At 34.7% G+C, this 230,686-nt stretch carries 210 protein-coding genes, 1 tRNA gene and 13 pseudogenes (2 of these 224 cut by a window edge); 125 read left to right on the forward strand and 99 right to left on the reverse strand.

Features of this window, described 5'->3' with window-relative positions; all coding sequences use genetic code 11:
• On the forward strand, nucleotides 1-287 hold the 3' portion of the coding sequence (locus GKR88_19480; protein QMU66246.1) for a hypothetical protein. The gene continues 31 nt to the left of window position 1, outside the view; only the last 287 of its 318 coding nucleotides appear in the window; the start codon falls outside the window, past its left edge; it ends in the stop codon at nucleotides 285-287.
• Nucleotides 288-397: 110 nt separating this feature from the next.
• Here the strand turns inward: GKR88_19480 and GKR88_19485 are convergent, their stop codons facing one another.
• Genes GKR88_19485 through GKR88_19495 form a run of 3 tightly spaced genes read right to left on the reverse strand, consistent with a single transcriptional unit; the run spans nucleotide 398 to nucleotide 1,249 of the window.
• Entirely contained in the window at nucleotides 398-727 is a 330-nt protein-coding gene (locus GKR88_19485) for a hypothetical protein (GenBank protein ID QMU66247.1), read from the reverse strand.
• On the reverse strand, nucleotides 717-926 hold the full coding sequence (locus tag GKR88_19490; protein ID QMU66248.1) for a hypothetical protein: 210 nt from the start codon (nucleotides 924-926) through the stop codon (nucleotides 717-719). Before GKR88_19490 ends, GKR88_19485 begins: the two co-directional genes overlap by 11 nt.
• Nucleotides 923-1,249 (reverse strand): helix-turn-helix domain-containing protein, encoded by a 327-nt coding sequence (locus GKR88_19495; GenBank protein ID QMU66249.1) that lies wholly within the window; start codon nucleotides 1,247-1,249, stop codon nucleotides 923-925. Before GKR88_19495 ends, GKR88_19490 begins: the two co-directional genes overlap by 4 nt.
• Nucleotides 1,250-1,403: 154 nt before the next feature.
• On the opposite strand from GKR88_19495, the gene GKR88_19500 reads away from it, so the two are divergent.
• The 5 genes from GKR88_19500 to GKR88_19520 all read left to right on the forward strand — a co-directional run bounded on the left by GKR88_19500 (nucleotide 1,404) and on the right by GKR88_19520 (nucleotide 7,445).
• Nucleotides 1,404-3,686, forward strand: coding sequence for a toprim domain-containing protein (locus tag GKR88_19500; protein ID QMU66250.1), 2,283 nt, complete (start codon nucleotides 1,404-1,406; stop codon nucleotides 3,684-3,686).
• A 175-nt stretch (nucleotides 3,687-3,861) separates the two neighbouring features.
• The gene (locus GKR88_19505; protein ID QMU66251.1) at nucleotides 3,862-4,791 is read left to right on the forward strand and encodes a tyrosine-type recombinase/integrase; all 930 of its coding nucleotides are present in this window, start codon (nucleotides 3,862-3,864) and stop codon (nucleotides 4,789-4,791) included.
• Nucleotides 4,775-5,653, forward strand: coding sequence for a tyrosine-type recombinase/integrase (locus GKR88_19510; GenBank protein ID QMU66252.1), 879 nt, complete (start codon nucleotides 4,775-4,777; stop codon nucleotides 5,651-5,653). The genes GKR88_19505 and GKR88_19510 overlap by 17 nt, the downstream gene beginning before the upstream one ends.
• Before the next feature lie 720 nt (nucleotides 5,654-6,373).
• The gene (locus GKR88_19515) at nucleotides 6,374-7,126 is read left to right on the forward strand and encodes a DUF4329 domain-containing protein (GenBank protein QMU66253.1); all 753 of its coding nucleotides are present in this window, start codon (nucleotides 6,374-6,376) and stop codon (nucleotides 7,124-7,126) included.
• 1 nt (nucleotide 7,127) lies between these two features.
• Entirely contained in the window at nucleotides 7,128-7,445 is a 318-nt protein-coding gene (locus GKR88_19520) for a hypothetical protein (protein QMU66254.1), read from the forward strand.
• 110 nt (nucleotides 7,446-7,555) lie between these two features.
• Here the strand turns inward: GKR88_19520 and GKR88_19525 are convergent, their stop codons facing one another.
• From GKR88_19525 to GKR88_19535, 3 genes are read right to left on the reverse strand one after another with little or no spacing between them, the layout of a single operon-like run.
• Nucleotides 7,556-7,885: a hypothetical protein gene (locus tag GKR88_19525; GenBank protein ID QMU66255.1), complete on the reverse strand. Its 330-nt coding sequence runs from the start codon at nucleotides 7,883-7,885 to the stop codon at nucleotides 7,556-7,558.
• Nucleotides 7,875-8,084 (reverse strand): hypothetical protein, encoded by a 210-nt coding sequence (locus GKR88_19530; protein QMU66256.1) that lies wholly within the window; start codon nucleotides 8,082-8,084, stop codon nucleotides 7,875-7,877. Before GKR88_19530 ends, GKR88_19525 begins: the two co-directional genes overlap by 11 nt.
• Nucleotides 8,081-8,407, reverse strand: coding sequence for a helix-turn-helix domain-containing protein (locus GKR88_19535; GenBank protein ID QMU66257.1), 327 nt, complete (start codon nucleotides 8,405-8,407; stop codon nucleotides 8,081-8,083). Before GKR88_19535 ends, GKR88_19530 begins: the two co-directional genes overlap by 4 nt.
• 154 nt (nucleotides 8,408-8,561) lie before the next feature.
• Here GKR88_19535 and GKR88_19540 point away from each other — a divergent pair, with 154 nt between their 5' ends.
• From GKR88_19540 to GKR88_19575, 8 genes are all read left to right on the forward strand, one after another.
• Nucleotides 8,562-10,844, forward strand: coding sequence for a toprim domain-containing protein (locus GKR88_19540; protein ID QMU66258.1), 2,283 nt, complete (start codon nucleotides 8,562-8,564; stop codon nucleotides 10,842-10,844).
• Nucleotides 10,845-11,019: 175 nt separating this feature from the next.
• Entirely contained in the window at nucleotides 11,020-11,949 is a 930-nt protein-coding gene (locus GKR88_19545) for a tyrosine-type recombinase/integrase (protein QMU66259.1), read from the forward strand.
• Nucleotides 11,933-12,811, forward strand: a complete 879-nt coding sequence (locus tag GKR88_19550) for a tyrosine-type recombinase/integrase (protein ID QMU66260.1) — start codon at nucleotides 11,933-11,935, stop codon at nucleotides 12,809-12,811. The genes GKR88_19545 and GKR88_19550 overlap by 17 nt, the downstream gene beginning before the upstream one ends.
• A gap of 720 nt (nucleotides 12,812-13,531) precedes the next feature.
• The gene (locus tag GKR88_19555) at nucleotides 13,532-14,503 is read left to right on the forward strand and encodes a peptidoglycan DD-metalloendopeptidase family protein (protein ID QMU66261.1); all 972 of its coding nucleotides are present in this window, start codon (nucleotides 13,532-13,534) and stop codon (nucleotides 14,501-14,503) included.
• 13 nt (nucleotides 14,504-14,516) lie between these two features.
• Entirely contained in the window at nucleotides 14,517-15,041 is a 525-nt protein-coding gene (locus GKR88_19560; GenBank protein QMU66262.1) for a DUF4348 domain-containing protein, read from the forward strand.
• 244 nt (nucleotides 15,042-15,285) lie between these two features.
• Entirely contained in the window at nucleotides 15,286-15,633 is a 348-nt protein-coding gene (locus tag GKR88_19565) for a transposase (GenBank protein QMU66263.1), read from the forward strand.
• A complete protein-coding gene (locus GKR88_19570; protein QMU66264.1) occupies nucleotides 15,623-15,856 on the forward strand; it encodes a hypothetical protein in 234 nt (77 codons plus the stop codon). Before GKR88_19565 ends, GKR88_19570 begins: the two co-directional genes overlap by 11 nt.
• Nucleotides 15,834-16,286 carry a hypothetical protein gene (locus GKR88_19575; GenBank protein ID QMU66265.1) on the forward strand — a complete coding sequence of 151 codons (453 nt, stop codon included), beginning with the start codon at nucleotides 15,834-15,836 and terminating at the stop codon, nucleotides 16,284-16,286. Before GKR88_19570 ends, GKR88_19575 begins: the two co-directional genes overlap by 23 nt.
• Nucleotides 16,287-16,572: 286 nt before the next feature.
• Here GKR88_19575 and GKR88_19580 read toward each other — a convergent pair.
• Nucleotides 16,573-17,737, reverse strand: a pseudogene (locus GKR88_19580) (IS3 family transposase).
• Nucleotides 17,738-18,137: 400 nt separating this feature from the next.
• Between GKR88_19580 and GKR88_19585 the strand changes: the two are divergent.
• The 4 genes from GKR88_19585 (at nucleotide 18,138) to GKR88_19600 (ending at nucleotide 21,831) form a co-directional block, all read left to right on the forward strand.
• Nucleotides 18,138-18,752 carry an outer membrane beta-barrel protein gene (locus GKR88_19585; GenBank protein ID QMU66266.1) on the forward strand — a complete coding sequence of 205 codons (615 nt, stop codon included), beginning with the start codon at nucleotides 18,138-18,140 and terminating at the stop codon, nucleotides 18,750-18,752.
• A 125-nt stretch (nucleotides 18,753-18,877) separates the two neighbouring features.
• Complete coding sequence (locus tag GKR88_19590) at nucleotides 18,878-19,249, forward strand: transposase (protein ID QMU66267.1); 372 nt, start codon at nucleotides 18,878-18,880, stop codon at nucleotides 19,247-19,249.
• Nucleotides 19,249-20,106, forward strand: coding sequence for an IS3 family transposase (locus GKR88_19595; protein ID QMU66268.1), 858 nt, complete (start codon nucleotides 19,249-19,251; stop codon nucleotides 20,104-20,106). Before GKR88_19590 ends, GKR88_19595 begins: the two co-directional genes overlap by 1 nt.
• A 366-nt stretch (nucleotides 20,107-20,472) precedes the next feature.
• Nucleotides 20,473-21,831 carry a pyridoxal-phosphate dependent enzyme gene (locus GKR88_19600; GenBank protein QMU66269.1) on the forward strand — a complete coding sequence of 453 codons (1,359 nt, stop codon included), beginning with the start codon at nucleotides 20,473-20,475 and terminating at the stop codon, nucleotides 21,829-21,831.
• A gap of 398 nt (nucleotides 21,832-22,229) precedes the next feature.
• Here GKR88_19600 and rsmG read toward each other — a convergent pair whose 3' ends face one another.
• On the reverse strand, nucleotides 22,230-22,844 hold the full coding sequence (rsmG, locus tag GKR88_19605; GenBank protein ID QMU66270.1) for a 16S rRNA (guanine(527)-N(7))-methyltransferase RsmG: 615 nt from the start codon (nucleotides 22,842-22,844) through the stop codon (nucleotides 22,230-22,232).
• Between the two features lie 221 nt (nucleotides 22,845-23,065).
• Here rsmG and GKR88_19610 point away from each other — a divergent pair, with 221 nt between their 5' ends.
• A complete protein-coding gene (locus GKR88_19610) occupies nucleotides 23,066-24,211 on the forward strand; it encodes an aminotransferase class I/II-fold pyridoxal phosphate-dependent enzyme (GenBank protein QMU66791.1) in 1,146 nt (381 codons plus the stop codon).
• Nucleotides 24,212-24,291: 80 nt separating this feature from the next.
• On the opposite strand, the gene ftsZ is transcribed toward GKR88_19610, so the two are convergent.
• The 13 genes from ftsZ to GKR88_19675 all read right to left on the reverse strand — a co-directional run bounded on the left by ftsZ (nucleotide 24,292) and on the right by GKR88_19675 (nucleotide 39,921).
• Nucleotides 24,292-26,175, reverse strand: coding sequence for a cell division protein FtsZ (ftsZ, locus tag GKR88_19615; protein QMU66271.1), 1,884 nt, complete (start codon nucleotides 26,173-26,175; stop codon nucleotides 24,292-24,294).
• Between the two features lie 34 nt (nucleotides 26,176-26,209).
• Entirely contained in the window at nucleotides 26,210-27,517 is a 1,308-nt protein-coding gene (gene ftsA / locus GKR88_19620; GenBank protein QMU66272.1) for a cell division protein FtsA, read from the reverse strand.
• A gap of 7 nt (nucleotides 27,518-27,524) precedes the next feature.
• Nucleotides 27,525-28,250 carry a cell division protein FtsQ gene (locus tag GKR88_19625; protein ID QMU66273.1) on the reverse strand — a complete coding sequence of 242 codons (726 nt, stop codon included), beginning with the start codon at nucleotides 28,248-28,250 and terminating at the stop codon, nucleotides 27,525-27,527.
• On the reverse strand, nucleotides 28,247-29,596 hold the full coding sequence (locus GKR88_19630) for a UDP-N-acetylmuramate--L-alanine ligase (GenBank protein ID QMU66274.1): 1,350 nt from the start codon (nucleotides 29,594-29,596) through the stop codon (nucleotides 28,247-28,249). The genes GKR88_19625 and GKR88_19630 overlap by 4 nt, the downstream gene beginning before the upstream one ends.
• A gap of 31 nt (nucleotides 29,597-29,627) precedes the next feature.
• Nucleotides 29,628-30,731, reverse strand: a complete 1,104-nt coding sequence (gene murG, locus GKR88_19635) for an undecaprenyldiphospho-muramoylpentapeptide beta-N-acetylglucosaminyltransferase (GenBank protein ID QMU66275.1) — start codon at nucleotides 30,729-30,731, stop codon at nucleotides 29,628-29,630.
• A 28-nt stretch (nucleotides 30,732-30,759) separates the two neighbouring features.
• Nucleotides 30,760-31,947, reverse strand: a complete 1,188-nt coding sequence (locus GKR88_19640; protein QMU66276.1) for a cell division protein FtsW — start codon at nucleotides 31,945-31,947, stop codon at nucleotides 30,760-30,762.
• A gap of 165 nt (nucleotides 31,948-32,112) precedes the next feature.
• Nucleotides 32,113-33,447, reverse strand: coding sequence for a UDP-N-acetylmuramoyl-L-alanine--D-glutamate ligase (gene murD, locus GKR88_19645; protein QMU66277.1), 1,335 nt, complete (start codon nucleotides 33,445-33,447; stop codon nucleotides 32,113-32,115).
• A gap of 73 nt (nucleotides 33,448-33,520) precedes the next feature.
• Nucleotides 33,521-34,747, reverse strand: coding sequence for a phospho-N-acetylmuramoyl-pentapeptide-transferase (locus GKR88_19650; GenBank protein QMU66278.1), 1,227 nt, complete (start codon nucleotides 34,745-34,747; stop codon nucleotides 33,521-33,523).
• A 14-nt stretch (nucleotides 34,748-34,761) separates the two neighbouring features.
• On the reverse strand, nucleotides 34,762-36,213 hold the full coding sequence (locus tag GKR88_19655) for a UDP-N-acetylmuramoyl-L-alanyl-D-glutamate--2,6-diaminopimelate ligase (GenBank protein ID QMU66279.1): 1,452 nt from the start codon (nucleotides 36,211-36,213) through the stop codon (nucleotides 34,762-34,764).
• Nucleotides 36,214-38,178 (reverse strand): PASTA domain-containing protein, encoded by a 1,965-nt coding sequence (locus GKR88_19660; protein ID QMU66792.1) that lies wholly within the window; start codon nucleotides 38,176-38,178, stop codon nucleotides 36,214-36,216.
• Nucleotides 38,179-38,236: 58 nt separating this feature from the next.
• Entirely contained in the window at nucleotides 38,237-38,566 is a 330-nt protein-coding gene (locus tag GKR88_19665) for an S-adenosyl-methyltransferase (protein QMU66280.1), read from the reverse strand.
• 1 nt (nucleotide 38,567) lies between these two features.
• The gene (gene rsmH / locus GKR88_19670) at nucleotides 38,568-39,467 is read right to left on the reverse strand and encodes a 16S rRNA (cytosine(1402)-N(4))-methyltransferase RsmH (protein ID QMU66281.1); all 900 of its coding nucleotides are present in this window, start codon (nucleotides 39,465-39,467) and stop codon (nucleotides 38,568-38,570) included.
• A complete protein-coding gene (locus GKR88_19675) occupies nucleotides 39,454-39,921 on the reverse strand; it encodes a division/cell wall cluster transcriptional repressor MraZ (protein ID QMU66282.1) in 468 nt (155 codons plus the stop codon). Before GKR88_19675 ends, rsmH begins: the two co-directional genes overlap by 14 nt.
• A 182-nt stretch (nucleotides 39,922-40,103) precedes the next feature.
• Between GKR88_19675 and GKR88_19680 the strand changes: the two genes are divergently transcribed.
• From GKR88_19680 to rlmB, 8 genes are all read left to right on the forward strand, one after another.
• Nucleotides 40,104-40,868, forward strand: a complete 765-nt coding sequence (locus GKR88_19680; protein ID QMU66283.1) for an alpha/beta fold hydrolase — start codon at nucleotides 40,104-40,106, stop codon at nucleotides 40,866-40,868.
• A 3-nt stretch (nucleotides 40,869-40,871) separates the two neighbouring features.
• The gene (locus GKR88_19685) at nucleotides 40,872-41,483 is read left to right on the forward strand and encodes a YihA family ribosome biogenesis GTP-binding protein (GenBank protein ID QMU66284.1); all 612 of its coding nucleotides are present in this window, start codon (nucleotides 40,872-40,874) and stop codon (nucleotides 41,481-41,483) included.
• A gap of 5 nt (nucleotides 41,484-41,488) precedes the next feature.
• Entirely contained in the window at nucleotides 41,489-42,175 is a 687-nt protein-coding gene (locus GKR88_19690) for an RNA pseudouridine synthase (protein ID QMU66285.1), read from the forward strand.
• Between the two features lie 433 nt (nucleotides 42,176-42,608).
• Nucleotides 42,609-43,774, forward strand: a protein-coding gene (locus GKR88_19695; GenBank protein QMU66286.1) for an IS3 family transposase whose coding sequence is annotated in 2 segments (ribosomal slippage) — nucleotides 42,609-42,858 and nucleotides 42,858-43,774 — 1,167 coding nt in all. Because the reading frame shifts where the segments join, the coding sequence is not laid out codon by codon here.
• A 249-nt stretch (nucleotides 43,775-44,023) separates the two neighbouring features.
• Nucleotides 44,024-47,350 carry a SusC/RagA family TonB-linked outer membrane protein gene (locus GKR88_19700; GenBank protein QMU66287.1) on the forward strand — a complete coding sequence of 1,109 codons (3,327 nt, stop codon included), beginning with the start codon at nucleotides 44,024-44,026 and terminating at the stop codon, nucleotides 47,348-47,350.
• A gap of 18 nt (nucleotides 47,351-47,368) precedes the next feature.
• Nucleotides 47,369-48,895, forward strand: coding sequence for a RagB/SusD family nutrient uptake outer membrane protein (locus tag GKR88_19705; protein QMU66288.1), 1,527 nt, complete (start codon nucleotides 47,369-47,371; stop codon nucleotides 48,893-48,895).
• 69 nt (nucleotides 48,896-48,964) lie between these two features.
• A complete protein-coding gene (locus tag GKR88_19710; GenBank protein ID QMU66289.1) occupies nucleotides 48,965-49,684 on the forward strand; it encodes a hypothetical protein in 720 nt (239 codons plus the stop codon).
• Nucleotides 49,685-49,850: 166 nt separating this feature from the next.
• Complete coding sequence (rlmB, locus tag GKR88_19715) at nucleotides 49,851-50,597, forward strand: 23S rRNA (guanosine(2251)-2'-O)-methyltransferase RlmB (GenBank protein ID QMU66290.1); 747 nt, start codon at nucleotides 49,851-49,853, stop codon at nucleotides 50,595-50,597.
• Nucleotides 50,598-50,606: 9 nt separating this feature from the next.
• On the opposite strand, the gene GKR88_19720 is transcribed toward rlmB, so the two are convergent.
• Nucleotides 50,607-51,239, reverse strand: coding sequence for a rhomboid family intramembrane serine protease (locus GKR88_19720; GenBank protein ID QMU66291.1), 633 nt, complete (start codon nucleotides 51,237-51,239; stop codon nucleotides 50,607-50,609).
• A gap of 93 nt (nucleotides 51,240-51,332) precedes the next feature.
• Between GKR88_19720 and GKR88_19725 the strand changes: the two genes are divergently transcribed.
• Nucleotides 51,333-52,607 (forward strand): AAA family ATPase, encoded by a 1,275-nt coding sequence (locus GKR88_19725; protein ID QMU66292.1) that lies wholly within the window; start codon nucleotides 51,333-51,335, stop codon nucleotides 52,605-52,607.
• A gap of 55 nt (nucleotides 52,608-52,662) precedes the next feature.
• On the opposite strand, the gene GKR88_19730 is transcribed toward GKR88_19725, so the two are convergent.
• From GKR88_19730 to GKR88_19750, 5 genes are all read right to left on the reverse strand, one after another.
• Nucleotides 52,663-53,277, reverse strand: coding sequence for a hypothetical protein (locus GKR88_19730; GenBank protein ID QMU66293.1), 615 nt, complete (start codon nucleotides 53,275-53,277; stop codon nucleotides 52,663-52,665).
• A gap of 280 nt (nucleotides 53,278-53,557) precedes the next feature.
• Entirely contained in the window at nucleotides 53,558-53,854 is a 297-nt protein-coding gene (locus GKR88_19735; protein QMU66294.1) for a hypothetical protein, read from the reverse strand.
• A gap of 181 nt (nucleotides 53,855-54,035) precedes the next feature.
• Nucleotides 54,036-54,584 carry a hypothetical protein gene (locus GKR88_19740; protein ID QMU66295.1) on the reverse strand — a complete coding sequence of 183 codons (549 nt, stop codon included), beginning with the start codon at nucleotides 54,582-54,584 and terminating at the stop codon, nucleotides 54,036-54,038.
• Nucleotides 54,585-54,608: 24 nt separating this feature from the next.
• A complete protein-coding gene (locus GKR88_19745) occupies nucleotides 54,609-55,127 on the reverse strand; it encodes a hypothetical protein (GenBank protein QMU66296.1) in 519 nt (172 codons plus the stop codon).
• A gap of 179 nt (nucleotides 55,128-55,306) precedes the next feature.
• On the reverse strand, nucleotides 55,307-55,993 hold the full coding sequence (locus tag GKR88_19750; protein QMU66297.1) for a noncanonical pyrimidine nucleotidase, YjjG family: 687 nt from the start codon (nucleotides 55,991-55,993) through the stop codon (nucleotides 55,307-55,309).
• A gap of 375 nt (nucleotides 55,994-56,368) precedes the next feature.
• Between GKR88_19750 and GKR88_19755 the strand changes: the two genes are divergently transcribed.
• Together GKR88_19755 and GKR88_19760 are read left to right on the forward strand one after the other, a co-directional pair.
• On the forward strand, nucleotides 56,369-57,568 hold the full coding sequence (locus GKR88_19755) for an oligosaccharide flippase family protein (protein ID QMU66298.1): 1,200 nt from the start codon (nucleotides 56,369-56,371) through the stop codon (nucleotides 57,566-57,568).
• Nucleotides 57,561-58,181: an acyltransferase gene (locus GKR88_19760; protein QMU66299.1), complete on the forward strand. Its 621-nt coding sequence runs from the start codon at nucleotides 57,561-57,563 to the stop codon at nucleotides 58,179-58,181. The genes GKR88_19755 and GKR88_19760 overlap by 8 nt, the downstream gene beginning before the upstream one ends.
• Here GKR88_19760 and GKR88_19765 read toward each other — a convergent pair.
• From GKR88_19765 to radC, 3 genes are read right to left on the reverse strand one after another with little or no spacing between them, the layout of a single operon-like run.
• Nucleotides 58,170-59,066, reverse strand: coding sequence for a hypothetical protein (locus GKR88_19765; GenBank protein QMU66300.1), 897 nt, complete (start codon nucleotides 59,064-59,066; stop codon nucleotides 58,170-58,172). The two genes, GKR88_19760 and GKR88_19765, sit on opposite strands and share 12 nt — an antisense overlap.
• 1 nt (nucleotide 59,067) lies before the next feature.
• Nucleotides 59,068-60,372 (reverse strand): hypothetical protein, encoded by a 1,305-nt coding sequence (locus GKR88_19770; protein QMU66301.1) that lies wholly within the window; start codon nucleotides 60,370-60,372, stop codon nucleotides 59,068-59,070.
• 11 nt (nucleotides 60,373-60,383) lie between these two features.
• Nucleotides 60,384-61,070, reverse strand: coding sequence for a DNA repair protein RadC (gene radC, locus GKR88_19775; protein QMU66302.1), 687 nt, complete (start codon nucleotides 61,068-61,070; stop codon nucleotides 60,384-60,386).
• Between the two features lie 108 nt (nucleotides 61,071-61,178).
• Between radC and trkA the strand changes: the two genes are divergently transcribed.
• The 3 genes from trkA to GKR88_19790 all read left to right on the forward strand — a co-directional run bounded on the left by trkA (nucleotide 61,179) and on the right by GKR88_19790 (nucleotide 65,766).
• Nucleotides 61,179-62,525, forward strand: coding sequence for a Trk system potassium transporter TrkA (trkA, locus tag GKR88_19780; GenBank protein ID QMU66303.1), 1,347 nt, complete (start codon nucleotides 61,179-61,181; stop codon nucleotides 62,523-62,525).
• Nucleotide 62,526: 1 nt separating this feature from the next.
• Entirely contained in the window at nucleotides 62,527-64,026 is a 1,500-nt protein-coding gene (locus GKR88_19785; GenBank protein QMU66304.1) for a TrkH family potassium uptake protein, read from the forward strand.
• A gap of 246 nt (nucleotides 64,027-64,272) precedes the next feature.
• Nucleotides 64,273-65,766, forward strand: a complete 1,494-nt coding sequence (locus GKR88_19790) for an IS1634 family transposase (GenBank protein ID QMU66305.1) — start codon at nucleotides 64,273-64,275, stop codon at nucleotides 65,764-65,766.
• Nucleotides 65,767-65,934: 168 nt separating this feature from the next.
• Here GKR88_19790 and GKR88_19795 read toward each other — a convergent pair whose 3' ends face one another.
• Together GKR88_19795 and GKR88_19800 are read right to left on the reverse strand one after the other, a co-directional pair.
• Nucleotides 65,935-67,320 (reverse strand): hemin receptor, encoded by a 1,386-nt coding sequence (locus tag GKR88_19795; GenBank protein ID QMU66306.1) that lies wholly within the window; start codon nucleotides 67,318-67,320, stop codon nucleotides 65,935-65,937.
• A 78-nt stretch (nucleotides 67,321-67,398) separates the two neighbouring features.
• Nucleotides 67,399-68,385, reverse strand: coding sequence for a hypothetical protein (locus GKR88_19800; protein QMU66307.1), 987 nt, complete (start codon nucleotides 68,383-68,385; stop codon nucleotides 67,399-67,401).
• Between the two features lie 409 nt (nucleotides 68,386-68,794).
• Between GKR88_19800 and GKR88_19805 the strand changes: the two genes are divergently transcribed.
• From GKR88_19805 to GKR88_19815, 3 genes are all read left to right on the forward strand, one after another.
• Nucleotides 68,795-70,273, forward strand: a complete 1,479-nt coding sequence (locus GKR88_19805; protein QMU66308.1) for a proline--tRNA ligase — start codon at nucleotides 68,795-68,797, stop codon at nucleotides 70,271-70,273.
• An 83-nt stretch (nucleotides 70,274-70,356) separates the two neighbouring features.
• Nucleotides 70,357-70,428, forward strand: a tRNA-Glu gene (locus GKR88_19810).
• Between the two features lie 25 nt (nucleotides 70,429-70,453).
• Nucleotides 70,454-70,705: a 30S ribosomal protein S20 gene (locus GKR88_19815; protein ID QMU66309.1), complete on the forward strand. Its 252-nt coding sequence runs from the start codon at nucleotides 70,454-70,456 to the stop codon at nucleotides 70,703-70,705.
• Nucleotides 70,706-70,855: 150 nt separating this feature from the next.
• On the opposite strand, the gene GKR88_19820 is transcribed toward GKR88_19815, so the two are convergent.
• From GKR88_19820 to GKR88_19840, 5 genes are all read right to left on the reverse strand, one after another.
• Nucleotides 70,856-71,710, reverse strand: a complete 855-nt coding sequence (locus GKR88_19820; GenBank protein QMU66310.1) for a DUF3078 domain-containing protein — start codon at nucleotides 71,708-71,710, stop codon at nucleotides 70,856-70,858.
• Between the two features lie 57 nt (nucleotides 71,711-71,767).
• A complete protein-coding gene (locus GKR88_19825) occupies nucleotides 71,768-71,911 on the reverse strand; it encodes a hypothetical protein (protein QMU66311.1) in 144 nt (47 codons plus the stop codon).
• A 61-nt stretch (nucleotides 71,912-71,972) separates the two neighbouring features.
• A complete protein-coding gene (locus GKR88_19830; GenBank protein QMU66312.1) occupies nucleotides 71,973-72,482 on the reverse strand; it encodes a DUF2480 family protein in 510 nt (169 codons plus the stop codon).
• Nucleotides 72,483-72,516: 34 nt separating this feature from the next.
• Nucleotides 72,517-72,837 carry a DUF59 domain-containing protein gene (locus GKR88_19835; protein ID QMU66313.1) on the reverse strand — a complete coding sequence of 107 codons (321 nt, stop codon included), beginning with the start codon at nucleotides 72,835-72,837 and terminating at the stop codon, nucleotides 72,517-72,519.
• A 30-nt stretch (nucleotides 72,838-72,867) separates the two neighbouring features.
• Nucleotides 72,868-73,293: a SufE family protein gene (locus tag GKR88_19840; protein ID QMU66314.1), complete on the reverse strand. Its 426-nt coding sequence runs from the start codon at nucleotides 73,291-73,293 to the stop codon at nucleotides 72,868-72,870.
• A gap of 74 nt (nucleotides 73,294-73,367) precedes the next feature.
• On the opposite strand from GKR88_19840, the gene GKR88_19845 reads away from it, so the two are divergent.
• From GKR88_19845 to GKR88_19860, 4 genes and pseudogenes are all read left to right on the forward strand, one after another.
• On the forward strand, nucleotides 73,368-74,294 hold the full coding sequence (locus tag GKR88_19845; protein ID QMU66315.1) for a sugar kinase: 927 nt from the start codon (nucleotides 73,368-73,370) through the stop codon (nucleotides 74,292-74,294).
• Nucleotides 74,295-74,302: 8 nt separating this feature from the next.
• The gene (locus tag GKR88_19850) at nucleotides 74,303-75,280 is read left to right on the forward strand and encodes an acyltransferase family protein (protein QMU66316.1); all 978 of its coding nucleotides are present in this window, start codon (nucleotides 74,303-74,305) and stop codon (nucleotides 75,278-75,280) included.
• A 208-nt stretch (nucleotides 75,281-75,488) separates the two neighbouring features.
• Nucleotides 75,489-77,387 (forward strand): amidophosphoribosyltransferase, encoded by a 1,899-nt coding sequence (locus tag GKR88_19855; protein QMU66317.1) that lies wholly within the window; start codon nucleotides 75,489-75,491, stop codon nucleotides 77,385-77,387.
• A 628-nt stretch (nucleotides 77,388-78,015) separates the two neighbouring features.
• Nucleotides 78,016-78,360: pseudogene (locus GKR88_19860) on the forward strand (transposase).
• Between the two features lie 198 nt (nucleotides 78,361-78,558).
• Here the strand turns inward: GKR88_19860 and GKR88_19865 are convergent.
• Together GKR88_19865 and GKR88_19870 are read right to left on the reverse strand one after the other, a co-directional pair.
• Entirely contained in the window at nucleotides 78,559-79,098 is a 540-nt protein-coding gene (locus GKR88_19865; GenBank protein ID QMU66318.1) for a hypothetical protein, read from the reverse strand.
• Between the two features lie 87 nt (nucleotides 79,099-79,185).
• Entirely contained in the window at nucleotides 79,186-79,623 is a 438-nt protein-coding gene (locus GKR88_19870) for a hypothetical protein (GenBank protein ID QMU66319.1), read from the reverse strand.
• 667 nt (nucleotides 79,624-80,290) lie between these two features.
• On the opposite strand from GKR88_19870, the gene GKR88_19875 reads away from it, so the two are divergent.
• A complete protein-coding gene (locus GKR88_19875) occupies nucleotides 80,291-81,010 on the forward strand; it encodes a hypothetical protein (GenBank protein ID QMU66320.1) in 720 nt (239 codons plus the stop codon).
• Between the two features lie 225 nt (nucleotides 81,011-81,235).
• On the opposite strand, the pseudogene GKR88_19880 reads toward GKR88_19875, so the two are convergent.
• Nucleotides 81,236-81,513 (reverse strand): annotated as a pseudogene (locus GKR88_19880) (hypothetical protein).
• A 212-nt stretch (nucleotides 81,514-81,725) separates the two neighbouring features.
• Between GKR88_19880 and GKR88_19885 the strand changes: the two are divergent.
• Genes GKR88_19885 through GKR88_19895 form a run of 3 tightly spaced genes read left to right on the forward strand, consistent with a single transcriptional unit; the run spans nucleotide 81,726 to nucleotide 85,128 of the window.
• Nucleotides 81,726-82,937, forward strand: coding sequence for an FAD-dependent oxidoreductase (locus GKR88_19885; GenBank protein ID QMU66321.1), 1,212 nt, complete (start codon nucleotides 81,726-81,728; stop codon nucleotides 82,935-82,937).
• A gap of 9 nt (nucleotides 82,938-82,946) precedes the next feature.
• Nucleotides 82,947-84,080 (forward strand): hypothetical protein, encoded by a 1,134-nt coding sequence (locus tag GKR88_19890; protein ID QMU66322.1) that lies wholly within the window; start codon nucleotides 82,947-82,949, stop codon nucleotides 84,078-84,080.
• Nucleotides 84,070-85,128, forward strand: a complete 1,059-nt coding sequence (locus tag GKR88_19895) for a hypothetical protein (GenBank protein ID QMU66323.1) — start codon at nucleotides 84,070-84,072, stop codon at nucleotides 85,126-85,128. Before GKR88_19890 ends, GKR88_19895 begins: the two co-directional genes overlap by 11 nt.
• Here the strand turns inward: GKR88_19895 and GKR88_19900 are convergent.
• Entirely contained in the window at nucleotides 85,125-86,477 is a 1,353-nt protein-coding gene (locus GKR88_19900; GenBank protein QMU66324.1) for a peptidoglycan synthetase, read from the reverse strand. The genes GKR88_19895 and GKR88_19900 overlap by 4 nt on opposite strands.
• Nucleotides 86,478-87,326: 849 nt before the next feature.
• On the opposite strand from GKR88_19900, the gene GKR88_19905 reads away from it, so the two are divergent.
• The 8 genes from GKR88_19905 to GKR88_19940 all read left to right on the forward strand — a co-directional run bounded on the left by GKR88_19905 (nucleotide 87,327) and on the right by GKR88_19940 (nucleotide 95,232).
• The gene (locus tag GKR88_19905; GenBank protein ID QMU66325.1) at nucleotides 87,327-87,467 is read left to right on the forward strand and encodes a hypothetical protein; all 141 of its coding nucleotides are present in this window, start codon (nucleotides 87,327-87,329) and stop codon (nucleotides 87,465-87,467) included.
• Between the two features lie 41 nt (nucleotides 87,468-87,508).
• A complete protein-coding gene (locus tag GKR88_19910; protein ID QMU66326.1) occupies nucleotides 87,509-87,658 on the forward strand; it encodes a hypothetical protein in 150 nt (49 codons plus the stop codon).
• A 100-nt stretch (nucleotides 87,659-87,758) separates the two neighbouring features.
• Nucleotides 87,759-88,433, forward strand: coding sequence for a hypothetical protein (locus GKR88_19915; protein ID QMU66327.1), 675 nt, complete (start codon nucleotides 87,759-87,761; stop codon nucleotides 88,431-88,433).
• Nucleotides 88,434-89,006: 573 nt separating this feature from the next.
• Entirely contained in the window at nucleotides 89,007-89,894 is an 888-nt protein-coding gene (locus tag GKR88_19920) for a M48 family metalloprotease (GenBank protein QMU66328.1), read from the forward strand.
• Between the two features lie 335 nt (nucleotides 89,895-90,229).
• Entirely contained in the window at nucleotides 90,230-90,538 is a 309-nt protein-coding gene (locus GKR88_19925) for a hypothetical protein (GenBank protein ID QMU66329.1), read from the forward strand.
• Between the two features lie 284 nt (nucleotides 90,539-90,822).
• Nucleotides 90,823-91,590 (forward strand): GLPGLI family protein, encoded by a 768-nt coding sequence (locus GKR88_19930; protein ID QMU66330.1) that lies wholly within the window; start codon nucleotides 90,823-90,825, stop codon nucleotides 91,588-91,590.
• 71 nt (nucleotides 91,591-91,661) lie between these two features.
• The gene (locus tag GKR88_19935) at nucleotides 91,662-92,585 is read left to right on the forward strand and encodes an IS1595 family transposase (protein QMU66331.1); all 924 of its coding nucleotides are present in this window, start codon (nucleotides 91,662-91,664) and stop codon (nucleotides 92,583-92,585) included.
• On the forward strand, nucleotides 92,572-95,232 hold the full coding sequence (locus GKR88_19940) for a TonB-dependent receptor (protein QMU66332.1): 2,661 nt from the start codon (nucleotides 92,572-92,574) through the stop codon (nucleotides 95,230-95,232). Before GKR88_19935 ends, GKR88_19940 begins: the two co-directional genes overlap by 14 nt.
• Before the next feature lie 158 nt (nucleotides 95,233-95,390).
• Here GKR88_19940 and GKR88_19945 read toward each other — a convergent pair whose 3' ends face one another.
• The 6 genes and pseudogenes from GKR88_19945 to GKR88_19970 all read right to left on the reverse strand — a co-directional run bounded on the left by GKR88_19945 (nucleotide 95,391) and on the right by GKR88_19970 (nucleotide 99,359).
• Nucleotides 95,391-96,257, reverse strand: coding sequence for an IS3 family transposase (locus GKR88_19945; GenBank protein ID QMU66333.1), 867 nt, complete (start codon nucleotides 96,255-96,257; stop codon nucleotides 95,391-95,393).
• Between the two features lie 74 nt (nucleotides 96,258-96,331).
• The gene (locus GKR88_19950; protein ID QMU66334.1) at nucleotides 96,332-96,529 is read right to left on the reverse strand and encodes a transposase; all 198 of its coding nucleotides are present in this window, start codon (nucleotides 96,527-96,529) and stop codon (nucleotides 96,332-96,334) included.
• A gap of 653 nt (nucleotides 96,530-97,182) precedes the next feature.
• Nucleotides 97,183-97,389, reverse strand: a pseudogene (locus tag GKR88_19955) (IS110 family transposase).
• 149 nt (nucleotides 97,390-97,538) lie between these two features.
• The gene (locus GKR88_19960) at nucleotides 97,539-97,889 is read right to left on the reverse strand and encodes an RNA methyltransferase (protein QMU66335.1); all 351 of its coding nucleotides are present in this window, start codon (nucleotides 97,887-97,889) and stop codon (nucleotides 97,539-97,541) included.
• Nucleotides 97,890-97,891: 2 nt separating this feature from the next.
• A complete protein-coding gene (locus tag GKR88_19965) occupies nucleotides 97,892-98,410 on the reverse strand; it encodes a DUF4136 domain-containing protein (GenBank protein ID QMU66336.1) in 519 nt (172 codons plus the stop codon).
• A 1-nt stretch (nucleotide 98,411) separates the two neighbouring features.
• A complete protein-coding gene (locus tag GKR88_19970) occupies nucleotides 98,412-99,359 on the reverse strand; it encodes a M20/M25/M40 family metallo-hydrolase (protein ID QMU66337.1) in 948 nt (315 codons plus the stop codon).
• 236 nt (nucleotides 99,360-99,595) lie between these two features.
• On the opposite strand from GKR88_19970, the gene kdsA reads away from it, so the two are divergent.
• Together kdsA and GKR88_19980 are read left to right on the forward strand one after the other, a co-directional pair.
• Nucleotides 99,596-100,414, forward strand: coding sequence for a 3-deoxy-8-phosphooctulonate synthase (kdsA, locus tag GKR88_19975; protein QMU66338.1), 819 nt, complete (start codon nucleotides 99,596-99,598; stop codon nucleotides 100,412-100,414).
• Between the two features lie 39 nt (nucleotides 100,415-100,453).
• The gene (locus tag GKR88_19980) at nucleotides 100,454-101,404 is read left to right on the forward strand and encodes a transglutaminase (protein QMU66339.1); all 951 of its coding nucleotides are present in this window, start codon (nucleotides 100,454-100,456) and stop codon (nucleotides 101,402-101,404) included.
• Between the two features lie 55 nt (nucleotides 101,405-101,459).
• Here GKR88_19980 and GKR88_19985 read toward each other — a convergent pair whose 3' ends face one another.
• Complete coding sequence (locus GKR88_19985) at nucleotides 101,460-101,663, reverse strand: hypothetical protein (GenBank protein QMU66340.1); 204 nt, start codon at nucleotides 101,661-101,663, stop codon at nucleotides 101,460-101,462.
• Nucleotides 101,664-101,900: 237 nt separating this feature from the next.
• Between GKR88_19985 and GKR88_19990 the strand changes: the two genes are divergently transcribed.
• From GKR88_19990 to GKR88_20005, 4 genes are all read left to right on the forward strand, one after another.
• Nucleotides 101,901-102,368, forward strand: coding sequence for a helix-turn-helix domain-containing protein (locus tag GKR88_19990; GenBank protein QMU66341.1), 468 nt, complete (start codon nucleotides 101,901-101,903; stop codon nucleotides 102,366-102,368).
• Nucleotides 102,322-102,723 carry a hypothetical protein gene (locus tag GKR88_19995; protein ID QMU66342.1) on the forward strand — a complete coding sequence of 134 codons (402 nt, stop codon included), beginning with the start codon at nucleotides 102,322-102,324 and terminating at the stop codon, nucleotides 102,721-102,723. Before GKR88_19990 ends, GKR88_19995 begins: the two co-directional genes overlap by 47 nt.
• 103 nt (nucleotides 102,724-102,826) lie before the next feature.
• The gene (locus tag GKR88_20000; protein QMU66343.1) at nucleotides 102,827-103,924 is read left to right on the forward strand and encodes an IS4 family transposase; all 1,098 of its coding nucleotides are present in this window, start codon (nucleotides 102,827-102,829) and stop codon (nucleotides 103,922-103,924) included.
• 9 nt (nucleotides 103,925-103,933) lie between these two features.
• A complete protein-coding gene (locus GKR88_20005) occupies nucleotides 103,934-104,155 on the forward strand; it encodes a hypothetical protein (protein ID QMU66344.1) in 222 nt (73 codons plus the stop codon).
• 542 nt (nucleotides 104,156-104,697) lie between these two features.
• Here the strand turns inward: GKR88_20005 and GKR88_20010 are convergent.
• The 4 genes from GKR88_20010 to GKR88_20025 all read right to left on the reverse strand — a co-directional run bounded on the left by GKR88_20010 (nucleotide 104,698) and on the right by GKR88_20025 (nucleotide 111,194).
• Nucleotides 104,698-106,572, reverse strand: coding sequence for a T9SS type A sorting domain-containing protein (locus GKR88_20010; protein ID QMU66345.1), 1,875 nt, complete (start codon nucleotides 106,570-106,572; stop codon nucleotides 104,698-104,700).
• A gap of 75 nt (nucleotides 106,573-106,647) precedes the next feature.
• A complete protein-coding gene (locus GKR88_20015) occupies nucleotides 106,648-107,448 on the reverse strand; it encodes a hypothetical protein (GenBank protein ID QMU66346.1) in 801 nt (266 codons plus the stop codon).
• Nucleotides 107,449-107,459: 11 nt separating this feature from the next.
• Nucleotides 107,460-108,293 carry a hypothetical protein gene (locus GKR88_20020; protein ID QMU66347.1) on the reverse strand — a complete coding sequence of 278 codons (834 nt, stop codon included), beginning with the start codon at nucleotides 108,291-108,293 and terminating at the stop codon, nucleotides 107,460-107,462.
• A 15-nt stretch (nucleotides 108,294-108,308) separates the two neighbouring features.
• Nucleotides 108,309-111,194, reverse strand: coding sequence for a TonB-dependent receptor plug domain-containing protein (locus GKR88_20025; protein ID QMU66348.1), 2,886 nt, complete (start codon nucleotides 111,192-111,194; stop codon nucleotides 108,309-108,311).
• Nucleotides 111,195-111,444: 250 nt separating this feature from the next.
• Here GKR88_20025 and GKR88_20030 point away from each other — a divergent pair, with 250 nt between their 5' ends.
• The 13 genes from GKR88_20030 to GKR88_20090 all read left to right on the forward strand — a co-directional run bounded on the left by GKR88_20030 (nucleotide 111,445) and on the right by GKR88_20090 (nucleotide 123,797).
• Nucleotides 111,445-112,434 (forward strand): AAA domain-containing protein, encoded by a 990-nt coding sequence (locus GKR88_20030; GenBank protein QMU66349.1) that lies wholly within the window; start codon nucleotides 111,445-111,447, stop codon nucleotides 112,432-112,434.
• Nucleotides 112,435-112,479: 45 nt separating this feature from the next.
• On the forward strand, nucleotides 112,480-113,349 hold the full coding sequence (locus GKR88_20035) for a DUF58 domain-containing protein (GenBank protein QMU66350.1): 870 nt from the start codon (nucleotides 112,480-112,482) through the stop codon (nucleotides 113,347-113,349).
• Entirely contained in the window at nucleotides 113,349-114,284 is a 936-nt protein-coding gene (locus GKR88_20040; GenBank protein ID QMU66351.1) for a hypothetical protein, read from the forward strand. The genes GKR88_20035 and GKR88_20040 overlap by 1 nt, the downstream gene beginning before the upstream one ends.
• Nucleotides 114,271-115,275: a VWA domain-containing protein gene (locus GKR88_20045; GenBank protein QMU66793.1), complete on the forward strand. Its 1,005-nt coding sequence runs from the start codon at nucleotides 114,271-114,273 to the stop codon at nucleotides 115,273-115,275. The genes GKR88_20040 and GKR88_20045 overlap by 14 nt, the downstream gene beginning before the upstream one ends.
• An 84-nt stretch (nucleotides 115,276-115,359) precedes the next feature.
• Complete coding sequence (locus GKR88_20050; protein QMU66352.1) at nucleotides 115,360-115,722, forward strand: four helix bundle protein; 363 nt, start codon at nucleotides 115,360-115,362, stop codon at nucleotides 115,720-115,722.
• Nucleotides 115,723-115,754: 32 nt separating this feature from the next.
• Nucleotides 115,755-116,801 (forward strand): VWA domain-containing protein, encoded by a 1,047-nt coding sequence (locus GKR88_20055; protein QMU66353.1) that lies wholly within the window; start codon nucleotides 115,755-115,757, stop codon nucleotides 116,799-116,801.
• On the forward strand, nucleotides 116,798-117,580 hold the full coding sequence (locus GKR88_20060) for a tetratricopeptide repeat protein (GenBank protein QMU66354.1): 783 nt from the start codon (nucleotides 116,798-116,800) through the stop codon (nucleotides 117,578-117,580). The genes GKR88_20055 and GKR88_20060 overlap by 4 nt, the downstream gene beginning before the upstream one ends.
• A gap of 31 nt (nucleotides 117,581-117,611) precedes the next feature.
• On the forward strand, nucleotides 117,612-119,378 hold the full coding sequence (locus GKR88_20065) for a protein BatD (GenBank protein QMU66355.1): 1,767 nt from the start codon (nucleotides 117,612-117,614) through the stop codon (nucleotides 119,376-119,378).
• Nucleotides 119,379-119,380: 2 nt separating this feature from the next.
• Nucleotides 119,381-120,142 (forward strand): tetratricopeptide repeat protein, encoded by a 762-nt coding sequence (locus tag GKR88_20070; GenBank protein ID QMU66356.1) that lies wholly within the window; start codon nucleotides 119,381-119,383, stop codon nucleotides 120,140-120,142.
• Between the two features lie 45 nt (nucleotides 120,143-120,187).
• The gene (locus GKR88_20075; protein ID QMU66357.1) at nucleotides 120,188-120,487 is read left to right on the forward strand and encodes a hypothetical protein; all 300 of its coding nucleotides are present in this window, start codon (nucleotides 120,188-120,190) and stop codon (nucleotides 120,485-120,487) included.
• Between the two features lie 130 nt (nucleotides 120,488-120,617).
• The gene (locus GKR88_20080; GenBank protein QMU66358.1) at nucleotides 120,618-121,244 is read left to right on the forward strand and encodes a carbonic anhydrase; all 627 of its coding nucleotides are present in this window, start codon (nucleotides 120,618-120,620) and stop codon (nucleotides 121,242-121,244) included.
• A gap of 11 nt (nucleotides 121,245-121,255) precedes the next feature.
• Nucleotides 121,256-121,897, forward strand: a complete 642-nt coding sequence (locus tag GKR88_20085; GenBank protein QMU66359.1) for a DUF2490 domain-containing protein — start codon at nucleotides 121,256-121,258, stop codon at nucleotides 121,895-121,897.
• Between the two features lie 10 nt (nucleotides 121,898-121,907).
• A complete protein-coding gene (locus tag GKR88_20090) occupies nucleotides 121,908-123,797 on the forward strand; it encodes an STAS domain-containing protein (GenBank protein ID QMU66360.1) in 1,890 nt (629 codons plus the stop codon).
• 9 nt (nucleotides 123,798-123,806) lie between these two features.
• Here GKR88_20090 and GKR88_20095 read toward each other — a convergent pair whose 3' ends face one another.
• Nucleotides 123,807-124,316, reverse strand: a complete 510-nt coding sequence (locus GKR88_20095; protein ID QMU66361.1) for a CvpA family protein — start codon at nucleotides 124,314-124,316, stop codon at nucleotides 123,807-123,809.
• A gap of 4 nt (nucleotides 124,317-124,320) precedes the next feature.
• Nucleotides 124,321-124,596, reverse strand: a complete 276-nt coding sequence (locus tag GKR88_20100; GenBank protein ID QMU66794.1) for a DUF3817 domain-containing protein — start codon at nucleotides 124,594-124,596, stop codon at nucleotides 124,321-124,323.
• Between the two features lie 299 nt (nucleotides 124,597-124,895).
• Between GKR88_20100 and GKR88_20105 the strand changes: the two genes are divergently transcribed.
• A complete protein-coding gene (locus GKR88_20105; protein ID QMU66362.1) occupies nucleotides 124,896-125,318 on the forward strand; it encodes a molybdenum cofactor biosynthesis protein MoaE in 423 nt (140 codons plus the stop codon).
• 282 nt (nucleotides 125,319-125,600) lie between these two features.
• On the opposite strand, the gene GKR88_20110 is transcribed toward GKR88_20105, so the two are convergent.
• Both GKR88_20110 and GKR88_20115 read right to left on the reverse strand, forming a co-directional pair.
• Nucleotides 125,601-125,924, reverse strand: a complete 324-nt coding sequence (locus GKR88_20110) for a hypothetical protein (GenBank protein QMU66363.1) — start codon at nucleotides 125,922-125,924, stop codon at nucleotides 125,601-125,603.
• On the reverse strand, nucleotides 125,914-126,909 hold the full coding sequence (locus tag GKR88_20115) for a transposase (GenBank protein ID QMU66364.1): 996 nt from the start codon (nucleotides 126,907-126,909) through the stop codon (nucleotides 125,914-125,916). The genes GKR88_20110 and GKR88_20115 overlap by 11 nt, the downstream gene beginning before the upstream one ends.
• A 922-nt stretch (nucleotides 126,910-127,831) precedes the next feature.
• Between GKR88_20115 and GKR88_20120 the strand changes: the two genes are divergently transcribed.
• Together GKR88_20120 and GKR88_20125 are read left to right on the forward strand one after the other, a co-directional pair.
• Nucleotides 127,832-129,223 carry a restriction endonuclease subunit M gene (locus GKR88_20120; GenBank protein QMU66365.1) on the forward strand — a complete coding sequence of 464 codons (1,392 nt, stop codon included), beginning with the start codon at nucleotides 127,832-127,834 and terminating at the stop codon, nucleotides 129,221-129,223.
• The gene (locus GKR88_20125) at nucleotides 129,210-130,121 is read left to right on the forward strand and encodes a CfrBI family restriction endonuclease (GenBank protein QMU66366.1); all 912 of its coding nucleotides are present in this window, start codon (nucleotides 129,210-129,212) and stop codon (nucleotides 130,119-130,121) included. Before GKR88_20120 ends, GKR88_20125 begins: the two co-directional genes overlap by 14 nt.
• Nucleotides 130,122-130,153: 32 nt before the next feature.
• On the opposite strand, the gene GKR88_20130 is transcribed toward GKR88_20125, so the two are convergent.
• The 7 genes and pseudogenes from GKR88_20130 to GKR88_20160 form a co-directional block, all read right to left on the reverse strand.
• The gene (locus GKR88_20130; GenBank protein QMU66367.1) at nucleotides 130,154-131,248 is read right to left on the reverse strand and encodes a molybdopterin biosynthesis protein MoeB; all 1,095 of its coding nucleotides are present in this window, start codon (nucleotides 131,246-131,248) and stop codon (nucleotides 130,154-130,156) included.
• Between the two features lie 54 nt (nucleotides 131,249-131,302).
• A complete protein-coding gene (locus GKR88_20135; GenBank protein ID QMU66368.1) occupies nucleotides 131,303-132,418 on the reverse strand; it encodes an NTP transferase domain-containing protein in 1,116 nt (371 codons plus the stop codon).
• Nucleotides 132,419-132,501: 83 nt separating this feature from the next.
• Complete coding sequence (moaC, locus tag GKR88_20140) at nucleotides 132,502-132,975, reverse strand: cyclic pyranopterin monophosphate synthase MoaC (GenBank protein ID QMU66369.1); 474 nt, start codon at nucleotides 132,973-132,975, stop codon at nucleotides 132,502-132,504.
• A 9-nt stretch (nucleotides 132,976-132,984) separates the two neighbouring features.
• Entirely contained in the window at nucleotides 132,985-134,217 is a 1,233-nt protein-coding gene (locus tag GKR88_20145; GenBank protein QMU66370.1) for a molybdopterin molybdenumtransferase MoeA, read from the reverse strand.
• 108 nt (nucleotides 134,218-134,325) lie between these two features.
• Nucleotides 134,326-135,360: an aldo/keto reductase gene (locus GKR88_20150; protein ID QMU66371.1), complete on the reverse strand. Its 1,035-nt coding sequence runs from the start codon at nucleotides 135,358-135,360 to the stop codon at nucleotides 134,326-134,328.
• A 136-nt stretch (nucleotides 135,361-135,496) separates the two neighbouring features.
• Nucleotides 135,497-136,684, reverse strand: coding sequence for a phosphoglycerate kinase (pgk, locus tag GKR88_20155; protein ID QMU66372.1), 1,188 nt, complete (start codon nucleotides 136,682-136,684; stop codon nucleotides 135,497-135,499).
• A gap of 62 nt (nucleotides 136,685-136,746) precedes the next feature.
• Nucleotides 136,747-137,671, reverse strand: a pseudogene (locus GKR88_20160) (IS1595 family transposase).
• Nucleotides 137,672-137,801: 130 nt separating this feature from the next.
• On the opposite strand from GKR88_20160, the gene GKR88_20165 reads away from it, so the two are divergent.
• Nucleotides 137,802-138,056, forward strand: a complete 255-nt coding sequence (locus GKR88_20165) for a hypothetical protein (protein ID QMU66373.1) — start codon at nucleotides 137,802-137,804, stop codon at nucleotides 138,054-138,056.
• A gap of 25 nt (nucleotides 138,057-138,081) precedes the next feature.
• Here the strand turns inward: GKR88_20165 and GKR88_20170 are convergent, their stop codons facing one another.
• Entirely contained in the window at nucleotides 138,082-139,077 is a 996-nt protein-coding gene (locus tag GKR88_20170) for a transposase (GenBank protein QMU66374.1), read from the reverse strand.
• A 320-nt stretch (nucleotides 139,078-139,397) separates the two neighbouring features.
• Here GKR88_20170 and GKR88_20175 point away from each other — a divergent pair, with 320 nt between their 5' ends.
• Nucleotides 139,398-140,345 (forward strand): cytochrome-c peroxidase, encoded by a 948-nt coding sequence (locus tag GKR88_20175; GenBank protein ID QMU66375.1) that lies wholly within the window; start codon nucleotides 139,398-139,400, stop codon nucleotides 140,343-140,345.
• 232 nt (nucleotides 140,346-140,577) lie between these two features.
• Here GKR88_20175 and GKR88_20180 read toward each other — a convergent pair whose 3' ends face one another.
• The gene (locus GKR88_20180) at nucleotides 140,578-141,255 is read right to left on the reverse strand and encodes a hypothetical protein (GenBank protein ID QMU66376.1); all 678 of its coding nucleotides are present in this window, start codon (nucleotides 141,253-141,255) and stop codon (nucleotides 140,578-140,580) included.
• Nucleotides 141,256-141,422: 167 nt separating this feature from the next.
• On the opposite strand from GKR88_20180, the gene GKR88_20185 reads away from it, so the two are divergent.
• Nucleotides 141,423-142,457, forward strand: coding sequence for an IS1595 family transposase (locus tag GKR88_20185; GenBank protein QMU66377.1), 1,035 nt, complete (start codon nucleotides 141,423-141,425; stop codon nucleotides 142,455-142,457).
• Between the two features lie 61 nt (nucleotides 142,458-142,518).
• Here GKR88_20185 and rseP read toward each other — a convergent pair whose 3' ends face one another.
• On the reverse strand, nucleotides 142,519-143,868 hold the full coding sequence (rseP, locus tag GKR88_20190) for an RIP metalloprotease RseP (GenBank protein QMU66378.1): 1,350 nt from the start codon (nucleotides 143,866-143,868) through the stop codon (nucleotides 142,519-142,521).
• A 180-nt stretch (nucleotides 143,869-144,048) separates the two neighbouring features.
• On the opposite strand from rseP, the gene GKR88_20195 reads away from it, so the two are divergent.
• Together GKR88_20195 and GKR88_20200 are read left to right on the forward strand one after the other, a co-directional pair.
• On the forward strand, nucleotides 144,049-144,729 hold the full coding sequence (locus tag GKR88_20195) for an SCO family protein (GenBank protein QMU66379.1): 681 nt from the start codon (nucleotides 144,049-144,051) through the stop codon (nucleotides 144,727-144,729).
• 677 nt (nucleotides 144,730-145,406) lie between these two features.
• Nucleotides 145,407-146,438 (forward strand): patatin, encoded by a 1,032-nt coding sequence (locus GKR88_20200; protein QMU66380.1) that lies wholly within the window; start codon nucleotides 145,407-145,409, stop codon nucleotides 146,436-146,438.
• Between the two features lie 343 nt (nucleotides 146,439-146,781).
• Here the strand turns inward: GKR88_20200 and folK are convergent, their stop codons facing one another.
• The 3 genes from folK to rpsO all read right to left on the reverse strand — a co-directional run bounded on the left by folK (nucleotide 146,782) and on the right by rpsO (nucleotide 151,048).
• On the reverse strand, nucleotides 146,782-147,921 hold the full coding sequence (gene folK / locus GKR88_20205; protein ID QMU66381.1) for a 2-amino-4-hydroxy-6-hydroxymethyldihydropteridine diphosphokinase: 1,140 nt from the start codon (nucleotides 147,919-147,921) through the stop codon (nucleotides 146,782-146,784).
• 505 nt (nucleotides 147,922-148,426) lie between these two features.
• Nucleotides 148,427-150,643, reverse strand: a complete 2,217-nt coding sequence (locus GKR88_20210) for a polyribonucleotide nucleotidyltransferase (GenBank protein ID QMU66382.1) — start codon at nucleotides 150,641-150,643, stop codon at nucleotides 148,427-148,429.
• 135 nt (nucleotides 150,644-150,778) lie between these two features.
• Nucleotides 150,779-151,048 carry a 30S ribosomal protein S15 gene (gene rpsO / locus GKR88_20215; GenBank protein ID QMU66383.1) on the reverse strand — a complete coding sequence of 90 codons (270 nt, stop codon included), beginning with the start codon at nucleotides 151,046-151,048 and terminating at the stop codon, nucleotides 150,779-150,781.
• 466 nt (nucleotides 151,049-151,514) lie between these two features.
• On the opposite strand from rpsO, the gene GKR88_20220 reads away from it, so the two are divergent.
• The gene (locus GKR88_20220) at nucleotides 151,515-151,715 is read left to right on the forward strand and encodes a hypothetical protein (GenBank protein QMU66384.1); all 201 of its coding nucleotides are present in this window, start codon (nucleotides 151,515-151,517) and stop codon (nucleotides 151,713-151,715) included.
• 367 nt (nucleotides 151,716-152,082) lie between these two features.
• On the opposite strand, the gene GKR88_20225 is transcribed toward GKR88_20220, so the two are convergent.
• Together GKR88_20225 and GKR88_20230 are read right to left on the reverse strand one after the other, a co-directional pair.
• On the reverse strand, nucleotides 152,083-153,024 hold the full coding sequence (locus tag GKR88_20225; GenBank protein QMU66385.1) for a hypothetical protein: 942 nt from the start codon (nucleotides 153,022-153,024) through the stop codon (nucleotides 152,083-152,085).
• Nucleotides 153,025-153,076: 52 nt separating this feature from the next.
• Nucleotides 153,077-153,289: a hypothetical protein gene (locus GKR88_20230; GenBank protein ID QMU66386.1), complete on the reverse strand. Its 213-nt coding sequence runs from the start codon at nucleotides 153,287-153,289 to the stop codon at nucleotides 153,077-153,079.
• Between the two features lie 23 nt (nucleotides 153,290-153,312).
• Between GKR88_20230 and GKR88_20235 the strand changes: the two genes are divergently transcribed.
• Nucleotides 153,313-153,792, forward strand: coding sequence for a hypothetical protein (locus GKR88_20235; protein ID QMU66387.1), 480 nt, complete (start codon nucleotides 153,313-153,315; stop codon nucleotides 153,790-153,792).
• 21 nt (nucleotides 153,793-153,813) lie between these two features.
• Nucleotides 153,814-154,188 carry a hypothetical protein gene (locus GKR88_20240; GenBank protein QMU66388.1) on the forward strand — a complete coding sequence of 125 codons (375 nt, stop codon included), beginning with the start codon at nucleotides 153,814-153,816 and terminating at the stop codon, nucleotides 154,186-154,188.
• Here the strand turns inward: GKR88_20240 and GKR88_20245 are convergent.
• Nucleotides 154,163-154,848 (reverse strand): annotated as a pseudogene (locus GKR88_20245) (DDE transposase). The gene GKR88_20240 and the pseudogene GKR88_20245 overlap by 26 nt on opposite strands.
• Nucleotides 154,849-155,363: 515 nt before the next feature.
• Here GKR88_20245 and GKR88_20250 point away from each other — a divergent pair.
• Both GKR88_20250 and GKR88_20255 read left to right on the forward strand, forming a co-directional pair.
• Nucleotides 155,364-155,717, forward strand: coding sequence for a transposase (locus GKR88_20250; protein ID QMU66389.1), 354 nt, complete (start codon nucleotides 155,364-155,366; stop codon nucleotides 155,715-155,717).
• Nucleotides 155,718-155,736: 19 nt separating this feature from the next.
• Nucleotides 155,737-156,690, forward strand: coding sequence for a DDE transposase (locus GKR88_20255; GenBank protein QMU66390.1), 954 nt, complete (start codon nucleotides 155,737-155,739; stop codon nucleotides 156,688-156,690).
• Here GKR88_20255 and GKR88_20260 read toward each other — a convergent pair.
• From GKR88_20260 to GKR88_20290, 7 genes are all read right to left on the reverse strand, one after another.
• Entirely contained in the window at nucleotides 156,674-156,880 is a 207-nt protein-coding gene (locus GKR88_20260) for a hypothetical protein (protein QMU66391.1), read from the reverse strand. The genes GKR88_20255 and GKR88_20260 overlap by 17 nt on opposite strands.
• Before the next feature lie 234 nt (nucleotides 156,881-157,114).
• A complete protein-coding gene (locus tag GKR88_20265; protein ID QMU66392.1) occupies nucleotides 157,115-161,800 on the reverse strand; it encodes a T9SS type B sorting domain-containing protein in 4,686 nt (1,561 codons plus the stop codon).
• Nucleotides 161,801-162,057: 257 nt separating this feature from the next.
• Nucleotides 162,058-163,389 carry an aminodeoxychorismate synthase component I gene (locus tag GKR88_20270; GenBank protein ID QMU66393.1) on the reverse strand — a complete coding sequence of 444 codons (1,332 nt, stop codon included), beginning with the start codon at nucleotides 163,387-163,389 and terminating at the stop codon, nucleotides 162,058-162,060.
• Between the two features lie 22 nt (nucleotides 163,390-163,411).
• Entirely contained in the window at nucleotides 163,412-163,843 is a 432-nt protein-coding gene (locus GKR88_20275; protein ID QMU66394.1) for a hypothetical protein, read from the reverse strand.
• 59 nt (nucleotides 163,844-163,902) lie between these two features.
• A complete protein-coding gene (locus tag GKR88_20280; GenBank protein QMU66395.1) occupies nucleotides 163,903-164,760 on the reverse strand; it encodes an IS3 family transposase in 858 nt (285 codons plus the stop codon).
• Nucleotides 164,760-165,131, reverse strand: coding sequence for a transposase (locus GKR88_20285; protein QMU66396.1), 372 nt, complete (start codon nucleotides 165,129-165,131; stop codon nucleotides 164,760-164,762). Before GKR88_20285 ends, GKR88_20280 begins: the two co-directional genes overlap by 1 nt.
• 27 nt (nucleotides 165,132-165,158) lie before the next feature.
• Nucleotides 165,159-165,836, reverse strand: a complete 678-nt coding sequence (locus GKR88_20290; GenBank protein QMU66397.1) for a hypothetical protein — start codon at nucleotides 165,834-165,836, stop codon at nucleotides 165,159-165,161.
• A 163-nt stretch (nucleotides 165,837-165,999) separates the two neighbouring features.
• Between GKR88_20290 and GKR88_20295 the strand changes: the two genes are divergently transcribed.
• Complete coding sequence (locus GKR88_20295; GenBank protein QMU66398.1) at nucleotides 166,000-166,212, forward strand: hypothetical protein; 213 nt, start codon at nucleotides 166,000-166,002, stop codon at nucleotides 166,210-166,212.
• Nucleotides 166,213-166,264: 52 nt separating this feature from the next.
• Nucleotides 166,265-167,206, forward strand: a complete 942-nt coding sequence (locus tag GKR88_20300) for a hypothetical protein (protein QMU66399.1) — start codon at nucleotides 166,265-166,267, stop codon at nucleotides 167,204-167,206.
• 148 nt (nucleotides 167,207-167,354) lie between these two features.
• On the opposite strand, the gene lpdA is transcribed toward GKR88_20300, so the two are convergent.
• Nucleotides 167,355-168,755 (reverse strand): dihydrolipoyl dehydrogenase, encoded by a 1,401-nt coding sequence (lpdA, locus tag GKR88_20305; protein ID QMU66400.1) that lies wholly within the window; start codon nucleotides 168,753-168,755, stop codon nucleotides 167,355-167,357.
• 126 nt (nucleotides 168,756-168,881) lie between these two features.
• Between lpdA and GKR88_20310 the strand changes: the two are divergent.
• A pseudogene (locus tag GKR88_20310) lies at nucleotides 168,882-169,354 on the forward strand (cytochrome C).
• 3 nt (nucleotides 169,355-169,357) lie between these two features.
• Nucleotides 169,358-170,603 (forward strand): annotated as a pseudogene (locus tag GKR88_20315) (glycosyltransferase).
• Nucleotides 170,604-170,623: 20 nt separating this feature from the next.
• Here GKR88_20315 and GKR88_20320 read toward each other — a convergent pair.
• Nucleotides 170,624-171,547, reverse strand: coding sequence for an IS1595 family transposase (locus GKR88_20320; GenBank protein ID QMU66401.1), 924 nt, complete (start codon nucleotides 171,545-171,547; stop codon nucleotides 170,624-170,626).
• 171 nt (nucleotides 171,548-171,718) lie between these two features.
• On the opposite strand from GKR88_20320, the gene GKR88_20325 reads away from it, so the two are divergent.
• The 4 genes and pseudogenes from GKR88_20325 to GKR88_20340 all read left to right on the forward strand — a co-directional run bounded on the left by GKR88_20325 (nucleotide 171,719) and on the right by GKR88_20340 (nucleotide 175,750).
• The gene (locus GKR88_20325; GenBank protein QMU66402.1) at nucleotides 171,719-172,861 is read left to right on the forward strand and encodes a DNA polymerase III subunit delta'; all 1,143 of its coding nucleotides are present in this window, start codon (nucleotides 171,719-171,721) and stop codon (nucleotides 172,859-172,861) included.
• Between the two features lie 190 nt (nucleotides 172,862-173,051).
• The gene (locus GKR88_20330) at nucleotides 173,052-173,516 is read left to right on the forward strand and encodes a hypothetical protein (protein QMU66403.1); all 465 of its coding nucleotides are present in this window, start codon (nucleotides 173,052-173,054) and stop codon (nucleotides 173,514-173,516) included.
• A gap of 222 nt (nucleotides 173,517-173,738) precedes the next feature.
• A pseudogene (locus tag GKR88_20335) lies at nucleotides 173,739-174,670 on the forward strand (hypothetical protein).
• A gap of 213 nt (nucleotides 174,671-174,883) precedes the next feature.
• Nucleotides 174,884-175,750, forward strand: a complete 867-nt coding sequence (locus GKR88_20340) for an aldo/keto reductase (GenBank protein QMU66404.1) — start codon at nucleotides 174,884-174,886, stop codon at nucleotides 175,748-175,750.
• Between the two features lie 13 nt (nucleotides 175,751-175,763).
• Here the strand turns inward: GKR88_20340 and GKR88_20345 are convergent, their stop codons facing one another.
• The 7 genes and pseudogenes from GKR88_20345 to GKR88_20375 form a co-directional block, all read right to left on the reverse strand.
• Nucleotides 175,764-177,074, reverse strand: coding sequence for a peptidoglycan-binding protein (locus GKR88_20345; GenBank protein ID QMU66405.1), 1,311 nt, complete (start codon nucleotides 177,072-177,074; stop codon nucleotides 175,764-175,766).
• A gap of 21 nt (nucleotides 177,075-177,095) precedes the next feature.
• Nucleotides 177,096-178,130 carry an IS1595 family transposase gene (locus GKR88_20350; GenBank protein QMU66406.1) on the reverse strand — a complete coding sequence of 345 codons (1,035 nt, stop codon included), beginning with the start codon at nucleotides 178,128-178,130 and terminating at the stop codon, nucleotides 177,096-177,098.
• 94 nt (nucleotides 178,131-178,224) lie between these two features.
• A complete protein-coding gene (locus GKR88_20355) occupies nucleotides 178,225-179,310 on the reverse strand; it encodes a hypothetical protein (GenBank protein ID QMU66795.1) in 1,086 nt (361 codons plus the stop codon).
• 23 nt (nucleotides 179,311-179,333) lie between these two features.
• On the reverse strand, nucleotides 179,334-180,419 hold the full coding sequence (locus tag GKR88_20360) for a DUF4339 domain-containing protein (protein QMU66407.1): 1,086 nt from the start codon (nucleotides 180,417-180,419) through the stop codon (nucleotides 179,334-179,336).
• Nucleotides 180,420-180,588: 169 nt separating this feature from the next.
• A complete protein-coding gene (locus GKR88_20365; GenBank protein QMU66408.1) occupies nucleotides 180,589-182,130 on the reverse strand; it encodes an aldehyde dehydrogenase family protein in 1,542 nt (513 codons plus the stop codon).
• Between the two features lie 237 nt (nucleotides 182,131-182,367).
• Nucleotides 182,368-183,224, reverse strand: a pseudogene (locus GKR88_20370) (transposase).
• Between the two features lie 599 nt (nucleotides 183,225-183,823).
• Nucleotides 183,824-186,082, reverse strand: coding sequence for a TonB-dependent receptor (locus GKR88_20375; protein ID QMU66409.1), 2,259 nt, complete (start codon nucleotides 186,080-186,082; stop codon nucleotides 183,824-183,826).
• Nucleotides 186,083-186,712: 630 nt separating this feature from the next.
• Between GKR88_20375 and GKR88_20380 the strand changes: the two genes are divergently transcribed.
• The 4 genes from GKR88_20380 to GKR88_20395 are packed head-to-tail and all read left to right on the forward strand — an operon-like array spanning nucleotide 186,713 to nucleotide 193,949.
• Nucleotides 186,713-187,981, forward strand: a complete 1,269-nt coding sequence (locus GKR88_20380) for a hypothetical protein (GenBank protein ID QMU66410.1) — start codon at nucleotides 186,713-186,715, stop codon at nucleotides 187,979-187,981.
• A gap of 48 nt (nucleotides 187,982-188,029) precedes the next feature.
• Nucleotides 188,030-190,984, forward strand: a complete 2,955-nt coding sequence (locus tag GKR88_20385) for an amino acid adenylation domain-containing protein (protein QMU66411.1) — start codon at nucleotides 188,030-188,032, stop codon at nucleotides 190,982-190,984.
• Nucleotides 190,981-191,769, forward strand: coding sequence for a class I SAM-dependent methyltransferase (locus GKR88_20390; GenBank protein QMU66412.1), 789 nt, complete (start codon nucleotides 190,981-190,983; stop codon nucleotides 191,767-191,769). The genes GKR88_20385 and GKR88_20390 overlap by 4 nt, the downstream gene beginning before the upstream one ends.
• Nucleotides 191,766-193,949, forward strand: coding sequence for a hypothetical protein (locus GKR88_20395; protein ID QMU66413.1), 2,184 nt, complete (start codon nucleotides 191,766-191,768; stop codon nucleotides 193,947-193,949). Before GKR88_20390 ends, GKR88_20395 begins: the two co-directional genes overlap by 4 nt.
• Nucleotides 193,950-194,049: 100 nt before the next feature.
• On the opposite strand, the gene GKR88_20400 is transcribed toward GKR88_20395, so the two are convergent.
• A complete protein-coding gene (locus GKR88_20400) occupies nucleotides 194,050-194,193 on the reverse strand; it encodes a hypothetical protein (GenBank protein ID QMU66414.1) in 144 nt (47 codons plus the stop codon).
• A gap of 53 nt (nucleotides 194,194-194,246) precedes the next feature.
• On the opposite strand from GKR88_20400, the gene GKR88_20405 reads away from it, so the two are divergent.
• The 18 genes from GKR88_20405 (at nucleotide 194,247) to GKR88_20490 (ending at nucleotide 209,663) form a co-directional block, all read left to right on the forward strand.
• Nucleotides 194,247-195,317, forward strand: coding sequence for a hypothetical protein (locus GKR88_20405; protein QMU66415.1), 1,071 nt, complete (start codon nucleotides 194,247-194,249; stop codon nucleotides 195,315-195,317).
• Between the two features lie 8 nt (nucleotides 195,318-195,325).
• Complete coding sequence (locus GKR88_20410; protein ID QMU66416.1) at nucleotides 195,326-195,814, forward strand: hypothetical protein; 489 nt, start codon at nucleotides 195,326-195,328, stop codon at nucleotides 195,812-195,814.
• Nucleotides 195,815-196,123: 309 nt separating this feature from the next.
• The gene (locus tag GKR88_20415) at nucleotides 196,124-197,755 is read left to right on the forward strand and encodes a hypothetical protein (protein ID QMU66417.1); all 1,632 of its coding nucleotides are present in this window, start codon (nucleotides 196,124-196,126) and stop codon (nucleotides 197,753-197,755) included.
• Entirely contained in the window at nucleotides 197,752-198,474 is a 723-nt protein-coding gene (locus tag GKR88_20420) for a 4'-phosphopantetheinyl transferase superfamily protein (GenBank protein ID QMU66418.1), read from the forward strand. The genes GKR88_20415 and GKR88_20420 overlap by 4 nt, the downstream gene beginning before the upstream one ends.
• Before the next feature lie 45 nt (nucleotides 198,475-198,519).
• Complete coding sequence (locus tag GKR88_20425; GenBank protein ID QMU66419.1) at nucleotides 198,520-199,665, forward strand: acyl-CoA dehydrogenase; 1,146 nt, start codon at nucleotides 198,520-198,522, stop codon at nucleotides 199,663-199,665.
• Nucleotides 199,666-199,793: 128 nt separating this feature from the next.
• A complete protein-coding gene (locus GKR88_20430; protein QMU66420.1) occupies nucleotides 199,794-201,002 on the forward strand; it encodes an AMP-binding protein in 1,209 nt (402 codons plus the stop codon).
• Between the two features lie 20 nt (nucleotides 201,003-201,022).
• Entirely contained in the window at nucleotides 201,023-201,352 is a 330-nt protein-coding gene (locus GKR88_20435) for a hypothetical protein (protein ID QMU66796.1), read from the forward strand.
• 13 nt (nucleotides 201,353-201,365) lie between these two features.
• Nucleotides 201,366-201,602: a phosphopantetheine-binding protein gene (locus GKR88_20440; protein QMU66421.1), complete on the forward strand. Its 237-nt coding sequence runs from the start codon at nucleotides 201,366-201,368 to the stop codon at nucleotides 201,600-201,602.
• Nucleotides 201,603-201,706: 104 nt separating this feature from the next.
• Nucleotides 201,707-202,276, forward strand: coding sequence for a transposase (locus GKR88_20445; GenBank protein QMU66422.1), 570 nt, complete (start codon nucleotides 201,707-201,709; stop codon nucleotides 202,274-202,276).
• Nucleotides 202,277-202,332: 56 nt separating this feature from the next.
• Nucleotides 202,333-202,740, forward strand: a complete 408-nt coding sequence (locus GKR88_20450) for a RidA family protein (protein QMU66423.1) — start codon at nucleotides 202,333-202,335, stop codon at nucleotides 202,738-202,740.
• Between the two features lie 85 nt (nucleotides 202,741-202,825).
• On the forward strand, nucleotides 202,826-204,280 hold the full coding sequence (locus tag GKR88_20455; GenBank protein ID QMU66797.1) for an aldehyde dehydrogenase family protein: 1,455 nt from the start codon (nucleotides 202,826-202,828) through the stop codon (nucleotides 204,278-204,280).
• Nucleotides 204,281-204,345: 65 nt separating this feature from the next.
• A complete protein-coding gene (locus GKR88_20460) occupies nucleotides 204,346-206,010 on the forward strand; it encodes a hypothetical protein (GenBank protein ID QMU66424.1) in 1,665 nt (554 codons plus the stop codon).
• 22 nt (nucleotides 206,011-206,032) lie between these two features.
• Nucleotides 206,033-206,206, forward strand: coding sequence for a hypothetical protein (locus tag GKR88_20465; protein ID QMU66425.1), 174 nt, complete (start codon nucleotides 206,033-206,035; stop codon nucleotides 206,204-206,206).
• A gap of 18 nt (nucleotides 206,207-206,224) precedes the next feature.
• Nucleotides 206,225-206,473 carry a GNAT family N-acetyltransferase gene (locus GKR88_20470; GenBank protein QMU66426.1) on the forward strand — a complete coding sequence of 83 codons (249 nt, stop codon included), beginning with the start codon at nucleotides 206,225-206,227 and terminating at the stop codon, nucleotides 206,471-206,473.
• 9 nt (nucleotides 206,474-206,482) lie between these two features.
• Entirely contained in the window at nucleotides 206,483-207,259 is a 777-nt protein-coding gene (locus GKR88_20475) for an SDR family oxidoreductase (protein QMU66427.1), read from the forward strand.
• 317 nt (nucleotides 207,260-207,576) lie between these two features.
• A complete protein-coding gene (locus tag GKR88_20480; protein ID QMU66428.1) occupies nucleotides 207,577-208,101 on the forward strand; it encodes a 3-hydroxyanthranilate 3,4-dioxygenase in 525 nt (174 codons plus the stop codon).
• Between the two features lie 38 nt (nucleotides 208,102-208,139).
• Nucleotides 208,140-208,556 carry a hotdog fold thioesterase gene (locus tag GKR88_20485; protein ID QMU66798.1) on the forward strand — a complete coding sequence of 139 codons (417 nt, stop codon included), beginning with the start codon at nucleotides 208,140-208,142 and terminating at the stop codon, nucleotides 208,554-208,556.
• A 21-nt stretch (nucleotides 208,557-208,577) separates the two neighbouring features.
• Entirely contained in the window at nucleotides 208,578-209,663 is a 1,086-nt protein-coding gene (locus GKR88_20490) for an amidohydrolase family protein (protein QMU66429.1), read from the forward strand.
• A 272-nt stretch (nucleotides 209,664-209,935) separates the two neighbouring features.
• Here the strand turns inward: GKR88_20490 and GKR88_20495 are convergent, their stop codons facing one another.
• From GKR88_20495 to dnaK, 5 genes and pseudogenes are all read right to left on the reverse strand, one after another.
• Nucleotides 209,936-210,073, reverse strand: coding sequence for a hypothetical protein (locus GKR88_20495; protein QMU66430.1), 138 nt, complete (start codon nucleotides 210,071-210,073; stop codon nucleotides 209,936-209,938).
• 185 nt (nucleotides 210,074-210,258) lie between these two features.
• A complete protein-coding gene (locus GKR88_20500) occupies nucleotides 210,259-210,888 on the reverse strand; it encodes a hypothetical protein (GenBank protein QMU66431.1) in 630 nt (209 codons plus the stop codon).
• Nucleotides 210,889-211,035: 147 nt separating this feature from the next.
• On the reverse strand, nucleotides 211,036-211,455 hold the full coding sequence (locus GKR88_20505) for a DUF2141 domain-containing protein (GenBank protein QMU66432.1): 420 nt from the start codon (nucleotides 211,453-211,455) through the stop codon (nucleotides 211,036-211,038).
• Nucleotides 211,456-211,575: 120 nt separating this feature from the next.
• Nucleotides 211,576-213,733, reverse strand: a pseudogene (locus tag GKR88_20510) (TonB-dependent receptor plug domain-containing protein).
• 382 nt (nucleotides 213,734-214,115) lie between these two features.
• Entirely contained in the window at nucleotides 214,116-216,023 is a 1,908-nt protein-coding gene (dnaK, locus tag GKR88_20515) for a molecular chaperone DnaK (GenBank protein QMU66433.1), read from the reverse strand.
• Between the two features lie 199 nt (nucleotides 216,024-216,222).
• Between dnaK and GKR88_20520 the strand changes: the two genes are divergently transcribed.
• Both GKR88_20520 and GKR88_20525 read left to right on the forward strand, forming a co-directional pair.
• On the forward strand, nucleotides 216,223-216,576 hold the full coding sequence (locus GKR88_20520) for a DUF2853 family protein (protein ID QMU66434.1): 354 nt from the start codon (nucleotides 216,223-216,225) through the stop codon (nucleotides 216,574-216,576).
• An 85-nt stretch (nucleotides 216,577-216,661) separates the two neighbouring features.
• Nucleotides 216,662-218,086 (forward strand): L-serine ammonia-lyase, encoded by a 1,425-nt coding sequence (locus GKR88_20525; GenBank protein ID QMU66435.1) that lies wholly within the window; start codon nucleotides 216,662-216,664, stop codon nucleotides 218,084-218,086.
• Between the two features lie 530 nt (nucleotides 218,087-218,616).
• Here GKR88_20525 and yaaA read toward each other — a convergent pair.
• On the reverse strand, nucleotides 218,617-219,375 hold the full coding sequence (gene yaaA / locus GKR88_20530; GenBank protein ID QMU66799.1) for a peroxide stress protein YaaA: 759 nt from the start codon (nucleotides 219,373-219,375) through the stop codon (nucleotides 218,617-218,619).
• A gap of 150 nt (nucleotides 219,376-219,525) precedes the next feature.
• On the opposite strand from yaaA, the gene GKR88_20535 reads away from it, so the two are divergent.
• The 8 genes and pseudogenes from GKR88_20535 (at nucleotide 219,526) to GKR88_20570 (ending at nucleotide 224,728) form a co-directional block, all read left to right on the forward strand.
• Nucleotides 219,526-219,903, forward strand: a complete 378-nt coding sequence (locus GKR88_20535) for a VOC family protein (protein ID QMU66436.1) — start codon at nucleotides 219,526-219,528, stop codon at nucleotides 219,901-219,903.
• 63 nt (nucleotides 219,904-219,966) lie between these two features.
• Nucleotides 219,967-220,668: a WYL domain-containing protein gene (locus GKR88_20540; GenBank protein ID QMU66437.1), complete on the forward strand. Its 702-nt coding sequence runs from the start codon at nucleotides 219,967-219,969 to the stop codon at nucleotides 220,666-220,668.
• Nucleotides 220,669-220,752: 84 nt separating this feature from the next.
• A complete protein-coding gene (locus GKR88_20545) occupies nucleotides 220,753-221,301 on the forward strand; it encodes a sigma-70 family RNA polymerase sigma factor (protein QMU66438.1) in 549 nt (182 codons plus the stop codon).
• A 30-nt stretch (nucleotides 221,302-221,331) separates the two neighbouring features.
• On the forward strand, nucleotides 221,332-221,802 hold the full coding sequence (locus GKR88_20550; GenBank protein QMU66439.1) for a hypothetical protein: 471 nt from the start codon (nucleotides 221,332-221,334) through the stop codon (nucleotides 221,800-221,802).
• 74 nt (nucleotides 221,803-221,876) lie between these two features.
• A complete protein-coding gene (locus tag GKR88_20555) occupies nucleotides 221,877-222,734 on the forward strand; it encodes a hypothetical protein (GenBank protein ID QMU66440.1) in 858 nt (285 codons plus the stop codon).
• Between the two features lie 72 nt (nucleotides 222,735-222,806).
• Nucleotides 222,807-223,359: pseudogene (locus GKR88_20560) on the forward strand (cell filamentation protein Fic).
• Nucleotides 223,360-223,384: 25 nt separating this feature from the next.
• On the forward strand, nucleotides 223,385-223,807 hold the full coding sequence (locus tag GKR88_20565) for a hypothetical protein (GenBank protein ID QMU66441.1): 423 nt from the start codon (nucleotides 223,385-223,387) through the stop codon (nucleotides 223,805-223,807).
• 24 nt (nucleotides 223,808-223,831) lie between these two features.
• Entirely contained in the window at nucleotides 223,832-224,728 is an 897-nt protein-coding gene (locus GKR88_20570; protein ID QMU66442.1) for a hypothetical protein, read from the forward strand.
• 684 nt (nucleotides 224,729-225,412) lie between these two features.
• Here the strand turns inward: GKR88_20570 and GKR88_20575 are convergent.
• From GKR88_20575 to GKR88_20590, 4 genes and pseudogenes are all read right to left on the reverse strand, one after another.
• Nucleotides 225,413-226,432, reverse strand: a complete 1,020-nt coding sequence (locus GKR88_20575; GenBank protein ID QMU66443.1) for an RluA family pseudouridine synthase — start codon at nucleotides 226,430-226,432, stop codon at nucleotides 225,413-225,415.
• A 12-nt stretch (nucleotides 226,433-226,444) separates the two neighbouring features.
• Nucleotides 226,445-226,996 carry a PASTA domain-containing protein gene (locus tag GKR88_20580; GenBank protein QMU66800.1) on the reverse strand — a complete coding sequence of 184 codons (552 nt, stop codon included), beginning with the start codon at nucleotides 226,994-226,996 and terminating at the stop codon, nucleotides 226,445-226,447.
• Nucleotides 226,997-227,158: 162 nt separating this feature from the next.
• A pseudogene (locus GKR88_20585) lies at nucleotides 227,159-227,995 on the reverse strand (IS5 family transposase).
• 329 nt (nucleotides 227,996-228,324) lie between these two features.
• Entirely contained in the window at nucleotides 228,325-228,546 is a 222-nt protein-coding gene (locus GKR88_20590) for a hypothetical protein (protein QMU66444.1), read from the reverse strand.
• 72 nt (nucleotides 228,547-228,618) lie between these two features.
• Here GKR88_20590 and GKR88_20595 point away from each other — a divergent pair, with 72 nt between their 5' ends.
• Nucleotides 228,619-230,686 carry the 5' portion of a T9SS type A sorting domain-containing protein gene (locus GKR88_20595; GenBank protein QMU66445.1) on the forward strand. It continues 653 nt past the right edge of the window, so 2,068 of the gene's 2,721 nt are visible here — the first part of the coding sequence; the start codon lies at nucleotides 228,619-228,621; its stop codon lies off the right edge, out of view.

Consider the following 230,686-nt stretch of genomic DNA (forward strand, 5'->3'; position numbering starts at 1 on the left):
TTTCATCATTAATTGTTATTACATTATTGATAACTTCATTTCAAGAAAATATGGACAATAAAACTGATTACGTTCCGAACGAGATTACTGCAATTAAAATAGCAGAGGCTATATGGTTGCCAATTTACGGGAATAAAATACTTGATAAAAAGCCTTTTGTTGCAAAGCTTGAAAATGATGACATTTGGGTAGTACAAGGAACTTCAAATACTCAAAAAGGAGACGTCCCTTATATTGAAATAAGAAAAAGTGATTGTAAAGTATTAAAAGTAATTCACGGTAAATAGCAAATATAATTTGCAAACAAAGCCTTGCAGAAATGCAAAGCTTTTTTGTTGTAAGATACTCTGTATTTTCATTTTAGCTATAAAACACCAAATAAATTGATTATTGTTTTTTATTCTGGCACAAGTTCCAACAGTTCTTTAAGTTCTTTGTCTGTTAAATTTTCCTTGTCAGATTTATCGTAAATAGTAAGTAGATAAACGGTAGTATCGGCAATTACAATGTTAGTGATTACTCTGGCGCCACCACTTTTTCCTTTTCCTTTAGATTTAATGGCAAGGCGTATTTTATAGCAGTTGTTACCAAGAGTTGTACCTTGTTCAGGATTTTCTTTTAAGGCTTTAATTAATTGTACGTATTCCATTTTAAGAGATGGAAATTTTTTAGCTAATTTCTTTAAGTTTTTTTCAAACTTAGGTATGGTTTTAACGCTATAATTCATGGATTAAATCTTCAGCGTTACGAGCTTCTAATTTACCTTCTCTCACCAATTTCAATTCTTCAACAGCATCTTTAATATCTTGCATTACATTGGCTTTAGCGTTAGAAATTTGAGTTGCTTTTTTTACAAAAGAAAAGTTTTTTAACACTTCCATAAAGAAAGATGCTTTACTGTCTTGTATCTCTAATAATATTTTCATAACACACTTTGAAGTTTTGTTTTAGTAATAAACGCATCTAAAAAAGTAAACACCATTTTTTTGTCGTCTGCATTTAGCTTGTTTATTTCTTGAATTTTATTTCTTGTGTTTTTGTCCATTTTTTCTTCAGCGTCACCAACAAGATAATCTAAGGATACATCTAAAGCGTTTGCTAATCGTTTTGCTACTTCTATAGATGGTATGGCGTCATTACGTTCATATCTTCCTACAATCTCACGAGAGACTTCAATATTTTTAGCTAACTGGTTTTGCGACCAGTTTTTTAGTTTTCTTAATTCAGTTATTCTGCTTCCTAAGTCCATAATAAAGCACTTTTGAGTATTCAAGTTTACATTATGAAACAAATATAGTCAATTATAGTTCCAAATAAAAAGGATAGTTCTTTGTTTAATTGAGAACAGAAGTTTACATTTGTGCTTTAAAGTTGACTAAAATTATTTTAAACTTTTTTTATAAATGGAAATAGCAGACATAAAATCAAATCTAACCTTAGCCACAGTATTACATTATTACGGATTAAAGACCGATAAGAACAACCGTTTAAACTGTCCTTTTCATCAAGATAAAACACCAAGCTTCCAAGCCTATTACAAAACCCAAACCGCTTATTGTTTTAGTAGTAATTGCAAAACACACGGCAAGAGCATGGATGTAATAGATTTTGTAATGCACAAAGAGAATAGCACCAAACACGAAGCGTTGAAAAAATGCAAAGAAATTTTAGGCTACCAAAAGCCCAATAGTAAAAAACGTTACCAACCCGATTTAAGCAAGAGTCAGTTTTTAGCCAATATGTTCCAATATTTCTGTAACGCAGTACATAACAGCAAACCTGCCAAACAATATTTAGAACAAAGAAATTTAGACTTTAAAAAATTAGGGTCTGGCGGCTCGCCAGTTGGTTATAATGCTGGACAGTTCCATCACGGAAAACGTAAAGACGAAACCCTAATAAATCAATGTTTAGAATATGGTTTGTTAATCGATAAAAATATTGTCGGTAGAACTGGAAACAAAGCCTATAATGTTTTTGGTAAATGGTGTATCTGTTTTGCTTTAAAGAACTGCCACGGGCAGACCGTATCATTATATTTTAGAAGCACTTTAGATAAGAAAACAGCAAAACATTTTTATCTGAAGAATAGACAAGGTTTATATCCAAACTATCCCAATCCAAACACTAAAAAACTGATATTAACCGAAAGCATTATCGATGCATCTTCTCTGCTTCAAATAAAAGCGATTACAGGTACTTACAGCATTTTAGCGTGTTACGGAACTAACGGATTAAATGATGAAATCCTAACAGCTATAAAAGACTTGAAACAATTAGAAGAAATCATTTTTGCTTTTGATAATGACACAGCTGGTAAAGAAGCGATACAGAAATATTGTAAAATGTTGCTTGAGATATTACCAGGAATAAAATTAAGTGTTTTAGAGCCTATAAATAAAGACATTAACGAAACCTTACAACTGCATAACGATACTATTTTTATAGAATTATTAGATAAGAGGACAGATTTTATTTTTTCAAATGAAGCTATTATAAATGAAGAATCTAAAGAGCCAATTATTGATAACGCAATCGACTTTTTAAGTCGTAAAAACCTCTTAAAGAACCTAAATATCCAAATCGGCAAAGCAGGAATAGTAGGCGAAGAAAATAGCAGATTATTGTTGTTTATGATAATTATTAGCTACTTAAATAAAAGTCCATTACACGCATTGGTACAAGGTAGTTCTGGAAGTGGAAAGACACATTTAATAAGCAGAATAGCCGATTTAATGCCACAAGAAGATGTACTTCGTTTTACAAGAATAACAGAAAGTAGTTTGTATAATTGGGGAGAATTTGATTTGTTCCAAAAAGTAATAATCATAGAAGATTTAGACGGATTAAAAGAAGATGCGTTGTATGCTTTACGGGAATTTATATCTAATCAAATATTGCGAAGCTCTGTAACCATAAAGGATAAAAAAGGAAATAATAAATCGGCACACAAAATAGTAAAAGGACAATTTTCATCCTTATCAGCAACTACAAAAGGAGAAACCTACGAGGATAATATGAGTAGAAGTTCTTTAATTGCAGTCGATGAAAGTAAGACACAAACCACAAAAATCATCAACTACCAAAACCAAAGAAACGCAGGAGAAATCGACCCAAACGAAGCTAAAAGAGCAGTCCATTTTATACAAAGTTTAGTGCGACAATTAAAGGTTTATGAAGTCATTAATCCGTATGCCACACAATTACACTTACCAGAGAAAGTACATAAAATAAGACGCTTAAATGAAATGTACCAAGCAGTAATAAAACAAGTTACTTTTTTAAATCAACATCAAAGACAGCTTACTAAACACAATCAATTAATTACAGAGATAGAAGATATAGAAGAAGCTACAGAAATCCTTTTTGAAAGCATTGTTTTAAAAGTAGATGAATTAGATGGAAGTCTCAGACAGTTTTTTGAACGCTTAAAAAAGTATGTAAAGAATGATAATCAAGATTTTATTTTAAGAGAAGTAAGACAACATTTAAACAGTAGTAAAACACAAGTTTTTAGATATATGCAGACCTTAACCGAGTTGGAATATGTAAAACAAATTGGTGGTTACTCAAATAAAGGCATTAAATATAAAATCTCTTATTGGGATAATTATCAGAAACTTAGAGCAGAAATTAAAGATTATTTGCTATTACAAATCGAACAGCTACGACAACAAAGCAAATAATTACGGAACGCTACGGAACACCAATGGAACGTTAAATAATTTTTTAACTTATTGATATTTAAATAATTATCTACCAAAATATAGTTAGTGTTCCTAATTCCAGAATATTGAGTAAGCAAAAGCATCATAAGTATTAAAAAGGTCATAAAGAATTTATATTGAGCGCAGTCGAAATATGGGAGCACCAAGCAAACATAAAATCCATACAGAAACGTATCAAAATTATGCTATAAATTACAAAAAGCATTTAGATATATTAGGCTTAAATCATCAGACTACACAAACCAGATATTTATATTTAAAAGAGTTTTTTAGTTGGTTAGAATATCAATATTTATTTAAGATAGAAGAAGTAACCACACAAGATATATCAAGCTATCACGAGTATTTAAAAGTCAAAATAAGCCAAAGGACAAACCTACCAATCAAGCAAAAAAGTAGATACGACCATATGCGAAATCTACAACAGTTTTTAGGACATTTATTAGACTTAGGAATTATAAAAAGTAGTCCAGCTTCTCATTTAAAATTTACTAACCCAACAGAAAAAGTAGAACGTTATATTTTTACTCAAAACCAAATAAAAGAACTCTATAGAGTAGCAAATAATCAAGAAATAGCATTATTACATATTGGTTATGGTTGTGGATTACGAGTACAAGAATTAAGCGATTTAAACAAAGTAGATATTAGAATTACAGAACGTTTAATTATTGTAGAAAAAGGAAAGAACAGCAAAAGAAGATTAGTACCAATCAGTAAAAAAGTAGCTGAAGAATTAGAACTATTTATTTTTTCAAATGAAAATAAAAGCAATGCGATTTTTATAAATAACAAAGGCTACAGAATGCAAGAATGGACTTTTAACAGCTTACTGAAGAAACTGATTAAGCGAACTGATTTTGGGAATAAATTGCCTGCAGAGGCGCTCTGCAAAATCGGCATCCATAATTTACGACACTCAATAGCCACACATCTTTTAGCAAACGGAATGAAGCTGGAGCAAGTACAAACCTTTTTAGGACATAGCCATATCGAATCCACAGAAATTTATACACATATCTCACAAAATCAAATCAATAATCTATATGATAACTCTTCATAATTATTTAAAAAATAAATACAGTAAAAGCACATTAAAAAGCAACTTATACAACATTAAAAAGTTTACAGATTATTATGGCAAACGTTCAGAGAAAGCCAATTACAAAGAGGTTTTAAATTATATTGCTTATTTACGAAAGAACTACGATTTAAGCCCAAAAACCTTACGACATCGATTATATGCTGTAAAAATATACTTCAATTATTTACTGGAAGTCGGCAAAAGAAAAGACCATCCTTGTAGTGAATTATTCTTAAAAGATAAGATAGATAGAACCATTGCGGTAGATAATCTTTACAGTCCAGAAGCCTTAGAAAACTTCTTTAAAAACTATAAAATAAAGAAGAAAAAACAGTTACTCAATAGAAATAAAATAATAATCAGTTTACTCATTTATCAAGGCTTAACAGTTAAAGAAATAGCAGAATTACAACTACAATCCATAAATCTAAATACTTGCGAAATCCATATAAAAAGCGGTTACAGACAGCAAAAAAGAACCTTACCACTACAAGCCAAACAAGTCCTTTTATTTTTTAATTACTTAGAAAAAGATAGAAAGAAGTTACTTAAATACAATCTTAAAACTACAAATGAAACCTTTATTTTAGGACAATATGGAAATGAAATAAATCCTCACAGTATTAGTAGAATTATCAACCAAAACCGGAACGAAAGCCAAAAGATAAAACCAATCAAAATCCGGCAAAGTGTTATTGCAAATCTTCTAAAAAAGGAAAACGACACAAGATTAGTCCAGGTTTTTAGCGGACACAAAAGAGCTTCAACAACAATCGCTTACAAACAAACAGAATTAGAACAGTTACAAAACGCAATAGAAAATTATCATCCGATAAGTTAAAAAGCTTCGCTTGTTCCTTCGTCACAAGCTCGCAAATAAAAACCAATCATTACGCAAAATCCCACACAAGATAAAATCCAGTTTTTTCGTTCCTCAAAATCCCCTGTATTTTATCTTGTTCCGCTCGCCACACTTCTATGGTTTTTAAGTCACATTTTTTGTAAGCCAACGCACAAATAGCACTTTATAACTTGCTCGTTCCTCACAATTATAAACAGCTATCGCCAACGCTCGAAAACAAAAAATCCGCCATAAAAACCATCCCAAGCTATGTTACATAATAGAAGTTATAATAGCAAAATGCTTCTCAAAGGTACGCTTCGCTATGTTAATTTATTCTGTAGTTATAACTGCTATTATGTAAAATATCCGCACTTCCAACGCTTTTTTCCACCGACTTCTGCCAGCGCACTACGATTGATTTAATATTTACTTCGTAAGCCGACACACCGAATTTGCACAAAAAAAGCTTCACAAAAAGACAGCGAGCGAAAAAACTCGCCTTACTTCTTTGCTCGTTTTTTTGCACAACTCGTTCCGCCAATCTTTGTGTCGCTCTATGCCGCTTGGCAACATTTTAAAAAGCCGAAGATTGCCAACGCTCGAAAAAATCCACCGCTTAAATCTTCGTCTTTTTAAAACGAAAAACTTCGGAACGATACTTTTTTTTCAAATGAAATCTTCAACTGAAAAAATAAAAGTATATTAGGAACTCTAAAAATGGGATGCAGAAAACTCACATATCGCACAGAAAAAACGCTACACATAGTGAAAAGTGAGCGCTCGCGCGAGCAAAAAGTCGAGTGGATGTGGTTGAGTGTTGACCCCTTGGCGGAAAAATATCCGAGTATCTCGCCATATGCGTATGTAATGAATAATCCAATTAGGTTCGTTGACCCTGATGGTATGAGAGTTGCCGATCCTGGAGACCTATTTGCTTCGATTGATGATGCGGCAACTGATTTCGGTGTCTATTACAATGGTCGATCAATTGTTGGATATAAGGAATTTGGTTCAACAATCTATGAAGTCAAAAAAGATGATAAAACTTACTATACTTATTCTGAAGCTGGCAAAGGCAGTAACGATGGTGTAAATGTATCACCATCGCCAACAGGTTCTAAAGATGTAGCGGATGTTCATTCCCACGGCGGTTATGAAAAAGGTTATGACAACAATAATTTTTCAGGAACTGATACTTCAGATAATGATCGAACAGGATTGGTTGGATATGTAACAACACCAGATGGATCGGTTAAGAAATATGATCCAAGTACTAAAAGTACAACTACAATAAATGTAAATAAGATACCAAGTGACCCTAATGACCCTGGACGAAAGAATAATATACATCCAACCGAGGATCCTTCAATTAAGTCAGCTACACAAAAGATTAATGAAGCTGGTGGAGTTCTTCCAACGCGGGAGCCACCAACGATTAATAATAATGAAAATTTTAAAATAAAAATGTAGTATGAAAAAAACAGCCATAACCTTATTAGCCTTTTCATCATTAATTGTTATTACATTATTGATAACTTCATTTCAAGAAAATATGGACAATAAAACTGATTACGTTCCGAACGAGATTACTGCAATTAAAATAGCAGAGGCTATATGGTTGCCAATTTACGGGAATAAAATACTTGATAAAAAGCCTTTTGTTGCAAAGCTTGAAAATGATGACATTTGGGTAGTACAAGGAACTTCAAATACTCAAAAAGGAGACGTCCCTTATATTGAAATAAGAAAAAGTGATTGTAAAGTATTAAAAGTAATTCACGGTAAATAGCAAATATAATTTGCAAACAAAGCCTTGCAGAAATGCAAAGCTTTTTTGTTGTAAGATACTCTGTATTTTCATTTTAGCTATAAAACACCAAATAAATTGATTATTGTTTTTTATTCTGGCACAAGTTCCAACAGTTCTTTAAGTTCTTTGTCTGTTAAATTTTCCTTGTCAGATTTATCGTAAATAGTAAGTAGATAAACGGTAGTATCGGCAATTACAATGTTAGTGATTACTCTGGCGCCACCACTTTTTCCTTTTCCTTTAGATTTAATGGCAAGGCGTATTTTATAGCAGTTGTTACCAAGAGTTGTACCTTGTTCAGGATTTTCTTTTAAGGCTTTAATTAATTGTACGTATTCCATTTTAAGAGATGGAAATTTTTTAGCTAATTTCTTTAAGTTTTTTTCAAACTTAGGTATGGTTTTAACGCTATAATTCATGGATTAAATCTTCAGCGTTACGAGCTTCTAATTTACCTTCTCTCACCAATTTCAATTCTTCAACAGCATCTTTAATATCTTGCATTACATTGGCTTTAGCGTTAGAAATTTGAGTTGCTTTTTTTACAAAAGAAAAGTTTTTTAACACTTCCATAAAGAAAGATGCTTTACTGTCTTGTATCTCTAATAATATTTTCATAACACACTTTGAAGTTTTGTTTTAGTAATAAACGCATCTAAAAAAGTAAACACCATTTTTTTGTCGTCTGCATTTAGCTTGTTTATTTCTTGAATTTTATTTCTTGTGTTTTTGTCCATTTTTTCTTCAGCGTCACCAACAAGATAATCTAAGGATACATCTAAAGCGTTTGCTAATCGTTTTGCTACTTCTATAGATGGTATGGCGTCATTACGTTCATATCTTCCTACAATCTCACGAGAGACTTCAATATTTTTAGCTAACTGGTTTTGCGACCAGTTTTTTAGTTTTCTTAATTCAGTTATTCTGCTTCCTAAGTCCATAATAAAGCACTTTTGAGTATTCAAGTTTACATTATGAAACAAATATAGTCAATTATAGTTCCAAATAAAAAGGATAGTTCTTTGTTTAATTGAGAACAGAAGTTTACATTTGTGCTTTAAAGTTGACTAAAATTATTTTAAACTTTTTTTATAAATGGAAATAGCAGACATAAAATCAAATCTAACCTTAGCCACAGTATTACATTATTACGGATTAAAGACCGATAAGAACAACCGTTTAAACTGTCCTTTTCATCAAGATAAAACACCAAGCTTCCAAGCCTATTACAAAACCCAAACCGCTTATTGTTTTAGTAGTAATTGCAAAACACACGGCAAGAGCATGGATGTAATAGATTTTGTAATGCACAAAGAGAATAGCACCAAACACGAAGCGTTGAAAAAATGCAAAGAAATTTTAGGCTACCAAAAGCCCAATAGTAAAAAACGTTACCAACCCGATTTAAGCAAGAGTCAGTTTTTAGCCAATATGTTCCAATATTTCTGTAACGCAGTACATAACAGCAAACCTGCCAAACAATATTTAGAACAAAGAAATTTAGACTTTAAAAAATTAGGGTCTGGCGGCTCGCCAGTTGGTTATAATGCTGGACAGTTCCATCACGGAAAACGTAAAGACGAAACCCTAATAAATCAATGTTTAGAATATGGTTTGTTAATCGATAAAAATATTGTCGGTAGAACTGGAAACAAAGCCTATAATGTTTTTGGTAAATGGTGTATCTGTTTTGCTTTAAAGAACTGCCACGGGCAGACCGTATCATTATATTTTAGAAGCACTTTAGATAAGAAAACAGCAAAACATTTTTATCTGAAGAATAGACAAGGTTTATATCCAAACTATCCCAATCCAAACACTAAAAAACTGATATTAACCGAAAGCATTATCGATGCATCTTCTCTGCTTCAAATAAAAGCGATTACAGGTACTTACAGCATTTTAGCGTGTTACGGAACTAACGGATTAAATGATGAAATCCTAACAGCTATAAAAGACTTGAAACAATTAGAAGAAATCATTTTTGCTTTTGATAATGACACAGCTGGTAAAGAAGCGATACAGAAATATTGTAAAATGTTGCTTGAGATATTACCAGGAATAAAATTAAGTGTTTTAGAGCCTATAAATAAAGACATTAACGAAACCTTACAACTGCATAACGATACTATTTTTATAGAATTATTAGATAAGAGGACAGATTTTATTTTTTCAAATGAAGCTATTATAAATGAAGAATCTAAAGAGCCAATTATTGATAACGCAATCGACTTTTTAAGTCGTAAAAACCTCTTAAAGAACCTAAATATCCAAATCGGCAAAGCAGGAATAGTAGGCGAAGAAAATAGCAGATTATTGTTGTTTATGATAATTATTAGCTACTTAAATAAAAGTCCATTACACGCATTGGTACAAGGTAGTTCTGGAAGTGGAAAGACACATTTAATAAGCAGAATAGCCGATTTAATGCCACAAGAAGATGTACTTCGTTTTACAAGAATAACAGAAAGTAGTTTGTATAATTGGGGAGAATTTGATTTGTTCCAAAAAGTAATAATCATAGAAGATTTAGACGGATTAAAAGAAGATGCGTTGTATGCTTTACGGGAATTTATATCTAATCAAATATTGCGAAGCTCTGTAACCATAAAGGATAAAAAAGGAAATAATAAATCGGCACACAAAATAGTAAAAGGACAATTTTCATCCTTATCAGCAACTACAAAAGGAGAAACCTACGAGGATAATATGAGTAGAAGTTCTTTAATTGCAGTCGATGAAAGTAAGACACAAACCACAAAAATCATCAACTACCAAAACCAAAGAAACGCAGGAGAAATCGACCCAAACGAAGCTAAAAGAGCAGTCCATTTTATACAAAGTTTAGTGCGACAATTAAAGGTTTATGAAGTCATTAATCCGTATGCCACACAATTACACTTACCAGAGAAAGTACATAAAATAAGACGCTTAAATGAAATGTACCAAGCAGTAATAAAACAAGTTACTTTTTTAAATCAACATCAAAGACAGCTTACTAAACACAATCAATTAATTACAGAGATAGAAGATATAGAAGAAGCTACAGAAATCCTTTTTGAAAGCATTGTTTTAAAAGTAGATGAATTAGATGGAAGTCTCAGACAGTTTTTTGAACGCTTAAAAAAGTATGTAAAGAATGATAATCAAGATTTTATTTTAAGAGAAGTAAGACAACATTTAAACAGTAGTAAAACACAAGTTTTTAGATATATGCAGACCTTAACCGAGTTGGAATATGTAAAACAAATTGGTGGTTACTCAAATAAAGGCATTAAATATAAAATCTCTTATTGGGATAATTATCAGAAACTTAGAGCAGAAATTAAAGATTATTTGCTATTACAAATCGAACAGCTACGACAACAAAGCAAATAATTACGGAACGCTACGGAACACCAATGGAACGTTAAATAATTTTTTAACTTATTGATATTTAAATAATTATCTACCAAAATATAGTTAGTGTTCCTAATTCCAGAATATTGAGTAAGCAAAAGCATCATAAGTATTAAAAAGGTCATAAAGAATTTATATTGAGCGCAGTCGAAATATGGGAGCACCAAGCAAACATAAAATCCATACAGAAACGTATCAAAATTATGCTATAAATTACAAAAAGCATTTAGATATATTAGGCTTAAATCATCAGACTACACAAACCAGATATTTATATTTAAAAGAGTTTTTTAGTTGGTTAGAATATCAATATTTATTTAAGATAGAAGAAGTAACCACACAAGATATATCAAGCTATCACGAGTATTTAAAAGTCAAAATAAGCCAAAGGACAAACCTACCAATCAAGCAAAAAAGTAGATACGACCATATGCGAAATCTACAACAGTTTTTAGGACATTTATTAGACTTAGGAATTATAAAAAGTAGTCCAGCTTCTCATTTAAAATTTACTAACCCAACAGAAAAAGTAGAACGTTATATTTTTACTCAAAACCAAATAAAAGAACTCTATAGAGTAGCAAATAATCAAGAAATAGCATTATTACATATTGGTTATGGTTGTGGATTACGAGTACAAGAATTAAGCGATTTAAACAAAGTAGATATTAGAATTACAGAACGTTTAATTATTGTAGAAAAAGGAAAGAACAGCAAAAGAAGATTAGTACCAATCAGTAAAAAAGTAGCTGAAGAATTAGAACTATTTATTTTTTCAAATGAAAATAAAAGCAATGCGATTTTTATAAATAACAAAGGCTACAGAATGCAAGAATGGACTTTTAACAGCTTACTGAAGAAACTGATTAAGCGAACTGATTTTGGGAATAAATTGCCTGCAGAGGCGCTCTGCAAAATCGGCATCCATAATTTACGACACTCAATAGCCACACATCTTTTAGCAAACGGAATGAAGCTGGAGCAAGTACAAACCTTTTTAGGACATAGCCATATCGAATCCACAGAAATTTATACACATATCTCACAAAATCAAATCAATAATCTATATGATAACTCTTCATAATTATTTAAAAAATAAATACAGTAAAAGCACATTAAAAAGCAACTTATACAACATTAAAAAGTTTACAGATTATTATGGCAAACGTTCAGAGAAAGCCAATTACAAAGAGGTTTTAAATTATATTGCTTATTTACGAAAGAACTACGATTTAAGCCCAAAAACCTTACGACATCGATTATATGCTGTAAAAATATACTTCAATTATTTACTGGAAGTCGGCAAAAGAAAAGACCATCCTTGTAGTGAATTATTCTTAAAAGATAAGATAGATAGAACCATTGCGGTAGATAATCTTTACAGTCCAGAAGCCTTAGAAAACTTCTTTAAAAACTATAAAATAAAGAAGAAAAAACAGTTACTCAATAGAAATAAAATAATAATCAGTTTACTCATTTATCAAGGCTTAACAGTTAAAGAAATAGCAGAATTACAACTACAATCCATAAATCTAAATACTTGCGAAATCCATATAAAAAGCGGTTACAGACAGCAAAAAAGAACCTTACCACTACAAGCCAAACAAGTCCTTTTATTTTTTAATTACTTAGAAAAAGATAGAAAGAAGTTACTTAAATACAATCTTAAAACTACAAATGAAACCTTTATTTTAGGACAATATGGAAATGAAATAAATCCTCACAGTATTAGTAGAATTATCAACCAAAACCGGAACGAAAGCCAAAAGATAAAACCAATCAAAATCCGGCAAAGTGTTATTGCAAATCTTCTAAAAAAGGAAAACGACACAAGATTAGTCCAGGTTTTTAGCGGACACAAAAGAGCTTCAACAACAATCGCTTACAAACAAACAGAATTAGAACAGTTACAAAACGCAATAGAAAATTATCATCCGATAAGTTAAAAAGCTTCGCTTGTTCCTTCGTCACAAGCTCGCAAATAAAAACCAATCATTACGCAAAATCCCACACAAGATAAAATCCAGTTTTTTCGTTCCTCAAAATCCCCTGTATTTTATCTTGTTCCGCTCGCCACACTTCTATGGTTTTTAAGTCACATTTTTTGTAAGCCAACGCACAAATAGCACTTTATAACTTGCTCGTTCCTCACAATTATAAACAGCTATCGCCAACGCTCGAAAACAAAAAATCCGCCATAAAAACCATCCCAAGCTATGTTACATAATAGAAGTTATAATAGCAAAATGCTTCTCAAAGGTACGCTTCGCTATGTTAATTTATTCTGTAGTTATAACTGCTATTATGTAAAATATCCGCACTTCCAACGCTTTTTTCCACCGACTTCTGCCAGCGCACTACGATTGATTTAATATTTACTTCGTAAGCCGACACACCGAATTTGCACAAAAAAAGCTTCACAAAAAGACAGCGAGCGAAAAAACTCGCCTTACTTCTTTGCTCGTTTTTTTGCACAACTCGTTCCGCCAATCTTTGTGTCGCTCTATGCCGCTTGGCAACATTTTAAAAAGCCGAAGATTGCCAACGCTCGAAAAAATCCACCGCTTAAATCTTCGTCTTTTTAAAACGAAAAACTTCGGAACGATACTTTTTTTTCAAATGAAATCTTCAACTGAAAAAATAAAAGTATATTAGGAACTCTAAAAATGGGATGCAGAAAACTCACATATCGCACAGAAAAAACGCTACACATAGTGAAAAGTGAGCGCTCGCGCGAGCAAAAAGTCGAGTGGATGTGGTTGAGCATTGACCCACTGGCAGAATTTATGAGAAATCAATCTCCATATAATTATGCTTTTAACAATCCTATTTATTTTAGTGATTATGCAGGAACTATCCCCTGGCCGATTCCTTTATTTTTTAACAACTGGAGAAGGAAAGCAAGACCTGATGAATATTTTGGCTATATACCTAATAGAGGTAGAAACCATAATGGATTAGATTTAAACTATTCAGGAGGAAGAAATACTGATTATGGAGCACCAATTGTTGCTACACATTCAGGAAGGGTTTCAAGAATAATCCCTTTAAGTGCAAAAGATTCAGGAGGTAGAATTGTAGTTATTGAATCTCCTGATGGCAGTTTTTTAACTAAATATATGCATTTAAGTTCAGTAGTTGTTCAGCCAGGAGATGAAGTTGCTGAAGGACAAACCATTGGTTTAATGGGAGGTTCCGCTTATGGAAAAGAACTGGGGAGTTTATCACATTTACATTATGAAATCCACAAGCGTAATTCAAATGGAAGTTATACAGCTATAAATCCCTGGCAAAATGGAGCTCCTATTGACCCTCAAAAGTGGGTTCCAAGACCAATGGAAAGTGCAAATTATTATTTTGATAGTACTTTGTTGTTTTTAATATTTAATAATACAACTGGTAGCGAAGATTCTGATACGTCTGATTCTAATGGTAATTCCGGTAGTTCAAATAATTCATCAAGCAGTAGTACTTCAACACCAACAGTTACTCCATTACCTACCATTCAACCGGGAACAGTTGTTCCGGTAAGCCCACCACTTAATCCGGGCTCAATAATTGTTACCCCTCCGACATCTACTCCAAATCCATTACCTAAAAAATGTGTTGGCCCGGACGGTACCTTAGTAAACTGTTAAAAAAATAGAAATTATGAAACAATTAGAAATTATAATCATTAGCCTATTATTTTTAGTTAGTTGCAAAACAGGTACATCTAAAAAAACAGATACATCGGTTTCTTCTAAAGATTCAATTAATATTGAGAAAACCGTAAAAAAGGAACCTTTAAAAAAAGACACTATAAAGCCTTTTAAAATGCCCAAGAACTGTGGAGATACTACATTCGATATTTTCTTTGAGCGTTTTGGTAAGGATAGTATTTTCCAAAAGAAAAGAGTTAAATATCCTTTAAAATGGTTATATTATGAAGGTCTTGAAGATAGTAAGCTTATTGTTGAGATGACAAATTATAAGTCATATAGGTTTTTTAACTTTATTGAAGATAAAAACGCCTTTAAAAAAGAATATGGAGCTTTCGAAGTAGTAAAGCTAAAAGAAAGAGATACAATAATTTATCAAAGAAGGGGCTTAGATAATGGGCTTGCAATAGATTTTAAATTCAAAAAAATAGATGACTGTTGGTTTTTGGTAGAGATATTAGATAAATCTACTTAAAATAGAGTAATTATTATTGGCAATATTAAGAGCCACATTCGTAATTTGTTTGTGGCTCTTTTTTCAAAAGTTGTTATGCTTATGAAAGAAAAAATATCGTTAAAGAAATTACGTAAGCTTACCAGAGCATACCCCACCAGATATATTGTTTTTGGAGGTTGTGTGATCTACAATGGTTGTTTGGGATCAAGCAAAAAGTTTGTGGAGTAGGTTAATTTTTTAGAGTTTTGGTTTAAAAACTCAAATGCATACACAAGAGCTCCTGAAGCATTTTTTACCCGAAGGTATTTTAGATTACTTTGAACTTAAAGAGGTAAAAGATTCAACGAACAAACTTACTTTGGTTTTAGAAGAAAAACCTATACAACCAGATGAGTTATCTCATCGTAAATTACATTCCAAAGGATTTTACCCAGTAGTAGATATTCAAGATTTTCCAGTACGTAACAAGGCTTGTTTTTTACAAGTAAAACGTAGACGATGGTTAGATGTTGATACCTCAGAAGTATTCTCAAGAGATTGGAATTTGGTAGCAAAGGGAACTCGAATGACAGAAGAGTTCTCTCTTTTTTTAAAGAGGCTTGTTAGATAGTATTCCAGTAAGTTGTAAAAGTTTATCTACCTACTATCACCTTAACGGCAAGCGATTAGAAGAACAATATCGCAATCATTTAAGTAACTTTTTGACTTGGGATCAATTAGCTCATGCCGACCAATGGCTGCTTTTTAAGAAGAATATAGGAACTCATTTAAGTATTGATGAAGTAGCATACTCAAGGCGAGCTCTATACAGTGATTACCAACAAAGCAGGTAAAGGAAAACGAGGCAGTTTAGTAGCCATAGTAGCTACCACACAAAGTGAACGAGTCATAGAAGTGTTAAGGAAAATTCCAAGTAAAGACCGATATTTAGTAGAAGAAATCACTTTGGATATGGCACCTACTATGGAAAAGATTGCTAAAAAAGCCTTTCCTAAAGCTACTCAGGTCACAGACCGATTTCATGTACAAAAACGAGCTAGATGGTATGATAAGGTAGAAAAATCAGAGTTCAGTAAAAGTTTTGGAACAGTAGCTAGATCAATACAAAGTCATTATCGAAGCATCTTAAATTTCTTTGATAATAGAAGTACCAATGCTTCTGCTGAATCTTTTAATGCTAAAATAAAAGCTTTTAGACTACAATTTAGAGGCGTAAGATCTGTTCCTTTCTTCCTATTCAGACTATCTAAAATTTATGCGTAAAAATCTAAATCCCACAACTTTTTTGCTTGACCCCTAATTAGCGACAAAATACTGTATGAAGTTCAAAATGAAGATTTTGGACTTGAAGGTTTTCATCTTGCTGAACAAAAAATAAAATACGGACTATCTCTTTTCAATGACTATGACCATCTTGAAAAGTTTGAATTGCACAGTCGAAGATACATAGGAAATAAAGCAAAATTGACTAACTGGATAATGAAAATTATTCAGAATGAAACTTCGGGAACCGACACTTTGGATATGCAACAAAAAATGGTACAAAAAGTTAAGCTACATTTTTGATTTGATATAATTTTTCAAATTCGATGATATTTTTGTAACCAAGAGCAGAATGTCTTCTGTATCTGTTGTACCAAGTTTCTATGTATTCAAAGACTTTAATTTGAAGACTTTTGTTGGATATAAACTTATTGTCTATCATTAGTTCTGTTTTGATTGTTTTAAAAAAAGATTCAGCTACTGCATTATCCCAACAGTTTCCTTTTCTACTATACTGGGTGTTACATGATAACTTTTAAGGATATTAACAAACGCATGAGATGCGTATTGTACACCTCGATCAGAATGAAAAATCATACCTTCACAAGGCATTCTGTTGTTTACAGCCATTCTCCATGCAGCAATGATAGTTTGTCTTGCTTTGAGTCCATTGCTCAAAGACCAACCAATGACTTTACGATCAAACAGGTCAATAATTACCGTTAAGTACAGCCATCCTTGTGCAGGCTTTAAATAGGTAATATCAGAAACCCATTTCTGTGCAGCAGCGGTAGCTTTAAAATCTCTATCCAATACATTATCAGCTACTGGATATTGATGCTTAGAATCTGTCGTGACAACAAATTTCTTTTTACGAACTGCTTTAATCCCGTGTTTTTTCATCAATCGTGCTACCCTAGACCTAGATACTTTAAACCCTTTAGCTTTGAGTTCCTCTGTAATTCTAGGACTTCCATAAGTAGATTTACTTCGCTCACAGATACGGTGAATCTCAGAGAGTAGCATACGATTTTTTCCATCTCTATCTGATGGAACATAATTCTTACTCCTGTAATAACTGTTTCTACTAATTTTAAAAATTTTACACATCTTCCCAACCGGATATTCTCTACTGTAATCTTTGATAAATTTCAATACTTCCGATCGCTCTTGGAGAAGATGCTCACGGCATTTTTTAAGATATCCCGCTCCATGGTAACATCCTTGAGCTGTTTACGTAATCGCTCTAACTCTTTCTGATCTTCTGTGAGTTGTTTGACGCCATTACCGCTAAAAGCTAAATCAGGACGCTGTTCTAATTCTCTACGCCATCTGTAAATAAGATCTGCACTGATTCCCAATTCCATGGCAATCTGCTTTGTGTTACCTCGTACATTGCTTAATTCTACTGCTTTAATTTTAAACTCTTTACTGTATTTTATTCGTTTCATATGGTTAAGTTATTTTAGATAAAATTAGCTTAACTCTTTGTCACTCTAAATGTAGCAAGTCCACTTATATCTGTCTTCGGAAGTATTTGTTTTTGGAAATGAAAAATCCGAAGAAAAAATAGGGTTCATATTTCCTTCCAGACTTAACCCGGAAGAAGTGTTACTGAACTTTGGTATTAGTTATAAATTATAACTAAAAATTACAAAATAAAATAGTAAACTATTTAAAAAATGAAAGCAAAAATTCTAAAAACAAGCCTGATTAGTAGTAATGACATTATAGAAATTACCGAAGTAAGATTTGATATTAAAAAAACGGTTGCTACCCACAATCGCCTGTAAATACAAAATACTAACGCAAATTATCAGTAACTATTAAAACCAAAAAAATGAACAAACTATTTTTACCATTACTTGTGGGCTGATTTTAACATCAATTACCCTAAACGCACAAAAAAGAGATTCCGGGACTATTGAATTAATACCAAACATTGGTTATTCCAGATCATTTTTAAGTGGAGATGAGGTGGATGGTTTAGATTCAAGAGATGCATTACAATTTGGCGTAATTGGTGATTATTACTTTAATGATCGATGGAGTATTAGGTCCGGTCTTTCTTATTTTAGTATGGGAGCCTCTGTTTCCGGCTCCGAATTACAACCTGTTCTTGGCTCTGAATTACGATTAGATTTACAATTAGGTTATTTAAACATACCGATAAACGCAAACTGGCATTTTGGAAGTATGAGAAAATGGAATTTGAATTTTGGAGTTACACCGGGATTTTTATTAAAAGGAGATATTAATGGACAAGATGTAAAAGATTTTTATAAATCATTTCAACTGGCAATTTCTTATGGAATAGGATATAAGATAGAAGTATCTGATAGTTTCAGTATCTTAATTGACGGTCAGGGTCTGTTTGGAGTTACAAACATTTTAAAAGATTCAGATGATTTTACGATAAAAAATACTGGAAATAGTATAAATGTCGGTGGTATATTTAGCTTTTAAATCAAATAACTATTGCCAACAAGATATGTAAAAAATAGTACATCAATCTGCTACTTTTCATATACAAAATCGTTATAGCATGCATTGACCCGTCCTGAAATATGTATACAAAAAACAACAAGTATATGTATAAAAATGATGGATATGTAAGACGTTATAGTGAGAGTTTTAAACTCAAAGTATTAGCAGAACTTACCAAAGGAAACCATTCCAAAAGACAAATTGCCTTAACTTACGGCATACAATCTAGTACGATAAACGTATGGATTAAAAAATATGACCGTAAAGATTTAATGAACACCCGTGTAACCGTGCAAACAGACGACGAATTATCCCGTATTAAAGCCCTTCAAAAAGAGCTAAAACAACTCAAAGATCTTCTTATTAAAAAGGATCTAGATAAACTTGTGAATGATAGTTATCTTGAAGTAGCTGCTGAAAATCTTGGCTATAAAAATGTTGAAGAATTAAAAAAAAACTTAAACATAAAGCCTTAATGAAAATAGCACCGATTAATAGAAAAAAAAGAAGGTACGCCATCGCTACTATTTGTAATGCTTTCGAGTTAAAAAGAGATGCTTATTACAAATATCAAAAAAGGTTTGTTCTTAAAAAACAAATAGAACAAAATGTAATAATGCTTGTTAAAAAAAGCAGGAAAACATTACCCAGAGAAGGTACTAGAAAGCTAATGAAATCCTTACATAATGATTTTAGGAAACAGAATATAAATATAGGTAGAGACCAGTTATTTAGAATCTTAAAAGAAAATAATTTGTTAATTAGAAGGAAAAAATATTCTTCTAAAACAACCAACTCTTACCATCGTTTTTATAAATATAAAAATATCATAAAAGACCTGATCATTAATAGACCTAACCAAGTTTGGGCTTCGGATATTACCTATATAAGAACTATAAATGGATTTTGTTATTTAGCACTTATTACTGATATGTATTCAAGAAAAATAGTAGGCTATGATATTAGTGATAGTTTAGAACTTAAAGGCTGTGTTAGAGCTTTAAATAAAGCTATTTATCAAACTAAAAATACCGAAGAAATCATACATCATTCTGATAGAGGAATACAATATTGTAGCAATGTTTATACTCAAATTTTGAAAAGAAAAAAGATACAAATCAGTATGACCCAAGAAAATCATTGCTACGAAAACGCAATGGCCGAAAGAGTTAACGGAATTTTAAAAGATGAATTCTTCCTCGACCAAACATTTACAAATATCAATCACGCCAAAAAAGCAACAAAAAATGCAATCAAATTATATAATAATAAAAGATTACATTTATCTTTAGATTATAAAACACCTAATTACGTGCACAAAAATGTAGCATAAATTTTAATAATTAACTGTAGCCCTATTTTAGGACGAGACACATCTTTTTGGCGTAGGCATCATAGACAGACCAATCCCTATGTCTGTTGAGTAAAACTTTACAACTTTCAAACTTTTTAACTTTCAAACTCCATTAGAAAACAAACTCAACTCTAAAATAATTTGTTTCTTTGCAGTATAAACCCGAATTCTGTATTAGAACTTCGTAATGAAGGTTGAAATTGTGATAAAATATAACGTTTTCTGAAATGTAGCGTAGCACCGCTACGGTTCATTTCAAAAATGAAGTGAAGCGATATATTTTGAAACAATTTCAAGCTGTAATAGATTTTCTAATGCAGAATTCGGGATAAATTACCGAAGACAATGAAATACGCAAAAAACATATTAGAAACCATTGGAAATACGCCTTTGGTAAGGTTAAATACGGTAACTAAAGAGGTAGATGCGCTGGTACTGGCAAAAGTAGAAACCTTTAATCCCGGAAACTCCGTAAAAGACCGAATGGCCTTAAAAATGATTGAAGATGCGGAAGCTGACGGCCGGTTACAACCGGGCGGAACAATTATTGAAGGAACTTCGGGGAATACAGGGATGGGCTTAGCACTGGCAGCCATAGTGAAAGGATACAGGTGCATATTTGTTATTTCGGATAAGCAATCCCAAGAAAAAATGGATATTCTGCGGGCAGTAGGAGCAGAAGTAGTAGTTTGTCCTACGAATGTAGAGCCGGATGATCCGAGATCCTATTATTCGGTTTCTAAGAGATTGGGAAAAGAAATTCCCAATTCCTGGTATGTAAATCAATATGACAATCCTTCAAATGCTGTAGCTCATTATGAGCAAACAGGGCCTGAAATATGGGAACAAACCGAAGGAAAAATCACACATTTTGTTGTGGGAGTCGGAACAGGAGGAACCGTTTCCGGAACTGCCAAATATCTAAAAGAGCAAAATCCGAATATCAAAGTTTGGGGAGTAGACACCTATGGTTCAGTGTTTAAAAAATATCACGAAACCGGTATTTTTGACGAGAATGAAATCTATCCGTATATCACGGAAGGGATAGGCGAAGATATTTTACCGGAAAATGTAGATTTTAGCCTGATTGACGGTTTTACAAAAGTTACAGATAAAGATGCTGCCATATATACGAGAAAAATTGCAAAGGAAGAAGGTATTTTTGTCGGAAACTCTGCAGGTGCTGCCATAAAAGGATTGATTCAGTTAAAAAAACATTTTACAAAAGATGATGTAGTAGTAGTACTGTTTCACGATCATGGAAGTAGATATGTAGGAAAAATGTTTAATGACGACTGGATGCGTGATAGAGGTTTTCTGGAAGAAAAAATGACTACCGCAGCGGATTTAATTAAAAACCATATAGATAAACCCTTGATCACCATAAAAACAGAGGAGTTAGTTGCTCATGCAATTGAACGGATGAGAGCATATAAAATATCTCAAATCCCTGTTGAAGATACCGATGGTTTGGTAGGGTCCGTAGACGAGTCGTCTTTATTAAGACATTACTTGGAAGATGAAAATATAACTACCAAACCTATTAAGGATATCATGGGAGCAGCATATCCCACTGTATCTAAATCTACCTCTATAGCAAGTATTTCCAAATTAATTACTAAGGATAATCAGGCGGTTCTGGTAGCTCTTGAAGAGAATAAACATCATATTATTACGAAGTACGATATTATTAATGCCATATAAAAAACCTAATCGTCTATAAGGTAATTTCAGGTACTTTTCTTTTGGATAAATCTCCTCAAATAATACACTAAAATTTGAATCCTTGAATTATACCGTTTCGGGTTAAAAAGTTTCAAAAACTAATAAAAAAACAGTTATTTTTAAATGATATTGAGGTCAACCTCACAGATCTTAAAGACTGTGAGGTTTCGTATCATTTGACTCTATATACCCGTTGTGCATTTTGATAAAATTCGTCAATTCGAGTAAATTTTTCGATTGAAAATGAGAAAAATTTATATCGAGAATAGAATTTTTGCTCTAAATATGTTCTCGATACGATTTTTCGTAGCTCAAAATCACTCGAATTGACGTTTAAATTTACTTTTTAGTTCAAAATGCACAACGGGTTCTATATTTTAAAGGATATGTACTACTTTTTTAGTTTTAAAGAAATCTTCCGAAAAATAGTCAGAAAGTTCATAAATGGTCGCTTTGGGAAAATCTCGTAATTCTTCTGACAGATCGCCTCCTTTTAAATATAATATCCCATTTTTAAGGTTATGGCGTTGTTTTTTATGTATTTTGTTTTTAGTCCATCGAACAAATGTTTCCATTTGTGCTACGGCTCTGCTAACAATAAAATCGTAGGTATCTGCTACCTCTTCCACTCTTCCATGTGTTGTTTTTACATTTTGTAATCCCAGCCCTGTGACAACTTCATTTACAACTTTGATTTTTTTACCAATACTGTCTACCAAATGGAAGTGAGTTTTCGGAAATAAAATAGCCAGGGGAATCCCGGGGAATCCACCTCCGGTACCCACATCCAATATTTTAGCATCCGGCAAAAATGTTATGATTTTAGCGACACCTAAAGAGTGCAATACATGACGTATGTATAATTCATCTATATCTTTCCTGGAGACTACATTAATCTTCAGGTTCCAATCTTTATACAACTCTTGTAATTTCAAAAACTGTTCGATTTGAATACCGGTAAGGGCTCTAAAGTATTTTGTTATAATTTCCATAAATAAGGATGCTGTACAAAAGTAAGTAAACCTATCAATTCTTTTCTTTAAATGAATCATTCTTTCTAATGATTTGACATAGTAAATTCTTCGCTTTTATCTTTCTCTAATGCCATAATTATTACTTTCTTTGCAAAACAAGAAAAATAACTCAACTTATCGAAATGGAGCACCTTTTATCTGACAGAATTAATAGCTTACCTGTTTCTCAAACATTGGCGATGGCTGCAAAGGCAAGAGAGCTAAGGGCAGCAGGAAAAGATATTATTAGTTTGAGTTTGGGCGAACCTGATTTTAATACTCCGGATTTCATAAAAGATGCTGCCATTGAGGCTATCAACCAGAACTATAATTCGTATACTCCGGTAGATGGTTATTTGGAATTGAAAGAGGCTATTTGTGTGAAATTTAAGAGAGATAATGATTTAGTATATACGCCCGGGCAAGTAGTAGTTTCCACAGGAGCTAAGCAATCTATTGCAAATGTGGCTCAGGTATTGTTAAATCCCGGAGATGAAGTGTTATTGCCTGCTCCTTATTGGGTAAGCTATGCTGCCATTGCTACTTTGTGTGAGGCCAAATATGTAGAGGTTCCGTCTTCTATCGCTACTGATTTTAAAATTACTCCCGAGCAGTTAGAAAATGCGATTACGCCAAAAACAAAGATGGTTTTCTTTAACTCTCCCAATAATCCTAGCGGAACGATCTATTCCGAAAGTGAATACCGTGCTCTGGCCGAAGTTTTAGAGAAGCATCCTCAAATTTATATCCTTTCCGATGAGATTTACGAGCATATCAATTATGGCACAAAACCTTTTAGCTTTGCCAATATTGAAAGTATGTATGATCGTACCATTACTGTAAATGGATTGGCTAAAGCTTTTGCTATGACCGGATGGCGAATCGGGTATATCGGTGCTCCGCAATGGATTGCCAAAGCGTGTAATAAAATGCAAGGTCAAATCACATCGGGAGCAAACTGTATTGCACAGAGAGCTGCCATTACTGCTGTTCTGGCGCCGGTTTCCAATATACAGTACATGGTAGATGAATTTAAATCTCGCCGGGACATGGTACTGGATTTATTAAGTCAAATTGACGGGTTTACGCTCAATGTTCCCGAAGGAGCTTTTTATATTTTTCCGGATGTTTCTGATTTCTTTGGTAAAACACTAAACGGAGTAGCCATCCGTAATGCTACCGATTTTTCTTTATATGTATTAGAAAAAGCCAATGTAGCAACCGTTACCGGGGATGCTTTTGGAGCTCCTGATTGTATCCGGTTGTCTTACGCTGCCTCCGTAGAAAATTTACAGAAGGCCATTGCTAGTATTAAAAAAGTGGTGAATGATACCGATACCGTTTAATTGTTTAAAAGTTTAATTGTTTAAAAGTTCTTCACTCACAGGCGAAATCTAAAACACTAAAAAACCTGCTTTTATGCTCATTAATCTACATTGTCATGTAAGAACGAATTGTTAGATTTCAATTGAATAGTGTCATCGTCTTTCTGCATAGCTGTTTTGGATTTACTAATTGCTATATTTGTTCCGTCCAGATTTACTCCTAATCTTTTATATGCCGGCTGACGCTCAATTTCATCAATGCTTTTATTTACTTTATCGGTAAACTTATAATTAAATCCTTTCATTTTTTGTCGGCGTTCTTCAGCCCTGTCCTGTAATTCCGAAATCGTCAGGCTCAAAGGAGAGACGCTCTCACTTTCTGTTTCTATTTCAATTGGAGGTTTGGTGGTTTTTAGTTCAAACTGTAATTCTTTTTCAACCATTTCATCTTTTTCAAAAAGAGTTGAACTTTTAGTAATAGTTGGAGTAGCGTCAAAATCTTCCAATACATATCTTTTTTCTTCTGTTGTAATTTCAACGGGGTCATTGACTTCCATATTTAAGATGGTATCGGTTGTATCAGTATGTGCTGCCTCTACCGGTTTTATCTTTTCATCAGCATGTACCGGAAAGTCAAATACTAAATCTGTCTGTAATGGTTGTGGTTCTTTTGTAATGGTTTCAGATATATCCGAAGTTGTATCTTCCATATTTACAGGCATTTCTGTAATAATGAAATCATCTTCGGGAACTTGTTCCACAGAAATTTCTTCATAAACCACATCCATATTTTTAATCAGCTTAGAAGCAGGAATAATAGCTGCTTTTTCTTCTTCAATTTCACCTTCCAATACATGTACAATTTTTTCTGACGGTGTACATATGGGTTCATCTATAGCAGTGCTTTTTAGTACCGTTTTTTCAGAAAAATCGTATGTTGCCTTTTGGTCTTCCTCTAATGTATGAATGATTTTTTTTGCTTCAACATTAGCAATATTACTTTGCTGGTCGGCTGCAAAACCCGTAGCAACTACCGTAATGGAAATAGCTTCTTCCAATGCTTCATCTTCTCCGATACCCATAATGATATTAGTATCATAACCTGCTTCTGCCTGAATAAAATCATTGATTTCTCCTATTTCATCCAGCGTTACCTCATCTGATCCGGATACTATTAATAGTAATACATTTTTAGCCCCTGTGATCTTATTATCGTTTAATAATGGGGAGTCCAATGCTTTTGTAATAGCATTTTTAGCCCTGTTAACACCGGATTCTTTAGCAGATCCCATAATAGCGGTTCCACTGTTAGACAGCACTGTTTTTGCATCGTGCAAGTCAATATTTTGTTTATAATGATGCGTGATTACTTCAGCAATCCCTCTGGCAGCCGTAGATAATACTTCATCTGCCTTAGAGAAACCTGCTTTAAAACCTAAATTTCCATAGACTTCTCTTAGCTTATTATTATTAATTACTATTAGGGAATCCACGTTTGTACGGAGTGAATCGATTCCTAATTGGGCTTGTTTTGAGCGCATTCTTCCTTCAAACTGAAATGGCATCGTAACAATTCCCACTGTTAAAATATCCATATCCTTGGCAATCTTTGCAATAATAGGAGCGGCTCCGGTTCCCGTACCGCCTCCCATTCCTGCCGTAATGAATACCATTTTGGTCTGGGTATTCAACATTTGCTGAACTTCTATAATGCTTTCTTTAGCTGCTTGTTCTCCTACTTCGGGATTGGCTCCTGCTCCTAATCCGGCGGTTAGATTGGCTCCTAATTGAATTTTATTAGGAATAGGGCTATTCTCCAGGGCCTGTGCATCCGTATTACAGATGACAAAATCTACCCCCCTGATATGTTGCTCAAACATGTAATTTACGGCATTGCTGCCTCCGCCGCCAACGCCAATTACCTTAATGCTGTTAGATTGTGATTTTGGCATGTCAAATAAAATGTTATCAAATTCTGCACTCATAATAACTTTTTATGGTATTTATATCTAATTTGTTTTATTCTGCGTTGTCTAAAAAATCTTTAAGTCCGTCTGCAAACTTTTCAAAAAATGATTTTTTCTTCGTTTTTGGTTTTTCTTCTACTGCAACTTCTTCAGTATTTACGGCTCCTTCGGAAACGATCATTTCCTGATCTTCATCCGGTGTTTTTTCCAAGCCTTCCATTAAGAGCCCTACTGCTGTGGCATAGGACGGACTAGATAACATTTCATCGGATTCGCCGGCCAAATGCTCATTGGGATACCCTATTCTGGCATCCATTCCGGTAATGTATTCTACTAACTGGCGTAGATGTTTTAACTGAGATCCCCCGCCTGTTAACACAATTCCGGCAATGAGTTTCCCCTTGGTGGTTTCATGCCCGTAATTCTTAATTTCCAGATAAACATGTTCTATGATCTCCTGTACTCTTGCATGTATTATTTTAGATAAGTTTTTTAGTGTAATTTCTTTTGGTTCCCTTCCTCTTAATCCGGGAATAGAGACAATTTCGGTTTCTTTATTCTCTCCCGGCCATGCAGAGCCAAATTTAATTTTCAACAACTCAGCTTGTTTTTCTATGATGGAGCATCCTTCTTTAATATCTTCCGTAATAACGTTTCCTCCAAACGGTATGACTGCCGTATGACGGATAATACCATCTTTAAAAATGGCCAAATCCGTAGTCCCTCCGCCTATGTCAATCAAGGCAACTCCTGCTTCCTTTTCTTCCTGACTTAATACTGCCGCTGCCGATGCTAATGGTTCCAGGGTAATATCAGATAATTCCAATCCTGCACTCTTTACACAGCGTCCTATGTTTCTAATGGACGATACCTCCCCTACCACTACATGGAAATTAGCTTCCAGCCTACCTCCGTACATTCCAATGGGTTCTTTAATATCTGCCTGGTTGTCTACTTTATATTCTTGCGGGAGTACATGAATGATCTCTTCTCCGGGTAGCATTACCAGTTTGTGTACCTGATTTACAAGATTGTCAATATCATTTTCATCAATAACTTCATCTGCGTTAGCCCTTGTAATATAATCGCTATGGTGCAAGCTCCTGATATGCTGGCCTGCTATGCCTACTACCACATTTTCTACTTTATGTCCGGAAATACTTTCGGATTCTTCTACAGCCTGCTGTATGGACTGAATCGTTTGTGTAATATTACTGACAACGCCTCTTTTTACTCCTAAGCTCTTCGCTTTTCCAATACCTGAAATCTCTAATTTTCCATATTCATTTTTTTTACCAATCATGGCAACAATTTTAGTAGTTCCAATATCCAAACCAACAGCTATTTTGTTGTTTTCCATTTTGATTTTATTTTGTGCACACCACCTGATTGTGATATGTTAAATTTATGGTTTTATATGTTTTCATTTTATCTTCTAAAAATGCTTTGCTATAAAACGCTTTTAAATTGAAAAATTTTTGCTTCAACCGCTCACATTTACCAAAAACAATTATATAATCTCCGCTACGTACTCGAATTTCAAATTCTTTTTTGTTTGTTTTATGAATTCCTACCACTTCATTTTTTAGAAAATCATCTTTATTAATTTCTTTTAAAAACCGGTACACTTCTTCTAAATCTGCGGGTGTTTTTACACCAAAAACTACAGGCACTCTGGCAGAGTAATGTAATGAAACAGGAAGTTTTACACCTTGTTTATCAATATAATAAGGTTTATTGGCATTCATCACCCTTGCTATCGCCTCTCTCTGTTTTATCTGTACATTTAAAACATTTCGAGCCGATAAAAAAACCACTGCTTTTTCTATAAAAGGGTTTGCCAGAACCGTCTCTTCTAACTGATACAAATCTATCATAGATTTTGCTTGGTTTTTAACATGAAGTTTATTTTGTATTAACAATTTATTAACCATAGTATCTGTTAAAAAATAGTTTCCTTCTTCTTTAAAAGAAATATGAATTTTATGAATTTTTTTACTGTAATTCTTATGTTTTGTAAAACCGTATAGTAATCCCAGAGCGATAATCAAATCAAATAACAGTATGTATTTCAACATCTTCTTTAGCTTCATAACAGTATGGTTTTGGAAAGTTGGTTTTTTACTTTTTCCACCAGTGTGCTAATATCTCCTGCTCCCAGCATGAGTATTATTTTTGCCTGAGCATCGGAAATGTCTTTTACGATAGCAGTTTTTGTTGTTAACTTTTTATCACGAAGTGTAACTTTATCTAATAACCAGCCGGATGTAATACCTTCAATCGGCTTTTCCCTTGCCGGATAAATATCCAATAGCAAGAGTTCGTCAAACAACGATAAACTCGCTGCAAAATCAGCTCCAAAATCTCGCGTTCTGCTAAACAAATGCGGTTGAAAAACTGCTAAAATTTTATCTTCCGGATACATTTCTCTAACTGCACTTTCCACTGCTGTTATCTCTGTAGGATGATGTGCATAATCATCTATTAACACCAAATCATCTGTTTTTATTTTGTATGAAAATCGCCTTTGCACTCCCTTAAAAGATGCTAATCTTCTTTTGATAATGTCGACGGAAATTCCATATACATCTGCCATTGCAACTGCAGCAAGCGCATTCATGATATTGTGCCTTCCCGGAAGTTGAAATGTCACGTTCTTAATTGTTGTATTCGGTGTTTGTATATCAAATTGATATGCACCGTTCTTAGTAGTTACATTTAATGCCACGTAGTCTGCCTTTGCTTCTATGGCATATGTCAAACTATCCATATCTTCCAGTTGTTTTGCAATGACGAGTTGTTTGGTAACCTTATTTGCAAATTCTTTAAAAGATTGTTTTAAAGCATCGTGCCCTTCATAAATATCCAAATGGTCGGCATCTATAGAGGTTATGCAGGCTATATCCGGAGAGAGCTGCAAAAAAGATCTATCGAACTCATCCGCTTCCACCACTGATATTTTATCTCCTCCCGCAATTAAATTTGACCGGTAGTTTTCTGCAATCCCACCTAAAAAAGAAGTGGCATTTTCAGCATGCATGATATGTCCTAAAATGGCTGATGTCGTTGTTTTACCATGTGTTCCGGCAACTGCCAAACAGTATGTTTTTTTGGTGATTTCTCCTAGTATTTCTGCTCTTTTTAAAACGGTAAATCCTTCGCCGACAAAATAATTATATTCCGTATGATTTTCAGGGATTGCCGGTGTATATACGACCAACGTTTCTTTTTTATTCAGAAATGAAGCCGGAATGCGATGTATAGCATCTTCAAAATGAATGTCAATTCCCAAAGATGTTAACTCCTCGGTAATAGTAGAAGGAGTTTTATCATAGCCTGCTATATTTTTTCCATTTAAAGCAAAATATCTGACCAAAGAACTCATTCCTATTCCTCCGATTCCTATGAAATAAATATGTTGTATCTTTTTAAAATTCATTTTTTGTATACCACTTCATTTCAAATTAAAGTCATTGCCTGTTTATTAATTTTTCAACTTCGTTTACAATTTTATATGTTGCATCCGGCAAGGCCAATGCAGTTATATTTTCGCTTAAATTTTCCTGTTTTCCTTTATCTTTTAATAAGGTTTCAAAAACAATAGGAAAGGTATCTAATTCACTTTCTTTTAACAAAATAGCCGCATGCTTGTCTGAAATGGCTTTGGCATTTTTTGTCTGATGATCTTCTGCTACATTAGGTGATGGAATAAATATGACCGGTTTCCCGACAATACAAAATTCCGAAACCGAAATAGCGCCTGCCCTGGAGATTATAATATCTGCTGCAGCATAAGCCAAATCCATCCGATCTAAAAAAGAATGTACTTGTACGTTTTCCCATTCGCTGTGTTTTTTATATGCTTCAAAATACAGCTTCCCGCATTGCCAAATCAATTGTATGTTTAATTCTTTAAACAAGGACAGGTTTTTATCCATTAACTGATTTATTCTTCCGGCACCTAAACTTCCTCCCAATACTAACAAGGTTATTTTCTTTTTTTTGACATTAAAAAAGGTGTTCGCTTCTTTTCTTTTCTTTTCTTTATATACCTTTAATAGCCCCGCTCTAACAGGGTTGCCTGTTTTAATAATTTTGGCTGCAGGGAAAAACCGTTCCAGATGGTCATACGCCACACAAATTTTTTGTGCTCTTTTACTTAGAATTTTATTGACTATTCCGGGATAAGAGTTCTGTTCTTGCAGTAAAGTCGGAATTCTTTTTCTTACCGCCATCATCAGTGCAGGAGCACTTGCATATCCTCCTGTGCCAATGACGATATCCGGTTTAAATTGATTGATGATATTATTTGCTTTAAACAAACTGTAGATAAGTTTAAACGGAAATCCTATATTTTTTAGCGTTAATCTTCGCTGCCATCCATCTATCCAAAGTCCTTTTATTTCATATCCTGCTTCGGGTACTTTTTCCATTTCCATTTTACCTTTTGCGCCCACAAAAAGAACAGCGACATCCGGATATCTGTCTTTTAATTCATTGGCAATGGCCAATGCCGGGTAAATATGCCCTCCCGTACCTCCTCCGCTTATGAGTATTTTCATCAATGGTTTCATATCTACTTCCTTTATAATTTTTTTGGAGCTATAATGTTTCGTGTAAAATATCTAATGGGTTATCATCTAAAATAGATACCTCCGTTTCATTTTTGGAAGCACTTACGCTTAAAATCATTCCTAATGCTACGCATGTCATCCAAATAGAGGTTCCTCCGCTACTAATTAAGGGGAGTGTTTGTCCTGTTACCGGTAGTATATTTGAAGCTACCGCCATATTAATACAGGCCTGAAAAACAATAGGCAAACCCAATCCAATAACTAGTAAAGAACCAAAAATGGTATTGGCTTTTTTAACGGTAATAAGAATCCTGAAGAGCAATAAAAAATATACAAAAGCAATTAGCAGTGCTCCCAACAAACCGTATTCTTCAACAATAATGGCATAAATAAAATCCGAAGAAGACTGAGGCAAAAAGTTCTTTTGTATACTTTTGCCGGGACCTTTCCCGAAAATGCCTCCTGTTGCTATTGCTATTTTGGCTTTTTCTACTTGATAATTTTCAGCACCTTCAGGCTTAAAAAAGTTTTCAATTCTATTTTCCCAGGTTTGTAACCTGTCGGGCATTGCGTCCGGAAATGCCTTTGCAACCAGCATAAAAAGCAATAATCCTATAGTGCCGGCTCCGAGAATATATGCAATATATTTTAACGGATATCCTCCGATAAAAGAGACTACAATGATCATACAAAAAATAATTGTCGTAGTAGAAAAATTTGCCGGTAAAATAAGTATGAATATCAGCCCTACGGGCAACCACAGTTGCCATAAACTTTGCCTGAAAATAATTGTTTTTCCCTTATTTTTTGCCAGATATCTGGCTACGTATGTCATCAGTACCACACCTGCTAATGTAGAAGTCTGAAAACCGATGCCTATAAACGGAATACGAATCCACCTGCTTGCATATACCCCTCCAATAGTAGTTCCTTGCAGTAATGTATAGATCAATAATATAAAAACTACAGGTAACATAATGACCGAGCCCCCGCTAAAATAGCGATAGGGAATTTTATGAATAAGGTAACTGATTAAAACCCCTATCATTAGTAATACGATATGTTTTATCAAATAACCGAGAGTTGAACCCGACCCCACCACATATACCAAATTGATACTCGCACTGTATATAGGCATAAAAGAAAAAATGGCCAGTACAGCTACAATGGCCCAAATGGTTCTATCTCCTTTTATATGTTTAAAAATCGTTTTCATTTATTCTTATCACCTATAACGTAGGGAGTCTTAAATGCTCTTTATCTTTCTATAATATTACCCTGTTTCTATGATGTTAACTTTTATTTTTCTCAGAAAACAATGTTATCCCCTAGTGTTATAAAAAAATCGAAAGAACTTGAAACTTTCTAACTTTCAACTGCTTTATAAATTCCTGACTGCATTTTTAAATTGCCTTCCTCGATCTTCATAATTCTCAAATAAATCAAAACTTGCACAAGCCGGAGATAGCAATACCGTATCTCCTTTTTGTGCTATTTTGTAGGCTACCTTTACTGCTTCTTCCGCACTCACTGTTTCAACAATCATGTCAGTTACATCACTGAAAGATTTTAAAATTTTCTCATTTTCCGTACCTAAGCATACAATTGCCTTTACTTTCTCTCTTACCAAAGGCAGCAAATCATCATAATCATTTCCTTTATCTACTCCACCAACAATCCAGACAGTAGGTGTATTCACGCATTCCAAAGCATAAAACGCAGCGTTGATATTAGTCGCCTTTGAATCGTTAATGAATTGTACTTCATTTACTTTTTGTACATGCTCTAATCGGTGTTCCACTCCTTCAAAATTCGAGAGACTTTCTCTCAAATCGTGATTTCTAACCTTTAACAATTTTGCTACTAAAGCAGAGGCCATTGTATTTTTAATATTATGTTTTCCTTGTAATGTTAGTGTAGCAATACTCATGGTAAATTCTTCTGTATTTAGTTTTATTTGTATATTATTATTTTTTAAAAATGCTCCGTACTCTATTTCTTTTTCCAGTGAAAAAGGTACTAACCGGGCATTGATCTTATGTTTTTTTAGCCACTGATCAATAGTCATGTCGTCTGCATCATAAATCAAAAAATCTATCGATGTTTGGTTTTCCGTAATTCTGAATTTGGATGCTACATATTTGTTAAAATCATATTCATATCGCTCCAGATGATCAGGTGTAATATTGGTAATGACAGCTATATGGGGCTTGAATTTCCGGATTCCGTCTAACTGAAAGCTACTGAGTTCTATTACGTAGTTCTCGTAAGCGTTTTGTGCTACCTGCATGGCAAAACTATTTCCAATATTTCCTGCAATACCTGTATGAATTCCGGCTTCTTTTAAAATATGATGTGTTAATAAGGTAGTAGTTGTTTTTCCATTCGATCCCGTAATACCTATCAGCATGGCATTTGTGTATGTTGCAGCAAATTCAATTTCCGATACCACAGGTATTTGATGAGTATTTAATTGCTGAACTATAGTTACCTTTTCCGGAATACCGGGACTTTTCATCACCATATCGGCATGTAGTATTTTTGCTTCGGTATGTTGATGTTCTTCAAAATCGACCTTATGATGTAACAGTACTTTTTTATAATGACCGGCAATCGCATTTTTATCGGAAACAAACACATCATATCCTTGTTTCTTTGCTAAAACTGCGGTTCCTACTCCACTTTCACCTCCACCGAGAATTACCAGTCTTTTCATTTGATAATTGTTATTTATTTTGAATTCTGTTTTTCATTTTTTATTTACGGGTTTTTGTTCCATACATTATATCTTATCTCAATTTTAATGTTACAATTGAAAATACGGCTAACAGGATTCCTATAATCCAAAAGCGGACAACAATTTTGCTTTCGTGGTACCCGGACTTTTGAAAATGATGGTGAATGGGCGACATTTTAAAAATACGTCGCCCGACTCCCAATTTCTTTTTAGTGTATTTAAAATAGGATATCTGTAATATTACCGACAGGTTTTCTATGATAAATATGCCTGCCAAAATGGGTAGTAATAATTCTTTTCTGATAGCAATGGCAATGACTGCTATCACCCCACCTATGGCCAGACTACCCGTATCGCCCATAAATATTTGAGCAGGATAGGTATTATACCATAAAAAGCCTATCAAAGCTCCTGCAAAAGCAAATATGTATACTGTTATTTCTCCCGAATTCGGGATATACATTATATCCAGATAATCTGCGAAAATGATATTTCCGGATATCCATGCAAAAACTGCCAGAGAGACAACAATAATTGCCGAAGAACCAGCTGCAAGGCCGTCTATTCCATCTGTCAGGTTTGCACCGTTAGAAATTCCGGTTACAATAAAAATAGTAATTGCAATAAAAACAATCCATCCGTATTTTTCAAAATCCTTTCCAAAGACAGTGAGTGCTTTGGCATAATCCAGCTCATTGTTCTTAAAAAACGGAACGGTGGTTTTTGTGGATTTGCGGGCTTCTCCAAATGCTATTTTTCTCCCATCGGTTTGTGCTATTTGTTGATCTTCCGGTAATTGCTCTTTAATGGTAACTTCTTCATGAAAATAGAGCATGCATCCGACAATTAAACTCAGACCTACCTGACCCAGTACTTTAAATTTTCCTTTTAATCCGCTTTTGTCTTTTTTAAATACTTTAATATAGTCATCTAAAAACCCGATAAAGCCCATCCAAACCTTAGTAATTAGTAAGATAATAACGTAAATATTGTCTAATTTACACAGCAATACAACCGGTATCAGAGTTGCCAGAATGATCATAATTCCTCCCATAGTCGGGGTTCCTGCTTTTTGTTTTTGACCTTCCAAACCTAAATCCCGTACGGTTTCTCCTACCTGTTTTTCCCGTAGTATCCGAATGATCTTCTTTCCAAAAACAGATGAAAACAACAGCGATATGATAAATGCCATGGCAGCGCGGAACGTAATGTATCGAAATAGTCCTGCCCCGGGAAAGTGAAATTGATTTTCTAAATATTCGAATAGGTAATAGAGCATTTACGGGTTTTTATTTATTGAAAACAGTTTTTTATTTCTTCTACATCTGAAAAATAGGTTCGTACGCCATTTATTTCCTGATATGTTTCGTGCCCTTTCCCTGCAATTACAATGATATCTCCGGAATTTGCCATTTGATATGCTGTTCTAATCGCTTGCTTGCGATTTAAAACAGATAGTGTTTTCTTATAGTTTTCCGGAGTTACTCCTGCCTCCATTTGTTCCAGAATAATTTGAGGATCTTCTGTTCTTGGGTTGTCAGCAGTAAAAATTGCCTGATTGCTTAATTGCGAAGTTATATATGCCATTTTTGGCCTTTTCAAAGCATCTCTATCTCCTCCGCAACCGACAACTGTAATGAGTTTTTCGCTTCCTGTTCGGATATCATTTACAGTTTGTAACACATTTTTTAGAGCATTCGGAGTATGTGCATAATCTACTATTGCCGTAATGTTATTTTCCGAAATGATATATTCAAATCTTCCCGGAACACTTTCCAATTCACTTATAACCCGTAATACTTCTTGTTTTTCCAGCCCTAACAAATCTGATACCGAGATAATTGCCAATAGGTTATAGCTATTAAAAACACCTGTTAATGCAGTCCAGATTTCTATCCCTCTGTAATTGATCAGTGTCCCTGATATTCTTTTTTCAATGATCTTCGCTTTATAATCTGCATGATTTTTAAGAGCATACGTTTTTTTCTCCGCCTTTGTGTTCTGCAGCATAATGACTCCATTTTTATCATCGGCATTGACTAGTGCAAATGCATTTTCAGGTAGCAAATCGAAGAATGTTTTTTTTATATCCCTGTATGCAGCATAGGTTTTGTGATAATCCAAATGGTCATGTGACAGATTTGTAAAAACTCCGCCTCTAAAATTCAGTCCTTCTGTTCTTTTTTGATGAATTCCGTGTGAACTCACTTCCATAAAACAATAGTCAATACCTGCCTTTACCATTTCATGCAAATAGCGGTTAATGGTTACCGAATCCGGTGTGGTATGTGTTGTTGGGTATTCTTTATCTCCCACAAGTATTTTTACTGTTGAAAGCAATCCCGTTTTTTTTCCCGATTTTCTAAATAGTTGATACAGTAAAGAGGCTACGGTTGTTTTGCCGTTGGTTCCTGTTACACCGATCAATTGCAATTTAGAGGACGGGTTGTCATAAAAATTTGCGGAAACAATTGCCAATGCAGTAGCAGCGTCCCCGACTTGAATATAGGTAACATGCCTGGTTCTGTTTTTTGGAATTACCTGACAAATGATAGCACTTGCGCCTTGTGTTATGGCTTCCGAAATATACCTATGCCCATCTGTAGTCAGCCCTTTTTGAGCTACAAAAAGTGATTTTTCAATTACCTCCCTGGAGTCAAAAACTATTGCAGAGATAGGAATATCAACCTTTCCGTAAATAGTATCAACCGAAACCTTGTGCAATATGTCTTGTAGTAATTTCAACTATAATAATTTTAAAACAATGGTTTTTCCTTTCACTAATTTCTCTCCGCTTTGTATGGATTGCGATTGTACTTTTCCAACACCAAACGTCTTTATTTTTAGGCCGATATTTTCTAATAAAGGAATGGCGTCCATGACCGGCATGCCACTGACATCAGGCACTTTTGTATAGTTCTTTTGTATCTTTTCATGATGAGCAGTATACAGTTTTTCTATACTCTTAAAAGCTTCTTTATGAATATCCACCTCATCATCAACCGGTGTATTTGTATATATTTTTTGAGCAATTTCTTTAAATACCGGAGCTGCAACAGTGGCTCCGTAATACCCCTTTTCCTTGTTAGGATCATGTATCACAACAATACAGGAATATTTGGGTTTATCCACAGGGAAAAAACCCGCAAAGGAGGCAATATACCTTTCACCTGAGTATCCTCCCGGTACGCGGTTGCCTTTTTTATCTGTATAAGAGGTGATATATTTTTTTGCCGTACCTGTTTTTCCTGCCATTGAAAAATTCGACGAATAAATATTGTCTGCAGTTCCTTTTAATACTACATTTTCCAGTACTTTTTTTACTTTTCTAATGGTTGACGGTGAGGCTATCTGTGAGCGGATCACTTCAGTTTTAAAAGTTTGAGTTGTTTTATTTTGATGTCGCAATTCTTTAATAAACTGCGGTTTTACCATTACACCGTCATTAGCAATGGCATTATAAAAAGTCAGCATTTGTAATGGTGTCAGGGAAATTCCATATCCCCATGACATCCACTCCAAGGATGTTTTATACCAGTTTTTTTTGTCTTTGGGGTTTCTTATATAAGGGTTCCCCTCTCCTTTAATAGGGATCCCTATTTTTTCTGTCAACCCAAATTGTTTCATTTTGCTGTAAAACTTTTCCGGTTGATGGTCGTAATGTTTTCTGATGAGTTTTACAATCCCCACATTGGAGGAAACTTCAAAAGCTCTTGCCGCAGATATTATTCCATATCCTCCCGTCTGAGAATCTTCTACTTTGTCTCCATGAATAAATATTTTTCCTCTTTCGGTATCAACTACCGTAGCGGTATCAATCATCTTATCATCTATGGCAGCCATCAGGCTTGCAAGTTTGAAGGTAGAACCCGGTTCGTGAGCTTCCCAGATGGCATAGTTTCTTTTCTCGTAGTATTTTCCTTTAGGCGTTTTTCCCAGGTTTGAAATCGCTCTTATTTCACCAGTGGCGGTTTCCATCACCACAGCGCATCCGTGATCCGCTTCAAAATATTCCAGTTGCCTAAGCAATGCATGGTGTGTGATATCCTGAATATTCACATCAATCGTAGTAATGACATCCGATCCGTCTAACGGCTCTTTTTCATTGACATCATTAATGGGTTTCCATTGGTTTTTGGCTATTTTTTGCTTCCATCGCAAACCATTTACACCTGTCATCTCATCTGCAAAAGCTCCTTCAATTCCGGCTTCTCCTCTGTAATCATGATAGCCAATGGTTCTTTCTGCTATTTTACCGATAGGGTGTTCGCGAACCGTTTTGTGCTCTGCAATAAAACCTCCCTTATAAATGCCCAGTTTAAAAATAGGAAATGTCTTCATCTTTATATATTCATGATATCCTATATTTCTCGCAATTAGCAGATAACGATTCTTCTTTTTTCTTGCATTTCGTATTTTTTTATAGTAATAGGCTACCGATTTTCCTAATAATGCTGACAATGATTTGGATAAAGCCGCTATGTTTTTATCAAAAACTTCTTTTTTTACTGTCATTGCATCCATTCTAATGGTATACTTAGAGACAGAAGTGGCTAATAATTTTCCGTCCGAAGAATACACATTTCCTTTGTTTGCATAAATCGTATCCTGTCTTTTTGTAATTTCGGTAGCAAGTTTTTGATATTTGTCTCCTTCCGTATACTGAATGCTTACTACTTTAAAAACAATCACACAAAGAAAAACGGCCATGAAAGCAGCTATCATGTAAAACTTTGTCAATATACCCTCTTTAAATGTGTTCACAGTATTATTCTTTTTTTGAAATGACTCTTATTTTGGTTGGTGGGGTATGGGTTGGAAATAGTCCTATTTCTTTAGCCTTTTGCCTTATATTCGATTCCATTTTCATTTGCATCAAAAGAGTTTCGGAAGCTATATACGCTTCTCTTAGTGCAATCCTTTTTTTATGTAACTCCGAAATTTTTACTACTTTCTTATCTGCATCATGTGCACCGGAAATCATCATTAACAGCAGCAGCACTATAAAAATGATGATTCGCCAATTTTTAAAAGCAGATTCATCTGTGAGAAAACTTCCTCTTAAAACATCATATATGTTCTTTCTGACCTTTGGCATTTTAAGTATTTAAAGTTGCAATTCGTAATTTGGCACTACGGGCCCTGTTGTTTATTTTTATTTCTTCCGGTGCAGGGGTAATGAGTTTTCCAACTTTTTTTAGAGGTTCATTGGTATTGCCAAAAAAATCCTTTTCGACTTCTCCGCTAAACGTACCTGTTTTAATAAATCTCTTAACCAACCTGTCCTCTAAAGAATGGTATGAAATAACACTTAATCTCCCATCATTTTTTAATAAATCCGGCACTTGCCGTAAAAAATCTTTTAACGCCTCTAACTCTTTATTTACTTCAATTCGAATAGCTTGAAATAATTGCGCTGTCATTTTATGTTCTTTTGAAACAGGTATATATCTTTTCAAAACCTGCTTTAATTGAAAACTTGTTTCTATCTTTTTATTTTTTCTTTCCTCTACAATAGTTTTTGCTATTTTTCTTGAGTTTCTCAATTCTCCGTATGAGGAGAATATGTCGGATAGTTCTTCTTCCGAATATTCATTGACAATTTTTTTTGCCGAAACAGCAGATTTCCGATTCATCCTCATATCCAGATCGGTATCAAATCTTGTAGAAAACCCCCTCTTTGCCGTATCAAATTGATGGGAAGAAACTCCTAAATCAGCCAAAATTCCATCTACTCTCCTAACTTTGTAAAATTTCAAAAACCCGGAAATAAGTCTAAAGTTCCCCAAAATCAATGTAAATCTTTCATCATCCATTGCATTAGCCAAAGCGTCCCTATCCTGATCAAAAGCAAACAGCTTCCCTTTTGGTCCAAGTCTTTTTATAATTTCTCCCGAATGACCTCCTCCGCCATACGTAACGTCCACATAAACCCCATTTTCTTTTATAGCTAAAGCAGCTACACTCTCTTTTAGTAATACGGAACTATGATAATTCATTCATATCCGTATTTCCCATGACCTCTTCTGCCAGTGAAGCAAAATCAGAAGCAGATACATCTACTGCTTCTTCATAATTGTCTTTATCCCAAACTTCAATAATATTGATAGCCGAAGACAATACTACTTTTTTATCAATATTAGCAAAGCCATATAAATCTTTCGGAATCAATAATCTACCGGACACATCTAATGCTATCATTTTTACTCCGGCAGTAAACCTTCTGATAAAATCATTGTTCTTTTTCACAAACCTGTTTAGGCCGTGAATTTTCTGCATCATTGCATTCCATTCCTGCATAGGATATAACTCCAGGCAGGGTTGAAAAACGCTTCTTTTCATTACAAATCCTTCTTGTAAGATAGGTGCTAACTGTTTTTTTAGAGCAGCAGGCAACATCAACCTTCCTTTGGCATCTGCCATACATTCGTATGTTCCTGTTAAATGTACCATCTCTTTACTCCCCGGATTTTAGTTCAAATGTAAAAAAAAAATACCACTTTTTACCACTTTTTACCACTTTGTTAATAAAATTTTAAAAAACAACTTTTAAATAATCCGGAAACTGATAATTCAAAATCGATGGATTCTTATAAAAAAGAATTACATTTGCCGCCAAGTTCAATGTATAGACAATGACTAAAAATCTTATCACTGAGGGAGGGTACAACTATATTGAAGCCGGTGAAGGAAGATCTATCATAGTTCTTCATGGCCTGATGGGAGGGCTCAGCAATTTTGATGAGGCTTTTCAACATTTTTCAAAAATAGGATATAAGGTCTTAATGCCTGAACTTCCGTTATACACTTTACCACTTCTAAAGACAAATGTTAAAAATTTGGCGAAGTTTATTCGCAACTTTATAGCGTACAAAAACTTAAAAGATGTTATTTTGCTGGGTAATTCTTTGGGAGGTCATATAGGTTTGTATTATACCAAACATTACCCTGGGGATATTGCTGCTTTGGTACTTACCGGAAGTTCCGGTTTGTATGAAAAATCTATGGGTGACAGCTATCCAAAAAGGGGGAGCTATGAGTATGTCGAGCAAAAAACCAAAAGTGTTTTTTATGATCCAAAGGTAGCTACGAAAGAGCTTATTAATGAGGTTTACAAAATTGTTAATGATCGAAATTCCGTCATCAGGACATTGGCAATTGCCAAAAGTGCGATCAGACACAACATGGCAAATGATCTGCCAAATATAAAGCAGCCTACCTGCCTTATCTGGGGAAAACAAGACCATGTAACTCCTCCTGAAGTAGCGGAAGACTTCCATAAATTACTGCCGGATTCCGATTTGTTCTGGATAGATAAATGTGGTCATGCTGCCATGATGGAAACTCCTAAAGAGTTTAACTCGATATTGGAAAAATGGTTTCGGGAAAGAGATTTGTAGCTAATGAAAATTAAATCTGCCGATTTTATCATTAGCAATACGGATGTATTCAAGTGCCCCAAAGACAGCATTCCGGAATATGCTCTTATCGGACGATCTAACGTCGGAAAATCCTCATTGATCAATATGTTAATGGCGCGAAAAAATTTAGCAAAAACATCGGGAACTCCCGGGAAAACTCAACTCATCAATCATTTTAAAATAAATAATGAGTGGTTTTTGGTAGACTTACCCGGTTACGGGTATGCTAAAGTTTCTAAAGAAAAGAAAGCTGGTTTTGGGTATTTTATTAAGGATTATTTTAAACGAAGAGAACAATTGGTATGTGCTTTTGTTTTAATAGATTCCAGGCATGACCCTCAAAAAACAGATCTGGAGTTCATGCGGTTTTTAGGAGAACATCAAATTCCGTTCTGTATTGTTTTTACGAAAGCCGATAAGTTGGGAAGCTCAAAACTGAATAAACAAATTACTTCCTATAAAAAAAGATTATTACACACCTGGGAAACCGTTCCTACTACTTTTATTACTTCCTCACCTTCCGGGCTTGGGCGCGATGAATTTCTAACATTTATTCATAAAGTCAATCAGGATATTGCGGATGATTTTATGTAACTTCTATGCATTCTATTAAGGGTATGTTATCTGTTTTATACGAAGACAATCATATGATTATTGTCAATAAAAAAGCCGGAGATATTGTGCAGGGCGACAGAACAGGAGATATTCCTTTGAGCGAGTTGGTTAAACAATATCTAAAAAAAAAGTACCACAAACCCAATGATGTTTTTTTAGGTGTCGTACACCGATTAGACAGGCCCACAAGCGGCATTGTATTATTTGCCAAAACTTCTAAGTCTTTGAGGCACCTGAATGAAATGCTACGAGAAAAGCAAATACAAAAAACCTATTGGGCCGTTGTTAAAAACAAACCCGTAAAAGATCATGATACCCTTATTCATTTTTTAAAGAAGAATCCCAAAAGCAATAAATCTACCGTTTTTAGTAAAGAAACTCCGGGTAGTAAAAAGGCTGTTTTACACTATAAAGTCATAAAATCATTGACTCATTATTTTCTACTGGAAATCCATCTGGAAACCGGCAGACATCACCAAATCAGAGCACAGCTTTCTTTTATAGGAAGCCCTGTAAAAGGAGATTTAAAATACGGTTTTAATCGGACTGTTAAAAACAGGAGTATATACTTACATGCAAGAAAAATACAATTCATTCATCCGGTAAAAAAAGAAGAAATTCAAATTACTGCTCCTCCTTCAAATGATGTGATTTGGCACACTTGTTTATAATAGGGTTTCAAGTTTGAAAGTTCCGAGTTTAAAGTTCGTTCATTTTTAACAGTATGAGACCTTTGCAGAATTGATTTGACAAAAAAGTTCGACGCCCGAAGAACATTTTCAACCGGAATAACCTATTGGTTTTGAGGATTTAAAATTTTCGAGAAGAAAGAAATCTGAAACTAAATCAATTCAAATGCGGAATATATCACTAACGGCAAAGGTCTCAGTATGGTTTTTTTAATAAAAATTACCGGAGGCTCTATATCCGTTTTTCAAATGACAATAGATTAACCCTTCTTCGCTCTACCCTTTTAAAACACAGGAAAAACACTATTTTCTTATGATATATTGGTTTTATGTAATGATATACACCATTACGTGGACTTGCTACATTTAGAGTGACAAAGAGTTAAGCTAATTTTATCTAAAATAACTTAACCATATGAAACGAAGAAAATACAGTAAAGAGTTTAAAATTAAAGCAGTAGAATTAAGCAATGTACGAGGTAACACAAAGCAGATTGCCATGGAATTGGGAATCAGTGCAGATCTTATTTACAGATGGCGTAGAGAATTAGAACAGCGTCCTGATTTAGCTTTTAGCGGTAATGGCGTCAAACAACTCACAGAAGATCAGAAAGAGTTAGAGCGATTACGTAAACAGCTCAAGGATGTTACCATGGAGCGGGATATCTTAAAAAAGGCCGTGAGCATCTTCTCCAAGAGCGATCGGAAGTATTGAAATTTATCAAAGATTACAGTAGAGAATATCCGGTTGGGAAGATGTGTAAAATTTTTAAAATTAGTAGAAACAGTTATTACAGGAGTAAGAATTATGTTCCATCAGATAGAGATGGAAAAAATCGTATGCTACTCTCTGAGATTCACCGTATCTGTGAGCGAAGTAAATCTACTTATGGAAGTCCTAGAATTACAGAGGAACTCAAAGCTAAAGGGTTTAAAGTATCTAGGCCTAGGGTAGCACGATTGATGAAAAAACACGGGATTAAAGCAGTTCGTAAAAAGAAATTTGTTGTCACGACAGATTCTAAGCATCAATATCCAGTAGCTGATAATGTATTGGATAGAGATTTTAAAGCTACCGCTGCTGCACAGAAATGGGTTTCTGATATTACCTATTTAAAGACTGCACAAGGATGGCTGTACTTAACGGTAATTATTGACCTGTTTGATCGTAAAGTCATTGGTTGGTCTTTGAGCAATGGACTCAAAGCAAGACAAACTATCATTGCTGCATGGAGAATGGCTGTAAACAACAGAATGCCTTGTGAAGGTATGATTTTTCATTCTGATCGAGGTGTACAATACGCATCTCATGCGTTTGTTAATATCCTTAAAAGTTATCATGTAACACCCAGTATGAGTAGAAAAGGAAACTGTTGGGATAATGCAGTAGCTGAATCTTTTTTTAAAACAATCAAAACAGAACTAATGATAGACAATAAGTTTATATCCAACAAAAGTCTTCAAATTAAAGTCTTTGAATACATAGAAACTTGGTACAACAGATACAGAAGACATTCTGCTCTTGGTTACAAAAATATCATCGAATTTGAAAAATTATATCAAATCAAAAATGTAGCTTAACTTTTTGTACCATTTTTTGTTGCATATCCAACGTCTATAATCTTAAATCTGTTTTGGTTATTTGTAGTTTACCAAATTATAAGACTCAAAAATTACCACTAACAAATTGTATTTTTTTTAAACATGTGTCAACAAAAATTAAAAAGACTTAAAGATTTGTTAACTTTTTTGTGTTTTTTTTTGTTAAAAAATTGGAGTTTTAATATTTATTTAAGACTTTTGACATTAATTAATTCAAACAATTATACAATGAAGACAAAGTTTAATGGGATTTTAACGCTATTATTAGCGTTTGTAGTGCAGGTTTCTTTTGCGCAACAAAAGACAATTTCGGGCACTATTACCGATGATTCGGGAGGTTTGCCCGGAGTTAGTGTTATTATAAAAGGAACTACTATCGGAACTGAGACAGATTTTGACGGGAAGTATACTATCAAAACTAACATTGGCGATGTTTTGGTCTTCGCCTATTTAGGCTACCAAACAGTAGAAAGAACTGTTGGAACTGCTAACACTATTAATGTAAGAATGGTTGAAGGAGGTGAAGTACTTGACGAGGTGGTGGTGATTGGTTATGGTACTACGACAAAGAAAGCGTATGCGGGTACGGCATCTGTGGTGAAAGCCGAGAACCTCGAAGCAAAATCGTTTTCAAACGTAACGCAGGCACTGGCAGGTGAAGTTGCCGGAGTTACCGTGATCAATACTTCCGGACAGCCCGGTACGATCGGTACCATTCGAATAAGAGGATATGGGTCTCCGTTAGGAAGCCGTACTCCTTTATACGTTGTAGACGGTGTTCAGTTTTCGGGAAACTTCGACCTGAATTCAATCAATCCTGCGGATATTAAAAGTACCACCGTTCTTAAAGATGCAACGGCCACTGCTATTTACGGTTCCAGAGGGGCAAACGGAGTGGTGTTAATTACCACTAAATCCGGATCTTCCAGTGAGATAGGTTCTATAGAAGTGGATGTAAAAACGGGGGTAAATTCTCAATTAATTCCCAGATATGATGTGCTGACTTCACCGGAAGAATATGTAGGGCTTGTATGGGAAGGCCTATTCAACAGAGGAAGGGTAACCGGGGATCCTAATCCTGTTGCATTTGCTAACGGCAGGTTATTGACAGATAACGGTATTGGTGCCGGCTATAATATGTGGAATGTTCCCGACGCTGCTGCCCTGATAGATCCGGCAACGCGTACCGTAAGACCCGGTACGGCAAGGTTATTTAATCCCGAAAGGTATGCGGATTTATCATTTAGTACCGGTATCAGGACTGAGGCCAATCTTCGTGCAAGCGGAGGTTCTGCAAAATCAAAATACTTTGTATCCATAGGGTACCTGGAAGATGAAGGATACTCCATAAACTCAAATTTTAAAAGATATTCCACAAGGCTTAATCTATCTTCCGATTTAAAAGAATGGATAAAAGTCAGAGCAGGTTTAGGGTACGCATTTTCCGAAAGTACAAATAACGGACAGATTATCGGCTCGGAAAACATATTTGAATTTGCTGATAAAATGGCTCCTATTTATCCTGTATTTGCAAGATTTCCAAATACCGGGGATTTAATTCCGGATCCTGTTTTTGGAGGATCGCAATATGATTATGGTTCGCTGACCGGTGATCTAAATGGTGACGGTATTATTGATGCTGCGGCCGGTGAATTCACAAGAAACCGTCCAAATGCAAATTTATTGAACCCTATCGGTTCGGCAGTTTTAGATTTTGATGGTAGAGACATACATGCCTTTAATGGTAATTTATCAGCAGATGTCAAAATAACCGATGATCTTACCTTTGAAACGAGATTTGGCGGCCAATTCTCCTACTTTAAGAGAAATAATGTTTCAAACCATTTATACGGGACTGCGAGATCAAATACCATAAATGGTACTATTGCAGCTACCACACAAATCAGATGGTCTCAAACTTTTTTACAATTATTACGTTACAAGAAAACGTTTGGAGACCATAATATAGACGCACTAGTTGCTCACGAGACGTATGAAGAACTTTTTCAACAGAATGTACAATCTAAGCGTAATGTAATTGTGTCGGGGTTATACAATTTGAGTAACTATCTGGAAGAAGCAACTCCTTCTACCGGATTTGATGATGGCTCCGGTATTGAGTCTTATTTTTCCCAGGTAAATTATAACTATGCCGGTAAATATTATCTTACAGGCTCGTTAAGAACTGACGGTTCTTCGCGATTTGTAGATGACCCGTGGGGTGTTTTCGGGTCCATAGGTGGTGCCTGGGTACTTACCGAAGAAAACTTTATGGAAAACAGTTTTGTTTCCTATTTGAAAGCAAAAGCTTCCTGGGGGGTTACCGGTGATCAGCAAGGAGTACCAACATCTTTAGGTTTCAATACATTTAATGCTGATTTTGTTGGAGGTGCATTAGCACTTTCTGAAAACCTTCCTTCAGATTCTGGCCTAACGTGGGAGACTTCGAGAATGTTTCAAGCAGGAATTGAGCTTAGTTTAGGAAACTATCTAGATGCTAACTTTGATTTCTACAGAAAAGTTACGGATAACTTATTTTTTAATCAAAGAGTAGGGCCTTCCGCAGGTTTCTCATCAATAAGAGTAAACGATGGAGAGGTGTTGAATTCGGCTTTAGAATTTGACGTAACCGGTCATATCATAAATAAAGAAGATTTTAAATTAGATCTGTCTGTAAACGGGGAGTTTTTAAATAACGAAATGTTAGTGATGCCATTGGATCCCAGTACAGGTACACCAAGAATTATCGATGAAAATTCCAGTTTAGACGGATCCTATGCATTTTCAGTAGGTCGTTCTATTTTTGATTTCTACATGAGAGAGTGGGCCGGTGTTGATCCTGCTGACGGATCTCCGCTGTGGTATCAGTATTACGACGACAGAAATAACAATGGTGTGTTGGATGCCGGAGAGGGAGACTTCTCTACACTTGAAAATGGTAATGCAAGTGCAACAAGTTCTCTGTTTGAATATCAGCAAACAGCAACCAATGCTAATATCCGGAGAGTTGTGACCAGAACGTATGCGAATGCTACTCAGGTATACCTAAATAAATCATTTATTCCCACAGTAAGAGGTGCTTTCAGACTTTCAGGTACATGGAAAGGTTTTGATTTCTCTACGCAGTTTACCTATAGTTTGGGAGGGTATGCTTACGACGGACAATATGCTGAATTGATGAGCGACAGGTTTGGAGCTGCCGGTAATAATTTCCACACTGACATTAGAAGCAGGTGGCAAAATCCCGGAGACATTACAGATGTTCCGTTATTATCCGATAACGCCATTGTGAATTCCACTTCACTGTCTTCCCGATTTATCACCAGCACGGATTTTATAGCGCTTAACAATGCCAGAATTGGCTATACGGTACCCGGTACTTTTACTGCTAAGTCAGGCATTGATGCAATTAACTTATGGGTTTCCGGAGATAATCTTTTCATAGAGACTGCAAGAAACGGGTTTAACCCATCCGTTACGGAAATAGGAAGCTCAGCAAGAAGAATATATGCACCTGCAACAACGATCACATTAGGTGTAAGAGTAAAATTTTAATCTAAAAAAATATCAATCATGAAAAAAATCTTAAAATTAACCTTAATTGCTACTATTCTAAGTACTAGTTTAGGCTGTAACGACGATCTGTTGGATAATAGCGGTGTCTCAGGAGTAAGCCAGCCTACAGAATTCCTTACCTCTGCACAACTTGAGCAGGGGGCATTGACAAATCTCGGAATTCCCGTTGCTTTTGTTAACGGTATATATGCACAGATGATCCAAACCGGTACCGGTGGTACCACCGGACATGATGATTTTGGGCATAAATCATACGATGTATTTAGCGATATGCTCTGCGGAGATATGGCTTTAAGTGCAAGTGTTTTTGGCTGGTACAGAGCCAGTATCACAGAATTTCAGGCTCCGCAAGACTTTACTTTTGGAGATAACAGGCAAGTTTGGCGACACTATTACAGATTGATTAGGTCTGCTAATAACGTGATTCAAACCTTAGGAGGTAATGATGCTACTCCGATGACTACCGACAACCAATATGCCATGGGGCAGGCCAAAGCCATGAGAGCTCATTCGTATTTTTATTTAACACAATTCTATCAAAAGGAATACAATGCTTCCGAGCCCATACTTCCGTTGTATACTGAGCCTATAGGAACTAACCTGGCAAAATCAACTGCTGCTGAGGTATATGATTTAATGGAAAGAGACTTAAGAGACGCTATTTCTCTGTTAAACGGTTTTACCAGAGCAGCAAAAAATCAGGTGAATCAGGATGTAGCCAGGATGTTGTTAGCCTATGTATTGGGTGCTAAGGGAGGAAGTGACGCAGAAGTGGCTTCTCTGACTCAGCAAGTAATCAGCAGCGGTGGTTACAGCATTTTAGCCCAAAACGAATTGGTTGCTGCTGCCGGAGGTGTCAATGGTTTTGACGATGTAAATTCGTCAAGTTGGATGTGGGGTATTGACATTACAGCCAACAATGGCTTAGGGCTAATATCCTGGTGGGGGCAAATAGATGCCTGGTCGTACAGTTATGCCTGGGCAGGAGATTATAAAGTAATGGATCAGAACCTATTTAATGCCATGCCGGCTAATGATTACAGAAGACCTCAATTTTTTAATAACCCTGCGCATAGCAGGCATCTACAGCCTCTGTTCAAGTTTAGAGCCTCTGATGGAATCGGTGCCGGGCCTCAGGTTGGTATTACTGTAGATTATGTATACATGCGTGTAGAAGAGGCTTATTTGTTAAATGCCGAAGCAAATGCAAGAAATGGCAATGAAGCTGCCGCAAGAACCAATCTCCAAGCACTTATGACTAACAGAGTTCCGGATGTAAGTTATATCAATAGTTTAAGTGGTCAAGCTTTATTAAATGAAATTTATTTACAAACTCGTATCGAATTATGGGGTGAAGGTAAAAGTTACTTCGCCATGAAGCGTAATAAGGCTACTACTATGCGAGGATCTAATCACTTATCTTTTGTAGGAGAAGCTATCCCATATAATGATGAGAGAATGCAGTTTGAAATTCCGTTAGATGAAATTCAAAACAACCCTTTCCTTAGTGATCAAAATCAATAAGTAATCAATCTTTAATAATCAGCAAGTGATGAATACTTGCTGATTAATTAATATAAAATTTAAATTAAGATGAAAAAAATCACATTAGTATTACTTGCATTCGTTACGCTACTTTCTTTAAATAGCTGTAAAGATAATGTAACACCTACAGGGGTTAATTATGTCTCATTCGAATCATCGACCTTTGCCTTTGGTGTAGATATAGGGTCAATGAATACAAGGAATATTACTATTTATGCAGCAAATAAAGTAGGTATTGACAGGACCGTAAATGTAAATGTTGTGACTTCCGGTACAACAGCGGATGCCGCTTCATATACGGTTCCTACTACTGTTACCATTCCTGCCAACTCTAATGTTGGAACTCTGAGCGTTACTGTTTCTGATATCAACATAGGTGCCGGAAAAACGATTGAGTTAGCTTTTGGAGAACAAACCGGATTATTTACAGGTGGAAATATCACTTTAAGTGTCAACCAAGTATGTCCTACAAATGAAGTAACGTTAAGGTTAACTTTCGATAACTGGCCTGAAGAAGCCGGTTATAGATTAACCGATAGTTCCGGAGCAACCGTTGAGTCTATGTCAGCCGGAGCTTTTTCATCTGCTCCTGACGGATCAGACTGGAGTAGAGTTCTATGTTTAGCTGACGGTACTTATACATTTACCATTACAGATAGCTACGGAGACGGAGGTACTGCTGTACAAATTACGACCGGAAGCGGTGTACATAGTATAGCTGGTAATTCATATACTTCTAACTCATCCGTAACGTTTACACTTCCGTAAGTTAGTAGAAAGTATTACATTATATAAAAAATAGATTGTCTTTAGGCAATCTATTTTTTATATAATGAACTCGTTTAAAGTTAAAAAGTCTTGAGTTAAAAGTTTGCTCAACTCTTAGAATACACTACAAAACAGCATTCTTTTTTTGAGATAAATAAAAGTTAAAATGGCATCGAACAATCAAACCGACATATTTGGGCTTAGAGCTATTATAGAAGCTATTAAAAATGGTAATGCTATTAACAAAATATATCTTCAAAAAGGATTAAGAGGAGATTTGTTTTTTGAATTAAAGAGATTAATTAATGCTCATGGAATAACTGTTAGTTTGGTTCCTGTAGAAAAACTAAATAAGTTATCCAAAAATAAAAACCATCAAGGTGCTGTAGCTCAAATTTCTCCGATAGCATTTGTCGATTTGGAACATTTAATAACACATATAAAAAATGATCATCAATTGCCTTTATTTTTAGTATTGGATCAGATATCCGATGTTAGAAATTTTGGTGCTATCATTAGAACTGCCGAGTGTACGGGAGTAAATGGTATTATCATTCAACAACATGGCAGTGCGCCGGTAAATGCGGAAACTGTTAAAACATCAGCCGGAGCAGTATTTAAAGTTTCCATTTGCAGAGTTAATCATATTAAAGATGCTTTATTTATCCTTCAAGCCGAAGGTATCAAAACCATCGCAGCAGCAGAAAAAGCCAAAGATTCCATATATAGTGTTAACCTTAATCAACCGATAGCTATTGTAATGGGTTCGGAATATAAAGGAGTAAACCCTTCCATATTAAAAATAGCAGACTATAAAGCTAAATTGCCTCTAATGGGCTCCATAGCTTCTTTAAATGTTTCCGTTGCTTGTGGTGTACTGTTATATGAAACGTTGAGACAGAGAATAAGTTAATTAATCAGGTTACTCTTCTTCTTCCGTATTTCCTATAAAATTGCCATTCTTATCAAAAAGTAAATCAAATTCGGTTTCTGAAAATTGAAACTTCTCTTTTACCGTACCCACTTTTTTGTAGGCCAAAGACAGAAGAATACCCATTACAAATCCTGAAAGATGACCTTCCCAGGACATTCCTTCTTTTATGGGTAAGATATACCAAATCATACTTCCATATAAAAAAATGACTATCAATGAAATTGCTATCAACCTGTAATGCTTTCTAATGATCCCACTAAAAAAAATAAAACTAAATAACAAGTATATGATACCACTTGCTCCAATATGATATGCTTCTCTGGCTATGATCCATGTAAGAAACCCTGTCAGCAAACCTCCTATACACAATACTCTATATGCAATTTCTCTGTAAAATGAGAATAACGCAGCCAAAAGAACTGCAATGGGAATAGAATTATTAAATAAATGTGAGGTATCACTGTGTATGAAATGGGTAAAAATAATACCTTTTAAACCACTAATAGTTCTCGGGAAAATCCCAAATTTATTGAAATTCAAATCAAAAGTAATTTCAACCCAATACACTAACCATATCAAAACAACAAATAAAACAGGAATTCTAAAAATGGTCCAATTCATTTTATGGTATTTTGTTTTGTTGACTTTAACCCAAAAACTCCTCCATTTTTAATTTTCTGAATTTCTGTCATAGATCTTTAGTATTTTTACCTAATGAATGAACCTTTGGCAGAAAGAATCAGGCCTAAATGCCTAGACGATTATATTAGTCAGCAACACTTGGTTGGTGAAAATGGTATTTTGACCAACCATATCAAAAAAGGTGTGGTTCCTTCCTTAATTCTTTGGGGGCCGCCCGGTACGGGAAAGACTACTTTGGCAAACATTATTGCAGCTGAGTCCGAAAGACCTTTTTACACATTAAGTGCTATTAGTTCCGGTGTTAAAGATGTGAGGGAAGTTATTGAGAGCGCAAAAAAAAATTCAGGACTGTTTACAACAAAAAACCCCATTCTTTTTATTGACGAAATTCACAGGTTTAGCAAATCACAACAAGACTCTTTATTAGGTGCCGTAGAAAAAGGTTGGATTACATTGATCGGGGCTACGACAGAAAACCCAAGTTTTGAAGTCATTTCCGCATTACTTTCCCGCTGTCAGGTATATATTTTGAATCCTTTTGGTGAGGATGATCTGATGGCTCTTTTAAAAAGAGCTATGCAGAAAGACAGCATGATCTCTAAAAGAAATATCCTCTTAAAAGAAACAGAAGCATTGACCAAAGTTTCCGGCGGCGATGCAAGAAAATTATTGAATATTTTTGAGCTTCTCGTAAATTCCGTAGTAGATCCGGTTACCATTACAAATCATTTTGTATTGGAAAATGTACAGAAAAATTCAGCCAGATATGATAAAGTCGGAGATCAACATTATGATATCATTTCTGCATTTATAAAATCTATCCGTGGCAGCGATCCGAATGCAGCAGTCTACTGGTTAGCCCGAATGATTGAAGGGGGTGAAGATTTAAAATTCATTGCCAGAAGAATGCTTATTTCAGCTTCCGAAGATATTGGCAATGCAAACCCTACCGCATTTATTTTAGCAAATAATACCTTTCAAGCTGTATCGGTTATCGGTTATCCGGAGGCCAGAATTATATTAAGCCAATGTGCAGTATATTTAGCCTGTTCTCCTAAGAGCAATGCTTCTTACCTATCTATTAAAAAAGCGCAAAGAATGGTTCGGGAAACAGGTGATTTACCGGTTCCTCTACATTTAAAAAATGCTCCTACAAAATTGATGAAAGATCTGGAATATGGTAAGGATTACATGTATGCTCATGATTTTGAAAATAACTTTACAACTCAGGAATATTTGCCTGAAGAAATTTCAAATACGACACTTTACGAGCCCGGCAATAATTCCAGAGAAAGAAATTTTAGAGATTATTTGAAAAAATTGTGGAAACATAAATATAATTACTAAAACTCTTTGCCAAATCAATTCTGTAAGGATTTCTACTAGGGCATGTTAGCACGCCCTAATTAAAAACCACATTTATTCCTAATGCTACTGATACTGACTTTATAGCAGCTATATCTGTTAAACCGAAAATATTATCCACTGCTCCAAAAATATTGACATTTAAAAATTCACCGCTAATGGCAAGTCCAATATTTTTATTTGAAAAATCATTTACGGTATAAGTAACTTTTGTGTGAAATTTTTCTGTTAGGGATGTTTCAAAAAAACCGGTCAGTGCAAATTGTGATTTTACAGGCCTGAAAACAGAGTGTAATTGTACTCCGATAGCATTATAACGATGCTCTTTTTTTGTTTCTGCGTAACATACTACGGACCTCCGCTGCCCAAAACTATATTTCAAAGCAGCATTTATTTTTGCAGGCCTCCAGGAAACATAAGAATTTTCGTTTTTTCCGTTCGGAACCCGATTATTAAAAGCAGTATCCAAATCACTCCAATAATCCGTATTGTTACCATCGTATTGAAAGTTTATTCCGTCAAAAACAAAGTCTCCTTTTGCTGTAAAATTATATGTTCTTTTTGAATGATTTATAAAGCCAATGTCTAAGATACTTCCGGAAAATTCCAGTTGCGGATTGATATGATAGGTAAAGCCAATATCAAATCCCAAGCCCAGGTTTCCCCCTAAAAAAGTATTTGTATATAGATTTGTTGGGTTATTTATGATTTCATCATTCTCAAAAATGCCGGAAGATTTAATGTTGACATCAATATTGTTAAGATACTGTCTAAGGAGATTCGTATTGTCTGTAGTGGTCGTAAAAGTTCCCGAATTATTTGTTGTCTCCGCATTGAAAGCGGAAGAGTATATTTTTACTCTTGCTCCTATATTGAGTTTATCATTTACTTTTCTCGATATTCCTGCATGTAATACTCCTGAAAAATCTCCTTTAAAAGCCCAGTTGAGAGAGTGAAAAAGGCCTATTTAAGAAAGGGGCGTTCCCCTGATCGATGAGAATGGCAATATCTTTTGGAAAGTAAAAAATAAAATCCAACTCCTGATAAAATCCAAAACTGATATATGTTTGATCATCATATCTATATCCTCCATTCAAAACATCAATCTTTGTATGAAGGTCTATATAATCATTTTTACTCAGTTTGTTTATAACATTATCTACTTTAGTATTAAAATCTATTCCATTATTCAAAAACAAATCTCCCAAAACCAGATTTGTTGAATTCACATTAAACGAAAAACCCGAAAGAAAAGGGACTCCTATATGGTATTTATAATTGATTTCTGCCCCCCGGGTTTAACAGCAGTGTTTGAGGAGTATCAGCAAAACCATATATCAATTCCTGTTGCGATATGCCTTTATTGAAGGAAAATAAAAGTACTATAAAAACGATTCTTCTAATCATCTCCTACGTTCTTATATAATAGATGCCTGTTGATTTAAAACTTACATTCTGAATTATATCAGGGTCTAACATTGTTGTACCGGCAGACATTTGTATTGTAACCCGAATCTTTCTTGTGCTTAAAAAATTCTGATTGTTTGCGATGACAATCGGAGCAATTACAGGAACCGTAAGTTGGTTGGAAGGTGCCGTAAAATTAATTGCGCTGTAAAGCACATTATTATTTCCATCGAGAAAATCCATAGCAAATGTAAAGTTTCTGTTAAACTGATTATTTACTTCAATTGTTATTGCTACTCTTTCCGTATTGTCTCTGATAAAAGAGTTTTCAAAAACCGTAATATTAGTAATTTCAGTCAGGGTGAGAATATCCGTATTGGTTGCCGTGTCAATAAAGTGATTTTGATTTAAATCAAAAAAAATAATTGGTGAATTATATACCGGCGTTGCGGAATAATCGACCTGGTTGAAATCCAAGTTATTCACACAGGAATTAAATACAAAACCCAAGAAAAGTAAAAACGAGTAATTCTTTAATAGATTTGTTTTCATACTTTTTATATTATTATAAATTGATTACCCACTTTTATACCAGTATTGATGAGTGACAGCTACTACCAGTCTATCAAATAGTCTTTCAGCGAAATAGCGTCTGTTGAGTTTATAGCAGAACTCGTCAAGATAATTCTGCAAATATTTTCCTTTAATTTTATGGTAAATACCTAACAGAGTGCGTTTTGCATTACTTATGGCTATATGCACCGATTTTAGTGTGGTAATAGTGGTATAACGTGTATGGTTGAGCTGACGTTGTAATTCGGCAGCAGAAATACCTTTTTTACTAAAAGTCATAAATGCCATAGCGAGATACCAAGTACGAATAGGTAAATTGGAGTTCTCCATCATAGTACCGCTGCGTAGAGTAGTTCTAAAACCACAATAAGAACATTGCCACATCCATTTAGACTTTAACCAATAGTGCTTTTTTGATTGACATTTTTTGCAAATGACTCCTTCTTTTGAACGAGCCAACTTCATATGTGATTTACAGGAAAACTCATCTGGAAATTGTTCAATAAAATGTAGTAAATTCATAATTCTAAACTTTATATTAAGATACGAATTTTTAAATTAGTGGCATAATTAAGTGTAATCAATTATTATAACGTTTATTTCTCAAAAAAACACAGTTGAAAAGTTAAAAAGTGTAAAAAGCAACTTTATTTAGGCATTGGCTAATTTTTAACTTGGAATTTTCCAACTTTAAACTTGTATTAAAGGTATCTCTCTATTTCATTTAACGAGTTTACCGAAATTAAATTATCTCTAGTAATTTTTTCTTCTTCAAAATTACAATGTATCACGGAAAAATTGCAGTTTAACGCTCCTTGTATATCGGCCTCTAAACTATCTCCTATCATAATAGAATTACCTGCTTTTGCATTTGCCTTTTTTAATGCATGTGCAAATATTTTTGGATTGGGTTTTTTAACTCCGGCAGATTCGGAAGTGATGATTTGGCCAAAATAAGATAAAATTCCGGATTTTTCCATTTTAAGTGTTTGCACTTCTTCAAAGCCATTTGTTATGATATGCAATTCATATTTCTTTTTTAGATATTCTAATAATTCAATCGTCCCTTCAAACAAATGATTGAATCCGGGTAAAAACTCTATATACTTTTCAGATAATGTCTCTATGAATTCATCGGAAATAGTATAACGCAGCGTTTTAAAAGTTTCATACAATCTACTATATCTTAATTTTTCTTTGGAAATTTTTTCTTCTCTATACAATTTCCAATAATGAAAGTTAATCGGTTTATATACTTCTAAAAAAGAATCAACACTTATATTTATGGCATAATCATTTAAAACTTTTTTGAAAGTTAAAGCCGAGTTTTTTTCAAAATCCCATAAAGTATGATCCAAGTCAAAGAATACATGCCGTATATGTTTCATTTCAGTTATATTTCTTCTGTAAAAAACTAAATTTTGATTAGGGCGTGTTAACACTAAGCCAAAAATTGTCTTTTTTCCTCTTTTTCTGCCTTTTTTCGTTAGTTTTTTTAAACGTAGCTCGGCTATGTTCTGCAAAAACTGCCTCAAAATCCAAAAAAATAGCTAAAAAATCCATGATTCCCGTTTAGTGTTAACACGCCCTAAAAAATACAAAATTTAGTTTCACTTCAGTAACCACTTCGTTAGTCCATAAATTTTTTTATTTGTTTTTTGTGAATTTTCAAATAAAAAAATTCATGTACTTTTGATAAATAAATTTTGGTCTCAAAAATACATAAAAAGCTTTCATCAAATTTTCTTAAAAACATATTCATCATGTTTAGAGGAACTGCCATCGGACAGATTATTGCAGTCCTTGGTTCTTTATATTTGGCTAAACTGTACGGTACTGATGCTTATGGGGTGTTTGGGGTGTTTGTAAGTATCATTAGTATTTTTTCAATTATCAGTACACTTCAACTGGAAAAAAATATTGTTATCGCCAAAAATCTTCTCAGTGCTAAAAACTGGTATCATTTTTTGGGTATTGTAGTTCTTTTGGTTTCTGTTCTGTTAGTAGCCGGTATCTATTTTCTTTCGGAACAGCACATTTTAAAAAATATAACTCCACATCTTATTATATGTGTTTTCTTAGGAGGTATACTCTTCTCATTTTTTACTGTGAATGAAAGCTTTTTTATATTTAAAAAGAAATTTAAACTTTTGTCAAACAGTAAAATTTTACTTACACTTATAAATGTTAGTTTTCAAATTATTCTCTATTCAAGATACGAAATATACGGTCTGATCTATGGCTATATTATTTCTCAATTTCTAATTGTTATTTTCTTTTATTTCCAAAACTTAAAATTTCCGGCACACATATATTTTCACTCTATAAAAAATGAATTAAAAAGCAATCCTACCATTATAAAGTACTTGTTACCGGGCAATACTATTAATGCTTTTGCCATACATTTAATGCCTGTTTTAATAGTAACTTTTTTTGATAAAGCCCAAGCTGGAGTTTATTTTTTTACGATGAAATTACTGACAGCTCCGCTATTTTTGATTTCTTCATCCGTATCACAGGTATATTTTCAAAAAATCTCCGAATTATATCTGTCAAAGAGATCTGAAATCCTGAAAATCACAAAAAAATTAGTACGCGGAAATTTATTGTTGATGTTTTTTATTCTATTATTGATAAATACTTTAGGTATATATCTTTTAGAGTTGTATTTACATAGGGATTGGCAACATATTAGCATGTTTACTTTAGGATTGTCTTTTTTAATTTTTGCCAGAACCTCTTTTAATCCCGTCAGTAGTTTAATTGTTGTTTTAAATAAAAATCACATAAGTTTACTATTCAATAGCTATTTACTTTCAGTAAACCTAATTGCAGTCTATGTCGGACACCTACAAAATACGATTACTGTTACCATCGTTATTTTATCTGTTTTCGGAGGAATCGGATATTTCCTTTTACTACTATATTTTTTGAATGTCCTAAAAAAATTAAAAAATGTTTAATGCTTTAGATTTTCTACTATTCGGCTGGGTTATCAATTTATTTTATCCTGAATATTACAGGTCGAAATATGGTTATCAGCGTTATTATATCTTATTTTTTCATTATCTAATTCCACAAAAATTATTTCGATTAAATCCGGAAGTAAAATGGCCCGTCCATTATACATCCAAAGTAATTGCTCCTCAAAATATTACCAAAGGCATTTTATGTGATCCCGGTGATAACCTAAACAATTACATGCAGGCTACTAATGGCATTCATTTTGGGAGCAATATAGAATTTGGCCCCGGGGTTTCAATTATTTCCGCGAATCATAATGCAGAGAATTTTAGAAGTCATATTAAAGGAAAACCCATTCGGATAGGGAATAATGTCTGGATAGGGGCAAATGCTACCATTCTGCCGGAAGTTACCATTGGCGACAATGTGGTTATCGGGGCAAACTCGGTAGTTACAAAAGACGTTCCTTTAAATACTATTGCTGTGGGAAATCCGTGTAAGGTAGTTAAAGAAAAAGGAACTTATACGGAAGATTTAACGGTCATTGTTTTTAACAGAAAATTACCTGAAAAATATCGAGAATTTTTAGAAGCCTCAAAATCAATAAGTTGAAAATTTTCTTTGAGTGTTGATTTTTTTTACCAAGACACCATATTTTTCTTCTTTTGCATTAAAACTCCTGTAAAATGAAGCTATTCCACGAATTTCCGACCCTTCAAAATCTAATATATAATCCGTATTTGCATACTTTTTAATAACTGTATTTAGTAAAAAGCCGGCAACCTGATTTTGTTTTCCTTCGGGAGATACTGCGGAGAACAAATATATAATTCTGAAATTATCAATCAGAAAAACTGCGCCTCCAATTAAAACTCGGTGCTCATTTCTTACTCCTATCAGCAGGGCTTTTTGTTTTTTTATTAAAACCTCTGTGAGTTTTATAAACTGATCATAATTCCCGGATTTAAAATCTTTATAATGATAATACTTTCTGGCTATCAAAACCAATTCGTCGATAGAAAAGCTACTTATCAATAATTCGCTTCTTAACGCTTGTTTTATAGCGTGTTTCCTTCCTTTGGAAAAAGCTCTAAAGAGATCTTCATAAGTGGCATTTAACCTCAATACATAATTCGTTCTATTCTTTTGTACGAATCTTTTCGAAACCTTGTTTTGAGAGTTCAGTTGTAAATTGATTTTTATAAACCTTTTGGGAATTGCAGAAATAAACGTTTCCGTTATACCTTCTTCTTCTCGTAATGTAAAAATCCCTAACTGCTGGCAGAAAAAAGGTTGAGAAATATAATTAATACATAATTTTTTCTTATGGGGGATTGGCATAACCACCTCATAATCATTTAATACCAGTACACTCCAGTTGTCGCAAACCATATCCAGATACCAGGAATATGCATATATTCTACTCTGTACAGCATTTGCGATACAATTATTGTATTTATCTTCGTCTAGATCTGCTCTGTTTATAAAAGAAATCACACTAAGAGATTACCATTTTTAACATTGCTTCATAAACTCGCTGCCATCCTTTCCATCTTTTATAGTTGCTTAAACTTTCATTGTGGAATAAGGAAACAAAAGAACCGTTTACAGCTCTTACTTCATGGTTTATAGTTCTTATTTTTCCCAAAGATTGTTTGGGGGTTAACCTTAAATAGTCGTTCAATGTAGTATCCATTAAGGCAAAAGGGTGTATTTTTAACGGGGTTTGTATTTCAAAATCCAAATCATAAAAATAAAAAGGAGTACAAGTACCTGCCCTAAACCCTATATGGTCGGCATACCCCATAGAGTAATCTTCAAAAACCTCTAAATCCAGTAAATTCCGATAGGTTTCCGGTAAGCTGAGCCTTAAAAAGTGTTGTCTGGATTTTGTAACAGGAATATTCGTTATGCCTTCCAGTCTTTCTTTTTCTTTCTTTAACATCTTACTATCCTTCATAGTAAAGTAAGAAGGATGTAATCCTACTTTTGCATAGTCAACAATGTGTTTTATAAGTAATTTAAATTTATTTTTAGATGTAGAAACATTGGTGTCAAAAGTGGTATAATCTCCTACTAAAAAGAAAAAAACAGTAGGTATTTTATAGCGTTCACTTAAAGATAAAATGGTAGTGAATGTATCATTAGGGTCTTTTTTAATAGTGGTTAGCACCGCAAATCTATCCCAACAACTTCGCAATTGAAGCCTTAATACATTTTTGACGAATCCTCCAAAAGTTCTTATAAAGTTCTTATACTTATATGCAAATGCATTGTCTACATCTACAGTAGAGGTGTATTCATACTTTCTTTCGGAAAATACATAATCCGGAAATTTTGCTTTTAGTTTTGTTCTTAATTTAAATGCCCAAATATCAATAACGGGTTTTTCTAAAAAGCCATAAGTAAAAGCGAGGCTCCGTACTGCGGTAAATCGTTCATGAACATCTTTTACATGGGGTAAATACTCCTCGTATCTTGAGATTAAATAAAAACTTGCAGCAAAAATATCAAATGAGACACCGGATTTCATTCCTGCATTAAAAAAGCAGGGAATATCGTCCCATTTTTGAACGTGAATTTCCAAATCATTTACACCTTGCTCAAAAAGCAAATCATGACTTCTGATAAAAAATTCTTTTCCCAAAGGTAGTTTTGTATAACTTAATTTAGGGCCGTTAAACGCTACAAATTCTTCTATTTTAACAGTAAAATCAACCTCAGCAGACAGTATTCTTGTAAAAATATGCTTGCAGATATACCTTAGTCTTGGTGTAATTTTATGAGAATAAATTAATATCAATAAAACTAAATTTAAAGTTTGCCTTCATCAGCAAAACTAAAATACGATTTCCGGGTAATAATTAAGTGATCTAATAATTTTATATCTAATGTTTTTGCTGCTTTAGTTATTTTCTCGGTCAAAACCATATCTGCTTTACTGGGTTTTAATTTCCCTGAAGGATGATTATGACATATTACCATTGCCACACACATGCTTTCTACAGCCTTTTTGAAAAGTATTCTAATATCTACCAAAGTAGCCGTTAATCCTCCTTTACTTATTTGATGTTTGGCTGTAACTATATTTGAATTATTCAAAAGCAGCACCCAAAATTCTTCGTGTTCAAGCCCTCCAATAATGGATTGCATAATGGTAAAAGCACCTTTACTGGTAGTTATTTTAGGCTTGGCATTCAGTTGTTCATAATCCCTTCTCTTTCCTAATTCCAATGCCGTAACAATACTAATTGCTTTTGCTTCTCCTATTCCCTTAAATTGCATTAAAAAACCAACAGATAATTTAGCCAGCCTATTTAAATTATTCCCAACCGAATCCAGTATTCTTTTAGATAAATCTACTGCACTTTCATCTCTGTTTCCGGAACCTATCAATATGGCAATCAATTCGGCATTTGTTAATACTGATTTTCCTTTAGCAATTAATTTTTCTCTGGGGCGGTCGTCCAGAGCCCATTTTTTTATGGTTAACTTTTTCATTATTTTCAATTTTTTTCAAAGATACATTTATCCTCTTAATTTTCGAAATTACTCATTTTTGTTTTAAATCCCAAGTTTATATCTTTGTCGTTATATTGATTCTTTTTTATGAAGATTATAATAGCAGGGGCCGGTGATGTTGGTTTCCATTTAGCTAAATTACTTTCTTATGAATCTCAAGACACGTATGTTATTGATTTTGACGGAGAAAAGTTAAATTATATTAATAATCATTTAGATGTAATTACCCGAAAAGGAGATGCCACTTCCATTCGCCTTTTAAAAGATATTGGAATCCAATCGGCAGATCTGTTATTAGCGGTTACGGAATCTCAAAACACCAATTTCACTATTTCCGTCATCGGAAAATCTCTGGGTGCAAAAAAAACAATTGCAAGGATCAGCAATCCGGAGTTTCTGGAAAACGACCCTATTGATTTTAAAGATTTTGGAGTAGATTTTATGATTTCTCCGGAAGAATTGGCAGCAGAGGAAATAAAAATATTACTCAACCAGTCTTCTTTTAACGATACCGTAACCTTTGAAAATGGGCTTTTTAATGTAATGGGCGTTACATTAGATTACAAATCACCTCTTTTGGACTTGTCCGTTAAAGAAGCCCGAGAAAAATTTCACAATGTAGATTTTCTGACCATAGCCATAAAAAGAGAAGGAAGTACTCAAACCATTATTCCTCGTGGAAATACGGTTTACAAATTAAATGATCAGGTATATTTTTCAATTCCTAATTACAGTCTGGATGCTATCTATCCGATTGTAGGTAAAAAACAAATTCACATAAAAAATGTAATGATTCTCGGAGGAAGCAGTATTGGTTTTAAAACAGCAAGAAATTTATCTAAAGAAAACTACAACGTAAAACTTATTGAAAAAAATAAAGCTAAATCTTTAGCACTGGCTGAAGAACTAAACAATATCCTTCTCATTAAAGGTGACGGAAGAGATATTGAATTGTTAGAAGAAGAAAATATCCGCAAAATGGATGCCTTTATTGCTGTTACCGGAGATTCGGAAACAAATATCATGTCATGCCTGGTAGCAAAATCCAAAGGCGTTAAAAAAACGGTTGCATTGGTAGAGAATATGGATTATATAAATATTTCTCAGACCATCGGCATTAATACGCTTATCAATAAAAAATTAATAGCAGCAAGTAGTATTTTCAGACATATCCGCAAAGGTGAAATTCTGGCCCTGGCTAATTTATGTAATATAGATGCCGAAGTGTTTGAATTTGTAGTACAACCCAATGCTATCATTACTTCAAAACCCATTAAAGATTTAAAATTTCCGAAGGAAGCTGTTTTTGGTGGAATTATCAGAGATGGAAAAGCATTAATTGTCTATGGGGATTTTCTCATCCAGTCGGGAGATAAGGTAATTATATTCTGTTTACCCGAAGCCATAAGTGCTATAGAAGATTTGTTTAACTAAAATGAATACGTTCAATTTTACAATTATATATAGATTTCTGGGGCTTACTGCCATTTTGAATGGTGTTTTTATGTTGATTGCTTTTCCTCTTAGTTTTTTTAATCGGGAACCTGAAGGGTGGGGCATCTTAAATGCTGGAATCATTACTATTTGTATTGGATTACTACTCTATTCTTTTAATAAACCCAAACATACCTCTATTCAAAAAAAAGAAGGGTATTTAATTGTTACCCTGGGGTGGCTAATGCTTTCTTTAACAGGGATGTTACCCTATCTTTTCACGGGAAGTATTCCTACCATTACTAACGCTTTTTTCGAGACTATTTCCGGGTACTCCACAACAGGAGCTTCTATTGTAACTGATGTTGAATCAATGCCGAAAGGAATTTTGTTTTGGCGCAGTGCAACTCATTGGATTGGCGGAATGGGAATTATTGTATTGACCATAGCAATTCTTCCTCTGTTAGGTATCGGTGGTATGCAATTGTTTAAAGCGGAAGCTCCCGGGCCTTCTACTGATAAATTGCATCCGAGAATTACCGATACGGCAAAGCGATTATGGCTTATATATGTGACCCTGACCTTTTCGGAATTTTTTCTGCTAAAAATAGCCGGAATGACTTGGTTTGACGCCATTAACCATGCTATGGCAACGGTCAGTACCGGGGGGTTTTCTACTAAAAATAACAGCATTGCTTTTTATAATCATTTGCCTTTAATACAGTATATTATTATCTTTTTTATGCTGGTTGCCGGGACGAATTTTATACTCACGTATTTTGCTTTAAAAGGAAAACTTAAAAAGGTTTTTCAAAGTGAGGAATTTAAGTATTATCTATTTGGGATTGTTAGTGTTTCCATAGTTATTACAGTGATCATTTTCTTTTTTAAGGATGAAAATTTACGTACGACGATTATACATCCCGAAATTTATGGAAAAGCAGAAAGCGCTATCAGGCATGCTTTATTTCAGGTAACTTCAATAGTCACTACCACCGGTTTTGTAACAGCAGATTTTACCATGTGGAGTTTTTTTGCTACCGGAATTTTCTTTGCTCTGTTTTTTGTAGGCGGATCGGCAGGTTCTACTTCGGGAGGCGTTAAAGTTGTAAGGCATATCGTAATGTTGAAAAATAGCTTTTTGGAGTTTAAGAAAGCACTACATCCTAATGCTATTATTCCGGTAAGATTTAATCGTAAGGTTGTAAACCCATCTATTGTATTTAATGTCCTTTCTTTTTTTATTATTTACATGCTTATTTTTATCATAGCTTCTGTTATTTTTACATTTCTGGGTCTGGATTTTATATCAGCATTAGGCGCAGCTGCCTCTTCTCTGGGTAATATTGGCCCTGCAATTGGCAGCGTTAGTCCTGTAAACACTTTTGCCCATCTAAGTGGCGCTGCAAAATGGTTTTGTTCTTTTTTAATGTTAATAGGCAGATTGGAATTATTTACGGTTCTTATATTACTGACTCCGTTTTTCTGGAGAAAAAATTAAAAGGTTGAAAGATTAAAGGATTCAAAGAATTCAAAGATTGAAGGAATACTGTAGTAATGATGTTTAGCTATCTAAACGGGTATTTAAACTATAAATTTTCCTTATACCACTATAAGAAAAATTGATAATAATAAAAAAACTGACACTTCCTGACTTGTCTGCTATTTATTGGGTTCAAAAATTTAGTTTTGATAATCAGTAGTTTATCTTCAAAAAAGTGTACTTTGACCGTACTAATTGGGTCAAATGCTACATGTCAGAGTCATCAAAACCAAAGGGGATTCTAAATCCGTACAGGTATATCATTACCAAAAAAGCAAACGCGTTATCGTTAAGCACATTGGTTCGGGTTCTACTGAACAGGAGATAACTGCTCTATTAGAAATGGCTAAAGTTTTCATAGCAGACCACACTAAGCAAGTCTATTTATTTGAAGAACAGCAACCCAATGAGCAAGACGTTTTGCTTAGTCAATGCGTTTACTTGGGTTCTTACTACACATTCTTATATGATATCCTTAGATCAATACAACATCACATAGGCTATACCTTAATAACAGATAGCTTACTTAATGATTTAGCTTTGATGCGTATTGTAGAACCCGCTTCAAAGCTTCGCTCGATAGTATTAATGGAAAGCTATTTTGGTATTGTTCATAGACACCAAGGTTATTACGAGTCAGTTCTAAAGTCTTTAGAGTTAAAACATGCCATAGAAAAACAAACTCTAAAATTTGCCAAGACAGATTATGGTTTTGACTTTTCAATGGTATTCTATGATGTAACCACCCTTTATTTTGAGAGTTTTACAGCTGATGAACTTCGTAAAACAGGATTTTCAAAAGATGGCAAAGCACAACAGCCTCAGATATTAGTAGCACTTTTGGTAACACCTCAAGGTTTTCCTGTGGGATACCATGTCTTTTCCGGTAATACTTTTGAGGGGTATACGCTAATACCAGTCATTCAGGATTTTATTAAAAAGCACAAGGTAAAGCACTTTACCGTAGTTGCAGATGCCGCCATGATAAGTGCCGATAACATACAAGCACTAAAACAAGAAGACATCCACTACATTGTAGGTGCTAGATTAGGCAACCTGTCTTCGGATATGTTAACCCAAATAGATAACGCTTTAAAAAGAGAAGATGGCAAAAATATAAGGCTCAAAACAGATAAAGGTTCTTTAATCTGTAGTTTTTCTAAAAAGAGATATAACAAAGACAAGCACGAGATGAACAAGCAAATAGATAAAGCCAAAAATCTTATGCAACAACCCTCAAAAATCAAAAAAGTAAAGTTTATAAAAACTGATAATAGCAAAACTAGTCTCAATGAAGAACTCATTGCAAAAACCAAAATGCTACTTGGAGTAAAAGGCTATTACACCGACATTAAAGCTAATGTCGTAAATAATGCAACAATCATCAAAAATTATCACGAACTCTACAGGGTAGAGCAAGCCTTTAGAGTATCAAAGAACGATTTGAAAACCAGACCTATCTTTCACTTTAAATCACACACCATACAATTGCACATACCCATCTGCTTTATGGCATTAGCCGTATCAAAACATATTGAAATAAAAACAGGTGTGTCAATTAGAGCATTTCTAACTCAATGCAAAATGATAACTGATGCTCGACTTATTAATCAAATAAACAATAAAGAAATTAAAATGCGTGTCCCTGTCTCCAAGGAACTAAGGAAAATTATAGCCAAATTGAGCCTACCGAACTAATTCGGACAAGTTAGGATTTTCCTTATACCACTATAAGAAAAATTGATAATAATAAAAAAACTGACACTTTTTGGGCTTTTAAATTGCTAATGCTGTCAAAAAATGAGGTTATAAACATACTTCATTAGACACAATTAAGAAAATGGATAAAAAAACAATAGCTTCTTATTATAGATGAATAGACAATGTTGCTGTGATATGTTTATTATCGATCTTTAACTCCGCAGGATCCACTTGGGCAAATTGCGGGTAAAAATTATAGAGACCGGTTCTGTTGTCGTCACTATATGCAACATCTATTTTAACATTATCGAAAGAATACCCGGCTCCAAAAGTATATCTTTTCAGGTTGTCTGAATCTATAGCATTAGCATCCGGGCTTTCCCGATAGGTATATCCTCCTCTTACGCTTAAATCGTCAAACCTCCATTCGGCACCAATATTAAAATTATGGGTATTTCTCAACTGGTCTCTAAAAAATTGGTTTTCTACCGAAAAGTTGGCTCCCGACAAATTAATCCCGCGATAATTTTTAGAAATATAATCGAAGCTAATCAATCCGCTTTTTCCAAAAACAATGGCAGCACTCGCAGTGAATTTACCGGGAGTTCTCAATTGATAGATAAACCTTTGATTCGGGAAAAAACCGTCTGCTGTATTACTATAAATAGTAGTATTATTACTTACTTCAATTCGGGTATCTCCTAAATAGCCATCATTATTTACAATATTGGATTCTTCCAACAGTTCATTATACCAGGTTGGAGTTTGATAAGATAATCCGAATCGAAAACGATCATCTGCTTTGTACAAAAAACCGGCACTTAATGAAAATCCTGTTCCGAATGTAAAAGCTTCCTGATAAAAATTCGCATTTAACGTATTCCCGTTTCCATCATTATTTCTCTCTTGTAATGTGGAACGTTGTGAAAATCTTATATTATATGTGTTTATGGTAGCTCCTATATTTAATTTTTCTTTATACTGGGCAGCAAAAGCAAAATTATACTCGGCAATGTCTCCGTTAAATGTATTATCAAAATTTTGATTTTCTGCAGTGGTATACATAAGCGCAGGATCATTTGTATCTAAAGGAAACGAATTAAAAGAAGCAAAACCACTATTCCCCGAAGCACTAAAGTTATTGTCAAAATCTATTTTAATTCTGTAATTAAATCCAATGGCGAATTTTTCCCAGCCTGAAGTATTGAAATCCTCGTAAACGAAAACTCCTCCGGCATTAGATAATACAAAATAATCTCTGCTTGTAGTGATGGTATTTCCATAATAAGTGGTTCTGTAATCCGTATTTCTGGAGTTTAATGATGCGGAAATAAGACTACCATTGAAAATAGTAAGGCCCGCCGGATTGATATTCATAGATGAAATATCCCCGCCAAGAGCTCCAAATGCTCCTCCCATAGCTCTAAACCTTGCGGTTCCGTTATTATCGTCTTGTGAAAACAGGATTGATAAATCTTCATAGCCCAGTGATTGAGCACTTAAGCTCATACTAATAAGCATTAAGACCGGGATGAATATATATTTTTTCATCTATAAATAATTATTTCATGATTCATACTATAGCGCCTTTAGCTATAAAGAATAGTATATTTATTGTATGGTAGTTATCTATCCTCTTTTGCGGCTGCTACCTCTTGAAGAAAAACCTCCTCTTGACGGACTTGAACTTCGGCTTCTCACAGATGAGGAACGGGTACGTGAAGGGCTATAAGACCGGCTTCTTACGGAAGATGATCGAGTGCGTGTTCTTGCAGAGGATGACGACCGAACCCGTGTTGTTCTTCGTTTTGGAATACTTCTAACTCTTGGTTCCGAACTCCTGACATTGTTAGTTCTTGTTCGTACAGTATGATTCCTTCTTATGGATGAAGTTCTTCTATTAGTGGCCACTCTCCTGTTGTTGCTAACAGCTCTTCTGGTATTCGTAACAAAATTCCTCCGAGTGTTCGTTCTGTTATACCTTGTATTAGCAGCATAGCCATCTCTTCTATAATTTCTATAATAGTAGTTATTATACCTGTTTACTCCGTACCACCCGCCATAATACGGGGGGCAATAATACGGATTGTAAACTCCTCCATAAAACCCTCCGTAAAAACCATATGGGCCAAATACACCATAATTATATCTCCAGGGACGTCCGTAAAACCACGGATTAAATGTATTATAATATCCAAAACCAAATCTCCAGTAATCCCATGCTAACCAATAATTTTGCAAATCACTTATCCCATTATCTACGACTATCAGTGTCGTGGTATTGTTTGATCCCCAGGAATTACCATTAGGGCGATAATCTATAGAATCACTTTCCACGATTACTCCTCCTTCATCCTCACTATAGGATGAATATCCGTCAATATCTGTTCCGTTTATCAAATCCAGTCTTCGGACTTCAGAGGTAAAATAATTTTTTTCATGATCCCGATGCTCTTCGGAACCGGCAACAATTATTCGGGGATCTCTTTCCTCTGATGCATAAATGCCATCATTATTTACAGATCTGTATGTGCCGCAAGAAGCTATTAATACTGTAACAAAAAATAAATAAAATAAGCTTTTGAAGTTTTTGAATGTGGTAGTTTTGAATTGCATAATCAAATGATTTGGAAAATGAATATAAACCGGTAAAACAAATTTAACATAAATTTCACTATCATACTAATTAGCAATAGTTGTGCCAAAGTATAAACATAATTAAAAAGTTTAGGTAGCAAGACTGTATTTTCGGTTAAGGAAGATGGAGCGCTTCGCTGTAAGAATCAAGAATATTGACAACATAGGAATAACCGGATCATCATTTTTATAACTTTTAAACAAAAGATAAAAAGACTTTGGAAATAATTGGCATTTTTTAATCAAACAACAATGGTAGTATATAGAAGAATAAATTTAAATACTTTGGCAGTGCACTCATCTTTTTGTACTAATTTTACGAGAATTTGTAAAATCATTATATCCTATTTTCCGGAAAAAATAGTATGGAATGTAAAAGTAAGTAATAATGAGTCATAAATTAACAAAAAGAGAAGAAGATTATTCGAAATGGTATAATGAATTAATTGTAAAAGCAGATTTGGCTGAGGCCTCTTCCGTAAGAGGTTGTATGGTCATCAAACCTTACGGCTATGCTATCTGGGAACGTATGCAGCAAGAACTCGACAAAATGTTTAAAGAAACGGGCCACGTAAATGCTTATTTTCCGTTATTTGTTCCTAAAAGTCTTTTTGAAGCAGAAGAGAAAAATGCCGAAGGTTTTGCAAAAGAGTGTGCTGTTGTTACGCATTACAGATTGCAAAACGATCCGGATAATGAAGGAAAGCTAAGAGTAGACCCCCGGGCAAAGCTGGAGGAAGAACTCATTGTAAGGCCTACATCCGAAGCTGTTATCTGGAATACGTATAAAGGCTGGATACAGTCCTATAGAGATTTGCCACTACTGATTAATCAATGGGCAAATGTGGTTCGTTGGGAAATGCGTACACGATTATTTTTAAGAACCTCCGAATTTTTGTGGCAGGAAGGACATACGGCTCATGCTTCCGAAGCAGAGGCAATAGCCGAATCTAAGCAAATGCAGAAAGTATACGCGACATTTGCAGAAGAATTTATGGCAATGCCCGTTATCAGAGGGTTTAAATCCGAAAGCGAACGCTTTGCCGGAGCATTGGAAACCTATACTATTGAAGCGTTAATGCAAGACGGAAAAGCACTGCAAGCGGGAACCTCTCATTTTTTAGGACAAAATTTTGCAAAAGCATTTGATGTAAAATACACTCCCAAAGAAGGAAAGCAAGAATATGTTTGGGCAACGTCCTGGGGAGTTTCCACCAGATTGATAGGCGGGCTGATTATGACTCATTCCGATGACCTTGGATTGGTATTGCCTCCTAAATTGGCTCCAATCCAGGTAGTAATTGTTCCTATATATAAAGGAGAAGAACAATTAGCGTTGATTTCTGAAAAAGTACATGTTTTGGTAAAAGAATTAAAGAGTAAAGGAATATCGGTAACATTTGACGATAGAGATACTTTACGCCCGGGAGCTAAGTTTGCCGAATATGAATTAAAAGGCGTCCCGATAAGAATTGCCATCGGTAAAAGAGACATGGAAAAGCACACTGTGGAAGTAGCAAGAAGAGATATTTTAGAAAAACAAACAATAGCTCAGGAAGGGTTATCCGATTATATTCTACACCTACTGGGTGATATTCAGGATTATTTGTTTCAAAAATCCCTTACATATAGAAATGAACACATAACAGAAGTGTATTCTTTTGATGAATTTAAAGAAGTTATAGAAAATAAAGGCGGTTTTGTATCGGCTCATTGGGATGGAACCGCAGAAACAGAAGCCAAGATCAAAGAATTAACTAAAGCCACTATAAGGTGCATTCCTAACGATGCAAAACAGGAAGAAGGAAAATGCATCTTAACGGGCAGTATATCTAAGAAAAGAGTCTTATTTGCAAAGGCATACTAAATTTTGAGAAAAACTGTTGCAAAATTTTAAAAACGTTGTATATTTGCGTCCGCTATTGAAGATGTATTCTTCGTAGTGTTTATGGTCCGTTCGTCTAGGGGTTAGGACGCCAGGTTTTCATCCTGGTAACACGGGTTCGATTCCCGTACGGACTACAGTTTTAAAAACAAATAAAAATATATGGCAAATCATAAATCAGCATTAAAAAGAATTAGAAGTAACGAAGCTAAAAGGTTGCGGAACAGGTACCAGCATAAAACTACTCGTAATGCCGTTAGAGATTTGCGTGCTACCACAGATAAAAAAGAAGCAGGAGGGATGCTCGGAAAAGTGATATCAATGTTAGATAAACTAGCTAAAAATAATATCATTCATAAAAATAAAGCAGCCAACTTAAAATCTAAACTAACAAAGCACGTTGCTACACTATAAAATCGTAGTAGTTAATGTATCAAATAAAGCAGTCGTCTAAAAAATACTTTTTTAGCCGGTTTTCTCTTTTTAATATCATATAGATTCAACCAATTTCCAAGTATTTATATTATTTCTCAAGATTGGGCTATTTTATTGCTCTTTTTGGGATTAGAAAATATAATTTACTCCTAAACCAAATACTTCTTTAAATTGTACTCTGCCGGAAATATTAGTATCCATAATTGTATGGAAATTCAAATTGGTAGCTAAATACTTGTTTATTTGCATTACAATATTAAGTTGATAATTGATATCGATATTTTGAGGTTTATCCAAATAATTAGTATAGGCATCAAAAATATTTTCTACACTTACATTTTTCATGACTATAGCTTTATAAAAGACAGAAGCATAAAACCCCAATTCATAATGAGGTGTTTTCCCGATATTGGTTCCGTATTGCCCGGAAAAACTGCTACTGACAAAAGTAGCCTTTAATGTTGAAGGTGCCAGGTTTATTTTAAAATTAGCAGACTTATTGTATGCAATACCCGGTCCGAAAGTCAAATACCCCGGAGCAAAAAATCTTGAAGTTTCCGTTTTAGGATTCGTAGTATAATCATATCCTGTCGTAAACTGAGAGCGAACATTTACAAAGAATGAATAAGACCAGTTTTTAGAAGCTCTTTTCCCAACCAGCGAATTAAACTCAAAATAGTCATCCGTTTTTCTGGTTTCATTCCCGCTGATTTTACTAATCCCGTATTTGGTAATAATTTTGGTATCCCAGTTCCAGTTTTCTTTTTTATAATTAAAATCGTAATTGATACTTACCGTTCCGGAGATAGCATTTTCTCCTCCTCCAACCCAATTAGAAAAAGAAGATTGGTTGAATAATAAGGTAAAAACACCTTTCTTTGTCCAATTAGAAACCGTGTCTTTGACAATTGAATCTGTTTTCTTTTCTTGTGCATTGACCGGTAGGTTCATCAGGCTAAAACATATGATTATCATTTTTTTCATCTTCATCAAATTGGGGGTAAAAGTAGAAGTTTTATTATTGAACTCATTTAAACTTTTTCAATTTGCTAAAAAATGGCTGTTTTCCGCTCCGTTTTTGTCTTTTTCTCCTTCCGTAGTGCTACTATGCAACTCAAAAAAGCCTTCAACAGAGCTAAAAACTTCTAATTTTCGCTTACATCCAAAAAGTGTAAATGAGTTCATTGAATTCGTTTACACTTTTGTAGCTTTCAAACTTGAAACTGCCTAAAAATCCCGGGAAAAGTTATTTACTCTTTTTGTATAAGGGAACCGTAGAACAGGCTTCGCCATACATCATTTTCCCGACGACAGGTTGTAGTTTTTGTGCTAACCATGTAAAAGCAGAAGCAGGAATCGGTTTATCAGCACAACCTTTAATAATAACAGGCTTATCAATATAGTCGACAATGCTCATATCCTCAATACCTTTTTGAAAAAGAACCGTTTCTAATAGCTCCAAATTTCCTACGACAACGGTTATGGCATATGGCGCTAATTCGGCAGAAAGTAACAAATAAGCCCAGGAAGGAATAATAACATCCTCGGAACAGGTCAGGGCTACATACTGTCCCTTATATTGAGTCCAGTCATGACCTTTTACATGCTCACGAAAATCTTTTTCTTTTAAAACAATTCCTTCATACAGCCAATCTTTAATATCAAAAAGAACACGCTCTCCTTCAGGATACAATTCCTCCAAATCAATTGTGATTAATTTGCTGTTGGCAACCCTATTTATTATTTCTTCTTCCATGTAGTGCAGTATATTATTTTGATTTTACTTTCTTTTATAACATTCCCAACTCTAACTTTGCTTCTTCACTCATCATATCTTGTGTCCAGGCAGGATCAAAAGTAATTTCCACGGCTGCATTGTTAATCTCTTTTAAAGATTTCACTTTTTCCTCGACTTCCAAAGGAAGTGATTCTGCTACGGGACAATTAGGCGATGTCAGTGTCATTAATATCTTTGCATCGTTATCTTCGTTTACAAAAACATCATAAATTAATCCAAGTTCATAGATATCTACAGGTATTTCCGGGTCGTAAATAGTTTTTAAAACCCTTACAATTTTATCTCCTATTTCTTCTATAAGTTCTTCCGTCATTTCTTCAAAAATTATTTGACAAAGATACTATTAATTTGCCGTATTTGCCTGATGAGTAACAGCATATAATTTGATTTGTTTTATCATGGAAACCAACCCGTTTGCCCTTGTTGGAGAAAGGTGTTCCTGCAAGCCGATTTCATCTATAAAAACCGTATCCGAAGCCAAAATAGCAGTGGCGGGCTGATGTGTATACACTCTTAGTAATAATGCAACAATTCCCTTGGTAAGTATAGCATCACTATCGGCAGTGAAAACAAGAACGTCATTAACCGTTTCAGCATGCAGCCAAACTTTGGACTGGCAACCTTTGATCAGGTTTTCATCCAATTTATATTGAGGGTCAATTACAGGGAGTGACTTCCCTATTTCTATAATGTATTCGTAACGTTCCATCCAATTATCAAACATTGAAAACTCATCAATAATTTCTTTTTGTATTTCTTTAATTGTCATTTTTAAAACCTATTTTTGAACTTTGTAAATCCGCACTGCAATTTTGCAGTAAAATTACGGCAAAAAAACAAGAAATGGGTACATTATTAGCGGTTGGAACGGTTGCTTTTGACACAATTGAAACGCCATTTGGCAAAACAGATAAGATTTTAGGAGGTTCCGGTACATTTATCGGGTTGGCAGCATCTCATTTTGGAATAAAAACAGCTGTTGTTTCCGTAGTGGGAGGAGATTTCCCTTTATCGTATTTAAAGATGATGAATAAAAAAGGAATTGATACGGAGGGTATAGAAATTATTAAAGAAGGAAAAACATTTTTTTGGAGTGGTAAATACCACAATGATATGAATGTTCGTGATACATTGACCACCGAATTAAATGTATTGGAGCATTTCAAACCAGTAGTCCCGAAAAGCTTTGAAAACGCACCTATTGTCATGTTAGGGAATTTACATCCGTTAACACAAACGTCCGTTTTGGATCAAATGCAGAAAAAGCCAAAATTGGTAGTACTGGATACCATGAATTTTTGGATGAATACGGCATTGGAAGATCTACATAAGGTGTTAAAACGAGTAGATGTGATCACCATCAATGACGATGAAGCACGCCAGCTAAGCGGAGAATATTCACTGGTAAATGCAGCGAAAAAAATTCACGGAATGGGCCCTGAATATGTAGTGATTAAGAAAGGAGAACACGGTGCGTTGCTATTTAATGAAGAAAAGATGTTTTTTGCTCCTGCATTGCCCCTGGCAGAAGTTTTTGACCCAACAGGAGCAGGCGATACTTTCTCCGGAGGTTTCTGTGGTTACTTAGCAAAAACAGAAGACATTTCTTTTGAAAATATGAAAAACGCTATTATTTACGGTTCTAATCTGGCATCGTTTTGTGTAGAAAAATTTGGAACAGAACGAATGGAGCATTTGCAAAATGATGAAGTAGAAAAACGACTAAACGTTTTTAAAGAATTGACACAATTTGATATCAACCTGAATTGATCAAATTAATGACAAGAAATCGCAAATTGTACTTTCCAAACCTCAACGGATTGCGATGTATTGCGGCTTGTTTTGTAATTATCAATCATACGGAGCAGTTCAAATATTTTTATGGCATAGGTGATGGCGTGCTATCCCCGTCAGTAAAAAATATAGGAAAATTGGGAGTCATGCTTTTCTTTGTACTAAGCGGGTTTTTAATTACTTCCCTGCTTCTCTCGGAAGAACGTATTTTCGGAACCATACATACAAAAAAGTTTTATATCCGGAGGCTCTTAAGAATCACTCCACTGTATCTATTACTCATTTTCTTAGTTTTCTTTGTGATACAACATGTTTCTTTTTTGGAAATCCCCCGAATGAGAAACCCGATAGAGGAAAACTTTACTACGATAGTAGTGTTGCACCTGTTCTTTTTGCCCAATTTAACAACGGCTATCTATGGTTTTCTCCCGTATATCGCACAAGCATGGTCTATAGGAACAGAAGAACAATCTTATTTGTTGTGGCCTTTGCTATTAAAGCGATGTAAAAAAAACCGATTAATCCTTATGGCAGGTATTATTTTATTTTATGTCCTAATACGAATTGTGCTAAAACTATTCTTTTTGACAGTCCCCCACTATGAAATAATTGCTAAGTTTTGGAGGCATTTTAATATAGATGCCATCGCAACAGGAGGTATTTTTGCAGTATTGCTGTTTAAAAAGCATCGCATACTCAAATTCGTTGTACATCAAAAAACTTTTTACATTACACTTACAGGAGTATCCATATTACTCTTATCAGGGCACCGTTCCTTATTTTCATTATCTTGCCTATTCCGTTTTATTTGGTATTATCATTATCAATTTAGCAGCAAATACACACTTAAAAAAAGCGCTGGAAGGATAGATGCTTCATTATTTAGGCCAAATCTCATACGGAATATATATGTACCATTTTATAGTAATGATTTTGGTACTCATGTTAGTATCGAAATATAAAATAGCAACCGACTGGGTAATTTATCCTTTGATAGCAATCGGAACGATAGCAATCGCTTCCTTTTCTTATCATTATTTTGAAGCTATTTTCTTAAAATTGAAAACAAAATATACATATATCAAAAGCGGTGGAAGTAACTTTTAATCGACTACATACTATGTTAAGAGTAAATAAACCTAATTTGGTAAACTACTAAACAAACAAAAAATGAGCGATGCATTAAAACACGAATGTGGTATTGCAATGGTTCGGTTAAAACAACCATTACAATTTTACAAAGACAAATACGGAACAGCATTTTACGGGTTAAACAAAATGTATCTGCTAATGGAAAAGCAACACAATCGGGGTCAAGACGGTGCAGGTTTGGCAAGTGTAAAGTTCAATGTAAAACCGGGAAGCAGATATATAAGCAGAGTTCGTTCCAATAAATCACAACCCATCCAACATGTGTTTACCAAGATCAATGACAGACTGAATACTGCTTTCAAAAAAAATCCGACAAAGATAGACAATGTCGCTTGGCAGGAAGAACATATGCCCTATATAGGAAACCTGTTTTTAGGACATGTGCGCTATGGAACTTTTGGTAAAAATAGTATGGAGAGTGTACATCCTTTTTTACGCCAGAGCAACTGGAAGCATCAGAATTTGATAGTAGCAGGAAATTTTAATATGACCAATTCCATGCAATTGTTGGATGAATTGATAACATTGGGGCAACACCCTAAAGAATTTACTGATACGGTAACCGTAATGGAAAAAATAGGTCATTTTTTAGAAGAAGAAGTTGCCGATTTATACATACAAGCCAAAGAAAAAGGGATGACTAAAATGGAAGCTTCACCCTATATAGAAAAACATCTGGATATACAAAGAATCTTACAACGCTCTTCGAAAAACTGGGATGGAGGGTATGCAATAGCGGGACTCTTAGGCCATGGAGATGCCTTTGTATTAAGAGACCCTTCAGGCATTAGGCCCGCTTATTTTTATGAAGATGACGAAATTGTAGTAGTTGCTTCGGAAAGGCCTGTCATTCAAACCGTTTTTAATGTTCAAATAGAAGCAGTAAAAGAATTGGAAAGAGGTCATGCTCTGATTATCAAAAAAAACGGAACTGCTTCTATCAAACCTATATTAAAACAAAAAGAAAAAAAATCGTGTTCCTTTGAACGCATTTATTTTTCCAGAGGCAGTGATGCATCTATTTATAAAGAAAGAAAAAATTTAGGGAAATATGTATTTCCACAAGTATTAAAATCTATCAATCGCGATATTTCAAACACCGTTTTTTCGTTTATCCCCAATACGGCAGAAACTTCTTTTTACGGAATGATAGAAGCTGCGGAAGACATTCTAAATGAACAAAAGACAGCAAAAATATTAGCAGGAGGAAAAGCACTATCTGCCCGAAGAGTGACAGAAATTTTATCTGAAAGACCGCGCTTTGAAAAAATTGCCGTTAAAGATGCAAAACTAAGAACTTTTATTGCCGACGATACCAGTAGAGACGACCTGGTAGGCCATGTGTACGATGTTACCTACGGAGTTGTAAAACCTACAGACAATCTGGTCATTATAGATGACAGTATTGTACGAGGAACTACACTTAAGAAAAGTATTATTAAGATTTTAGATCGCTTAAACCCCAAAAAAATTATCATTGTGTCTTCGGCACCGCAAATTCGCTACCCTGATTGTTACGGAATTGATATGGCGAAAATTAACGATTTTATAGCTTTTAAAGCTGCTTTGGAACTATTAAAAGAAATCGATAGATTTCACATAGTTGATGAAGTTTACAAAAAAGCCATCACACAAAGGAATCTGGAAGATGCAGCTATTATAAATCATGTAAAAGAAATATATGCACCGTTTTCAACCGAAGAGATTTCAGCGAAAATAGCACAAATGCTAAAGACCGAAGAGATTAGAGCAACAGTAGAGGTCATTTATCAATCCGTAACACATTTGCATAAGGCATGCCCTGAAAATTCGGGAGACTGGTATTTTACCGGGAATTATCCTACAGACGGAGGGCACAGAGTGGTCAATGAGGCTTTTATTAATTTTTATGAGGGGAATAATAAGAGAGCGTATTAGTGCCTTCATTGTTATATAGCTATAAAATACTAATCTATTCGATTTTAAATAATAACGGCTTACTTTATTGGCGCCCGATGAATTTCAAAATATTAAAATTTGAATGTCCGTTTAGATACCTGGAAGAAACATTAGAACATTTTGAATAAAATAAAAATAGTACTCCGAATGGTATGATTACCGGAAGAACATTTGAAAAAACATTGAGTTATGACAAAGATAAAAAGGTTAATAACTACAAGCTATATAATGTTAAATATTGCCTAACAAGGTATTGGTGTTAAAAAAACTTTCTACTCTTGTTAGAAATAATTATGAAAAAAGAAGCAAAATTGCTCTTTTTTCCACACATACATAGTAATTAACCCCTGGCAAATTGCTAGTCTAAAAATTTACCTACCATGATAAATGTATTGTCGAGCACTGCTCTTTTACTGGTTTATTTTTTATCAATTGCATATAGGCTCCAGAGTGAAAGAATATTACCAGATAAAAATAGTATGAGCCCTAAAAATCTATATTTTATAAAAAAAGTCCAAAGTAAAAAAGTATGGCTCAGCCGTACTTTTTGTATGGCTCCAACAGCTCTATGGGATTGAACGAAAAGCTAGATTATACACAAAGACATCAGCTCCGATTGGAACAGGCACTACCTATTTGTAATCAGCCAGAAAAATGGATTGCCGGTGAGTATAAAAACACACTTCCTAAATCTGCAATAGGAAAAGCCATGGCATATTGTCTTACCAGATGGGGCAATCTGATTGCCTACCTACATGATGGTGCTTTGGAGATTGACAACAATCTGGTAGAAAACGCTATCAGACCTGTGGCACTGGGGAGAAAGAATTACCTCTTTGCAGGATCACACAAGGCTGCGCAAAATGCAGCCATGATCTATTCCTTTTTCGCCACCTGCAAAAAACACAATATCAACCCATACCAATGGCTACACTATGTACTCCAAGTCATACAGGACTATAAGGTCTCTAAACTAACTGAACTACTACCGCAGAATTTTAACCAAACAAAATGAAAAAACAAATAGGGACAAGGTAGAACCTTATTTCCTAATATCTTATAACTACTTGCTCATGGGCATACTTTTAAGGACAATTGAAGTGGTTTAAACTTTTTATGACCATAAAAAAAGGTTGTCGATATTTGCGTTTCACCTATGGGTGGAGGGAATTATAATTTGCTTCAACATCACGATAAGGTATATAAATGGAAGGATGGCACAAAAAACAAATAAATTTGGGTTTCTTCCAATTCTAAAATAATTACTGAACCACATTTCAAGAATAATTCCTAAATATACTGCCAAAATCATCAAAACGCTATGTGTAGATGCCCAAAAAACAATACTATTTGCAATTTTACCCTTATACCCTCCCTTTTTAATTCTTTTATACTGCCAAATTGAAATAGGGAGTGTACATAGTGTAGTTAGTACTATCTCCAAAGAAATATATCCCAAAAGGTAAATTATAATAAGAAATGAATAAGAAAAAATATGACTAAAACCGTAAATCAAAATAGTTCTTTTTGGACCTAATCCAACAACTAAGGTTCTTTTATTCACGATCAAATCACTCTCATAATCACACAAGTTCATGATCATCATTCTCGCAAATTGGACTACAAAAGATGGAGCTAGCATAAAAAATACAGGCAAATAAATAAAACCACTTTGAATAACAAACCCCATCGAAGGCACTAAATAAACTAATATAATAGCAACCGATAATTCACTTAGCTTTCTATAATTGAAAGAAAAAGGAGGAGCGGTATAAAATCACCCCAAAAATAAACCTCCAAATAAGATCAATTTAGAGCCAAAGTTGGGAAGAAATAAGCCTAACGCCGTCGTTAAAAAAAGCAGTAAATACGCTGCAGAAATACTCATATTTGGATTTAAATCCCCATTAGCCAAAACTCTACTCCCGCCTGTCCATTTTGTAAATGAAAGATTTGCTTTATCTGCTTCCAAATCATAATACTCATTACAATAATGGGTCATCAAATGAATGGACCATACCAATACCAAACCTAAAATATAACTGTTTAAATTAATATTTTCTATATCAGCATATAAGCATAATGTCATTCCCAATGTATAAGACAAAGCACTGTACACTAAGAATTTTAACCTCCCCAACTTAATCAGATCATATATGGGAGAGATTTTTTTAATTTTTACAGGATTTAACGGTTTAATTTTATTTAAAGGCATATAATGCGAATCAAGGGTTGAGAATTATGATAAAAAAACAAGTTTAAATTGTTGAATTTCAGCGCAATAAACTTGTTTAGATTATTGATATTCAGTATCTTAATGTTAATTCAACAAAACTATTTTGGATACAAAACTCAGTAATTGGAAAGACAAGTTAGTAAAAACCTATGACTATGTAGGTCAAAAATTTGAAGAAACACGGCATTTTCATAAAAAACTTATAGAGATCAGTAGATAATTTCATAACTTATATAGGATGGTGTCCTAAAAAAGCACTTTTAGTAAATGATTTTAAAAAGTCACTAAAAATCAATACGTTAAGTATTAAATACTACTCTTTTTAGAGCAGTATCTAAGGTTCTTTGAAATCATAAAATTTGTTAAAGCCTGTAAAAACTAGGTTTTGTATTGCTTTATGTCCTAAATTAGCACCTGAAAAATAAGTACTATGAAATGTAAAAATTGTTATTAGGTGAATTACATTTATGAGAATGGAGTGTTGCAATTTTTTAGTACTCTTGAGAGTTATGTAAAACATGAGTTAGGAGAATTTAAAGTATGTCTATCGGTACAAAGACCACTTGGGCAATGTTCGACTATCCTATACGGATACCGATGATTCTGGGGATATATCAAAAATGAGATTATCCGGGAGAATCACTACATGCCATTTGGGCTCAAAATACGTGGATTTAACAATGTGGTAAATTCCAGTAGAAACAGTGTTGCAGAAAAAAGAATGTTTGGAGGAAAAGAGTGCAATGAAGAACTGGGTTTAAACTGGTATGATATTACGGCTCGCAATTACGACCTTGCTTTGGGACGTTGGGTGAACTTGGATCCGCTAACAGAATTAATGTTTGGACACTGTCCTTATAACTACGCATTTGATAATCCTATTTATTTTATATATCCGGATGGTATGACCCCAAGAGAATATGGGCCACAAACAGGATATTATAATGATGGACGTGGTAATATTGTTTATGATCCTAATATTAATAACCAAAAAGATGTGGATGATTTAGGTTTATACGGTGCTACTTATATCGGCGATGTTTATTATGATGAAAGTTCAGGAACTTATTATGATGAGCAGGGCAAAATACATGAAAATAGATATTTCAATTGGCAATGTATGTGTTACCGATGGAGTTTTTCAAGGTGGTGGAGTAATTTAGGATCAGATTTTAAAGGTACGGCTGTAGATCGTATAGGTTCCGGTTTTGTAATAAAAGGCAAAGCAAGCGGAAGCGGCGGTCTGAATACCAGATCTAACCACCCGGAAGATGACATTGAAATTCCGGAAGAAGTAATCAATGCATTAAAAGGTATTACGGGTAAGTTTAAAGGAGCAACTGGTAGAAAGAAAGTAAGTCTTTAAGTAATGGAATGAAAGATGCTAAAAAAGTTAAAAGAATAGTTACAGAGACAAAGAAAATAATAAATGGAGAGGGGATATATTCTGATACTACTTTAAGTGTTCAAAACTTTACGGTTGGAGATACTACCAATTTTATACTAGTGTTATACCAATTTTAAATTGTAAAGTATGATTGTAACTTACTTATTAAAGCTCTTTATCCTGAGCTAAATAATAAGAATAATACTATATTTTCAGAAGCTTCTTTAACACTTTAGGATCATCATTATTATTCCAAAATAGCAACAATTCAATAGTTTTAATGTCTTCAAAATAATCAAAATATAAAATAGTTTGCTTGGAAATCACAAATGATCGTAAATTACTTTTTTCAGATACCTTTCCTTCTATAATTCCAGACTCTAGCTTTTTGACAAAGTCATCAACCAAATCCATGAAATCAATGATTTCAGTAATTGTCCATTTTTCACTTATTTTTCTAATTCCTTAGCATAGGAAAGTTCGGTAGTAGACGTTCAGGTAACTTTCATGGACTTATCCTGTAATGCCATATTGCTTTCGGAAATCTCAATGCACAAGAGATTGCTGAAGTAGCACACCTGCGTCCGGCTGTGTCCGGAGTAGTAAAAGACCCGGACACGTACTCTATATAATTTACTATACATGAAAGATCCAAAACTACTATCTTTACTGCTTTAAAAATGAATTGAAGTTCATGTTAAAAGAATATGATGTTATTGTTATAGGGGGTGGACCCGGAGGGGGGCAGTGTGCAAGAGAATTATCAGCTAAAGGACATAAAACACTTTTAGTAGAACGATATAAAAGTTTTGAGGAGAATAATTTCTCGAGTGCAGGGATGACACTAGGTCCGTTAGAGGAGTTTGGCATCCCTAAAAGTGTGATTGGAGCTTATTGGAGTCATTTAAGGATACAATGTTCTAAAAACTTATATCACTGGAAAGGAGATCAAAGAAAAGGGGTTGTGTTGGATTTTGGACGATTGCGTCAATTTCTTGCTGATGAAACTCTTAAGAACGGTGGCTATGTTTTAATGGGATATCGTTATACAAAAAAAACGATGGCAGATGATGGTATTATCGCCGAATTTAAAAATACCGAGTCTTCGGAAATCATCCGATTAAAAACAAAATTGTTAGTAGATGCCACAGGGCCTTTAAGAAAAGTGATGTTCGATTCTAAAGAAGCGCAACCCAAAATGGTATATGGAAGCGGTATAGAATATGTGATTGAGGTATCTCAAAAAATATATGACAAATACAAAGAATCGCTGGTGTTTTTTCTAGGTCATAAATGGGCTTTAAAAGGGTATTCCTGGATTTTTCCAATGGAAAACAGGATTTTAAAAGTGGGTTCGGGAAAGGTTCATATTCAAGCTAAAGATGAAGAAAAGACGACAAAAACAACAAAGAAACTTACTGAAAAAATCATTAAAGAATACATAAAAGCCGATGATTATACACTAATAGATGTACATGGCGGTACTTTAAGGTATAGTCCCGGTATACGAGATACGTTCTACAAAAATAAAGTAATTGCCGTGGGAGATGCCGTGTCTACCGTAAATCCATTAGGCGGAGAGGGCATCAAATATGCCATGCAAAATGCTTCTTTAGCTGCTACGTATATGGATACGTATTTACAAAAAGGCAGTGCTGATTTTAAACAGTATAGAAAAATTTGGCGAAAAAAGCACCTCTTAAAATGGCAAATTAGTGAGGTTTCCAGCAGAAGAATGTATGGGAAATTTACAGATACGCAAATAGAAAAAAGAATTCATTATTTTCATAAAAGTACTGATATAAATGATTTAATTGATGTACTGTTTCATTTTAAATTTAAGCAGTTACTCAAGCGCATATTACAAGTTTATTATTTAAGATTTAAAGATCGTTGGGTCAAATAAAACACTCCATTGAACACACAAATTCTTTTTAAAAATATTGAGAAAAAAACGATCGTATGGTTTGAAAATTCAAACCAATATCTGGTAGTAGAAGTCATTCTTGCTGAAATTTTAAAAAAGCTATCTAATGGAATCGCATTGAATATCATAGCAAAAGAATTGGCTGAAGTGTTAGAAATACCTAAAGAAAAAGCCACTGATTTTATTTTAGATATTAAAAAAAATATACTTATTCCAAATCAGGAAAAAAAAGAAGTAATCCTCAACCGGTTTAAGAATATCACAATTCCTAAAGAGTTTGAGTATACAAATTATTACAGGATTCACGATATTGTTTTTAAGGTAGATTTTTCCAGTGAGTTAGAATTATCTTTAGTCCACCCCAAATTTGCATATTTGGAAATTCCCAAGTCTCAAAAATACAACTTCAATTATCATGTATTTAATAGCCATGGGACTACTTTTTTGTATGTAGGCAATACATATATTGGTAGTTGGTGTTATGATGATATTCATTATTTTCAAGGAAAAATCTCTATGCAGATAGTACAGCATATACATCATAAACCCGGAGAAGACTGGTTAGGTGTTTTCCATGCTTCTGCAGTTTCAGACGGCAAAAACGGGGTGCTTTTTTTGGGAGATTCGGGAAATGGAAAAAGTACTTCTTTGGCTTTGCTACAGGCAAATGGTTTTGATTGCATTGCAGACGATTTTGTGCCCGTAAGTGCTTTACAACAGGATATCTATTCTTTTCCTGCGGCAATTTCGATAAAGAAAAATAGTCTGAACACCTTATTATCTTTATATCCTGAGTTGGAAAATAGTGCAGAATATCATTTTAAAAGACTCAACAAAATAGTTCGTTTTTTGCCACTTAAAAATAAAAAATCAATTCGTAAAGTTCCATGTAAGGGTTTTGTGTTTATCAAATACGATCAAAATATCCAGTGTAATGTAAATAAAATTTCCAACACCATAGCTTTTGAAAAGCTGATTCCAGATTCGTGGTTATCACCATTATCAGAAAATGTAAAGGCATTTTTAGATTGGTATTCCGAAATTCCCTGTTATGAAATTATGTATTCCGACAATGACAGAATGATCTCGGAAGTTTCCAAATTATTTAAAAATGTCTTATAAAGAAACCCTATTCTTTGTGGCAAAATGTCTGACTATTTCTTTAGAAGATAAAAACTTTCTTATTGTGAAAGATAAAATAGTTAAAGGCTCGGTAGATTGGGATGCGATAGTAAAGGTAAGCACTGCACATTTTGTTTTTCCTGCACTGTATTGTAATTTAAAACGTAAAGAACTTTTACAATTCTTACCTGAAGATCTGGTTGCCTATATGAAGCACATTATAACCTTAAATAATGAAAGAAACCTGCAAATTATTCAACAAGCAAAACAGCTTGATTTTCTGTTAAAAGAAAATAATATACATCCTGTTTTTTTAAAAGGAACTGCATTTTTGTTGCAAGGGTTTTATGAAGAAATTTCAGAAAGGATGGTAGGCGATATCGATTTTATAGTTTCTCCCGAAGTGTATGAAGATACCATACAAATTTTAAAAAAGAATGGGTATACTAATAAAGATCACCTGTTGAATACTGTAAAAATAGGAAATCACTACCCCAGGTTGGTTCATGAAAATAAAATAGCTGCAGTTGAAATACACTTTCGAATTTTAAAACCTCCGTACGATAAAAGTTTTACTTATGAAACAGTAAAAAATAACATTTCAAAAACAGCAGAAAATAGTTATGTTTTAAATTATGACCACCAGGTGTTACACACCATTTTTAACAAACAGGCCAGTGATTATGGCTATTGGTATAAAACCATCTCCCTCAGAAACAATTACGATCTATTTCTTTTATCAAAGAAAACAAATACACTACAGGCAATAAAAAAATACAACCGACATTTTACTATTCTAAATACTTTTTTGGCAAGCTCTTCTTATATCTTTAATCACATTTCTTCTATTCATTTTGTCAACAATAAAAAGGCAGCGACATTTATAAAGCATCAAATAAAATTCTTAGATTTTCCTAAAAAAATGAATGCCAACAAAAAAATCTGGAATTTCTATTTTGAAAACAAATCAAGGTTACGAAAACTGAAATTAGCTTTTGTAAATAAAAATATGAGAAAGCATCTACTACATTTAATTTTTAAGCGCTAAATTCGTTTTTTCACCTCTTCAAAATCCAAACCTCCGTAATTTCCGGAACTCATGAATACAATTACTTTTTCTTCTAAACTTTGCCGGAAAAGAAATTCTTTAAAAGCATCGGAATTCGTATAAATAATTAAGTCATCTCGCTTAAACGCGTCCGCAATTTGACCAGGTGTAATTTCTTCTAACTGCTTTATTTTCAGGGCATCGGGCGAATAAAAAACAACCGCGGCGGTTGCTGCGTCCAAAGTGTCTTTATATTCCTTTAAAAATTTGGCATTCAGGCTACTATACGTGTGTAATTCCAAACACGCTATGAGTGTTTTTTGAGGGTATTGTTTCTTAAGAGCCATCGTGGTTGCCTTTACCTTACTTGGACTGTGTGCAAAATCTTTAAAAATAACCGAAGATGTAGTTTCGGCTATTTTTTCCAGTCTTTTACTCGCTCCCGTAAAACTTGTAATTGCCTCGTAAAAGTCATCTTCGTCAATACCCATATGTTGGCAAATCCATTTGGCGCCTGCCAAATTTTGAATATTGTGTTCTCCAAAAATTTCCAAAGGTATTGCGCCTTCGGAAGTATCGATATAGGTAGTATTGTTTTCTATAAAATGCTTTGGTGTTCTATAAGGATATTTTTTTACCGGATGTTCAGAATGTGCTACCATATCTTTCACAATCGGATCTTCTTCATTATATACCATAATTCCACCGGGTGTTAGAGAATCTACAAATATGCGAAACTGTTCCGTGTAATTTTCAAAAGTTGGAAATACATTGATATGATCCCAGGCAATTCCGCTCAGCAAAGCAATATTGGGTTTATATAAGTGAAATTTAGGCCTTCTGTCAATCGTTGAACTTAAATATTCATCGCCTTCCAAAACCATAAAGTCATTTTCTTTGGTCAGACACACCATCGTTTCAAAACCATCCAGTTGTGCACCTACCATATAATCTACTTCTTTGCCGTGATAATTCAATATATGTAACACCATAGAAGTGATCGTTGTTTTACCATGAGATCCACCGATGACTACTCTGGTTTTGTCTTTGGACTGTTCGTATAAAAACTCCGGATAGCTATATATTTTTACTCCTAATTCTTGCGCTTTTACTAATTCCGGATTGTTTTTTTTGGCATGCATCCCCAAAATAATACTATCTAACTCCAAAGAGATATTCTCGGGAAACCAGCCAAATTTTTCCGGTAGCAAACCATATTTCTCCAACCTGGATTTTGAAGGCTCATGTATCATGTCATCACTACCTGTTATCTGATACCCTTTAAGATGCAATGCTATTGCCAGATTATGCATGGCACTACCTCCTATCGCAATAAAATGGATGTTCATTTACTGAAGTTTAAAACACAAAGAGAACCTTTGCAAAATAGTAATATATTCTGTATTAAAATTGATTTGACTTCAAATTTCTTCCTTCTCGAAAATTTTAAATCCTCAAAACCGCCAGGTTATTCCGGTTCAAAATTTTCTTCGGGCGTCGAACTTTTTTGCCAAATCAATTCTGTAAAGATCTCACAAATTTACTCTTTTGTTTTTTTAATGGCCCTCTGTTAATGCAGAAGATATAATGCCTGCAGGTATGGCAATTACACTTAAACCAATCAAAAGTATGATAAATGTAAATATCTTACCTCCTGCTTATAAAACAAACCCACAACAGGCTCAGTGATTTTTAAGCTTCCGATAATGAATAGATTATGCTTATACTACTATAGATAAAATCTATCATTTAAATAAATAATCGGGCTACCCATTTAGTTCTCAAATAACTGATAATAAGTTGTAAGTTTAGTCTTTAAAATTTTGATCATTTAAACTCTAGACCAATACTCATAAGACTTCCAATGAAATGGAAAATGAGTTAACGCGACTTAACTGGGTAGACCTAATAAATAATAATTCAATTACCTGAGTCTTTAACAATAATCTCAAGCCGAAAAGCGTATAAAAATTCCCTGTTTAATAGCTGCAGGCTATAAAATAACGATATGACAACTATTTTTTTGCATATAAGAAATAAATTATCTAGGCTTGTTTACGCTAACAATGGGTGCACGACAAATTTCCGTAAATCTATAAAAAGTTGTAATTTGTGAACAAACACCGATGGATTTTAAACAACAAGCTACAGCAATATTAGAGAAGTATTTGACAGCATGAGAATCTAGCCCTGCCCGGATGAAAAGCGGATACGATTATGAGTCGACCTATGCAGATATGATGCAAAAAGTAGAGCAAGAAATATTACAATTATCTGTTGGTGAAGTTCCCAAGGATAAAAACGTTAAAAAAAACTTCAAACCCGATTTGGAAAAATAGATATTGAAAAGATTCATATCCTGGCGCAAAGTCCGCCCCATATGTCCATAAGTAGTTATGCGCAAGAGACGATGTGCTACACAGGCCAACATTTGGTGTTCAAAGATGCAGAAGAAGTGATTAACAATCTTACAGGAGCAAGTGTCAATGCCAAACAGATAGAACGTATCTGGCCACCATTACGGAAATAGCTTAGAACAAGAACAGCTTGATAGTATAGAAGTCAAAGGTTATCAAGAGGTTTTACCAGAGGAATCAGAAAAGCGTCACTATGTCAGCGTTGACGGGAGTATGTATTATACAAGAGAAGAAGATTGGAAAGAAATCAAACTAGGTCGTATCTACAAACACGAAGATTTAATGGAAGTCTCTAAAGATAGGTGTGAATTACTCAGTTCATATTATGTGGCTCACTTAGGTAGCAGCAAAGATTTTCTACCTAAGATGGAATACTGTATTGAAAATATCAAAAACAAAGTCTTCATAGCTAACGGTGCTAGATGGATATGGAACTGGGTGGAAGATACCTATCCTGACTGTGAACAGATTGTGGACTTTTTCCATGCTAAAGAACATTTATGTGAATTTGCCAAGAAATACTTTAAAGACAAGAATTATAGAGATAAGTGGATAGAAAAACAAAGTGAAGTAATGCTCAATAAAGGAATATCTCCTGTTATTAAATCACTTAATAAACTCCTGGAAAAGACAGAGAAACTAAGGCAATTGATTGGTTATTATACAAATCATCAAAAACGAATGCAGTATCATCTCTTTAAAGAAAAAGGGCTCATTATTGGATCAGGAGCTATTGAATCAGCACATAAAGATGTGTTACAAAAACGCCTCAAACTCTCAGGGCAAAGGTGGACTAAAAAAGGATTACAGCAAATGGTCCAGCTTAGAGTGGCTTACAAAAGCAAAAGATGGAATCAAATTGAACGGTTATGCAAAAAAGTAGCTTAAACGGAAATTTGTCGTACACCCTGCCAAGGTCCGGACTGCTTAGGTTTTATATAGCTAATACCATTTATCACTTGAAATTACTGGTATAAAATAGTCCAATCTCGCTATGAAAATTTCAAATTTCATCACTAAAAATACTCGGCGTAGCTAAGCCTGTGTTTTTTAACTCGAACTTTGAAATTTTCCTCACACCATCTTTAGACCACTTTAGTATTCATTTTGGTATAATCGGAGCACTACCCGAAAAAAGATATTTGCCGTAAAGCCTAAAGAAGATACATCCGAACATTGTGCGGTATCATTTATGTTTACTATTATATATGGCCGGCCCTTAGATGTTAAAATGGTATCACTGTTTTCCTTGAGGTGAAAATTTCATTGTTTTCTGTTATTGACAAGTATTCGAAATTGTATTACTTTTACATCAGGTAAATTTTAAAATTCTCTTATTTTTATGACGAAAGCTAAAAAACATAAAAACAATCAAAACTTCTGCATATACCACCATAATGGCAGAATAAGAGGAAGAAAGTTCTGTATATAAACAAGTTGGCATTCATTAAAACAGACACAATGGGAATAATAACTACAGAAAAATTAAAGAAAGCAACTTATCCAAAAGAAGGGAATCGTTTTAACTTAGCTATGATAATTGGAATTCCAATTGCTTTATTCGGGTTAATACTAACAATTGCTTCCTTTGGGTTAATATTAATTTACATTGGACTAATTATATTTTTTGTTTGGTTTTCTCTCAGCATAGCAAAGATGAATCTCATAGGTAATTCTGTTAAAGTTTCTATTCATAATTTTCCCGAAATATTTAATATTTACAAAGAGGTTAAAGAAGAATTATCGTACAATAAAGAGATTCAAATTTACATAGTAGAGGAGGGTTCAGTAAATGCTTTTCTTGCTAAATTCTTTAAAACAAGATTTATTGTATTAAACTCTGAATTAGTTAAAGATATGATATCCAGTAAAGACAAACTAGTTCAAATGAAATGGGTTATTGCTCGATTTATAGGAGCATTAAGAGCAAAACATTTTAAAACTACTATGTTGAGATTGATTTTTGAAAATGTAGAAAAAATTAAAGTATTTAACTTGTTTCTTTTGCTCTACGAAAGAGCTACTCAATACACTGGTGATAATATAGGAATGATGATGACACAAAATGTTGAACAATCTCTTATTGCATTCAATAAATTAATGGTAGGTAACGATTTACAGTTAAATATAAATTTTAAAGGGATTCTAAATCAAGGAAAATATTTAGAAAATAACTCGTTTTTTTCGTTTTTAGCCAGAGCTTTTTCTTCACATCCTCATTTAGTTAATAGATACTTGAATTTATTAGCGTATGCAAGCAAAGAATTTCCTGGACAATTTGACAAATACATTAACGATTTAGATAATGAAACCAAACATAATCTTTTTAGAACTATGCCTCGTTACTAAAAATAACGAAATGCCAACAATGTATAAAAATAATAGCGGTTTTATCGCTAAAACGAAAGTAAGTAAATATAAAAAAGGTCTGTGTTTAACTGAAAAGTTCGGTCTTCAAAATCCGCTACTATTCTTATACTAGACCGTTGGTAGCCATTTGAGAGAAACATTGCGTTAAAAATTAGCGGTTCAGAAAAAAAAGAGTCATACTATGAAATGACCAAAGCCACTCACTTAGAAGAGATTGAACCGAGAGAAGTAAACAAAATGTTGCATTGAATGACTATCGAAAGGCCGAACCCTAACCGCTCAAGACCTTAATGGAGCATTAATTTTTTTTTACAATGAAAAATGTATTTTTTGCTTTAGGTTTTATGCTAATTAGTTCAGTTGGCTTTGCATCAACAAATGTGGAAAGCAACTTAGATGTGAATTCAGAAAATGTTACTGAATTATTAAGTGCGGGCTTTGAAAGTTCAATGATTTCATATGAGAACTTTACAGTTAAAACATTAACGATTGATTTAGGACTTTTAGGTTGCACAAGTTATGTTACTATTTTTGATAAAGACACAAAAGAAATTCTCGCTGAATTCGAATATTACGATGAAGGCTGTGAAGTAGATATGCAAATGGAATGGTATTATTTTTAAGAATTAATTCACAGTACTCCGTAGAGTTTTTGGTTTTGAGTTTTTAAAATTAATATAAATAACTGATTATCAATGTTTTAAATTAATGAAGATTAAAATTCAACTTATTGATTATCAAATATTTATAAAAACTCTACGGGCTATTGAATTCAAAAAACTGTCTAAAAGTCATAAGTTGATTTTATTTGCTTGAATTCAACCACTATGAAAATTTGCACTTTATAAATTCTAAATGCAATAAGTTTTCATCCCTTTTAGACAGTTTTTAAACACAAATTAATATTATGAAAATTTTAAATATAATAGCCTTGTTTCTGTTTATAGGGATTAAGGCTCAAACGTCTATAAATGGTGTAGTTTTATATCAAGAAACCTTTAAAAGTACATTAGGTAATGTAAATTCTAATTACGAATTGTATTTCAATAAAAACCATTCAATTTATCTATTTAGTGGAAATTCAACTCAAACAGAAACTAATTCAGATGGTAAATTTTCAAAATTCATACCTCAAAGATCATCAGATCCACCGTTCTATTACAAAAAATTGAATAAAAAAGAAGTGTTTTATAATTCAAAGACAGCCTTAAATCAATATACTGTCAAAGACGACTCTTTAAATCTAAATTGGAAAATTCATAAAGAAAAAAGAATAATTGGAAATTATGAATGTTCTAAAGCCACAATTGAATTTAGAGGGCGAAGATATACTGTTTGGTTTACAAGTAAAATACCTGTTGATTACGGACCTAGAAAATTCAGTGGTTTACCTGGTTTAATATTGGAAATATACGGCGATAAGGGCGTCTATAGAGCTTATGCAAGTGAAATAAAAATGAATAATAAAACAGAAAACACAGAAAAAGTTTTAACAAAAATAAACTTAACGAATCCCATTTCATACAATGAATTTTTAAACAAGCGTTGTGATGATGCACTAGAATTTAAGAGAATAATTGAATCAAAAATGGGACGTGGGGCTGGTAGGTTAAAATTAACAAAGGTAGGTAATAAAGAAAATTTAGAAATTAACACTGATGAATGTATAAAGTAATTATATTAATTGATTACACTTAATTATGCCACTAATTTAAAAATTCGTATCTTAATATAAAGTTTAGAATTATGAATTTACTACATTTTATTGAACAATTTCCAGATGAGTTTTCCTGTAAATCACATATGAAGTTGGCTCGTTCAAAAGAAGGAGTCATTTGCAAAAAATGTCAATCAAAAAAGCACTATTGGTTAAAGTCTAAATGGATGTGGCAATGTTCTTATTGTGGTTTTAGAACTACTCTACGCAGCGGTACTATGATGGAGAACTCCAATTTACCTATTCGTACTTGGTATCTCGCTATGGCATTTATGACTTTTAGTAAAAAAGGTATTTCTGCTGCCGAATTACAACGTCAGCTCAACCATACACGTTATACCACTATATGGTCTCTTATGCACAGAATACGTTCGGCTATGGGAAAACGAGATAATTTATACGACCTTGAAGATATGATTGAGTTTGATCAAGATTACTTTACTGTGGCAACAAAAGAATCCGACAGACAAAAGCTTAAAAGAGGCAGAGGCAGTCAAAAACAATCTAACGTAGCGGTAATGGCAGAGTCTGTACCTTTAGAAGATTTAAAGACTGGGAAACAATCCAAACAATGTCGTTATTTTAAAATGAAAGTTTTGGATACTCATAAAAAAGAAGAAGTCAACACGCTTATTGATAGTAATTTTGATGATACATGCATTGTTTTTAGCGACAAAAGCACGTCTTATGTAGACATAGGTGATTATGTGGAAGTACACATTACTGAAAAATCAAATAAAGAAACCACTATTACCACACTAAAATCGGTGCATATAGCCATAAGTAATGCAAAACGCACTCTGTTAGGTATTTACCATAAAATTAAAGGAAAATATTTGCAGAATTATCTTGACGAGTTCTGCTATAAACTCAACAGACGCTATTTCGCTGAAAGACTATTTGATAGACTGGTAGTAGCTGTCACTCATCAATACTGGTATAAAAGTGGGTAATCAATTTATATTAACTATATTTCTCTCATCCTTTTTTTGTTATTCACAAACTAAAATCATTGGTAAAGTTACAGGTGGTTATACTGTGATTTATGGTGGAAGTGTAATTTTAAAAGACAGTATTAACACTTATATTGATTATTCCTATACTAACGAATACGGCAAGTATAAATTAGAGACTAATAAAAAAGGATATTTTACAGTAGAATTTACATCACTTGGCTATAAGGATAAAAAGGTTATAATCTTAATTGAGGGACAAAAAGAAATAAAAATAGATATAATACTCGAAACAAAACCTATTGATTTAGATGAAGTTATTATTAGAGCCGAACTGGATATAACTCAAAGAAAAGATACTCTTGTTTTCAATGCAAAATCCTTTGCACAAGGTAACGAAGAAGTAGTTGAAGATTTGCTCAAGAAAATTCCGGGTTTAACCATCGAGCAAGATGGCACAATAAAAGTTGGCAGTCAAGAAGTAGAAAAAGTAATGATTGAAGGAGATGATTTATTAGAACGTGGTTACAAAATTCTTACTAAAAATATGCCTGCTCAACCTATTGATAAAATTGAGTTGTTGCAAAACTATTCAAATAACCGCTTATTAAAAGACATAGAGGAAAGTGAACGAGTAGCACTCAATTTAAAATTAGACGAAGATGCCAAGCGTATTTGGTTTGGAAATATGACTTTAGGTTACGGTGCGTTTTCTAATGAAGATAGATATTATGCCAAAGGTAATTTGATGAACTTTGGAAAAAAGAATAAGTATTATTTTTTAACCAATCTCAACAATATAGGTTATGATGCCACGGGTGATATCAATCATCTCATAAGACCAATACGTTTTAATGAGCCTGCCAGTATTGGCGATGATCAAAGTATTTCATCTTTAATCTCGTTATCAGCAAGTCCGCCAAATTTTAAACGAAGTAGAACCACCTTTAACAACGCAGAAATGGCTTCGTTGAGTGCTATTTTTAACCCAACCAAAAAATTAAAAATAAAAACCTTGGGATTTTTTAATTGGGATGAACCGGACTTTTTTCGTGATAGGGTTGATCATGTTTCAATTAATGATTTAAATTTTACAAATAACCAAGATTATCAACTTCAACGCAAAAATAGAATTGGGTTTGGAAAAATGGATTTGACCTACAACATTTCAGAATCTCAAATGCTGGAAGCGACAACTAAATATCAAAACGCAGATTTTCAAAGCAATTCAGATTTGCTTTTTAATGGTCAATCAACAATTGAAAATTTAGAAAATCCCGTTGAGTTGTTTGACCAAAAATTAAGTTATACCAATAAATTTAAGGAAAAAAAAGTACTGCTACTTACTGGGCGATTTATAAATGAAAAAGCACCACAAAACTATACTGTCAATCAGTTTTTATATGAGAATTTGTTTCCAAACAATAATGCCAATAACGTTAGACAAACCTTAGACCAAAAAATAACCTTTGCTGGTTTTGAAGTTCATCTTTTAGACCGAAAGAAAAGTAAAAACCTTTTAGAACTAAAACTTGGTAATGCTTACAGACAAGATATTCTAATTAGTCAATTTTCTCTTTTAGAAGATGAAACCTTAATTGATAATCCACAGGGTTATCAGAATAACGTAACTTATACTGTAAATAATTTATATGCTAAAGGAAAATACCAATACAATTTAAATAAAATAACATTAATTGGTAATCTTGCTTTTCATCAGCTATTCAATTTGCTCGAACAAAATAACCAAACCGAAACACAACAACCGTTTTTTATCAATTCAAGTTTAGGTATAGATTGGGAAATTAACTCAAAAAACCGAATTCGCACAACTTATAGACAAAACAGAACTAATGCAGATATAATCAATGTTTATGATAATTTTGTGTTGAGAGGTTTTAGAAATTTTATAGTTGGTACTGGTGAATTTAATCAGTTAGATGCATCGGCTTTGTTTTTTAACTACCAATTAGGAAATTGGTCAGACCGATTTTTTACTAACACAACTTTTGCATATACTAAAAACCACGATTTTTTTTCTACCAATTCACAAATCAGTCAAAACGTTACTCAGTCAGAAACCATTGTTATAAAAAACCGAGAATTGTTTACTGCCAATTCTTTTTTGGATTATTTTTTTAAGAAATTACAAAGCAATTTGAAATTAAAATTAGGTTACACACAACCGGAATTTAAGAACATAGTAAATGATTCCGAATTACGAGAAGTCAATTCCATAAATTATAATTATGGTTTTGAATACAGAACAGCTTTTGACGGAATTTTCAACTTCCATTTAGGAAGCAAATGGCTAACAAACAAAATAAAAACCACCTCGAAAAATGAATTTACAGACAACATGAGTTTTTTGGATGTAACTTTTACTTTTAATGAAAAACTGAATATTGATATAAACTCTGAACGCTATTTTTTTGGAAATCTAAATACTGACAATACCTATTATTTTTTAGATTTTGATACAAGATATACCATTAAGGAAAATAAACTAACATTGATGCTTTCAGGTAGAAACTTACTAAACACCAATACATTTAGAAACTTTGCAATAAGCGATATTGGAACAACAACAACTGAATACAGATTATTACCAAGATTTGTGCTTTTAAAAATGGAATATCGATTTTAACGAATAACGAATGAAAACGGCTACCAACTATAATTCCCCATTGATAGGACAGATTTTATTAAAACTTAAATGAGATAATGATGTTGAAAGAGGGGGGTCCGGGAGGAGACTGATAACTCTCATTTTTTGTGAATAACTCCCCAAAGTATCATCATATCTCATGCTGCTATTTTTAGGGTTTGTTGATAAATGGTTTGAGGATGTTGATTACCGATACTTTGATGTATTCTTTGTGTATTGTAATACTCGAAATACTCCTTTAAACCTCTATAACATTCTCTACCGTCACTAGCTGGAAACAAATATACATGTTCGTATTTGACACTACGCCATAATCGTTCAATGAAAATATTATCAATAGCTCTTCCTTTACCATCCATACTGAGCTTGATGGCTCTATCAGGATGAGTTACCCAATGGCAGAACTCATAGGCAGTAAACTGACTCCCCTTATCTGTATTGAGAATCTCTGGTTTTCCATGTTTTTCAATAGCCTCTTGTAAGGTTTCTCTGCACCGGTTACTTGTCATCGTGTTGGATAATGACCAACCCACTACATAACGACTGTAAAGGTCTATAATAGCACATAAATACAAATACCCTCCCTGAACTGGAATGTAGGTAATATCCATTGCCCACACTTGATTGGAATGTCTAATCTTTAACTTACTCAACAGGTACTTATAGATTCTATGCAAAGCCCCTTTACCTCTTTTGGAAGTATTAGGATTGGGGCCAACGGCAGACAACCCCATGAGTCTGTAAAGGCGTTCTATGCGCTTTTTGTTGATCTTATAACCCTTATCCATATTGAGCCAAGTAGTTATACGAGGAACTCCAAGCCATGGGTGAAGCAGATGCTCCTCATCTATCAATCTCATGATCTCCAGATTCAATGAACTCTCTCCCTTTGGAATGTAATACACACTACTACGATGAATTTGTAATAAATCACATTGCTTTACAATAGACAGCTTACTTGCCTTGTCAACCTGTTCTTTACGCTGTTTTGAACTCTTATTCATGACAAGGCTTTCTTTAAAAAATCAATCTCCATCTTTTGCTGACCGATCTTCTTTAAATAACGATCTTCTTTCTCTTATGACTCTGTTTTTGAATCCTTTACCGGACGATCAAATACAGCTTGACCATTTTTTAAAAATTGAGCCTTCCAATTGGTAATTTGGGTTGGATGGATCTCATATTTACGACCCAACTCTTGAATCGTATAACGCTCGCTCAAGGATTCTAAAAACACCTTGAATTTAAACTCTGATGTGAATCTTCTTCTACTCATGATACAGTAAATTTATAATTAAAAATCTAACTTAAATTACTGTCCGATTTTTGGGGGGAATTATAAACAACGTATAAGCATAATAAGGGTTAAAGGCTTAAACTAAATGTAATTTGATGTGTACAAAAATATGTTCTAAAATGAAAATACGCTCATAATATAAAGTTGGTCAAATAAAAAAAACACTCAAACTAGTAATTACTCTGCAAATCACTCATCTGAAAATTTGGGATGTTGGACGAATACTTTGGAAAATAATAAAGTGGATTTTTATTATTATAGTCATTATAGTTGTATTATTGTTGATATTTGGTAATTAAAAAGCCCATAACAAGGTGTCCTATGAAAAGCACTAGCTCAGTTCTTCAAAGATAATATTTCTTTTTTTGTTTAGTTCATGATGATGATTTTAAGGTGTTGAATTGTTGATAACTCCGTAGGATTATCAATACTTCAATACCACATAACTTGCTCGGCATCCTATATGTGATCCTCGCCCATGGCGTGGTCACCAGCATCTGTATGATTATAAATTATGATAAACCTGTCCACTTGCTAAAACTATGTGATCCTAAATGGTCATCTACATTGTTTTGTGATACAGGTTTTGATTATTTTGTGAGCTTTGTTATCTATTTTACTTGTTATTATTATTATTCTATAATTCCTATTTCATATGGAGTTTCTGTTTTGATTACTGCCAAGGTTCTACTGAGCTTTCGGGCTACTTTGATGATGATGGTCTTTACATTCTTGCCCGGATGCTTTCGATAATACGCTTGCATGACAGGGTCTGTTCGTATGACCTGTCAAGAGGCTTCTATAAAATAGCTTCTGACCAATCGATGAGCTCTCATGGTAGAAGTTCAATTTAGAGCTATAAAAATAACTTCAATGTTGTAGACCCAAGAGCTTACTTATCTACCGTTATTGATAATCAAGAGGTATCGCAACCAAATACTAACTGTAATTAAAAAATACAAAAATGGATTGTTTTAAATTCATTATTTTACCGCTTTTTTCTTTTTTTACTAGCTTTCGCTTTTGGATTAAAATCCAGCGCCAGCTGCAACCAATAATGTAAATGGACATCCAAATCCGTAGCTTCATCAGTTAAGAATACAAAACCTTTTATAGGCCTACCCGTAAAATTCATTTCTTTACAACCGGGTTTCAGCAAAGATGCCGTATAGATATCCGGATCAATTCTGGCCATTATTTCATCTCTAACGATACCCACACACATTTTTCCATCTACCATGAAACACAAACCTCCCATCATCTTTTCTATTTTAAAAGAGACGTTTTTTTCCAGAAAAAATTGTGAAACCCTATCCGTTAAAAACTCGTTATATGCCATACTTATTTTTGAGAGGGTGGGTATTTTTCAAAAATTTTTTCTACGATAAGTTGTCTGTAGCGTTCTTTTTCTTCAGGACTCATTTTTACTTTGACCTTCTTACTGGAAATACCCTGCCAGAAAAGTTGATTGTTTTCCGTATTTACAAATTCTACGATAAATTCTTCATATTCCTTCTTAGCTCCAATAGCAATGCCTCCTGAAATTCCAAAGCCAACACGGTTGCCTCCGCCAACACCAATTCCTACATTATTCGTATCCGTCGATTCGGTTCTATTTGATATAAAATTAATTAAAAAATCAGGTGTTTCGGATTTTTGAAAGCCTCTGTCAACCAACTGTTTTTCTATAATGACTGTTGCTCTTTTAATATCTAATTCGTTTAGACCTCCTCCTACATCGTCATAAAAATTAAATGTTTTAAACTTTTTAAAATCCGTTTTTACATCGTAATCATATACTACTTTACCGGAAGTACACCCCAAAACAGACAAAAGAACGATCCACCTGTAAATTTCCATTTTATTCCTTTTTAATAATTACTCTGGTAGGAGTATCTTTCCCGTTAATAATACTTTCCGTTCCTTTAGCTACTGCTTTTATGGTTTCCGTAATAACAGATACGTCTAATGTTTCTGCTTCATCAGAAACCTGGTGATAATCCTTGTCTATGTCTATCGGGGTTGTGGAAAAAGTGTGCGAGGGCACTCCCAATCTGGCTAAAGAAGCGTTATCTGACCTAAAAAACAAATTGTACTTTACATACGGATCCGGAAACAATGTATATCCCGTACCTTTTAAGTTTTTCTGAATGATTTTTCCAAAATCCGACCGATCAAAGCCGGTTAGCCAAGCTGTTTTAGTTCCTGTTTTGGGTTCCTTACCAATCATTTCGAGGTTGATTCCGGCAACAAATTTATTCGCATCTATTCCTTTTCCAAAATATTTAGACCCTATAAGTCCCATTTCTTCGGCAGTAAATGCAACAAAAACAATGGTACGCTCATTTTGTTTTTTATTTGCAAAATAGGCTGCCAATGTCAGAACACCTGTAACACCCGATGCATTGTCATTTGCTCCGTTAAAAATGATATCTCCTTCACCGCTTTTCTTAGTTCCCAGATGGTCATAATGTGCGGAAATAATGACATATTCATCCTTTTTAGACCTGCCTTCCAACACGCCTATTACATTAAACATGTTAATTCCTCTAAAGTCAAAATGCTGTCTAAATGTTGTTAGTGTATCATATGTAGTAAGTCCTATTTTTTTAAACTCATTTTCAATATATGATGCTGCTTTTTCTATGCCTCTTGTTCCTGATTTTCTTCCTTCCATATCATCGGAAGCCAACATATATAAGTGCTTTCTTACGGTTGCAGTATCAATTTGCGTCAAATGCTGAGCAGAAGTTTGTATGGAAAATACTGTCAAAATAGCTGATAATACTAAAAATTTTATCCGATTCATTATTAAAATATATTTAGAATTTGTTTAAACTCAAAGAATGCATTAGAAAATCTATTATCGTTTGAAATCGTTTCAAAATATATCGCTTTACTGTACCGTAGTTGTACTTTACATTTCAGAAAACGTCATATTTTACTACACTTTCAGCCTTTATTAAGAAGTTCTAATGTATAACCAGGGTTAAAGATACCAAACCCTGGCAATAATTATTTTGTACTTTTGTTAAAATTTTTCAGATGGATTTATCAAAAATTTCTAATATAAAAAATACAGATGCCAATCATTTTTTTTTACTTGCCGGCCCTTGTGCTATAGAAAGTGAAAGCATGGCATTAAAAATTGCGGAAAAAATAGCAGCAATTACCCACAAGCTTGAGATTCCGTTTATCTTTAAAGGAAGTTTTAAAAAGGCTAATAGAAGTAGAATTGATAGCTTTACCGGAATTGGTGATAAAAAAGCCTTAAAAATCTTGCAAAAAGTTTCAACAACATTTCATATTCCTACAGTTACCGATATTCATGAAATATCCGACGCCAATCTGGCAGCTGAGTATGTCGACGTGATACAAATTCCTGCTTTCTTAGTCCGGCAAACAGATTTAGTAGTTGCAGCGGCAAATACAGGGAAAGCCGTAAATCTGAAAAAAGGGCAATTTATGAGTCCCTCTGCTATGAAACATGCTGTCAAAAAAGTTACTGATTCCGGTAATCATCAGGTAATGATAACAGACAGGGGTACCATGTTTGGCTATCAGGATATGATTGTGGATTTTAGAGGAATTCCCGAAATGAGAACTTTTGCTCCTACCGTACTGGATGTTACACACTCGTTACAGCAGCCAAATCAAGTCTCCGGGGTTACAGGCGGCAGGCCGGATATGATAGAAACGATTGCCCGTGCCGGAGTGGTAAATAATGTAGACGGTTTGTTTATTGAAAGTCATTTTGACCCTCCGAATGCTAAAAGTGATGGAGCCAATATGTTGCATTTGGATTACCTTGAAAGCTTACTTAAAAACTTAATTGCCATAAGAAAAACAATAAATTCATTATAGGCACAATTTTTGTTTTCTAAAATTGTTTTCTTGTAGTATATGAAAAAATTAGTTTTTTTTTTCGCATTATTTTCCATACAAGTTTTTGCTCAAAACTTTTCCCGGGTAGACAGTATTGTAAAAACATATCCCAGATACAGAGCTCCACAACAATTAGCAGCCAGAATTTCTAGTGATTTTTCCTCGGATATTGATAAAGTAAGAGCTTCCTTTAAATGGATAACGAATAATATCAGATACAGTATGGATTATTATTTTCACAATCAAAGGACTGTAAGATATAGTTATTCAAATGAAAAAGAACGGCAAATTGCATTACAAAAAATAAGAGATCAAATTGTAAATAAAGCTTTTACAACCAAAACAGGTGTTTGTGAAGAATATGCCCAATCTTTAAAAAAACTATGTGATTTACTGGACATAGAAGCTATTGTTCTTAAAGGGTATGTAAAGAATTCAGCTGATGAAATTGCCAAAATACCAAAAGACACAAATCATGCCTGGAATGTGGTTAAAATTCAAAACAAATGGATACTCATTGATGCAACTTGGGCAGCCGGTTATGTACTAAACGGTAAGTGGAAAAAAGCATTTAGCAATTATTTTTTTAATATTCCTAAAGATAAAATTGCACTTACTCATTTTCCTTCCGATAAAAAATGGCAATTGCTTTTAAATTATAGTGCTTTAGGTGATTTTTACAATCAACCGATTTATCATCAACAACTGTTAGATTTCAACCTTAGGTTAAAAAGTCCTACCGAAGGAATCATTGCTCCTAAACATAACGTCATTATTTTGAAGTTAGAGAACCTACTTCCAAACATAGCACTCAGATATCATTTTAAAGGGGAACGTTATTCTAAAAAACCTAAAATAACATATGAAGGGAAAAATGCGACGTTGATTATTCCAGCTCCTTATGCAAATACCGAATTGTATTTATATATGAACAACGGTATTATTTTAGAATATAAAGTAGTTATCTAATTTTGCTATTTTGAAGCAATTTCAAACTTGAGGCGGTATTGAAAAAACAAATTGCTTAAAATTTATTTAAGAGTAGTAACACATTCCCGTATACTTTGTGTTCCTTTAAAAATATTCGGACAGTTTTTTTAATAAAATCTTCATCAATACATGTGTTTTTTTGATATGATTCCAGTATTTTTTCACCATCAAAATCTACAAAAGCAATTCTAAAAAACAATTCCGTTTCTTTAAAACCAAAATCTGTTCCGGGCAGCATTGTCGATTTTATAGTCAAAAAACCCAGTTCATATCAATATCTATTTTATGAAACAAAAATAGTGCGCAAAGCATCACGGTAAAATACCTACTTGCTCGGGAGCATACATATTTTTTCTAATTATTGGATTATATAAATATTCATTTTGGTATTATACTGTTTTAACTTTGATCTTACTCAATAAAGTTATATCTTGTTGTCATGGCAAAGCAAATAGATATAGACATAGTATAGAGTTTGAGTACACTAAAAAAACTCTTACCCAAGCAAACAAGTATTACCAAAAGAAGCCGTATCAAAATGTTGCTTTTGATACATCAGAAAAAAGTGATTTACAGCAAAGATATGGTTCCAAAGCTTAAGCACTGTCGTAAAACTATTTATACCTGGATAAAGGTATATAGAGATGGAGGCTTAGAGTTATTATTGTCCAGTAATAAAGGGGGTAACAATACTCCTTTAATAGAACAGGGTACAAAAGAAGCATTGGCAGAGAAACTTTCAGACCCACTGGCACAGATTACTAGTTATACAGAACTGCTTGACTGGGTACAGGAGCATTACCAATCCAATATTAACTATGCCACACTCTATAAGCACTGTCGTGTACACCACCATAGTGTTTTGAAAGTAGCAAGGAAATCACATCACAAAAAAGATGAGCAGGCTGTGGAAGCCTTTAAAAAAACTACCCCATCGACTTAGTGAGATTAGAGACAGTCTAAATAAAGATAAGTATGATAGTTTCAATCTTTACTTTCAAGACGAATCTCGTTTTGGATTGATGACCAAACAGAAAAGAGTATTAGTCTCCAAAGGAATTAAACCTATAGGGCAATATCAACACAGTTATCAATGGTTATGGCTATGGGGATGTTTCTCTCCCATTACAGGAGATAGTTTCTATTGGGAAACCCCGTTAGTATCTAATGACATTTTTGAAAACTTTCTTGAAGATTTTAGTAAACAAAACCCTAGAGAACTCAAAATCGTTATTATGGACAATGCTGGATTCCATGCTTGTCAAAACATTACAATCCCAGACAACTTTAGTACATGACAAAAAATATAATTAATTGATTATCAGTAAATTAAATGTTAAATAATTAAAATAAAGCATTGATTTTCAGTATATTAGAAGAATAACATCACTCATTTTTCTAATGAAAAAAACCAATGCTTCCACTAAAAGTAGTGAATTAAATTCAGTTTTAAGTTCTCATTTCCAAGGTAAGATCAATTTGGCAAGAATCAAACTCATATCACATTTCATTATCGCCCTCTGTAAGGTACAGACAGTTACCTTTGAAAAGGTAGCCAACGCTTTTGAGACCTCAGTAGATTCGAAGTCATCACTCAGACGTATTCAAAGATTTATTGCTGATTATTCGTTGGATGGAGATTTGATCGCTCGTCTTATATTTAGTCTCCTTCCTAAGCAAGAGGGATTGATCTTGAGTATTGATAGGACCAATTGGAAGTTTGGTCAGACCAACATCAACATTTTTATGTTGGGAGTTGTCTATAAAGGTGTTGCCTTCCCATTGTTATTTACTATGTTAGATAAGCCAGGGAACTCTAACAGTCAGGAGCGTATTGATCTTGTGAATCGTTTCATAAGACTTTTTGGCAAAGATGTTATTAAATCCATTGTAGCCGATAGAGAGTTTGTAGGTAATCATTGGTTGGATTTCTTGAATACAAATGGAATCAAATATTATATCCGCATTCGAAACAACTTTAAGGTAGAGCTTCCTGATAAGAACAAAACCATCAAAGTATTTCACTTGTTTAATCCACATAAGATCAATGAGTTTGTGTATTATCCTAAAATTGTACGTGTTAATGGTCAGCTTTGTTTCCTTTCCGGATGCAAGTTGTACCCAAAAAATGGAAAGCCTGATTTCTTAATCATTGTATCGTTCAACGCTCCTGATAAGGCCTTTGAACAATACAAAGAACGATGGCAGATAGAGATGTGTTTTAAAGCAATGAAAGCCAGTGGCTTTCATTGCTTTAAAACACACACCTGCAAGATATTAAGCGTATTGAAAAATTTAGTACTGTTTGTAATGATGGCTTTCGTATGGTGTTACAAAGTTGGTATATATTTACATCAGATTAAGCCTATCAAAATAAAAAAGCATGGAAGAATGGCTAAAAGCATATTCAAATATGGATTAGATTATATCGCTTCTGTGCTATTAAACCCTGTAAATCAAAACAATATGAACTTGACTAAATTTTTGTCATGTACTTAGCCAGACAACATAAAACTCATAAGAATACCGCCATACGCACCTGAGTTAAACCCTGCTGAAAAAATATGGCAATGGATGAAAAGTAAAGTGGCAATGAAACTATTCAAAGATGTTGAAACCTTACAGGAGAAAATTACACAGATGGTCAAACAATTAACACCAAAACTTATCAAATCAATAACAAGTTATGAGTTATACACTCAAACTTTTTTGAGTAATTTTAAAGTCTAATAGGTATTAGAATCAGTATAAACGCTTTATCAGGATCTTCCTGATTTCTCAAAAACTTCTGAAGTGCTATTGCATTTAACTTAAAGCTGTCTTCTAAAAAAGTATCCAAAATATGATACTTTCACCTTTAGACTGGGTTTGAGGTATATAACTAACCCAGCTTCCTTTCGGAATTAAATACTCCATGTCAAAAATTAATATCGTTTGATATAATAATTCTTTGCTAACGGGCCCAATAAAAACAGCATCTCTAACAGTTTGTATATTTTGATGCTTTAAAATAAAGCAATTTGCTCTCATAGAATGCTAATCCCGAAACAGGTAAATAATGGCCATTGTTCGCATTCTCTTGAAGCGCTTTTACTATACTTGGAAAAATCGGAAAAGGAGATTAACCAAACCCAAAATGACAAACAGATACTCCTTTATTTCTTAATTCTTTTACTTTTTCATTTATTAACAATGTAGCTGACTGTCTTATTAAAGAACAAATACTTTGGTCAATCATCTTAATAATTTAAAAAAATGACAGAGAATTGATCTTATTCTTTTACGATTAACTGATTCCTTTTAGTTACGCCATTCTGATCAATAAATTTCATTATATAAATCCCTGTTTTATAATTTGTCATATCAACAAATGCACGATGAGTAGTAACAGATTCTTTTTTAAGGAGTTTTCCATATACAGAATAAACCTTTACCTGATGTTCTTGATCTATCCCGGAAATCCACAACATATCTTTAACCGGATTCGGATATGTTGAAAATATTGAAAACAATTCACCATCCGGAGTACTTAATGTAGCCCCTTGTACTAAATTGAATCTGGTATTTGCATCTAAGTTCATAAATGTTTGTGTGTCTGTAGAAGACCAAATTACTTTTAATTTATCTATTACCGTATGACTTCCCAATCCAAAATGCAATATCAGAGAGTGTTGGCTACAATGACTTCCCTGTCCATGTACTTCCTGAATCAACTTTTCTCCGTTGACTGTAAGTTCTACCCGTGCCCCTATGGCATCTTTATTTATATTTGTACCCTCCAATTTGATTTGAGTCCAGTTCTTTCCATCAGAGCCATTTGGGTTTATTTGATTTTGGTACAATACTGTTTTTGCCGTAGTACTTGCAGTACCGTCCTGAACAACTACGATCATATCCAGATCTCCATCTTTATCGTAATCACAATATGCCATACCCCTACCCCTATTATAATCGTTAACTTCTGCAATATCAGAAATATCCGTAAACGTCATATCCCCGTTATTTATAAATAGTTTATTAGGGTCATCTTCCCCTGTAGCAATAAAACTGGCTGCAGGTATTCTTCCATTCGCTACAAAAAGGTCAGGCCATGTATCATTATTAATATCCAAAAAAGCAGCTCCCCAACTGGTAGAATAGAGCGTATTATTGCTATTCTCTGCATAGATGTTTTCCACACCAGTAGCAGTAATAATATCTGTAAAATTTTGATTTCCATCATTTTGAATGAGTACGTTTTTCCCTAAATTAGTGATGTAATAATCAAAATCCTGATCTTTATCAAAATCTGCATAGGCAATTCCCATACCGTAAATTCCAACATTCATATTTGTTGTTACGGAAACATCCGAAAAAGAGTTGACAGGGTAGTTATTCTCTAACATCGTATTAGTTACTACAAACTCTCCGAAATCATTAGCTATATAAATATCTGAATCGTTATCCATATCAAAATCCGTAGCCATTACAGCCAGAGCACAACCGCTGTTGTTAAGCCCTAATGTAGCAGCCATCTCAGTAAATGTACCATTTCCGTTATTTTTATAAAAAAGATTGGCATAGCAATCATGATCAAAACCAGTTACTTCACCGGTTATATCATCAAATACGGCAACGCTATTTTCTATATAATTTACAACATATATATCTAAAAGACCATCGCGATTATAATCCAGTATTGCAGCTCCCATAGAGAACCCTATTTCGGTTAATCCGTAACTGTTTCCCAATTCGGAAAAGGTTCCATTTCCATTATTCATAAAGAGGAGGTTTCTTTGTAAAGGCCCATTATTATTCTCTCCTCTCCATGTGGTTACAAATAAATCTCTATATCCATCATTGTTTATATCTCCACTCACAACCCCTGTAGTATAAAAATCTTCCGTACTATCTATCCAGGGTGAAGTTATTCTTTGAAAGCCTCCATTTCCCAGATTTCGATACAATTGATCTTTATCTTTCCCTCCGGTAATGTACAGATCTTCCCACCCGTCATTATCAAAATCGAAAAAAACGGCTCCTCCACCCATCTCTCTATCCTGTTTATAGATATGATGAATACCGGAAACAGTTGTTATATCTGTAAATGACTGAGAAAATAGCAGATTTTTTGATAATAACAATCCAATGAAAATTCTTTTTTTCATTTTCTGAATTTAAAAAAGGCTTAGGAAATCATTGTAGATTCCCTAAGCCTTTAACCTTTTTTTTAAGAAACTAATTTATAATTGATTTACAACAGTATAAGTCGTTCCTGATTTTGTAATCCTGGCAAACTCTACAACTGTAGAATACGAAATTGGCGAGAAAAATCCACCGGTCGCTGCTTCACCGCTAGCCACTGTTCCCGTAAAGCTATAAGCTGTGGTCCCTGCAAATACGGATAAAGAAAATTGTATAGGAGTCGTAAAAGCAGCAAAAGGAACAATACTTACCGAATAGTCTCCGTCAGCCGATGTAGCCGGCAAAATAACGGTTTCGACAGGATTGACTGACAAACTTAAATCTATAGTTGTCGCAGGATCATCTACATAAGGAGCTGTTGGTGCCGGTGCCGCAGTCAGCAACAGATCAATATCCGTAGTATTTCCCCAAGTCATTTGAGCAATGGTATCATCACCTCTTACAATGGTTGCCGTATTATTAGTAGCAGATACCGTCATGTTTGTATTTTGCGCCGATGCGTAAAACATGATAATCTTTGTCAAAGACACGGTTCTAAAAGTACTGCCAGACATATCTACAGTTATCGTAATGGTATTAGAGTCTTGATCTCCTCTGGCAACTAGGGTAGTTCCGTCTAATGTATAATCTAGTTGCGCAGAATTTGTTAATGCACTTGAAAGGTTCACTACCAGATCATAAGATGTTGCAGTAGCTGTTGTTCTATATACACGAGCACTAAAAGACGCCTCTATGTTACCTGCGAAGTTAGTAACCGTAGCATCATCGTCTACAGCACATGAGGTTAATACAAATGCTGTAATGATTACTAATTTTATTTTATATATATATTTTTTCATATTTTTCGTTTTTAAAATTGGGTAACAGTATAGGTAACGGTGGTTCCGCTTGTTGTTTTATTAACCTGAAGTACTATAAATTCCATCGTCCACCCTCCGGTTAAATTCATAAAAGTACCGGCATATGGTCTTGTTTCCGTGGGAGTAACCAAATCAATACCATAAGTAATAGAGGCATCACTTACTGCCCAGGGTCTTACCGTAAAAACATAATCTCCGTCCGGAGTGACTGATGCCAAAGTTACAGACTCTCCCGGAGTAGTACTATAACCCGTATCAAAAATAGTCGTCGGCGGGAAATCTAAAATTCTACAATCTAAGTCGGAAGATCCGGACCAAGTAAAATTAAACGTAATATCTCCGACAGTTGTCACAATCGGCGAAGGAATGTCCCGTACTCTAATCGTTCTTGTAGAATTTTCATTGTAAGCAAAATACCTTGTACTTCCATCAGTAAATTGAACATTTATCGAAGATATGGAAACGGTATATACTTCGGCTTCAACTGTTCCGTCATCAGTTGGAGTAATGCTGAAATAACGGGCACTTTGTCCGTCTTCTAATGTCACCGTTGAAGGGTAGTTAGCTTCAACAAATCCGTCTGAAGAAGTAACATTCAAAGAAACGACAACTCTTCCGTTAATTGCTCGATTCATACCTAATCTAAAAGAAATGGAATCTCCTTCTGTTACCTGAGGATTAATATTTGTGTCAGTAAAAGTTACTTTTATCTCCTGAGGTAGCGTAAAAGTTCCCGGATTCGTCACACTTTTAGTATCATCTTCACAAGAAACAACCAGTAACGACAACACAAAAACGTATAATACATATTTAATTTTCTTCATTGTTTATTTTTTAAATTATAATTCGTAGTTTAATCGAGCAAAAACCGATCTTCCGTTTATACCAAACTGAGAAGTTGCTCTCGGATACACAAACTGATTACCACTAGACAGTCCTGGCGGTGCAGTTTCCGGGTACACATCAAAAATATTGCTGGAACCTAATGTAATAGTTAAATTATCTGTAAAATCATACCCAAAAGACACATCCGTTAGCAATCTGGCTCCAAATTCTTCATGTGCTCCATTTGGTTCGAATACGCTTCCAAAAAATGAGTTTCTTAAGAATATATTCCAGTTTTCGCCTCTGAGTATATTAGATAAGTTGGCTTTTACTCTAGGGGTGGCCAACTCTAAAAAGTACCTTTCTCTGTCTCCGAAATAAGTATCTAATTGTGAAATCAGCACCGGGGAAGCATGAATATCATCTACCCTCTTTGTTCTATTGTAAGAAAAAGCAAGATCACTTGTTAATGTAAAATCGGAAATTTCTGACACCTGAGAAATTACAATGTCCAAGCCTCTTGTTTCCGTATCAATTGCATTGGCAAAGAAACGTGCTCTGGTGGCATTGGCAGCATCAAACAATGATTGTAACTCTCCTGCAGTAGCGGGCCTGGAGAAATTACCTGTTAATATTACTCTGTCTTCTATTGCAGTAAAGTATCCGTCAATAGTGAATGTCAAACTCAAACTGGGAATTTTAGCGGTAACCCCTAAACTGGCACTAAAAGACTCTTCCTGTTTTAGGCTGGGGATTCCTAAAATCCTGGCTATTCTACTATCGTTAGAAAAAGTACCCACTTCATTCGGAACTCCGTTTATAAAATTAGTACTTGTAGCATTAAAATGTAATTGATGTAAAGAAGGTGCTCTAAAGCCTGTACTTGTAGCAGCTCTGATATTAATATCATCAGTCAATTTTAGTCTGGATGCTAATTTCCAGTTTAAAGTATTACCAAAATCACTATAATCTTCATATCTAACCGCCCCGGTTACTAACAGGCTTTCTGTTAAGTCCAATTCAGCATCTCCATAGAATGCATAACTGTTTCTATATGCATTTCTTTCATTTTCCGGTCTAAATCCGGGAAACACCTGAATTCCTCCTGCTCTGGCTCTTCCAAAGAAATCTACCACCTGAAGCGCTGCATCTCCGTTCCATATATTCCCATTAGTATCATAGGTCGCCCAAGATTCTTCTTGTCCTTGGAGAATATTATAATTTTCTAATCTATATTCAGCTCCAAAAGCCACATTTAAGCCGGAAAATATATCTTCATAAAATCTGGTCAAATCCAAATTTGTCGTATTTTGAACAAAAGAAAATCCACCGGCATATGCCGTTAATGGAGAACTGTTTAATAAAGTAGCATTTACTGAGTTTCCAATAGTGAAATCAAAACTATTTTCTCCCCATGTATTGCTAAGATCTACATCCCACTCTCCATGCTTCCCTCTGATTCCAAAAGAGATTGACCTATCTTCAATATCACTGTTAATTTCAGGCAAGAATCCCGACGGATACAAACCTGTATAGGCTCTTGACTGGTCAGGTCTTCTGTAAAATCCTGCTGCATTACCACTTCTATAGCTGATACCTCCGAAAGAGTAGAAAGTAAAATTGTCATCTAAGGGCAGTTCCATATTTGCAAAGAATTTACCATTTCTCAATTTGGATTGACCTACTCTCATATTAAAATCTCTTCTTGACAAACCTCTTACTACTAATTCGGCATCGGTAGTATCAAAGTTTAGCAGCGTACGTAGAGCAGCAATTGAGGTCGCATTCCGGATATTGTTTTTTAATACCAAATCAAAATGCGTTACTCCTTGTGCTAAGAATTGAATATCCGTAAGAGAGTATCGGGTAATGTCAGAGCCCAAACCACTATTCAGACCAACCCATTCTATCGAGTTAGCTCCATTAAAAATGGTCCCGGTAAATCCGTTTTGCCCCGCTCTAAAACTCGGATTTCTTGTAGATACAGAACCCGTTAGATTAAGGAACCCTCCTTTCTTACCTAGTGCTATACCATAGTTTGCATCAAACTGAAAACTCTCTCCGTCAGTATTTGTGTTCAAAAAAGATTCACCATCTCTGCTATTTGTCTCTTTCCCGGAATTTGCTCCAACGTTTACCTGAAATTCAAAGCCTTGTTTCTTTTTAAGTACAATGTTGATCACTCCGGCGATAGCGTCACTACCATACTGGGCAGAAGCACCGTCTCTTAAAACTTCTATTCTTTGAATAGCGAACGAAGGAATGGCATTCATATCGGTGCCCACACTACCTCTACCAACTGTACCATTTACATTTACTAAAGAAGAGGTATGTCTTCTCTTTCCGTTCACTAATACTAAAACCTGGTCCGGACCTAAACCTCTTAAAGCAGCCGGGTCTACATGATCGGTTCCGTCGGCTACTGTTTGAGGAGTTGAGGTAAATGAGGGTGCTACATAATTTAAAATATCATTGACACTCAATTGAGGGCCTGAACTAACAAGCTCTGTAATATCAATGATATCAACAGGTACCGGAGTATTAGCAACCGTACGATTTTTATTTCTGGATCCTACCAGTACTACTTCATCCAAAGCAACCCCTCCTTCTTCAACAACAATTGTCAAATAAGCAGTTCCTGTAACTTCTTGTTCTATAGTTTTATACCCTAAAGATGAAACTACTAATACAGTAGGTATCTTTCTAACAATTATCGAAAACTCCCCATTTTCATCAGAGGTAGTCCCATTTGTTGTCCCTTTTTCTACTACATTCATGTATGGCAAAGCTTCACCGTCCCTGTCTGTAATTTTACCTTTAACCGTTTGTGCATTCACAGTGAATGACAGCATAAAGATAAAGGTAAATAAGAAAATTTTTAATACGTCATTGTTTTTCATGTAAAGTTTGATTGATTATACGTAAGGGCAAATGTTGATATTTTTTATATTAAAAACAAATTTTTTCTCTTAAATCTTAAAAAATTCAATCACTATTTTGTTAAATGATTCCGATTTTGTTTTTTAGAATGGTTATTATTCCTCTTATACATATATAAACCTTAGTAGCTTTAACCAATATTTAACAATAAAAAAATAGCTATTATTGTAGTTTTGTTCGTTAAATTTTAATATTAAATTTTAAATCAACATGGATATAGATGTTAGAGCCATTAATGAAAAAATAGAACGGGAAAGTATTTTTGTGGATTTACTGACCAATGAGATCAATAAAGTGATTGTCGGGCAGAAACAGATGACAGAAAGATTGCTTATTGGTTTGCTCAGTAATGGACATATCTTGCTGGAAGGTGTTCCCGGTTTGGCAAAAACGTTAGCCATCAACACCTTATCAAAGGTAATACAAGGCTCGTTTAGTAGAATTCAGTTTACACCTGATCTATTACCTGCTGATGTTGTCGGAACGATGATTTATAATATTAAAGAAAATGATTTCTCAATAAAGAAAGGGCCTATATTTGCCAATTTTGTATTAGCTGATGAAATCAACAGAGCTCCCGCAAAAGTACAGTCAGCTTTGTTAGAAGCCATGCAGGAAAGGCAGATAACTATTGGTGACACTACTTTTAAGCTAGATGAGCCTTTTTTGGTTATGGCAACTCAAAATCCCGTAGAACAGGAAGGAACCTACCCTTTACCGGAAGCTCAGGTAGATCGTTTTATGTTGAAGGTAGTCATTGACTACCCCGAGTTAAATGATGAGCAAATGATTATGCGTCAAAATTTATCCGGAGGTTTTGCAACTGTAAATCCTGTTATTTCAACAGATCAGATTATTAAAGCAAGAAGTGTTGTTGATGAAGTGTATATGGACGAAAAAATTGAAAAATACATCCTCGATATTATTTTCGCCACTCGATACCCTCAACGATATCATCTCTCCAAACTGGAAGGGCTTATTAGTTTTGGAGCATCTCCCAGGGGTACTATTAACTTGGCAAAAGCTTCTAAATGCTATGCTTTTATTAAAAGAAGAGGATATGTAATTCCAGAAGATGTAAGAGCTGTTGTTTATGACGTACTCAGACATAGAGTTGGAATTACATATGAAGCAGAAGCGGAAAATATATCTTCATTAGACATTATCAACCAGATTGTTAATGAAATAGAAGTTCCTTAAAATAATTGTCTTTCGTAAACCCCTTCTTTATCCAGCATTTAAAAAATGGACACCAAAGAGATATTAAAAAAAGTTCGGAAAATTGAAATCAAAACCCGACGTCTGTCCGACCATATTTTCGGAGGAGAGTATCATTCTACCTTCAAAGGTCGCGGTATGACTTTTTCCGAAGTAAGACAGTATCAATTTGGTGATGATGTAAGAGCTATTGACTGGAATGTAACTGCCCGATACAATGAACCCTTTGTAAAAGTTTTTGAAGAAGAAAGAGAGCTTACCATGATGCTCGTGGTGGATGTTTCCGGGTCGGAATTTTTCGGAACCACAGCACAATTTAAAAAAGATACCGTTACGGAAATTGCAGCAACTTTGGCCTTCTCGGCAATTCAAAACAATGATAAAGTCGGGTTAATTCTTTTCTCTGATGCTGTTGAATTGTTTATCCCCCCCAAAAAAGGAAGAAGCCATGTATTGAGAATTATCAGAGAATTGATAGAGTTTAAGCCCGAAAGTAAAAAAACAAATATTGGCCAGGCATTTAAATTTCTGTCAAATGTTATGAAAAAGAAAGCCATTGTTTTTATGTTGTCTGATTTTATGGATGATGCTTATGAAAGAACATTAAAAATAGTTGCAAACAAACATGATATCACAGGCATCCGAATATATGACAAACACGACGAGGAGATACCGAATTTAGGTATGGTGCCTATGTTAGATGCCGAAAGCGGAAACATTCAATTGGTAAATACCGCATCAAAAACAGTCAGAACTCATTATAGGGCAAATGCAAACAGGTTATCAGACTATTTTCTCTCCACTTTCAAAAGAAGTGGTGCCGGTACTATTAATAACAGAGTTGATGAAGGTTATGTCAAAAAATTATTAGGATATTTTAAACATAAAGGAAGATAATGAAAAAACTCTTTTTTTACTTTTTTTTACTATCAGCCTTCGTTGTTTTTGGTCAAAGTACATCCAACGTAAGCGCTAAGGCCGATACCACTAATATTAGAATAGGTGAACAGTTTCAATTTAAAATTGAAATCCCTGACACTACTAATGTCATTATCCCCAAGCTAAACCTAAATGGTTTGGAAGTTATTGAAGAAGCTAAAACAGATACTATTAAAAATAGTTTAATCAAAAGATATATATTAACCGGTTTCGACAGTGGTGCTTTTTATATCCCGCAGCAACAGATTTTTATCAGAAATCAGGCTTTTCTGACCGATTCTATTTTAATAAATGTTGCTACTGTTGCCGTAGACACTACAAAACAAAAAATGTTTCCCATAAAATCTATCCAGGAGGAACCTTATGTTTTTGATGATTTTAAACCTTATTTGATTTGGGTGCTCCTGGCACTGCTCATAATGGGTGTAGCGTTGTATTTTATTTTGCGAAAAAAGAAAAAAGAAACATCGGAAGAAATCATTCCACTACTACCTCCGTACGAAGAAGCTATCGAGAAATTAAAAACTTTGGATGGTAAATTGCTTTGGCAAAATAATAAGGTTAAACAATACTATAGCGAGTTAACCGAAATCATCAGGGTATACATAGAAAGAGAATTAAAAATCCCTGCTTTGGAAATCACCTCAGATGAGCTTTTAGCATATATACATGACGCTAAAAACGCGGAAACGATCCTCTTTTCCAAAGAAACTTTTGACAAATTAAAAGCATTGTTACAAGAAGCTGATCTGGTAAAATTTGCCAAATCAAAACCGCTTTCACATGAGATAGAAGCAAACAGAAAAGATGCGGAAGTTATTTTAGAAGACCTCAAATCAAAACCTTTACCCGAGGAAGAACCTGTAATTGAAGATCATGATGAATTGGAATAATTTTGAGTTTAGCAATCCCGAGTTTCTTTGGTTATTAGTAATCATTCCTTTTTTGGGAATCTGGTATTTCTTTACACGAAAAAAAGATGCTGCCGTGTTAACTATTTCAAGTACCAAAGGGTTTCCAACATCTTCTTTTCTGCCGAAGCTAAAGCCTTTTTTGTATGGGTTGCGTTTATTAGCAATTGCAGCTTTATTTATTGCCCTTGCAAGACCCAGAAATGTTTCGGTAAGTACAAAAACAAAAGCAAACAGAGGAATAGATATTGTAATGGCGATTGACGTTTCTGCCAGTATGCTGGCACGCGATTTGAAGCCCAACAGGTTGGAAGCTTTAAAAGTAGTGGCTACCAATTTTGTCAACAGAAGGCCCAATGACAGGATTGGCATTGTTTTATATGCCGGAGAGAGTTTTACTCAAACACCTATTACCAGTGATAAAGGGATTGTAAAAAGAACTATTTCCGAAATCAAATGGGGTTTGCTTGAAGGGGGTACTGCTATTGGAATGGGCTTAGGTTCTTCCGTAAACAGATTAAAAGACAGTAAGGCAAAAAGCAAGGTTATTATCTTACTAACCGACGGGGTAAACAACTCCGGTAATATTGACCCCAAAACGGCAACAGAGCTTGCGAAGGAACTGGGAGTCAAAGTATATACTATTGGGTTAGGAACCAATGGAATGGCAGATTTCCCATATGCAAAAGATCCCAGAAACGGACAATTAAAATTTAGAAAACAACAGGTAGAAATTGATGAAGAGCTCTTAAAATTCATAGCTTCGGAAACCGAAGGGCAATACTTTAGAGCTACTAATAATACCAAACTGGAAGAGATTTATAATCAGATTGATAAACTTGAAAAAACAAAAATCGAAGAATTTAAATATTATAATTATCAAGAAAAATACCGGTTTTTAATTTTTATTGCCGGAGGGTTATTGCTGCTTGAATTTGTTTTAAGAAATACGTTATTTAGAAGTTTTATATGATTAAAACGAATTGTTTAAAGGTTGAATTATTTAATTATTTAATTGTTGAATTGTTTAAAGGTTGAATTGTTTATTGTGTAAATTATGCATGTTTTTTCATTTGAAAAATTAGAAGTTTGGAAAGAAGCTATTCAGTTTTCCAAAGATATTTATAAACTAACTTCTACATTTCATAAAGAAGAAAAATTTGGGTTGATAAGTCAAATGAGAAGAGCTTCAAATTCGATTGCAGCAAATCTGGCAGAAGGAACATCAAGAATCACAAATAAAGATAAAGCACATTTTACAACAATAGCGTTTAGCTCAACTATGGAAGTTTTAAATCACTTAATAATATCTAAAGAACTTCATTTTATTTCTGAAGAAGAGTATTTAAAATTAAGAACCCCGATTTATAAAATATCAAATATGCTAAACGCTTTAAGAAAATCACAAATAAACCCATAACCCTTTTTAAACAATTCAACAATAAACTCATAATGTACAGACTGGAAGATCCTTTTTATTTTTATTTCTTTACCATAATACCTGTTGTAATTGTCGTATTTCTGCTGGCGCTTTTTTGGAAGAAAAGAATACAACGGAAGTTTTCCAATGTACGTTTATTAGAGAAGTTAGCTCCTAATCATTCCGTTTTTAAATCAACATTAAAGTTAATTTTTTTCAGTCTCGGTATTTCTTTTTTAATCCTGGCACTGGTAAACCCTAAAATGGGGACAAAACTTAAAACAGTAAAAAGAGAGGGGGTAGATGTGGTTTTTGCTTTAGATGTTTCCAAAAGTATGTTGGCAGAGGACATTGCTCCGAACAGATTGGAAAAAGCAAAGCAGATCATCTCTAAAATCATTGACAAATTGGGTAGTGACAGAGTAGGTGTTATTGTCTACGCCGGTAATTCTTATCCTCTTTTGCCTATTACAACGGATCATGCAGCCGCAAAAATGTTTTTGCAAAATGCCAGTCCGGATATTGTTTCCAGCCAGGGAACCGCCATAAATGAAGCGTTGAACCTGGCAAAGACATATTATGATAACGAAGATCAGACCAATCGTTTTTTAATCATTATTTCCGACGGTGAAGATCATCAGGAAGAAACCAAGCAGGTAGCTAAAAATATGGCTGATGACGGTATTAAAGTATATACCATTGGTATCGGGACAGAAAAAGGCGGGCTTATTCCTATAAAAATTAACGGCTCACTTATCGGATATAAAAAAGACAGGAAAGGAGAATCCGTAGTTACAACACGAAAAGCAGATGTTTTACAGGAAATTGCAAATGATTCGGAAGGAAGATATATCGATGGAAATAAAACGGAAAAACCGGTAAAATTAATTGAAGATATTATTATCAATGCACAAAAGAGCGAATTTGAAACCAAACAATTTTCCGATTATAAAGACCAGTTTCAATGGTTTCTGGCATTAGGAATTTTGTTTTTAATTTTAGACATCTTTTTATTAGATAAAAAAACCAAATGGCTGCGAAAAGTAGATTTGTTTAACGAAGAAAAAAATAAAAAATGAAATTAGATACCTATCTGTTTGTCTGCCTTTTAATGCTGCTATCATCAGCATACAGCTTTGCTCAAAAAGATACTATAGCCGCACAAAGAGAAGCCAGGAAATTAGTGCGAGAAGGAAACAATTTATACAAACAACAAAAATATACGGATGCTTCCGTTGCATATAAAAAAGCATTGGAAAAAAGCAGTACATATAAGAAAGCTAGTTATAATTTAGGAAATGCATTGTATCAGGATAAATTTTATAAAGAAGCCGTTCCGCAATACGAATTAATGGCTAAAACCGCAAAAACAAAATTTGAAAAAGCAGAAGCATATCATAATATTGGAAATGCCATGATGGAGCAAAAACAATATCAACCTGCTGTAGATGCGTATAAAAATTCTTTGAGAAATAATCCTAATGATGATGAAACCAGATATAATTTAGCCGTGGCCCAGAAACTATTGGAAAAAGAAAAAAATAAAGACAAAAATAATAAGAATAAAAAAGATCAAAAAAATAAAAACGATAAAGAAAAAGATAAGAATAAAGACAAAAAAGAAGGGGATAATAAAGATAAAAAGGATAAAGAAAACGGGAAAGATGATAAAAATAAAGATCCCAAAAAAAATGATCAAAAAAAGCAGCAGAAACCGAAACCTCAGCAGGGGAAAATGACCCCTCAACAAGTCAAACAATTGTTGGAGAGTTTGAAAAATGAAGAGAAAAAAACTCAAAAGAAAATGAATGTAAAAAAAGCCAAGGGTAAAAAAGTTAAACAAGAAAAAGATTGGTAAGCAGATTTCTTTTTATCAATTTTGAACAATTATGAAAACGAAGTTTATATACATAGTCATTTTGGTTTTTTTAAACTGTATGCCTGTTTTTGCTCAGGAAGCAGTATTGAAAGCCACTGTCAGTAAAAACAAACTGGGTGTTAATCAAAGACTACGGATAGAGTTTGCAATTAATAAACAGGGAGCAGACCACTTTACACCTCCTGATTTTAAAAATTTCAAGGTGGTGGGTGGCCCCAGTCAATCTATCAGTCAATCCTGGGTCAATGGCAAAGCCAGTTTTTCTCAATCTTACTCGTATATTATTCAGCCAAAAAGAAAAGGAGAGTTTCTAATTCCCTCTGCAAGTATCGACCTAAATGGTAAAACAGTACGTTCCAAACCTGTTAAAATTATTGTTTTAGATGCCGTCGAAATTCCCAAAGACCCAAATGATCCCAATTATATAGCCCAGCAAAACATTCATCTGGTTGCCGAAATATCAAAATCCAACCCTTATGTAGGGGAAGGTGTCTATGTTGAATATAAATTATATGTAAGTCAAAACATCAGCGTAAATGACTTTTCCATTACAGAATCTCCACAGTATAACGGTTTCTGGAATCAGGATATAAAAATAAACGGGCTACCTGTAAAAAAAGGCATATATAATGGGGAAGAATATCGATATGTCATATTAAAAAAAGCGCTCCTGATTCCAACAAAATCAGGAAACTTATCCATAGACTCCATGAAAATGGATATTGTAATCGGAGTTCCGACCGGGAGAGTTGATTTCTTTGGAAATGTGATCTCCAGAAACATCACCCGGGCTTTTGCTTCGGCAAAAAAAACAGTACGCGTAAAAGAATTGCCTTTGGAGGGCAAACCCGAAAATTTTAATGGTGCAGTCGGCGATTTTAAATACAGTGTAACCTCCAGCAAAGATATTTTAAAATCTAATGAATCTGCACTTATCAAAGTAACGGTGTCCGGAAAAGGGAATTTAAAACTTTTTGATATCCCGGAAATTGTTACTCCGTCGGAGCTAGAAGTATATACTCCCGAACAAAAAGAACGTGTAAATGTAACCAGTTCCGGCTTAAGCGGTTTTGTCAGTAAACATTATACGGTTGTGCCGCAGTATAAAGGAAAATATAAGATTCCCAGTACCTCCTTTTCTTATTTTAACCCTATAGCGAAAAAATATAACACCATTACTTCCGATGATGTATTTGTAAATGTCTTAGAAGGAAAAGAGCTGATAACCAATTCCGACGATAATAGTATTGCCAAGCGACCTGTAACCGTCACCGGAGCAAATTTTAGATATATCCAAACAAAAAGTACTTTTATTTCTGATCAAAAAGAAGATTTTTTCCAATCAAATGTATTCTATCTCTTGCTGTTCTTACCTATTATTTCAATTCCCGTGGGAATTTTTGTAGCTAAAAAACAACAAGAAAAAAATAAGGATATTGTCGGTAACAAAATAAGAAAAGCAGATAAGCTCGCTAAAAAATTCTTGTCCGAAGCTCAAAAACAATTAGGTAAAAAAGAAGCATTCTACGAAGCTCTGGAAAGAGCATTACACAATTATCTAAAAGCAAAATTGAGTATTGAAACTTCAGATATCAGCAGTGAAAAAATAGCTGAGCTTCTAACTGAAAGGCATGTAGAGAAAAGTACTGTCAATTCTTTTATACAAGTGTTAAAGAATTGCGATTTTGCCCGTTATACTCCCATAGACAATGTACAGATGAAAGAAGCATATGTACATGCAAAAAATACCATTGCATTATTAGATAAACAGTTATGATTATGAAAAAACACCTGTTATACATATGGTTTTTTATTTCCTGCTTTGTATCGGCCCAAAACCCTGAAACTCTTTTTAAAGAAGCCAATGATTTGTATAAAGTCGGAAAATATGAAGAAGCAATTGCCCTATATCAAAAAATTGAAACTCTCAACCTAATTTCATCCGAATTGTATTACAATTTAGGCAACTGCTACTACAAACTAAATCATGTCGCGGAAACGATTTACAATTACGAAAAAGCACTGCTGATAAATCCGTTAAATGAAGATGCGAATAATAACCTGATTTTTGCCAAAAGACTAACCATAGATACCATAGAAGCGCTACCGAAATCTGTCATTCAGAAATTTGATGAAAGCTATATCAAAAAACTATCCTACAATGATTGGGCAATATTGGCAGTGATCTTCTCCGCTCTGGGCGCTTTATTATTTTTGTTTTTCTACTTCTCATATACCCCTTCTAAAAAAAGATTTTATTTTGTAAGTAGTATTATTTGTTTTCTCTTTTTAATCATCTCTGTCAGTTTTTCATACAAAGAATACAACGATGAGCAAACCAATAGCTATGGAATTATTTTTGCGGAAAAAACCGAAATCAAAAATGCCCCGACACTTAACAGTGATGCTATTTTTACACTTCACGAAGGAACAAAAGTGAAAGTTTTAGATGCTGTTGATAATTGGAAAAAAATTAAACTTGACGACGGAAAAATAGGATGGATAGATGCCGAAGATTTAAAAGTGTTGAAAATTATTTAACAAAAGAATCCTTTTCTTATATTTACAATTCGATTAGCCAAAAAAATGAATAAAACGATTATTACATTCTTTTTTACTTTGACTTTTTGTATATCGATCATCAGTCCTACGCTCCTAGCTATGGCAGATAGTCATTACGAAATTGCTTTGATTAAAGACATGAATGAGGAAGAAAGTAATAAAGAGGCGTTTAAAGATGTAGAATCTAAAATTCTTTATTCCTCTGATAACCCACTCCTGGCTTTTATTGCTAAAAAAACTAATTCCTTACGCTATTATCATAAGAAATACAATTCTCTACCTAAAAACCTCTTTATTCCTCCTCCGGAACAGGCTATAGTCTAATTTGTTTATACATTTATAAAAGCATTATTAAAAAAATCAGATTCTGATGCAACTTATCCTCCTTTATGGTAAATTGTCTATCAATTTTTTTAAATTAAAATCAATATTAAGGATTAAAAACGCATAAAAAATGAAAGCACACACAAAACAAACGCAAGCGGCTATCACACCGGAGAAAGCCATTGATCTATTAAAAAAAGGAAATGCAAGATTTGTCGCTAATAAAGAAGTTGAAAGAGATTTATTACAACAAGTAGCAGATACCAGTTCCGGGCAATACCCGTTTGCTACCGTACTCCACTGTGTAGATTCCAGAGTTTCGGCAGAATTGGTTTTTGACCAGGGAATCGGAGATATTTTCAGTATCAGAATTGCAGGGAATTTTGTAAATAATGATATTTTAGGGAGTATGGAATTTACATGTAAATTAGCCGGAACAAAAGCCATTGTTGTTTTAGGCCACACCGCTTGCGGTGCTGTAAAAGGGGCTTGCGATGATGCCAAATTGGGGAATCTAACTACTTTGTTAAGCAAACTTAAACCTGCGGTAAATGCAGTAACGGAACCCAGTGAACTACAATTCAGAAATTCCGGAAATATTGACTTTGTAAATGCGGTTGCAGAGAAAAACGTATATATGACCATGGACAATATCAGAAGCAAAAGCCCAACTTTAAAGGAGATGGAAGACAACGGAGAAATTAAAATCGTCGGTGCGATGTATGATATTAAAGACGGTTCCGTAACTTTTTACTAATAAAGAAAAATATGAAAAAAATACTTTTCATTGTTACTTTTATGCTAATTTCCCTAAAAATGGCCGGTCAAAATACCGGCTTAGGGAATTGGCTTGTATACATAGGAAACAAGCAGTTAAATTCCAAATGGAACCTTCATCATGAAGTCCAATACAGAAATTACAATGCCCTCGGAGATTTGGAACAATTACTGCTAAGAACAGGATTAGGTTACCATCTCGGTGCTAAAAGTAACGTATTGTTAGGCTATGGATATATCAACTCTGAAAACTTTATAGGAAATACAGATCAGGAAAGAACCATCCAGGAGCATCGGATTTTTCAGCAGTTTATCACAAAACAAAATATAGGAAGGGTGAAACTACAGCACAGATATCGTTTTGAACAGCGGTTTATTGAAAGTGATTTCAGAACTCGATTTCGATATTTTTTAGGCCTGGCTATTCCTTTCAAAGAATCAAAGTATTACCTTTCGGCCTATAATGAGATCTTTTTAAACGGAGATGCTGCTGTTTTTGACCGAAACAGGATATATGGCGGCTTAGGGTATCAGGTACAAAAAAACTGGAAAATAGAAATAGGCTATATGAATCAAATTTTTGAGTCTTCCGGTAGAGATCAAATTAATCTTATTACATTTATAAACTTTTAACTAAAATAATATGAAAAATCTTTTTTCAAATATAAAAGGCGATGCTTTTGGTGGTATCACTGCCGGAGTTGTTGCACTCCCGTTAGCCTTGGCTTTTGGGGTTTCTTCCGGTTTAGGGCCTAGTGCGGGGTTATATGGTGCTATCTTTATTAGCTTCTTCGCTGCACTTTTGGGAGGGACAAATACTCAAATTTCCGGACCTACTGCACCAATGACAGCCGTAAGCATGGTAATTATTGCGGGCATTATTGCAGCAAATGATGGCGATCTAAGCAAAGCACTACCCGCTATTTTAACGGTTTTTTTACTCTCGGGATTATTTCAAATTGGCTTGGGCTTTGCCGGATTGGGAAAATATATCCGATATATTCCTTATCCTGTAGTTTCCGGGTTTATGACAGCTATTGGAGCCATTATCTTAATCACTCAAATATTGCCATCCGTTGGATATTACGCCAAAGAAAATGCTCAATTTGTAGATCAGTTCAAGGAAAAAGCAACCTCCTCAATTTATGAAAATATGGTGATTGAAAAAGCGCTGGAATTAGAGTTTGGTGAAAAAGCCTTATCTTCTGAAGATTTTAATGAACTAGTGGCTTCATCTCAAAAAATTACCTCGGAAGATATTAATAAAGAGGCTCAAACACTCGCAGGAAAAGAAGCTTCCGGGGTTATTGGCACATTAAAAGTATTGCCCGGAGCGCTCAAAAATATAAATTGGTTAGAGTTAATTTTAGCGCTGAGTACCATTATCATAATTTATGGATTTAAACGCATTACAACTGCTATTCCCAGCACATTAGTAGCACTTCTTATTATGACAGGAATTGCTGTTGGTTTTGGCCTGGATTACAGGCCCATTGAAGAAATACCGGCAGGTTTTCCGATTCCAAATACAGATATTTTTACCCATTTTAGTTTAACAAACATAACGCCTTATATTTTTACAGCCTTAACACTCGCTCTGTTAGGGGCTATTGATTCATTATTAACCTCGGTTGTTGCGGACAATATGACCAAAACCAAACATAAGCCTAATAAAGAATTAGTAGGTCAGGGAATTGGAAACAGTATTGCTGCTGTTTTCGGTGGAATCCCGGGTGCCGGTGCAACAATCAGAACCGTAGTTAACATTAACTCCGGAGGAAAAACCAGATTATCCGGTATGATTGCCGGTATCATGCTATTAGTTATCTTATTAGGTTTAGGGCCTGTTGCTTCAAAAATTCCGGCAGCGGTTTTAGCGGGCATTTTAATTACTGTTGGTATTGGTGTGATGGACTATAAGGGTTTAAGAGCAATTCCGAGTTTACCAAAAGACACTTCCTTCAAATTATTTAAAGTATTCTCTTTTAAAGTAAGTTCAGAAGTAATTGTTATGCTCATCGTATTACTGCTTTCTACTTTTTGGAATTTGATTTACGCCGTAGGTATCGGTTTGGTAATTGCCTCGCTGATGTTTATGAAAAAAATAGGTGATTTAACAGCTCAGCGATCTGATGTAAAATCTTTAAAAGAAGAACCTTGGGCTGATGAAATCGGCCTTACAAAAAGCCTGCAGGAAAAAGTGTTTATCAAACATATTAAAGGTCCTTTGTTTTTTGGTTCTACCAGTGATTTTCAACAACTGATAAAACAAATTCCGGCATCTGCATCTACCATTGTTATCAGGATGGACAGAATGCAATATATCGACCAGTCGGGTTTGTATGCTCTGGAAGATGTGTTAGTGGATTTAAAAAAGGATGGTAAAAATATCCTGGCTGTTGATCTTCAAAAACAACCTGAATACATGATGGAACGAATTGATATTATCCCGGATCTTATCCCCGAAGAATGTATCTTTGATAATTTTAAAGAATGTCTTTCCTGGATTAAAAAACATCAAGATATAAAATAACGTTACAGGCTAAATAATTTTAGGCATCTCTATATGTTCCTCCTTTATAATAGAAGGAAAAATAGCAGGTGCCATGCTTTTTATTGGAGCATATAAAATAGAATTGTCTACGGTATCCTTATCAACAAAAGAAAAAGCAGTATTTATCCTGCTAAAAAACAACAACAAAATACTCATTATAAAAGCTATTTTAAGGAACCCAAAAACACCTCCTAAGATTTTATTGACCAGTCCTAAGGCAGCAAAATCGGCTAATTTTGTAAATAGTTTTCCTAAAGAGGCTATTACAATAACAATCGCTATAAAGGTAATTGCAAAAGCCGTTAAAGAAATATAGTGTTCGCTCCAGTCTACATATTTTTCCATAATAGCTGCTATGAAATAGGAAAAATGAATGGCTCCCCATACTCCGCTAATTAACGCTGCCAAAGAAGCAATTTCTACAAAAAGCCCTTTTGTAAAACCCTTTATAAAACCATATAACAACAGCACTGCCAAAATAACATCAAAAGCGTTCATCTTCTTATTTTTTCAAGTACTTCTTATCTACATAAAAAGTTCCAAACGGAATTACAGATGCTGACAAAATAGTCGCAAATGTTTTGGTATTCCATTTTTGGTCTGAGCGCAATACAAATGCTAAAATCACATATAACATAAATAAAATTCCATGAGGCATTCCCAACATTTTAACATAACCGGGATCATTTCCATAATATTTGACAGGAGTTGCAATGAAAAGCAATAATATATAGGATACTCCTTCCAAAAAACCAATAAGTCTAAAAAAAGTTTTCATTAATTTAAGTATGGCTAAACCATATAATTCTTCAAAGGTACTCTTTATTTTCAATCTAAGAGACCTTTGCAAAATAGTGATATATTCCGTATTGAAATTGATTTGGCTTCAAATTTCTTCCTTCTCGAAAATTTTAAATCCTCAAAACCAATAGGTTATTCCGGTTGAAAATGTTCTTCGGGCATCAAACTTTTTTGCCAAATCAATTTTGCAAAGATCTCTCTAAAATATGGATTGACTTTTAATAATGGTAAAAATAACCGACATATACTCTATAGATTTCCTATTTTTGCTTACCGATGAGTAATACTTCTGTCAAAATTACTGCTGAGAAATTAGATGTAAACAAATGCTACGAGTTTGTAAAAGATAGCTCCTGCGGTGGTATTGCTGTTTTTGTAGGAACCGTCAGAAACCATACGCAAAACAAAGAGGTAATTCAGCTTGATTTTTCTACTTATAAGCCCATGGCAATTAAAGAGCTACAAAAAATCGCTGACTTGGCTCTAAAAAAATTTGCCATCAAAAAAATTGCCATTCATCATGCAGAGGGCCTATTAAAAATAGGTGGAACCCCTGTAATTATTATGGTTTCTGCTCCGCATAGAAAGGCTGCTTTTGAAGCGTGTGAATTTGCTATTGATACATTAAAAGAGACCGTTCCTATCTGGAAAAAAGAATATTTTTCGGATGGAGCCGTATGGGTAAATGCTCACCCTTAAAGTTTAATACCAAAAAGAATAATTACTGTCTTAAGTTCATAAAAACATAAGGCAGGTGTAAAAACCTGCCCTAATGCTATATACAGTTTTCAGATATACTATAAACACTGTATATACCCTCTCAAATAAAAAATTTCTTACAAATTACTCTGCTGATTTGAGGTTTTCAGGTAAACTGTTGTCAAAAGTTTTTGAAACATTCCCTTTACTAACGGTTACTTTACCCTCGTCGCTGACTTCAATACGTTGAGTTACCGTGCCCTCTTCAACAACTACACTGCCCTATTTTCGTGTTATGATGTACGGAATTTCCCATTGCACATATCCTGCCCCTTCCCAATAATAGCCATCTCCGCTCGAAGCGACGTCAAGAATTGGGTTTCCCAAATCCCTGGCCAATTGTGCGTTATGGGGGTTTCCTGCCAAATTTGCCAATGAACCTCCTGCAGTGGCCTCAACTTCCTTTTCTTCGAGTTCATACGCTGCCGTATTATAATCATCATTATCTGCTTTTACGTGTAGTAATAATCTGGCAAGCCAGCCCCCGTATTCTATGATAAAAACAAGTAAAAGTTGAGATATTATTTTTACTAATTTATGCAGCAAATTTAAAAGTATCTACATAGGGTGTTTGTCGTTTGACAACGGCAAACACTCTTGCTATTAATTTGTTTCTAATAATGTTAACGGTACTCATTTTACTTTTGCCTTGTTTTATTCTTTTATGATAGTATAATTTCATTTCTGGGTTATGTTGTATAGCAGAAATAGCGCACATATTAATAATTGCTTTCAATTTTTTATTAGCCAAATGAGAGACTTTTGTACGTCCTTTAATACTAGTTCCAGATTGGTAAGGAAAAGGAGCAACACCACAATAAGAGGCAAACTTTCTCCAGTTTTCAAATTTTGAAAAATTGTCAGTAAACACAATCATCATTATAGCAGTTTGCATTCCTATACCTTTAACACTAGTAACAAGTTTATAGGTTTCTTTTAACATTATATTTTGGTCAATAATAGCTTGCATTTGAGTATTAATCTTGTGTATTTGTTTGGTTAGTTCTGCAATCATTTTTTGTTGAACGTCAAAGATTATTTTATACTCTTTTGCTTTATAAATTCTTTTTTGTTCTTTCAAAGTAACTTTAAAACCAGCTCTTTGTTTGTTAAGTTTTGTCCTTAAAGATAAGAGACTTTTTAGTTGTAATATACTTCTTTTAGGTAGCTTACTGGGTTTAAGTTCTTCTTTTAATCGATACCCATATAGAGCAATGCGTTTGGCATCAATTTGGTCATCCTTTCCACGAGCAATACCAATAGATCTTTTAATTTCTAAACCAGAAGCTATGAAAAAAGATAATTTTTGTTCAGTTAAAGACACAGATAATAAATGAGAGTACATTCCTGTATGTTCAAATACAAACATGGTTTCTTCTTTAGAGAAAGACGAATTTTTAAAACTCCACTTTAGCATTAATTTAAATCCAGATTTACTGTTCTCAAACTGTTGAACAATTTGTTTAGAATAGATACAAACATCAATTAATAATTTACTGACATCGATTCCGATAATTTCATTTGTTTTCATAATTTTGTAATTAGATATTAATAATAGTTACTTAAACTAAGACCTTTAATAAGGGCAGAAACTGAAATTCTATATGGTTCTAAGTAACTTTTAAAAAGAACGGAGACTAATACGGGGGATGGCTCTAAAAAGCTAGCTGGCCGCTAAAGTTCACTCCGTTCTTTTGTGTTTTTGGTTATCAACAAAATAAGAGTTATTAACAAAGAAAAAAAGAAGCAAAAAAAGAAATTTCATCATAACTATTATGTTTTTATTTTAAGTAATTATTTCTATTTGCTAATCTAAAGGTTTGGTTGTGGTCCTTCAGGATCATGAGAGGGTGATTCCGTATCTAATTCTGTTTTAAACATTGGTGTGTCCGGTGCTTGTTCAAATAGTAGTCCCATAATTTTTTCTACGTTTAAATGGTTATTAGTATTTTAATATTCATAGGCTTTCTCCGGCACCTGTTTAACACCATCAAATTATTTGACGGTTATATTTACTCTAAAACAGGCTTTTCGAATTTCGCCCTTATAATTAAAAGAAAAAATAGTAGCTACTTAATCAAATATTTCTCATTTAATTATCTTATACAAAGGTATTTCGGTAAACCGATTTTACCTTTAGGGTATTTTCTTAATTTATAACAATTGGTATTTTTATTAGTTCCTAAAATTGCATATTTGGGTTTTTGATATTCCGAAATTAGGAAATAAGTAAAACGGAATTTGAAAAAATAGTACAACCGTTTATATAAATAGAATAAACGGTTGTATTCTTATTATAAAAGAATAAGAGGGATATAATTTTTTTAGCTTTCGGTTTCAAGATACCCTGAAAGGGCAAAACTCTCTAACAATTATATTGGCGGCGATTAAACTCCGAAAACGACGTGGCTTTTCCACGGAAAATTCATACCTTTGATTAAAAGAATTTATAAATGGAATTAACCAAAGAATATGTTGAAAAAACTAAAAAAAATGGTGAAAATGCCATTCTTTCATTGATTTCAAAAATGGATAGAGATAGCTCTAAAATAACTTTCATTTTAGATAGTTTAGGTTCTTTCCCAAAAGATTTTAAAGGCGATTGGCTCTTTAATTATACCAAAAGTACTAACCACAAATTAAGAATGTCGGCTATCCGAAATATTGGTAAACTCAAGTTAAACGGAGAATTTCCATTACTTTATGAACTCTTTGAAACTGAGCCAAAAACTGAAATTAAAAGAGAGATCATTTCTTCAATTGGAAGGCAAAGAAATTTACAATCAAAAGATTTTATCATTCAAATTTTAAAAGATAATGACCCGAAAATTGTATGTCAGGCCATAAGAGCGTTATTAGTTTTTAAAGACAATAAAGAAATTGCTGAAAAACTTAAAAAATTAAGAAGACACAGAAACGAAATGGTACAGAGTATCATTGAAAAAGAATTCTATTCGGGTTTAAAAAAACAAAGTAAACCACACCATACACAGACTTACAATTTCTTGAAAGATACGGTTGTTCACGGAGATGTTAGGGATGTTTTAAAAGCAGTACCGGAAGATAGTATTCACCTGACCTTTACTTCACCGCCATATTACAATGCAAGAGATTATTCTATCTATTCATGTTATCAAGATTATTTAGAATTTTTGGATGAAGTTTTTAAAGAAGTGCACCGAGTAACTAAAGAAGGGCGTTTTTTGTTAATCAATACCTCACCCATTATTATTCCAAGAATTAGCAGACAGCATTCAAGCAGAAGATATCCCATTCCTTTTGACCTACATAGCTATATTGTAAATGCAGGCTGGGAATATCTTGACGACATCATTTGGTTAAAACCCGAAACAAGTGTAAAAAATAGAGTTGGTGGATTTCAGCAACACAGAAAACCATTAGGATATAAACCGAACACAGTTACTGAAATGATAATGGTTTATCGTAAAAAAACCACAAAATTGTTGGATTGGAACATTCGCCAATATCCAAAAGAAATTGTTGAGAAAAGTAAAGTCTCTAATAGATTTGAGACTACTAATGTTTGGAAAATTGACCCGGTATATAGTAAAAATCATACAGCTGTTTTTCCCATCAAATTATGCAAAAAAGTAATTGAATACTATTCGTTTGAAGGAGATTTGGTTTTTGATCCTTTTGGTGGTAGTGGAACTTTTGGAAGAGCTGCGAAAGCACTCAACAGACGATTCTTTTTAACCGAATTAAACGATGCATATTTTGAGTATATGAAATCCGAAAAAAAACCAAAATTATTATTTAATGAACTAGAAACCAAATTTTTAGAATTACAAGAATTTAAAAAATTTGCAAATGATACTAACTGACCAAGTAACAAAAAACATAGTTAAGAAATTAATTAAAGGAGAAGACTATCGAATAGAAATTGTAACTCTTATTAATGCGGAATTTCTACAATTTGCAATAGAATTTTTCAAAAAAGTTGCTTTTGCAAAAATTAAAAACGAAGATATTTCTACCGATTGGTACAAAAAAGAAATGTTGGCACTCAATCTTCCACCGGATGAAATAGCAATTAACTCAGGGCTCAACAAAAAGACGATTACTAATATGTATAATTCAGGCACTCGCCAGGTTGTTATAGATGCTTCTTACGAACATTATGATACTTTATATTCAGCCATTGAGGAATTGACTAAAGTTGAAGATATTGATTTGAGTTTAACCATTAAATTCAATAAGGTAAGTGTCGATTTAAATATAAGCGAAAGCTTGATTGTAATTAATACATTAGCAGTAAAACGAGCAGCTTTGCGTGGTGGACTTTGGAGTACAGCAGGAAAACAAACCGAAGAACCATTAATGGTAGCCTTATGTAAATTATTTGACGTTCCTTCCAAAAATTATTCTATAAAACCAAAAGCAAAACGAGTTCGTAAAGGAGTCGTAAATCGAGAAATTGATTTCTTTTTGTATGAAAATGAAAATATCTACAAATGTGAAGTTAAACTAATAGGAAAGGGAAACCCGGAAAGTGCCGATACAGTAATAGCAAGAGATAGCAAAGTTTTTGTGGCAGATAAATTATCTGACCAAAATAAAGCACAATTAAATAATTTAAAAGTAGAATGGGTAGAACTTAGAGAAGATAAGGGCTACAATCGATTTGAACAAGTTTTAACCAATTTAAAAATACCACACAAGAAACTAACTACAGATTTAGATTGTAAATTGAACGAAATAATTGAAGAATTTTTTAAATAATTATGCCACCTAACATGGGTAACCGTTGCAATTTATAAATACGCAGAAATTCCACCGGTTAAGTTCAACACATTCAATCCGGGATATTTCTCCTTTAATTGTACCATTGCTTTATAACTGTTAAGTCCTCTTTGACAAACCATCACGTAAGTTTTCTCAAAATCCACTTCAAGTGTATTTGCATCAAATTCCCGAATAGGAATGGTTTGATGTACGCTAAAAGGTAATTTTAAGTCAGATAATACTGCAATCAAATTAACTTGTTGGCTACGCCTAGTATCTGCTAATATTTCTTTTAATTCTTCCGGTGAAATTTGCCAATCGGGGTTCCGGTTTCCACAAGTGGGATCAAAATAGGTTTGAGTCTTAAAAATAGCGGCAATCTTTTCTTTTGGAACGCCGGGTGTTAATTTCATCTTCAGTTGCGTATTTTGCTGTGCATTATAAATCAATAATTCGTTTACCAGCGGTTTACCTGTTTTGGTAATTATCTTTAAGACTTCATTGACTTGTGCGGTTGCAATCATTCCTACAATTGCATTTAAAGTTCCCGCTTCTTCACAATTAGGAACCGCAACATTCATTTCAGGAAAAGCATCCCGCAAATTTGCCGAATAACGTCCTTTTCCCTGCGCCACATTAAAGGTACTTACATAACCGTCAAACTTATATAAAGAACCGTAAACCAAAGGTTTGTTTTGCAATACACAAACATCATTCAATAAATATTTCGTTGGTAAACTATCCGTTCCGTCTACCACAATATCCACATTAGAAATCAACTCAATGGCATTGGATTTTGTCAATACCTCCGTTGAAAAGCTCACTTCCGTATACGGTGCTCTTTGCCGGATAAAACTTGCCAATACTTTGGATTTATATTTTCCTATATCCTCTAACGAATAGAAAATTTGCCGATGCAAATTTGCAGCCATCACTTTGTCAAAATCAACCAAATGAATAATTCCGACTCCGCTTGAAGCCAGATACACGGCAACAGGGCTTCCCAAACCTCCGCAACCTACTACTAAAACCTTTGCCTGTTGTAATCTTTTCTGACCCTCTTTGCCTATCTCCGGTAAAGTGGTTTGACGTTTAAATAATATGTCTTTGCTGATGCTTTTCACTACTGTTACATTATCTTATCAGAATCAAAACGGAACCGGTTGCTGCTTAAAATACTATCCCGGACAGAGCTCTTTTTTAGCTGCTTCGTATTCTTCCGGAGTATTGATATTACGAATCAAATCGTCTTCAACTTCTACAATTTCCACATCCGAATTGATCAACATTTTTCTGGGGCATGAATATCCTTGTGCTAAAAATTGCAGCAACACAGGATAGGCTTTGGGTTCAAAAATAGTAATCAAAGGTTCCGGGAACTGCTTTCCTTTTCCTTTTACTGCGGTTGCCACTTTTGCCGGGTTTCTTTTCTCCATGAGCAATTGAATCAACTCTTCATTCACAAAAGGAACATCTGTCGCCAGAACAAACCAGGCTGAATTCGGGTCTTTTTGAAATGCAGAGCAAATCCCTCCAAAGGGGCCCAAATTCAAAAAGGTATCTCGAATTATTATGGTTTCATCTGTATTAGAAATATTCCCAACAGAAAAATACGTTTCAATATTCCGGCTTTCAAGTAAATTTCTTACATATTCTTTTTGAGGTTTTCCATAATAATCCAGTTTGGATTTGTCTGTTCCCATTCGTGTACTTTTCCCTCCTGTCAAAACCAATCCTTTTATTTTTGGGATCTCCCGTTGAATCAATCCGGCTATATCGTGTACAATTTTATCAATTTCAGTTATATGGTACTGAGGGATCTGATCCCAGTTTAAAAACTTCTCTTTTAAAGACTGAAAAGGCGCAACTTCTTTGGTTAATTTTATAAAAAACCGGATATCAGATAGCTGATGTATTCTTTTATTGATGGAAGATTCTTTTTCCGGGTCTAACAGGATGATTTGTTTTTCTCCTGCATAATGATTACCATTTATAAATACACAATCAAATTGTGAAAACTGAATCCGTTGTACATATTCATTTACAGGTACATCAGTAGTAATCGTTAACTGTCCTTTGTGGTGAAATGTAAAATCAGATAATAAATTCTCATCAATATCTTTTGCATGTGAGGCGTCAAAATAGGCTAATTGGTATTGTGACAGATATTGTGATACGTTCCTGACCAAATCAGAAATAATACTACATTTGGCACCAAGAATAGTTACTTCATTCGGAGCAAAGTTGCCATTTTTCCTACGAATCAAATTTGTATGCTTCTGATGTTTTTTCATGATCAACTGAATAGACTCTTTGCAAAATAGTGATATATTACGTATTTGAATTTATTTTAATCAATATCATTGTTAGTTAATTGTTACATTAACTTCACATCACTTTTTCCACCCGTTTTTTCTACTAATTTTATTTCTTTTATGACGATTTCCTTAGAGATAGATTTACACATATCATAAATAGTTAAGCACGCTGCCGAGATTCCATGCAAAGCTTCCATTTCTACTCCTGTTTTTCCTTCGATGGTAACTTTGCAAAAAACTTCAATGTGCTCACTATCTGCGATATGGATATTGACATCGATTCCGTTAATCAATAACGGATGACACATAGGAATGATTTCCGATGTCTTTTTAACAGCCTGGATTCCGGCAATGATGGCTGTTTGAAATACAGGTCCTTTTTTAGTAAGCAGTTCATCATTTTCAAAATAAGAAATCACTTCGGCTCCTAAAAATACGGTTGCTTTGGCTATTGCCCTTCTTTTGGTAACTGCTTTTCCGGACACATCTACCATTTTCGGCCGGTTCTTTTTGTTAATATGTGAAAAGCTCATTTTGAATAATTAAAAATTTCGATACCTGATGATAGGGTATGTTTCCCCTTTTTTAAATTCACGCTGTTCTTTTGGCAATTCAATAAATCCGTCTGCCGATACCAAACTTGCCAGATCTCCCGAACCATTTCCTTTGACCGGAAAAGCCATTAAATGCCCTTGTTTTATGTCAATTCTAACCTGCAAAAAATACGTTAGCCCGGGATTAAAAAAAACATCTTCTCCTAAGATTGCTATTTCTTTTTTAAGCTCAAGCCCTACTGATTTTGCAAACCAGGGATAAAAATACACCAAACAATTTACATAGGTAGAAACCGGATTCCCGGGAAATGCAAACACTACCGTACCACCGGTTTTATTTTTTTCTCCTTTGCCGGTATTCAAAAGTGCTGTATGTCCAAACCAAAAAGGTTTTCCCGGACGCTGAGAAACTCTGTGAAATTGTTTTTTAACTCCTAATGTTTCTAAAATTTCAGGAAGAAAATCGAACTTTCCTTTACTTACCGCACCGCTAAATAACAAAACATCATAATCGTTCAAATAGCTTGCTATCTGCTTGCTTAGAGAGGATTTTTCATCTATAATATGCGCCATTTCAGTTTTGATATGCAGTTTTTCCAATAAAGCAGCCAATGTATATACATTGCTCATTCTGATTTGATGTGCTAATGGAGTCTCTTTGACTGCTACTAATTCGTTTCCCGTAGAAACCATCATGATTTTGGGTGTTCTTGCAACTTGTATTGTTGTTTTTCCAACAGTAGCCATCACTCCGATTTCAGCTGCCGTAATCCTTCTGTTTTTAGGAATCAGAACTTTCCCCTTACCTCTGTCTTTGCCTTTTGTATGAACATTTTTCCCTTTTTCTACGTTGTCTATAATGACTGTTGCAATCGAATGCTCAATAGTTACATCTTCATAACGAATCACTGTATTTGTATTTTTTGGCAATATGGCTCCCGTCATCACCTCGTAGCAGTTTTTTGCACTATTCAGTATTTGTTGAGGGCTTCCCGCCGCCTGTATTCCTTCTATGACAAAACTCAGTTGTCCTTCTTTAAAAGCATCAAAGTCAATAGCTATTCCATCCATAGCGACCCTGTTAAAGGGAGGGAAATCACGATCAGCAACAATATCTTCTTTTAAAACCCTTCCGACAGATTTCAGAAACGGAACCTCCTCCACGCCAAAATCTTGTGTACTTTTTAAGATGATTTGTAATGCTTCTTCTACGGAAACCACTTCTCAATTATATAAATTACAAATTTTAAATTACGAATTTTTATCTCCTCAATATCAACTGATTGAAATTAATTTTGTGAAATTAATTTTTAGATTCAATATAATAATTTAGGGCGCAGGGTTGGGCATTAATACGTGTACCTGCTCAATTTCCGAAATCATTTCATCTGACAAATCAATATGAATACTTCCTATGTTTTCTTTAAGCTGACTCATTTTTGAAGCTCCAATAATATTACCGGTTACAAAAGGTAATTGATTAATAAATGCCAGAGATAATTCGGATAATGTCATGTCGTATTTTTGGGCAATTTCCAAATATTTCCTGACAGCTGCCATAGATTGCTCACTGGAATACCTGTCATATCCGGAATATAATGCTATCCGTGAATCTTTAGGAACACCATTTAGATATTTTCCGGAAAGCACTCCAAACGCCAGGGGAGAATATGCCAATAACCCGATGTTTTCTCGTAAAGAAACCTCAGACATTCCATATTCATAAGCTCTGTGTATTAAGGAATAGGAGTTTTGTATGGTTACCATTCTCGGCAATTGATATTTTTTTGCCGCTTGCAGATACTGTATGGTTCCCCAGGGTGTTTCGTTAGATACGCCTACGGTCTTTATCTTTCCTTCTTTTATTAAATCAGCTAAAGTCTCCAGTATTTCCAAATGGTTTTCAGCTTCTTCTACACTGGCTTTATAAGGGTAGTCTCGTACACCAAAACAATTTACACCACGTGTAGGCCAGTGTAACTGATACAAATCTATATAGTCTGTCTGCAGTCTTTGCAGGCTGCCTTCAACAGCGGAGATAATAGCCTCTTTGCTAAATCCGCTACTGCGTATATGTGCTGTATAAGGCCCTGCCCCGGCAATTTTACTTGCAATAACAACACGGTCTCTGTTTTTTGTTTTTTGTAACCAGTTGCCAATAATCTTTTCCGTAGCTCCATACGTTTCTGTTTTGGCAGGAACAGGGTACAATTCTGCCGTATCAAAAAAATTGACTCCTTGTTCCAGTGCATAATCCATTTGCTCATACCCTTCTGCTTCTGTATTTTGCTCGCCAAAAGTCATGGTGCCCAGACAAATTTTACTCACTTTAATATCGGTATTTGGTAAGGTTGTATATTTCATTGTATGTATATCGTTGATGGTTTACTTTTTGGAATTAAGTATTTAAATGTTCGTTTAAATATGGTAACGAAGAATAAAAACATTTTAAAAATCTTTTAACCTTTAATTTTTTAATCTTTCAATCTTTATAATGAACTCATTTTAACACAGCTTCAATACCCGGTAATGTTTTCCCTTCCAAGGTTTCTAACATAGCTCCGCCACCTGTGGAAACATAACTTACTTTATCTGCAAAACCAAACTGTTTTACCGCTGCTACGGAGTCGCCTCCTCCAACCAGAGAAAATGCACCATTTTGTGTTGCTTCATAAATGGCATTTCCCAAGGCTATTGTTCCATTGGCAAAAGCGGCCATTTCAAAAACGCCTAAAGGGCCGTTCCATAAAATCGTTCTGCATTGGGCAACTACCTTGCTAAATATTTCCCTGGATGTTGGTCCTGCATCCAAACCCTGCCACCCTTCCGGGATGTTGGTTACATCCACTACCCGGGTATTGGCATCATTTGCAAAAGCATCTGCGGCAATGACATCTACCGGTATGTGAACTTCTACATTCTTTTCTTTTGCTGATTTCAAAATAGCCAGTGCTGTTTCCATTTTATCGTCTTCACAGATAGAATCGCCGATAGCCCCTCCTTGTGCTTTTACAAAAGTATATGTCATACCTCCTCCGATGATCAAATGATCTACTTTATCTAATATACTCTCAATGATCGTAATTTTAGAAGATACTTTTGCTCCTCCTAAAATAGCCAACACCGGCTGCTCGCTATTATGTAGCACTTTATCAATACTTTGAATTTCTTTAGCTAAAAGGTTTCCAAAACACTTCTTATCGGAAAAAAATTGAGCCACTATCGTTGTGGACGCATGTGCCCTGTGTGCGGTACCAAAAGCATCGTTTACATAAATATCTCCTAGTTTGGACAATGCTTCCGCAAAGGCAATAGTTCCCGATTTTTCCTCATTATAAAAACGTAAATTCTCTAACAGTAAAACTTGCCCGTTTTCTAAATTAGCTACCGCATGGTTCACTTTTTCACCGATGCAATCATCGACAAATTGAACTTGTACCCCTATAATTTGCGAAACTTTATCTACAATATGTTTTAACGAATACTTTTCTTCTACTCCTTTTGGTCTTCCCAAATGCGACATCAGAACAGCCGATCCGCCGTCTTCCAGTACTTTTATAATAGTGGACGCAGCCGCTTCAATCCTGGTACTATCCGTTACTTCGAAATGATCATTCAACGGGACATTAAAATCTACACGAATTAAAGCTTTTTTGTCTCGAAAATTAAAATCGTTTATGGTTTTCATAAATGGTCGTGTTTTTAACAAAAATACCTATTTATTTTATGAACTTATTTAAAGTTTATTGATTACCCACTTTTATACCAGTATTGATGAGTGACAGCTACTACCAGTCTATCAAATAGTCTTTCAGCGAAATAGCGTCTGTTGAGTTTATAGCAGAACTCGTCAAGATAATTCTGCAAATATTTTCCTTTAATTTTATGGTAAATACCTAACAGAGTGCGTTTTGCATTACTTATGGCTATATGCACCGATTTTAGTGTGGTAATAGTGGTTTCTTTATTTGATTTTTCAGTAATGTGTACTTCCACATAATCACCTATGTCTACATAAGACGTGCTTTTGTCGCTAAAAACAATGCATGTATCATCAAAATTACTATCAATAAGCGTGTTGACTTCTTCTTTTTTATGAGTATCCAAAACTTTCATTTTAAAATAACGACATTGTTTGGATTGTTTCCCAGTCTTTAAATCTTCTAAAGGTACAGACTCTGCCATTACCGCTACGTTAGATTGTTTTTGACTGCCTCTGCCTCTTTTAAGCTTTTGTCTGTCGGATTCTTTTGTTGCCACAGTAAAGTAATCTTGATCAAACTCAATCATATCTTCAAGGTCGTATAAATTATCTCGTTTTCCCATAGCCGAACGTATTCTGTGCATAAGAGACCATATAGTGGTATAACGTGTATGGTTGAGCTGACGTTGTAATTCGGCAGCAGAAATACCTTTTTTTACTAAAAGTCATAAATGCCATAGCGAGATACCAAGTACGAATAGGTAAATTGGAGTTCTCCATCATAGTACCGCTGCGTAGAGTAGTTCTAAAACCACAATAAGAACATTGCCACATCCATTTAGACTTTAACCAATAGTGCTTTTTTGATTGACATTTTTTGCAAATGACTCCTTCTTTTGAACGAGCCAACTTCATATGTGATTTACAGGAAAACTCATCTGGAAATTGTTCAATAAAATGTAGTAAATTCATAATTCTAAACTTTATATTAAGATACGAATTTTTAAATTAGTGGCATAATTAAGTGTAATCAAATTTTTATGTACTTGTTTAAACTTTTTGATACGCATCGGGTCAAAGAAATTATACGCCCCATTTAAAGATGAAAAAAATAATAGCTATCGCAATTACAAGCCTGTGTATGTTAAGCATTTCATGTTCTAAAGATGGCAGTGGCTACGCTCCTGTTTCCGAAGATCCATTTGCAGGTTTAAATTTACCCAATGAATATTTTAATTATGCCAATATAGCATTACCTGCTCATTATACTACCAACAATTTTCCTCCGCCATTTCGGTTTCAGCACGCTGCTGTGGAGTTTGACAATACCCCCGTATTCTATGATAAAAACAAGTAAAAGTTGAGATATTATTTTTACTAATTTATGCAGCAAATTTAAAAGTATCTACATAGGGTGTTTGTCGTTTGACAACGGCAAACACTCTTGCTATTAATTTGTTTCTAATAATGTTAACGGTACTCATTTTACTTTTGCCTTGTTTTATTCTTTTATGATAGTATAATTTCATTTCTGGGTTATGTTGTATAGCAGAAATAGCGCACATATTAATAATTGCTTTCAATTTTTTATTAGCCAAATGAGAGACTTTTGTACGTCCTTTAATACTAGTTCCAGATTGGTAAGGAAAAGGAGCAACACCACAATAAGAGGCAAACTTTCTCCAGTTTTCAAATTTTGAAAAATTGTCAGTAAACACAATCATCATTATAGCAGTTTGCATTCCTATACCTTTAACACTAGTAACAAGTTTATAGGTTTCTTTTAACATTATATTTTGGTCAATAATAGCTTGCATTTGAGTATTAATCTTGTGTATTTGTTTGGTTAGTTCTGCAATCATTTTTTGTTGAACGTCAAAGATTATTTTATACTCTTTTGCTTTATAAATTCTTTTTTGTTCTTTCAAAGTAACTTTAAAACCAGCTCTTTGTTTGTTAAGTTTTGTCCTTAAAGATAAGAGACTTTTTAGTTGTAATATACTTCTTTTAGGTAGCTTACTGGGTTTAAGTTCTTCTTTTAATCGATACCCATATAGAGCAATGCGTTTGGCATCAATTTGGTCATCCTTTCCACGAGCAATACCAATAGATCTTTTAATTTCTAAACCAGAAGCTATGAAAAAAGATAATTTTTGTTCAGTTAAAGACACAGATAATAAATGAGAGTACATTCCTGTATGTTCAAATACAAACATGGTTTCTTCTTTAGAGAAAGACGAATTTTTAAAACTCCACTTTAGCATTAATTTAAATCCAGATTTACTGTTCTCAAACTGTTGAACAATTTGTTTAGAATAGATACAAACATCAATTAATAATTTACTGACATCGATTCCGATAATTTCATTTGTTTTCATAATTTTGTAATTAGATATTAATAATAGTTACTTAAACTAAGACCTTTAATAAGGGCAGAAACTGAAATTCTATATGGTTCTAAGTAACTTTTAAAAAGAACGGAGACTAATACGGGGGATGGCTCTAAAAAGCTAGCTGGCCGCTAAAGTTCACTCCGTTCTTTTGTGTTTTTGGTTATCAACAAAATAAGAGTTATTAACAAAGAAAAAAAGAAGCAAAAAAAGAAATTTCATCATAACTATTATGTTTTTATTTTAAGTAATTATTTCTATTTGCTAATCTAAAGGCTGACAATCCTGTTACCAATGCAGGCGCAACGTTGGGAAGAGTGCTTTTTTACGATAAAAAACTAAGTGCAAACGAAACTGTATCATGTGCTTCCTGCCACAAACAGGAACACGGCTTTTCAGATCCGGATGTTTTGAGTATAGGATTTAATGGCGAAAATACCCGAAGACATTCTATGGGTATCGTAAATGCGAAGTTTTATTATAGTGGAAAATTCTTTTGGGATGAACGCGCAGCGACCTTGGAAGATCAAGTCTTAATGCCTTTTCAGGATCCTGTGGAAATGGGTTTGACACTAGATAGGTTGACGCAAATTGTAAGGAGTCAATCCTACTATCCGCCGCTTTTTGAAAATGCATTTGGTGATGCATCCATAACAACGGATAGAATATCAAAAGCACTGGCCCAATTTATAAGAAGCTTAGTCAGTGCTACCTCCAAATACGACATGGCCAGAAGTGAAGTACAGTCGCCTATTATTGATTTTCCAGGTTTTACCCAACAGGAAAACGAGGGCAAAAGATTATTTTTCTTGCCTATACAAACTACCTCCGGAAGTATGGTAAATTGTGCGGGTTGTCATGTATCGGAAGCATTTGTTGGCCCAATACCTAACGGGCCGTTTGGCACAACAACTTCAACGAATAATGGTTTGGATGCCATTTCCACTACCGATCTGGGAGCTACCAATAACACTAATGATATAGGAAAATTTAAAACCCCTTCTCTAAAAAATATTGCTATTCGCCCGCCTTATATGCACGACGGACGTTTTGCTACACTGGAAGAAGTACTGAATCACTATAGTACGGGAATTCAAAATCACCCAAACCTTTCCGCTCCGTTGCTGAATTCTAACGGAAACCCGATTCAACTGAACTTATCTCAAACAGAAAAAGATGCAATCATTGCTTTTTTACATACACTTACAGACTATGAGATGCTTGCAGATGAAAAATACAGCGATCCGTTTCAATAAATTATTACTCAATGAGGCCTTTGCAGCATTGATTTGGCAAAAAAGTTCGACGCCCGAAGAAAATTTTCAACCGGAATAACCTGTTGGTTTTGAGGATTTAAAATTTTCGAGAAGGAAGAAATTTGAAGCCAAATCAATTTTAATACGGAATATATCCCTATTTTGCAAAGGTCTCTCAATACTATATAAGCACATATTCTCTAATGTATAAAGGTGAATTTTTATATGCTTTTTAATTAAGGATGTAATATTCCCATACTGCTGTTACAAAATAGTCGTTATCTTCAGTTATATTATCTGTAAACCAGCCTATAGAAAGTAGTTGCCCTTCGTTAAAAGTCCAAGGTGTATCCGATGTAATTATAACTGTGCGGCCATTATCTACGGAAAACTTTTCACCGCTTATAGAGTAGGTGCCGCTACCCGAAAAACTGCATCCCTGTTCAACACAAGAGTAGGTGTAATCCGAACCCCTTTGGTTTCCATCAACTGATAACAGAAAATAGGCAGAATTAATTTCATCCCCTGGGTTTGAACTGTCAGAACTTATTCTTATAATTACTTTTAGCAACCTGCCGCTGTAGGGAGCTACCCAAATATTTTTATAAGAATCTCTACTGGTTTCGGAATCATCGGGGCTATCGCCTCCAGCAGAAGGCATCCAATAATAACAGTTATTGCAAAAGTTTCGTGTATTGAAAGCATGGTATGTTACTTCATTCCTGTATATCCCTCTTTGCTCAGAAAAAGGTTTCCATTGTATACCATCCCAGTAATAATATCCAGGAATTACATTATCTGGAGCTATTCCAAAGGTTGCTGTATTGTAAACCATCATTGAGGTGACTATCCTTGCCCCAATGGAATCGTTGGACGAACGTGCAGTTAGTGCTACACGTGGCACTAACATTCCTTTATTAGTTGATTGTACATCTAAAGCAGCTGTGGGGTTGGGCTGCGTTCCGATTCCTACTCCTCCTTGGGCAAATATTCCGCCAGGGGAAAGGACTAACGTGAACTCATTTAAAGAATTGAAAGGCTCTAGTTAATAACAGCTATTATTTGTATATTTAATACATGAATTTACAAGAAATAAAGCGAGGAATTTCCATGCTTTCCCAATCTGAAAGGCAGGAATTGTTAAAAGAATTGTCAACATCACCAAAAGATTCAGTTCCAACGGTAAGAAGCCAAGAATCTAGGCGTTTTTTATTAGACAATAAGTTAGGTTGTTGCGCCCATTGCTCGCATCCAAAGTATGTAAAATTTGGTATTGACAAAGGCTCTCAGCGCTATAAGTGTAAATCCTGCAAACGCAGTTTTACAGAATACACAGGTACTTGGATGGCAGGTTTGCAACATAAGGACAAGATTGATGACTACCTTGAATTAATGCTAGAAGAAAAGAGCTTAGATAAGATAAAAGTAGCCTTATCGATAAACAAGAAAACGGCTTTTGACTGGCCTCATAAGATATTAGTCCCATTATCAGAAAACGATAAAGATGATTTTACAGGCATTACAGAAAGTGATGAGACCTTCTTTTTAAATTCAGAAAAAGGGCGACCAGTAAATCATCGGGAATCAAGAAAACGTGGTGGTAGCTCTAAAACCAAAGGCATCAGTAATGATCAAGTAGCTGTTATTGTAACCCAAGATAGAACATCTAATCCAGATATTACTGTAGCCACTATGGGAAGATTAAAGAAAATAGATATTGTAAATGCTATTGGCAGCAGAATAAAGGCAAGTAAAGCCATTTTATGTAGGGACACACATCTAAGCTACAAAGGATTTGCAATAGACAATAAAATAGAGCATCACACTCTAAAAGGCGTCATAAAACAACGTGTCAAAAACAAAGTGTATCATATACAACATGTCAACTCAACTCATAACAGAGTTAAGAAATGGATAGATAACAAGTTTTGGGGAGTATCTACCAAATACTTGCAACAATATTTGAACTGGTATCGCATCAAAGAAAAATTAAAATATAGAAACGATAAACTCAATGCCTTTGTAAATAAAGTGTCAGAACATATTAATGCGTATCAAAAATATCAAAATATTGGATTGAAGTATCAAAAATTAATATCAACGCAATTTTAAACTAGAGCCAATTGAAAGTTTAAAGAAATTCTTTTACCTTTTGTTTTTTAAAATTTCACAACTATTTTAAAAGCCTGAAAATATCATTTCCATTGGCAAATAACAGCAGTGCAATCAGCAAAATAAAACCGACTATTTGAGCATATTCCAAAAATTTATCTCCCGGTTTTTTGCCTGTGATCATTTCCCACAGGGTAAAAACAACATGTCCTCCATCTAAAGCCGGAATAGGCAACAGGTTCATAAAACCCAGCATAATAGATAACAAAGCGGTCAATCTCCAGAAATCTTCGGCATTCCACTTAGCAGGAAATATATCTCCTATGGAAATAAAACCTCCCAGTCCTTTATACGCACCGGTTTCCGGATTCAAAACCTTTTTTAATTGCTTCATATAATCTGTTAGTGTTTTATATGCTTCTTCAACACCTCTAGGGATGGCTTGTCCAAACGTATACGTTTTTGTTTTCAGTGTCAAATAACCCATCCTATCCAAGTTACTTACTTTAGGCTGAAACGGAATCATACCAATTCGCCCCAGGCTATCCAGTTTAAGGCCGATATTTACGATATCATCTCCTCTTTTTACTTTAATAAAAACCGAGTCGTTTTTATATTTGGCAAGCTCATCCTTAACCAAATCATAATAGGGGGTTGCTACTTCATTGACCGAAACGACAATGTCTTTAAACTTAAGTTCCCCATTTTTATTTGGGGAATTTTCGTCAAAGTCTTTTCCAATTACAAAAGGAATTCTCCAGCTTACAAAAAGCCCACCGTTTTTACCTCTTTTTAGCAATTCATCAATAAAGTCTACAGGAATTTCTTTCTCTATAATTTCTCCACCTCTTTCAATTTTAAATGTATTTCCGTTGATAAACTCAAGGTTAACACGATTAAAATTGATGATCTTATTACCATCTACGGATACTATTTTATCTCCATTCTGCAAGCCCAATTTTTGTCCTAGTGTTCCTTCAACCCATATACCTGCTTTTAAACTATCATTGACAACGTATTTCTCCCCATAAGCATACATGAGCATTATATAGATTAGAATACCTAATACGAAGTTTACAAAAACACCTCCTAACATGATGATTAACCGTTGCCATGCCGGCTTAGACCGAAATTCCCAGGGCTGAGGTTCCCCCTTCATTTGTTCGGTATCCATACTCTCGTCAATCATCCCGGCAATTTTAACATATCCGCCCAAAGGAATCCAACCAATACCGTATACGGTTTCTCCGATTTTTTTCTTTACTAATGAAAACTTATAATCAAAGAACAAATAAAATTTTTCTACTTTGGTTTTAAATAGTTTTGCAGGGATAAAATGACCTAATTCATGTAAGACAATCAACAGAGAAAGGCTTAAAATAAATTGGGATGCTTTTATTAGTATTTCCATTTGGAATTATGTCAAATGTTAAAAACGCACAAATGTACGGTTTTAAAGAGAGTTGTAAAAACCCTGATTGAATTTCGTATTCTTTTTTAATATCATTTTAACTTTGAGATAGTACTAAATAGTTCCGTAATAAACTAAATTTGTATTGTTTTTGTCAACGTATTGAAAACTATTTTTTTAATGAATCTTCGTTTTTTTAAAAAATCCCTCCCTACATTTATCTTTCTGATTGTATTTTCTATTGTTGGGATTACGGTATTCTTTCATATCTTAAAAACAGAAGAAACGTTGACTGTATTTAATCCGTCAGACGTCAATCCGAGGTTGGTAGACGCCTCGGTAAAACACATTCGGAATCATCATACCATTGCTGATTTTTCATTGATCAATCAAAACGGAGAACCGGTTACTCATAAAGACTACGAAGGAAAGATTTATATTGCCGATTTCTTTTTTACACGTTGTCAAAGTATCTGTATAACCATGGCATATCATATGCAAGAACTACAGGAGTATTACAAAAACGACGATGAAATCATGTTTCTTTCTCACTCGGTAACTCCCGGAATCGATAGTGTTCCCGTATTAAAAGCCTATGCCATTGAAAAAGGTGTAAATGATATCAAATGGAATGTAGCTACCGGGTCTAAAAAACACATTTACGATTTGGCCCGCAAGAGCTATTTTACTGCTTTGGATGAAGGCGAAAGCGACGAAAATGACTTTATTCATACGGAGCAATTTGTTTTGATAGATAAAAAAAGATGTATTCGCGGTTTTTATGATGGTACCAAAAAAGAAGATATGGAAAAAATAAAAACAGCTATTGCTTTGCTAAAAAAGGAGTATGCCAAAAAATAAATCAATACTTTATATTGGATTCTATTTTCTTAGTACGCCCTAGTATTTTGCAGGCTTTAAACAACAACTGTAAAAATTATGAGTTCATTGTAAAAACAGATTGACTTTTTATAGCAGCCTATTTTTTATGATTATGAGACCTTTGCAAAATTGATTTGGCAAAAAAGTTCGACGCCCGAAGAAAATTTTAAACCGGAGTAACCTGTTGGTTTTTGAGGATTTAAAATTTTCGAGAAGGAAGAAATTTGAAGCCAAATCAATTTCAATACAAAATATATCACTATTTTGCAAAGGTCTCATATTTTAGTTGACTCACCTCTTAATATATCGTATATTTGGCCGGAAGGCTTCAAAAACTTTTATTATAAACCTCGCAGGCATATCACCATTTGTTTGTGTTGTTTTCAAAAGCATTTGGTTTTAGAAGTTCCTTTATAAACTTTTATAACTTTAACCCGTTGTGCATTTTGAACTAAAAAGTAAATTTAAACCTCAGTTCGAGTGATTTTGAGCTACGAAAAATCGTATCGAGAACATATTTAGAGCAAAAATTCTATTCTCGATACAAATTTTTCTTATTTTCAATCGAAAAATTTACTCGAATTGACGAATTTTATCAAAATGCACAACGGGTAACTTTACAACTTTCAAACCGGAAACCATAACCCCTGAGCACTTTGAAAAAAATACGAATCTTATCATTAGACGGAGGCGGTATGAGAGGGATCATCCCTGCCACTGTACTCAACTATGTAGAGCAGCAACTCATTGAAAAAACCCAAAACCCCCATGCCCGTATAGCAGATTATGTTGATTTTATTGCGGGTACCAGTACCGGAGGCATTCTCGGAGCACTCTATCTGGCACCGGCCGGAAAGGCAATACAAAACGGAGCGACATCTAAATATACGGCATCCGAAGCACTGGACTTTTATATTAAAGAAGGGTATGGTATATTTAATAAATCTAAAAAAAGCAGTTGGTTTGGCATTCGGAAACTTTTTAATGCCGTCAAATACGACTCGAAAATACTGGAACAAGTTTTACTTCGGGAGTTCGAAGATTTAAAATTGTACAGCCTGTTGAGACCTTGTATTATTACAACCTATAATATACTTTCAAAATCGTCTTTCTTTTTTAATAGCAGAGAGCCCGCAGAAAAAGAAAGAGAATTTTATATAAGAGATGTGTTGCGGTCTACCTCTGCAGCACCTACCTATTTTCCGCCTGCCTTTATTCCTAATTTAAAAAAATCAGATCAAAATATGGTAAATATAGATGGAGGTGTGTTTGCAAATAACCCGGCCTTATGTGCCTATTCGGAATGCCGTAATAGTATCTTTGAACAGATTGCTTTTCCAAAAGCAAAGGACATGCTTGTGCTTTCAATTGGTACGGGAGGGGGTGGTTTTCAGCTTCCAAATGTCCAAAAAAGCCATCGCTGGAGTTTGATCAACTGGGCAAAAAGCATTCCGGAGATCATGATGGACGGTAGCATTGATACGGTAAGCTATCAGATGGAGCATATTTTTGATACCGTCAGGGAAAACGGAAAAAGCAATTACAAAAGAATTGATGTTCCAAAGGAGAAAAGAACCTATTCGGGTGATATGGCAGATGCTTCTCCGGAAAACATTGAGGCTCTTAAACATGCGGGCATGGCTGCATTACAAGAGGCTAACAAAAAAAGGAAGGAGAGCACACTTTAGATGAAATGATAGCACTGTTCATCTCCGAAAATGAATAGCCCGGTGCCTTTGCAACATTGATTCGGAGAAAGTTCAACCTTTGAAGAAAATCTAATCCTCTGAGACCTTTGCAGAATTGATTTGACAAAAAAGTTCGACGCCCGAAGAAAATTTTCAACCGGAATAACCTATTGGTTTTGAGGATTTAAAATTTTCGAGAAGGAAGAAATTTGAAGTCAAATCAATTTCAATACGGAATATACCACTATTTTGCAAAGGTCTCCCTCTATTTTTTAACTTCCACATTTTATGGGATAATATCATTTTTTTAACCTAAAACCTGGAGTCTGAAACCTAAACCTTTTTAACCTGAGACTTGTTTATGTTGTTCAATTGTGCAAATAATATGCTTATAGTGTTCTTTTTCTTTTACAAAATCCAACTCCGAAACATCAATGATCAGGGTATTTAAATGCTGCTTCGTTTTCATAAAGTTGCTATACCCATTGTGAATCTTTTGCAGATATTCGGGTTTAATATGCTGCTCATAATCTCTGCCTCTTTTTTTGATATGTTTTAAAAGACAGTCTGTATTTTGATATAAATAGATATACAAATCAGGTTTGGGTATCTCTTTATACATTAGATCAAACATCTTTCTGTACAGGGCGTATTCGTCATTTGGAAGTGTAATTTGAGCAAAAATTAAGGATTTAAACATATAGTAATCAGAGACTACAAAATTTTTAAAAAGATCAAATTGTGCCAAATCATCTGTGAGTTGTTGATACCTGTCGGCCAGGAAACTCATCTCTAGAGGAAAAGCAAAACGCTCTTTATTTTTATAAAATTTAGGTAAAAACGGGTTGTCTGCAAAGCGTTCCAAAACCAATTTGGCATTAAAATCGCGAGCTATCAATTGTGCCAGGCTTGTCTTTCCGGCTCCGATATTACCTTCTATAGCGATGTACTTATATGTTTCGGAAATAGCAACAGGGCGTTCTAATTTTTCGGGAATCCTATGTATTTCGGAAGTATCCGTAAAATCTTGTAAGCAATAAGTGATTTGTTTTTTTACAACAGGGTGTATAACCTGTTTTGCAATTTCTTCTAATGGTGCGAGTACAAACTTCCGTTCCAACATTTCGGGGTGAGGAATTGTGATGTGCTTTGAAAAAATAACCTCATTGCCAAATAGTAAAATATCAATATCAATAATTCTATTCGTATATTTAGTGCTATCAGTTCTTTTTCTACCTAGTTCTTTTTCAATAGCCAATATTATTTTCATTACTATTTCCGGGGTTAAACAGGTAGCCACTTCTAAGCAAATATTGAAAAAATCATGGCCTTTAAACCCAAGAGACGTTGTTTTATATACCGAAGATATTTTTTGAATACTACCTATTTCTTCATGAATCAAATAAACTGCTTTTTGCAGGCTTTTTAACCTGTTCTGTAAGTTCGATCCCAGAGATAAATAAATAGTCTGTTGAATTTTCATTGAAAACGTCAAAGAAAATAAAACTAATGAAGAAGAAGTATATAAACAAAAAAATCGTCAAATTAATTTGACGTAGGATTGGAAGATTAAAGAACCCGTTGTGCATTTTGAACTAAAAAGTAAATTTAAACGTCAGTTCGAGTGATTTTGAGCTACGAAAAATCGTATCGAGAACATATTTAGAGCAAAAATTCTATTCTCGATACAAATTTTTCTCATTTTCAATCGAAAAATTTACTCGAATTGACGAATTTTATCAAAATGCACAACGGGTTAAAGAGTTTAAAGATTGAAGGAATACTGCGGTGATGCTGTTTAGCTATCTAATACCATTTATCACTTGTGAAATTACTGGTATAAACAGGTATTCAAACTATAAGTTTTACTTATACTGCTATAAGAAAAACTTATAAAGAGGCTTTTGCAAGGTAGTGATATATTTCGTATTTGAAGTCAAATCAATGCTGCAAAGGTCTCATAAAATATTTTAATTTTCTCTTCTCTCTTATTTCATTTTTCCGTTGCCTCTGTAATGATCTCCCCTTCTTTTGCCATTATTGCGATTTTTGTGATGGTTATTTCTTGAAGCCTTTTCTATAAAGCCTTCAGGTTTTGGCAGGGTCGCTTTTCTGGATACTTTCTCTTTATGTGTTCGAGGGTCTAAGCCAAAGTATTTTATATCAAATACATCGCCGATACTAACGGCATCACTTACATTTTCCGTGCGTTCCCATGCCAATTCACTTACGTGTAGTAAGACCTCATTTCCGGGAGCTTCCGTATATTCTACAACAGCACCGAAATCTAGTATTTTAATTACTTTTACTTCGTAAATAGTTCCTTTTTCGGGTTTAAATAACATGGCTTCAATTCGTGCAACAACTGCATCAATTCCTTCCTGATTGGTTCCGAGAATTTCTACAATTCCTTCTTCCGTTACAGGATCTTCATTAATCACAATAGTCGTTTCCGTAGTTTTTTGCAATTCTTGTATGTGTTTTCCTCCGGGGCCGATAAAGGTACCTATTAAATCTGCAGGAATGATTTTGTTGACCATTTTTGGAGCATGTCCCTTTACATCTGGATTTGGCGTAGCAATAGTATCTGTTAATTTATCTAAAATATGTAAACGGCCATCTCGGGCTTGCTTTAAGGCATTTACTAAAATCTCATAGTTTAACCCTTTGATTTTGATATCCATCTGGCAGGCTGTGATTCCGTCTGCAGTACCGGTTACTTTAAAATCCATATCTCCCAAGTGATCCTCATCCCCTAAAATATCGGACAATACGGCATAGCGATCCCCTTCAGAGATTAATCCCATAGCAATACCTGAAACCGGTTTTTTGAGTTGTACTCCGGCATCCATTAATGCCATAGTCCCGGAGCATACAGTAGCCATAGAAGAAGAACCATTTGATTCCAAAACTTCGGAAACAACCCTCACTGTATAGGGACAATCTTCGGGGATCATTCCTTTTAATGCTCTTTGTGCTAAGTTTCCGTGTCCTACTTCACGGCGAGAAGTTCCTCTTAGCGGACGTGCTTCTCCTGTTGAAAAAGGCGGAAAATTATAATGCAAGTAGAATATCTCTTCACTTTGGTGCGTTGGCATATCTATTTGGTTTGCTTCTCTGGAGGTACCCAAAGTAACCGTTGCTAATGCCTGTGTTTCTCCTCTTGTAAAAACAGAAGATCCGTGGGTAGATGGCAAATAATTAACTTCACACCAAATAGATCTGATATCTGTTGGTGTACGTCCGTCCAAACGCAGATTTTCATTTAGAACCAGATCGCGAATGGCCTCTTTTTCGACTTTGTCGTAATATTTGGAAATCAGTTCTCCGAAATCTTCTAATTCTTCTTCGGAAAAATCAGCTTTTACAGCTTCTCTAATTTCAGAAAATGCCAAACTTCTTTCTTTTTTTGAAGAGCCTTCTTTTGCGACAGCATATACTTTATCATGTGCTATGTCGTGAATCTTTTTCGCTAGTGCTTCATCTTCTTTTTCGGTGTCATATTCACGAGTTTCTTTCTTTCCAACAGCTTCAACTAAGGCAATTTGAGCAGCACATTGTACTTTAATAGCTTCGTGGGCAAACTTAATAGCGTCCGCCATCTCTTCTTCACTACATTCATCCATTTCGCCTTCCACCATCATTACAGAATCTGCAGAAGCCCCTACTATCATATCCATATCAGCTTCTGCCAAAAGTGCTCTACCGGGATTGATTATAAAAGATCCGTTTACTCTTGCCACACGAACTTCCGAAATGGGTGTTTCAAAAGGGATATCACTTAGCTGTATCGCTGTAGAAGCGGCTAAACCAGCTAATGCATCCGGCATTACATTTTCATCATGAGACATTAACTGAATCATTACCTGAGTTTCTGCATGGTAATCTTTTGGAAATAAAGGTCTTAGTACACGGTCTACTAAACGCATTGTGAGTACTTCACCGTCACTGGGTCTTGCTTCTCTTTTAAAGTAACCTCCGGGGTAACGACCGGCAGCTGCAAATTTCTCCCGATAATCGACTGTTAAAGGTAAAAAATCTACATCGGATTGTTCGTAATTTGATACAACAGTGCATAATAGCATTGCATCTCCCATTTGCACAACAACAGAACCATGAGCTTGTTTTGCTAATTTTCCTGTTTCTAATTTGATGGTCCTGCCATCTCCAAGTTTTATGACTTGGGTAACTACTTTTGGAATCATAAATAATTAAGTCTTAGTTTTACTTTAATTGATTTTGTGTTGTTGTGTTATGTTTGCCTCAATGAAAGTACTATTTGCTGTTTAAAATACGAAAGAGGTCGCAAAATACAGACCTCTTTTAGTATACTCTATGAATTATTTTCTAATTCCTAATTTTTTAATAATTGCACGATATCTTTCAATATCAATCTTTTTAAGATAATCTAACAGGCTCCTGCGTTTTCCTACCAATTTAACCAATGAGCGTTCCGTATTAAAATCTTTGGGATTTCCTTTTAAGTGCTTAGTCAAATGATTGATCCTAATTGTAAATAATGCTATTTGTCCTTCGGGAGAACCTGTGTCGGTTTTACTTTTGCCGTGTTTTTTGAAAATAGATTCTTTAATTTCTTTTGTTAAATACATGCCAATATTATTTAAATGATTTTTATGTACATCATAATTTTTTATCGAAATTGCAAATGTACAATTATTTTTTATAGAACTCATTAAGTACATGACAAAAATTTTGTCAAGTTAATATTGTTTTGATTTACATGGTTTAACAGCACAGAAGCGATATAATCCAGTCCATATTTAAAAATACTTTTGGCCATTCTTCCGTGTTCTTTTATTTTGATAGGGTTTAGTTGATGTAAATATATACCTATTGTGCCGTGAATCTTGAAACAGGGCGTTCGCCCTGATTAAAAGAATGTTGTGTAGGAGATGGTAGTAGGTCTACCAAAGTCGTTGTGCAAGCGAAGTCTTTAAACCGCCCCTCGGTGCTTGGATAGTAATAGAAAGGTATTGAAGGGAAAGGGGAAAAGGCTAACAAGATTAGTCAGGTGCGAATAAGAGAGATGAATGCAAATGAACCACTGAAGAAGTAATGAGAGATATTTACCCCACTGTCAAAAGCTGGTTATTGTGTGCACTTGTGATAACTGTAACGGGAACTTGCATACTGGTTACAGGGCAGTCGTTATTGAGGTGGCATGACTCTTATTTAGGCTCTTACATGGAACACGGGAAGTCCTTATTAAATGCTAAGCGAAATACTCAAACAAGATATCCCTGTAAGGTAGAATAACAAAGTTAATAAGGATGGCGGATGAAGCCGTAGTAGTGATGAAGCTTCTGTAATGGAAGTAGAGCAAAGGGCTTCAGTTATACAGTTTTAAATGATTTAACAACTTAAAAAAAAAAAGGAGGATGACTTCATTATTTGAAACAGAATTAAAAACGGTACCGATTACCAAACAAATGGTTCGGGAAGTCTACCGGAAAGTTTTGGCGAACAGGGTAGTGCAGGAGTAGATAAAGAAAGTCTGGAAGCCTATCAGAAAGACTTACTTAAAAATCTGTACAAACTATGGAATCGACAAGCATCAGGCAGTTATTTTCCCAAACCAGTACGAGAGGTAACAATACCCAAGGGTGCATAACATTTTGTCGTTTTAAGCAGCTTTATTTTTCTCAGTACAGATTAGGTTAACTACTTTGTTCCATTTATCACTCAGTTTAGTTGTTCTTAATGTGAGCATATTTTGAGCTCCAATTTTAGACCAACGTTGTCCAGAGAGTTTCATTCTTTTTTGAACAACCTCCCTGTTAGCTGCTTCTATGGCTCCAGATCCTATAATACCTGCTCCTGTATTTTGATATTGCTGATAGTCCATACGCGACCTATTTTCGGTATAATATGTGATAAGTTGGCTTTGTTGTTTACGTTGATTTTGCTTTGTCAATTCTAAGTTTTTGATATTCTCAATGACTTGATTTACTTGACTGTTTTTTAGTAGTTGCTCCTGTTGACCAACCCAACTGTTATATGACTCTTGATTAGAGAGACAAACCTTAGCAAAATCGTGTAAATGTTCTAAAGCATGATACCAATCCAATATTTGTGTGGCAAAAGGGTAATGTTGATCTACCCATTTCCATATCCATCTAGCACCATCACCAACAAAAATCAGTCGCTTATCAATACTCCTGTAACAGCCTAAGTATCTATCCATTCTATCTGTAAACTTATCAGCTTTGCCTAAATATGCTTCATACAACGAATGGCGTATCCATCCACGTTTATTTGATATGTCCATACAGCTACTCTGTTTAAAAATTCTGCCTAATTTTACTTCTTTCCAAGCCTCTTCCCGAGTGAAAAGCATCGACCCATCGACCATAGCATATATGCACTCTTGGTTATCTACCTTAAGAATATCAGGTTCAACGGCATCAACCTCCAATACTTTTTCTTGCTCTAATAAACCACCATAAAAGTCTGTGACTCTGTAAAGCTGCATCGCATTGACTGAAACACCTAGAAGATTCGATAAAACTTCATGACCATCTCCATAACAATCGTTTTGACCAATATAAATCATTTTGTCTTGCATATAGGGACTTATCTTAAATCCATTGACTTTTTCACTAAAGGGATGAGTGTTGTTAATCTCTATCTTTCCGTAACGTGATAAGTTTTTTTTTACGCCTGTCTTTAGATGGTTCGCTTATACTTCTCTCTAAAACCTCTCGACCATAGTCCGTCCATATTTGATCAAAAGTCTTTTCGTAATCATAGTAACTCTTTATGTTTGATAATTTTGCTATCGCTTGATAACGCTTCTTGGCTTGGGCTAAAAATTCCTCTTCGCTAATCATAATGGTGTCGCTTTTAAAAGTTAATCCTTAAAAATAACTATTTCGCGACAAAATGTTATGCACCCATACCCAAGCCAAATGGGGGCGAACGTAAACCAGGTATTCCTACAGTAGAAGACCGCATAGCCCAACAAGTACTCAAGACGTATTTAGAACCCAGATTAGAAAAGGTTTTTCATGAAAACTCATATGGATATCGACGATCCAAAAGTGCGCACGATGCCGTGGATGAAGTCCGCAAGAACGTTAAGCAATATTGGTGGGTCATTGATATAGATATCAAGAACTTCTTTGATGAAGTCAACCATGAATTATTAATGAAAGCCTTAGAACGTCACGTAGAAGAAAGATGGGTAAAGTTGTACATCAAACGTTGGCTGGAATGCCCCAGTCAGTCAGTAGATGGTACACTAACACCCAAAAACGGAAACGGGACACCACAAGGAGGCGTAATTAGCCCTCTTTTAGCAAATCTGTTTCTACACTATGTTATTGACAAATGACTTCCAAAACAAAGTAAGTACATGAAATTTGTACGCTATGCAGATGATATTATTGTGCATTGTTACTTAGACTGGGAAGCAAAACGCTTGTTGAAAGCGATACGAAAACGACTAGAAGAATGCCATTTACGTTTAAATGAAGAGAAAACAAAACTGGTGTACTGTCAAACTTACAGAAGAAAACGAGTAAGAGGCTATCCAAAGCAGTTTGATTTTCTAGGTTTTACGTTCAAACCACGCACAACCACCTATAAAGAGGATGGGAAATATGTCCTGTTCCTAGGCTATGATTGTGCGATAAGCCAGAAGTCCAAAACACGCATACTAAACGGTTGGTTCAAAATGAAGGCTCAAGTAAATTTTATGGGTATTAAGCGAATAATTTTTCAAGTCTAAAGAGGAAAAATTGTGTATCTCTTACGCCTCTTTGATTGGCTCTAAAGAGTTTTATTTTTGAATTAAAAGACTCTGCATTTGCATTTGTATTCCTATTGTCAAAAAAGTTTAAGATGGTATTAAAATGATGTTTAATACTGTTCATTGCTGTATTGAAATTTTTAAATTCCAATTTTTCTGTATCCTCAAACCAATGTTCAAATCGTTGTTTGGCTTTTACTTTACATTTTTCTTGATAAATGCTTCTAAATTCTAAAGTGTGTTTATAGGCTTGTTGGATGTTTGGATAAAGATTACATAATAATTCTGCTCTTTGTTTTCATCTTCTATTGCTTTCCACCGATGCTGTACTCTAACATGCTGTAAAGCTTCTGTTACCAGTTTTACCACATGAAATCTATCGGTAACAATTTTAGCATTTGGAAAACAAATCTTAGCTGTTAAATTCATATTATTTGCCATATCTAAAGTTACTTCTTTGACTTGTTTGCGTTGTTCTAAGGGTATTCTTTCAATAGCAGTAATAATATCATCACTTTTAATTCCTTTTACACAAGCCACTAAAGTTCCTTGTTTACTTCGTCCGTTCTTGTTGGTCAAATAGGTATAAAGTTCACCTTTAGATAGACTTACTTCATCAAGACTTAAATACTCTCCTATATTCTTCGGATAAATAAGATAATCTTCACAATGGGGCTTTTGATTCCAACTATCAAACCCACTTATCTGTTTCTTATAATGGCGTTGTAAAGTTCGTGGGTAAATACCGTAATAACTCGCTATATTACTGATCGTATCTTCTCGGGCCTCTACCTGTAGCTTTTAAAAAATCAGAAAGTTCTGACGTTAATTTAGAACCTTCTGCAATGAATGAATAATCATTTTTAATCGCTCCCTTTTTAGTCTTCTTATCTCGCCATCGTCTTGTTTTTATATGTAGATAAACTGCTTTACCGCGTATGGGAAAATCTTGAATCTGTTTACTGCTAATAAAACCTTTGGACTCATAATGGATCAGTCACAAAAGTTGTGTGTGAGTTCAGATGAAGATTAATTGTTAATTGAAGATTGAATGAAGTGTGTCTTTGCGAGTGAAACGAAGCAATTAGGGATCAGGGTCAAAAGTTTTGTGTGGATTGAATTAAAGTTTTGATCTTTGTAAAAAAAAACAGAGATTGGAATTATCCTTAGACCTTTTAAAATTCATCTTACCTGAGATGCTCGTAGAACATTTTGATTTGGTAAGACACACTCATCGAAATGAGGAACTTCATTTGTATTTTGAAGAGCGTAATGTTGTTCCTAAAGAAGTCATAAATCCTAATGTAATTGCTCATGGTTTCCACAAAGAGATTACTATTGAAGACTTTCCTTTGCGTGGAAACACTGTGTATCTTCACGTAAGGCGACGTAGATGGTTAGATAAAGAGACTAGGCAAATCATTCAAAGAGATTGGAATCTAGTAGCTCAGGGAACTCGCATGACAGGTGAGTTTGCTGCTTTTTTAAAAGAGATTAGTCGATACTGAGAAGAGTGATTGCAAAACCATTGCAAGAATCTATGGCGTGAATGGGAAGAAGTTCCAAAGGCAGTATCGAGATTATTTGAGTGAGTTTAAACAGTGGAAGGAAAAGTCTCATGCCAAAGAGTGGTTGATCTTCCCTGAGAATATAGGAACTCGATTATCTATCGACGAAGTAGCCTTATCAAAAGGAGAACTCTACACCATCGTTACCAATAAAAAAGCTAAAGGAAAGAAAGGAAGTATTGTGGCGATCATAGCTACTACCAAAGCAGAACCTATTATCAAACACCTATTTAAAATCTCATCTGCGAAAAGAAACAAGGTCAGAGAAATTACCCTAGATATGGCGAACTCCATGAAGCTGATTGCCAAACGGTGTTTCCCCAAAGCCATACAAGTAACCGATAGATTCCATGTACAGAAACTAGCTCTAGAAGCACTTCAAGAAATTAGGATCAAACATCGATGGGAAGCCATAGATACAGAAAATGAACGGATCAAACTTGCCAAAACCAATAACAAAGAATATTACCCTGAAATATTAGAAAATGGAGATACCATAAAGCAACTCTTGGCTAGAAGCAGATACTTACTCTACAAAGCACCAAGTAATTGGACAGAAGATCAAAGAGTAAGAGCTAACATCCTCTTTAAAAGATATCCTGATATCAAAACAGCTTTTAAGCTCGTACAAGGACTTAGAAATATCTTCAACACAGCAAACTCAATACAAGTCGCTTATACAAAACTAGCGCATTGGTATAAAGATGTAGAACAAACAGCATACAAGGCTTTTAATACCATAGCAAACTCTATCAGGCTTAACTATAGATCAATATTGAATTACTTCATTAATAGAAGTACTAATGCAGCGGCAGAATCTTTCAATGCCAAAATCAAAGCCTTTAGATTACAATTTAGAGGGGTCAAAAACACAGAATTCTTCCTCTATAGATTAACTACAATTTTTGCATAAACACAACAATTAGTCTTGATCCCTCATAATTACCCTTTGAGTAACCCTCTGGTAGAATATTCTTCTCTTCTAAATAAATGTGAAAAGCATCCTTTTTAACTGAAATATCTCCTAATTCTTCAAAAAATACAATATCAAAATGAAGTAATAAATCTTGAGGGAGGATAGATGCTAATAATTCTAAATGCATCGTCTTTTTTTATGCATCTAAAATAATCAATCCCCATAAATTGTCGTTGACCCATATTTTGTCAAATCAATTCTGCAAAGGTCTCACTATATTATTCACTGAACTCATTTAAACTTTTTGGATGTAAGCGAAAATTAGAAGTTTTTAGATATGTTGAAAGCTTTTTTTGAGTTGCATAGCACTACGGAAGGAAAAAAGATAAAAACAGAGCTAAAAACAGCAAATAACACCCTTTTATTTTCTAATCAGGGAGAAATTTCCTTTTCTCAATCTGGTATTTCCATTGGAATCCGTAAGATTGACAGAGAACCAATAATCGTCTGAGGGGAGCGGTTTTCCTCCATAATTTCCATTCCATCCCTGAGAGTCTATTGAAATGGTTGCGACCACTTTCCCATACCTGTTAAATATATACATGGCATTTGTAGGGAATAGCGCAGCATTGATTCCCTTTACTCTCCAGGTATCATTAATTCCGTCATTATTAGGAGTAAAGAACTTAGGGAACTCAATAATGGATAGTGATATTGCTGCCTGTCCACAGCCGTTTTTATCTCTGACTATCAGGTTATAGAACCCTCCTTGCAGCCTGTCAAAAAAAGGCTCATCCTTGAAATCACGAATGATAAGATTATTTTGGTCAGCCAGTGCATACTGATAATCTCCAATTCCTAAATTGTCAGGGTTTACGGTAATGGAATTATTGTCGGAATCATCTACAATGGTCAGGTCATTTTGAGTAATGGTAGGGATGATGGATTCATTGACCTGTATGGTTCTGACTCTGGAGCAGTTCGTACCGTTAGTAGTGGTTGCTGTTATGGTATAGTGTCCTCCTGCGGTTACAGTTAAAGTACTACCCGAAGAGGTATTTCCCACAGGGTCTGTCCACGTATAGTCATATGTATCAGCAGGGTTTTCTGCTCTGAGGGTTAAGGGAGGGCCGTTTAAACAGACAATCCGGGGAGAGTTTACCCTAAAGTCAGGTAAGGGGTTTATAATGACATTGAAAGAAGCATCGTCATTGATACACCCTGTTGTTTTATTTTCAATTCTCACATATATGGTTTGCATATTGGCTACGGTGTTGGCAAAAGGATTTGGCAGCGGGTTGCTTGCAGCACTTGCCTGTGCCTGAGAAGCATGAAAGGTTACATTAAAATCATCGGGGTCTTGTATGACCGACGGGTCAGTAGGATGTAGCAACAACATGGGGATAACACTTTGCAGGTCAATATTCTGAACAAACCCGTTGGTATCATCACCATCTGCATTATCATCACAGATACTGATATTGGACACGGGAGTAAATACCGGTTCGGGATTGACCACCACATCAAAGTTAGAGATTCCATTGGCACATCCGGTTACGGAACTCACTACTCTGACATATATGGTTTGTCTATGTGGAGTGGTATTGCTAAAGGGACTTATCTGCGGGTTGCTGCCACTTTGAGCTTCGGCGAGATTTCTGTGATAGGTTACCGAGAACCGGGCAGGGTCTTGTGAGGCGAGAATACCGGGCGTTTGGCTTTCCAGATTGATTGATTGTGAGAAACCGTTTCTTGCAGAACCGTCGGTATTATCATCACATATTTCCAGGTCATTGACAAAATTAGCTATGGGAAGGGGAGTAACGACAATATCAAAAGTGGAATGATGGTTATAACATCCTGTGTTGTTATTAGTTACTCTGACATATATGGTTTGTCTGTCTCTTGTGGTGTTGGTATAAGGAGAGGCAAGAGGGTTGCTGCCTGTTCGTGCATCGCCGGCACTCTGATGATAGGTTACCGAGAACCGGGCAGGGTCTTGTGAGGCGAGAATACCGGGAGTTTGACTTTGCAGATCAAAAGTTTGAATGATACCATTGGTACCGTCTCCGTCATCGAGTGTTTCACACAGTTCATAATCGGATATGGTGTTGGCCACAGGTATGGGGTCTACGGTAAGGGTGATATAAGGCCCAAATCCCAAACAGGCATTGTCTAACTGACTATCGACCCTGATATATATTTGTTGGGAGTTGGGATAGCCGATATTTCTATAGTTGCTGATGTCGCTGACGGCATTATTTTCAGCCAAAGCATCTGTAGCATTTCTGTAGTAGGTAATGGTCAACTGTTGAGTAGGAGGGAATAGGGCCCTTACCTGACTGTTGACCGAGCTAAAGTCAAAAGCACTCACCCCGTCGGTATCGTCATTAGTACCGTTGATTCCATCGGTAGGCAGGAAATCATCACAGGTGTTAAATGTTCGTGCAAAGGTGTTAGGAATACCTGTTGTGGAAACTATTAAGTTGAGTTGAGCAATTCGATGACAGTTGTTAGTATTGCTAATACGTACCCATAGGGTATCGGTAGGGGTGGTTCTGTTGGTAAAAGCGGTGGGATTGTTAATGGCATTGGTGTTAGCCTGAGCATCTGCCATAGTGGGATAGTACACAAAGGTTTCATTTGCAAAATCGGCAGATAGCAGTCTGTTGGCCTCTGTAAGGTTAAAAGCAGAAAAGCCATCGGTGTCATCATCACATTGTCGTAAGTCCACAGGAGTGGTGATTACAGGTAAAGGATGGACTATCAGATCAAAATTGGTATAGGCAACACAAGCTGTGGGGTTATCATTGTGCCCCACTCGTACATAGATGGTTTGACCGTTTGGAGTCGTATTGGTATAGGGATTGATTTTATCAATAGGGTTTGTGTCATTGGTAGCATCCGTAGCTGTCAGATGATAGGATACGGTATAGAGGGCACTGTTAAAAAAATCCGTTCCCAGTATTTCAGCATCTTTGGAAGACAGGGTAATAAAATCATTGATAATACCGTCGGTATCGGTGCCTCCTGCTGAGGCAGTATCACACCGGCTTACATCAGCAAGGGTTTGTATGAGCCCGTCAGGGTTTTGTGTAACGAATAATTGAAAGCTGGTAATGGTCTGGTTTGTATCACTACAAGTGGTTGGATACATCGTGTGAAATACTCTGACCCAAATAGTTTCAGTACTGTAATCCGAACGGTTTTGATAGGGGTTAGGTAGCGGATTGGTATTGTCAATGTCATCTTGCCGGGTAGGGAAATAGACAACATTGAAAACACCGGGGTCTTGTCCGTTTAACACTTCGTTGTCTTTTAAACTATTCAGGTCAAAGTTCACTCTGCCAGTGGTGGAGCATTCCGGAATATCGGCAGGTAGGGTCGCCTTGGGTTGTGGTACCACCACCAGAAAAAACGAATTAAAGCTCGCTGTTTGGTCTGCAAGGGTAAAAGCATTACAATTGGTATTGTTGTTATTATCTACCCGAACAAATATCTCCTGAGAAAAAGCGGTGGTATTGGTATAGGGTGTTGTTTTGTCTATAGGATTGGTGTTTGTTTGTGCGTCTGACTGGCTGAGGTGATAGCTCACCGAATATAAAGTATTGCTCAAGGAGCCTAAGATTTCCGAATCTTTAGACGAAAAATCAAAACTTTGATAAATCCCGTCAGTATCACTGCTCCCTGAATTGACAACATCACAAACCACATAATCCGAAGGAGAAACAGGGGTCGGTTCGCTGGTAACCTGAAGAGTGAAAGAATCATTAGCAAAACAGTTTGTACTTGCTCTGTTAAAGACTCTTGCATAAATCGTTTCATTAGGATTTGTGTTTGTATAATTTACAGGATCGGCAATTAAGGTGGTATATGTGCTATCGGAAAAATACCGGACTCCAAAGATAGCAGGGTTCTGGCCATTTAAAATCTCACTGTCTTTTGTTTGCAGGTTAATGGTCGTAACTAAATCCGTATCCGTATCGCAAGCAAATAGCGTAGTAATAAGGGGGTTAATGGACGGTTGTTCTGTAAATTCCACAAGAATATCATCTGATTCGGAGCAACCACCGGCATTAGGAATTTCGCAAGTATACACTCCACTTCCCAAATTTGCCTCATATGTTTGGCTTACTTCTCCGGGAATTTCCACTCCGTCTTTATACCATTTATAGGATGGCGCCATGATATTGGCCATCAAAGTTGTTGAAGTTGCTCCACATACGGCCATATTATTTGCAATACTGAGATCTCTTCCCAAATCTAATCCAAGATTAAAGCTCCCTTTTTCTAAGAAAACAGCCGAGTCGTTTTGATCATCTCCAAAATCTGCAACCACTAACTTAATCGTATAGTTGGTGTTAGGTATCACACTAGCCGAGGCAGTTAATATTACAGTCCTTCCGTCATAATTCGTAGCTCTTAAATTATATCCTTCAAAATACTCTTCATTTTGGGCAGCACAACCATCCGGGCCGGGAATTTCAGGATGTACATTGATAATACTAATGGGTGTTGTTGACCCTGGTATAAGGGCAATATTTTCATAAGTTCCCGAAGATTCGGGTTTTAATAAAAAAGCAAAACTGTCTGCAAAAGAACACGGATATGAATTGTTTAGATCATACTCTTCCGATGCCATAATATATCGAAAACTAATCCGGTCAGAAGATGTGGAGAATGTAAACTCAAAAGAAGTAGTGTCTAAAAAAGGTCCTCCACTCCCGGTAGCTGCCAGCAGATCAGCATCTGTTTCAGAATTTGTAGATGCACTTAAAATACCCGGAATTACGGTATTTCCTGCTTCAAATGCTCTTCCGCTTGTTAATATAATTCCTTCTTCAAATGGAAAATTACTTCCGGAAGGCCTTTTAAAATAACCATAACTTTTATTCTCTCTATTGGTAGGATCATTAGCATCCTCTACAACGGCCGAAACATTAGATATATTAGCAGTAGAACAAGTACCACTGACAAGAACATTTCTGATAAGCTGTTCCGGTGTATATACAGATTCCGGGCTGCCTTCAGGATTTACTTCTATTATTTGACTGTACACAGGTACAGAAGGAAGCAGGAAAGCAAAAAACAAGAAGAATATCCTCATATAGCTAAGAAAATTATCTTGTAACAAAAATAGTAATATACTCCTTATTTGAATTGATTTGGCTTCAAATTTCTTCTTTCTTTAAATTTTCATTGATAATCAATAAATTAAAAGATTGAAAACTTTAAACTTCCCAACTTTAAACTTGAACTCATTTAAACTTTTTGGATTTAAGCGAAAATTAGAAGTTTTTAGCAAATTGAAAAAGTTTAAATGAGTTCCTTGTATCAGCTATCTATGTGAGCATTCAAAAATAATTATTTAGAATAGCCTGTTAAAACAAGTTCCATAGCTTTTCCTTTTAATAGACATTCTTCATACTCTTTCTCCGGAGTAGACTTGGACGTAATAGCACTGCCTACCGAAAAAGAAGTATACTTATTGCTTGCATTGTACAAAATACTTCTGATGACAACATTAAAATCAAAGTTGTTTTCAGGAGTAAAGTAACCAACAGCCCCGGAATATAAGCCTCTTTTGGTTTCTTCTAACTTTTCAATAATTTTCATGGCCGATATTTTTGGAGCTCCTGTCATACTTCCCATAGGAAAAGAATCTTTGATGACATCTACCGGATGTATATCTTGGCTAATTTGTGATGTTACGGTAGAAATGAGTTGATGCACTTGTTTAAAAGAATATGTCTTGCAGAGTTCTTCTACTATAACACTTCCTTTTTTAGCAGTTCTGGACAAATCGTTCCGTACCAAATCAACGATCATAATATTTTCGGCCCTTTCTTTTTCATCATTATATAAGTCAGCAGCAGCTCTCTTATCGTCAATAGTATTTACCATTCTTCTTGCAGTTCCTTTTATGGGTTGAGAAATAATTTTTGTGCCTTCTTTTTTTAAATACCTTTCGGGAGATGCGGAAACCAAATAGTGGTCGTATTTTTTCAAATATGTTGCAAAAGGAGGCTCGGAGATATCATTTAAATCCAAATAAACACGTGTTGGTTTTATTTCATAATTCTCTATATAGAATTCCTGACAAAAATTACTTTCGTAGATATCTCCTCTGTGAATATGTTCCAGAATTTTAGCTACTTTTTGAAGATATTCCTTTTTATGAATTCTGGGTTTGATAGTGAAATCGTTTTTTTCATTAATGTCGCTGCCATTTGACGAGGTTGTTGCAATATATTCAATCGCTGTGTTTTTAATCGTTTTAAAATCTTCTTCTATTTCATCTGCCACCATTTTTAAATAATGAAATGCTATTTTATTTCCTTTTAGCACAATCATTTTTTTAGGTTGGAAAAAGAACAGGTCATCAAAACCCAGGCCGTCAAAATTACCAGAAGTCAATTTCTCCACATCGTTTTTTACATCATAACTCAAATAGCCGAAAATATAATCTTGTATGATACTTTGATATTTTTTTAATTTTTCAAAAGCATTTATATAATCTGTTTCAATAGCAGTGCATTCTTCCAAGGCCAAAATTGCATCAAAAGACGAGTAGTGTTGCTGGTAATTATTTGAATCCAGCCACAGCGCCACATCATAATTATCTGACCAGTATAAAAGCTTTTTTTTTATATGTTTTGTAGTCTTTAAATGAAATGCTTTGACAGTTCTCTGCATAATTTTCAAACTTTAAACCATATTATAAGCCTATAGGAAATTTAATACTGACTCCTGTTTGAAGATCCGGGGCATTGTTCAGGTTTAAATCTTCTTTTATATATATAGAAATTTGATATCTTTTTCTGCCATAAGTATATATAAAATTCCAATTGGAAAGATATTCGTATAATTTTTCAAATCCGTTTTGCCAACCGGAATGAATTTTATCCCATTCCCCAATCAACATATAATAAGTCGATTCCGCTTTTTTATTATACCTGGTTTGTATCTGGAAATGTATTCCGAATGAATGATAGTTGTTTTGAGCGGTATATTTGGTCAGTTCAATCATGTTTTCCAGGCTTCCTAAAAAAAGGTTATTACCCAAATCCAGAACTTCTTGAAAATTGATGAGGTTTTTTCTCAACACACTTATTCCAAGACCCAATCGAAACTCATTACCATTTTTCAATACCCATTTTTTTACAATATGTCTCGTCCTAAAATAGGGCTACAGTTAATTATTAAAATTTATGCTACATTTTTGTGCACGTAATTAGGTGTTTTATAATCTAAAGATAAATGTAATCTTTTATTATTATATAATTTGATTGCATTTTTTGTTGCTTTTTTGGCGTGATTGATATTTGTAAATGTTTGGTCGAGGAAGAATTCATCTTTTAAAATTCCGTTAACTCTTTCGGCCATTGCGTTTTCGTAGCAATGATTTTCTTGGGTCATACTGATTTGTATCTTTTTTCTTTTCAAAATTTGAGTATAAACATTGCTACAATATTGTATTCCTCTATCAGAATGATGTATGATTTCTTCGGTATTTTTAGTTTGATAAATAGCTTTATTTAAAGCTCTAACACAGCCTTTAAGTTCTAAACTATCACTAATATCATAGCCTACTATTTTTCTTGAATACATATCAGTAATAAGTGCTAAATAACAAAATCCATTTATAGTTCTTATATAGGTAATATCCGAAGCCCAAACTTGGTTAGGTCTATTAATGATCAGGTCTTTTATGATATTTTTATATTTATAAAAACGATGGTAAGAGTTGGTTGTTTTAGAAGAATATTTTTTCCTTCTAATTAACAAATTATTTTCTTTTAAGATTCTAAATAACTGGTCTCTACCTATATTTATATTCTGTTTCCTAAAATCATTATGTAAGGATTTCATTAGCTTTCTAGTACCTTCTCTGGGTAATGTTTTCCTGCTTTTTTTAACAAGCATTATTACATTTTGTTCTATTTGTTTTTTAAGAACAAACCTTTTTTGATATTTGTAATAAGCATCTCTTTTTAACTCGAAAGCATTACAAATAGTAGCGATGGCGTACCTTCTTTTTTTTCTATTAATCGGTGCTATTTTCATTAAGGCTTTATGTTTAAGTTTTTTTTTAATTCTTCAACATTTTTATAGCCAAGATTTTCAGCAGCTACTTCAAGATAACTATCATTCACAAGTTTATCTAGATCCTTTTTAATAAGAAGATCTTTGAGTTGTTTTAGCTCTTTTTGAAGGGCTTTAATACGGGATAATTCGTCGTCTGTTTGCACGGTTACACGGGTGTTCATTAAATCTTTACGGTCATATTTTTTAATCCATACGTTTATCGTACTAGATTGTATGCCGTAAGTTAAGGCAATTTGTCTTTTGGAATGGTTTCCTTTGGTAAGTTCTGCTAATACTTTGAGTTTAAAACTCTCACTATAACGTCTTACATATCCATCATTTTTATACATATACTTGTTGTTTTTTGTATACATATTTCAGGACGGGTCAATATTAGAAGACAATCCTATATCCAGGGAAGGATTAAATTTAGAGGTATTGATACCTAAGTGTGTTCCGATATTGAATTGAATATTTCTTTTTTTACTCAACAAAAATGCTGGATAATAGAAGTGATTCAACTCAATTCCGCTAAAGATAAAATCCCCGTTTTTTAATTCCATTACACGCCCGTTTCTGTCGGTATATTTTATATGTCCCTGATTTAATCCGTAATATTTTCTCCCAAAAGGGTCTTCGCCACCTGCAATATTGCTGTGAAACCATTCTATACTTTCATCACCGGTAAAAAATGAAAAAGGGTAATTCCCTTTCGTTATCAAATAGGTCCGAAAGGTAATTCCCAGTTCGTGATTTTTTGCAAGTCTGGTAGCATAATCAAACCGGAATCCTTTGTAAACAGCGTCAATAACAATATTCATATATTCGGCTGGAGTAGTCGCCTGATCTACAAATGTAAAACGCCGGTCAAACCATATTACCTGGCTCAGTTGTTGCCGTACATCCGGATCTTTGGGGAAATAAGCTTCTACAAAAGGGTGAAAATTATTTCCGCTTTCCAAAGAAAACCGAAAGGTACTTTTTTGAGGAGGGCCTTCTTTAAAATTTTGATTGATGCGAGCACTAAAAATCCCAAAATGATGTGTAGAAACCAAGCTTGATTTTTCAATGCCATTCTTTAGGTTAATGCTATCTTTCTTTTGCCCGAATAAAAAGAAACATAGAAACAACGCAACCAAAGAACACTCTATTTGGGTGCATAACATTTTGTCGCGAAATAGTTATTTTTAAGGATTAACTTTTAAAAGCGACACCATTATGATTAGCGAAGAGGAATTTTTAGCCCAAGCCAAGAAGCGTTATCAAGCGATAGCAAAATTATCAAACATAAAGAGTTACTATGATTACGAAAAGACTTTTGATCAAATATGGACGGACTATGGTCGAGAGGTTTTAGAGAGAAGTATAAGCGAACCATCTAAAGACAGGCGTAAAAAAAAACTTATCACGTTACGGAAAGATAGAGATTAACAACACTCATCCCTTTAGTGAAAAAGTCAATGGATTTAAGATAAGTCCCTATATGCAAAACAAAATGATTTATATTGGTCAAAACGATTGTTATGGAGATGGTCATGAAGTTTTATCGAATCTTCTAGGTGTTTCAGTCAATGCGATGCAGCTTTACAGAGTCACAGACTTTTATGGTGGTTTATTAGAGCAAGAAAAAGTATTGGAGGTTGATGCCGTTGAACCTGATATTCTTAAGGTAGATAACCAAGAGTGCATATATGCTATGGTCGATGGGTCGATGCTTTTCACTCGGGAAGAGGCTTGGAAAGAAGTAAAATTAGGCAGAATTTTTAAACAGAGTAGCTGTATGGACATATCAAATAAACGTGGATGGATACGCCATTCGTTGTATGAAGCATATTTAGGCAAAGCTGATAAGTTTACAGATAGAATGGATAGATACTTAGGCTGTTACAGGAGTATTGATAAGCGACTGATTTTTGTTGGTGATGGTGCTAGATGGATATGGAAATGGGTAGATCAACATTACCCTTTTGCCACACAAATATTGGATTGGTATCATGCTTTAGAACATTTACACGATTTTGCTAAGGTTTGTCTCTCTAATCAAGAGTCATATAACAGTTGGGTTGGTCAACAGGAGCAACTACTAAAAAACAGTCAAGTAAATCAAGTCATTGAGAATATCAAAAACTTAGAATTGACAAAGCAAAATCAACGTAAACAACAAAGCCAACTTATCACATATTATACCGAAAATAGGTCGCGTATGGACTATCAGCAATATCAAAATACAGGAGCAGGTATTATAGGATCTGGAGCCATAGAAGCAGCTAACAGGGAGGTTGTTCAAAAAAGAATGAAACTCTCTGGACAACGTTGGTCTAAAATTGGAGCTCAAAATATGCTCACATTAAGAACAACTAAACTGAGTGATAAATGGAACAAAGTAGTTAACCTAATCTGTACTGAGAAAAATAAAGCTGCTTAAAACGACAAAATGTTATGCACCCCTCTATTTTTAGCATGAAATAACAACCGTAAAAGGTATATTGAGTTTAAAAATTAAATTTAGTAAGTTGATATTGAGGAGATAAAAATTCGTAATTGTGAAATTAAAATTTGTAATTTATATCCGATTACGCATTTAAAGGTTTTCCATCCCATGCAGCCTTTGCAGCCTCTTTTACAGCTTCCGAATAGGTAGGGTGTCCGTGACAAATCCTTGCCAAATCTTCTGCAGCAGCTCTGTATTCCATAGCCACAGCAGCTTCCATAATTAAATCCGCAGCCCTGGCGCCTACCATATGCACACCTAGTATTTCATCGGTTTTTTTATCGGCTATTATTTTTACAAAACCATCGATATCGGCACTTGCTCTGGAACGTCCCAAAGCACGCATGGGAAATTTTCCCGACTTATACTCAATACCGGCTTCTTTTAATTCCTGTTCTGTTTTACCAACAGCGGCAACTTCCGGCCAGGTATATACAATCCCCGGAATTAAATGGTAATCAATATGTGGTTTTTGTCCTGCAATTGATTCGGCAACAACAACTCCTTCTTCTTCTGCTTTATGAGCTAGCATAGGACCTTTTACAACATCTCCTATAGCATAAATATTGGCGACATTAGTTTGCAAATGCGCATTGGTTACTATCTGACCTTTTTCGTTTACTTTAATGCCGACATTTTCCAAATGAAGGCCTTCCGTATAAGGTTTCCTACCTACGGAAACCAAACAATAATCTCCTTCAAATAAGACTGCCTCGCCTTTTTTATTGGTTGTATTTACAATGACTGTCTTACCTTTTTTCTCTACGGATTGTACTTGATGATTCGTAAAAAACCGAATTCCTTGCTTCTTGAGTACTTTTTGCAGTTCTTTGGAAATATCCGTATCCATTCCCGGAACAATTTTGTCCATATATTCAATAACGGCAACTTCCGCCCCTAAACGTTTATATACGGAACCTAGTTCCAATCCAATAACACCGCCGCCGATAACCAACAATTTTTTTGGGATTTCTTTTAGTTTTAAAGCTTCCGTAGACGTAATAATTTGCTCTTTGTCTATTTGAATAAAAGGCAAAGTAGCAGGCTTGGAACCTGTAGCAATAATGATGTTTGTTCCTTCAATCGTTTCTTCGGAGCCGTCATTTTTGGTTATTTTTATATGTGTGGCATCTACAAAAGAACCTGTTCCTTCAAAAACAGTAATATTGTTTTTCCCCATCAGGTATTTGATGCCTCCGGTAGTCTGTTGTACAACAGCTGCTTTTCTTTCTATCATCTTACTAAAATCTACTTTGGGCGTACCTACGGAGATTCCGTGGGCTTCAAAATGATGAATCGCATCGTGATAATGATGCGAAGAATCCAATAGTGCTTTTGACGGGATACATCCCACATTTAAACATGTGCCACCAAGTGTTGCATATTTTTCTACAATCGCAACATGAAGGCCTAATTGAGATGCTCTGATAGCAGCAATATACCCCCCGGGGCCTGAACCAATAACGATCAAATCGTACTTCATTTTAATTGAATTTAGTAAAGTACAAAAATACTCATTATTCTTAAACCCGGATGGTACATTAGAAAATCTATTACGGGTTAAAAGTGAAGTGGAATTACTATCTTTAAACACTAAATCATATACCTTATGAAAATTCTTAAAAAAGCACTTGTATTTCTGTTAATTATTTTTGTTATCATGCAATTTTTCAGCCCGGAAAAAAACCAGGGAGAAGCTATTTCTTTAGTTCCGTTTATCAATGAAACCAATCCACCGGAAGATGTGCATAAAATTTTAAAAGAAACCTGTTTTGATTGCCATAGCGATATTACCCGATATCCTTGGTTAACCGTATTACTCCCATTAATTACTGGATGGACGGGCATATAGATCATGGAAAGGAAGAATTGAATTTCTCCAAATGGACCGAATATTCCTTGAAACGAAAAGAACACAAATTTGAAGAGTTGTGGGAAGAGGTGGCAAAGAAAAAAATGCCTTTAAATTCGTATACCTGGACACATGCGGAGGCAAACTTAACATCAGAGCAAATAGATGTCGTTGTGACCTGGGCAAAAAGCGTTCAAGAGCGTTATAAAGTACAATTAAACGTACCATAGCTATTGGCGAATCAGCATGTTTTAATAATAGGAAATACCTGGGCTGAACCTAATTCTTCTGCTGCAGGTGTCAGGATGTTTCAGCTAATTGAACTATTTCTGAAACAAGATTGGAAAATTACGTATGCTTGTGCCGCTGCTAAAACTAAAAATGCATTGGATCTTTCCAAACACGGAATAAAAGTAGTTTCTATTGAATTAAACAGCGGCTCATTTGATGAATTTTTGGTAGCTATAAAACCTTTCATGGTTGTTTTTGACCGTTTTATAACGGAAGAACAGTTTGGCTGGCGCGTTACTGAAAATTGCCCGGAAGCCTTAAAAATACTAGATACAGAAGATTTGCATTGCCTTAGAAAAACCAGAGAAAAAGCAGTTATGGAAAATCGCAGGTTTGAAGTATCTGATTTATTGCATACTGATATTGCCAAACGAGAGATGGCTTCTATTTTACGATGTGATGTGTCGTTGATTATCTCTCCTTTTGAAATGGAGTTGCTACAAAACACGTTTAAAATTGATAAACGTATGCTACATTATATCCCGTTTATGATCTCACCAATAAAAGAAGAAACTACTCAACATCTGAAGTCTTTTGAAGAAAGAAGTCATTTTGTATTCATGGGTAATTTTAAACATGCTCCAAATGCAGATGCGGTATGGTATCTGAAAAACCACATTTGGAAAGGGATTCGGGAAAAAATCCCGGCAGCTGAATTACATATTTACGGAGCGTATCCTACACAACGGATTTTACAAATGCATGATTCAAAGGGAGGTTTTATGGTAAAAGGCTATGTAGAAGATGCCGAATCTGCCATTCAAAGTATCAGGGTAATGTTGGCCCCTTTACGGTTTGGTGCAGGAATTAAAGGGAAATTTGTACAAGCCATACTAAATGGAACCCCCTAATGTAACTTCCGGGATAGGAGCAGAAGGAATGCATGGAAATGTACCATGGTGTGGTTTTGTTGAAGATGATTCAACGAAATTTGTAGAGAAAGCAGTTGAATTGTATACTAAAAAAGATCTTTGGGAACTTGCCCGGCAAAATGGCGTGAAAATCATCAATTCTTTATGTGAAAAAGAAAAATCAGGAGCACTATTGATTCGCAAAATAAAAACCTTACAAACACATCTTACCGGGCACAGGGTGCAAAATTTTATGGGAAGTGTACTTCAATACCATACATTACAGAGCACAAAATACATGAGTAAATGGATTGAGGAAAAGAACAGATATATATAAATAGTTATTTTTTTAATTGATTACCCACTTTTATACCAGTATTGATGAGTGACAGCTACTACCAGTCTATCAAATAGTCTTTCAGCGAAATAGCGTCTGTTGAGTTTATAGCAGAACTCGTCAAGATAATTCTGCAAATATTTTCCTTTAATTTTATGGTAAATACCTAACAGAGTGCGTTTTGCATTACTTATGGCTATATGCACCGATTTTAGTGTGGTAATAGTGGTTTCTTTATTTGATTTTTCAGTAATGTGTACTTCCACATAATCACCTATGTCTACATAAGACGTGCTTTTGTCGCTAAAAACAATGCATGTATCATCAAAATTACTATCAATAAGCGTGTTGACTTCTTCTTTTTTATGAGTATCCAAAACTTTCATTTTAAAATAACGACATTGTTTGGATTGTTTCCCAGTCTTTAAATCTTCTAAAGGTACAGACTCTGCCATTACCGCTACGTTAGATTGTTTTTGACTGCCTCTGCCTATTTTAAGCTTTTGTCTGTCGGATTCTTTTGTTGCCACAGTAAAGTAAGCTTGATCAAACTCAATCATATCTTCAAGGTCGTATAAATTATCTCGTTTTCCCATAGCCGAACGTATTCTGTGCATAAGAGACCATATAGTGGTATAACGTGTATGGTTGAGCTGACGTTGTAATTCGGCAGCAGAAATACCTTTTTTACTAAAAGTCATAAATGCCATAGCGAGATACCAAGTACGAATAGGTAAATTGGAGTTCTCCATCATAGTACCGCTGCGTAGAGTAGTTCTAAAACCACAATAAGAACATTGCCACATCCATTTAGACTTTAACCAATAGTGCTTTTTTGATTGACATTTTTTGCAAATGACTCCTTCTTTTGAACGAGCCAACTTCATATGTGATTTACAGGAAAACTCATCTGGAAATTGTTCAATAAAATGTAGTAAATTCATAATTCTAAACTTTATATTAAGATACGAATTTTTAAATTAGTGGCATAATTAAGTGTAATCAAATAAAGTTTTTGAATTTGCTAAAAAGTTTAAACGAGTTCTATGGTTATCAGTGTTGAAATATGAAAATTTAAGATATCGTTTGCGCAATTTTATCGCTTATATTTGCATATGCTTTTCAGTCAAGTTATTGGTCAGGAACACATCAAAAAGCACCTGCAAATCTCTGCAAATAACGGTCGTATTCCGCATGCTCAGTTATTTATTGGCAAAGAAGGCTCCGGAACGTTACCTATGGCCATAGCTTATGCCCGGTATATTCTGTGTAATTTTTCTGAAAATACAGCTAGTTGTAATTTGAAATGTGAAAAATTACAACATCCTGATCTGCATTTTGCTTTTCCCGTAGCTGCAAATAATGTGGTAAAAACGCACCCTGTCAGTGATTTGTTTTTAGAAGATTGGCGAAACTTTATAAACACACAAGTATACGGCGGATTGTTTGACTGGCTACAGCAAATTGGTGTGGAAAATAAACAAGCGATCATGGGTGTGGACGAAGCGAAGGTCATTGTAAAAAAATTACAATTAAAATCGTATGAAGGGGGTTTTAAAGTGCTCATTATCTGGATGGCTGAGAAAATGAATATTGCGGCTGCCAATAAGCTCCTAAAGTTAATTGAAGAACCTCCCGAAAAAACGGTCTTTCTGTTGGTTACGGAAGACGAAGAACAAATTATAGACACGATCAGATCAAGATGCCAGTTGCTACACTTTCCTTTGTTAAGCGAGCAGGATATGATAACTGCTTTGATGGAAAGAGAAAAAGTTCCTGATAAAGAAGCTATTAAAATTGCTCACCAGGCCGATGGTAATTATAATAAAGCTCTCCAATTGCTACGTAATGATTCCAATAACTTAGTTTTTGAAGAGTGGTTCGTTACCTGGGTGAGAGCTGCTTTTAAAGCAAAAGGGAATGCTTCCGTTATACAACAATTGATTATCTGGTCTGACACCATTGCCAAAACCGGCAGAGAAACCCAGAAGCAATTCTTACACTACTGTTTACACTTTTTCAGACAAGCTCTTTTATTAAATTATAAAAGCTCTGAGTTGGTTTTTATGGAAACACGAACCGGTTTTGATATTTCCAAATTTGCTCCTTTTGTACATGGAGAAAATATGTTAGCGATTGAAAAAGAATTGAATGATGCACTATATCATGTGGAAAGAAATGGAAATGTAAAAATTATCTTACTGGATTTGTCTATGAAGTTAACCCGACTACTACATAAAAAAGAAGTACCTGTATAAATGCTTTCCTCATTTTATGTAATAAACCGGTATCCTCTTTTTTTGTAACTTAGCATAAATCTTGGGGTATTTATTGCTGTTTAAAGTTTTAAGTTAAAAGTTCACCCGATAACTCTCATAAAATACAGGGAAACCATATTATTTTTTGAGAAAAACAGAAATTAAAATAATAGTACAAAAGAACAATCGTATGAAATTAGGAATATCACTTTTCATCATTATAGGATTGGCAACCTGCAATTCATTAAAACTTGAAAAAAATCCGGTATTTAAAATAATAGGAGGAACTTATAATAATTGGGTAGGCGGCCAACCGGGGATCAGTGGAATACGAATGGTTATCGAATATGAGTCTGCTAAAAAAATAGATTTCAAAGGCATCTATTTTTCAAATAAATATACAAAAGCAGAACTGAAACAGGAAAAAAATAAAATGTATGTAGTTGCTCATTTTGATACTTCAACCAGACAATCTAACGATAGAATCTTAGACAGAGATCCAAAAAAAGAGATGAATAACAAGCTTCCTGATATTCATATACCTCCTTTTGAAATTAAGGAAAATGAAGCTATCATTTTTTATATGGAAGGAACAAAGAAAAAATATGTGAAAGTCTCAAATTTAAAAAAAACAGACACCGTATTTTTTCCGTAATAGAAACCATCTTGACTTTTTCTATTTCATAAGAAAGAAATTAAAATACTGATAATCAAATATTTACTATTCATTTTTTGAATAGTATTTTTTTTGGCACGCAATTTGAAAACCCAATACTATATTTATAATAGAGTTTAAAGTTTGAAAGTCTCAAGTTAAAAGTTCGCTCAATTTTTTTTAAGACACTGAGAAAAATTAAAATAATATAAAGCAACAGGTATGAAAACAATAAAACTACTTTTAATATTAGCAACATCAGGAATATTGTTTAATTCCTGTACAGTTATTGTAGATGATGTCTTTGACAATTCTATTTCTTTAGAGGAATTAATGACAAGCTACGATTTATGGTATGTAGATTATCACAGAACTTCAGGAACAGGAGATGTCCCGTTTATGTCCAAAGCATTTACTATTTCATTTTTAAATGGAAGGTTCCATGCAAATAATAATATTGCGGATATTGGCATAACAGGGAATGGACTGGGAATTGTTGTGGGTAGTTATTTCACAAACAGAGGGCTTTTAGAAATCCATCACGATGTAGACGGAAGACATGATTTTGATGTAATACAGGTATCTCCGAATGAAATAAGGATATACGACAGTTATCAGAATGTAAGTTATTATCTGGTAGGGTATCAAAGAAACCGCTTTGATTATGATATGTTATTTTATGAAAACATAGAATATTTTTTACAAGAGTATATTGCCTGGGAAAGGATATCAATTGGCAATTCAGGACCTCCGGCAGTTTTTGACGATGAAAATTACCTGCAGTTTACACCGGAAAATAATACAACATTTTATTCATCACATGATGCTTCCGGCACAAATATTGACGCTATTTCATGGGATTTTACAGGTTCTTATCAGGTGTATGATGTACAAGGATACCAGGATCTTAAAATTTTAACACTTAATTATGACAGTGGAGATACTGAAGAGTTTGAATTAAGCGTTATAAATGACGGACGAGTTCGTTTATTTAATGTAGTATCCGGGACAACGTATGATTTTTCCGGTAGAGGATTCATCCGGTTCTTAAGAGGAGAAAAAAAAGCAGCTGACCTTGTAAGGTTGTAAGGAATAACGGAAGAAAACGAACTAAAGTGAAAAGAGAAATAAAAAACAGAAAATATATAAAGTAAAGTTTGGTTAGTTGATTTTTGGTTGGTTATTTCTCAATAACCAATTAAAAGAGAAGCCGCTCTCATCAGGAGCGGTTTTTTTAATTTAGATACGTTATAACATTCCTGAGAAAAAAGTATCTTTAGCAAAAAATGTAATACCAAAATGAATACTAAAGTGGTATAATGACACAATTAACAGCATTTATTCAACAATGGTAAATAAAAATGAGCATGAGTAACTACTCAAGAATAATAGCAGGTTGTATGTCATGGGGAAACTGGGGGAAACAACTTTCTCTCCAAGAAATGATTATTCAGTTACAATCGACTCTTGATGTAGGGATAACCACATTTGATCATGCCGATATTTATGGTGATTATAGTACGGAAACTCAATTTGGACAGGCTTTTGCAAAAAGTGGAGTTCAACGGGAGCGTATTCAGATCATTTCAAAATGTGGAATACAATATGTAGGGAAAGCCAGAGATAACAAAATCAAGCATTACAACTATGGCAAGGATTATATTATTTGGAGCGTAGAAAAATCATTAAAAAATTTACAAACAGATTATTTGGATTTAGTATTGCTTCACAGGCCAAGTCCGTTAATGAGACCCTATGAAATTGCAGCGGCAATTCATCAATTAAAAAAAGACGGAAAAATACGCCATTTCGGGGTTTCTAATTTTACTCCTTCTCAAATCGATTTGATTCATGATCGAATAAAGATAGAAGTCAATCAAATTGAATTTTCTCTAACTCAACATTCGGCAATGCAAAACGGGTCATTAGATCACATGACTTTAAAAGAAATTACACCTATGTCCTGGAGTCCGTTAGGAACTGTTTTTAAAGAACAAAACAAAGCATCTCTTCGCATAAAAAAAACTTTAAATTCACTCACTAAAAAATACAATGCTACGGAAGATCAATTACTCTTGGCATGGGTTTTAAAACATCCTTCTAAAATTCATCCGGTAATTGGAACCACTAACAAAGAACGTATGATAAATGCCCAAAAAGCTATAGCAATTGATTTGGAATTAGAAGATTGGTTTTCTTTATTAGTGGCCTCTCAAGGGCATAAAGTTCCATAATCAGTTATATGGGTTATTTTTCAGTAAAAGCCAAGCGGTATATCATTACAGAGTGCCCCCCTCCATAGCTTCTCCCTTGACTTGTTATGACTAAATACCGGTCATCATCGGTAATGGCCATTCCCACAGGAAAAGAATCGGCGGGGACGGTTGCTACTATTTTCATCGTTTTAGCATCTATGGCTACAATCTTACTACCGCTATTGACACAGGCAAAAATATATTTTCCGCTATTAGAAACTACTATTGTCCTGGCTCCCCTTCCTACCGAACAGCTTTCCCACGCTTCAAACCTGTTGTTTTTTTTAGAGGTATTCAAACGTTTTGTCAGAAAATCCGCTAAAACTGCTTTTTGCACATAGCCTGTTGAATTGGTACTGATATAGATATAACCATCCCGGATAAGCAAGTGCCGCAAATTCGTTTTCATTCCAAAAGTAGTTCCCAAATACGTTTTGCTTTCCATATCAAAAGTAGCAATACCTCCGCCACCCATTCTTCCCACTAAGAGGTATTTTGAGTCGGGTGTAAAGACCGTTCCCCGCAAGCAATATCCACAGTTATTGTCTCTGTTTACTTTTTTTTTACCACCAAAATCTAATGTAACACGATAATCTACTACAAAATGCTTGACATATTTAAAATCGTTAATATCTTCCGAATCTATGTCGATGAGTCCTATCGTATTATCTCCCCAGTGAGTAACTGCAATATATTTGTTGTCGGGAGAAGCGGCAATCATTTTGGGCAAAGGGCCTGTGGGCATCACACGTACTATTTCATCGCTGTCCGTATCAATGATAGCTACAGCAGAAGGGCTCTCTGCATTGGCATCATAACTACGGCGATAATACGTCACCCATAGGTATTTACCTTTGTGTGAAAGGCAGCTTTCTACAGGTTTTCCGCTAAATATATTAAAGTTGCTTTTTCTGCGTTTATATGTATAATCAAAAACAGTATGTTTATCTCCAAAAAGAGGTTGTTGCCCGGCTTTGAAAGTATGTCTTATCACTTTTATTTTCCGAAACGTATTCATATCATAAACAATTGTTTCATATCCTTCTAAAGATTGAATATATAACTTTTGCTTGCTTGCCAGATAGGTTGCCGACTTGGGCGAGTAAATATCAGTGTCATATACATCATTCGGGTCAGATGTTTTACTTGTACGATGTTGAAAACGTTTAAATAAAGTCATTTTTATCGGAGCATCCGCCGGCGTTGAGTTTATGCCTATCTTATTGTATACAAGTGGCAGTCTTTTCTGGCCGTAAGCATAAAAAACCATAGATACTATTACTAGTAAAAAGATATTTCTCATTTTATATATTTTGGCTCTAGTTTAAAATTGCGTTGATATTAATTTTTGATACTTCAATCCAATATTTTGATATTTTTGATACGTATTAATATCTTCTGACACTTTATTTACAAAGGCATTGAGTTTATCGTTTCTATATTTTAATTTTTCTTTGATGCGATACCAGTTCAAATATTGTTGCAAGTATTTGGTAGATACTCCCCAAAACTTGTTATCTATCCATTTCTTAACTCTGTTATGAGTTGAGTTGACATGTTGTATATGATACACTTTGTTTTTGACACGTTGTTTTATGACGCCTTTTAGAGTGTGATGCTCTATTTTATTGTCTATTGCAAATCCTTTGTAGCTTAGATGTGCGTCCCTACATAAAATGGCTTTACTTGCCTTTATTCTGCTGCCAATAGCATTTACAATATCTATTTTCTTTAATCTTCCCATAGTGGCTACAGTAATATCTGGATTAGATGTTCTATCTTGGGTTACAATAACAGCTACTTGATCATTACTGATGCCTTTGGTTTTAGAGCTACCACCACGTTTTCTTGATTCCCGATGATTTACTGGTCGCCCTTTTTCTGAATTTAAAAAGAAGGTCTCATCACTTTCTGTAATGCCTGTAAAATCATCTTTATCGTTTTCTGATAATGGGACTAATATCTTATGAGGCCAGTCAAAAGCCGTTTTCTTGTTTATCGATAAGGCTACTTTTATCTTATCTAAGCTCTTTTCTTCTAGCATTAATTCAAGGTAGTCATCAATCTTGTCCTTATGTTGCAAACCTGCCATCCAAGTACCTGTGTATTCTGTAAAACTGCGTTTGCAGGATTTACACTTATAGCGCTGAGAGCCTTTGTCAATACCAAATTTTACATACTTTGGATGCCAGCAATGGGCGCAACAACCTAACTTATTGTCTAATAAAAAACGCCTAGATTCTTGGCTTCTTACCGTTGGAACTGAATCTTTTGGTGATGTTGACAATTCTTTTAACAATTCCTGCCTTTCAGATGGGGAAAGTTTGGAAATTCCTCGCTTTATTTCTTGTAAATTCATGTATTAAATATACAAATAATAGCTGTTATAAACTAGAGCCTATATTTTTCTAGTCTTCTCCGAATAACCGGATATGCTAATTATAAATGGCAAGTTACGAGTTCTTGTTAAAATATACGATAAGAACAATAATGCCTATAGCTAACAAAACAGCTAATGTAATTTTAATCCAGCTATAAGGGCGTTGGCCCTGAACTTCTCCTGTTCTTCCATTGACTAAAAACTGATACAATTTATTTTTATATCGGTATACACTTACATAGACAGGGAGTAACAAATGTTTAAAAGTAATCGCATCATAATTGGTTTTCATAGAAATGATTCGTTGCACATCACCGCCAATATCCTGTCTGATCAGCGTTCGGATTTTCGGGTCCATAATCCCTTTGGCAATGTCAAACCCTTCTTCCAAATTAATTTGATATTTTTCGGTAAGAAACCCGATTAAATACTTTTTCTCAAACGGAACCAGATTTTCCAAGTCCCAGGGTTCTAATTTGTACACATATTTTTTGAGTAAAGACCGGGTAGCTGTTACTAAAACATCATCAAAGAATTTTTTTACACTTCCAGAAGTCGGATACCAGCGCGTTTTTCTTACTTGCCGGGTTTTGGTAACGGTTTTTCCGTTTTCCGTTGTCGTATAAGATTCTGTTACATAGTAATAGATACCCCGTTGACCGGCATACTTTGTATAAGTATCCGTATCGTACGTCCAATAAGGGATATAGATTCCTTTAAAACGATCAAAATGTAAAGATGCTTTTTTAAGATCGTTGGGAGCAAACCAAAGTTTATTGATCCACTTTTTAAATTGACTTCTTGCAGATTCCTTATCTAGTTTAAAAGGGAGTAATGATTTCGGTTGAATAATGCTTTCTTCCCGGGATGCTTCAACAGCCAATGCTGTAGCGCAGTATGGGCAACTTGAAGAAGTAATATGAGGAGCTAATGAAGAAGTAGCACCACAACTATGGCACTTCACAAATTTCTCGACAAGTGTTTCTTGAGTATTTGATTTTTCTTTCAAATACTTATGAAAATCGAGTTCTTCAAAATCTTCTTCTATTTCCGGAATTTCATTTTTCGTTCCGCAGTGTTCACATTCCAGAAACCGAGTTCCCGGTTTGTATTTGAGATCTCCGCCACAATTGACACACGAGAATTCACCAATTGCTATTTCTTTTTCAGAAGGTTTTTCCATTATTTACCGGGTATTGGAGGGGGAACGCTTCCAAATAGAGATGACAATTCATCCAATTGCCCGGCAGCATCCCAATTTTTCATTCCTTCGCGCCAAACCAGCGTTTCTTTTGTTACTATCATTTCTTTTAACAAATTCATGGTAAACGGCCCGGATTGTTGTCCGTTTACAGCAACATAATAATTATGTGCTGTTGATGGAATTGACGGTGGGGTTGCTCCTGTATTTTGCCGATTGGAAAAGGCCTGTCCCATTTGATTTGCCATGGCAAACCCCATTCCCATTCCCATGCCCGCTCCGGCAGTTCCGCTATCGTTTTCAGCTGCTTTTTCCAAAGCTTTGGCAGCTTTCAATTGTGCCAATTTATTCATGTCGATTGCATTCAGGCGACTCAACTCAAAGATTTCTGCTTTCATTTCTTCCGGCATCGACACATTTTCAATTAAAAATTTCGTGACATCGATCCCATACTTTTTAAACTCGGGACTGATCACTTCACGGACGTATTCGGAAATTTCATTTGTATTTGAAGCATAGTTTTCCACAGGTAAATTTGCTTCTCCAATAGCATCCGTAAAGCGGGTTACAATCATACTCCTCAATTGGTCTGTAATTTTATCTGTAGTAAAATTACCATCGGTTCCTACGATTTCTTTCATAAAAACAGGAGCGTCATTTACTTTGATCACATAGGTTCCAAAAGCGCGAATCTCCAGCATTCCGAAGCGTTGATCACTTAAGGTAATCGGATTTTTAGTTCCCCACTTTTGATCTGTGATGTTTCTTGTACTTACAAAATAAGCTTCTGCCTTAAAAGGGCTGTCAAAACCATACTTCCAGCCTTTTAAAGTTGAAAGAACGGGCAGGTTTTGTGTAGTTAAGGTATACATCCCGGGAGGGAATACATCTGCTATCTGTCCTTCATTTACAAAAACAGCTACCTGTCCTTCACGAACGGTTAATTTTGCCTCGTTTTTAATTTCATTTTGGTATCGTTCAAAACGATGTACGAGTGTATTATTAGAATCATCGAGCCATTCAATGATGTCAATAAATTCTCCACGTATTTTGCTAAAAAGTCCCATTCTATAAAATTTTACGTAATTCCTTTCTCTAATAGGTATACAAGATAAGAGATTTGTTACAGAGTGTTAAGTAACTTTAACCGTAATCAGGCAATGGTGTTTTTAATGATATACTTATTTTAAACTTTTCCATCTGCTTCCGCTTAGTCATTTTATAAAATATAAATAGCTACAAATCAAACTTAATTCCTTGTGCCAAAGGCAAATCGGTTGTATAATTAATCGTATTTGTCTGTCGTCTCATATATACTTTCCACGCATCGGATCCCGACTCACGTCCGCCGCCCGTATCTTTTTCCCCGCCAAAAGCACCGCCGATTTCCGCACCGGAAGTTCCAATATTTACATTGGCAATTCCGCAATCAGAACCTGCATGTGATAAAAAATGCTCTGCCTCGCGCAAATTATTCGTCATAATTGCGGAAGATAAGCCTTGTGTTACTCCATTTTGAATTTCAATTGCGTTTTCAATATTTCCCGAATATTTTAACAAGTACAAAACCGGAGCAAAGGTTTCATGCTGTACAATCTCAAAAGTATTATCGGCTTCGGCAATAGCAGGTTTTACATAACAACCACTTTCATAACCTTTACCGGACAATACGCCTCCTTCAACTACAATGGTTCCTCCCTCCGCAACTACTTTTCCCAGAGCTGCTTTGTACATAGCAACGGCATCCGTATCAATCAGAGGACCTACGTGATTGCTTTCATCCAAAGGGTTGCCGATACGCAATTGCTGATATGCATTGATCAGAGCATCTTTTACTTTGTCATAAATAGTATTGTGAATAATCAATCTTCTGGTTGAAGTACAGCGCTGCCCGGCAGTTCCAACAGCTCCAAAAACCGCACCGATAACCGTCATTTTAATATCCGCATCCGGAGTTACGATAATGGCATTGTTTCCTCCCAGTTCCAGTAATGATTTTCCCAAACGTTCGCCTACGGTTTTCGCAACTATTTTACCCATCCTGGTAGATCCTGTTGCGGATATCAAAGGAATTTGTTTATTGGTAGTCATCATTTCACCCACTTTATAATCTCCTTGAATTAAACAGGAAATGCCTTCCGGCAAATCGTTTTCTTTGAGGACTTGTGCAATGATATGCTGACAAGCAATTCCGCACAAAGGTGTTTTTTCACTTGGTTTCCAAATACAAACATCACCACAAACCCAAGCCAGTGCAGTATTCCAGGCCCAAACAGCAACAGGGAAATTAAAAGCGGAAATGATTCCTACAACTCCCAACGGATGATATTGCTCGTACATCCTATGGCCGGGCCTTTCGGAATGCATGGTTAACCCGTGTAACTGACGAGACAGTCCTACGGCAAAATCACAGATATCAATCATTTCCTGTACTTCTCCCAATCCTTCCTGATAACTCTTTCCCATTTCATAAGAGACCAGCTTCCCCAGAGGTTCTTTTAACGTGCGTAATTTTTCTCCAAACCGACGTACAATTTCACCGCGCTTTGGAGCCGGAATAGTTCTCCATATCTTAAAAGCAGCAGTAGCAGTAGCTACTACGGCTTCATAATCTTCGCCGCTAGTTGTTTTTACCATTCCAATCAGTTTTCCGTCAACAGGAGAAAAGCTTTTTATAAGTGCTCCGTTAGAAAACCAGTCGGTACCTGTAGAAGTTCCCATATTTATGGCTTTAACTCCTAATTTTTCCAAATCTTCGTGAATTCCAAAATCTGTCATTTTCGTTACTTTTTTAACTCATTTAAACTTTTTGAATTTGCTGAAAAATAGGTGTTTCCCGTTCTGTTTTGTCTTTTTTTCCTTCCGTAGTGCTGCTATGCAACTCAAAAAAACTTTCAACAGAGCTAAAAACTTCTAATTTTCACCTAAATCCAAAAAGTTTAAACGAGTTCTATGTGATATCTCAAAAGTACAAATAAAGTTTTGTAAATTAACGTTAATAATGCGAATCAAGGGTTAAAAAATAAGTCCAATAAAAGCAACTGCAAGTCTTCCAAATAGATGGAAGTTTAATCCTTTAGTTGACCTGACTTTGCTTGCATTCTGTATATCACTTTTTTCAATTAGCCAATTAAAAAACCCTTCAATAGGTTGTCTTATGGTTGATACTGCTTTTGAATAAAGTTCATCTGCGGTTTTATTGAACTTTTTAATGCTATCAGGGACACCTTTACTATATTTTACAGGTGTTAACATCTCTGAGTTACAGTTTTGTTTTACTGATTTAAAGAATTTTTGGTGTTGATAAATTTTATCTCCAAAGAACGTTCGGTGTTCCATTTCTGACCAGTTATCTTTATAAATGGTTAGATCATTTTCTGAAGCTTGCGAGATGACGATCTGTTCGGGATGTGGCAATTTGCCTTCTCTTAGGAAGCCTAAGGCAGGTAGATTGACCCCGTAATAGTACATCCCTTTGGTCGAACAATAGCCTTTATCTGTAATTCCCTTAGCTACCTTTCCTTGTCGCTTTCCCGAACATAGTATAATAGGCATTGAATCCAACAGCATTTGCCTATCAGAACAATCACAGGGTTTGAACTCATAAATCAACTGCTGTGCCGACTTTTCCCCATTACAGCACATAAGCTATTAAGCCTATTGTTAAAAGACTGATAGCTGTTCTGGTTGGGAAACCAACTCATCAAATGATCTTTAGCATATCGATGGATGTCCTTCTTTTTAAATATTTTTTGATGGTCCATTGCAAAAAGGTAAATGGTCATGATTTCTTGGTCTGTAAATTCAGGCTCACTGTTATTACTGTGGCGTTGACATTCATATTGCAAGCATTCTTCTAATTTTTTACATATATAGTCATAGATTTTTACTAACTTGTACTTCCAGTCGTTGAGGTTTGTATCCAAAATAGTTTTGTCGAATTAACCATTAAGATACTAAAAATCAATGATTTATACAAGTATATTGTGTTGAAATTCAACTATTTAAACTTGTTTTTTTATGTAATTCTCAACCCTTGATTCGCATGAATAATTAAGATTGTAAAAATCACTTAAGTATTTATAGAATTTTTCTAATAATCATAAAGAAAAAATATACATTAAAACTATAAGAAAATGTATCGTTTATTGAATTTTAGATTTCCCGTAGAGCTTAAAATTAGAGCTTAACTAGATGATTTATAAGGGTTTATAAAACAAATAACTCTCTAAAAAAATAGAGAGTTAAGGTTCGATAGTAGCTTGCTCAGGGAGCTTGGCTAAACTTCCCGTCAAGATTGGCAGGATTTCTTATTTATAGTCTTTTGAAACGCTTGTGTTTACTAAGGATAACGGCTATTAATTCGTAGATGAAAGCGATTCGATCCTTATTTTTTAGAAAAACGAGTTTTTCAGGAAATATCGAACCAATGATTTGCCACTCGACTGCATATTCCAAAACTGCTTGCAACCTAAAATTGGTAACTTAGAATTCCTCTGATAAAAAATGGTGTACCGGGTGTAAAGTGAATTTCTTCTGCAGAGGTTGCCTCATTTTGCAATCGGGATTCAGTAGCAAACTGAGTTTCATTCCAATCAACATCAAACAGGTTTTGAATTTGTATACCAAACCTTATATTTTTCCATTCATATCCTGTATTGAGATCAAAAACCGTATATCCTTCCGCAACAATGGAATTGTCTTCATTAGCAGGCCTGTCATCTATATATCGGGTATTTAGCTCACTAAAAAAACCTGATGAATGTACTACACGTAAGCTGCTCACTAACGTTAAATCCGGAGCTAAAGGAATAAAATTTTCACCATTTAATGCTTCCGTTGTTCTGGCATGTGCATAATTAACATCCAGATTCCAGTACAGCCAGTCTTTAGGTTGATACCTCAGGCTAAAATCTAGCCCTTGTCTGACAGTTTTCCCGCCGGGTTCTACAATACCCTCGTCTCCAACATAAACAAACTCTTGTTCTAAGAATAAATACCAATACGCCAGGTTTAGGATCACTTTCGGCGATGGTTTCCATAAAAACCCAAAGTCTGCTCCGTATGCAGCCGGAAGAATATCGTTTCCATTCCGATTAACAACTACTCGTGCATCATTCGAATGAAATCCTTTTCCGGTTTTCAAATACCACTGCATGGTTTCTGTTGGGTTGTAAAGAATATTTAGCTTAGGGCTAATGATAGATTCTTTTTCCGACTGTCTTTGGAAAGTCTGAGACAATGCATCATTATATTGAAAGTTAAAATGGTCCAGACGAATTGCCGGGTTAAACGTCCATTTTCCTACATTAAACGTCATATTTGCATAGGATCCTATATTTGTTTCGTTAATATCTCCGAGCTGAACCTGGCTCAACGTTTGCCGTCTGTTAGCTGTTCTGGAAAGCTCATTATCACCGCTTTGATCGTTTCTTAAGCGAACACCCAGTTGAAGTTGACCGTCAAAACCTGAATCATCATCATGAGAAAAATCATAGTTGTACTCGCTGCTAAACCCATAGATGTCTCTATTTTCCTTTTGCCTTATCTGATCACCGGATACAGGATTGTTTAAAAAGAAGGTAAAATTAGAATACAATTCAAAGCTATAGTTGGAAAAATACGCATCACTTTTTATGGACGAATGTTCATTGATGCGTTTTTCATAGTTGATTAAAATATTTGTTCTGCTGGTAGTACCGCCTTCTGTATCATCAATAGCACCAAAACGAGTAATACTTCCGTTGTCTACTGCGCGCCGAGGTATTTGTCCGGAGGCATCCCAGGTACTTGTAAAATGAGACACAATAAATTCTAATCGATCATCATGTGTAATATCTCCGGCATATTTGGCAAATAGATTGATTCGGCTAAAGTTTTGCGGGCTTTCAAAAGGTCCATCAGTAGCAATATATTCAGATGCAATATAAGCAGTATGATGATGTGTATCTGTTATATTAAACCCTGTCATCAAACGATTGGTATTAAATTGTCCGGTTTCCCACTTGATCTGATTCTTTTTTAATTGATCCTTTGTCTTGAAGTTCACATATCCGGCAGTATTAAAATTTCCTTGTTCTGCGTAGTACGGTCCTTTTCCAAAATCTATTTCCTCAATGACTTCCGGAATGATAAAGTGAAGATCCGAATATCCTTGGCCATGGGCATGCGAAACCATATTTACGGGCAAACCATCTACAGATAAGGCAACGTCAGTACCGTGGTCTATATCAAAACCGCGTAAAAAAATTTGCTCCGCTTTTCCACCTCCTGCGTGTTGACCTATAAACAGCCCGGGAACTTTTCTTAAAACTTCCTGTGATGAATTAACCGGGCTCGTTTGAACGTCTATATCAGTAACTACGTGCAATGCATTTATTTTTCGGGCTATAACAACTTCATTCAGAGAGATCGCCTTGGGATTCATAACAATACCCATAGATTCTTCAACCTTGCTCATTGCGATTTCAACGGTCTGATATCCCAGGTAGGTAAACTGGAGTGTGTCGCCTACAGCTACACCTTCCATAACAAAAGCACCGTTTTTGTCTGTATGCGTATGTCTGTTGTTGGAGAGGTTTACAATATTAACTCCTTCCAGAGGGGCATTGGCGCTATCCTTTACGGTTCCTCTAATAGTATGCGCAAAAATATTTGTTGATGCAAATAACATACTGATAATTAACAATCTAAATAACTTTGACCCGGATTGCTTATTAAATGTTTTCATAAGACGTTGTAAATAAAAGTTGAGAGTGAAAAGATTTTTGAAGGTTATTTTTATTTGGTCGCTAAAGTAAAAAAAAACGCAGACACTACAACAACAAACTTTTTTGTACTAAAATATATTGTATTCGAAAATTTAAGCGTGAAACCGTTCATTAAACAATGGCCTAACCTCAGTATTAGCAGGTGATAAAACAATAAATCTCCATTGAAAACTACATACTCAATCCGTAAAGAAAAGCGGAATTTGTTTGATCCTTTCAATTTTTTTCCTTTTTAGGCTTCTTTTTCCACATAAAAAAATAAAACTCACTTTAAACAAGAAATAATACCAAAATGAATATTAAAGTGGTCTAAAGATTGTGTGAGGAAAATTTCAAAGTTCGAGTTAAAAAACACAGGCATAGCATTCTGGTTACGCCGAGTATTTTTAGCGATGAAATTTGGAATTTTCATAGCAAGATTGGACTATTTTAGTATTCTTTTTGGTATAAGCTACTTTTATCATGGAACGCTCAAATTGTAATCGTCATATCCTTATGGTAAGTACATGCTATTTTCAATACTTAATTTCAAAAAAATATAAGTTCTAATAAAAAGCTGTACATTTAGGGTCTTTTAAATTCACATTTCAATGACTCACAAATCGTTGTTTTTCTTGCTCGTATTTTTTTTACTTGCTTGTATGGCTCCCAAAAAAGTATGGGCACATGCACCCAATCAAAGCTATATTTTCATGCATATTTATGACACATCTGTGTCCGGAAGAATTGAAATTACCACAAAAGACCTCAATACAGCGTTGGGACTAAACTTAAAACGAGGAATGACTCTGGAGGAAATCAATCCTTTTCTACCTCAAATAAAGAATTATATCCTGGAAAGATTATCATTCCGTTCTATTTCGGGAAATCACAGTATAAAGTTCACAGGTTTTGATATCAGAGAACTGGAGAGGATAGGAGATTTTATTCTTGCTGATTTTGACTTGGAAAATATTACAAAAGTTCCCGATGAATTGACCGTTAATTACAACTTTCTGTTTGATAAGATCTCAACTCATACAGGATTTCTTGTGATAGAAAACAATTGGAAGGCCGGGATTCATAATAGCGAAGAATATATTTCTCTGGTTTTCAAAAATGACAATAGAGATCAAACATTTTCCTTACTAAAATCAACGGTCTTTAATGGTTTTATGAGCATGATAAAGATTGGAATGTGGCACATCTGGATCGGTATCGACCATATCTTGTTTTTATTGGCTCTTATTTTGCCATCTGTAATTACCCGTATGAGGAAAGAAGAAGTAATATCAACCGGTGGGAACTCTCTGCTCACAGGATTCTTAAAACCGGACACCAACAATTGGGTACCGGTAGAAAAGTTCAAATCTACTTTTATATATGTCGTTAAGATCATTACCTTATTTACTGTAGCACATGCTATTACGCTCAGCTTGGCCACATTTGATATCGTAAAACTTCCTTCATTTATTGTAGAATCAGTCATAGCACTGTCCATAGGGTTGGCTGCATACCACAACATCCATCCTATCTTTAAAAATAACGAATGGGTTTTTGCTTTTGGCTTTGGACTTTTTCACGGATTTGGTTTTGCCAGTGTGCTTGCAGATATAGGGCTTAACGGAGAGTTTATGACGTTGTCTTTGCTCGGGTTCAACTTAGGGGTTGAAATTGGGCATATTATTTTGATCATCATTTTCTTACCCATCCTATTTGCATTACGCAAGCGAGCTATCTATTCAAAAATTCTGGGGTATGGCTCGTTGATCCTTATCATCATAGCCATCTATTGGTTCATAACCCGACTTTTTGATCTGGGCACACCCGTAGAAGATATATTAGGAAAAATATACAGCAGAATTATTGATTCATTTTAAGATACATTAAACTATAAAAACCTTAAGGAGGAGTAAAAAGTAGATTTCATGGATGTCAATTCTTCTCAGGATAAAAAAGATGAGCTTTTGCAAAAATGGTTGCAACAAAAGCAAACTCATAGTTATAAAGGTGATCACGTTCAAAAGAGGCCCGAAAACATCCCCGTCCCTGCTTCGAGTAACCAAAAAAGGTTGTGGCTTTTACAGCAAATGCATCCTGATAACCCTTTTTACCATTATATAGGAGAATATCACATTAAAGGGGAATTGGATTCTGATTTATTGTTAAAAAGTTTTCGTTTAGTGGTTGATAAACACGAAATACTAAGAACGACCTTTGATATAAAAAACAACGAGATATTTCAGGTTATTCATCCAAAAATAGAGTTTGATATTTTTCGAACGGATTTGAGCAATATAGTTAGGAGTGAGCAACGTACTCAGGTAAAAGAACAAGCCTTACTGGAAGCCAGAAAACTTTTTGATTTAGTGAATGGCCCTTTGGTTCGTATAAATTTATTTCACTTAAATGAAAAAGAATATGTGCTTATCATTTGTATGCATCATCTCATTATGGACAAATGGTCTGCAAAATTGCTATGTGATGAGATCGCTTTATTCTATAGATGGTTATCGGAAGAAAAAACTTTTCATCTTCAGCACCTTCCATTTCAGTTTGGAGATTATGCTTACTGGCAACAACAAAAGAAAACAGATGTGTCCCAACTGGAATACTGGGGGAAAAAATTATCAGGCGATATACCATTTTTAAAACTACCTTATGATTATCAAAGACCTTCAGTTCCTAGTTATAAAGGTTCCTATAATGCTAGAAAATATAATGATGATTTATGTAGAGATATTAAACAATTCTGTAGATTTTTAAAGACGACTCCTTATGTAGTTTTATTAACAGCATATAAACTACTCCTGTATAAATACAGTGGGCAGAATACAATTACAATAGGAACACCTGTCACTCACAGGAATCAGAAATCTCTTGAAGAACTCATTGGTTTCTTTGATGAAACATTGCCCTTAAAATCAGAAATCGTAGAAAGTGATACGCTATCAGATGTCATACAAAAAGTTAAGCAAACCCATCAAGAAGCATTATCTAATAAAGATGTTACTTTTGAAACAATTGTTGATCTCGTAAAGCCTGAGAGAATTTTGGGTATAAATCCGATTTTTCAAACAATGTTTATTTATCACTATGCTGAAGAATTGCCCGCATTAGCAGATGGGCTTACTTGGAGTTATGAACCCTTTGATCTTGAAGTTGCCAAATTTGATCTGACACTATATGTTGCCGAGGAGAGAGGAAAACTATCCGTTATTTTTGAGTATGCTCATGATTTATTTGAAGAAAGCACTATCGAACGTACACATGAGCATCTTGTTGCTGTTATCAAAGAAATAATTAACAATTCCAATCTTCAAGTTTCAGAATTATCCATTCTTTCCAAAGAAGAAAAAGCAGAGTTATTGACATTTGGAAAGAATCAGATCCATTACATGCCAAAAGTGCTTCAAATACATCATTTATTTGAACAATGTGTAACAGATCAACCCAATAATATTGCAGTTATTGCCGAAGGAAAATCATACAGCTATCAGGAGGTGAACAACAGGGCAAACAGTGTTGCATTGAAATTGATACAATCAGGAGTTACTTCAAATATGGCAATTGGATTGTTTACGGATCGTTCCGTAGAGATGATCGTAGGAATTTTAGCCATTTTAAAAGCAGGAGGAGCTTATGTTCCTCTTGATCCGGAATATCCCGAAAATCGATGTAATTTTATTGCAAAAGATGCTAATATAAAATGCATCCTTTCAAAAAAACATTTTGAGCATCATTTGACAAAACAAGAAATTCCCGTACTGTTTATTGATGAAGTTCAAACATCAGAACCGCTGAAACCGCAACTAAAAAGTGAGGCTATCAATGAAAATCATTTGGCTTACATTTTGTATACATCAGGCAGTAGCGGCCAGCCTAAAGGAGTGGTCATCACACATGCTAATTTAATTCATTCTACGATTGCACGTTTTAACTACTATGAGCAACCGCCAAGAACATTCTTGTTAACATCGTCCTTTACTTTTGACAGTTCTGTAGCCGGTATTTTCTGGACACTGTGTAGTGGCGGAGCACTCTTATTACCCAAGTATAGAGTCGAGCAGGATATGTATGACCTATCATTGCTAATTAAGAATCATATCGTAACACATACATTACTTTTACCTTCGTTGTACAATCTTTTACTCGAACAAGCAAACCCTACGGATTTAGCATCTTTACATACTGTAATCGTAGCCGGAGAAACCTGTTCATCCGTTATTTGTAAAAATCATTTCAACAAACTACCTCAAGTAAATTTATACAATGAATACGGTCCGACAGAAGCAACCGTATGGAGTACCGTACATAAGATTGCATCTTCGGATACTAACGGATCAGTTCCTATAGGAAGACCCGTTCCCAATACAGAAATTTATATTGTAGATAAAGATAACAATTTGGTTCCCCGGGGAGTTATGGGAGAATTGGTCATTGGCGGGACAGGAATAGCTAAGGGGTACATAAATAAAAGAAAACAATCAGCAAAACAATTTATTGATGACTCATTTAATGATGTTCCCGGTAAAAAATTATATAAAACGGGCGATCTTGTTAGCTATAGAAGAGACGGATTGATCGAATTTCACGGACGAGTGGATCGGCAAACCAAAATAAGAGGATATCGAATAGAATTGGATGAAATAGGCGAAGTCATTAAAGAATTTTCCGGTATTGAAGATGTCGTAATTTCAGTCGAATCCTCCAATAACAAAGTAGCGATGCATGAAGATGCGGTAAACCCGGAAAGTCTTACAAAAATTTTAGAGCAAATGCCGGAAGATAAAGTTGCAGAGTTGTTAGGTCATATAGAGAACATGAAAGATCAGGAGTTGGATTTTATGATGGATAGATTAAAAGAAGTATTTCAGATATGAAACGTATAAAACGAACAAAAGATCTGGAAATTATTCTAGAAATCAAAAACGCTGATTTTATACAGCCACCTAAGGAATCACAGCGAAATTCTATGGTCAATACTGCATTAAAAGAATTTACGAACAACCTATATGCTTTAAATGGGATAGCAATTGATTTTGTTCAGGGAGATACACAAACAGATTTATTAGACAGAACACAAAAAATATTGTCTGATGAAGATATTATGGAAGACTGGCAAATACCTATTATGCAGAAAATGGCAGATGTGGTCACAGAAACCCATGGTGATGTCTTGGAAATAGGTTTTGGGCGAGGAATTGCTTCCGACATGATTCAGCACAACAACGTTAGCTCACATACCATTATAGAATGTAATGACGCTATTATAAAGGACAAATACTATACTTGGAAGAACAAATACAAAAACCAAAACATAAAGATCGTTCATGGTTTGTGGCAAGACACCATAGAAGCCTTAGGTTTATTTGATGGCATATTTTTTCATACCTATCCTCTGAATGAAGACGAGTACATGAATTATGTGCACGCGAGTACTACTTTTGCAGAACATTTTTTCCCAACAGCTGCTGCACATTTAAAACCGGGTGGTGTTTTTACCTATTTTTCTAATGAAATAGATTCGTTGAGCAGATCGCATCAGCGATCGTTATTCAGGCATTTCTCATCTTTTTCTTTAGAGAAGATCGATTTAGGTATCCCTGAGGATATTAAAGATACCTGGTGGGCAAATACAATAGTGATTGTTAAAGCAATAAAATGAGTAAAGAAAGCTATATAGAACGTATAAAAAAGCTTAATAAAAAGCAAAAATGGTTGCTTGCTAACAAGTTAAAAACAACTGATAATTCAAAAACAGAATTGTCCGGGTCAAAAAAAATAGTGGCATATATCGTAGGGAAAAAAGAACTTGATCTGGAAGGCCTGAAAGATTTTGTAAAGCAGAAGCTGCCAGCCTACATGATACCCGCCTCTTTTGTTGAGTTGGAAGAATTTCCTCGTCTTCATAATGGTAAAATAAACACAAAGGCACTTTCTGAAATTAAAAATATAACGTCCGTAAAAGACGATCATGTAGCAAAAGAAAGGACCTTGATCCAAAAGCTACTCATTGAAATATGGACGCGTGTTTTAAATATAGATTCAATTACAATACACGATAATTTTTTTGAACTTGGTGGCGATTCTATAGTAAGTATACGAATCGTTTCAGAAGTCAGAAAACAAGGAATTAGGTTACAACCTAATGACCTATTTGAATATCAGACAATTGAGGAATTATCAGAAATTCTAGAACCAAAATCTAATAGCTCTGGCATAAAAATTCAAAAGCAGCTTACCGAAATCTGGGAACGTGTTTTAGATATACATCCGATTGCCATCAATGATAACTTTTTTGAACTCGGTGGCGATTCTATTTTAAGCATACGAATCATTTCCGAAGCTAGAAAAGACGGAATTACTCTGCAAGCGAATGACTTATTTGAATATCAAAGTATAGCTGAGTTGTCTAAGGTTGTCAAAACTCAAACTTCTATCGTTGACCAACATACAACAATTTTAGGGAAAATCCCTATGTTACCTATTCAATATTGGTTTTTTGATGAACATAAAGAAGCTCCACATTTCTGGAATCAAACAGTAACTTATGTAGTTGACAGTTCTACGAAGAGCTCATTGGTAGAACAAGCAATCCAAAAACTTGTTATTCATCACGATGGGCTTCGCCAGGTATTTACAAGTTCCGACAAAGGTTGGGAAAGTAGTATTTTACCTATCGAAAAAGCTACCATTTTTCAGGAGGTGGATATTTCTGATTTTGCAAAAAAAGATCAAGATATAACACTTATAAGAAAACTAACCGATGCTCAGGAAAAATTAAAATTGGACAAAGGCCCCTTGTTTAAAGGATATTTTTTTCATTTGGCACCCGCTCAAAAAAATAAATTAGTTTTAGTAGCACATCACTTAATTGTTGATCATGTCTCATGGCAATTACTTCTCTCCGATTTTTCCAGTATTTACAGTGATTTGTGTACAGGAAGAAAAGTAAAATTATCAAAAAAGACAACTTCTGTAAAAGAATGGGGAGAGCATCTTACTAACTTGGCTAGATCTGATTTTTTTGAGTATGAAAAAAGTTATTGGCAAGAGCAACAGGTTTTTGATATGAAATTGCCAACAGACAATTCTTTTGAATTACCGTTAAAAGAATCCAATATAAAAATATACCAGAGTATTTTTGAAGAAGATATTACTTCCACGTTGCTGGAAACAAGTTCAAAAAAGAACATTACTGCAGAAGAACTGCTAATAGCTTCTTTGATAAAATCTATTGCTATTTGGGCTGATATTTCTAAAGTGAGTATTGGTATGGAACAACACGGAAGAAAAAAGATTATTTCAAATAATGATCTTTCCAATACGGTTGGTTGGATGACTTCTTTTTTTCTATTGGCTTTTACGTTTAATAATCACGAGGATACCTTTTCGTTTTTACAATGTGTCAAGGATAAAATAAATGCAATCCCAAATGGAGGTATAGGATATGGAGCTCTAAAATATATAAGCAAATCAATTGACATCAATACAAGCTACAGACCTCTCATTATTTTTAATTTTTTGGGAAGACAAAGAAACGAAACTCATGATACTATAGGTCAACACGAAGAACTTAGTATCATAGCACGTAGCGCAAAAAGTGAACGATACCATTTATTTGAAATTAACACTTATATAAAGAAACAAAAATTATATGTAAATTGGAGTTATAGTAAGGAAGCTCACAACGAAAATACGATCAGTAAACTTGTTACGAATTTTAAAACAACATTGTTAGAGTTAATAGATGTCTATAACAAGGAAAAGAAAAAATATACCCCTACAGACTTTCCTGAATCAGGATTAAGTCAAGAAGATTTGAATAAATTATTTGGATATTAAATTAATAATATGGGCTTTCGATCCAACATATAAACGAATATATATAGGAGTCGAAAATTCTTTTTAGCAATTAGATATTAATGAACTCATTTAAACTTTTTCAATTTGCTAAAAAACTGCTGTTTTTAGCTCTGTTTTTATCTTTTTTTCCTTCCGTAGTGCTGCTATGCAACTCAAAAAAGCTTTCAACATATCTAAAAACTTCTAATGTTCGCTTAAATCCAAAAAGTTTAAATGAGTTCAATATAAAAAGAGAAATATTTAGGTACCAATAAGATAAAAATAATCAAACAAGTGATGGAAAACACATCTGATAAAATCGCTTCTTTTATTAAATACTACTTTGAGCAATTGACCTCGCTTGCAGGAAGGTGGGTGTATATTGTGTTGACTTTGTGTGTAATGATAGGTATTTACTTATATTTTAGATGGAAATCCGGGATAAAAAAAATAAGCTTTAAAGATGCTTTATCATTTCTTTTCCCAAAAAAGATTTATTTACATAAGTCTGCAATATTAGGTTATAAGTTTTATTTAATAGATCCAATTATTCGACTGTTATTTTTCAATAGAGCACTCCAGATTCCTATTAGTGCTTTTATATTTGTTAAAGTTCAACTACTTCTTGTAACCTGGTTGGGTGAGCCTGCCTATGAAGTAAACTTAATTGAAAAATACCCGATCTTTTTTGCTATTGTTTTTATGATTATTACTATTTGGTTAAAAGAATTAGGCTTCTATTTTCATCATTACTTAATGCATAAAGTTCCTTTTTTATGGGAATTTCACAAAGTGCACCATTCAGCAAAGGTCCTTACTCCATTAACAGATTGGCGCAACCACCCCGTTGATTTATTAACCATGTTGTACTTTTCATCCATTCTTTTAGGAACATTCCAAGCTTTTGCGGATTACTTTTTAATGAGTAATTTAAGCTTTAACCAAATTATTGGTTTCAATGTAATACTTTTTGGGTATTATTCAATAGCTTACCACCTCAGACATACACACCTCTGGTTATCTTTTGGTAAATATTTGAATCATATTTTTATGAGTCCCTCGCAACACCAGTTACACCATAGTATAGATGAACGACATCATGATAAAAACTTTGGCTCTGCACTTTCCTTCTGGGATTGGGTTTTTGGCTCTTTGTATGTTGCTAAACTTGAAGAAAAACTGGAATTTGGGCTCACAGACGACAGCGACCAAAATTATACAAGTCTATGGATGCTTTATTCCTTACCTTTTATTAAAAATCATCGAGCGGGTCGTTCCGCTCAGGTTTTCATATTATTGATCATATTATTATTTTTTATGATGACTTTTTGGATTACAGTTATAAATAATTTTATTCTATATATTTAGTTAAGTTTATGATAACAGAAAAAATCATGTCAATTTCTCCATTGACACCTATGCAACAAGCTTTTCTTTTCCATAAGTTGGCCGGAGGAGTAGATGAAGGCTTTTTACAAGTTCAATATGTGATAAAAGGAGAATTGAACCTTCCGTTGTTAACCGATTCATGGAATCGTGTTATTGATAAGCATGATGCTTTAAGAATATCCATCCATTATAAAGATATTCAGAAACCCGTACAAGTCATTCATGAACAAAGCATCATAGAAATCGATTTTCGTAATTGGCGTAATTTTTCTGAAGAAGAACAGAGAAGCCGACTGGAGTTCCATATCACTTCTGATAAAAAGAAAGGCTTAGATTTTTCAAAAGCCCCATTAATGAGGGTTGCATTGATGCAACTGTCAGAAGAAAAATACCATTTAATATGGAGCTGCCACCATATATCATTAGACGCATGGTCTGCCGGGATTATTCTCAACGAAGTTTTTCAATTATATTAACAAAAAGACAATCATGATACGTATGAATCAACACCCAAACCGTCTTACAAAACATACCTTGAATATCTGCAAAAAAAAGATAAAACAGAGGTAAAAGATTTCTGGAAAGAAAGATTATTAGGAGCATCTCCTACAATTTTATTCGAAAAAGGAGAAGAAAATACAAACAATCGTGTTTTTGAAGAGGTCAGTTTTGCTATTGAAGAAAAAGAAAGACTACAGTTATACGACAATTTGCGAAAGTGTAGAATAACACTCAATAATTTTCTAACAGCAATTTGGTCATTATTATTACACCGGTTTTTAAACGTGGATGATGTATCTTTCGGGACAATAGTTTCAGGAAGATCTATGGTTGAAATTCCTGATATCAATTCTATGGTCGGCCTATTTACAAATCTGGTTCCAGCAAGAGTTCAGGTAGATGCCAATATTTCTTTTTTTGATTGGTTAAAGCTGATACAAGAAAAACAGATGCAGCGTGTTAATTTTGAACATACTCCACTTCATGAAATCGTATCCTGGTTGGATGATGATACTGAAACTAAATTATTTGACAGTCTTCTTGTTGTTGAAAACTATCCGTTTTCTACTTTAAATTTTGAAACCCTCTCATTAGATTATTACAAAGGAAGTACCACAACCATATATCCAATTACAATGATGGTAAGAACCCATAATAATCTGGAGTTTGTATGTAAATATAATTCACAATTGGTATCAGGGGATGTTGTTAACTGGTTTATAGAGGAGTTCGCAAAACTGTTAAGCACATTGGAAATCAGCTATGATACACCCGTCAGGCAGGTTATTGAAACTATAATGATAGCTCCGGAAAATTCCGTTGTTAAAATTAGCTCTGATCCCGGAAATGATGCTGATCAGGCTAATTTTAGTACGGCAAAGAATTCTGTTGAGCTTGAATTAACTAAAATTTGGGAAAAAACATTAGGAAAGCACTTTATAAGTGTAACTCACGATTTTTTTGAGATAGGAGGCAATTCACTACTAGCTGTTAGATTATTTTCTAAAATACACGAAGAACTGGGGTACAATATTCCACCCATCACATTATTAAAGAATAGAACAATCAGAACATTAGCAAAGAGTATTGTCAAAGATCATTTTAAGGAGCAATGGTCGTCACTGGTTCCTTTAAAAACCAGTGGCAAAAATCCACCCCTGTTTTGTTTGCATACCGGTGAAGCTCATGTATTTAACTATAATTCACTCATAAAACATTTGTCAGAAGAGCAACCTTTGTATGCATTACAACCTGTAGGCTTAGATGGTAAAACGCCTTTTCACAAAAGTATTGAAGAAATGTCCGGTCATTATATCAAAGAAATTCAGTCTGTTCAACCAAAGGGGCCCTATTTTTTATTGGCATATTGTCATCTCCCGGCTGCTCTAAGTGTAGAAATTGCATATCAATTAAAAAAGATCAGTGAAGCATCTACTATCATTGCAGTAGATTCACGTCCGGGAATCTTTATTCGACCCACTACCAAAGAGAGAATAAAGAGAATAAGTTCTCTCCTTTTGAAAGCTGATTTAAAGGAGGTTGCCAAAGGGGTAAGCAGAAGAATTCAAAATCATAAAAAAAAGAAAATAGTTTCGGAAAAAGGAATAAAATTACATCAGAAAAATCAACTAGATACCTTAGAAACTATCAGGGATTACTTTGCCATATTACTTCATAAATATGACTGGCAAGATATTATTAGCTCCGGAGTTGTTCTCATATTGAGCACTTACTATAAAGAAAGGTCAGCAGACTATCTTCCTTCATGGGAAAAATTAGTTGAAGAGGGTAAGTTTGAAAACTTTACGATACAAGGAAATCATTACAAGCTGTTTGAGGAACCTTTGGTAAAAGAATTGGCAAGAATCATACAAACATCCTTAGATAAAGAAAGGACTGAAGAAAATAAGAAGTGAACTGGTCAACTCCTTTAAAACAAACAAGTCTGCAACGCAACCAAATACATGTTTGGAAAGCGACGTTAGATGTATCTGAAAATAAGCACCATGTATTTTGGTCTTACTTATCAGATGATGAAAAACAAAGAGCAAATACGTTTTACTTTAAAAAAGACCGGGACTACTTTATTACTGCAAGAGGAATCTTACGCGAATTGATAGGGCAATACCTCAACAAAAAAGCAATTGATATTGAGTTTGGGTATCATACGCATGGCAAACCTTTTATGCGGAATGATGCTGAACTTGAGTTCAATATTTCTCACTCTAAGAACATGGCTTTGTATGGGTTTGTCAAAAAAGATGAAATCGGTGTTGATATAGAATTTGTCGATCAAAAGATAGAAGCCATGCAAATTGCCCGGCATTTTTTTTCATCCTATGAGATCACTGCTCTTGGAGATTTGCCACAGCAGCATAAAGCTTCCGGGTTCTTTAATTGCTGGACTCGTAAAGAGGCTTTTATAAAAGCTTTGGGAACAGGTTTGTCTTTTCCCCTCGATCAGTTTGCTGTTTCATTAGCACCTGAAAAAAAAGCAACACTGGTTCATACGATGTGGGATACGGATGAAGCACAAAAATGGAATTTGTTTCATGTAAACCCTCAATCGTATTTCACCGGAGCTGTTGCCATTAAAGGAAAAGTAAATGAAATAAGACATTTCAAATACAATTAAAAAACTAAATTTGTTTTCTGTAAAAAAATTAAATCGCCTCAGTACATGGATTTTTCCTGGCCAGAACCTCAACTCAAATTAAAAAATTCAATTGTCGAATTTGCTCAGCAACTCAATCAAGACGTTATTGAACGTGATAAACAGGGTGTATTTTCCAAAGAGCTGTGGATGAAATGCGCCGAATTTGGCATTCAGGGATTCGCGGTCCCAAAACAATATGGAGGTTCTTCTGAAGATATTGATATTCTTACAGCTACATTGGCTATGGAAGGTTTTGGTTATGGCTGTAAAGACAACGGGTTGGCTTTTGGATTGAACGCACAAATCTGGACCGTACAACTCCCTATTGTTCACTTTGGAACCCACTCTCAAAAAGAAAAGTTTTTACCCTTATTTACCTCCGGGAAAATTATTGGTGCCGAGGCTTTTACAGAAGCCGAAACAGGCTCTGATGTTTTTAATATGAAAACGACAGCTGAAAAATGTGATGGCGGATATGTTTTAAACGGACAAAAACGCCTGATTACTTTTGGGCCTGTTGCAGATGTAACACTTGTTTTGGCAAATACAAATCCAAAACTTGGAAAATGGGGGATCAGTGCTTTTTTGGTAGAAAAAGGAACAGAAGGTTTTACGGCAAGTCCGGTAAGAGCAAAAATGGGATTACGAACAGTACCTATTGGAGAATTGCATTTTGAAAACTGTTTTGTTCCGGAAGAGAACAGGCTGGGTAAAGAAGGAGCCGGATTCAGTATTTCCAATCACTCACTGGAATACGAACGTTGTTTTATTCTGGCAAGCCAGCTAGGCACCATGGAACGCCAACTGGAAATGGCCGTAAAATACGCACAAGAGCGTCAACAATTTGGAAAGCCCATAGAGAAATTTCAGTCGGTCTCTAACCGGATTGCAGAAATGAAATTACGATTGGAAACTGCTCGTTTGCTATTATACAAAGTAGCATGGTTAAAAAATGAGGGGAAATCTGCCATGATGGAAGCGGCGCTCTTAAAACTTTACTTAAGTGAAAGCTTTTTGGAATCAAGTTTAGATGCGATCAGAATACATGGGGGAAACGGGTATTTAACCGACTTTGGAATTGAACGCGATCTGAGAGATGCGGGAGGACTTTTATATGCCGGAACATCAGACATACAAAGAAACATTATTGCCAAGCTCATGGGGTTATAAAATTATCTATAGCAAAACACTATTCTAACTTTTATTTGATTCACTAAATGCGGTTTACCTTCAATATTTTCAAAAGCTTACAATCACTTGAACCTGAAACCTGAAACTTTTAACCTTTACACTGTGTAATGCATTATATTTTACCACATATCATTGAAGAATCCTCTAAAAAATATCCGAATAAAATTGCTTTTAGATACAAAGATCAAACCATTTCTTATCTTCAACTATACAGAAAATCCACTCAAGTTTCAAATGTATTATTACATTGGGGAGTAAAACGTGGCGATAGAGTGGGAATCTACCTGGATCGTTGCCTGGAAAACGCTGCTGCTATCTATGGAATTATGAGTGCCGGTGCAGCGTATGTCCCACTGGACCCTTTTGCTCCTGCCGAAAGAACCCGTTATCTATTGGAAGATTGTACTATTCAGTTTGTCATATCCAATCCCAATGTAGTTCGTCCATTACAAAATGTGCTTTCTGAAAAAACACAGGTTTCAGGAGTTATTGGATGTAAACCGAAGGAAATCGAAAAAACAATTTCCTGGGAGGAAGTCGGTCAAATGTCTGAGGTGAAAGAAGCCATTCCCATTTTAGATCAGGATTTGGCTTATATCATGTATACATCAGGAACCACTGGCAATCCTAAGGGCATTATGCATACACACCGCAGCGGATTGGAATATGCAAAACTTTCGGCCGATTTGTACAAAGTCAATAAAGATGATATCATAGGAAATCATGCTTCACTATACGTAGACATCTCTACATTTGGTTATTTTTCTGCTCCTCTGTCAGGAGCTACAACAGTAATCATTCCCGAAGCTCATACTAAAATGCCTGCCAGTCTTGCCCGATTGATAGAAAAAGAAAAGTTGACCATATGGTATTCTGTTCCTCTGGTTCTGATTCAATTGTTGCAAAACAAGCTCGTGAAAAAGGACAGTATGAGTTCATTACGATGGGTCCTGTACGGAGGTGAATCTTTTCCCACAAAACATATAATTGACCTAAAGAAACTATGGCCTCATGTCCGATTTAGCAATGTGTACGGACCTGCGGAAGTAAATCAATGTACCTATCATCACATAGAAAGTGTTCCAAAAATTGACGATCAAATTCCCATAGGAAAAGCATGGGGAAATACTGAACTATTGGTTGTTGACAAACAAGACAATGAGCTAACTTTTGGAAATACGGGAGAGCTGCTGGTAAGAACATCCACCATGATGAACGGTTATTGGCGCAGACCTGATTTAACTGCAAAGGCACTTTATAAAAAAGAAGAACCTCAGGTCTTGTTAAAACGTATTACCGGACAGGAGATATTGTAAAACTCCTCACAAGCGGAAATATGCTGTTTATAGGTAGGGCAGATCGGCAGGTGAAAATAAGAGGTTACAGGATAGAACTGAATGAAATTGAAACCATACTCATGAGATATCCTCACATCAAAGAGGCAGTTGCTTTTATCAATACCGACGATCAGGATCATACGTATATAGAAACGGTTATGACATCAGACAAGGATGCTGACCCGATAAATATTGATGAGATAAAACGTTTTTTAGTGACGTATTTACCAGCATATGCCATTCCTCAAAAAATAAATTTTGTGGATGCTATCTCCAGAACGGAAGCAGGAAAAGTAGATTACAAATCACTTATAGAAAAAGTGAAATAAAAGGTTAACACACATGAAAGAAATTATTGTAGCGTATATAGAAAATCAATTGTTAAGCAGTAACACAGAGATAAAAATCGGAGAAGAAGAGGATCTCTTAGGAAGCGGTTTGATAGATTCTATAGGGATGATGAAATTACTTGCGTTTATTGAAGAAGAGTTTCATTTCAAAGTGTCACCTGAAGATATGATCATTGAAAACTTTATGAATATCAGTGCTATTGTCAACTACATACAGAGCAAAAACTAATGATATAAATCACAAATTTACGTTTATCCCTGAGCTTTCATTTTGACCGATACCTGTTAGGTTTTTAAAAACCTGTGAGGTCTGAATGAAAAGGTATAAGTAATATGAAATACGAACCTTTGAAACCCAATAAATATTACCATATTTATAATCAAGGAAATAATGGAGAGGATATCTTTTTAGAAGCTATTAATTATGACTACTTTTTAAAATTATTAAAGAAACATATTTTACCGGTAGCTGATATATGGTCTTATTGTTTATTGAAAAATCATTTTCATTTTTTAGTTCAAATAAAAGAAGTAAATGAAGAAAAGAAAATATCAAAATCGTTTTCTAACTTCTTTAATTCGTATTCAAAATCAATCAACAAAAAATATAATAGATCCGGGAGTTTGTTTAGAGATCGATTTAAAAGAATAAAGATTGAAGATGAGATCTATTTGAAACGACTGATTATTTATATAAATTTAAACCCAATATATCATGGCTTTGTAAAGAACTTGGATGATTATAAATACGTTTCTTATTTAAGTTTGATTTCGGAGAAGGAAACTCTATTAAAAAGAAAAGAAGTGCTTTCTTTATTTGAAAATAAAGAAAATTTTAAACACCATATAATTGATAAACAAATTGAGTTTAACGAAAAACTAAAAGAACTGATTTTAGAATAAGCTCAAGACCTCACAGGTCTTAAAGACCTATGAGGTCTGAATTGATAAGTTATATTATGTCAGATAAAGTAACACCCAGAGGCGCTTACCCGCATGTAAAAGTTGTGGGTGATTTTATTTTTGTTTCCGGAACCAGTTCGCGACGCCCTGACAATACCATTGCCGGAGTAGAGATTATTGATGAGATGGGAACAAAACGATTGAGTATTAAACAGCAAACCAGAGCCGTATTGCAAAATATTGATCGGAATCTGCAGATTGTCGGAGCAGGTTTGAAAGATGTAGTGGAAGTATCTTCTTTTTTGGTAAATATGAATGATTTTGCTGCATACAACCAGGTGTATACTGAGTTTTTTGATGCGGAAACCGGTCCGGTCAGAACAACAGTTGCTGTTCACCAGTTGCCGCACCCGGATTTAGTGATAGAAATTAAGGTGATAGCCTATAAAAAATCAGGGAAATAAGTTTTTATCATTTTTATAAGAAAAATCTCTATGAGGATTATAAAACGAAGAAAAAATTAATGATGAGTATTTATGTAGCATGATGATGAATATCCAAAACTACATCAACGGCGAGTTTGTAGATCCGATTCAAAATAACCGGATAGATAATTACAATCCGGCTAACGGGCAGGTATATGGAAGCATTCCAAATTCAACAGAGGAAGATGTAGAGGAGGCATACAAAGTCGCCAATGCAGCTTTTCCCGATTGGTCTCAAACTACTTTGGAAACCAGAAATACCATTCTGTGCAACATAGCAAAAGAAATCAGGAAGAGGCTGACAACACTAGCTGAAATAGAAAGTAGGGATAATGGAAAACCTGTAAAACTTGCTAAAACAGTAGACATTCCCAGAGCAGCAGATAACTTTCGGTTTTTTGCAAATGCCATCACACAATTTGCTTCGGAAGCACATGAAAGTGTCGGATTGAATGCGATAAATTTTACACTCCGTCAGCCAATGGGTGTGGTTGGCTGTATTTCACCGTGGAATTTGCCCTTGTATTTATTTACATGGAAAATTGCTCCTGCCATTGCTGCGGGAAACTGTGTCGTTGCCAAACCAAGTGAAATCACTCCGGCAACAGCGCATATATTGGGAGAAATTTGTACTGAAGCAGGATTGCCTAAAGGCGTTTTGAATATCGTTCATGGGTTAGGGAGTACTACAGGGCAAGCCATTGTAGCACATCCAGATATAAAGGCAATTTCATTTACCGGAGGAACTGAAACCGGTGCTCATATTGCGAGCATTGCTGCACCGATGTTTAAAAAACTATCTTTGGAATTAGGCGGAAAAAACCCCAATATCATTTTTGCGGACTGTGATTATGAAAACATGCTAAAAACAACGGTACATTCATCTTTTACAAACCAGGGTCAGATATGTTTATGTGGAAGTCGAATTTTTGTAGAAACCACTATCTACGAGAAATTTAAAGCGGATTTTATTGAGATGGTATCTCATCTAAAAGTTGGAAACCCTTTTGATGAATCGACTGATATTGGAGCTGTAGTGTCTAAAGCACATTTGGAGAAAATAAAATTTTACACAGATAATGCAAAAAGCATGGGAGGAGAAGTATTGTACGGAGGAAAAAATGTAGTTGTAGCAGGTTTCGAAGGAGGGTATTATTTACAACCTACTGTTATAGAAGTTTCAGATAATCAATGTCCATTAAATCAAAAAGAAATTTTTGGCCCGGTAGTCACCGTCATACCTTTTCATACGGAAGAAGAGGTTTTAAAAATGGCAAATGATGTAAAGTATGGTTTATCATCGACCCTTTGGACTCAAAACATAAATAGAGCTATGAGATTTTCTCAACAATTGCATACGGGAATTGTCTGGGTTAATACCTGGATGCTACGAGATTTGAGAACCCCATTTGGAGGAATAAAGAACTCAGGTGTCGGCAGAGAAGGAGGTTTTGAAGCTTTACGCTTCTTTACAGAGCCTAAAAATATATGTATCAAGTATGACGAAAATCTTAAATAAGGAACTCGCTTACATCCAAAAAGTTTAAACGATTTCCATAAGAATGATCAATAATCGAAAAACGAATGCTTAGTGCTTTTAAATTCAATACCACATACTTCATTCTGTTATTCACTTTACTAAATTTGATCCAAATTTCTCTTACGGAATTGACAAGTGATGAAGCGTATTACTGGTTTTATTCATTAAATTTGGATTGGGGATATTATGATCACCCGCCTGTTACCGGGGTGCTTACTTATTTGGGAAGCTTGATATCAAATTCGGAATTTGGAGTCCGGTTATTTCATACGCTGATACTCTCTACAGGTTTGATTTTTATCTTTAAATTAATTCCTGAACGGCAAAGGGTTTTTGCAGGCATACTAATTTTAGCCCTGCCATTATTCAATTACGTTTCTTTTATACTATTTCCGGATACTGCATTGATTGGTATTTCGGCAGTTTTGATTTTCTCATACAATCAGTTTCTCATAAAAAACGATATAAAATCAGCCTTAATTCTCGGAAGTTTGTTCGGAATTGCCCTCCTGTGTAAGTACCATGCAATTCTGATTATTTTTTCCATCGTTCTCTCAAACTTAAGATTGCTGAAGAATACATTTTTTTATGTATCACTTCTTTTAGCATTCTTCATTTTTTTACCTCATTTTATCTGGCAATACCACCACGATTTTATCACATTCAAGTATCACTTAATAGGTAGGAATAGTTCGTTCAAAATTAATTATTTCTTTGAATACCTGGCTAGTCAGATAGGGATTATCGGAATAGGAATAGTAATTACTCCGTTTCTGTTTAAATCTTCCGATCAATTTGAAAAAAGCTTAAAATTCATTGTACTGGGTACTCTTTTCTTTTTTGCTTTAAGCAGTGTTAAAGGATATGTTCATTTGCATTGGACTTCCATTTCTCTGGTACCTATACTATTAATAGCATCCAAATTTTACTATTCCCAAAAAAGCAACTATTTATTAGGCTTTACGGTACTCCCTTTTGTTGGTATTATACTGTTTACCAGAATTTATTTCATGTTCAATTTTTTGTCCTTGAATAGCCTAAATGTAGACTATTATCACGGCAGACCTCTATGGGCCGAGGATATTGATAAAGTAGCAAAAGATCGGCCTGTTGTGTTTAATACCGGAAACAGTGGTTTAAGAGAATCTCCCATGTATTCTTTCTATTCCGGCAATTTTTCGGCTGCCCTGTTTCCGGGAGAACATAAGAAATCTCAATATCAAGTTTTGAATTATGAGGACAGTATTCAATCAACCGATATCATGCTTATCAATAATGACAAACAAAATTTCTCTTTAAAAACCCGAATGGGTAAAACCATCTACTATAAAGAGATAACAAACTTTACTTCTTTTGGTAATATTGCTATTACTTCGGAATATGAAGATACGATTTCGGAGCAAACCCCATTTAAAATAACAGCAATCATCCATAATCACAGGCAAGATTCGTTAACATTTTCTGACAAACACAAGATATATATTGAATTTGAAGATGTTCAAGGAGAAAAACACGAACATTTTTTTCGTTTAAAATCGATTGGATCCATAGCTCCAAATTTCAAAAAAGAGATTCCGTTAGATTTTAGCTCGGATCTTTTACCGGAATCCGAGTATACGTTTATTATAGGTTTTAGCGGGCATGATATTTCAAATTCCGTAAATACTAAAAGGTCAAAAATACGGATAACAAAAGCCAAACGATATTGAAATACATTTTAATTTATCCAATATGTTTAAGATAAAAGATGCTGTTTTCTTTTCTTCACATACAGAAGATATGGATTTGAATGTCATTTTCAACGTTATTAAAAATACATATTGGGGATATTTAAGAACCTATGAAGAACAAAAGATAGCATTGGAAAATTCCATTAATTTCGGGCTGTTTAAAGGCGGAAAATAAATTGCTTATTCAAGAGTGATGACAGATAAGGTTTTCTTCGCATATTTGTTAGATGTATTTGTCATAGAAGAAGAACAAGGTAATGGATATGGTAAAATATTGATAGAAAAGATTTTGAATTTTCCCGATTTGCAGCGTATAGATAAATGGATGTTAGCTACCAAAGATGCACATCCTTTATATGAAAAATTTGGATTTCAATATGTAAAAAGCTCGGAAAAATTAATGGAAAAAATGAATGATCGGGCAAAATTAATTTATGAATAATGATATAATATGAACCTAAACTTACAAAACAAAACGGCACTCGTTTGTGGAAGCACACAAGGAATAGGAAAGGCTACAGCTATTGCATTGGCAACAGAAGGTGTACAGATAACACTACTAGCCAGAAGTGAAGAGGCACTGAAAAAAGTGTTACAAGAATTACCCAATTCCGGAAGCCAACAACACGGATATTTGGTCGCGGATTTTTCTAATCCGGATAGTGTAAAAGCTATAGTTGCTACTAAAAACAAGTTTCATATTCTTGTAAATAATACGGGAGGGCCTAGGAGCGGATTCATTTCCGAAGCAAGCTTAGGGCAGTTTACAGATGCCTTTCAGATGCATGTTTTGGTAAATCAAATTTTAGCACAAGCCGTTATTCCTTTTATGAAATCCGAGGGGTTTGGCCGGATCATCAATATCATTTCAACTTCTGTAAAAGAACCCATTCCGGGTTTGGGAGTCAGTAATACCATTAGAAGTGCAGTAGCCAATTGGGCAAAAACCATGGCGGAAGAATTGGCTCCATTTGGAATTACAGTCAACAATATACTGCCGGGTTTTACAGATACTGCACGCTTAGATCAAATTATCAAGATAAAAGCAGAAAGATCAAATACTTCCATAGAAGAAATGACACAAATTATGAAAGAATATATACCGGCTAAACGTTTTGCAAAACCACAAGAAACGGCAAATGCTGTTACATTTTTGGCAAGTGAAGCTGCAAGTTATATTACGGGGATTAATTTACCTATTGATGGCGGGCGAACAAAATCTTTGTAGATAATTTGGGTTAAAGACCAGGGCAAACGCATTAAACTTTTATGAATATATCAGTAAAACTAATTTTTCATTAAAGAATTGACATTTAATAATGGATTTTATTCGTAATTTTTTAAACTTACCTTTAATGATTATTCATTTTTTTGAAAATAATTACAGGTTAACTTGGATCAAAAAATCATAAAGTATTGATTAAAAACATGTTAACTTTAATGCGTTTACCCTGGGTTAAAGACGTAAGATTTTTAGAGTCAGAACATTTTTGACTACCTTTAAAAAGTCTTTTTTTTGTATAAACGTCTAAAAGTCCAAATCAAATGAGCAAGTTGGTACAACCTTTAAATTTTAAAAAGTGGATAGATGAACATCGTCATTTGCTAAAACCACCCGTTGGAAACAAATGCGTTTGGGATGGTGGAGAATATATTGTGATGGTAGTCGGCGGACCCAACAGCAGAAAAGATTATCACTACAACGAGACTCCGGAATTCTTTTACCAGATTGAAGGCGATATGGTATTAAAGATTATTAATGATAAAGGAGAACAAGTTGATGTTGAGATCAATGAAGGTGATATTTATCTACTGCCCGCAAAAGTTCCTCATTCGCCACAAAGAAAAGCCAATACAGCGGGATTGGTGATTGAATATCCCAGGCCGGAAGGCGTAATGGATGCCTTGGAATGGTACTGTGAAAATTGTAATGAGCCATTGTACAGGGAAGAATTTGCGTTGAACAATATTGAAACTGACATGCCGGTTATTTTTAATCGATATTATTCTGATAGAAAAAAGTGTACTTGCTCCGTTTGTGGAACTATTATGCAAGCGCCTGGTAAATAATGAGTTGATGTGTTAATGTAAAAATGGAACAATCTGTTATGATTGAAGAAGCGAGAAGAAGTTTTGATCGACAAGGGTTTATGAAAACCCTGGGAGCTCAGATCGTTTCAATAGAAAAAGGAATGGTCAGAATTTCCTGTGAACGAAAAGAAAGTTTAACACAACAGCACGGGTTTTTTCATGCCGGGGTTATCACAAGTATTGCTGATGTGGCCTGTGGGTATGCTGCTTTAACGACTATGCCGAAAGGTTCGGACGTGTTGAGTGTAGAATTTAAAACCAATTTAATAAGGGCAGCCAAAGCAGATAAGATCATAGCAAGAGGGAAAGTAATTAAAACAGGAAGAACTTTGGTTTTTTGCGAAGCAAAAATAACTGACGAGAAAGAAGAAATTATTTTTGCAACTTTGCAGGGAACGATGATTTGTATACAATCAAAACCAATTGACCTATAAACATCTTAAAGTTTTCAACTTTTGGCAAAAAGAAAATTAAGAATCAATAGCCATTCACATTTGCTTCCTTATCCTGAGGAAATTCCAGCTTATATGAAAGACAAAGGAATTTTTTGGGTAGATAAGGATCGTAAATTCATGCTCCAGAAAGATTGGAAAAGACCTGTTACGGATTCCAGTTTCTTTTTAAATGAAAAATTGGAATGGATGGAGAAATTTAATATAGATCATGCAGTAGTTTTAAACCTTTCTCAATTGTACGGAAACGGATTACGAGTGGAAGAGATGAAACAGGCATTGCGTTTCCAAAACGACTTTAACGCGAGGGTTCAGCATGACAATCCGTCTAAATTTACCTGTGGGTTTGTCGTTCATCCGGGATTTGTAAGAGGTGCTTGTTGGGAAATAGAAAGATGTGTTGAGGTTTTGGGAATGCGATTGTTGTGTTTGCCAACGCACTATATGGATACTATTGGGACATGGCGATGTATTTTTGATGAAGAAAATGAACCTGTTTTTGAACTGGCAGATAAATATAATCTTGCCGTAGAAGTTCATCCTTACGATGGAGAGAAATTCATAAAATTACAAAATACCTCTTGGCGTTTTCATCTGATATGGATGCTGGCACAATGTGCGGATGCATATCATTTTTTTACATTAAATGGTTATTATGAAAAATATCCCAATATGCGTATTTGTTTTGCACATGGAGGACAGTTGGCACAGATGAATTTGGGGAGAAGGATCCAAGGGTTTGACGGAAGGCCGGATTTATTTGAAGGAAAGGAACACCCCAGAAAAGCAGTCGGGTATAGAAATATTTTTTTCGATACTTTGGTTCATGATACGGGTTCTTTGGAATTGTTGATTAAAAATCAGGGATCCGGACAAGTCATAATGGGTTTGGATGATCCGTATCCTTTAGGAGAAATGGAAAGCACACCACAATCATCGTACCCTGGAAAAATATTAGACCTTGCCGTGGAAAGACAAATTATTACTTCCCGGGAATACGATGAAATATGGAGCGATAATGTGTTACAATGGCTGTTCGGTGATGATGAAAAAAAGAAAAAAGAGCTAGTTACTAAGATTTTACAATAGATGAAAAAAGTTTAAATGAGTTCTACGTCAAGAAGCTAGTACTAAAGTTCTCAAAGTTAAAAGGTAGGCTTTTTACACTAACTCTAGGAGACCTTTGCAAAATAGGGATATATTCTGTATTGAAATTGATTTGGCAAAAAAGTTCGACGCCCGAAGGAAATTTTAAACCGGAGTAACCTATTATGAGGATTTAAAATTTTCGAGAAGGAAGAAATTTGAAGCCAAATCAATTCTGCAAAGGTCTCTCTAGTTTATTTTAGGTATTATGCCTATTAGACTTTAAAATTACTTAAAAAAGTTTGAGTGTATAACTCATAACTTGTTATTGATTTGATAAGTTGTGGTGTTAATTGTTTGACCATCTGTGTAATTTTCTCCTGTAAGGTTTCAACATTTTTGAATAGTTTCATTGCCACTTTATACTGTTTTAACTTTGACAATACTGGGTTTTGAACAGTTATTTCATCTAATTTGATTCAAAATTCAGTAGAATTAATAAAAAAATCATATTTATCAACACTATTTCAAACTAGAGCCTTTACACTTTTCAACTTTCTAACTCATAACTTTCAAACTTTTCAGTTAAAATGAATACCTATTTTTTACAATCTTTTAATACCTGTTCGGCTCTTTCTAACCCCCATTTTGGGTAGAACTTTTCAGTAACCGTTTCTTTTTTAAAAAGTGCAATTGCTTTTTCAACATCTTTGCAATAGGGTTCAGTGGATTTACCAAAGAATTTTGCCCCGCCCATATCCCATTCGGCTTTGCTTAGAATAACTCTGGGGTTTTCAGGTGCTATTTGGATCGCTTTTGTATAGATTTCAACATTTTTCCCGGATAATGTCATTCCGTATTTTTGACCGTCAAAAGCAATATAAGCCGTATTTGCCAATGCTTGAATGATCATAATTTCCGGATTATTGGGAGAAATCTTTGCAGCTTCATCTAAAAATAACCTGGCTTTATCTATTTTCGCTTTTAATACACTTTCATCTTTGACTCCGAATGCACTGAGTACCTGTATATATCCGGCATAGAAAGGAGGTAACCAATTATCTTTTTCGGCTTTGGAAATGCGTTCAAAAAGATTGGACACTTCTGTTAGTTTCCCTTCTTTCCATAGCTCAAAAGCTCTAGTCATTCCTTTTTCATACTGAGTTTGTGCAGTAGTGCTTAAGACAAATAAAAATAATACTCCGACGGATAAAAATAAGTTTTTCATAATGTGTTGGTTTTTAATAAATTAGTTTATATTTTTTAAACTCATTTTGTTTTTAAATCTTTTAATTCATTAAATACTAATAATAGCATTCTTTACAATGCCCCCAAAAACACAATTGGGCGTGGTGACAGATAATCAATATAAATATTACTTTATTTGTATTTTTAACGTACGATCTTCTTTTAGTTCAAACTTTGCTTTTTTGTATTTCGGCGGCCCCATAAACCCTCTTATATTGTTAGAAGTTCCCGTAGGTTCTTTTGGAATTCCAAAGAAATTAACATCTAATTTTCCATTTTCATTTTTATCATGAAATGCTGATATGGCATATTCACCGGGAGGAATATCCTCCAGGGCAGCTGTAGCCTTTTTGTCTTTTATCTCAACAATTGTGCTTTTGATGAATTTTTTTAAAAAATCGGTTTCATTGTCATAAAGAGCCACATAAATGAATCCCTTGTCAGATTTCATTCCATGGAATTCAATAGTAATACTATGTATCTCTTGCGCTGAAGAGTTAAAAGCTGTTGTTATTATCAGTATTGCTATTAAAATTATTTTTCTCATACTAAAGATGGTTTTTAAAATGCGTTCAAATATCCGATCTTTGTAAGGTATTATTAAGATTTAGCTACTCATTTGTTTGATTATCATGACGAACTGTAAATTTTTCCCTTCGATTGTCAGTTACAAATTATCCAACTGGTTAGATTTCTTATCTTCACTAAGTGTCCAGAAAAATCCGACAAAAAAGAATTGATCTGCATTAGGAACAATAGCTTCCCTTGCAAATATACCATTTACATCAGGCTGATTGGCATAATTGTATCCAAATATATTTTTGGTGCCCAAGACATTATTTATTGAAAAATACAGAATCTTTTGCTGATCGATCAGGTATGCCCAATTAAAACTAATGGAGTTATAACTCTTTGTCTCTCGATTTAAAAACCCGGGGCGATTAGGGTCTGTGTAGCTTCTTCCGGTAGCAAAACTATAGCTAAACCCGATTTGACTTTTCCAATCTTCAATCCAATGTTTGCTCACGACAGATACATTATGTTGAGATGCAAAGTTGGGCCTGGCTGCTACAGGATAATTCCGGTAATCTCTTTCCGTATTGAGAAAAGAATAAGAAACCCAGTAGTCGGTATTTTTAATAGATTGGTTATCTCTCCAGAAAACATCCACTCCTTTTGCAAATCCGGAACCATTATTTGAAAAATTACTTAACGGAAGAACAAATTCAGTATCAAATTTTACCAAATCTTTATAATCTTTATAGTAAGCCTCTATCCTGAGGATATGTTTTTGTTTTACATACTGAAAATTTGCAATAAAATGGGAAGTGTTTTCAGCAACAAAATCAGTATTAAATTTCAAATATTCGTTTTTAGGGTTTTGAAAGAATTGTCCGTATGCCATTGAAAACTGTGTAAATTCTCCGGATTTATAAGCAATAGATGCTCTTGGAGAAAAAGTGGTTTGGGTCAATAATTCCGAGTGTTCTAAACGCAGGCCGATTTTTGAAGCTAATTTCTTTGAAAAGAAAATATCTGTTTCCGTAAACAATGCTGAAATATTGTTTTGGAACCTGTAATCAAAATTTCCAATGGTATTATTCGAAAAATTTTCATCAAAATCGGTAATAAAATATTCCCCTCCGAAATTCAATTTAAAACGATTGCTGAAGCGTTTTTTTAATTTTATTTTCATATGAGCCGAGTTTTCATTGTCTTTTATAAGATCATTTTCTCTGTTAAAATGTGTATTGTCATTAGCAAAAGAAAATCCGGTGGAAACAGACCAATTGTTTTCCAAAAAACCTTTGTAAGAACCATTGAAATACAAGTTCCTGTTTTGTAAACCAAAACGAAAACCATTGGTAAAATTGATATCTTGTTGAATCAGATCAAAATCGGTATAGCTAAAAGCTCCATACAGTTTTAGTAGACCGTCATCAGGCATTTTATATCGATATACCATTTCTCCGTTAGCAGATTGAATGGGCTTATTCCAGGTATTTCTGTCCGGAAAAACCTCGAGATAAGGAGCCAGGTTGATATAAGAGGTATTGATACTAAACGATCCTTTTTCCCATTTTTGCGTATTTCCGACTCCAACACCCACAGTCATTGCTGCGATATCCGTTTTCTCCTGGTCAGGCTCATCAATAGTATTTAACAGCAAAACGCCGGACAATGCTTGTCCGTACTCAGCGGAGTAGCCCCCCTGTAGAAAAACTAATTCCTTTAAATAAGAAAGGAGAGAAGCGTCCTCGGGTTGGGATATTATTTGCCGTAGGTGTAAATGGAGTAAATACGCGAATTCCGTCAATGAAAATTTGTGTTTCTTCGGGATCTCCACCACGAACAAATAAACGCCCGTCTTCTGCAACCGTAGAAGTTCCGGGTAAGGTTTGTAAAGCACCTACAAAATCGCCAAGTGCACTTGCCGTTGTGACTACATCTAAGGGTTTTAATGCCGTTACTTTTGCATTATCTCCGGCTTCAAAAGTTCCGGCATTGATAATAACAGCATCCAATGTATTTACATCTTCTCTGAGTTTAATGACTAGTTTGTTAAAAGTGTTAATGTCTGCGATAAGTATAAATTCTTCATAGGAAATAAAAGAGACCACTAAGGTTTGTTCACCTTTTTCTTCTGAAGTAAATGAAAACGCTCCCTTTTCATCGGTAGAAGAACCGTCGTAAGTACCCTCCAAGTACACATTAGCACCGAAGACGGGTTTGCCTTTATGATCGATTACTTTTCCCGAAACGGTGGTTTGTGTATAAAAATTCGTAACATAGAACAGGGTTATAAAGAATATAAGTTTTTTCATTTTAGTATATTTAGCAGTGCAAATATGAGACAGGAAAACAGTTTCATATCAAAAAGAATAACCAGATTGTAAAAAAATGACGATGAATTGTTTGAATCTTCTAATCTTTCAATTCACTAAATAGCAACACTAATTTTATAAATAGAGACCTTTGCAAAATTGATTTGGTGAAAAAGTTCGACGCCCGAAGGAAATTTTAAACCGGAATAACCTATTGGTTTTGAGGATTTAAAATTTTCGAGAAAGAAGAAATTTTTAGCTCTGGTGAAGGCTTTTTTGAGTTGCATAGCAACACTACGGAAGCAAAAAGTCGGTAAAACAAAAGGTCATCAAAAAACCATTATTTTGATGACCTTCTTTCTATTAATACTAAAAATTTAGATTATTTTACTTCTTCAAAATCTACATCCTCTACATTATCTCTTTCGGTAGAAGAATTTTCCTGAGGCTGACCCTGGGCTCCTCCTTCCGGATTTCCGCTTGCTTCTTGTTGTGCTTTATACATTTCTTCAGAAGCAGTTTTCCATGCCTCGTTTATTTTTTCCATAGCAGCATCAATTTGGTTAAGGTCTTTAGATTCATGTGCTTTTTTCAATTCTTCCAGAGCAGCTTCAATAGGTTCTTTTTTGTCATCGGATAATTTATCTCCAAACTCTTTTAATTGCTTTTCCGTTTGAAAGATCATTGCATCTGCACCATTGATTTTATCTGCAGTTTCTTTGGCAGCTTTATCAGCATCTGCATTGGCTTCTGCTTCTGCTTTCATTTTTTCGATTTCTTCCTCTGACAAACCTGAGGAAGCTTCAATTCTGATCTCCTGCGATTTGTTAGTAGCTTTATCTAACGCAGATACCTTAATAATTCCATTTGCATCAATATCAAAAGTTACTTCAATTTGAGGAACTCCTCTTCCTGCCGGAGGGATCCCATCCAGATGGAAACGGCCAATCGTTTTATTATCCGCAGCCATAGCTCTTTCTCCTTGCAATACATGAATTTCCACTGAAGGCTGATTGTCTACTGCCGTAGAGAATATCTGCGATTTTTTCGTTGGAATGGTAGTATTCGCCTCAATTAATTTGGTAAATACATTTCCCATCGTTTCAATACCTAATGACAAAGGCGTAACATCTAATAAAAGAACATCTTTTACATCTCCGGTCAATACACCTCCTTGGATGGCAGCCCCTAAGGAAACCACTTCATCCGGATTTACCCCTTTGCTAGGTGCTTTTCCAAAGAATTTTTCTACCGCTTCCTGAATAGCTGGAATACGTGTTGAACCTCCTACCAGAATAATTTCATCAATATCAGAGGTAGACAAATCGGCACTTTTTAAAGCTGTTTTACAAGGCTCAATGGTTCTTTTTACCAAATCGTCAGTTAGTTGTTCAAACTTTGCCCTGCTTAATGTTCTTACCAGATGTTTTGGCCCGCTTGCAGTAGCGGTTATATAAGGTAAGTTAATTTCCGTAGAAGTAGTACTTGACAACTCTATTTTTGCTTTTTCGGCAGCTTCTTTTAAGCGTTGTAAGGCCATGGGATCCTTTCTTAAATCCATATTTTCATCCGCCTTAAACTCTTCTGCTAACCAGTTGATAATTTTTTCATCTACATCATCACCTCCCAAATGTGTATCTCCGTCCGTAGCCAATACTTCAAAAACACCATCTCCGAGTTCTAAGATAGAAACATCATGTGTACCTCCTCCAAAGTCAAATACTACGATTTTCTTATCGCTGTCCGATTTATCCAAACCGTATGCTAATGCTGCTGCCGTAGGCTCATTAATAATTCTGCTTACTTTCAGACCTGCAATTTCACCGGCTTCTTTAGTAGCTTGTCTTTGCGCGTCATTAAAGTATGCAGGAACCGTTACTACAGCTTCTGCTACATCCTGCCCTAAGTAATCTTCGGCAGTTTTTTTCATTTTCTGCAATACCATCGCAGAAATTTCCTGAGGTGTATACAAACGCCCGTCAATGTCTACACGAGGTGTATCATTATCACCTTTTACTACACTATACGGTACTCTGCCTATTTCTTTAGAGGATTCTGAAAATTTATTTCCCATAAAGCGTTTGATAGAATACACGGTTTTGGTAGGGTTTGTCACTGCTTGTCTTTTTGCAGGATCTCCTACCTTACGCTCTCCGCCTTCAACAAAGGCTATAATAGATGGCGTAGTTCTTTTTCCTTCTGAGTTAGGGATTACAACAGGTTCATTACCTTCCATCACAGAAACACATGAATTGGTGGTCCCTAAGTCGATTCCTATAATTTTACTCATAATTATTATTTATTTCTTAAATTAAATTTTTCATGTCCTAATGCTTACCTAATAGTCAATTTGTATGCCATCTGATTTTTTGATACCGAATGTCAGTTGAATTACTTTTAAAAGCCAATTTAATGACACAATGACATAATATTTGTTTTTTTATACGCTGTATTGTCATATATTTACCATTTTTTATGAAACTGACCATATGAATAAGTTTGAAGAAAAAGTAGCATTTTATGAATCCATAATGGATGAACTGAAGATTTCTTATGACCATGAATTGTTTACGAAAATTGTAAAAGGCTTAGGCCCATCCGTATTTAAGAGAGATGCAGAATGTGTTTCCAGTTCGGATGAGAAAGAAATACGAACCGTAAAACAAAATTTTTTAATTGGCAAACTCGGGTTGGAAGATTCTGAAAACCTTGACCGGATAATCCGGAAAGCTGCATTGAGAATGGGAAAAACCAATAGACATAAGTACCGAGCCATTATTTATTACCTGTTAGTAAAAGAATTAGGCCGGGAATCGAGATATTATATTGAGTCTAAAAATTAATTTCACAAAAATTAAATTTAACCGGTTGATATTGAGGAGATAAAAATTCGTAATGGTGAATTTAGAATTTATATAATTTGAGTTTATGTCCCAATTTATCAGTGTTTTTGATATGTTGAAAATAGGTATAGGGCCTTCAAGTTCTCATACCTTAGGTCCTTGGCGTGCTACTCAGGAATGGATCCGAACCCTGCTTGAAACCCATATTTTTTTCAAAACGAATCGGTTAAAAATTGATATATACGGATCATTATCATTAACAGGTAAAGGCCATGCTACTGATATTGCGATTCAGCTAGGTTTAAGTGGAGAAGATCCGGAAACCATAGATGTTAATGAAATAGAAACCATTATTAAAGATATCTCGACTTTTAAGAAACTAAAGTTTAACGGGTTAAAAGAAATTGAATTTTCGAACGATAATTTGGTTTTTAATCGGAATTTTTTACCATTTCACGCTAACGGAATTGTATTTACCGCTTATGAGAACGACAAAGTACTGTCCAAAGAAACCTATTATTCTATTGGCGGAGGATTTGTAATCCGGGAAAAAGATGGAGCCTCTGAAAACATAAAAAAGAACAAACAAAACTTTCCATATCCGATCAATAGAGCAACTCAATTAGAGGTGTATGGTAAGAATAGTGGTAAGAAAGTTTCGGAAATGGTCTATGAGAATGAATTGGTTTTAAGATCAACACAGAAAATTGATTTGGAATTACGAAAAATCTGGCATACCATGTTAGAGTGTATGTATACAGGTTGTCATACACAGGGAGTTTTACCAGGAGGTCTAAATGTAAAACGTCGTGCTTTTGATACTCATCGGAAACTAATTAAAGATGCAGTTTATGAGAATCCGTTCGAATGGATTACTGCTATTAGGAATACAGAGGTAAAATTCAGAGAGATCTTAAAATGGGTGAGTTGTTTTGCATTAGCTGTAAATGAAGTAAATGCTTCTTTAGGTAGAGTTGTTACAGCACCTACAAATGGCAGTGCAGGAGTTATTCCGGCAGTGTTGATGTACTATTTGGTGATAGAAAATCATACCGCAAATTTTGAGTATATCAAAAAATTTTTATTGGTTGCGGGCGAGATAGGAAGTATTTTTAAAAAGAATGCTACGATTTCTGCAGCTATGGGAGGTTGTCAGGCAGAAATAGGGGTCTCATCAGCGATGGCTGCGAGTGCATTAACAGAACTTTTGGGCGGAACAATTTCTCAGGTTTTGGTTGCTGCCGAGATAGCGATGGAGCATCACTTGGGATTGACCTGTGATCCGATAGGAGGTTTGGTACAAGTTCCTTGTATAGAGCGTAATGCTATAGGTGCTATTAAAGCAATTCACGCAGCAGAATTGGCTTTGGAAACAAATCCGCAAAATTCTCTGGTATCACTGGATTCTGTGGTTGACACCATGTGGAAAACGGCTAAAGACATGAACAAAAATTATAAAGAAACTTCTGAAGGAGGGCTGGACGTTACTGTTGGTTTGGCGGATTGCTAGATCGGTATCCAGGATATATCATAATGGTTAAGAGGTTTTTTGATATTTCTATAAATTTAAAATCTTCATTTCCGATAGAAAACATGTGATTCCCTATCACATTAAAGTCGTTTTTCAGGTAAAATTCAATAACTCTTTTATTGGTATGCAAAACGGATAACCAAATCTGTTTACTTCCTTTTACTTTGGTCTTGTTAAGTAATTTGCCTTGTAACTGCCGCCCTACTTTTTTAGATAAAAATTCCTTAAGAATATATATTTTCTGTAGTTGTTAAACATTCTTGTTTTTTACGAATTTAGAAGGAGGCTTTAATTTGGCATACCCTAAGGGAGCCACCTATGAAAACAAGCCAAAAAGTATTGTTTTCTTTTTTAATGGAGTTTGTAATTTTTTTACAGAAAATGTTTTATCAAAATAGTTTAACAAGTCTTTCCGTTGCCTAAATAAATGCCCAAAGTTTGATCAAAAGTAATTCTTGCCAATAATGCAATGATAGTAGCATCACCTATATTGGCTTCTCTAATAAGTATTATCTTATAAATACGAGTTCTGTTTCTGTAGACATAGGTTCGCTAAATCCATACCCTTCCGTATTAAACCCTTTGAGTTCATCTAAAGTGTTCACATTATGATCTACAATATAGCGTACCATTAAACCACGTGCCTTTTTTGCAAAGGTCATGATAGTCTTGTACTGGCTATTTTTAAGATCTTTAAAAACAGGCGTAATCATAGGAACTTTCAACGCTTTTGCAGGTACTGCTTTAAAATATTCCGAGCTGGCTAAATTGATTAATAGAACACCGTCCTGCATTTCATCATTCAATGCTTTTGCAAGTGTATCATCCCAAAATTTATACAGGTTGTTTCGCCTCCCTACTTTAAGTGATGTTCCCATCTCGAGGCGATATAGCTGAATCAGGTCCAAAGGTTTTAACAAACCGTACAATCCGGATAAAATCCGCAAACGCTCTTGTAATAAAGGTAGTTTTTCATCCGATAACGAATTGATATCCAGTCCACGATACACTTCACCCGTAAAAGCATAAACTGCCTGCCTGGCATTATCTAATGTGAAAGGAGGCTGCCAGTTCTGGTTTCTGTTGTAATTCAAATCGGCAAGTGCGGGAGAAATTCCCATAAGTTCGCTTAATTTCTTCCTGGAAATTGTACGAAGTTTCTTATTTAGTTTTTTAGACTGCTCCAAAAATACAAGCTGGGTATGTAAAGAGATGGGTACTTTACTTTCAAAATCCAAGGATTTGGCCGGTGAAATAATGATTTTCATATCTTCATGTGAATTATACTGTAAAAATATGAATACTGTACCTACTTTCAAAGGAATAAATCGGATGTTCTTTTTTTTTCTACCCCTGACATAAGATGTCAAAAGAGCAAATAATTTTGCTGCAAGTTTAATTTTAAAAAATAATCAACAATGAAAAATGCAATTAACTGGTTTGAAATCTCTGTTACAGATTATGAAAGAGCAAAGAAGTTCTACAACCAAATTTTGGGAGTAGAAATAACAGATTATCACATGCCTGAAAAAAACATGAAATATGGAGTATTTCCTTATGATGAAGAAAACGGAGGTGTTGGCGGAGCTATTATGCAAATGGACGGCTGCAACCCGTCAATGGACGGCTCAACGGTTTACTTAAACGGAGGTGATGATCTAAACAATGTGCTTTCAAAAGTAACATCGGCAGGCGGAACTGTTATCATGCCTAAAACAAACGTTAATGAACATGGGTTTATTGCTCAGTTTGCGGATACGGAAGGTAATAGAATAGCACTGCATTCTATGAGTTAACATTCGTTATTATAATGGCGAATTCTTTTAATCCGGATTAAAAGGGTTCGCTATATTTGTTTTATGTCTCAGTTATCCAGGCTTATATCCATACTAACCTTATTAAGGTCAAAACGAATCTTAACCGCTACCGAACTGGCTAAAAGATATCAGGTAAGTGTAAGAACCATATATAGAGATATAAGAAAACTGGAAGAAGCCGGAGTTCCCGTGATTTCAATTGAAGGCAGAGGGTATAGCCTGATGGACGGATATTCGGTTGCTCCTGTTCAATTTACGGAAAAACAAGCTAATGCACTAATAACTGCTCAACATTTGGTAAATCAGACTAAGGATGTCTCATTTGTGGAAGATTTTAATGAAGCATTGATCAAAATCAAATCCGTTTTTAGAAGCTCTGTTCAGGAGAAAAGCGAATTGCTACATGATAAAATTTTAGTGCTGGACAATTATTTCTACGATTTTGAGACCATTGATAGCAATGCACTTTCTGAAATTCAATTGGCAATTACCAATTTTCATTATATGGAAATCAATTATGAGAAAGTAGATGGTTCCGAGACATCATTCAGGAAAATTGAACCCTGCGCCATGTATTCCATTCAAAACAAATGGATTTTAATTGCCTGGTGTCATTTGAGAAATGATTACAGGGCATTTCGAATTGACAAAATTCAACATTTCAAAATCTTACACGAAATATTTAAAGACAGAAAATTTGACTTACAGAATTATTTTACAGATTGCTATTACAAGGAAAAATAAATTCTAAGTTAGCTAAGAGACAAACTTTTTCGTAGTTTCTGAGGTCTAAAATTTTATATATCTTAGGAAGCAAATCACAAACTGTTGGATAGCGAAGCCGGGCTATTAAAAAGACTTCAAAATAATAAGCACAAAGACCGTGCTTTTTCAGAACTCCTTGATCGCTATCAAGAGAGGCTCTACTGGTATGTCCGAAAAATGGTATATACACATGATAATGCCAATGACGTCATACAAAATACATTTATCAGAGTATATAAGGGTATCGGCAACTTTGAAGGAAAAAGCACAATATTAACATGGATATTCAGGATAGCATACAATGAATCGTTACGGTTTTTGGAAAAAGAAAAAAAACGGATGTTTCCATCTATTGAAGAGGTGTCCGTATATCATTTGAAAACACTAAAGCAATCCGAGTATTTTGACGGAGATAAACTTCATGGAAAGTTGCTGCACATTATAGAAGGGTTATCCGAAAAACAACGAAGAGTTTTTCAGATGAAATATTTTGATGATTTGAGTTTTAGAGAGATTTCCGATATTTTAAATAGTAATGAGAGTACATTGAAGTCTGTCTATTATGCAACTGTGAAAATAATTGAAGAAAAAATTTTAACGGAAACAAACTAATTTAAACTAATCGGGTCTAATTAATACAATATGAGTAGAGAACATTTTTTAAGAACAAGAAAAGGGACTGTTTCAGATCACCATAAAGCATATCTGGGAATGGATGTTCCGGAAGGTTATTTTGTTAAATCAAAACAGTCGATTTTAGATTTGATCAAAGCAGAAAAGAAAGAAACTAAGGTATTTTATCTGAGGAGATTATTTCAGATGGCAGCTTCTGTTACTTTATTAGTGGTTTTAACCATTTGGCTTCAATTTGTCAATAAGCCCCATACGGAAACCTCGGAAATTACTTTTGATAGCATTTTGATAACGTCTTTGTTTGTGGAAGACGATAGCGTGGATGCTTTTGCCGAAGGTATTTTGGTAAGCGAAGTTCTTGTAGAAGCTGAAAAATCCGAACAGGATCTGGAAAATATTTTTATAAACTCTTTGTTTGTAGAAGATTCATTAATAGATAGTTATGCAAAAGAAAGCTTACTTAATCACATTGTTTTATAACCCATTTCAAACTATTTGAAACTTTTGGGTTCTAAGAAAGAAGAAACGATTATTAATAACTAAAGAAATCAATTATGAAATCTATCCATGTAGAGAACAAATTTTTAAAAAGAGGTATTATTTTTTTGATGCTTACTGCACTTTTAGCGGTATCAATTTTATTCACTTCTTGTTCAAATTCCGAAGAAGTTATTCAGAGCGATGCAGATCTAATAGCTGCCATTGAAAATGCTACAAATCGTATTTCGATAACAGTTGAAGACTTACCTGCAACCGCTCAAAACGATTTGGGTGAAGGTTTTTCCAATGATGTTATATACAGTGCAAGCTCGGCAGCTAACCTGGGTTATGAAGTAAAGCTGGTAACTGCCGAAGGTTCCTGGGCTTCAGAGTTCAATCGCGCGTATTACGATACAACCGGCAGACAGTTAGAAGATAGGAGAAGACCAAGGCACGGACGTAGAAGAAGTTGTTTTCACGTAGTGTTTCCTTTCTCGGTAGTAATGCCTGATGGAACAACTATTACTTTGGAAAGCAGATCCGATAAATCATTGATCAGAGCTTGGTATGAAACCAACCCTGATGCAAATGAAAAACCTGATTTGGTGTTTCCAATAGAAATTGAATATCAAGACGGTACGTTTGCTATGATCAGTAATCAAACCGAATTGGAAACCGCTAGGGGTGAGTGTAGCACAACACGTTGTTTTGATTTGGTATACCCGTTTAGTGTAACGATGCCGGACAGTACGGTGATTACATTAAACACCGAAGGCGATAGATCCTTAATCAGAGCTTGGTATGAGACGAATCCCGGAGTTCACGAAAAACCCGAATTGGTTTTTCCGGTAGAAATTGTTTACCAAGACGGAACCACACAAACCATCAATAGTGAAGATGAATTAAGGGTAGCAAAAGAAAACTGTAGTTAAATAGGCCGTTTTAGTATCTTTGGAGAATTAAAAGAAACCGTTTGAAATTTCTACCCCAATTAAAAGTGATTAATGAAAAATATTGATAGAAAGAGCCTTGAAAGTGCCTACCGTTTATTTGAATCCGGAGATATTCATAAAATTGAGGTAGGCACAATCAAGGGATTGCAGCAAATTCATAAATATCTATTCAACGGATTATATGATTTTGCAGACCAAATACGGACTCAAAATATTTCAAAAGGAAACTTCCGGTTTGCAAATGCTCTCTATTTAAATGAGGCTTTGGCAAAAATTGAACAAATGCCCGAAAGTACCTATGAGGAAATTATTGTTAAGTATGTGGAAATGAACAATCGCACACTCTTTTATAGAAGGCAATGGAAGGACGATGCGTATATGGCTGGATATGATATTAAAGAAGAGGATGAAAAAAGTCGTTAATTGGCAGTATGTTGATAAAACCCTCTATCTGCAAGCTATTGGAGAGAAGTCCTGTAAATACTTTGGAGATTAGAGTGCTTTTTCGGACAACTTGACCGAAGAGGTTGATAATCGTGAAGTGATTTTTAAAGGAATTGAACAGTCCTGTTATTATGAGAGTTATGAAAAAGATGATGATTAATGTGCGGTTTTAAAACTAGAATATCATGAGAGCATCTAACGTAGTAACATTATTTTTCTTACTCTTTTTAGGGTTGGCAAATGTTCAAACAGTTTTTGCACAGTCTAAAGATTACAATCTGATTATAAAGGAGTTGACAAAGGAGCAAAAAGAATTATTACGGAGAGAGAAAGAACTGATTAAGAGCAATCGTGAAGCATTGAAGAAATTGCTGACCAAAGGACAATTGCAAATTTTAGTAGATAAAAACCTGAGTAAAGTAGAAAAAAGAAACAGGTTGATGAACTCTTTTACGAAACAGCAACGTACTTTGGTAAAAAGACAGGAAGACAGGTTGCGTACAGCAAGAGAAAGATTTAGAAGAACGTTAACTGACAGTCAGAGAAAAATATTAAAAAACCGAATAGAAAGATCTAGAAGGAATAGAAAAAAATCACGTGGTAATTAAAATGATGAGTTAAGATTTGAATATATGAATTGCCGTAAATTCAGAGTAGAATCGAATGTAATCAAGTTGCTGTTTTTTACCATAGCAACTTCTTTTATTTCTTACAGCCAGGAGACAACGAATGATGAAGAAATTGATAGTTTATTGGATGAGCTTTTTTTTAATGATGAGCAGTTAGTTGATGATCTTTTAAATTCAATCCATCAATACGATTTTTTATATACGAATACCACGTTCAATTCCAATACTTTTTTTGCCGGCAGAGATTCCGGTATTGATCAAAAAAACCTTATTCCGCAGATTTCCTATTATAGTTCCTCCGGATTTAATGCTTCCGTCAGTTCGGTATACTATGAGCAACAAAACCCGAATTGGGATTTTGTAAGTCTCTCGGGAGGGTATGGAAATACCATTGGAAAAACGCGCAAATTTCACTATAACATCAGTTACTCCCGATTTTTTTACAGCGATGGTTTTGATGCATTTAACAACTCAATAGATGCAACTATTGGCGTGAGAAATACCAATAGAATACTGGGAATGGTCATCGTAGGGTCGTACCTGTTCGGAACCCGTCAATCAATTCAAATTTCTTCGAGAATATACGGGAATCTCACATTGAGCAAACAAACAAACCATGCATTTAAATTTCGCCCTCAAATACATTTTCTATTTGCGGAGCAAGCCATTACATTTATGGTTCCGCCACGAATAGGAGTCCCTCCTATATTGGTAACTACAGAAGCATTCGGATTATTGAATACCCAAATTTACCTCCCTGTTTCTTTCACTACAAGTTCTTGGGATATTGAATTAGGATGGAACTTAAATCTGCCGAGGCCAATAGAAAATGAAGGAAACTTAAATATGACAAATTTCTTTTCTCTGACTGTTGGTTATTTAATCAATTTAAGAAAATAAGATTTTTAAATACGAAGTGATTTAAACTTTTCAAATAAATAGTTAACCCTTAAAAATAGGCTATTTGTTGATTAGGTTTTATTATTAGTGTCCGATTTTTCTCTAACAAATTTTTGCACAGGTAACCAAAGGTATTAAGAACAAGCCAAAGAATTTCTTGTTTGAGTTTTCTCATTAATTTTTTGAAGTTGAACCCAGCGGCGGCCATCATAAAGTTGATACTATCTCCCATCTGACCTTTTAGGAAGTTGTTTGCTACCCTATGGTCTTGTTTAAGATGGGATATTGTAGGTTCTATAGTAGTTCTTTTGTATTAATAAATTATGATTTTTTCAAAGGGATTTATTTTTTCTTTTGACTACACGCTGTACGATTATAAAAACAAAGCATTAAATCAAAGAAATAGATTTGATATAGCTAGCTTCACATTTTCATACCGAAAGGAAAATAGTGCATGGACGTATAAAGTTTTCTCAAACAATCTTTTCAATACCGGTTTTAAAAGGAATAGCTCTTTTTCTGAATATTTAATATCAGATACAAAAACTTTCATATTACTTAGAGTCCTAATGTTAGGAATTAGCTATAATTTGTAATTATCCAAGACAATAATTTTTCTTTTTATATATAAGAGCGAATATAAATAAGGTACATCAGGGTACTGTTAATCCTTGCATAGGATAATTATTCTTTAAAATGTTCTGCATACATACGCCATTTCTCCAAACAGGTTTTCATATCTTCGGGAATTTCAGAATCAAATTGTAAGAATTTTCCGGTAATAGGATGTGTAAATCCCAGTGTTTTTGCATGCAATGCCTGTCTGGGCAACACGTGAAAACAGTTTTCTACAAATTGTTTGTATTTGGTAAATGTAGTTCCTTTTAATATTTGATCTCCACCATAACGCTCGTCGTTGAAAAGCGGATGCCCGATATGTTTAAAATGAGCGCGGATTTGATGTGTTCTTCCGGTTTCCAATTTGCACTCAATGAACGTTACATAAGTCAACCGCTCTATAACTTTAAAATGTGTAACGGCGGGTTTTCCATACTCGCCGTCAGGAAATACATCCATTTGTAGCCGATTCTTAGGATTACGTCCGATATGGCCTTTAATGGTACCTTTATCTTCTTTAATATTACCCCAAACTAAGGTATAGTATAAACGCTCGGTAGTCCTGTAAAAAAACTGTTTAGCTAAATGTGCCATAGCAGCATCTGTTTTGGCAACTACTAACAGACCACTTGTGTCTTTATCAAGGCGATGTACCAAACCCGGGTAATGATTGCCGTTAACAGGTAAATTTTCTATATGATTCATAAGACCATTTACCAAGGTTCCCGAATAATTTCCGTGACCGGGATGTACCACCATTCCTGGCGGCTTATTTACAACAATTAGAGATGCATCTTCAAAAACAATATCCAGAGGGATATCTTCCGCGACCAGTAAATTCTCATGAGGGGGATAGAAAAAAACCACACGGACAATATCATTGGGTTTTACTTTATAATTGGATTTTACGGAAACTTCATTTACCAGAATATTACCGGCTTTTGCAGCGAGTTGAATTTTATTTCGGGTGGCATTTTCTATAAAATTTATTAAAAATTTATCAACTCGCAATGGTGCTTGTCCTTCACGAGCTGTAAAGCAATAATGTTCGTATGCTTTTTCGTTGTCTAATTTCTCTTCATTCACTTTAAAATAGTGCTATCTTTTTCCGTCGCCTAAAACTAAATCTATAGTTGAGTTTTTAGGTAATTTTACTCCCGGATTTAATTTTTGACCATTATACCTTAGGCCACGAACTACATCTTTTCCAATATCATGAACAAAATAAAATTCCCCTATGTTGAAACCAATAGATTGTAGCTGTGTCATTGCCTGTCTTTTGGTACGTCCGTTTAGATCGGGAATCATAATATCTCTGTATTTGGAAGGATTTATGACCAAATAAATTTTACGTTTTTCTTTTACAAAATCACCTGCTTCGGGCAATTGTTCCATAACAGATTTAGCAGGATAATTCGGATTATATCTGCTGGAGTCCTGAATGATATAGCCCAGATTCAATCCTCTTAAAGTTACCTGCACTTCTGCTAAAGAAGACCTGTTTAAATCCGGAACTTCTATTTTTTGATCGTGATTTGTCGTATAATTCAACCATCGTTGTAGCATAAAAATAAATAATATAAAGCACCCGATAGCAATGCCTATTTGTATAAAAAAAGATTTACTTTTTAAAAATACAGTCAAATTCATATCATAGGTATATATAGAGACCTTTGCAAAATAGTGATATATTCCGTATTGAAATTGATTTGACTTCAAATTTCTTCCTTCTCGAAAATTTTAAACCCTCAAAACCAATATGCTCTTTTATTCTTGTATTTTTGATTTGAAAAATATTTAAATTGAACTGATTTAAACTTTTTGGGTTTTTCTTTTTTTGAATTTTTTAAGCGCTATCACAAAGAAAGCGAGATAGTTAAATCCTTTTCAGGTTTCTATAGTTGTATCAAATCTGTTTAGTAGTGATCGGAAGCTATCCGTCCAAGCATTAGTTCGTTCTACTGCATAACGTTGATTGTACAAATCTTGATCAAAATATTCCCCTCTATCTTCTGTATTTCCATTACGTTTGTTAAAACAGACATTAGCTTGAATTTCCTTTTTGCCACAGGAATCTCTAAAGTTTTTTGAATCAAAGCCTGCATCTGCATTTAAAAATAATCCTTCAACAGGAATTTCTGCTTGTTCCGGAGTAGCTGTAACTACCTCAAACTGAACCTCAATATCATGCAGGTCATTATGATTACCAGATATCGGCTCACTCATTGCTAATGGTAGACCCTGTCTATCAGTTAAATAAAGAGCATTAGTGGTCTTACGCTTTTTCCTCCCTTGATATTCAACCTGATCACCACCTCTTATCGCTGGTGTATGACTCCCGTCTAAGTCCACACTTGAAAGGTCTGACTCCTTCTTGTGGCTCTTAAGGAAAGTAATCCAACTTTGCTTTAAAATACCGGACAAACACCACTTCCTGTAATGGTAGTGTACAGTATTCCAAGTCAAGGATTCCCCTTCAAACAATGTTTTGACGGGTAACTGATTCCATTGAACACCTGTCTTTAGCTTGTAGAGAATTGCATTGACAATCTCAACTAATGGAACAGTAGGTGGAAAACCTCGTTTTGTTTTTGGAATAAGTGGAACTATTTCCATTTCTATTGTATCTTTATCTAGTACTGTGTACATAAGGGGTTGTTTTTAAATTATTTACGCTTTGCAACGCAAATATCAACAACCCTGTTTTATTGCTAAAAAAAGCTTAAATCACTTCAATAAAAAATGGATAGTGTCCTAAATTAGCGCTTTTACAAAATGTTTAAAAATAAGAAATGAAAAGAATAGTATTGCTTCTATCACTTTTAATTTGTGCATGTAGTACAAAAGAAACTGAAAAGATGCCTATTGGTGTATATTTCAAAAAAACAGCTTATGAAGTGTAGCACTTAGTGTCGGTATAAGGTATGCCCATGAGCAAGTAGGTATATACTACTATAAAGTACGGTCTTACCTTGCCCCTATTTGTTTTTTTGATTTGCATGGTTAAAATTCTGCGGCAGTAGTTCGGTTAGTTTAGATACCTTATAGTCCTGTATGACTTTGAGTACATAATATAACCACTGGTAGAGTTCTACCTTGTGTTTTTTACAAGTAGCAAAGAATGAATAGATCATTGCAGCATTTTGAGCGGCCTTGTGCGACCCTACAAAGAAGTAGTTCTTTCTACCTTGCGCAATCAATTATTCCATATAGCTATATTTAAAAAAATATGTGTACCTTAGGACTTTATTTTTTAACCAAAACTTATTTTTATGAAAAAAATTACACTGTTATTTATAGTACTGGTCTTTACTTTTTCGGCCAGAGCACAATTTCCGGAAGGTTTTGAAACTTCGGTACCTCCTGCCGGATGGACTTCTTTTGTCGGAGGAAACGGATTAGGAACAACTTATGATTGTACAGAATCTGCTGCTGCTGCTTCGGGCTCTAAAGCTGCTTTTGTGCGATATGAAAATGTTTCCGGAGGAAATGCCCAGGATTGGTTGGTTACACCGCAATTTACACCTACTGCTGCTGCAAATATTTTGACTTTTAAGCAGCGACAAACTTTTTCGGCAAGTTTTGGAACAACATATACCATACGAGTCTCTACGACCTCTCAAACTACACATGCGGATTTTACAATAGTAGATACACAAGCCGAATCGGATTTTGGAACGGCTTATAGTACACGCAATGTAAATTTGTCGGCTTATAATGGAATGCCCATTTATGTTGCTTTTGTCATGGAACAAGATAATGGAGATAGTTGGTATATTGATGATGTAAACCTAATTCCTGATGCTAATGCGCCAAATTGTGCTACGGGTCCTACACCGGCTGACGGAGCTACAGGTGTTACTGTTTCTTCCGACAGAGTTCTTACTATTTCCTGGACTGCACCTGCAACGGGAGATGCGGCAACAGAATACGAAATTTTCTGGGGTACTACCTCAGGAAGTTTATCTTCTTTAGGGGTCTTTTCAGCAACTACGGTGAACATCACGAATATTGCATATTCAACAACCTATTATTGGATGGTTGTTCCTCAAAATGTAGGAGGAAGCGCTACAGGTTGTCCCGAATGGAGCTTTACCACAGAAGCTGCACCGCCACCACCGTCAAACTACGATTGTTCCAATGCTACATCGGTGACTGTCAATGCAGATTTGATGTGCGGAAGTGTGGTAAGTGGTACACTGGTAGAAGCGACAGCATCCGGTGTTAGTGATAATGGAGCAGGAACACCTAATGATGATGTTTGGTATTCGTTTACTGCTACTAATGCTATTCACCGAATTGAACTGCAAAATGTAGCAGGTAATACAACAGATTTGGTTCATGAAGTACTGGAAGGAACCTGTGGTTCTCTTACAAGCTTAAACATCAGTGATCCTGACACAAGTACTGTAGCCGGACTTACTGTGGGAAACTCATATTACTTAAGATTATTCAGCTATGGAACAACTACTAATAGAAATACTACATTTGATGTTTGTATAGGGACTATACCTGCAGCACCAGCAAACGATACATTTGCAGGTGCAATACCCATTACACCCTCTGCAGCCGGAACGGGTTGTGCTACACCTACATTTACTTTGAATTTTTCTACAGATGGAACTACTGATAGTGGAATGGACGGGACATGTAATACAACTAGTACGGGATTAGATCAGTTTTTTACATGGACAGCTACTACGAATGGATTATTATGGAACGATGCTTCGCCGGGAAACCCCGGAATAATCGTCAGAGAGGCGTCATCCGGAAATGAAATTTCTTGTTCCGAAACTTTTGCTTCTAATGATGCTGTATTATCCGGTTGGAACGTCGGTGATAATTTGGTTATTCAAATCTATGATTTTACAACATCGATTTCTGATGTGGCATTTTGTTTGGAAGAGTATACATTACCGTCACCACCTGCAAATGACGATTGTTCCAATGCTGTATCAATAACTGTTAATGCAGATTTGGTATGCGGAAATACTATAAGCAATGGTACCATAGCAGGAGCAACAGCATCCAGCGATAGTGACAATGGAACAGGAACACCTAATGATGATGTTTGGTATTCGTTTACTGCTACTAATGCTATTCACCGAATTGAACTGCAAAATGTAGCAGGTAATACAACAGATTTGGTTCATGAAGTACTGGAAGGAACCTGTGGTTCTCTTACAAGCTTAAACATCAGTGATCCTGACACAAGTACTGTAGCCGGGCTTACGATAGGAAATACATACTACTTAAGAGTATTTAGTTTTGGTTCTACTGGTGGTAGAAATACTACATTTGATATCTGTATAGGAACACATCCTCCTCCTCCAAGTAACG

The organism is Flavobacteriaceae bacterium, from assembly GCA_014075215.1.
GTDB lineage: Bacteria > Bacteroidota > Bacteroidia > Flavobacteriales > Flavobacteriaceae > Polaribacter.

What these genes read in the sequence shown, in the direction of transcription:
- GKR88_19485 (QMU66247.1), bottom strand. Translation starts at nt 727, where the DNA reads ATGAATTATAGCGTTAAAACCATACCTAAGTTTGAAAAAAACTTAAAG.
- GKR88_19490 (QMU66248.1), bottom strand. Translation starts at nt 926, where the DNA reads ATGAAAATATTATTAGAGATACAAGACAGTAAAGCATCTTTCTTTATG.
- GKR88_19495 (QMU66249.1), bottom strand. Translation starts at nt 1,249, where the DNA reads ATGGACTTAGGAAGCAGAATAACTGAATTAAGAAAACTAAAAAACTGG.
- GKR88_19500 (QMU66250.1), top strand. Translation starts at nt 1,404, where the DNA reads ATGGAAATAGCAGACATAAAATCAAATCTAACCTTAGCCACAGTATTA.
- GKR88_19505 (QMU66251.1), top strand. Translation starts at nt 3,862, where the DNA reads ATGGGAGCACCAAGCAAACATAAAATCCATACAGAAACGTATCAAAAT.
- GKR88_19510 (QMU66252.1), top strand. Translation starts at nt 4,775, where the DNA reads ATGATAACTCTTCATAATTATTTAAAAAATAAATACAGTAAAAGCACA.
- GKR88_19515 (QMU66253.1), top strand. Translation starts at nt 6,374, where the DNA reads ATGGGATGCAGAAAACTCACATATCGCACAGAAAAAACGCTACACATA.
- GKR88_19520 (QMU66254.1), top strand. Translation starts at nt 7,128, where the DNA reads ATGAAAAAAACAGCCATAACCTTATTAGCCTTTTCATCATTAATTGTT.
- GKR88_19525 (QMU66255.1), bottom strand. Translation starts at nt 7,885, where the DNA reads ATGAATTATAGCGTTAAAACCATACCTAAGTTTGAAAAAAACTTAAAG.
- GKR88_19530 (QMU66256.1), bottom strand. Translation starts at nt 8,084, where the DNA reads ATGAAAATATTATTAGAGATACAAGACAGTAAAGCATCTTTCTTTATG.
- GKR88_19535 (QMU66257.1), bottom strand. Translation starts at nt 8,407, where the DNA reads ATGGACTTAGGAAGCAGAATAACTGAATTAAGAAAACTAAAAAACTGG.
- GKR88_19540 (QMU66258.1), top strand. Translation starts at nt 8,562, where the DNA reads ATGGAAATAGCAGACATAAAATCAAATCTAACCTTAGCCACAGTATTA.
- GKR88_19545 (QMU66259.1), top strand. Translation starts at nt 11,020, where the DNA reads ATGGGAGCACCAAGCAAACATAAAATCCATACAGAAACGTATCAAAAT.
- GKR88_19550 (QMU66260.1), top strand. Translation starts at nt 11,933, where the DNA reads ATGATAACTCTTCATAATTATTTAAAAAATAAATACAGTAAAAGCACA.
- GKR88_19555 (QMU66261.1), top strand. Translation starts at nt 13,532, where the DNA reads ATGGGATGCAGAAAACTCACATATCGCACAGAAAAAACGCTACACATA.
- GKR88_19560 (QMU66262.1), top strand. Translation starts at nt 14,517, where the DNA reads ATGAAACAATTAGAAATTATAATCATTAGCCTATTATTTTTAGTTAGT.
- GKR88_19565 (QMU66263.1), top strand. Translation starts at nt 15,286, where the DNA reads ATGCATACACAAGAGCTCCTGAAGCATTTTTTACCCGAAGGTATTTTA.
- GKR88_19590 (QMU66267.1), top strand. Translation starts at nt 18,878, where the DNA reads ATGTATAAAAATGATGGATATGTAAGACGTTATAGTGAGAGTTTTAAA.
- GKR88_19595 (QMU66268.1), top strand. Translation starts at nt 19,249, where the DNA reads ATGAAAATAGCACCGATTAATAGAAAAAAAAGAAGGTACGCCATCGCT.
- GKR88_19600 (QMU66269.1), top strand. Translation starts at nt 20,473, where the DNA reads ATGAAATACGCAAAAAACATATTAGAAACCATTGGAAATACGCCTTTG.
- rsmG (QMU66270.1), bottom strand. Translation starts at nt 22,844, where the DNA reads ATGGAAATTATAACAAAATACTTTAGAGCCCTTACCGGTATTCAAATC.
- GKR88_19610 (QMU66791.1), top strand. Translation starts at nt 23,066, where the DNA reads ATGGCTGCAAAGGCAAGAGAGCTAAGGGCAGCAGGAAAAGATATTATT.
- ftsZ (QMU66271.1), bottom strand. Translation starts at nt 26,175, where the DNA reads ATGAGTGCAGAATTTGATAACATTTTATTTGACATGCCAAAATCACAA.
- ftsA (QMU66272.1), bottom strand. Translation starts at nt 27,517, where the DNA reads ATGGAAAACAACAAAATAGCTGTTGGTTTGGATATTGGAACTACTAAA.
- GKR88_19625 (QMU66273.1), bottom strand. Translation starts at nt 28,250, where the DNA reads ATGAAGCTAAAGAAGATGTTGAAATACATACTGTTATTTGATTTGATT.
- GKR88_19630 (QMU66274.1), bottom strand. Translation starts at nt 29,596, where the DNA reads ATGAATTTTAAAAAGATACAACATATTTATTTCATAGGAATCGGAGGA.
- murG (QMU66275.1), bottom strand. Translation starts at nt 30,731, where the DNA reads ATGAAACCATTGATGAAAATACTCATAAGCGGAGGAGGTACGGGAGGG.
- GKR88_19640 (QMU66276.1), bottom strand. Translation starts at nt 31,947, where the DNA reads ATGAAAACGATTTTTAAACATATAAAAGGAGATAGAACCATTTGGGCC.
- murD (QMU66277.1), bottom strand. Translation starts at nt 33,447, where the DNA reads ATGAAAAGACTGGTAATTCTCGGTGGAGGTGAAAGTGGAGTAGGAACC.
- GKR88_19650 (QMU66278.1), bottom strand. Translation starts at nt 34,747, where the DNA reads ATGCTCTATTACCTATTCGAATATTTAGAAAATCAATTTCACTTTCCC.
- GKR88_19660 (QMU66792.1), bottom strand. Translation starts at nt 38,178, where the DNA reads ATGGCCGTTTTTCTTTGTGTGATTGTTTTTAAAGTAGTAAGCATTCAG.
- GKR88_19665 (QMU66280.1), bottom strand. Translation starts at nt 38,566, where the DNA reads ATGCCAAAGGTCAGAAAGAACATATATGATGTTTTAAGAGGAAGTTTT.
- rsmH (QMU66281.1), bottom strand. Translation starts at nt 39,467, where the DNA reads ATGAATTATCATAGTTCCGTATTACTAAAAGAGAGTGTAGCTGCTTTA.
- GKR88_19675 (QMU66282.1), bottom strand. Translation starts at nt 39,921, where the DNA reads ATGGTACATTTAACAGGAACATACGAATGTATGGCAGATGCCAAAGGA.
- GKR88_19680 (QMU66283.1), top strand. Translation starts at nt 40,104, where the DNA reads ATGACTAAAAATCTTATCACTGAGGGAGGGTACAACTATATTGAAGCC.
- GKR88_19685 (QMU66284.1), top strand. Translation starts at nt 40,872, where the DNA reads ATGAAAATTAAATCTGCCGATTTTATCATTAGCAATACGGATGTATTC.
- GKR88_19690 (QMU66285.1), top strand. Translation starts at nt 41,489, where the DNA reads ATGCATTCTATTAAGGGTATGTTATCTGTTTTATACGAAGACAATCAT.
- GKR88_19700 (QMU66287.1), top strand. Translation starts at nt 44,024, where the DNA reads ATGAAGACAAAGTTTAATGGGATTTTAACGCTATTATTAGCGTTTGTA.
- GKR88_19705 (QMU66288.1), top strand. Translation starts at nt 47,369, where the DNA reads ATGAAAAAAATCTTAAAATTAACCTTAATTGCTACTATTCTAAGTACT.
- GKR88_19710 (QMU66289.1), top strand. Translation starts at nt 48,965, where the DNA reads ATGAAAAAAATCACATTAGTATTACTTGCATTCGTTACGCTACTTTCT.
- rlmB (QMU66290.1), top strand. Translation starts at nt 49,851, where the DNA reads ATGGCATCGAACAATCAAACCGACATATTTGGGCTTAGAGCTATTATA.
- GKR88_19720 (QMU66291.1), bottom strand. Translation starts at nt 51,239, where the DNA reads ATGAATTGGACCATTTTTAGAATTCCTGTTTTATTTGTTGTTTTGATA.
- GKR88_19725 (QMU66292.1), top strand. Translation starts at nt 51,333, where the DNA reads ATGAATGAACCTTTGGCAGAAAGAATCAGGCCTAAATGCCTAGACGAT.
- GKR88_19740 (QMU66295.1), bottom strand. Translation starts at nt 54,584, where the DNA reads ATGAAAACAAATCTATTAAAGAATTACTCGTTTTTACTTTTCTTGGGT.
- GKR88_19745 (QMU66296.1), bottom strand. Translation starts at nt 55,127, where the DNA reads ATGAATTTACTACATTTTATTGAACAATTTCCAGATGAGTTTTCCTGT.
- GKR88_19750 (QMU66297.1), bottom strand. Translation starts at nt 55,993, where the DNA reads ATGAAACATATACGGCATGTATTCTTTGACTTGGATCATACTTTATGG.
- GKR88_19755 (QMU66298.1), top strand. Translation starts at nt 56,369, where the DNA reads ATGTTTAGAGGAACTGCCATCGGACAGATTATTGCAGTCCTTGGTTCT.
- GKR88_19760 (QMU66299.1), top strand. Translation starts at nt 57,561, where the DNA reads ATGTTTAATGCTTTAGATTTTCTACTATTCGGCTGGGTTATCAATTTA.
- radC (QMU66302.1), bottom strand. Translation starts at nt 61,070, where the DNA reads ATGAAAAAGTTAACCATAAAAAAATGGGCTCTGGACGACCGCCCCAGA.
- trkA (QMU66303.1), top strand. Translation starts at nt 61,179, where the DNA reads ATGAAGATTATAATAGCAGGGGCCGGTGATGTTGGTTTCCATTTAGCT.
- GKR88_19785 (QMU66304.1), top strand. Translation starts at nt 62,527, where the DNA reads ATGAATACGTTCAATTTTACAATTATATATAGATTTCTGGGGCTTACT.
- GKR88_19790 (QMU66305.1), top strand. Translation starts at nt 64,273, where the DNA reads ATGCTACATGTCAGAGTCATCAAAACCAAAGGGGATTCTAAATCCGTA.
- GKR88_19795 (QMU66306.1), bottom strand. Translation starts at nt 67,320, where the DNA reads ATGAAAAAATATATATTCATCCCGGTCTTAATGCTTATTAGTATGAGC.
- GKR88_19800 (QMU66307.1), bottom strand. Translation starts at nt 68,385, where the DNA reads ATGCAATTCAAAACTACCACATTCAAAAACTTCAAAAGCTTATTTTAT.
- GKR88_19805 (QMU66308.1), top strand. Translation starts at nt 68,795, where the DNA reads ATGAGTCATAAATTAACAAAAAGAGAAGAAGATTATTCGAAATGGTAT.
- GKR88_19815 (QMU66309.1), top strand. Translation starts at nt 70,454, where the DNA reads ATGGCAAATCATAAATCAGCATTAAAAAGAATTAGAAGTAACGAAGCT.
- GKR88_19820 (QMU66310.1), bottom strand. Translation starts at nt 71,710, where the DNA reads ATGAAAAAAATGATAATCATATGTTTTAGCCTGATGAACCTACCGGTC.
- GKR88_19825 (QMU66311.1), bottom strand. Translation starts at nt 71,911, where the DNA reads ATGAACTCATTTACACTTTTTGGATGTAAGCGAAAATTAGAAGTTTTT.
- GKR88_19830 (QMU66312.1), bottom strand. Translation starts at nt 72,482, where the DNA reads ATGGAAGAAGAAATAATAAATAGGGTTGCCAACAGCAAATTAATCACA.
- GKR88_19835 (QMU66313.1), bottom strand. Translation starts at nt 72,837, where the DNA reads ATGACGGAAGAACTTATAGAAGAAATAGGAGATAAAATTGTAAGGGTT.
- GKR88_19840 (QMU66314.1), bottom strand. Translation starts at nt 73,293, where the DNA reads ATGACAATTAAAGAAATACAAAAAGAAATTATTGATGAGTTTTCAATG.
- GKR88_19845 (QMU66315.1), top strand. Translation starts at nt 73,368, where the DNA reads ATGGGTACATTATTAGCGGTTGGAACGGTTGCTTTTGACACAATTGAA.
- GKR88_19850 (QMU66316.1), top strand. Translation starts at nt 74,303, where the DNA reads ATGACAAGAAATCGCAAATTGTACTTTCCAAACCTCAACGGATTGCGA.
- GKR88_19855 (QMU66317.1), top strand. Translation starts at nt 75,489, where the DNA reads ATGAGCGATGCATTAAAACACGAATGTGGTATTGCAATGGTTCGGTTA.
- GKR88_19865 (QMU66318.1), bottom strand. Translation starts at nt 79,098, where the DNA reads ATGGGGTTTGTTATTCAAAGTGGTTTTATTTATTTGCCTGTATTTTTT.
- GKR88_19870 (QMU66319.1), bottom strand. Translation starts at nt 79,623, where the DNA reads ATGCCTTTAAATAAAATTAAACCGTTAAATCCTGTAAAAATTAAAAAA.
- GKR88_19875 (QMU66320.1), top strand. Translation starts at nt 80,291, where the DNA reads ATGCCATTTGGGCTCAAAATACGTGGATTTAACAATGTGGTAAATTCC.
- GKR88_19885 (QMU66321.1), top strand. Translation starts at nt 81,726, where the DNA reads ATGTTAAAAGAATATGATGTTATTGTTATAGGGGGTGGACCCGGAGGG.
- GKR88_19895 (QMU66323.1), top strand. Translation starts at nt 84,070, where the DNA reads ATGTCTTATAAAGAAACCCTATTCTTTGTGGCAAAATGTCTGACTATT.
- GKR88_19900 (QMU66324.1), bottom strand. Translation starts at nt 86,477, where the DNA reads ATGAACATCCATTTTATTGCGATAGGAGGTAGTGCCATGCATAATCTG.
- GKR88_19905 (QMU66325.1), top strand. Translation starts at nt 87,327, where the DNA reads ATGAAAAGCGGATACGATTATGAGTCGACCTATGCAGATATGATGCAA.
- GKR88_19910 (QMU66326.1), top strand. Translation starts at nt 87,509, where the DNA reads ATGTCCATAAGTAGTTATGCGCAAGAGACGATGTGCTACACAGGCCAA.
- GKR88_19915 (QMU66327.1), top strand. Translation starts at nt 87,759, where the DNA reads ATGTATTATACAAGAGAAGAAGATTGGAAAGAAATCAAACTAGGTCGT.
- GKR88_19920 (QMU66328.1), top strand. Translation starts at nt 89,007, where the DNA reads ATGGGAATAATAACTACAGAAAAATTAAAGAAAGCAACTTATCCAAAA.
- GKR88_19925 (QMU66329.1), top strand. Translation starts at nt 90,230, where the DNA reads ATGAAAAATGTATTTTTTGCTTTAGGTTTTATGCTAATTAGTTCAGTT.
- GKR88_19930 (QMU66330.1), top strand. Translation starts at nt 90,823, where the DNA reads ATGAAAATTTTAAATATAATAGCCTTGTTTCTGTTTATAGGGATTAAG.
- GKR88_19935 (QMU66331.1), top strand. Translation starts at nt 91,662, where the DNA reads ATGAATTTACTACATTTTATTGAACAATTTCCAGATGAGTTTTCCTGT.
- GKR88_19945 (QMU66333.1), bottom strand. Translation starts at nt 96,257, where the DNA reads ATGAATAAGAGTTCAAAACAGCGTAAAGAACAGGTTGACAAGGCAAGT.
- GKR88_19950 (QMU66334.1), bottom strand. Translation starts at nt 96,529, where the DNA reads ATGAGTAGAAGAAGATTCACATCAGAGTTTAAATTCAAGGTGTTTTTA.
- GKR88_19960 (QMU66335.1), bottom strand. Translation starts at nt 97,889, where the DNA reads ATGGCATATAACGAGTTTTTAACGGATAGGGTTTCACAATTTTTTCTG.
- GKR88_19965 (QMU66336.1), bottom strand. Translation starts at nt 98,410, where the DNA reads ATGGAAATTTACAGGTGGATCGTTCTTTTGTCTGTTTTGGGGTGTACT.
- GKR88_19970 (QMU66337.1), bottom strand. Translation starts at nt 99,359, where the DNA reads ATGAATCGGATAAAATTTTTAGTATTATCAGCTATTTTGACAGTATTT.
- kdsA (QMU66338.1), top strand. Translation starts at nt 99,596, where the DNA reads ATGGATTTATCAAAAATTTCTAATATAAAAAATACAGATGCCAATCAT.
- GKR88_19980 (QMU66339.1), top strand. Translation starts at nt 100,454, where the DNA reads ATGAAAAAATTAGTTTTTTTTTTCGCATTATTTTCCATACAAGTTTTT.
- GKR88_19985 (QMU66340.1), bottom strand. Translation starts at nt 101,663, where the DNA reads ATGCTGCCCGGAACAGATTTTGGTTTTAAAGAAACGGAATTGTTTTTT.
- GKR88_19995 (QMU66342.1), top strand. Translation starts at nt 102,322, where the DNA reads ATGAGCAGGCTGTGGAAGCCTTTAAAAAAACTACCCCATCGACTTAGT.
- GKR88_20000 (QMU66343.1), top strand. Translation starts at nt 102,827, where the DNA reads ATGAAAAAAACCAATGCTTCCACTAAAAGTAGTGAATTAAATTCAGTT.
- GKR88_20010 (QMU66345.1), bottom strand. Translation starts at nt 106,572, where the DNA reads ATGAAAAAAAGAATTTTCATTGGATTGTTATTATCAAAAAATCTGCTA.
- GKR88_20015 (QMU66346.1), bottom strand. Translation starts at nt 107,448, where the DNA reads ATGAAAAAATATATATATAAAATAAAATTAGTAATCATTACAGCATTT.
- GKR88_20020 (QMU66347.1), bottom strand. Translation starts at nt 108,293, where the DNA reads ATGAAGAAAATTAAATATGTATTATACGTTTTTGTGTTGTCGTTACTG.
- GKR88_20025 (QMU66348.1), bottom strand. Translation starts at nt 111,194, where the DNA reads ATGAAAAACAATGACGTATTAAAAATTTTCTTATTTACCTTTATCTTT.
- GKR88_20030 (QMU66349.1), top strand. Translation starts at nt 111,445, where the DNA reads ATGGATATAGATGTTAGAGCCATTAATGAAAAAATAGAACGGGAAAGT.
- GKR88_20035 (QMU66350.1), top strand. Translation starts at nt 112,480, where the DNA reads ATGGACACCAAAGAGATATTAAAAAAAGTTCGGAAAATTGAAATCAAA.
- GKR88_20040 (QMU66351.1), top strand. Translation starts at nt 113,349, where the DNA reads ATGAAAAAACTCTTTTTTTACTTTTTTTTACTATCAGCCTTCGTTGTT.
- GKR88_20045 (QMU66793.1), top strand. Translation starts at nt 114,271, where the DNA reads ATGAATTGGAATAATTTTGAGTTTAGCAATCCCGAGTTTCTTTGGTTA.
- GKR88_20050 (QMU66352.1), top strand. Translation starts at nt 115,360, where the DNA reads ATGCATGTTTTTTCATTTGAAAAATTAGAAGTTTGGAAAGAAGCTATT.
- GKR88_20055 (QMU66353.1), top strand. Translation starts at nt 115,755, where the DNA reads ATGTACAGACTGGAAGATCCTTTTTATTTTTATTTCTTTACCATAATA.
- GKR88_20060 (QMU66354.1), top strand. Translation starts at nt 116,798, where the DNA reads ATGAAATTAGATACCTATCTGTTTGTCTGCCTTTTAATGCTGCTATCA.
- GKR88_20065 (QMU66355.1), top strand. Translation starts at nt 117,612, where the DNA reads ATGAAAACGAAGTTTATATACATAGTCATTTTGGTTTTTTTAAACTGT.
- GKR88_20070 (QMU66356.1), top strand. Translation starts at nt 119,381, where the DNA reads ATGAAAAAACACCTGTTATACATATGGTTTTTTATTTCCTGCTTTGTA.
- GKR88_20075 (QMU66357.1), top strand. Translation starts at nt 120,188, where the DNA reads ATGAATAAAACGATTATTACATTCTTTTTTACTTTGACTTTTTGTATA.
- GKR88_20080 (QMU66358.1), top strand. Translation starts at nt 120,618, where the DNA reads ATGAAAGCACACACAAAACAAACGCAAGCGGCTATCACACCGGAGAAA.
- GKR88_20085 (QMU66359.1), top strand. Translation starts at nt 121,256, where the DNA reads ATGAAAAAAATACTTTTCATTGTTACTTTTATGCTAATTTCCCTAAAA.
- GKR88_20090 (QMU66360.1), top strand. Translation starts at nt 121,908, where the DNA reads ATGAAAAATCTTTTTTCAAATATAAAAGGCGATGCTTTTGGTGGTATC.
- GKR88_20095 (QMU66361.1), bottom strand. Translation starts at nt 124,316, where the DNA reads ATGAACGCTTTTGATGTTATTTTGGCAGTGCTGTTGTTATATGGTTTT.
- GKR88_20100 (QMU66794.1), bottom strand. Translation starts at nt 124,596, where the DNA reads ATGAAAACTTTTTTTAGACTTATTGGTTTTTTGGAAGGAGTATCCTAT.
- GKR88_20105 (QMU66362.1), top strand. Translation starts at nt 124,896, where the DNA reads ATGAGTAATACTTCTGTCAAAATTACTGCTGAGAAATTAGATGTAAAC.
- GKR88_20115 (QMU66364.1), bottom strand. Translation starts at nt 126,909, where the DNA reads ATGAAAACAAATGAAATTATCGGAATCGATGTCAGTAAATTATTAATT.
- GKR88_20120 (QMU66365.1), top strand. Translation starts at nt 127,832, where the DNA reads ATGGAATTAACCAAAGAATATGTTGAAAAAACTAAAAAAAATGGTGAA.
- GKR88_20125 (QMU66366.1), top strand. Translation starts at nt 129,210, where the DNA reads ATGATACTAACTGACCAAGTAACAAAAAACATAGTTAAGAAATTAATT.
- GKR88_20135 (QMU66368.1), bottom strand. Translation starts at nt 132,418, where the DNA reads ATGAAAAAACATCAGAAGCATACAAATTTGATTCGTAGGAAAAATGGC.
- moaC (QMU66369.1), bottom strand. Translation starts at nt 132,975, where the DNA reads ATGAGCTTTTCACATATTAACAAAAAGAACCGGCCGAAAATGGTAGAT.
- GKR88_20150 (QMU66371.1), bottom strand. Translation starts at nt 135,360, where the DNA reads ATGAAATATACAACCTTACCAAATACCGATATTAAAGTGAGTAAAATT.
- pgk (QMU66372.1), bottom strand. Translation starts at nt 136,684, where the DNA reads ATGAAAACCATAAACGATTTTAATTTTCGAGACAAAAAAGCTTTAATT.
- GKR88_20165 (QMU66373.1), top strand. Translation starts at nt 137,802, where the DNA reads ATGAAAAAAATAATAGCTATCGCAATTACAAGCCTGTGTATGTTAAGC.
- GKR88_20170 (QMU66374.1), bottom strand. Translation starts at nt 139,077, where the DNA reads ATGAAAACAAATGAAATTATCGGAATCGATGTCAGTAAATTATTAATT.
- GKR88_20180 (QMU66376.1), bottom strand. Translation starts at nt 141,255, where the DNA reads ATGTTAGTGCCACGTGTAGCACTAACTGCACGTTCGTCCAACGATTCC.
- GKR88_20185 (QMU66377.1), top strand. Translation starts at nt 141,423, where the DNA reads ATGAATTTACAAGAAATAAAGCGAGGAATTTCCATGCTTTCCCAATCT.
- rseP (QMU66378.1), bottom strand. Translation starts at nt 143,868, where the DNA reads ATGGAAATACTAATAAAAGCATCCCAATTTATTTTAAGCCTTTCTCTG.
- GKR88_20195 (QMU66379.1), top strand. Translation starts at nt 144,049, where the DNA reads ATGAATCTTCGTTTTTTTAAAAAATCCCTCCCTACATTTATCTTTCTG.
- folK (QMU66381.1), bottom strand. Translation starts at nt 147,921, where the DNA reads ATGAAAATTCAACAGACTATTTATTTATCTCTGGGATCGAACTTACAG.
- GKR88_20210 (QMU66382.1), bottom strand. Translation starts at nt 150,643, where the DNA reads ATGATTCCAAAAGTAGTTACCCAAGTCATAAAACTTGGAGATGGCAGG.
- rpsO (QMU66383.1), bottom strand. Translation starts at nt 151,048, where the DNA reads ATGTATTTAACAAAAGAAATTAAAGAATCTATTTTCAAAAAACACGGC.
- GKR88_20220 (QMU66384.1), top strand. Translation starts at nt 151,515, where the DNA reads ATGAGAGATATTTACCCCACTGTCAAAAGCTGGTTATTGTGTGCACTT.
- GKR88_20225 (QMU66385.1), bottom strand. Translation starts at nt 153,024, where the DNA reads ATGCAAGACAAAATGATTTATATTGGTCAAAACGATTGTTATGGAGAT.
- GKR88_20230 (QMU66386.1), bottom strand. Translation starts at nt 153,289, where the DNA reads ATGATTAGCGAAGAGGAATTTTTAGCCCAAGCCAAGAAGCGTTATCAA.
- GKR88_20240 (QMU66388.1), top strand. Translation starts at nt 153,814, where the DNA reads ATGAAATTTGTACGCTATGCAGATGATATTATTGTGCATTGTTACTTA.
- GKR88_20260 (QMU66391.1), bottom strand. Translation starts at nt 156,880, where the DNA reads ATGCATTTAGAATTATTAGCATCTATCCTCCCTCAAGATTTATTACTT.
- GKR88_20265 (QMU66392.1), bottom strand. Translation starts at nt 161,800, where the DNA reads ATGAGGATATTCTTCTTGTTTTTTGCTTTCCTGCTTCCTTCTGTACCT.
- GKR88_20270 (QMU66393.1), bottom strand. Translation starts at nt 163,389, where the DNA reads ATGCAGAGAACTGTCAAAGCATTTCATTTAAAGACTACAAAACATATA.
- GKR88_20280 (QMU66395.1), bottom strand. Translation starts at nt 164,760, where the DNA reads ATGAAAATAGCACCGATTAATAGAAAAAAAAGAAGGTACGCCATCGCT.
- GKR88_20285 (QMU66396.1), bottom strand. Translation starts at nt 165,131, where the DNA reads ATGTATAAAAATGATGGATATGTAAGACGTTATAGTGAGAGTTTTAAA.
- GKR88_20295 (QMU66398.1), top strand. Translation starts at nt 166,000, where the DNA reads ATGATTAGCGAAGAGGAATTTTTAGCCCAAGCCAAGAAGCGTTATCAA.
- GKR88_20300 (QMU66399.1), top strand. Translation starts at nt 166,265, where the DNA reads ATGCAAAACAAAATGATTTATATTGGTCAAAACGATTGTTATGGAGAT.
- lpdA (QMU66400.1), bottom strand. Translation starts at nt 168,755, where the DNA reads ATGAAGTACGATTTGATCGTTATTGGTTCAGGCCCCGGGGGGTATATT.
- GKR88_20320 (QMU66401.1), bottom strand. Translation starts at nt 171,547, where the DNA reads ATGAATTTACTACATTTTATTGAACAATTTCCAGATGAGTTTTCCTGT.
- GKR88_20325 (QMU66402.1), top strand. Translation starts at nt 171,719, where the DNA reads ATGCTTTTCAGTCAAGTTATTGGTCAGGAACACATCAAAAAGCACCTG.
- GKR88_20330 (QMU66403.1), top strand. Translation starts at nt 173,052, where the DNA reads ATGAAATTAGGAATATCACTTTTCATCATTATAGGATTGGCAACCTGC.
- GKR88_20340 (QMU66404.1), top strand. Translation starts at nt 174,884, where the DNA reads ATGAGTAACTACTCAAGAATAATAGCAGGTTGTATGTCATGGGGAAAC.
- GKR88_20345 (QMU66405.1), bottom strand. Translation starts at nt 177,074, where the DNA reads ATGAGAAATATCTTTTTACTAGTAATAGTATCTATGGTTTTTTATGCT.
- GKR88_20350 (QMU66406.1), bottom strand. Translation starts at nt 178,130, where the DNA reads ATGAATTTACAAGAAATAAAGCGAGGAATTTCCAAACTTTCCCCATCT.
- GKR88_20360 (QMU66407.1), bottom strand. Translation starts at nt 180,419, where the DNA reads ATGGGACTTTTTAGCAAAATACGTGGAGAATTTATTGACATCATTGAA.
- GKR88_20365 (QMU66408.1), bottom strand. Translation starts at nt 182,130, where the DNA reads ATGACAGATTTTGGAATTCACGAAGATTTGGAAAAATTAGGAGTTAAA.
- GKR88_20375 (QMU66409.1), bottom strand. Translation starts at nt 186,082, where the DNA reads ATGAAAACATTTAATAAGCAATCCGGGTCAAAGTTATTTAGATTGTTA.
- GKR88_20380 (QMU66410.1), top strand. Translation starts at nt 186,713, where the DNA reads ATGACTCACAAATCGTTGTTTTTCTTGCTCGTATTTTTTTTACTTGCT.
- GKR88_20385 (QMU66411.1), top strand. Translation starts at nt 188,030, where the DNA reads ATGGATGTCAATTCTTCTCAGGATAAAAAAGATGAGCTTTTGCAAAAA.
- GKR88_20390 (QMU66412.1), top strand. Translation starts at nt 190,981, where the DNA reads ATGAAACGTATAAAACGAACAAAAGATCTGGAAATTATTCTAGAAATC.
- GKR88_20395 (QMU66413.1), top strand. Translation starts at nt 191,766, where the DNA reads ATGAGTAAAGAAAGCTATATAGAACGTATAAAAAAGCTTAATAAAAAG.
- GKR88_20405 (QMU66415.1), top strand. Translation starts at nt 194,247, where the DNA reads ATGGAAAACACATCTGATAAAATCGCTTCTTTTATTAAATACTACTTT.
- GKR88_20410 (QMU66416.1), top strand. Translation starts at nt 195,326, where the DNA reads ATGATAACAGAAAAAATCATGTCAATTTCTCCATTGACACCTATGCAA.
- GKR88_20425 (QMU66419.1), top strand. Translation starts at nt 198,520, where the DNA reads ATGGATTTTTCCTGGCCAGAACCTCAACTCAAATTAAAAAATTCAATT.
- GKR88_20430 (QMU66420.1), top strand. Translation starts at nt 199,794, where the DNA reads ATGCATTATATTTTACCACATATCATTGAAGAATCCTCTAAAAAATAT.
- GKR88_20435 (QMU66796.1), top strand. Translation starts at nt 201,023, where the DNA reads ATGCTGTTTATAGGTAGGGCAGATCGGCAGGTGAAAATAAGAGGTTAC.
- GKR88_20440 (QMU66421.1), top strand. Translation starts at nt 201,366, where the DNA reads ATGAAAGAAATTATTGTAGCGTATATAGAAAATCAATTGTTAAGCAGT.
- GKR88_20445 (QMU66422.1), top strand. Translation starts at nt 201,707, where the DNA reads ATGAAATACGAACCTTTGAAACCCAATAAATATTACCATATTTATAAT.
- GKR88_20450 (QMU66423.1), top strand. Translation starts at nt 202,333, where the DNA reads ATGTCAGATAAAGTAACACCCAGAGGCGCTTACCCGCATGTAAAAGTT.
- GKR88_20455 (QMU66797.1), top strand. Translation starts at nt 202,826, where the DNA reads ATGAATATCCAAAACTACATCAACGGCGAGTTTGTAGATCCGATTCAA.
- GKR88_20460 (QMU66424.1), top strand. Translation starts at nt 204,346, where the DNA reads ATGCTTAGTGCTTTTAAATTCAATACCACATACTTCATTCTGTTATTC.
- GKR88_20465 (QMU66425.1), top strand. Translation starts at nt 206,033, where the DNA reads ATGTTTAAGATAAAAGATGCTGTTTTCTTTTCTTCACATACAGAAGAT.
- GKR88_20470 (QMU66426.1), top strand. Translation starts at nt 206,225, where the DNA reads ATGACAGATAAGGTTTTCTTCGCATATTTGTTAGATGTATTTGTCATA.
- GKR88_20475 (QMU66427.1), top strand. Translation starts at nt 206,483, where the DNA reads ATGAACCTAAACTTACAAAACAAAACGGCACTCGTTTGTGGAAGCACA.
- GKR88_20480 (QMU66428.1), top strand. Translation starts at nt 207,577, where the DNA reads ATGAGCAAGTTGGTACAACCTTTAAATTTTAAAAAGTGGATAGATGAA.
- GKR88_20485 (QMU66798.1), top strand. Translation starts at nt 208,140, where the DNA reads ATGATTGAAGAAGCGAGAAGAAGTTTTGATCGACAAGGGTTTATGAAA.
- GKR88_20495 (QMU66430.1), bottom strand. Translation starts at nt 210,073, where the DNA reads ATGAAACTATTCAAAAATGTTGAAACCTTACAGGAGAAAATTACACAG.
- GKR88_20500 (QMU66431.1), bottom strand. Translation starts at nt 210,888, where the DNA reads ATGAAAAACTTATTTTTATCCGTCGGAGTATTATTTTTATTTGTCTTA.
- GKR88_20505 (QMU66432.1), bottom strand. Translation starts at nt 211,455, where the DNA reads ATGAGAAAAATAATTTTAATAGCAATACTGATAATAACAACAGCTTTT.
- dnaK (QMU66433.1), bottom strand. Translation starts at nt 216,023, where the DNA reads ATGAGTAAAATTATAGGAATCGACTTAGGGACCACCAATTCATGTGTT.
- GKR88_20520 (QMU66434.1), top strand. Translation starts at nt 216,223, where the DNA reads ATGAATAAGTTTGAAGAAAAAGTAGCATTTTATGAATCCATAATGGAT.
- GKR88_20525 (QMU66435.1), top strand. Translation starts at nt 216,662, where the DNA reads ATGTCCCAATTTATCAGTGTTTTTGATATGTTGAAAATAGGTATAGGG.
- yaaA (QMU66799.1), bottom strand. Translation starts at nt 219,375, where the DNA reads ATGAAAATCATTATTTCACCGGCCAAATCCTTGGATTTTGAAAGTAAA.
- GKR88_20535 (QMU66436.1), top strand. Translation starts at nt 219,526, where the DNA reads ATGAAAAATGCAATTAACTGGTTTGAAATCTCTGTTACAGATTATGAA.
- GKR88_20540 (QMU66437.1), top strand. Translation starts at nt 219,967, where the DNA reads ATGTCTCAGTTATCCAGGCTTATATCCATACTAACCTTATTAAGGTCA.
- GKR88_20550 (QMU66439.1), top strand. Translation starts at nt 221,332, where the DNA reads ATGAGTAGAGAACATTTTTTAAGAACAAGAAAAGGGACTGTTTCAGAT.
- GKR88_20555 (QMU66440.1), top strand. Translation starts at nt 221,877, where the DNA reads ATGAAATCTATCCATGTAGAGAACAAATTTTTAAAAAGAGGTATTATT.
- GKR88_20565 (QMU66441.1), top strand. Translation starts at nt 223,385, where the DNA reads ATGAGAGCATCTAACGTAGTAACATTATTTTTCTTACTCTTTTTAGGG.
- GKR88_20570 (QMU66442.1), top strand. Translation starts at nt 223,832, where the DNA reads ATGAATTGCCGTAAATTCAGAGTAGAATCGAATGTAATCAAGTTGCTG.
- GKR88_20580 (QMU66800.1), bottom strand. Translation starts at nt 226,996, where the DNA reads ATGAATTTGACTGTATTTTTAAAAAGTAAATCTTTTTTTATACAAATA.